At 61.9% G+C, this 212,615-nt stretch carries 196 protein-coding genes; 125 read left to right on the top strand and 71 right to left on the bottom strand.

The genetic code is table 11. The annotated features are described in order from the left end of the window. The first annotated feature begins 482 nt into the window (after positions 1 to 482). The 17 genes from ACX3OW_RS18175 to ACX3OW_RS18095 all read left to right on the top strand — a co-directional run bounded on the left by ACX3OW_RS18175 (position 483) and on the right by ACX3OW_RS18095 (position 18,465). Complete coding sequence (locus ACX3OW_RS18175) at positions 483 to 848, top strand: NADH-quinone oxidoreductase subunit A (RefSeq protein ID WP_459097206.1); 366 nt, start codon at positions 483 to 485, stop codon at positions 846 to 848. Continuing rightward, on the top strand, positions 839 to 1,420 hold the full coding sequence (locus ACX3OW_RS18170; protein WP_459097205.1) for a NuoB/complex I 20 kDa subunit family protein: 582 nt from the start codon (positions 839 to 841) through the stop codon (positions 1,418 to 1,420). The genes ACX3OW_RS18175 and ACX3OW_RS18170 overlap by 10 nt, the downstream gene beginning before the upstream one ends. 10 nt (positions 1,421 to 1,430) lie before the next feature. Continuing rightward, complete coding sequence (locus ACX3OW_RS18165) at positions 1,431 to 2,048, top strand: NADH-quinone oxidoreductase subunit C (protein WP_459097204.1); 618 nt, start codon at positions 1,431 to 1,433, stop codon at positions 2,046 to 2,048. Then, on the top strand, positions 2,045 to 3,238 hold the full coding sequence (locus ACX3OW_RS18160) for an NADH-quinone oxidoreductase subunit D (RefSeq protein ID WP_459097203.1): 1,194 nt from the start codon (positions 2,045 to 2,047) through the stop codon (positions 3,236 to 3,238). The genes ACX3OW_RS18165 and ACX3OW_RS18160 overlap by 4 nt, the downstream gene beginning before the upstream one ends. Then, complete coding sequence (gene nuoE / locus ACX3OW_RS18155; protein WP_459097202.1) at positions 3,238 to 4,479, top strand: NADH-quinone oxidoreductase subunit NuoE; 1,242 nt, start codon at positions 3,238 to 3,240, stop codon at positions 4,477 to 4,479. The genes ACX3OW_RS18160 and nuoE overlap by 1 nt, the downstream gene beginning before the upstream one ends. An 11-nt stretch (positions 4,480 to 4,490) precedes the next feature. Then, the gene (nuoF, locus tag ACX3OW_RS18150; RefSeq protein ID WP_459097201.1) at positions 4,491 to 5,798 is read left to right on the top strand and encodes an NADH-quinone oxidoreductase subunit NuoF; all 1,308 of its coding nucleotides are present in this window, start codon (positions 4,491 to 4,493) and stop codon (positions 5,796 to 5,798) included. Positions 5,799 to 5,803: 5 nt separating this feature from the next. Further along, positions 5,804 to 7,906: an NADH-quinone oxidoreductase subunit NuoG gene (gene nuoG / locus ACX3OW_RS18145; RefSeq protein WP_459097200.1), complete on the top strand. Its 2,103-nt coding sequence runs from the start codon at positions 5,804 to 5,806 to the stop codon at positions 7,904 to 7,906. Between the two features lie 81 nt (positions 7,907 to 7,987). Then, positions 7,988 to 9,013 (top strand): NADH-quinone oxidoreductase subunit NuoH, encoded by a 1,026-nt coding sequence (gene nuoH, locus ACX3OW_RS18140; protein ID WP_459097215.1) that lies wholly within the window; start codon positions 7,988 to 7,990, stop codon positions 9,011 to 9,013. Continuing rightward, complete coding sequence (gene nuoI / locus ACX3OW_RS18135; protein ID WP_459097214.1) at positions 9,013 to 9,501, top strand: NADH-quinone oxidoreductase subunit NuoI; 489 nt, start codon at positions 9,013 to 9,015, stop codon at positions 9,499 to 9,501. Before nuoH ends, nuoI begins: the two co-directional genes overlap by 1 nt. A 12-nt stretch (positions 9,502 to 9,513) precedes the next feature. Beyond that, positions 9,514 to 10,122: an NADH-quinone oxidoreductase subunit J gene (locus tag ACX3OW_RS18130; RefSeq protein ID WP_459097199.1), complete on the top strand. Its 609-nt coding sequence runs from the start codon at positions 9,514 to 9,516 to the stop codon at positions 10,120 to 10,122. Between the two features lie 15 nt (positions 10,123 to 10,137). Continuing rightward, positions 10,138 to 10,446, top strand: a complete 309-nt coding sequence (nuoK, locus tag ACX3OW_RS18125; RefSeq protein ID WP_459097213.1) for an NADH-quinone oxidoreductase subunit NuoK — start codon at positions 10,138 to 10,140, stop codon at positions 10,444 to 10,446. Positions 10,447 to 10,457: 11 nt separating this feature from the next. Next, complete coding sequence (gene nuoL, locus ACX3OW_RS18120) at positions 10,458 to 12,491, top strand: NADH-quinone oxidoreductase subunit L (RefSeq protein ID WP_459097198.1); 2,034 nt, start codon at positions 10,458 to 10,460, stop codon at positions 12,489 to 12,491. Continuing rightward, a complete protein-coding gene (locus ACX3OW_RS18115; protein WP_459097197.1) occupies positions 12,491 to 14,059 on the top strand; it encodes an NADH-quinone oxidoreductase subunit M in 1,569 nt (522 codons plus the stop codon). The genes nuoL and ACX3OW_RS18115 overlap by 1 nt, the downstream gene beginning before the upstream one ends. Positions 14,060 to 14,068: 9 nt before the next feature. After that, positions 14,069 to 15,514 (top strand): NADH-quinone oxidoreductase subunit NuoN, encoded by a 1,446-nt coding sequence (nuoN, locus tag ACX3OW_RS18110; protein ID WP_459097196.1) that lies wholly within the window; start codon positions 14,069 to 14,071, stop codon positions 15,512 to 15,514. Next, positions 15,515 to 16,345, top strand: a complete 831-nt coding sequence (locus ACX3OW_RS18105; RefSeq protein WP_459097195.1) for a biotin--[acetyl-CoA-carboxylase] ligase — start codon at positions 15,515 to 15,517, stop codon at positions 16,343 to 16,345. Between the two features lie 72 nt (positions 16,346 to 16,417). Beyond that, complete coding sequence (locus ACX3OW_RS18100) at positions 16,418 to 18,091, top strand: ribonuclease J (protein ID WP_459097194.1); 1,674 nt, start codon at positions 16,418 to 16,420, stop codon at positions 18,089 to 18,091. Positions 18,092 to 18,216: 125 nt separating this feature from the next. Further along, positions 18,217 to 18,465, top strand: coding sequence for a DUF1467 family protein (locus ACX3OW_RS18095; protein WP_459097193.1), 249 nt, complete (start codon positions 18,217 to 18,219; stop codon positions 18,463 to 18,465). 4 nt (positions 18,466 to 18,469) lie between these two features. On the opposite strand, the gene ACX3OW_RS18090 is transcribed toward ACX3OW_RS18095, so the two are convergent. After that, positions 18,470 to 18,790 (bottom strand): MmcQ/YjbR family DNA-binding protein, encoded by a 321-nt coding sequence (locus tag ACX3OW_RS18090; RefSeq protein WP_459097192.1) that lies wholly within the window; start codon positions 18,788 to 18,790, stop codon positions 18,470 to 18,472. Positions 18,791 to 19,108: 318 nt separating this feature from the next. On the opposite strand from ACX3OW_RS18090, the gene proS reads away from it, so the two are divergent. The 3 genes from proS to ACX3OW_RS18075 are packed head-to-tail and all read left to right on the top strand — an operon-like array spanning position 19,109 to position 22,504. Further along, positions 19,109 to 20,458 (top strand): proline--tRNA ligase, encoded by a 1,350-nt coding sequence (gene proS, locus ACX3OW_RS18085; RefSeq protein ID WP_459097191.1) that lies wholly within the window; start codon positions 19,109 to 19,111, stop codon positions 20,456 to 20,458. A gap of 59 nt (positions 20,459 to 20,517) precedes the next feature. Next, the gene (locus ACX3OW_RS18080; protein WP_459097212.1) at positions 20,518 to 21,825 is read left to right on the top strand and encodes an ABC transporter permease; all 1,308 of its coding nucleotides are present in this window, start codon (positions 20,518 to 20,520) and stop codon (positions 21,823 to 21,825) included. Then, positions 21,818 to 22,504 (top strand): ABC transporter ATP-binding protein, encoded by a 687-nt coding sequence (locus ACX3OW_RS18075; RefSeq protein ID WP_459097190.1) that lies wholly within the window; start codon positions 21,818 to 21,820, stop codon positions 22,502 to 22,504. The genes ACX3OW_RS18080 and ACX3OW_RS18075 overlap by 8 nt, the downstream gene beginning before the upstream one ends. Before the next feature lie 183 nt (positions 22,505 to 22,687). Here the strand turns inward: ACX3OW_RS18075 and ACX3OW_RS18070 are convergent, their stop codons facing one another. The 6 genes from ACX3OW_RS18070 to ACX3OW_RS18045 all read right to left on the bottom strand — a co-directional run bounded on the left by ACX3OW_RS18070 (position 22,688) and on the right by ACX3OW_RS18045 (position 27,631). Then, positions 22,688 to 23,104, bottom strand: coding sequence for an HIT family protein (locus ACX3OW_RS18070; RefSeq protein ID WP_459097189.1), 417 nt, complete (start codon positions 23,102 to 23,104; stop codon positions 22,688 to 22,690). Positions 23,105 to 23,107: 3 nt separating this feature from the next. Beyond that, positions 23,108 to 24,232 (bottom strand): hypothetical protein, encoded by a 1,125-nt coding sequence (locus tag ACX3OW_RS18065; protein ID WP_459097188.1) that lies wholly within the window; start codon positions 24,230 to 24,232, stop codon positions 23,108 to 23,110. 44 nt (positions 24,233 to 24,276) lie between these two features. After that, positions 24,277 to 25,455: a GNAT family N-acetyltransferase gene (locus ACX3OW_RS18060; protein ID WP_459097187.1), complete on the bottom strand. Its 1,179-nt coding sequence runs from the start codon at positions 25,453 to 25,455 to the stop codon at positions 24,277 to 24,279. Between the two features lie 113 nt (positions 25,456 to 25,568). Beyond that, on the bottom strand, positions 25,569 to 26,027 hold the full coding sequence (locus tag ACX3OW_RS18055; RefSeq protein WP_459097186.1) for a RidA family protein: 459 nt from the start codon (positions 26,025 to 26,027) through the stop codon (positions 25,569 to 25,571). Beyond that, positions 26,024 to 27,349 carry a DNA polymerase IV gene (locus ACX3OW_RS18050; RefSeq protein WP_459097185.1) on the bottom strand — a complete coding sequence of 442 codons (1,326 nt, stop codon included), beginning with the start codon at positions 27,347 to 27,349 and terminating at the stop codon, positions 26,024 to 26,026. Before ACX3OW_RS18050 ends, ACX3OW_RS18055 begins: the two co-directional genes overlap by 4 nt. A 3-nt stretch (positions 27,350 to 27,352) precedes the next feature. Then, positions 27,353 to 27,631: a DUF3572 family protein gene (locus ACX3OW_RS18045; RefSeq protein WP_459097184.1), complete on the bottom strand. Its 279-nt coding sequence runs from the start codon at positions 27,629 to 27,631 to the stop codon at positions 27,353 to 27,355. Between the two features lie 101 nt (positions 27,632 to 27,732). Here ACX3OW_RS18045 and ACX3OW_RS18040 point away from each other — a divergent pair, with 101 nt between their 5' ends. Both ACX3OW_RS18040 and ACX3OW_RS18035 read left to right on the top strand, forming a co-directional pair. After that, a complete protein-coding gene (locus ACX3OW_RS18040) occupies positions 27,733 to 28,104 on the top strand; it encodes a response regulator (RefSeq protein WP_056233995.1) in 372 nt (123 codons plus the stop codon). A 91-nt stretch (positions 28,105 to 28,195) separates the two neighbouring features. After that, a complete protein-coding gene (locus tag ACX3OW_RS18035) occupies positions 28,196 to 29,566 on the top strand; it encodes a PleD family two-component system response regulator (protein ID WP_459097183.1) in 1,371 nt (456 codons plus the stop codon). A 368-nt stretch (positions 29,567 to 29,934) separates the two neighbouring features. On the opposite strand, the gene rpmG is transcribed toward ACX3OW_RS18035, so the two are convergent. The 3 genes from rpmG to rnr all read right to left on the bottom strand — a co-directional run bounded on the left by rpmG (position 29,935) and on the right by rnr (position 32,875). Beyond that, positions 29,935 to 30,102 carry a 50S ribosomal protein L33 gene (gene rpmG / locus ACX3OW_RS18030; protein ID WP_046135884.1) on the bottom strand — a complete coding sequence of 56 codons (168 nt, stop codon included), beginning with the start codon at positions 30,100 to 30,102 and terminating at the stop codon, positions 29,935 to 29,937. A gap of 93 nt (positions 30,103 to 30,195) precedes the next feature. After that, positions 30,196 to 30,591 carry a DUF983 domain-containing protein gene (locus tag ACX3OW_RS18025; protein ID WP_459097182.1) on the bottom strand — a complete coding sequence of 132 codons (396 nt, stop codon included), beginning with the start codon at positions 30,589 to 30,591 and terminating at the stop codon, positions 30,196 to 30,198. Positions 30,592 to 30,595: 4 nt separating this feature from the next. After that, the gene (gene rnr, locus ACX3OW_RS18020) at positions 30,596 to 32,875 is read right to left on the bottom strand and encodes a ribonuclease R (protein WP_459097181.1); all 2,280 of its coding nucleotides are present in this window, start codon (positions 32,873 to 32,875) and stop codon (positions 30,596 to 30,598) included. A 187-nt stretch (positions 32,876 to 33,062) separates the two neighbouring features. Between rnr and ACX3OW_RS18015 the strand changes: the two genes are divergently transcribed. Then, positions 33,063 to 34,112: a dipeptidase gene (locus ACX3OW_RS18015; RefSeq protein ID WP_459097180.1), complete on the top strand. Its 1,050-nt coding sequence runs from the start codon at positions 33,063 to 33,065 to the stop codon at positions 34,110 to 34,112. A 791-nt stretch (positions 34,113 to 34,903) separates the two neighbouring features. Here the strand turns inward: ACX3OW_RS18015 and topA are convergent. From topA to ruvX, 6 genes are all read right to left on the bottom strand, one after another. Next, complete coding sequence (topA, locus tag ACX3OW_RS18010; RefSeq protein ID WP_459097179.1) at positions 34,904 to 37,537, bottom strand: type I DNA topoisomerase; 2,634 nt, start codon at positions 37,535 to 37,537, stop codon at positions 34,904 to 34,906. 130 nt (positions 37,538 to 37,667) lie between these two features. Then, the gene (gene dprA, locus ACX3OW_RS18005; protein WP_459097178.1) at positions 37,668 to 38,786 is read right to left on the bottom strand and encodes a DNA-processing protein DprA; all 1,119 of its coding nucleotides are present in this window, start codon (positions 38,784 to 38,786) and stop codon (positions 37,668 to 37,670) included. Positions 38,787 to 38,790: 4 nt separating this feature from the next. Continuing rightward, positions 38,791 to 39,399, bottom strand: a complete 609-nt coding sequence (gene plsY, locus ACX3OW_RS18000; protein WP_459097177.1) for a glycerol-3-phosphate 1-O-acyltransferase PlsY — start codon at positions 39,397 to 39,399, stop codon at positions 38,791 to 38,793. A gap of 78 nt (positions 39,400 to 39,477) precedes the next feature. Beyond that, positions 39,478 to 40,770 carry a dihydroorotase gene (pyrC, locus tag ACX3OW_RS17995; RefSeq protein ID WP_459097176.1) on the bottom strand — a complete coding sequence of 431 codons (1,293 nt, stop codon included), beginning with the start codon at positions 40,768 to 40,770 and terminating at the stop codon, positions 39,478 to 39,480. Then, the gene (locus tag ACX3OW_RS17990) at positions 40,767 to 41,753 is read right to left on the bottom strand and encodes an aspartate carbamoyltransferase catalytic subunit (protein WP_459097175.1); all 987 of its coding nucleotides are present in this window, start codon (positions 41,751 to 41,753) and stop codon (positions 40,767 to 40,769) included. The genes pyrC and ACX3OW_RS17990 overlap by 4 nt, the downstream gene beginning before the upstream one ends. Before the next feature lie 110 nt (positions 41,754 to 41,863). Then, positions 41,864 to 42,325: a Holliday junction resolvase RuvX gene (ruvX, locus tag ACX3OW_RS17985; protein WP_459097174.1), complete on the bottom strand. Its 462-nt coding sequence runs from the start codon at positions 42,323 to 42,325 to the stop codon at positions 41,864 to 41,866. Positions 42,326 to 42,395: 70 nt separating this feature from the next. Between ruvX and ACX3OW_RS17980 the strand changes: the two genes are divergently transcribed. From ACX3OW_RS17980 to ACX3OW_RS17950, 7 genes are all read left to right on the top strand, one after another. After that, entirely contained in the window at positions 42,396 to 42,929 is a 534-nt protein-coding gene (locus ACX3OW_RS17980; protein ID WP_459097173.1) for a hypothetical protein, read from the top strand. A gap of 78 nt (positions 42,930 to 43,007) precedes the next feature. Further along, positions 43,008 to 43,295: an Asp-tRNA(Asn)/Glu-tRNA(Gln) amidotransferase subunit GatC gene (gatC, locus tag ACX3OW_RS17975; RefSeq protein ID WP_459097172.1), complete on the top strand. Its 288-nt coding sequence runs from the start codon at positions 43,008 to 43,010 to the stop codon at positions 43,293 to 43,295. Positions 43,296 to 43,297: 2 nt separating this feature from the next. Further along, entirely contained in the window at positions 43,298 to 43,780 is a 483-nt protein-coding gene (locus tag ACX3OW_RS17970; RefSeq protein WP_459097171.1) for a GNAT family N-acetyltransferase, read from the top strand. Beyond that, complete coding sequence (locus tag ACX3OW_RS17965) at positions 43,777 to 44,235, top strand: hypothetical protein (protein ID WP_459097170.1); 459 nt, start codon at positions 43,777 to 43,779, stop codon at positions 44,233 to 44,235. Before ACX3OW_RS17970 ends, ACX3OW_RS17965 begins: the two co-directional genes overlap by 4 nt. Then, positions 44,228 to 45,712 (top strand): Asp-tRNA(Asn)/Glu-tRNA(Gln) amidotransferase subunit GatA, encoded by a 1,485-nt coding sequence (gene gatA, locus ACX3OW_RS17960; RefSeq protein ID WP_459097169.1) that lies wholly within the window; start codon positions 44,228 to 44,230, stop codon positions 45,710 to 45,712. Before ACX3OW_RS17965 ends, gatA begins: the two co-directional genes overlap by 8 nt. A gap of 120 nt (positions 45,713 to 45,832) precedes the next feature. After that, positions 45,833 to 46,150, top strand: coding sequence for a hypothetical protein (locus tag ACX3OW_RS17955; protein ID WP_459097168.1), 318 nt, complete (start codon positions 45,833 to 45,835; stop codon positions 46,148 to 46,150). Positions 46,151 to 46,266: 116 nt separating this feature from the next. Then, positions 46,267 to 46,518, top strand: a complete 252-nt coding sequence (locus ACX3OW_RS17950) for a GlsB/YeaQ/YmgE family stress response membrane protein (RefSeq protein ID WP_459097167.1) — start codon at positions 46,267 to 46,269, stop codon at positions 46,516 to 46,518. Positions 46,519 to 46,570: 52 nt separating this feature from the next. Here ACX3OW_RS17950 and ACX3OW_RS17945 read toward each other — a convergent pair whose 3' ends face one another. Further along, positions 46,571 to 46,828: a YjhX family toxin gene (locus tag ACX3OW_RS17945; protein ID WP_459097166.1), complete on the bottom strand. Its 258-nt coding sequence runs from the start codon at positions 46,826 to 46,828 to the stop codon at positions 46,571 to 46,573. A gap of 247 nt (positions 46,829 to 47,075) precedes the next feature. On the opposite strand from ACX3OW_RS17945, the gene ACX3OW_RS17940 reads away from it, so the two are divergent. The 4 genes from ACX3OW_RS17940 (at position 47,076) to ACX3OW_RS17925 (ending at position 50,355) form a co-directional block, all read left to right on the top strand. Next, complete coding sequence (locus ACX3OW_RS17940) at positions 47,076 to 47,387, top strand: chorismate mutase (RefSeq protein WP_459097165.1); 312 nt, start codon at positions 47,076 to 47,078, stop codon at positions 47,385 to 47,387. A gap of 22 nt (positions 47,388 to 47,409) precedes the next feature. Beyond that, positions 47,410 to 47,922, top strand: coding sequence for a GNAT family N-acetyltransferase (locus ACX3OW_RS17935; protein WP_459097164.1), 513 nt, complete (start codon positions 47,410 to 47,412; stop codon positions 47,920 to 47,922). Between the two features lie 377 nt (positions 47,923 to 48,299). Further along, complete coding sequence (gene gatB, locus ACX3OW_RS17930) at positions 48,300 to 49,799, top strand: Asp-tRNA(Asn)/Glu-tRNA(Gln) amidotransferase subunit GatB (RefSeq protein ID WP_459097163.1); 1,500 nt, start codon at positions 48,300 to 48,302, stop codon at positions 49,797 to 49,799. A 1-nt stretch (position 49,800) separates the two neighbouring features. Further along, positions 49,801 to 50,355 (top strand): YqhA family protein, encoded by a 555-nt coding sequence (locus tag ACX3OW_RS17925; protein WP_459097162.1) that lies wholly within the window; start codon positions 49,801 to 49,803, stop codon positions 50,353 to 50,355. 36 nt (positions 50,356 to 50,391) lie between these two features. Here ACX3OW_RS17925 and ACX3OW_RS17920 read toward each other — a convergent pair whose 3' ends face one another. The 6 genes from ACX3OW_RS17920 to purM form a co-directional block, all read right to left on the bottom strand. After that, positions 50,392 to 50,973, bottom strand: coding sequence for a carboxymuconolactone decarboxylase family protein (locus ACX3OW_RS17920; protein ID WP_459097161.1), 582 nt, complete (start codon positions 50,971 to 50,973; stop codon positions 50,392 to 50,394). A gap of 52 nt (positions 50,974 to 51,025) precedes the next feature. After that, positions 51,026 to 51,232: a hypothetical protein gene (locus tag ACX3OW_RS17915; protein WP_459097160.1), complete on the bottom strand. Its 207-nt coding sequence runs from the start codon at positions 51,230 to 51,232 to the stop codon at positions 51,026 to 51,028. A 129-nt stretch (positions 51,233 to 51,361) separates the two neighbouring features. Further along, complete coding sequence (locus ACX3OW_RS17910; RefSeq protein ID WP_459097159.1) at positions 51,362 to 52,249, bottom strand: DMT family transporter; 888 nt, start codon at positions 52,247 to 52,249, stop codon at positions 51,362 to 51,364. 206 nt (positions 52,250 to 52,455) lie between these two features. Next, positions 52,456 to 53,037: a phosphoribosylglycinamide formyltransferase gene (gene purN / locus ACX3OW_RS17905; protein ID WP_459097158.1), complete on the bottom strand. Its 582-nt coding sequence runs from the start codon at positions 53,035 to 53,037 to the stop codon at positions 52,456 to 52,458. Beyond that, a complete protein-coding gene (locus ACX3OW_RS17900; RefSeq protein ID WP_459097157.1) occupies positions 53,034 to 53,504 on the bottom strand; it encodes an AAA family ATPase in 471 nt (156 codons plus the stop codon). The genes purN and ACX3OW_RS17900 overlap by 4 nt, the downstream gene beginning before the upstream one ends. 2 nt (positions 53,505 to 53,506) lie before the next feature. Continuing rightward, positions 53,507 to 54,583 carry a phosphoribosylformylglycinamidine cyclo-ligase gene (purM, locus tag ACX3OW_RS17895; RefSeq protein WP_459097156.1) on the bottom strand — a complete coding sequence of 359 codons (1,077 nt, stop codon included), beginning with the start codon at positions 54,581 to 54,583 and terminating at the stop codon, positions 53,507 to 53,509. A 134-nt stretch (positions 54,584 to 54,717) separates the two neighbouring features. Between purM and ACX3OW_RS17890 the strand changes: the two genes are divergently transcribed. The 4 genes from ACX3OW_RS17890 to ACX3OW_RS17875 are packed head-to-tail and all read left to right on the top strand — an operon-like array spanning position 54,718 to position 60,223. Next, positions 54,718 to 55,806 (top strand): AI-2E family transporter, encoded by a 1,089-nt coding sequence (locus ACX3OW_RS17890; RefSeq protein WP_459097155.1) that lies wholly within the window; start codon positions 54,718 to 54,720, stop codon positions 55,804 to 55,806. Further along, the gene (locus ACX3OW_RS17885; protein WP_459097154.1) at positions 55,784 to 56,530 is read left to right on the top strand and encodes a P-loop NTPase family protein; all 747 of its coding nucleotides are present in this window, start codon (positions 55,784 to 55,786) and stop codon (positions 56,528 to 56,530) included. Before ACX3OW_RS17890 ends, ACX3OW_RS17885 begins: the two co-directional genes overlap by 23 nt. After that, positions 56,523 to 58,691, top strand: coding sequence for an RNA degradosome polyphosphate kinase (locus tag ACX3OW_RS17880; RefSeq protein WP_459097153.1), 2,169 nt, complete (start codon positions 56,523 to 56,525; stop codon positions 58,689 to 58,691). The genes ACX3OW_RS17885 and ACX3OW_RS17880 overlap by 8 nt, the downstream gene beginning before the upstream one ends. Further along, on the top strand, positions 58,688 to 60,223 hold the full coding sequence (locus tag ACX3OW_RS17875) for a Ppx/GppA phosphatase family protein (protein ID WP_459097152.1): 1,536 nt from the start codon (positions 58,688 to 58,690) through the stop codon (positions 60,221 to 60,223). Before ACX3OW_RS17880 ends, ACX3OW_RS17875 begins: the two co-directional genes overlap by 4 nt. Positions 60,224 to 60,276: 53 nt before the next feature. Here the strand turns inward: ACX3OW_RS17875 and rnd are convergent, their stop codons facing one another. Next, positions 60,277 to 61,446, bottom strand: a complete 1,170-nt coding sequence (gene rnd, locus ACX3OW_RS17870) for a ribonuclease D (protein WP_459097151.1) — start codon at positions 61,444 to 61,446, stop codon at positions 60,277 to 60,279. Between the two features lie 199 nt (positions 61,447 to 61,645). Here rnd and aspS point away from each other — a divergent pair, with 199 nt between their 5' ends. The 13 genes from aspS (at position 61,646) to ACX3OW_RS17805 (ending at position 76,412) form a co-directional block, all read left to right on the top strand. Continuing rightward, a complete protein-coding gene (gene aspS, locus ACX3OW_RS17865; protein WP_459097150.1) occupies positions 61,646 to 63,439 on the top strand; it encodes an aspartate--tRNA ligase in 1,794 nt (597 codons plus the stop codon). A gap of 282 nt (positions 63,440 to 63,721) precedes the next feature. Continuing rightward, positions 63,722 to 65,323, top strand: a complete 1,602-nt coding sequence (locus tag ACX3OW_RS17860; protein ID WP_459097149.1) for an EAL domain-containing protein — start codon at positions 63,722 to 63,724, stop codon at positions 65,321 to 65,323. Positions 65,324 to 65,432: 109 nt separating this feature from the next. Then, positions 65,433 to 67,718, top strand: coding sequence for an NADP-dependent malic enzyme (locus ACX3OW_RS17855; RefSeq protein ID WP_459097148.1), 2,286 nt, complete (start codon positions 65,433 to 65,435; stop codon positions 67,716 to 67,718). A 97-nt stretch (positions 67,719 to 67,815) separates the two neighbouring features. Continuing rightward, on the top strand, positions 67,816 to 68,217 hold the full coding sequence (locus ACX3OW_RS17850; protein ID WP_459097147.1) for an FtsB family cell division protein: 402 nt from the start codon (positions 67,816 to 67,818) through the stop codon (positions 68,215 to 68,217). 117 nt (positions 68,218 to 68,334) lie between these two features. Further along, on the top strand, positions 68,335 to 69,354 hold the full coding sequence (pdhA, locus tag ACX3OW_RS17845) for a pyruvate dehydrogenase (acetyl-transferring) E1 component subunit alpha (RefSeq protein ID WP_459097146.1): 1,020 nt from the start codon (positions 68,335 to 68,337) through the stop codon (positions 69,352 to 69,354). A gap of 89 nt (positions 69,355 to 69,443) precedes the next feature. Then, positions 69,444 to 70,817: a pyruvate dehydrogenase complex E1 component subunit beta gene (locus ACX3OW_RS17840; protein ID WP_459097145.1), complete on the top strand. Its 1,374-nt coding sequence runs from the start codon at positions 69,444 to 69,446 to the stop codon at positions 70,815 to 70,817. Between the two features lie 11 nt (positions 70,818 to 70,828). After that, positions 70,829 to 72,169 (top strand): pyruvate dehydrogenase complex dihydrolipoamide acetyltransferase, encoded by a 1,341-nt coding sequence (locus ACX3OW_RS17835; RefSeq protein WP_459097144.1) that lies wholly within the window; start codon positions 70,829 to 70,831, stop codon positions 72,167 to 72,169. A 12-nt stretch (positions 72,170 to 72,181) separates the two neighbouring features. Beyond that, on the top strand, positions 72,182 to 72,829 hold the full coding sequence (locus ACX3OW_RS17830) for an SGNH/GDSL hydrolase family protein (protein WP_459097143.1): 648 nt from the start codon (positions 72,182 to 72,184) through the stop codon (positions 72,827 to 72,829). Positions 72,830 to 72,856: 27 nt separating this feature from the next. After that, positions 72,857 to 74,296 carry a dihydrolipoyl dehydrogenase gene (gene lpdA, locus ACX3OW_RS17825; RefSeq protein WP_459097142.1) on the top strand — a complete coding sequence of 480 codons (1,440 nt, stop codon included), beginning with the start codon at positions 72,857 to 72,859 and terminating at the stop codon, positions 74,294 to 74,296. Positions 74,297 to 74,338: 42 nt separating this feature from the next. Continuing rightward, positions 74,339 to 74,596 (top strand): GlsB/YeaQ/YmgE family stress response membrane protein, encoded by a 258-nt coding sequence (locus ACX3OW_RS17820; protein WP_459097141.1) that lies wholly within the window; start codon positions 74,339 to 74,341, stop codon positions 74,594 to 74,596. A 113-nt stretch (positions 74,597 to 74,709) separates the two neighbouring features. Further along, a complete protein-coding gene (locus ACX3OW_RS17815) occupies positions 74,710 to 74,967 on the top strand; it encodes a GlsB/YeaQ/YmgE family stress response membrane protein (RefSeq protein ID WP_459097211.1) in 258 nt (85 codons plus the stop codon). Positions 74,968 to 74,982: 15 nt separating this feature from the next. After that, complete coding sequence (lipA, locus tag ACX3OW_RS17810) at positions 74,983 to 75,936, top strand: lipoyl synthase (protein WP_459097140.1); 954 nt, start codon at positions 74,983 to 74,985, stop codon at positions 75,934 to 75,936. 32 nt (positions 75,937 to 75,968) lie between these two features. Next, positions 75,969 to 76,412 carry a type II toxin-antitoxin system RatA family toxin gene (locus ACX3OW_RS17805; protein WP_459097139.1) on the top strand — a complete coding sequence of 148 codons (444 nt, stop codon included), beginning with the start codon at positions 75,969 to 75,971 and terminating at the stop codon, positions 76,410 to 76,412. Positions 76,413 to 76,584: 172 nt separating this feature from the next. On the opposite strand, the gene ACX3OW_RS17800 is transcribed toward ACX3OW_RS17805, so the two are convergent. After that, complete coding sequence (locus ACX3OW_RS17800) at positions 76,585 to 77,091, bottom strand: CinA family protein (RefSeq protein ID WP_459097138.1); 507 nt, start codon at positions 77,089 to 77,091, stop codon at positions 76,585 to 76,587. Then, positions 77,091 to 78,281 carry a bifunctional 2-C-methyl-D-erythritol 4-phosphate cytidylyltransferase/2-C-methyl-D-erythritol 2,4-cyclodiphosphate synthase gene (locus ACX3OW_RS17795; protein ID WP_459097137.1) on the bottom strand — a complete coding sequence of 397 codons (1,191 nt, stop codon included), beginning with the start codon at positions 78,279 to 78,281 and terminating at the stop codon, positions 77,091 to 77,093. The genes ACX3OW_RS17800 and ACX3OW_RS17795 overlap by 1 nt, the downstream gene beginning before the upstream one ends. Before the next feature lie 216 nt (positions 78,282 to 78,497). On the opposite strand from ACX3OW_RS17795, the gene dusB reads away from it, so the two are divergent. From dusB to ACX3OW_RS17765, 6 genes are all read left to right on the top strand, one after another. Then, a complete protein-coding gene (gene dusB / locus ACX3OW_RS17790) occupies positions 78,498 to 79,460 on the top strand; it encodes a tRNA dihydrouridine synthase DusB (protein WP_459097136.1) in 963 nt (320 codons plus the stop codon). Continuing rightward, complete coding sequence (locus ACX3OW_RS17785) at positions 79,457 to 80,596, top strand: two-component system sensor histidine kinase NtrB (protein WP_459097135.1); 1,140 nt, start codon at positions 79,457 to 79,459, stop codon at positions 80,594 to 80,596. Before dusB ends, ACX3OW_RS17785 begins: the two co-directional genes overlap by 4 nt. After that, positions 80,593 to 82,038: a nitrogen regulation protein NR(I) gene (gene ntrC / locus ACX3OW_RS17780; protein WP_459097134.1), complete on the top strand. Its 1,446-nt coding sequence runs from the start codon at positions 80,593 to 80,595 to the stop codon at positions 82,036 to 82,038. The genes ACX3OW_RS17785 and ntrC overlap by 4 nt, the downstream gene beginning before the upstream one ends. 680 nt (positions 82,039 to 82,718) lie before the next feature. Continuing rightward, a complete protein-coding gene (locus ACX3OW_RS17775; RefSeq protein WP_459097133.1) occupies positions 82,719 to 82,946 on the top strand; it encodes a hypothetical protein in 228 nt (75 codons plus the stop codon). A gap of 3 nt (positions 82,947 to 82,949) precedes the next feature. Next, the gene (locus ACX3OW_RS17770; RefSeq protein ID WP_459097132.1) at positions 82,950 to 83,414 is read left to right on the top strand and encodes a hypothetical protein; all 465 of its coding nucleotides are present in this window, start codon (positions 82,950 to 82,952) and stop codon (positions 83,412 to 83,414) included. A gap of 34 nt (positions 83,415 to 83,448) precedes the next feature. Next, entirely contained in the window at positions 83,449 to 84,195 is a 747-nt protein-coding gene (locus tag ACX3OW_RS17765; RefSeq protein ID WP_459097131.1) for a hypothetical protein, read from the top strand. Positions 84,196 to 84,519: 324 nt separating this feature from the next. Here the strand turns inward: ACX3OW_RS17765 and ACX3OW_RS17760 are convergent, their stop codons facing one another. The 5 genes from ACX3OW_RS17760 to ACX3OW_RS17740 form a co-directional block, all read right to left on the bottom strand. Beyond that, positions 84,520 to 85,068, bottom strand: a complete 549-nt coding sequence (locus tag ACX3OW_RS17760) for a hypothetical protein (protein ID WP_459097130.1) — start codon at positions 85,066 to 85,068, stop codon at positions 84,520 to 84,522. Between the two features lie 538 nt (positions 85,069 to 85,606). Continuing rightward, the gene (locus tag ACX3OW_RS17755; protein ID WP_459097129.1) at positions 85,607 to 87,970 is read right to left on the bottom strand and encodes a hypothetical protein; all 2,364 of its coding nucleotides are present in this window, start codon (positions 87,968 to 87,970) and stop codon (positions 85,607 to 85,609) included. Continuing rightward, a complete protein-coding gene (locus ACX3OW_RS17750) occupies positions 87,961 to 91,452 on the bottom strand; it encodes a hypothetical protein (RefSeq protein WP_459097128.1) in 3,492 nt (1,163 codons plus the stop codon). Before ACX3OW_RS17750 ends, ACX3OW_RS17755 begins: the two co-directional genes overlap by 10 nt. Next, positions 91,442 to 96,409, bottom strand: a complete 4,968-nt coding sequence (locus ACX3OW_RS17745) for a DEAD/DEAH box helicase (protein WP_459097127.1) — start codon at positions 96,407 to 96,409, stop codon at positions 91,442 to 91,444. The genes ACX3OW_RS17750 and ACX3OW_RS17745 overlap by 11 nt, the downstream gene beginning before the upstream one ends. A 6-nt stretch (positions 96,410 to 96,415) precedes the next feature. Further along, positions 96,416 to 99,499 carry a hypothetical protein gene (locus ACX3OW_RS17740; protein ID WP_459097126.1) on the bottom strand — a complete coding sequence of 1,028 codons (3,084 nt, stop codon included), beginning with the start codon at positions 99,497 to 99,499 and terminating at the stop codon, positions 96,416 to 96,418. Between the two features lie 575 nt (positions 99,500 to 100,074). On the opposite strand from ACX3OW_RS17740, the gene ACX3OW_RS17735 reads away from it, so the two are divergent. The 4 genes from ACX3OW_RS17735 to hflX all read left to right on the top strand — a co-directional run bounded on the left by ACX3OW_RS17735 (position 100,075) and on the right by hflX (position 105,593). Next, on the top strand, positions 100,075 to 102,411 hold the full coding sequence (locus ACX3OW_RS17735) for a sensor histidine kinase NtrY-like (protein ID WP_459097125.1): 2,337 nt from the start codon (positions 100,075 to 100,077) through the stop codon (positions 102,409 to 102,411). Continuing rightward, the gene (gene ntrX / locus ACX3OW_RS17730) at positions 102,411 to 103,793 is read left to right on the top strand and encodes a nitrogen assimilation response regulator NtrX (RefSeq protein WP_459097124.1); all 1,383 of its coding nucleotides are present in this window, start codon (positions 102,411 to 102,413) and stop codon (positions 103,791 to 103,793) included. Before ACX3OW_RS17735 ends, ntrX begins: the two co-directional genes overlap by 1 nt. 184 nt (positions 103,794 to 103,977) lie before the next feature. Then, positions 103,978 to 104,229: an RNA chaperone Hfq gene (gene hfq, locus ACX3OW_RS17725; protein ID WP_459097123.1), complete on the top strand. Its 252-nt coding sequence runs from the start codon at positions 103,978 to 103,980 to the stop codon at positions 104,227 to 104,229. Positions 104,230 to 104,237: 8 nt separating this feature from the next. Further along, positions 104,238 to 105,593, top strand: a complete 1,356-nt coding sequence (gene hflX, locus ACX3OW_RS17720) for a GTPase HflX (RefSeq protein ID WP_459097122.1) — start codon at positions 104,238 to 104,240, stop codon at positions 105,591 to 105,593. Between the two features lie 7 nt (positions 105,594 to 105,600). Here hflX and mazG read toward each other — a convergent pair whose 3' ends face one another. Then, positions 105,601 to 106,410, bottom strand: a complete 810-nt coding sequence (gene mazG, locus ACX3OW_RS17715; protein ID WP_459097121.1) for a nucleoside triphosphate pyrophosphohydrolase — start codon at positions 106,408 to 106,410, stop codon at positions 105,601 to 105,603. Positions 106,411 to 106,514: 104 nt separating this feature from the next. On the opposite strand from mazG, the gene ACX3OW_RS17710 reads away from it, so the two are divergent. From ACX3OW_RS17710 to ACX3OW_RS17680, 7 genes are all read left to right on the top strand, one after another. Beyond that, complete coding sequence (locus ACX3OW_RS17710; protein WP_459097120.1) at positions 106,515 to 107,249, top strand: phosphotransferase enzyme family protein; 735 nt, start codon at positions 106,515 to 106,517, stop codon at positions 107,247 to 107,249. A gap of 376 nt (positions 107,250 to 107,625) precedes the next feature. Next, positions 107,626 to 108,234: a hypothetical protein gene (locus ACX3OW_RS17705; protein WP_459097119.1), complete on the top strand. Its 609-nt coding sequence runs from the start codon at positions 107,626 to 107,628 to the stop codon at positions 108,232 to 108,234. 211 nt (positions 108,235 to 108,445) lie between these two features. Beyond that, positions 108,446 to 110,170, top strand: coding sequence for a hypothetical protein (locus ACX3OW_RS17700; protein ID WP_459097118.1), 1,725 nt, complete (start codon positions 108,446 to 108,448; stop codon positions 110,168 to 110,170). Then, complete coding sequence (locus ACX3OW_RS17695) at positions 110,167 to 110,718, top strand: hypothetical protein (protein WP_459097117.1); 552 nt, start codon at positions 110,167 to 110,169, stop codon at positions 110,716 to 110,718. Before ACX3OW_RS17700 ends, ACX3OW_RS17695 begins: the two co-directional genes overlap by 4 nt. Continuing rightward, positions 110,639 to 111,268, top strand: coding sequence for a M15 family metallopeptidase domain-containing protein (locus ACX3OW_RS17690; RefSeq protein WP_459097116.1), 630 nt, complete (start codon positions 110,639 to 110,641; stop codon positions 111,266 to 111,268). Before ACX3OW_RS17695 ends, ACX3OW_RS17690 begins: the two co-directional genes overlap by 80 nt. Beyond that, complete coding sequence (locus ACX3OW_RS17685) at positions 111,253 to 111,444, top strand: hypothetical protein (protein WP_459097115.1); 192 nt, start codon at positions 111,253 to 111,255, stop codon at positions 111,442 to 111,444. The genes ACX3OW_RS17690 and ACX3OW_RS17685 overlap by 16 nt, the downstream gene beginning before the upstream one ends. 100 nt (positions 111,445 to 111,544) lie before the next feature. Next, positions 111,545 to 112,876 (top strand): rolling circle replication-associated protein, encoded by a 1,332-nt coding sequence (locus tag ACX3OW_RS17680; RefSeq protein ID WP_459097114.1) that lies wholly within the window; start codon positions 111,545 to 111,547, stop codon positions 112,874 to 112,876. Positions 112,877 to 113,190: 314 nt separating this feature from the next. Here the strand turns inward: ACX3OW_RS17680 and ACX3OW_RS17675 are convergent, their stop codons facing one another. Beyond that, positions 113,191 to 113,388 (bottom strand): hypothetical protein, encoded by a 198-nt coding sequence (locus ACX3OW_RS17675; RefSeq protein WP_459097113.1) that lies wholly within the window; start codon positions 113,386 to 113,388, stop codon positions 113,191 to 113,193. A 529-nt stretch (positions 113,389 to 113,917) separates the two neighbouring features. On the opposite strand from ACX3OW_RS17675, the gene ACX3OW_RS17670 reads away from it, so the two are divergent. The 6 genes from ACX3OW_RS17670 to ACX3OW_RS17645 all read left to right on the top strand — a co-directional run bounded on the left by ACX3OW_RS17670 (position 113,918) and on the right by ACX3OW_RS17645 (position 119,168). Beyond that, positions 113,918 to 114,526 carry a hypothetical protein gene (locus ACX3OW_RS17670; protein WP_459097119.1) on the top strand — a complete coding sequence of 203 codons (609 nt, stop codon included), beginning with the start codon at positions 113,918 to 113,920 and terminating at the stop codon, positions 114,524 to 114,526. Between the two features lie 211 nt (positions 114,527 to 114,737). Further along, positions 114,738 to 116,462, top strand: coding sequence for a hypothetical protein (locus tag ACX3OW_RS17665; RefSeq protein ID WP_459097118.1), 1,725 nt, complete (start codon positions 114,738 to 114,740; stop codon positions 116,460 to 116,462). Next, positions 116,459 to 117,010: a hypothetical protein gene (locus ACX3OW_RS17660; RefSeq protein ID WP_459097117.1), complete on the top strand. Its 552-nt coding sequence runs from the start codon at positions 116,459 to 116,461 to the stop codon at positions 117,008 to 117,010. Before ACX3OW_RS17665 ends, ACX3OW_RS17660 begins: the two co-directional genes overlap by 4 nt. Further along, positions 116,931 to 117,560, top strand: a complete 630-nt coding sequence (locus ACX3OW_RS17655) for a M15 family metallopeptidase domain-containing protein (RefSeq protein ID WP_459097116.1) — start codon at positions 116,931 to 116,933, stop codon at positions 117,558 to 117,560. The genes ACX3OW_RS17660 and ACX3OW_RS17655 overlap by 80 nt, the downstream gene beginning before the upstream one ends. Continuing rightward, positions 117,545 to 117,736, top strand: a complete 192-nt coding sequence (locus ACX3OW_RS17650; protein ID WP_459097115.1) for a hypothetical protein — start codon at positions 117,545 to 117,547, stop codon at positions 117,734 to 117,736. Before ACX3OW_RS17655 ends, ACX3OW_RS17650 begins: the two co-directional genes overlap by 16 nt. A 100-nt stretch (positions 117,737 to 117,836) precedes the next feature. Then, positions 117,837 to 119,168, top strand: a complete 1,332-nt coding sequence (locus tag ACX3OW_RS17645) for a rolling circle replication-associated protein (RefSeq protein WP_459097114.1) — start codon at positions 117,837 to 117,839, stop codon at positions 119,166 to 119,168. A gap of 314 nt (positions 119,169 to 119,482) precedes the next feature. Here the strand turns inward: ACX3OW_RS17645 and ACX3OW_RS17640 are convergent, their stop codons facing one another. Next, positions 119,483 to 119,680, bottom strand: a complete 198-nt coding sequence (locus ACX3OW_RS17640; protein ID WP_459097113.1) for a hypothetical protein — start codon at positions 119,678 to 119,680, stop codon at positions 119,483 to 119,485. A 382-nt stretch (positions 119,681 to 120,062) separates the two neighbouring features. Between ACX3OW_RS17640 and fgd the strand changes: the two genes are divergently transcribed. From fgd to ACX3OW_RS17610, 6 genes are all read left to right on the top strand, one after another. Next, positions 120,063 to 121,076, top strand: coding sequence for a glucose-6-phosphate dehydrogenase (coenzyme-F420) (fgd, locus tag ACX3OW_RS17635; protein WP_459097112.1), 1,014 nt, complete (start codon positions 120,063 to 120,065; stop codon positions 121,074 to 121,076). A gap of 12 nt (positions 121,077 to 121,088) precedes the next feature. Next, entirely contained in the window at positions 121,089 to 121,919 is an 831-nt protein-coding gene (cofE, locus tag ACX3OW_RS17630) for a coenzyme F420-0:L-glutamate ligase (RefSeq protein WP_459097111.1), read from the top strand. A 5-nt stretch (positions 121,920 to 121,924) separates the two neighbouring features. Then, entirely contained in the window at positions 121,925 to 122,872 is a 948-nt protein-coding gene (locus ACX3OW_RS17625; protein WP_459097110.1) for a putative F420-0 ABC transporter substrate-binding protein, read from the top strand. Then, on the top strand, positions 122,869 to 123,882 hold the full coding sequence (locus ACX3OW_RS17620; protein WP_459097109.1) for a putative F420-0 ABC transporter permease subunit: 1,014 nt from the start codon (positions 122,869 to 122,871) through the stop codon (positions 123,880 to 123,882). The genes ACX3OW_RS17625 and ACX3OW_RS17620 overlap by 4 nt, the downstream gene beginning before the upstream one ends. Beyond that, positions 123,879 to 124,664, top strand: coding sequence for an ABC transporter ATP-binding protein (locus ACX3OW_RS17615; protein WP_459097108.1), 786 nt, complete (start codon positions 123,879 to 123,881; stop codon positions 124,662 to 124,664). The genes ACX3OW_RS17620 and ACX3OW_RS17615 overlap by 4 nt, the downstream gene beginning before the upstream one ends. Before the next feature lie 98 nt (positions 124,665 to 124,762). Further along, on the top strand, positions 124,763 to 125,764 hold the full coding sequence (locus ACX3OW_RS17610; protein WP_459097107.1) for a TIGR03842 family LLM class F420-dependent oxidoreductase: 1,002 nt from the start codon (positions 124,763 to 124,765) through the stop codon (positions 125,762 to 125,764). Between the two features lie 4 nt (positions 125,765 to 125,768). On the opposite strand, the gene ACX3OW_RS17605 is transcribed toward ACX3OW_RS17610, so the two are convergent. From ACX3OW_RS17605 to ACX3OW_RS17575, 7 genes are all read right to left on the bottom strand, one after another. Then, positions 125,769 to 126,605, bottom strand: coding sequence for an MBL fold metallo-hydrolase (locus ACX3OW_RS17605; protein ID WP_459097106.1), 837 nt, complete (start codon positions 126,603 to 126,605; stop codon positions 125,769 to 125,771). Between the two features lie 3 nt (positions 126,606 to 126,608). Next, the gene (locus ACX3OW_RS17600; protein ID WP_459097105.1) at positions 126,609 to 127,388 is read right to left on the bottom strand and encodes a TatD family hydrolase; all 780 of its coding nucleotides are present in this window, start codon (positions 127,386 to 127,388) and stop codon (positions 126,609 to 126,611) included. Next, positions 127,382 to 128,938, bottom strand: coding sequence for a methionine--tRNA ligase (metG, locus tag ACX3OW_RS17595; protein WP_459097104.1), 1,557 nt, complete (start codon positions 128,936 to 128,938; stop codon positions 127,382 to 127,384). The genes ACX3OW_RS17600 and metG overlap by 7 nt, the downstream gene beginning before the upstream one ends. Then, positions 128,935 to 129,990: an AAA family ATPase gene (locus tag ACX3OW_RS17590; protein ID WP_459097103.1), complete on the bottom strand. Its 1,056-nt coding sequence runs from the start codon at positions 129,988 to 129,990 to the stop codon at positions 128,935 to 128,937. The genes metG and ACX3OW_RS17590 overlap by 4 nt, the downstream gene beginning before the upstream one ends. After that, a complete protein-coding gene (tmk, locus tag ACX3OW_RS17585; protein ID WP_459097102.1) occupies positions 129,987 to 130,676 on the bottom strand; it encodes a dTMP kinase in 690 nt (229 codons plus the stop codon). Before tmk ends, ACX3OW_RS17590 begins: the two co-directional genes overlap by 4 nt. Positions 130,677 to 130,961: 285 nt before the next feature. Then, positions 130,962 to 132,107: a D-alanyl-D-alanine carboxypeptidase family protein gene (locus tag ACX3OW_RS17580; protein WP_459097101.1), complete on the bottom strand. Its 1,146-nt coding sequence runs from the start codon at positions 132,105 to 132,107 to the stop codon at positions 130,962 to 130,964. Positions 132,108 to 132,151: 44 nt separating this feature from the next. Next, entirely contained in the window at positions 132,152 to 133,192 is a 1,041-nt protein-coding gene (locus tag ACX3OW_RS17575; RefSeq protein WP_459097100.1) for a septal ring lytic transglycosylase RlpA family protein, read from the bottom strand. Between the two features lie 259 nt (positions 133,193 to 133,451). Here ACX3OW_RS17575 and metH point away from each other — a divergent pair, with 259 nt between their 5' ends. Beyond that, entirely contained in the window at positions 133,452 to 137,201 is a 3,750-nt protein-coding gene (metH, locus tag ACX3OW_RS17570; RefSeq protein ID WP_459097099.1) for a methionine synthase, read from the top strand. A 134-nt stretch (positions 137,202 to 137,335) separates the two neighbouring features. Continuing rightward, complete coding sequence (locus ACX3OW_RS17565) at positions 137,336 to 137,671, top strand: hypothetical protein (RefSeq protein WP_459097098.1); 336 nt, start codon at positions 137,336 to 137,338, stop codon at positions 137,669 to 137,671. A 311-nt stretch (positions 137,672 to 137,982) separates the two neighbouring features. Here ACX3OW_RS17565 and ACX3OW_RS17560 read toward each other — a convergent pair whose 3' ends face one another. Continuing rightward, on the bottom strand, positions 137,983 to 139,128 hold the full coding sequence (locus ACX3OW_RS17560; RefSeq protein ID WP_459097097.1) for a pyridoxal phosphate-dependent aminotransferase: 1,146 nt from the start codon (positions 139,126 to 139,128) through the stop codon (positions 137,983 to 137,985). A gap of 163 nt (positions 139,129 to 139,291) precedes the next feature. On the opposite strand from ACX3OW_RS17560, the gene ACX3OW_RS17555 reads away from it, so the two are divergent. The 5 genes from ACX3OW_RS17555 to aat all read left to right on the top strand — a co-directional run bounded on the left by ACX3OW_RS17555 (position 139,292) and on the right by aat (position 143,343). Beyond that, on the top strand, positions 139,292 to 140,161 hold the full coding sequence (locus ACX3OW_RS17555) for a DsbA family protein (RefSeq protein ID WP_459097096.1): 870 nt from the start codon (positions 139,292 to 139,294) through the stop codon (positions 140,159 to 140,161). Between the two features lie 114 nt (positions 140,162 to 140,275). Continuing rightward, positions 140,276 to 140,713, top strand: coding sequence for a type II 3-dehydroquinate dehydratase (gene aroQ / locus ACX3OW_RS17550; RefSeq protein ID WP_459097095.1), 438 nt, complete (start codon positions 140,276 to 140,278; stop codon positions 140,711 to 140,713). Positions 140,714 to 140,747: 34 nt separating this feature from the next. After that, a complete protein-coding gene (gene accB, locus ACX3OW_RS17545; protein ID WP_459097094.1) occupies positions 140,748 to 141,242 on the top strand; it encodes an acetyl-CoA carboxylase biotin carboxyl carrier protein in 495 nt (164 codons plus the stop codon). A gap of 10 nt (positions 141,243 to 141,252) precedes the next feature. Then, the gene (gene accC, locus ACX3OW_RS17540; protein ID WP_459097093.1) at positions 141,253 to 142,599 is read left to right on the top strand and encodes an acetyl-CoA carboxylase biotin carboxylase subunit; all 1,347 of its coding nucleotides are present in this window, start codon (positions 141,253 to 141,255) and stop codon (positions 142,597 to 142,599) included. Between the two features lie 102 nt (positions 142,600 to 142,701). Further along, positions 142,702 to 143,343 (top strand): leucyl/phenylalanyl-tRNA--protein transferase, encoded by a 642-nt coding sequence (gene aat / locus ACX3OW_RS17535; RefSeq protein WP_459097092.1) that lies wholly within the window; start codon positions 142,702 to 142,704, stop codon positions 143,341 to 143,343. On the opposite strand, the gene ACX3OW_RS17530 is transcribed toward aat, so the two are convergent. The 4 genes from ACX3OW_RS17530 to ACX3OW_RS17515 all read right to left on the bottom strand — a co-directional run bounded on the left by ACX3OW_RS17530 (position 143,330) and on the right by ACX3OW_RS17515 (position 145,629). Beyond that, entirely contained in the window at positions 143,330 to 143,821 is a 492-nt protein-coding gene (locus ACX3OW_RS17530) for a GyrI-like domain-containing protein (protein WP_459097091.1), read from the bottom strand. The genes aat and ACX3OW_RS17530 overlap by 14 nt on opposite strands. Positions 143,822 to 143,842: 21 nt before the next feature. After that, entirely contained in the window at positions 143,843 to 144,628 is a 786-nt protein-coding gene (locus ACX3OW_RS17525) for an SDR family NAD(P)-dependent oxidoreductase (protein ID WP_459097090.1), read from the bottom strand. A gap of 169 nt (positions 144,629 to 144,797) precedes the next feature. Further along, positions 144,798 to 145,187: a DUF2155 domain-containing protein gene (locus ACX3OW_RS17520; protein ID WP_459097210.1), complete on the bottom strand. Its 390-nt coding sequence runs from the start codon at positions 145,185 to 145,187 to the stop codon at positions 144,798 to 144,800. Between the two features lie 58 nt (positions 145,188 to 145,245). Continuing rightward, positions 145,246 to 145,629, bottom strand: a complete 384-nt coding sequence (locus ACX3OW_RS17515) for an NADH:ubiquinone oxidoreductase subunit NDUFA12 (protein ID WP_459097209.1) — start codon at positions 145,627 to 145,629, stop codon at positions 145,246 to 145,248. Positions 145,630 to 146,160: 531 nt separating this feature from the next. On the opposite strand from ACX3OW_RS17515, the gene ACX3OW_RS17510 reads away from it, so the two are divergent. Further along, complete coding sequence (locus tag ACX3OW_RS17510; RefSeq protein ID WP_459097089.1) at positions 146,161 to 149,877, top strand: vitamin B12-dependent ribonucleotide reductase; 3,717 nt, start codon at positions 146,161 to 146,163, stop codon at positions 149,875 to 149,877. Between the two features lie 171 nt (positions 149,878 to 150,048). Here ACX3OW_RS17510 and ACX3OW_RS17505 read toward each other — a convergent pair whose 3' ends face one another. Then, the gene (locus ACX3OW_RS17505) at positions 150,049 to 151,665 is read right to left on the bottom strand and encodes a GMC family oxidoreductase (protein WP_459097088.1); all 1,617 of its coding nucleotides are present in this window, start codon (positions 151,663 to 151,665) and stop codon (positions 150,049 to 150,051) included. Between the two features lie 98 nt (positions 151,666 to 151,763). On the opposite strand from ACX3OW_RS17505, the gene ACX3OW_RS17500 reads away from it, so the two are divergent. Next, positions 151,764 to 152,648, top strand: a complete 885-nt coding sequence (locus ACX3OW_RS17500; protein ID WP_459097087.1) for a LysR family transcriptional regulator — start codon at positions 151,764 to 151,766, stop codon at positions 152,646 to 152,648. Between the two features lie 94 nt (positions 152,649 to 152,742). Beyond that, complete coding sequence (locus tag ACX3OW_RS17495; RefSeq protein ID WP_459097086.1) at positions 152,743 to 153,711, top strand: MBL fold metallo-hydrolase; 969 nt, start codon at positions 152,743 to 152,745, stop codon at positions 153,709 to 153,711. Here ACX3OW_RS17495 and ACX3OW_RS17490 read toward each other — a convergent pair. The 3 genes from ACX3OW_RS17490 to ACX3OW_RS17480 form a co-directional block, all read right to left on the bottom strand. Next, positions 153,708 to 154,673, bottom strand: a complete 966-nt coding sequence (locus ACX3OW_RS17490; protein ID WP_459097085.1) for a D-2-hydroxyacid dehydrogenase family protein — start codon at positions 154,671 to 154,673, stop codon at positions 153,708 to 153,710. The two genes, ACX3OW_RS17495 and ACX3OW_RS17490, sit on opposite strands and share 4 nt — an antisense overlap. Before the next feature lie 7 nt (positions 154,674 to 154,680). Continuing rightward, complete coding sequence (locus ACX3OW_RS17485; RefSeq protein ID WP_459097084.1) at positions 154,681 to 155,898, bottom strand: CaiB/BaiF CoA transferase family protein; 1,218 nt, start codon at positions 155,896 to 155,898, stop codon at positions 154,681 to 154,683. 127 nt (positions 155,899 to 156,025) lie between these two features. Beyond that, positions 156,026 to 156,991, bottom strand: a complete 966-nt coding sequence (locus ACX3OW_RS17480; RefSeq protein WP_459097083.1) for a LysR family transcriptional regulator — start codon at positions 156,989 to 156,991, stop codon at positions 156,026 to 156,028. Between the two features lie 284 nt (positions 156,992 to 157,275). On the opposite strand from ACX3OW_RS17480, the gene ACX3OW_RS17475 reads away from it, so the two are divergent. Then, the gene (locus ACX3OW_RS17475) at positions 157,276 to 159,351 is read left to right on the top strand and encodes a 3-hydroxyacyl-CoA dehydrogenase NAD-binding domain-containing protein (RefSeq protein ID WP_459097082.1); all 2,076 of its coding nucleotides are present in this window, start codon (positions 157,276 to 157,278) and stop codon (positions 159,349 to 159,351) included. Positions 159,352 to 159,422: 71 nt separating this feature from the next. Here the strand turns inward: ACX3OW_RS17475 and ACX3OW_RS17470 are convergent, their stop codons facing one another. The 9 genes from ACX3OW_RS17470 to ACX3OW_RS17430 form a co-directional block, all read right to left on the bottom strand. Continuing rightward, the gene (locus ACX3OW_RS17470; RefSeq protein WP_459097081.1) at positions 159,423 to 160,175 is read right to left on the bottom strand and encodes a carboxymuconolactone decarboxylase family protein; all 753 of its coding nucleotides are present in this window, start codon (positions 160,173 to 160,175) and stop codon (positions 159,423 to 159,425) included. A gap of 136 nt (positions 160,176 to 160,311) precedes the next feature. After that, entirely contained in the window at positions 160,312 to 161,841 is a 1,530-nt protein-coding gene (locus ACX3OW_RS17465) for a tripartite tricarboxylate transporter permease (protein WP_459097080.1), read from the bottom strand. 17 nt (positions 161,842 to 161,858) lie between these two features. Next, entirely contained in the window at positions 161,859 to 162,314 is a 456-nt protein-coding gene (locus ACX3OW_RS17460) for a tripartite tricarboxylate transporter TctB family protein (RefSeq protein WP_459097079.1), read from the bottom strand. A gap of 312 nt (positions 162,315 to 162,626) precedes the next feature. Beyond that, positions 162,627 to 163,073 (bottom strand): MaoC family dehydratase, encoded by a 447-nt coding sequence (locus ACX3OW_RS17455; protein ID WP_459097078.1) that lies wholly within the window; start codon positions 163,071 to 163,073, stop codon positions 162,627 to 162,629. Positions 163,074 to 163,084: 11 nt separating this feature from the next. Beyond that, a complete protein-coding gene (locus tag ACX3OW_RS17450) occupies positions 163,085 to 163,528 on the bottom strand; it encodes a hypothetical protein (protein ID WP_459097077.1) in 444 nt (147 codons plus the stop codon). Positions 163,529 to 163,726: 198 nt separating this feature from the next. After that, positions 163,727 to 164,509 carry an SDR family NAD(P)-dependent oxidoreductase gene (locus tag ACX3OW_RS17445; RefSeq protein WP_459097076.1) on the bottom strand — a complete coding sequence of 261 codons (783 nt, stop codon included), beginning with the start codon at positions 164,507 to 164,509 and terminating at the stop codon, positions 163,727 to 163,729. Next, on the bottom strand, positions 164,506 to 165,195 hold the full coding sequence (locus ACX3OW_RS17440; RefSeq protein WP_459097075.1) for a Rossmann-fold NAD(P)-binding domain-containing protein: 690 nt from the start codon (positions 165,193 to 165,195) through the stop codon (positions 164,506 to 164,508). Before ACX3OW_RS17440 ends, ACX3OW_RS17445 begins: the two co-directional genes overlap by 4 nt. 52 nt (positions 165,196 to 165,247) lie before the next feature. Then, entirely contained in the window at positions 165,248 to 166,216 is a 969-nt protein-coding gene (locus tag ACX3OW_RS17435; protein ID WP_459097074.1) for a Bug family tripartite tricarboxylate transporter substrate binding protein, read from the bottom strand. A gap of 187 nt (positions 166,217 to 166,403) precedes the next feature. Next, the gene (locus tag ACX3OW_RS17430) at positions 166,404 to 167,366 is read right to left on the bottom strand and encodes a Bug family tripartite tricarboxylate transporter substrate binding protein (protein ID WP_459097073.1); all 963 of its coding nucleotides are present in this window, start codon (positions 167,364 to 167,366) and stop codon (positions 166,404 to 166,406) included. Between the two features lie 109 nt (positions 167,367 to 167,475). Here ACX3OW_RS17430 and ACX3OW_RS17425 point away from each other — a divergent pair, with 109 nt between their 5' ends. The 4 genes from ACX3OW_RS17425 to ACX3OW_RS17410 all read left to right on the top strand — a co-directional run bounded on the left by ACX3OW_RS17425 (position 167,476) and on the right by ACX3OW_RS17410 (position 171,200). After that, positions 167,476 to 168,060 carry a tripartite tricarboxylate transporter TctB family protein gene (locus ACX3OW_RS17425; protein ID WP_459097072.1) on the top strand — a complete coding sequence of 195 codons (585 nt, stop codon included), beginning with the start codon at positions 167,476 to 167,478 and terminating at the stop codon, positions 168,058 to 168,060. Then, positions 168,060 to 169,601 (top strand): tripartite tricarboxylate transporter permease, encoded by a 1,542-nt coding sequence (locus tag ACX3OW_RS17420; RefSeq protein ID WP_459097071.1) that lies wholly within the window; start codon positions 168,060 to 168,062, stop codon positions 169,599 to 169,601. Before ACX3OW_RS17425 ends, ACX3OW_RS17420 begins: the two co-directional genes overlap by 1 nt. A 1-nt stretch (position 169,602) precedes the next feature. After that, on the top strand, positions 169,603 to 170,376 hold the full coding sequence (locus tag ACX3OW_RS17415; RefSeq protein WP_459097070.1) for an enoyl-CoA hydratase/isomerase family protein: 774 nt from the start codon (positions 169,603 to 169,605) through the stop codon (positions 170,374 to 170,376). An 89-nt stretch (positions 170,377 to 170,465) separates the two neighbouring features. After that, positions 170,466 to 171,200, top strand: a complete 735-nt coding sequence (locus ACX3OW_RS17410) for an IclR family transcriptional regulator (protein ID WP_459097208.1) — start codon at positions 170,466 to 170,468, stop codon at positions 171,198 to 171,200. Between the two features lie 240 nt (positions 171,201 to 171,440). Here the strand turns inward: ACX3OW_RS17410 and ACX3OW_RS17405 are convergent, their stop codons facing one another. Genes ACX3OW_RS17405 through ACX3OW_RS17395 form a run of 3 tightly spaced genes read right to left on the bottom strand, consistent with a single transcriptional unit; the run spans position 171,441 to position 174,475 of the window. Beyond that, positions 171,441 to 172,955 (bottom strand): tripartite tricarboxylate transporter permease, encoded by a 1,515-nt coding sequence (locus ACX3OW_RS17405; RefSeq protein WP_459097069.1) that lies wholly within the window; start codon positions 172,953 to 172,955, stop codon positions 171,441 to 171,443. Between the two features lie 16 nt (positions 172,956 to 172,971). Then, positions 172,972 to 173,448: a tripartite tricarboxylate transporter TctB family protein gene (locus tag ACX3OW_RS17400; RefSeq protein WP_459097068.1), complete on the bottom strand. Its 477-nt coding sequence runs from the start codon at positions 173,446 to 173,448 to the stop codon at positions 172,972 to 172,974. 58 nt (positions 173,449 to 173,506) lie between these two features. Beyond that, a complete protein-coding gene (locus tag ACX3OW_RS17395) occupies positions 173,507 to 174,475 on the bottom strand; it encodes a Bug family tripartite tricarboxylate transporter substrate binding protein (protein WP_459097067.1) in 969 nt (322 codons plus the stop codon). Between the two features lie 292 nt (positions 174,476 to 174,767). Between ACX3OW_RS17395 and ACX3OW_RS17390 the strand changes: the two genes are divergently transcribed. The 6 genes from ACX3OW_RS17390 to otnC are packed head-to-tail and all read left to right on the top strand — an operon-like array spanning position 174,768 to position 180,059. Continuing rightward, positions 174,768 to 175,481, top strand: a complete 714-nt coding sequence (locus tag ACX3OW_RS17390; protein WP_459097066.1) for an FCD domain-containing protein — start codon at positions 174,768 to 174,770, stop codon at positions 175,479 to 175,481. 32 nt (positions 175,482 to 175,513) lie between these two features. Further along, positions 175,514 to 176,527: a PdxA family dehydrogenase gene (locus ACX3OW_RS17385; protein WP_459097065.1), complete on the top strand. Its 1,014-nt coding sequence runs from the start codon at positions 175,514 to 175,516 to the stop codon at positions 176,525 to 176,527. Continuing rightward, positions 176,524 to 177,498: a sugar phosphate isomerase/epimerase family protein gene (locus tag ACX3OW_RS17380; RefSeq protein ID WP_459097064.1), complete on the top strand. Its 975-nt coding sequence runs from the start codon at positions 176,524 to 176,526 to the stop codon at positions 177,496 to 177,498. Before ACX3OW_RS17385 ends, ACX3OW_RS17380 begins: the two co-directional genes overlap by 4 nt. After that, positions 177,482 to 178,150: an aspartate/glutamate racemase family protein gene (locus ACX3OW_RS17375; protein WP_459097063.1), complete on the top strand. Its 669-nt coding sequence runs from the start codon at positions 177,482 to 177,484 to the stop codon at positions 178,148 to 178,150. Before ACX3OW_RS17380 ends, ACX3OW_RS17375 begins: the two co-directional genes overlap by 17 nt. An 8-nt stretch (positions 178,151 to 178,158) precedes the next feature. Continuing rightward, the gene (gene otnK / locus ACX3OW_RS17370; RefSeq protein ID WP_459097062.1) at positions 178,159 to 179,424 is read left to right on the top strand and encodes a 3-oxo-tetronate kinase; all 1,266 of its coding nucleotides are present in this window, start codon (positions 178,159 to 178,161) and stop codon (positions 179,422 to 179,424) included. Further along, the gene (otnC, locus tag ACX3OW_RS17365) at positions 179,421 to 180,059 is read left to right on the top strand and encodes a 3-oxo-tetronate 4-phosphate decarboxylase (protein WP_459097061.1); all 639 of its coding nucleotides are present in this window, start codon (positions 179,421 to 179,423) and stop codon (positions 180,057 to 180,059) included. The genes otnK and otnC overlap by 4 nt, the downstream gene beginning before the upstream one ends. Positions 180,060 to 180,069: 10 nt before the next feature. Here the strand turns inward: otnC and pruA are convergent, their stop codons facing one another. From pruA to ACX3OW_RS17335, 6 genes are all read right to left on the bottom strand, one after another. Further along, complete coding sequence (pruA, locus tag ACX3OW_RS17360; RefSeq protein ID WP_459097060.1) at positions 180,070 to 181,794, bottom strand: L-glutamate gamma-semialdehyde dehydrogenase; 1,725 nt, start codon at positions 181,792 to 181,794, stop codon at positions 180,070 to 180,072. Between the two features lie 158 nt (positions 181,795 to 181,952). Next, positions 181,953 to 182,759, bottom strand: coding sequence for an HpcH/HpaI aldolase family protein (locus ACX3OW_RS17355; RefSeq protein ID WP_459097059.1), 807 nt, complete (start codon positions 182,757 to 182,759; stop codon positions 181,953 to 181,955). A gap of 34 nt (positions 182,760 to 182,793) precedes the next feature. Next, complete coding sequence (locus tag ACX3OW_RS17350) at positions 182,794 to 183,876, bottom strand: ABC transporter ATP-binding protein (protein WP_459097058.1); 1,083 nt, start codon at positions 183,874 to 183,876, stop codon at positions 182,794 to 182,796. Positions 183,877 to 183,888: 12 nt separating this feature from the next. Next, a complete protein-coding gene (locus tag ACX3OW_RS17345) occupies positions 183,889 to 184,743 on the bottom strand; it encodes an ABC transporter permease (protein WP_459097057.1) in 855 nt (284 codons plus the stop codon). Further along, positions 184,740 to 185,612, bottom strand: a complete 873-nt coding sequence (locus ACX3OW_RS17340; RefSeq protein WP_459097056.1) for an ABC transporter permease — start codon at positions 185,610 to 185,612, stop codon at positions 184,740 to 184,742. Before ACX3OW_RS17340 ends, ACX3OW_RS17345 begins: the two co-directional genes overlap by 4 nt. A 39-nt stretch (positions 185,613 to 185,651) precedes the next feature. Further along, positions 185,652 to 186,803 (bottom strand): ABC transporter substrate-binding protein, encoded by a 1,152-nt coding sequence (locus tag ACX3OW_RS17335; RefSeq protein WP_459097055.1) that lies wholly within the window; start codon positions 186,801 to 186,803, stop codon positions 185,652 to 185,654. A 300-nt stretch (positions 186,804 to 187,103) separates the two neighbouring features. Here ACX3OW_RS17335 and ACX3OW_RS17330 point away from each other — a divergent pair, with 300 nt between their 5' ends. From ACX3OW_RS17330 to ACX3OW_RS17320, 3 genes are read left to right on the top strand one after another with little or no spacing between them, the layout of a single operon-like run. Next, on the top strand, positions 187,104 to 188,057 hold the full coding sequence (locus ACX3OW_RS17330) for a dihydrodipicolinate synthase family protein (RefSeq protein ID WP_459097054.1): 954 nt from the start codon (positions 187,104 to 187,106) through the stop codon (positions 188,055 to 188,057). Between the two features lie 11 nt (positions 188,058 to 188,068). Further along, positions 188,069 to 189,139: an SUMF1/EgtB/PvdO family nonheme iron enzyme gene (locus tag ACX3OW_RS17325; protein ID WP_459097053.1), complete on the top strand. Its 1,071-nt coding sequence runs from the start codon at positions 188,069 to 188,071 to the stop codon at positions 189,137 to 189,139. 31 nt (positions 189,140 to 189,170) lie between these two features. After that, positions 189,171 to 190,262 carry a hypothetical protein gene (locus ACX3OW_RS17320; protein ID WP_459097052.1) on the top strand — a complete coding sequence of 364 codons (1,092 nt, stop codon included), beginning with the start codon at positions 189,171 to 189,173 and terminating at the stop codon, positions 190,260 to 190,262. A 29-nt stretch (positions 190,263 to 190,291) separates the two neighbouring features. Here ACX3OW_RS17320 and ACX3OW_RS17315 read toward each other — a convergent pair whose 3' ends face one another. After that, on the bottom strand, positions 190,292 to 191,227 hold the full coding sequence (locus ACX3OW_RS17315; protein WP_459097051.1) for a LysR family transcriptional regulator: 936 nt from the start codon (positions 191,225 to 191,227) through the stop codon (positions 190,292 to 190,294). Positions 191,228 to 191,484: 257 nt separating this feature from the next. Next, positions 191,485 to 192,159, bottom strand: a complete 675-nt coding sequence (locus tag ACX3OW_RS17310) for a GntR family transcriptional regulator (RefSeq protein WP_459097050.1) — start codon at positions 192,157 to 192,159, stop codon at positions 191,485 to 191,487. A gap of 310 nt (positions 192,160 to 192,469) precedes the next feature. Between ACX3OW_RS17310 and ACX3OW_RS17305 the strand changes: the two genes are divergently transcribed. From ACX3OW_RS17305 to ureG, 20 genes are all read left to right on the top strand, one after another. Next, a complete protein-coding gene (locus tag ACX3OW_RS17305) occupies positions 192,470 to 193,222 on the top strand; it encodes an ABC transporter permease (protein ID WP_459097049.1) in 753 nt (250 codons plus the stop codon). Next, the gene (locus ACX3OW_RS17300; protein WP_459097048.1) at positions 193,174 to 193,425 is read left to right on the top strand and encodes an ABC transporter permease subunit; all 252 of its coding nucleotides are present in this window, start codon (positions 193,174 to 193,176) and stop codon (positions 193,423 to 193,425) included. The genes ACX3OW_RS17305 and ACX3OW_RS17300 overlap by 49 nt, the downstream gene beginning before the upstream one ends. Continuing rightward, positions 193,422 to 194,240, top strand: coding sequence for an ABC transporter permease (locus tag ACX3OW_RS17295; RefSeq protein WP_459097047.1), 819 nt, complete (start codon positions 193,422 to 193,424; stop codon positions 194,238 to 194,240). Before ACX3OW_RS17300 ends, ACX3OW_RS17295 begins: the two co-directional genes overlap by 4 nt. Beyond that, on the top strand, positions 194,240 to 195,241 hold the full coding sequence (locus ACX3OW_RS17290) for an ABC transporter ATP-binding protein (RefSeq protein ID WP_459097046.1): 1,002 nt from the start codon (positions 194,240 to 194,242) through the stop codon (positions 195,239 to 195,241). Before ACX3OW_RS17295 ends, ACX3OW_RS17290 begins: the two co-directional genes overlap by 1 nt. Continuing rightward, positions 195,228 to 196,208, top strand: a complete 981-nt coding sequence (locus ACX3OW_RS17285) for an ABC transporter ATP-binding protein (protein WP_459097045.1) — start codon at positions 195,228 to 195,230, stop codon at positions 196,206 to 196,208. Before ACX3OW_RS17290 ends, ACX3OW_RS17285 begins: the two co-directional genes overlap by 14 nt. A 17-nt stretch (positions 196,209 to 196,225) precedes the next feature. Beyond that, positions 196,226 to 197,812 (top strand): ABC transporter substrate-binding protein, encoded by a 1,587-nt coding sequence (locus ACX3OW_RS17280; RefSeq protein WP_459097044.1) that lies wholly within the window; start codon positions 196,226 to 196,228, stop codon positions 197,810 to 197,812. A 112-nt stretch (positions 197,813 to 197,924) separates the two neighbouring features. Beyond that, positions 197,925 to 198,971, top strand: a complete 1,047-nt coding sequence (locus ACX3OW_RS17275; RefSeq protein WP_459097043.1) for a dipeptidase — start codon at positions 197,925 to 197,927, stop codon at positions 198,969 to 198,971. A gap of 10 nt (positions 198,972 to 198,981) precedes the next feature. After that, on the top strand, positions 198,982 to 200,070 hold the full coding sequence (locus ACX3OW_RS17270; RefSeq protein WP_459097042.1) for a C45 family autoproteolytic acyltransferase/hydolase: 1,089 nt from the start codon (positions 198,982 to 198,984) through the stop codon (positions 200,068 to 200,070). A gap of 752 nt (positions 200,071 to 200,822) precedes the next feature. Then, a complete protein-coding gene (urtA, locus tag ACX3OW_RS17265; protein WP_459097207.1) occupies positions 200,823 to 202,082 on the top strand; it encodes an urea ABC transporter substrate-binding protein in 1,260 nt (419 codons plus the stop codon). Positions 202,083 to 202,190: 108 nt separating this feature from the next. Beyond that, entirely contained in the window at positions 202,191 to 203,810 is a 1,620-nt protein-coding gene (gene urtB / locus ACX3OW_RS17260) for an urea ABC transporter permease subunit UrtB (RefSeq protein ID WP_459097041.1), read from the top strand. Then, complete coding sequence (gene urtC / locus ACX3OW_RS17255; RefSeq protein WP_459097040.1) at positions 203,807 to 204,970, top strand: urea ABC transporter permease subunit UrtC; 1,164 nt, start codon at positions 203,807 to 203,809, stop codon at positions 204,968 to 204,970. Before urtB ends, urtC begins: the two co-directional genes overlap by 4 nt. Before the next feature lie 3 nt (positions 204,971 to 204,973). Continuing rightward, a complete protein-coding gene (urtD, locus tag ACX3OW_RS17250; protein ID WP_459097039.1) occupies positions 204,974 to 205,723 on the top strand; it encodes an urea ABC transporter ATP-binding protein UrtD in 750 nt (249 codons plus the stop codon). Beyond that, positions 205,720 to 206,424, top strand: coding sequence for an urea ABC transporter ATP-binding subunit UrtE (gene urtE, locus ACX3OW_RS17245; RefSeq protein WP_459097038.1), 705 nt, complete (start codon positions 205,720 to 205,722; stop codon positions 206,422 to 206,424). The genes urtD and urtE overlap by 4 nt, the downstream gene beginning before the upstream one ends. A 37-nt stretch (positions 206,425 to 206,461) precedes the next feature. Next, entirely contained in the window at positions 206,462 to 207,256 is a 795-nt protein-coding gene (locus tag ACX3OW_RS17240) for an urease accessory protein UreD (RefSeq protein ID WP_459097037.1), read from the top strand. A 10-nt stretch (positions 207,257 to 207,266) separates the two neighbouring features. Then, complete coding sequence (locus ACX3OW_RS17235) at positions 207,267 to 207,569, top strand: urease subunit gamma (RefSeq protein WP_459097036.1); 303 nt, start codon at positions 207,267 to 207,269, stop codon at positions 207,567 to 207,569. Positions 207,570 to 207,573: 4 nt separating this feature from the next. Further along, on the top strand, positions 207,574 to 207,879 hold the full coding sequence (locus ACX3OW_RS17230) for an urease subunit beta (RefSeq protein WP_459097035.1): 306 nt from the start codon (positions 207,574 to 207,576) through the stop codon (positions 207,877 to 207,879). 37 nt (positions 207,880 to 207,916) lie between these two features. After that, on the top strand, positions 207,917 to 209,623 hold the full coding sequence (gene ureC / locus ACX3OW_RS17225) for an urease subunit alpha (protein WP_459097034.1): 1,707 nt from the start codon (positions 207,917 to 207,919) through the stop codon (positions 209,621 to 209,623). A 19-nt stretch (positions 209,624 to 209,642) separates the two neighbouring features. Beyond that, positions 209,643 to 210,107 carry an urease accessory protein UreE gene (locus ACX3OW_RS17220; protein ID WP_459097033.1) on the top strand — a complete coding sequence of 155 codons (465 nt, stop codon included), beginning with the start codon at positions 209,643 to 209,645 and terminating at the stop codon, positions 210,105 to 210,107. Continuing rightward, a complete protein-coding gene (locus tag ACX3OW_RS17215) occupies positions 210,104 to 210,763 on the top strand; it encodes an urease accessory protein UreF (protein ID WP_459097032.1) in 660 nt (219 codons plus the stop codon). The genes ACX3OW_RS17220 and ACX3OW_RS17215 overlap by 4 nt, the downstream gene beginning before the upstream one ends. A 25-nt stretch (positions 210,764 to 210,788) precedes the next feature. After that, a complete protein-coding gene (gene ureG / locus ACX3OW_RS17210) occupies positions 210,789 to 211,487 on the top strand; it encodes an urease accessory protein UreG (protein WP_459097031.1) in 699 nt (232 codons plus the stop codon). Between the two features lie 16 nt (positions 211,488 to 211,503). Here ureG and ACX3OW_RS17205 read toward each other — a convergent pair whose 3' ends face one another. Then, a complete protein-coding gene (locus tag ACX3OW_RS17205) occupies positions 211,504 to 212,103 on the bottom strand; it encodes a HupE/UreJ family protein (RefSeq protein WP_459097030.1) in 600 nt (199 codons plus the stop codon). A 210-nt stretch (positions 212,104 to 212,313) separates the two neighbouring features. On the opposite strand from ACX3OW_RS17205, the gene ACX3OW_RS17200 reads away from it, so the two are divergent. Then, on the top strand, positions 212,314 to 212,615 hold a 302-nt coding region (locus tag ACX3OW_RS17200), incomplete at its 3' end, for an N-formylglutamate amidohydrolase (protein ID WP_459097029.1).

The raw sequence follows: 212,615 nt of genomic DNA, 5'->3' as shown, positions 1-212,615 counted from the left end.
CGGTACGACTGCCCGGCGGCGAGAAGCTGGGCAATCCGGAAGCGGTCGGCGCTGGATAACTGGCGGTAACTGGACATGGCATCACCTGTGTCAGGTGTTGCACTTCGTTTGTGAACTCAGGGGGATCCATCCTGAGCGGGTTCCCTTGGCATGACCTCAGGATGGGCCCCGGCTCAAGGCCGGGGTGACATCGAGGGTAGGGTGACTACCGTGCTCGGGCCGCTGCCTTGGGTCGGTGCTCATTCCACAATTGTGATGGCGCCGAGCAAGCCATTGCCGCCGTATCCGCCGATTCGACGGGGATTTTGCGGGGGTCGGGCAGAAGTTTATATGATTGCTTCTGTCATGTTTTCTTTCCCTTGAAACCCTCTAGCCAAAGGTCTAAGCCCAAGCCATCGATGTCGCGTTGGTTCGCTCGCCCCAATTGCTTGCGGAACTCTCGCAACCGGCCTCCTTGCCGGACACTGTAAACAGGTTGCCGCATGACTGATTTGCTCAGCGACTATCTGCCGATTGTCATATTCATCGCCCTTGCTGGCGTTATCGGCCTCGCTCTTCTGGTTGCCCCCTTCATTGTGGCTGTCAAGAATCCCGACCCTGAAAAGGTGTCCGCATTCGAGGCCGGCTTTGAAGCCTTCGACGATGCCCGCATGAAATTCGACGTGCGGTTCTATCTGGTGGCGATTCTGTTCATCATTTTCGACCTCGAAGTGGCGTTCCTGTTCCCCTGGGCCGTCGCCTTCCGTGAAGTCGGCTGGTTCGGTTTCTGGTCGATGATGATCTTCCTTGGCGTGTTGACCGTCGGCTTTATCTACGAATGGCGGAAAGGGGCCCTGGAATGGGATTGAGCGAGCAGAACGATACGCTGGTCGCGCCGCGCCCCACGGGCCTCGTCGATCCGCGCACCGGCAAGACCGCCGGCGCTGCCGATCCGTTCTTCACCGATGTGACGGACGAGCTGGCCGACAAGGGCTTTCTGGTTTCGACCGTGTCGCAACTCGTCACCTGGGCCCGTACCGGCTCGCTGATGTGGATGCAGACCGGTCTGGCCTGCTGCGCCGTTGAAATGATGCAGATGTCGATGCCGCGCTACGACATCGAGCGCTTCGGCACCGCGCCGCGCGCCTCGCCGCGACAGTCCGACGTGCTGATCGTGGCCGGGACGCTGACCAACAAGATGGCTCCGGCTTTGCGCAAGGTCTATGACCAGATGCCAGAGCCGCGCTACGTCATCTCCATGGGTAGCTGCGCCAATGGCGGCGGCTATTATCACTATTCGTATTCGGTCGTGCGCGGCTGTGATCGCGTGCTGCCGGTGGACGTCTATGTCCCGGGCTGCCCGCCCACTGCCGAAGCGCTGCTATACGGCATCCTGCTGTTGCAAAAGAAAATCCGCCGCACCGGCACCATCGAACGCTAGGGCCACCCAGATGGATGAAGTTATCCAGGTCGATCCGCTTGTGGACCTCGGCGCGCATATTGCGAATGCCCTGGGCACGGCGGTGCTGTCTCAGGAAGTCGCCTTCGGTGAACTGACCGTGACGGTAGAAAGAGACGAGATCGTGGCGGTTGCCACCTTCCTGCGCGACGACCCGCGCTGCCGTTTCATCAGCTTTGTCGATGTGTGCGGCGCCGATTACCCGGCGCGCGATGTGCGCTTCGAGGTGGTTTACCACTTCATGAGCCCGCATCTGAATCAGCGCATTCGCGTCAAGCTGGCGGCTGACGATGTCACGCCCGTTCCCAGCATCACCGGCGTGTTCAAGGGCGCTGACTGGTTCGAGCGCGAGGCCTATGACCTTTATGGCGTGTTGTTCTCGGGCCATGGCGATTTGCGTCGCATCCTGACCGACTATGGTTTTGACGGCCATCCGCTGCGCAAGGACTTCCCGACGACTGGCTTCGTCGAGGTCCGCTATGACGACGAGCGCAAGCGCGTGGTGTATGAGCCGGTCAAGCTGATGCAGGAATACCGTTCGTTCGAGTATCTGTCGCCCTGGGAAGGCACCGATTACGTGCTGCCCGGCGACGAGAAAGCCAAGCCATGACCGTTGAAGCCGACGTCCGCAATTTCACCATCAACTTCGGCCCCGTGCACCCCTCGGCGCATGGTGTGCTGCGGCTGATTCTCGAACTCGACGGCGAAGTCGTCGAGCGCGTCGATCCGCATATCGGGCTGCTGCATCGCGGCACCGAAAAGCTGATCGAATCCAAGACCTATCTGCAGGCCGTGCCGTATTTCGACCGCCTCGACTATGTAGCGCCGATGAACCAGGAGCATGCGTTTGCCCTGGCCGTCGAGAAGCTGCTGGGCCTCGAAGTGCCGCGCCGTGGCCAGCTGATCCGCGTGCTGTATTCGGAAATCGGGCGCCTCCTGGCGCATCTGATGAACGTCACCACGCAGGCGATGGACGTCGGCGCGCTGACCCCGCCGCTGTGGGGCTTCGAGCAGCGCGAAAAGCTGATGATCTTCTATGAGCGTGCTTCGGGCGCGCGCATGCATGCTGCCTATTTCCGCCCCGGTGGCGTGCATCAGGACCTGCCGCAGGCGCTGATCGACGATATCGAGACTTTCTGCGCCGAATTCCCCAAGGCCGTGGATGATATCGACATCCTGCTGACCGAAAACCGCATCTTCAAGCAGCGCAACGTCGATATCGGCGTGGTGAAGCTGGAAGACGCCTGGAATATGGGCTTTTCGGGCGTGATGGTGCGCGGTTCGGGCGCGGCCTGGGATCTGCGCAAGAGCCAGCCTTACGAATGCTATGCCGAAATGGATTTTGACATCCCGATCGGCAAGAACGGCGACTGCTACGACCGCTATCTCATCCGCATGGAAGAGATGCGCCAGTCGAACCGCATCATGCAGCAATGCATCGCCAAGCTGAATGCGCCGGACGGCAAGGGCCCGGTGTCCTCGCTCGATGGCAAGGTGGTGCCGCCGAGCCGGGGCGAGATGAAGCGCTCTATGGAAGCGCTGATCCACCATTTCAAGCTCTATACCGAGGGCTACAAGGTTCCGGCCGGCGAGGTTTACGCCGCCGTGGAAGCGCCCAAGGGCGAATTCGGCGTCTATCTGGTCAGCGACGGCACCAACAAGCCGTATCGCTGCAAGATCCGCGCGCCGGGGTTTGCGCATTTGTCGGCCATGGATTCCCTGTGTCGCGGCCACATGCTGGCGGACGTTTCGGCCATTCTTGGCTCACTTGATATCGTGTTCGGAGAGGTTGATCGCTGATGGTTGCGCGTCGCCTTGCGGATGAGTCGGTTCAGCCGGCCGCGTTCGCCTTTACCGCTGAAAACGCCAAATGGGCGGAATGGAAGATCGGGCTATACCCGACCGGCCGGCAGCAATCCGCTGTGATTCCGCTGCTGATGCGGGCGCAGGATCAGGACGGCTGGGTCACCCGCGCCACCATCGAAACCATCGCGGACATGCTCGGCATGGCCTATATCCGCGTGCTGGAAGTGGCGACGTTCTACACCCAGTTCCAGCTGCAGCCGGTTGGCACACGCGCCCATATCCAGGTGTGCGGCACCACGCCGTGCATGCTGCGCGGGGCCGAGGCGCTGATCGAGGTCTGCAAGAGCAAGATCCACCACGAGGCGCATCATCTCAATGAAGATGGCACGCTGAGCTGGGAAGAGGTCGAATGCGCCGGCGCTTGCGTCAACGCGCCGATGATCGCGATTTTCCACGACACCTATGAAGACCTGACCGCTGATCGTCTCTCCGAGATCATCGATGCGTTCCAGGCCGGCAAGGGCGAGACCATCAAGCCCGGCCCGCAGGTCGACCGGCTGTATTCGGGCGCCGAAGGCGGCCGGACTACCCTGCTGGAAGCGCCGAGCGCCAAGCGCGAGAAGTTCATTCCGCCGGCGCCCCCGGCTGAGGCGGCTGCGGCAGCGCAGGCGCCGACTACGGCGGCCAAGCCCAAGGATGTGAGCGAAGAATCCGCACCCGCCCTCAAGGGTACGCCCAAGCAGGCCAAGGTTTCCGAGGCCAAGGCCGAGGGTGAGCGCAAGGCGGCGTCGGTCGCGGCCAATGCCAATGGCAAGCCCAATACCGCGATGCGCGAAGGTGCGACGGGTGCTGAGTCGCCGGCCGGCAAGGTCGATGGCGGCAAGGCTCCCAAGAAGAGCCGTACCATCATCGCGCCCAAGGCCAATCGGGCCGAAGTGACGCCGAATGCGGAAAAGGGTGGCGCTGCGCCGCTGTTTACCGCGCCGACCGGCAAGGCTGACGATCTCAAGCTGATCTCGGGCGTCGGTCCGGTGCTTGAGGGACGGCTCAACGGCCTGGGCATCACCACCTGGGCACAGGTTGCGGCGCTGAGCGCTGACGACATCGCCAGGATAGAAGATTCGCTGAGCTTTGCCGGTCGCGTGACCCGTGACAACTGGCTCGGCCAGGCCGCCGCGCTCGCCAAGGGTGGCGAAGCTGAATATATCCGCGTCTTCGGCAAGAAGCCGCGTTAGGAGTATGAAGCGTGCTCGCTGACAAGGATCGCATCTTTACCAATCTCTACGGCCAGAGTGACTGGACGCTCGAGGGCGCGCGTTCGCGCGGCGCCTGGGTGGGCACCAAGGAGTTCATCGACGCCGGCCGTGACTGGATCACCAACGAGGTCAAGACCTCGGGCCTGCGGGGCCGTGGCGGCGCCGGTTTCCCGACCGCGCTGAAATGGACTTTCATGCCCAAGGTCAGCGATGGCCGGCCGCATTACCTGCTGGTCAATGCCGACGAATCCGAGCCGGGCACCTGCAAGGACCGCGATATTCTGCGCCATGACCCGCATCATCTGGTGGAAGGGTGCCTGCTGGCGGCCCGCGCCATGGATGCGCATCTGGCGTTTATCTATGTGCGTGGGGAGTTCATCCGGGAGCGCCAGCATCTGGAGCGCGCCGTCGAGGAGGCCTATGAGGCCAAGCTGATCGGCAAGGACAATATCCACGGCTGGGACCTAGACATCATCGTCCATCACGGCGCCGGCGCTTACATCTGCGGCGAAGAAACCGCGCTGATGGAATCGCTGGAAGGCAAGAAGGGCCAGCCGCGCCTCAAGCCGCCATTCCCGGCAGGCATGGGCGTTTATGGCAATCCGACCACCGTGAACAACGTCGAATCGATTGCCGTGGTGCCGGAAATCCTGCGCCGCTCGGGCTCGTGGTTCGCTTCGCTGGGCCGCGCCAACAATACCGGCACCAAGCTGATGTGCGTGTCCGGCCATGTGAACAAGCCGGCCACGTTCGAAGAAGAAATGGGCGTGTCGTTCCAGGACATGATCGAAAAGCATTGCGGCGGGATTCGCGGCGGCTGGGACAATCTGCTGGCGGTGATCCCCGGTGGTTCGTCGGTGCCCTGCGTGCCGGGCGAGAAGATGCGCCATGCAGTGATGGATTTTGACGGCTTGCGCGAAGTGGGGTCCTCGCTGGGCACCGCTGCCGTGATCGTCATGGACAAGCAGACCGACATCATCAAGGCGATCTGGCGGATCTCGGCATTCTACAAGCATGAGAGCTGCGGCCAGTGCACGCCGTGCCGCGAAGGCACCGGCTGGATGATGCGCGTCATGGCGCGCATGGTCGAAGGCCGTGCCCAGAAGCGCGAAATCGACATGCTGTTCGAAGTGACCAAGCAGATCGAAGGCCACACCATCTGTGCCCTCGGCGACGCTGCGGCCTGGCCCATCCAGGGCCTGATCCGCAACTTCCGTCACGTCATCGAAGAGCGGATCGACCAGTACACATATTCGTCCACCTCCGATGGCGCCGTGCCGTCGATTGCGGCGGAGTAGGGCTGATGGCAAATATCAAGGTCGACGGTAAGCTCGTCGAAGTTCCCGATTACTACACGCTGTTGCAGGCGGCCGAGGCCGCTGGCGCTGAAATTCCGCGCTTCTGCTACCATGAGCGGCTGTCGGTCGCCGGCAATTGCCGCATGTGTCTGGTCGAGGTGAAAGGCGGTCCGCCCAAGCCGCAGGCATCCTGCGCCATGGGGGTCAAGGATCTGCGTCCCGGCCCGAATGGCGAGCCGCCCGAAGTGTTCACCAATTCGCCGATGGTCAAAAAGGCCCGCGAAGGCGTGATGGAATTTCTGCTGATCAACCACCCGCTGGATTGCCCGATCTGCGATCAGGGCGGCGAGTGCGATCTGCAGGACCAGGCCATGGCCTATGGCGTCTCCGGTTCGCGGTTCAACGAGAACAAGCGCGCCGTCGAAGACAAATATATGGGTCCGCTGGTCAAGACCGCGATGACCCGCTGCATCCAGTGCACGCGCTGCGTCCGCTTCACCACCGAAGTGGCCGGCGTTGCCGAAATGGGCGCGATCGGCCGTGGCGAAGACATGGAGATCATCACCTATCTGGAGAAGGCGCTGAGCAGCGAGCTGCAGGGTAACGTGATCGATCTGTGCCCGGTGGGCGCACTGACCTCCAAGCCCTACGCCTTCAATGCGCGTCCGTGGGAATTGGTGAAGACCGAATCCATCGACGTGATGGACGCTGTCGGCTCCAATATCCGCGTCGACAGCCGTGGCCGCGAAGTGATGCGCATTCTGCCGCGCATCAACGAAGCCATCAATGAAGAGTGGATTTCGGACAAGACGCGCTTCGTCTGGGACGGCCTCAAGAGCCAGCGGCTCGACCGCCCCTATGTGCGCAAGGGCGGCAAGCTGCAGGTTACCAGCTGGCAAGAGGCGCTCGGCGCCGTGGCTAACCGTATCAAGAAGGCCGGCAACAAGGTTGGCGCAATCGCCGGCGACCTGGCGGCCGTAGAAGAGATGTACGCCCTCAAGTCCCTGCTGGCTTCGGTTGGCTCGGGCATGACCGATGTCCGTCCCGCCATGTCGGGGATCGACCCGTCAATGCCGCGCTCGGCCTATATCTTCAACCCGACTATTGCCGGGATCGAGGAAGCCGACGCCATCGTGATCATCGGAGCCAATCCGCGCCGCGAAGCATCGCTGATCAATGCCCGCATCCGCAAGACCTGGCGCGCCAAGGGCCTGCCCATCGCCGTGATCGGCGAACGGGCCGACCTGACCTATGATTATGCCTATCTGGGCGAGGGCTTCGAGACGCTGGCCGATCTGGCGGCAGGACGGGGCGAATTTGCCGAAATCCTGTCCAAGGCGCAACGCCCGCTGATCATCGTGGGCGAACAGGCCGTCTCGCATGCCAATCTTGGCAAGCAGGTCGGGCGTGACACCATTGCGCTGGCCGCCAAGATGGCCAGCGGCTCGGCCGTGGCAGAAGGCTGGAATGGCTTTGCGCTGCTGCATAATGCGGCCAGCCGTGTGGGCGGCATCGACATCGGCTTCGTGCCCCATGATGGTGGCGTCTGCTCCGCCGACCAGATCGCTCTGGCCGGCAAGGGCGAACTCGACGTGCTGTTCCTGCTCGGTGCCGACGAATATGACACCAAGGCGATGGGCAAGGCGTTCGTCGTCTATATCGGCAGCCATGGCGATGCCGGCGCCCATCGCGCGGACGTCATTCTGCCGGCGGCGACCTATACCGAGAAGTCGGGGACCTATGTGAATACCGAGGGCCGCGTGCAGATTACCAATCGCGCCGTATTCCCGCCGGGCGACGCCAAGGAAGACTGGGCGATCATCCGTGCGCTGTCGGGCGCCATGGGCAAGCCGCTGCCGTTCAATTCACTGACCCAGCTGCGCGCCGCCATCTATGCGGAATTCCCGCATCTGGCTCGGGTCGACGCCATTGCCGCCGGTAATGTCGCCGATATCGCCAAGCTGGCCAAGGCCGCGATCAAGACCAAGGCCGCGCCGTTCGGCTCGGCCGTTACCGACTTCTATCTCAGCAATCCGATTGCCCGCGCTTCGGCCGTTATGGGCGAATGCGCCGCCACGGCCGCCGGTCTCCGGCAGGCTGCGGAGTAGGGGAGCACAATGGACTTTATTACCACCGCTCTCGACTACCTGCTCGGTATCCCCATTCTCGGATGGGGCGTGCAGGTTGGCATGATCTACAAGGCCCTGCTGGTACTGGTGTGCCTGCTGGTGTTCACCGCCTTCATCCTGCTGGCCGATCGCAAGATCTGGGCGGCCGTGCAGCTGCGTCGCGGCCCCAACGTGGTGGGCCCGTTCGGCCTGCTGCAGAGCTTCGCCGATCTGCTGAAATTTGCGCTCAAGGAGCCGATCATTCCGGGCGGCGCCGACAAGGTGCTGTTCCTGTTTGCGCCGCTGATCACCGCCACGCTGGCGCTGGCCGGTTGGGCCGTGATCCCGTTCGGCGAAGGTCTGGTCATTGCCGACATCAATATCGGCATTCTCTATTTGCTCGCCGTGTCTTCGCTCGGCGTCTATGGCGTAATCATCGGTGGCTGGGCCTCCAACTCGAAATACCCGTTCCTCGGCTCGCTCCGGGCCGCGGCGCAGATGGTGTCCTACGAAGTCTCCATTGGCCTCGTCATCATCACCGTGCTGCTTTGCGTCGGTTCGCTGAACCTCAGCGACATCGTGACGGCACAGTATGAAATGGGCCTGGCCCATATGATCGGCCTGCCGCAGCTGACGTTCCTGAACTGGTTCTGGCTGCCGCTGTTCCCGATGTTCATCGTGTTCTACATTTCGGCCCTGGCAGAAACCAACCGTCCTCCGTTCGATCTTGCCGAAGGCGAGTCCGAGCTGGTGGCCGGTTTCATGACCGAATATTCGGCTACGCCCTACATGCTGTTCATGCTGGGCGAGTACATCTCGATCCTGCTGATGTGCGCCATGACCACCATCCTGTTCCTGGGCGGCTGGACGTCGCCGATCGACCTGCCGCCCTTCACCTGGATTCCGGGCGTGGTGTGGTTCGTCATCAAGCTGAGCCTGGTGTTCTTCATGTTCGCCATGGCCAAGGCCATCGTGCCGCGCTACCGCTACGACCAGTTGATGCGCATTGGCTGGAAGCTGTTCCTGCCGCTGTCGCTGGCCATGGTCATCATCGTTGCATTCGTGCTTCAGCTTACGGGCTGGGGCTGGCATGGAGGGATGGCGTGATGCGTGCCGCCCAGTTCGTCAATACGCTGCTGCTCACGGAGCTGGTGAAAGCCTTTCTCCTGGCCATGCGCTATTTCTTCTCGGCCAAGCCGACGATCAACTATCCCTTTGAAAAGGGGCATGTGAGCCCGCGGTTCCGCGGTGAACATGCGCTGCGCCGCTATCCCAACGGGGAAGAGCGCTGCATTGCCTGCAAGCTGTGCGAAGCCATTTGCCCGGCGCAGGCCATCACCATCGAAGCCGGCCCGCGCCAGAATGACGGCACCCGCCGTACGGTGCGCTATGACATCGACATGGTGAAGTGCATCTATTGCGGCTTCTGTCAGGAAGCCTGCCCGGTGGATGCCATCGTGGAAGGCCCGAACTTCGAATTCGCAACCGAGACGCGTGAAGAGCTGTATTTCTCCAAGGAAAAGCTCCTCGCCAACGGCGACCGTTGGGAGCGCGAAATCGCGGCCAACCTCAGCGCCGACGCGCCGTATCGCTGAGAGGAATAGAGCATGACCCTTCCACTATTCTTCTTCTACCTGTTCTCGGCCATCGCCATCGTGGCGGCCGTTATGGTGATTTCGTCCCGGAACCCGGTGCATGCCGTGCTGTTCCTGATCCTGACGTTTTTCAACGCGTCGGGCCTGTTCATGCTGGCCGGTGCCGAGTTTTTGGCGCTGATCCTGATCGTCGTCTATGTCGGCGCGGTCGCGGTGCTGTTCCTGTTCGTCGTCATGATGCTCGACGTCGATTTTGCCTCGATGCGGCAGGGTTTCCTGCAATACGCGCCGGTGGGCATGGTCGTCGGGCTGATCCTGCTGCTGGAGCTGTTGCTGCTGGCGGGGAGCTTCGTGATTTCGCCGGAAGTGGCCGGCGCCACGGTGCTGCCGATTGATGGCGGCGTCGATAATATCCGCGCGCTGGGGCAGGTGCTCTATACGCGCTACGTCTTCCTGTTCCAGGGGGCCGGGTTGGTGCTGCTGGTGGCCATGATTGGCGCCATCGTGCTGACGCTGCGTCACAAGAGCAATGTGAAGCGCCAGAATCCCATCGCTCAGGTCGGCCGCAAGCCGTCCGAGACGCTGGAAGTCGTCAAGGTCAAGAGCGGTCAAGGGCTGTAGGAGGCAAACATGGGCTTGGGTATCGGGCTCGGTCACTACCTGACCGTAGCAGCAATTCTGTTCACGCTCGGCGTGTTCGGCATCTTCATCAACCGCAAGAACGTCATCGTCATTCTGATGTCGGTCGAGCTCATCCTGCTCGCGGTCAATCTCAACATGGTGGCGTTCAGCGCCCAGCTCGGCGATCTGCAGGGGCAGGTCTTCGCGCTGCTGATCCTCACCGTGGCTGCTGCGGAGGCCGCTATCGGCCTCGCCATTCTGGTCATTTTCTACCGCAACCGTGGCTCCATCGCGGTTGAAGACGTCAACATGATGAAGGGCTAAGAACCACCGCTATGATTCAAGCGATTGTTTTCCTGCCCCTCGTCGGCGCGCTGGTCGCGGGGCTGCTGGGCCGTACCATCGGCCACCGCACGAGCGAAATTATCACCACCGGCCTGCTGCTGATTGCAGCGGTGCTGAGCTGGGCCGTGTTCCTGCCGGTCGCCTTTGGCGGCGGGCTGGTCGATGGCGACGGCGGTGTCCTCAAGGTTGAGGTGATGCGCTGGATCCAGGTCGGTGACATGGATCTGCGCTGGGTGCTGCGGGTCGATACGCTGACGGCGATCATGCTGGTGGTGGTCAACACCGTGTCCAGCCTCGTGCACGTCTATTCCATCGGCTACATGGCCGACGATCCGCATCGCAGCCGGTTCTTTGCCTATCTGTCGCTGTTCACCTTCGCCATGCTGATGCTGGTGACCGCCGACAACTTCCTGCAGATGTTCTTTGGCTGGGAGGGCGTGGGGCTCGCGTCCTATCTGCTGATCGGCTTCTGGTACACCAAGCCGTCGGCTACCGCCGCCGCGATGAAGGCCTTCGTGGTCAACCGCGTGGGTGACTTCGGCTTTGCGCTGGGCATCTTTGGTGCCTTCATGGTGCTGGGCAATATCACCTTTGACGGCGCGTTTGCGGCCGCCGGGGCGTTTGCCACCGAAGGCCTGCCGGTGATGCGGTTCCTCGCCTGGGACGTCGACGCGATGACCGTGGTGTGCCTGCTGCTGTTCATGGGCGCCATGGGCAAGTCGGCACAGTTCCTGCTGCACACCTGGCTGCCGGACGCCATGGAAGGCCCGACCCCGGTGTCGGCGCTGATCCATGCCGCCACCATGGTGACGGCCGGCGTTTTCATGGTGGCGCGTCTGTCGCCGCTGTTCGAGACCTCGCCAGTGGCGCTGACCGTGGTCATCATCATCGGTGCCATCACCGCGTTTTTCGCGGCGACGGTTGGCCTGGTGCAGAACGACATCAAGCGGGTGATCGCCTATTCGACCTGTTCGCAGCTCGGCTACATGTTCGTGGCGCTGGGGGCGGGGGCTTATTCGGCCGGTGTGTTCCACCTGTTCACCCACGCCTTCTTCAAGGCGCTGCTGTTTTTGGGCGCCGGCGCGGTGATCCACGCCATGCACCATGAGCAGGACATGCGGAACATGGGCGGCCTGCGCAAGAAGATCCCCATCACCTATGCCATGATGCTGATCGGCACGCTGGCGCTGACCGGCGTGGGTATTCCGGGTACGGATTTCCTCGGCTTTGCCGGCTTCTTCTCCAAGGACTCGATCATCGAAGCGGCTTATGCCGTTGGTGGCAATACCGGCATGTTCGCCTTCTGGATGCTGGTGGTCGCGGCGCTGTTCACGAGCTTCTACTCGTGGCGCCTGATCCACCTGACCTTCCACGGCGCACCGCGTCCGGCCACGCATGCTCATGATGAGCATGCCGAGCCCGACACCCATGCCCAGCATGGTTCGGCCTATGACCATGCCCATGAGGCGCCGGCTGTGATGCAGCTGCCGCTCTACGTGCTGGCTCTCGGGGCGGTGCTGGCGGGTGCGGTGTTCTACGGCATGTTCTTTGGTGACGTGGCGCAGGTCGAGCAGTTCTTTGCCGGCTCGCTTGTGGTCGACCACGAGATCATCGAAGCGGCGCACCATGTTCCCGTCTGGGTCAAGTGGAGTGCCACGGTGGCCATGGTGCTCGGGTTCGTCACGGCCTGGTTCATGTATATCAGCCGCCCGGAAATGCCGGGTCGGCTGGCTGCCACCAATCCGGGGCTGTACAAGTTCCTGCTCAACAAGTGGTATTTCGACGAGCTTTACGACGCGATCTTCGTTCGCCCGGCTCTGTGGATCGGACGCGCCTTCTGGAAGGGGTTCGATGACTGGCTGATTGACGAGAAGCTCTCGGAGGGCCTTGGCCGCCGCGTGCAGAACGTGACCTCCTGGGTCACCAAGCTGCAGTCCGGCTATGTCTATCATTACGCCTTCGCCATGCTGATCGGCGTGGCGGCGCTGCTGACCTGGGCCCTGACGGCCGGGGGACTGATCTGATGAACTTTACCAATAGCATTCTCACAGTCCTCACCTGGTTGCCCTTCGCGGGCGCAGTGGTGCTGCTGTTCACGCCGAAAACCTCGGAGAACGCCATCCGCTGGATGGCCCTCATCGTCACCGTGATCACCTTCGGGCTGTCGCTGGCGATGTGGCAGAGCTTCGATGCGTCCAATCCGGGCTTCCAGTTCGTCGTGAACAATCCCTGGATCGGCGACACCATCGGCTATCGTGTCGGCGTGGACGGCATTTCGGTGCTGTTCGTGGTGCTGACCGCCTTGCTGATGCCGTTCTCCATTCTGGCGAGCTGGGAGATCAAGGATCGGGTCAAGGAATACATGATCGTATTCCTGATCCTCGAGACGTTGATGATCGGCGTGTTCACCACGCTCGATCTGGCGATGTTCTACGTGTTCTTCGAAGGCACGCTGGTACCGATGTTCCTGATCATCGGGATCTGGGGCGGCTCCGCCCGCATCCAGGCCAGCTACAAGTTCTTCTTCTATACCTTTGTCGGCTCCGTGCTGATGCTGCTGGCCATCATGGCCATGTATTGGAGCGGCGGCACCACCGACATCATCAAGCTGCTGAACCACCAGTTCCCCAGCTCCTGGCAGCCCTGGCTGTGGTGGGCGTTCTTCGCCTCGCTCGCCGTCAAGATGCCGATGTGGCCGCTGCATCGCTGGCTGCCCGAAGCTCACGTGCAAGCGCCGACCGCCGGCTCGGTGATCCTGGCTGCCATCCTGCTCAAGCTGGGCGGCTACGGCTTCCTGCGCTTCAGCCTGCCGATGTTCCCGGAAGCCTCGGCACAGTTCGCCAATATCATTTTCTTCCTGTCGGTTGCCGCCATCATCGTGACCTCGCTGGTCGCTCTGGTGCAGACCGACATGAAGAAGCTCATCGCCTATTCGTCGGTCGCTCATATGGGCTTCGTCACCATGGGCATCTTTGCCGGCAACGCGCTGGGCGTGCAGGGTGCGCTGTTCCAGATGATCTCGCACGGTATCGTGTCGGGCGCGCTGTTCCTGTGTGTCGGCGTCATCTATGACCGCATGCATACCCGCGACATTGCCGCCTATGGCGGGCTGGTCGAGCGCATGCCGAAATATGCCCTCGCCTTCATGGTGTTCAGCATGGCCAATGTCGGCCTGCCGGGCACCTCGGGCTTCGTCGGTGAATTCCTCACCATGATCGGCGTGTTCCAGGTCAATACCTGGGTCGGCTTTGGCGCTGCCTTCGGCGTGATCCTGTCGGCCTGCTATGCGCTGTGGTTGTATCGTCGCCTGATTTTCGGTGCACTGACCAAGGAAAGCCTCAAGGGCATTCTGGACCTCAATCTGCGCGAGAAGGTCATGCTGTATCCGCTGCTGATATTGACGGTGGTGTTCGGGTTCTACCCGGCGCCGATCCTCGATACGACGGCAGCGGCGGTCAACAAGCTGGTCACGCAGTATGCCACCGTTACCGGGACCGACCCGGCGGTTGCGCTGGCCGATGCCCAGGCCCCCCTTGCCCATGCCGAACCGGCTGCCGCTGCTGAAGCGCCGGCCACGCCTGCTGCCCACTAGGAGAGTCCCGTGAACTCAGACGTTATGGATTTCGCGAGCCTGGCTCCCGCCTACCCAGAATTGCTTCTGGCCGTCGGCGCAGTGGTGCTGCTGCTCATCGGTGTGGTGATCAACAAGGAACGCTCGCTGCTGGTGTCGTATGGCGCCGTGGTGCTGCTGCTGGCCGCTGCTGCCCTGATTCTGTTCATTCCGGCGGACGGCGTGCTGTTCAATGGCGTGTTTATCGCCGACAGCTTCGCCCGTTACATGAAGGTGCTCGTGCTGGGTGGCTCGGCGTTCTCGCTGCTGCTGTCGCTCCCCAATGCCGAGGCGCAGGGGACGCACAAGTTCGAATATGCGGTGCTCATTGTGCTGGCTTCGGTCGGCATGCTGGCCATGGTTTCGGCCAATGACCTGATGAGCCTGTATGTCGGCATCGAGCTGCAGTCGCTGTCGCTTTACGTCCTCGCCGCCATTAAGCGCGATGACGGCCGGGCGACTGAAGCGGGCCTCAAGTATTTCGTGCTCGGCGCGCTGTCCTCGGGCATCCTGCTCTATGGCGCCTCGCTGCTATACGGCTTTACCGGCCATACCAATCTGCAGGAAATCATCCTGGCCATCGCCAGCGAAGGCCGCTCGATCGGGCTGATCTTCGGCGTGGTGTTCCTGCTGGCCGGCGTGGCCTTCAAGATCTCGGCCGTGCCGTTCCACATGTGGACGCCCGACGTTTATGAAGGCGCGCCGACCCCGGTCACCGCCTTCTTCGCGACCGCCCCCAAGGTGGCCGCCATGGCGCTGCTGATCCGTCTGGTCACCGACACCTTCCAGGGCATTGCCGGTGACTGGCAGCAGATCGTCATCTTCCTGTCCATTGCCTCGATGGTGCTGGCGTCGTTCGCGGCCATCGGCCAGCGCTCGATCAAGCGGCTGATTGCCTATTCCTCGATCGGTCACGTCGGTTTTGCGCTTGTCGGTCTGTCGTCGGGTACGCAGGGCGGTGTCGAGGGCGTTGCCATCTACATGGCGATCTATGTCGCCATGACCATCGGCATGTTCGCCTGCATCCTGTCGCTGCGCTCGGACAAGGGCTTTGTCGAGAATATCGACGATCTGGCCGGCGTCGCCCGGACGCGCCCCTTCGTCGCGGCTGTCATGGCGGTGATGATGTTCTCGCTGATCGGCATGCCGCCGCTGGCCGGGTTCTTTGCCAAGTGGCACGCCTTCCTCGCCGCCATCGACGCCCAGCTCTATGTGCTGGCGGTGATCGGCGTGCTGGCTTCGGCCATCAGCGCCTTCTACTACCTGCGCATCGTCAAGCTGATGTATTTCGATGAGCCGGTACAGGAGTTCGAGGCCGTTCCGGGTGAGCTCAACATCATCATGGGGCTGACCGGCTTTGCCATTGTTACCTACTATTTCACCATCGGCAGCCCGCTTGCCTCTTATGCACGCGTTGCCGCCGGAAGCCTGTTCTAGGTGAGCGACTTCGCCCTCGGGCCCATAGCGCGCACAGCCGGATACCGGCTGCGCGGGTTTGACAGCATTGGCTCGACCAATGCCGCGGCCCTCGAAGCTGCTGCCGCCGGTGATGCCGGCGGCATCTGGTTTGCCGCCCGCCAGCAGACGGCCGGGCGGGGCCGGCGCGGACGCGCCTGGGAAAGCCCGCACGGCAATCTGGCCGCGACGCTGCTGATCGTTCCCGAGGCCGATCCGACTCTGGCGGCAACGCTGGGATTCGTCGCCGGCGTCTCGCTCAACCGGGCGCTCTCGGCGATTCTGCCGGGTGGACTGGTCAAGATCGGTATTGATGGCGCGGACGGGCTGGGCGGGAATTCCCGCATTGCGCTCAAATGGCCCAATGATGTGCTGGCAGATGGCAGCAAACTGGCGGGTATTCTGCTGGAAGCCAGCAAGCTGCCCGATGGCCGTCAGGCCATTGTCATCGGCTTCGGCGTCAATGCAGTTGCCGCGCCGCAGGGTTTGCCCTATCCAGCGACCAGCCTGGTCGATCTGGGTGTCAGCCGAACGGCTGAAGATGTCTTCGAAGCGCTTAGCGACGCCTGGGTCGAGGTTTTCGGCCTGTGGAATGATGGTCGTGGCGTGGGTGATGTGCTGAAACACTGGCGCGCTTCGGCTGCCGGGATCGGTGCACCAGTCGCCGTCAATCAGAACGGCGAAGTGCTGCGTGGAATTTTTGAAACCATCGACGATAGCGGACGACTCATCGTCCGTGCCGACGACAACCGTCGCATCGCCATTACCGCGGGCGACGTTCATTTTGGGGCAACGGCCAGCGCCCGAAGCTGACCACAACAATTGCGCAGCGACCGGCGACCAATGATCGCCTTGGCGTTGCGCGCGAAAGGACTGAACTGACCCATGGCTAAAAACCAAAGGGACGAACTCGTATTCGTGCCGCTCGGCGGCGTTGGCGAAATCGGGATGAATATGGGCGCTTACGGCTTTGGGCCGGAGCGTTCGCGCAAATGGATCGTGGTCGACTGCGGCGTGACCTTTGGCGGGCCCGACCTGCCGGGGATCGAGCTGATCATGGCCGACCCAGAATTTCTCGAAGAGCGCGCCGATGACGTGCTGGGCCTCGTGCTCACCCACAGCCACGAAGACCATTATGGCGCGGTGCTCGATCTGTGGCCGGGCTTTGAGAAGCCGGTGTTCTGCACGCCGTTCACGGCAGCGATGCTGGCGGCGAAGCGGGCAGGCGATGGCATTGTCGAAAATGTCGACGTCACCATCATGCGTCCGGGCAAGCCGTTCCAGATCGGGCCGTTCACGCTCGAGGCGATCAATGTCGCCCACTCGATCCCCGAATCCAATGCGCTGCTGATCAGCACCCCGGTCGGACGCGTGCTGCATACCGGCGACTGGAAGCTCGATCCGACCCCGGTGCTGAATGCGCCGACCGACGTCGCGCGCCTCAAGCAGATCGGCGAAGACCGCTCGACGCCGCTGGCTCTGGTCTGCGATTCGACCAACGCGCTCAAGGACGGCGAAAGCCCGAGCGAAGCCGCTGTCGCCGAGACACTGGCCGAGATGATCGCTGCCGCGCCCAACCGCGTGGCCGTGACCACTTTTGCCTCCAATGTCGGCCGTGTGGTGTCCATCGTGCGTGCCGCCGCCCTGGCTGGCCGTCAGGTGGTGATGTCGGGTCGCTCGCTGCACCGCATCACCGGCATTGCCCGCGAACTGGGCATGCTGGAAGGTCTGCCGCCGCTGCTCGATCAGGATGCGTATCGCACCATACCGCGCAACAAGATCGTGCTGATCTGCACCGGCTCGCAGGGCGAGGCGCGTGCCGCCATCGCCCGCATCGCGCGCGGTGAGCATCCGGTGATCGAGCTGGCCGCCGGCGACCGGATGATCTTCTCGTCCTGGGCGATTCCGGGCAATGAGCGCGAAGTCATCGACATCCAGAACATGCTGATCGACAAGGGCGTCGAAGTCATCACCCAGAGTGATGGCCTGGTGCACGTCACCGGCCACCCGCGCCGGGGCGAATTGCAGAAGCTCTATGAAATGGTCAAGCCGGACGTGCTGGTGCCGGTGCATGGCGAAGCCGTGCATCTGAAGGCCCACGCCAAGCTGGGCCGCGAGTCGGGCATTGCCAATGTGTGCGAAGCGCGCAATGGCGATCTGGTGCGGCTGTTCCCCGAGACGATGTCGTTCCCGGCCGAAGTGCGGGTCGGCGAGCTGTATCTCGATGGCCTGGTGCTGTGCACGCCTGAGGAATCGGGCGTCAAGGGCCGTCGCCGGCTGTCGTTTGGCGGCCACGTCGTGGTCAGCCTCTGCGTCAATGGCGGCGGGCAGATCGTTTCCGGTCCCGATCTGGTGATCGAAGGCCTGCCGGAAACCGAGGACGAGTCGCTGACCGAGCTGGTGGAAGACACCGTGGCCGGCGTGCTCAAGTCGATGCCGCCCAAGCGCCGCAGCGATACCGAAGTGCTGAATTCGGCCCTGTTCAAGGCCATCCGCAACGAGGTCAATTCCTATTGGGGCCGCAAGCCCAACGTCTCGGTGTTCGTGCACCGGGTCTAGGTCCACGCAAAGGGTCGTTCCTCAGGGAGCGACCCTTGCTGCGGCAATAGGACCGGCGTTCCCGCTATCGCGGGAGCGCGTCAGGTTGTATTCATCAAGGCAACACCAACGCGAAGGGAATTTCCATGCAGATCGGCTCGATGATCGCCATTTTCTTCGTCGTCTGGTGGCTCAGCTTTGTCGCGGTCCTGCCGATCGGCAACCGCAGCCAGGCCGAGGCGGGTGAAATCACCGCCGGGACCGAGCCTGGGGCCCCGATCACGCCGCGCCTGGGGCGACGCCTGCTGATCGCCACCGGCGTGGCCATCGTCATGACCGGCCTGCTGATGTGGGGCATGTCGAACGAAACGCTGCATTACTACTGGAACCGCTAGGCTACTAGCGCTTGGGTTTGCCGACCGCGTGGCTATAGGCCAGTTCCAGGGCAGCGCTGAGGTCAGCCTCCGTCGCCGCCGCCAGATTGGCTGTCGTCCAGCCTTGACGGCCCCAGCCATTATTGATGGGGGCAAAGACCTCCGGGGCGAGCTGGCATTTGAAGTCCTGCTCATCCGGGGTGAATTTGAAATTCGCGGTCAGCGCGTCGGCGGCCAGGGTGACGTAGGTGCGGTCGACCTTGAAGGCGCGGCGATCGAAATGGGGGGCTTCGGTGGTGCCGGGCAGGGCAAGGGCCAGGCGTCTGAGAGTGGCAGCATCGGCCATGATCGAACGCCTCCAAGTCGCATTAACTTCGGCATCGGAATCAAAAAAGCGGGGCACAAGGCCCCGCTGAAATGAGTTTGTTCGACAATACGCTGGTCTTAGGCACGCTATACAGCGGCAGCCAACGCTCCTCCCTTGACGTTGTCGACGTCCGGCAGTTTGTAACCGCCTGTGTCTTATTGCGAGGGACCCTAACAACAAGAATCGGACCTGTCACGCAGATTCTGCATGCCTTCCATGCTTGCATCGGGTGGACGAGTAGGATTTGAGTGGGCATCAACAGTAACCTAGAGTCGATTGATCTTTTCGGGAGTTCCCATGCGCCTGTCTCGTTATTTTTTGCCGGTGCTGCGCGATGTTCCGAAGGAAGCAGAGATCGTTTCGCACCGCCTGATGCTGCGTGCCGGCATGATCCGCCAGCAGGCGTCCGGCCTCTATTCCTGGCTGCCGCTCGGCTACAAGGTGCTGATGAAGGTTCAGCGCATCATTGAAGAAGAGCAGAACCGCGCCGGCGCCATCGAGCTGCTGATGCCGACCATCCAGTCGGCCGATCTGTGGCGCGAGTCGGGGCGCTACGACGCCTATGGCAAGGAGATGCTGCGCATCGAGGATCGCCACGAGCGCGAATTCCTCTATGGCCCGACCAATGAGGAGATGGTCACCGACATCTTCCGCAGCTCGGTGAAGTCCTACAAGGATCTGCCGCTGAACCTCTATCATATCCAGTGGAAGTTCCGCGACGAGGTGCGTCCGCGCTTCGGCACCATGCGGTCTCGCGAATTTTTGATGAAGGATGCCTATTCCTTCGATCTGACCAAGGAAGATGCTGTCAAGGCTTACGAGCGCATGTTCGTGGCCTATCTGCGCACCTATGCCCGCATGGGCCTGACCGCGATTCCGATGCGCGCCGATACCGGCCCCATCGGCGGCGATCTCAGCCATGAATTCATCATCCTGGCCGACACCGGCGAAAGCGCCGTGTTCTGCCATCGCGATCTGCTGGACAAGCCGATCCCGGCCCTGGATACCGATTTCCGCGGTGACCTGACGCCCATCGTCGATGACTGGACCTCGCTCTATGCGGCGACCGAGGAAATGGTCGATCAGGCCGAGTATGAGGCCTCCGTTCCCGAGGATAAGCGGGTTTCGGCGCGCGGCATCGAAGTCGGCCATATTTTCTACTTCGGTACCAAGTATTCCGAGCCCATGAAGGCCAGCGTCACCGGCCAGGATGGCAAGGATACCGCCGTGCATATGGGCTCTTATGGCATTGGGCTCACCCGCGTGGTGCCCGCCATCATCGAGGCGTTCCATGACGAGGCCGGCATTGTCTGGCCGGTGTCGGTGGCGCCGTTCGAGGCCGTGCTGATCAACCTCAAGGCCGGTCAGGCCGAGGTCGATGCGGCATGCGAGGCGCTCTATGCCGAACTCAACGCGGCCGGGATCGACATGCTTTATGACGATCGCGACCAGGGGGCCGGGGCCAAGTTCACCACGGCCGATCTGATCGGCATTCCCTACCAGATCATCATCGGGCCGCGTGGCCTGGCCAATGGCGAGGCCGAGATCAAGCACCGCAAGACCGGCGAGCGCGAAACGCTGCCGATTGTTGATGCTGTCGCGCGCCTCAAGGGCCTCATCGAACCGCAGCGAAAGACCGACATTTGACCGATACGGCGCCGCCTCTGCTGAACAAGGGCACGCGTGCCTTTTCGCGTTTCGAGTGGATGGTGGCCGGGCGCTATCTGCGCGCCCGCCGCAAGGAGGCGTTCATCTCGGTGATCGCCAGCCTGACCATGGTCGGCGTTGCCATTGGCGTGGCGACGTTGATCGTCGTCATGTCGGTGATGAACGGATTCCGGGCCGAGCTGCTGACCAAGATCCTTGGCCTCAACGGCCATTTCACCGCCTATCCGATCGAGCGTCAGTTCACCGACTACAAGGAGACGGTGAAGGCGCTGGAGCAGATCGATGGCGTGAGCTTTGCCGTGTATTTCGTCGAGGGCCAGGTGCTGGCTTCGGGGCGAGGCAGCTCCACCGGCGTCACCGTGCGCGGCATGGACGAAGAGAATATCAGCAAGCTAAAGCTGCTGCATGATGCGGCGGAGCAGGGCGGCTGGGACTCCTGGGACGAGAGCAAGGGCGTCGCCATCGGCTATCGGCTGGCGCAGACGCTTGGCGTGTCGCTGGGCGATCAGGTGCAGATCATCAATCCCAATGGGGCGATGACGCCGTTCGGCTCGACGCCGCAGATCAAGTCCTATCCGGTCAATGTCATTTTCGACCTGGGCATGGTCGAGTTCGACAGCTTCTTTATGTATATGCCGCTCGAGCCGGCACAGGACTATTTCAAGATGTTCGACGAGGTCCTGAGGCCCGGCATGGGGCCGCTGGACCCGCTGGCCTCGGACGAGGAAATCGACGCCGCCTATGAGCGTATCAACCAGGCGACGGCGGCGGAAATCTTCATCGATGATCCCGACGACATCGTCACCATGCGCAACCGGCTGCAATCCGATCCCTCGACCCGCCCGCTGGTGCTGACCGACTGGCAGCAGCGCAACGAGACCTTCTTCTCGGCGCTGCAGGTGGAGCGGGTGGTGATGTTCACCATCCTGTCGATGATCATCCTGGTGGCGGCGTTCAACATCATTTCCAGCCTGATCATGCTGGTGAAGGACAAGAGCTCGGATATCGCCGTGCTGCGCACCATGGGCGCGACGCGTGGCGCCATCATGCGGATTTTCTCGATCACCGGCACCACTATCGGCGTCATCGGCACGATGACCGGCGTGGTGCTGGGACTGATCGTGGCCGCCAATGCCGAGCCGCTGCGGGCCTTCCTGTCCAACACGCTGGGCGTGGCCATCTTCCCGCCGGAAGTGTTCTTCCTGTCATCGCTGCCGTCCAAGACCGATCCGGTCGAGGTGACTGTGGTGGTGTGTCTGGCGCTGGGGCTGAGCTTCCTCGCGACGCTGTATCCGGCCTGGCGCGCCGCCCAATATGATCCGGTCGAGGCGCTGCGCTATGAGTAATCCACATCTGGTGCTGACCGACGTCCACCGTCACTACGGGCAGGGCGACAGCATTATCCGCGTGCTCGACGCGGCCAATCTCACCGTCAATAGTGGTGAGCTGGTGGCGCTGGTGGCGCCTTCGGGGGCCGGCAAGTCGACGCTGCTGCACCTCTCCGGGCTGCTGGAAAGCCCGCAGGGCGGCGAAGTGGCCATCATGGGCATTCCCACCAGCAAGCTGGGGGATCGCGGCCGTACCCAGCTGCGCCGCTCGACAGTGGGCTATGTGTATCAGTTCCACCATCTGTTGCCGGAATTCACCGCGCTCGAAAACGTCACCATGCCGCAGCTGATCGCCGGCAAGTCGCCGGCCGAGGCTGACAAGCGCTCGATGGAACTGCTGGACCTCTTGGGTGTGGCGCCGCGCGCCAGCCATCGACCGGCGGAGCTTTCGGGTGGCGAGCAGCAGCGCATTGCGATTGCTCGCGCTGCCGCCAACCATCCCAAGGTGATTTTGGCGGACGAGCCCACCGGCAATCTCGACCCCGAAACCAGTGACCTGGTGTTCGCGGCGCTGGCCAATCTGATCAAGAATGAGGGCGCTGCCGCGCTGATCGCCACGCATAACCATGATCTGGCGCGTCGCGCGGACCGGATTGTAACGCTCAAGGGCGGGTTGGTGATCGACCACATTTTGTGATGCGACCAGACTGAGGCATACTGCGTTCTTCCTGCTCAAGGAGAACGGCGATGACCTTGCTGATGATCATTGGGACTATGGCAATCGTGGCCGCGCTGACACTCAAGCGCCGCCCCAGGCAGCCGGATAATTTCCGGAATGGTCACACCCACTAAGGGAGCGTGACCCGGCTTTGCTGGCGCCTTACAGCGCCGCTGCGATATCTTTGGCGAGAGCTGCCAGCTCGGCGTTGTCGGCTTGGCTCTTGCCATGCGCGCCGAGCGCTACACCGTCATAAACCGGAATAACGTGGAAATGCAGATGGAACACCGTCTGCCCGGCCGGCGCTTCGTTGAACTGGGCGAGGCGGATGCCGTCGGCCTTGGTCACGGCTTTCACCGCCTTGGCGATTTTCTGCACCAGCGGCATCACGGCTGAGAGGGCCGCCGGATCGGCATCGAGCAGGTTACGCGATGCTGCCTTGGGAATGATGAGCGTATGCCCGCGCGACTGCGGGAAAATATCCATCATCACCAATGCGGTATCGTCCTCGAACACCTTATGCGCCGGGATTTCGCCGCGCAGGATTTTGCCGAAGATATTGGATGGATCATAGCTCATGGTTCATTCCGCCGGCTGAGAAACATCCGGCTGCCCCTTCTGGAAAAAACGAAAACGGAAATAGTTGAGCAGGGCCAGCCCGGTCAACGTCACCGGCACATAGCGGAAGCCGCGCCGGATGAAAAACAGCGCGATATTGACTGCCGTGCCCGCGCTCATCGCGCCCTTGCCCATGGGTGAGGTGAAGGATGACGGCACGATGTGGCGATAGATCAGTGCATTGGAGCGGTAATATTCGCGGGCCTGTAGCGCGAAGGCGCGCTTGGAGGCGGAATAGGCCTTCAACTCCTCCATGCCCATATCGCCGTGGAATTCCACCTCTGAGCCTAGTGCCCACACTTCGGGCGGGGCGAGGCGGGTCTTGCCGATCTCGGTGAACAGCTCGGTCAGCTCACAGAAGGTGACATTGTTGGCGTTCCAGCAGTCGTCCGTCTTGGCGCCATGGGCCAACACCAGCACTTCGGCCTGTTCGAGCTTGCCGCGCATGGCGGCATAGTTGCCGGCGGAAAAATCGACGCCGAATTTGGCGGTTTCGACGATGCCGCCCAGCTGGGTGAGCTTGTCGACCATGGCGGAGCCGAAGGCGCCACTGGCACCGGTCACCAGGAAGCGTCGCCCCTTGATCTGGCAGGAGGTGCCGACGACCAGGTCGAAGACGTTGGAGAAGGACGAGAAGAAATTGTGCGGATAGACGTGGTGCATGGCGTGGTAATTATTATCCACCCAGAGCAGGCCCTGCTGGCCGCCGACGCGATCCATAGACATGTGGTTGTAATCCAGGCCTTCCTCGCGCAGCGTCATCACCAGCATGACGGTGCGGATCACCGCCACGAGCGCAATCGGCGGCCAGGGGAAGATCAGCAGGAAGGGCAGGGTGCCCAGCATCGAAGTCAGATATTCGGGCAGGATATGGAACCAGATATTGGCCCGGGCATAGGCCGGGTTGATCTGCATATCGAGGCCGAGAAATTTGTGATGCACCCAGTGCCAGGCCGAGAATTTGCGCAGCAGCGGGTTGGACGAGCCTTCCCACTGGTGCAGCGTCCAATGCAGCGCGTCAAACAGCGCCGTCGAGACGACGAAGGCGAGGCCGGCCTGCAGGATGAATACGACAATGTCCCAGATCATGAGTCTCTACTTAAAGCCGAAGGCGGCAGGACGATAGTCCCACCTCATTGATCGGTGCGCTCGCCCTTGCGGAACGGGGTGAACTGTTCGAGCAGCTCCTGGCTGCGCTCGACGGAGGTTCGCTCCTGTTCGAGATAGTCGGCGACCGCGTGGCGCAGGCCGGGATGGGCGATCCAGTGTACCGAATAGGTGGTGGCAGGGGCATAGCCTCGCGCCAGCTTGTGTTCGCCCTGTGCGCCGGCCTCCACCACCGCCAGTTTGTGGGCGATGGCGTAGTCGATGGCCTGATAATAGCACAATTCGAAATGCAGGAACGGCACATCGCGGGTGCAGCCCCAATTGCGGCCGTAAATCCGGTCCTTGCCGACAAAGTTGATGGCGCCGGCAATGGCTTCGTCGCCGTCATAGGCCAGCATCAGCACGATGCGGTCAGCCATGGTGGCGTTGAGGCGGGAGAAGAATTCGCGATTGAGATAGGGGCGGCCCCATTTGCGGGCGCCGGTGTCCTCGTAGAAGGCGTAGAAGGCGTCCCAGTGGTGTTCCTTGAGGTCGGCACCACTCAGCCATTGCACCGTCAGCCCATCGGCCAGCGCGTCGCGGCGCTCACGGCGGATGGTCTTGCGCTTGCGCGAGGACAGGGTTTCGAGGAATTCCTCGAAGCTGGCATAGCCCTGATTGTGCCAGTGAAACTGGGTGTCGACGCGCTTGAGCCAGCCATCGGCCTCGATTTCGTCGGCCTCGGCCTGGGGCACGAAAGTGGCGTGGACCGAGGAGGCGTGGCGCTGACCGGCCAGTTGCTGGGCGGTCGAGAGCAATGCAGCCCTGATGGCGGGATCGCCGGAGGGCACCAGTAGCTTGGGCGCGGTTGCCGGGGTGAAAGGCACCGAACATTGCAGCTTGGGATAATAGCTGCCGCCGGCGCGTTCCAGCGCATCGGCCCAGCCATGGTCGAAGACATATTCGCCCATGGAATGGGTTTTGAGGAACAGTGGCATCAATCCCAGGGGCTGCCCGGCGGCGTCGCTCAGCAGGACATGTTGCGGCTGCCAGCCGGTGCGGCCAGTGGCGCAGCCGGATTCTTCCAGCGCCATGAAAAAGGCGTGGTCTAGAAAGGGATTGTCGGGCACGCCCGCCGTCGAGGGCGCAAGCGCGTTCCACACGGCAGCGGGAATGCTGGCCGTGCTGGGATGGATGGTGGCGTGGAGAGAGGACTGGTCAGCCAAGGCAGGTCCGGCGCGAACAAGAGAGGCCCTAGAAATAGGACGGTTCGCCGGAGAATGTAAGGCAGGGCCCTGGAAAGACGAAGCCGCCAGTGCTGGCGGCTTCGTAAACGCGCTTAGACTTCGACGACGGCTTCGATTTCGACCGCTGCGCCGAAGGGCAGGGCGGCGACGCCGAAAGCGGCGCGGGCATGCTTGCCCTTGTCGCCCAATACGGCCACCAGCAGATTGGAACAGCCATTGGCCACCAGATGCTGCTCGGTGAATTCGGCGGTGGAGGCCACCAGCACGGTCACCTTGAGGATGCGCTTGATGTCTTCCAGCTGCACGCCGCCCATATGGACGATCTGCGACAGCACGTTGACGGCGGCCAGCTCAGCGGCGTTGCCACCCTGCACCACATTCATGTTGTCGCCGAGCCGGCCGGTGACCACACCGCTTTCGTTGCTCGAAATCTGGCCGGAGACATAGAGGATATTGCCCGACCGGGAGACCGGCACATAATTGGCGACGGGCGCCTTGGAAGCGGGGAGTTCGTAGCCGTATTCGCGGAGCTTTTCGATCGGATTGGTCATCTGGTCTTGCCTTCGTTCTGGTCGTCGTCGTGTTCGTCCGGCGTGCTGGCCGGTTTTTTCTTGTAGAGCTTGCCGCGGATCACGGCCTCGCGGCCAAAGCGGGTGCGGACCCGGTCCATGGCCCGTTCGGCTGCGGCCTTGCGGGCAATGGACGGCTCCAGCAAATCAGCCGGATCGCTGCCATCGGCGGTATCGATACCTGAAACGCCGATTCCGATCAGCCGGAAAGCGGTGCCATCGACCTCGCGCTCCAGCAATGATCGGCCGGTTTCGTAGATCACATTGGCCAATTGCGTGGGGATCATCAAATGCCGGGCGCGCGTACGCAAGCGGAAACCGGCCGATTTGAGCTTTAGCGTCACCGTGTCGCCAACCACGCCCTTGGCCTTGAGGCGTTCGGAGAGGCGCTCCGTCACCTTCAGCAGTTCGGTAGAGAGTTCGTCGAGGCTGCTGATATCATTGTTGAATGTGGTTTCTGACGAGATGGTCTTCATCTCGCCGTCCGAGGAAATGCGGCGGCTGTCCTCGCCGCGCGACAGGCGGGCCAGGCGGGCGCCGGTTTCGCCGTAACGGCGCATCAGTGTCTCGGGTTTTTCTTCCTGCAGCTGCCCGATGGTGACGAGGCCATCCTTGCGCAGGGTTTCGGCGAAGACTTTTCCGACGCCATAAATCAGGCTGATCGGCTTGGGCGCCAGGAAAGACCGGGTTTCGGCAGCGCCGATGACAGCGAAGCCGCGCGGCTTGTCGAGGTCGGAGGCGATCTTGGCGAGGAATTTATTGTGGCTCAGCCCCACCGAGATAGTGACGCCGATTTCGGCCTCGACGGTGCGGGCGAAACGGGCCAGCACCAGTGCCGGCGGGGCCTTGTGCAGCGCCTGGGTGCCAGAGAGATCGAGAAAGGCCTCGTCGATGGAGAGCGGCTCGACCAGCGGGGTCAGCGCGTCCATATGCTGGCGAATCTGCCGGCTGACGCCGACATATTTGGCCATGTCCGGCTTGATGATCACTGCGTCGGGGCAGAGCTTGCGGGCCTGGAACATCGGCATGGCCGAGCGGACGCCGGATTGGCGGGCGATATAGCAGCAGGTGGAGACCACGCCGCGCACGCCGCCGCCGATGATCAGCGGTTTGTCGCGCAGGCTGGGGTCGTCGCGCTTTTCCACCGAGGCATAGAAGGCGTCACAATCGACATGGGCGATGGTGAGGGCAAATAGCTCGGCATGGCTGCGCAGGCGTGGCGAGCCGCAGCCTGGACAGCGCGCCGGCACGGCGGCGCTGGAGCCATGGGTCAGGCAATCGCGGCAGAGCCAATCCAGCGCCAAAATTCACCCCGATGGGTTGAGTCGATGCCACACCTGCATGAACTGTTCGGGCGATAGCCCCGAATTTGCGCAGAGGGCGAGCAGAATCGGCTCGTTTGAGGCAAAGTAGTCCACAAGGCCGCGTTGCAGGCTGGAAGACCCCACCGAGCGACGCAGCGTATCAGGATCGAGGCCGGCAAACTGCATGAAAGCCAGCAGTTCCTCAGGGTTTTCTGCCAGATAGCCGAGGCAGGAATCGGCCAAAGCGGCCAGGGACGTGTCGGCTTTCTCGGTACGCGGCACCGCCGGGCCTCATTTGGTGTTTTGTAAGAGATTCAATGGTAGCTGAATGGAGCGGCAAAGCGAAGCGCCGCCATCGGCCTGCGTGGCGCGAGGAAGTATCGATGCCCAAGACTGTGATGATCGTTGAAGACAATGAGCTGAATATGAAGCTCTTCAATGACCTGCTCGAATCGCGCGGCTATGCCGTTATCCAGACCCGTAACGGCATGGAGGCGCTCGATCTCGCGCGCGCCCACCATCCCGATCTCATCCTGATGGATATCCAGCTGCCGGAAGTCTCCGGGCTGGTGGTCACCAAATGGCTGAAGGATGACGACGATCTGGCGCATATCCCGGTGATTGCTGTCACGGCCTTCGCCATGAAGGGCGATGAAGAGCGGATTTTACAAGGCGGGTGCGAGGGTTACATCAGTAAACCGATCTCGGTGCCTCACTTTCTGGAAACTATTGCCCGCTATATTGGCCCTGCCTGATCAAGTTGTGCCGGGCCACCGGCCTGCCTGATCGGTTCGCTTGACGCCAATGGTTCAGTTCATTGGCCGGCGCACGGGGGTGGGGCTCAGAGTGACTGCACGCGTACTGATCGTTGACGATATTCCGACCAATGTCCGGTTGCTCGAAGCACGGCTGGCGGCCGAATATTATGATGTCGTCACGGCGTCGTCCGGCGCGCAGGCGCTTGAAATCTGCGACACATCCGACGTCGATATCGTTTTGCTCGATGTGATGATGCCGGAAATGGACGGCTTCGAGGTCTGCCGGCGGCTGAAAGCCAATCCCCGCACCCAGCACCTGCCAGTGCTGATGATCACCGCCCTGGACCAGCCCTCTGACCGCGTGAAGGGGCTTGAGGTCGGTGCCGATGATTTTCTGACCAAGCCGGTCGACGACATGCAGTTGATGGCCCGGGTCAAGAGCCTGGTGCGGCTGAAGTCGCTGACCGATGAATTGCGCGCCCGCGCCATGACCGGGCAGCAGATTGCCATCGAAGACGCCATCCGCGCGATGGACAAGATCAAGACAACTGGGGGCTCGATCCTCATTGTCGATACCGATCAGCGCCATGCCGACCGGATCAAGAATTACCTCACGCCTGAGCATAGCGTGGATATCCTGCTGCATCCGGCCGACGCCGTGTTCCAGGTCACGGGCGGGCACTACGAATTGGCGCTGATTTCGATGGCGCTCGCGGATTTCGATGCGCTGCGGGTGTGCTCGCAGATCCGGACGCTGGAACATTCGCGCAATTTGCCGATCATCCTGATGGCCGACGAAGGCGACAAGCCGCAGGTGGTGCGGGCGCTCGACCTAGGGATCAACGACTATATTTCCCGGCCGGTGGAGCGCAACGAGCTGGCGGCGCGGGTGCGCACCCAGATTCGCCGCCATCGCTATGGACTGGAGCTGCGCCAAAGCGTCAGCAACACCATGGCCTTGGCCGTGACCGACGATATGACCGGGCTGTATAACCGGCGCTATTTCGACCGCCATCTGGGCGTGATGCTGGGCAAGGCGCAGAGCCAGGACCGCGACATGGCGCTGATGATTCTGGACATCGATCACTTCAAGGCGGTCAACGACACCTATGGCCATGATATCGGCGACGCCGTGCTCAGGGAGTTCGCGGTGCGGCTCAAGCGGAACATCAGAGGCGTTGATCTGGCTTGCAGATTCGGCGGCGAGGAGTTTGTGGTGCTGATGCCCGACACCGATTACCAGCAGGCCGAACTGGTGGCCGAGCGGGTACGGCAGTCAATTGCCGAGCGGGTGTTCGAGGTCAATGCCGGGCGGCCGCTGACGGTGACGGTATCAGCCGGGCTGACGCTCAATGAAAGTGCGGCCGATACGGCCGAGACGCTGATCAAGCGGGCCGATGTGGCCCTGTATCGCGCCAAGCGCGAGGGGCGAAATCGGGTGGTGTTCGACGCCGCCTGAACCGTCGCAATTGCGCGCGTTAGGGTTATTTGTTATAATTAACAAAGCTTTACCGACCGCAAATGACTGCTTTTGCTTGAGTTTTTGGAGCCTGGGGGTAGGTTGCCCTCAACACCAGCGCAGCTCCCGACCGGGACGGCGCTGAGGGTTCCCTACGGCTTCTCTCAGGTCCGCCGCAACTCCTGAGTCCCGTAGGGCGGCTGGTTCCGGATGCGGACAGAGTGGCCTCTTCGACATGCCGCTTCGGGACCAGCCACTCCATTCGCGTTCCGCACACAGCAAGTCAGGCTCACGTCACACAGAGCAGCAAAAAGCCCCGCATCAATGATGCGGGGCTTTTTGATTCTCGCGAGCGAGCAGGCGCCAGATTACTTGATCTTGGCTTCCTTGAACTCGACATGCTTGCGCACGACCGGATCGTACTTGTTGTACGTCAGCTTTTCGGTCTGGGTGCGGGCGTTCTTCTTGGTGACGTAGTAATAGCCAGTATCAGCCGTCGACACGAGCTTGATCTTGACGGAAGCGGCTTTGGCCATTTGTCAGTCCTCATAAAAGCGAAGGCGCCGCGGATTCCCCGGCGCCGGAATTTGGCCGCAAACTACGGATTTGCGGCCAATTGTCAAGCAGGTTCAGTCGATCTGCCCGGTGCCATAGCCATACATGCGATTGGCCCACTGCAGACCAACGATGCTGCCCTTGACCGAAGGCAGGATCGCCAGGGGCATGAGCACTGCCAGCGGCAGCAGGGTGTAGAGATAGATAGCCGGGTTAACGTGGTAGCTCATCTCCATATGCATCATGACCAAGATCAGGATGTGGCCGACAATGGTGATGGCGATATAGGGCGGGAAGTCATCGGCGCGGTGCAGATTGAGCTGCTCGCCGCAGGAATCGCAATTATCCGCCACCTTGAGGTAACTGCGGAACAGCTTGCCCTGGCCACAATGCGGGCACTTGCACAGCGTGCCGCGCCACATTGCCTGACCAACACTACGCACGTCCAAAGTCTCGACCTGGCTATCCATACCGCTACCTCTTTTTGCGTCCCCTGGGACCATAGGACTGAGATGGGCGCTTTGTGCCGCGACGGAAAGATGACGGATTGACGCGTGTGCCTTCCGACAGCAGCTCAAAGCGTAACGCGCCGGCGACGGGTGCGGCTTCCAGCAGCCGTACCTGGACTCGGTCACCCAGGGCGAATTTCTCGCCAGTACGGTCGCCGATCATCGCCTGCAGGTCTTCCACATAGCGATAATAGTCCTGGCCGAGGGTGGAGGCGGGGATGAAGCCATCGGCGCCGGTTTCGAGCAGGCGCACAAACAGGCCCGAGCGGGTGACCCCGGAAATGCGGCCATCGAAGGTGGCGCCGATCTTGGTGGCGAGGAATTGCGCCAGCAAGCGATCGGAGGTTTCACGCTCGGCCAGCATGGCGCGGCGCTCGGTGGCCGAGATGTGCTGGGCGATACCGGCCAGCCGGAGGCCTTCGGCCTCGCTGAGGCCGTCATTGCCGAGGCCCAGCGCGGTGATCAGCGCGCGGTGGACGATGAGGTCGGCATAGCGGCGGATCGGCGAGGTGAAGTGGGCATAGCGGTCGAGATTGAGACCGAAATGGCCGTAATTGTCGGGGGCGTATTCGGCCTGCGCCTGCGAGCGCAGCACCATTTCGCTGACCTGCTCGATATTGCCGGCCTTGCGGGCCTGGCCGAGAATGCCGTTGAAGTCACTGGCGCGGACGCTGTCGGACTTCTTGACCGATATGTCGAGCGAGCCGAGGAAATCGCGCAGGGTCTGCAGCTTTTCCGCCGAGGGCTCATCGTGGACGCGGTAGAGCAAAGGCGATTTTTTCGCCTCGAGCGTTTCAGCCGCCGCGACGTTGGCCGCGATCATCATCTCTTCGATGAGGCGGTGGGCATCGAGCCGTTCGGGGATGCGGATATCCTTCACCAGCCCCTTGTCATCGAGCACGATCTTGCGCTCGGGCAGGTCGAGATCGAGTGGGCCGCGCTGGTCGCGGGCTCGTGTCATGGCCTTGTAGGCGTCCCAGAGGGGCCGCAGGATGGTGTCGAGGATCGGGCCGGTGGTGTCGTCGGGCTGGCCGTCAATGGCGCCCTGCGCCTGCTGGTAGCTGAGCTTGGCGGCCGAGCGCATCAGGATGCGGTGGAAACCGTGGCTGCGCTTGCGGCCATCGGCGCCGAACACCATGCGGACGGCGAGGGCAGCGCGGGGCTGGCCCTGCTTGAGCGAGCACAGCTCATTGGAAATGCGCTCGGGCAGCATCGGCACCACCCGGTCGGGGAAATACACCGAATTGCCGCGCAGATAGGCTTCGCGGTCGAGTGAAGTGCCGGGCTGCACATAGGCGGCGACATCGGCGATGGCGACGATGACGATGTGGCCGTCGGCATTGGCCGGATCGCTGTCGGGCTCGGCATAGACGGCGTCGTCGTGATCCTTGGCATCGGGCGGGTCGATGGTGATCAGCGGGATATGGCGCCAATCCTCGCGGCCCTTGAGCGAGGCTTCCTTGGCTTCGTCGGCTTCGCGAAGGACGGCGGCGGGGAAGCGGTAGGGGATTTCCAGATTGTGAATAGCGATCATGCTGATCGCGCCCTCACTCATCGGATTGCCGATGACGGCGGTGACCTTGGCGCGCGGGATCATCAACCGGCCGGAGAGCTTGACCTCCACCTCCACCAGGTCGCCATCGGCGGCAGTGAGCAGATCGCCGAGCGGAATGCGCATTTCCTTGCTCTTGCGATCAATCGGGATCAGGCGGGCGCCGTCGTCGTCCATGCGGACGATGCCGATCTGGCCGCGCCGGGGCTTGTCGAGGATCTTCATCGCCTTGGCGGTATAGGTCGGCACTTCGCCGTCGCCGGCGTCGATGCGGGCCAGGATGCGGTCGCCGGGGGCGGGCACAACGCGGGCATCGCGGCCGCCCAGCACGGTGACGCGCGGCTTGTCGCCTTCCTCGTCATTCCAGTGCGCCGGATAGGCATGCAGGTCATCGGGATCTGCATCGGTGGGGATGTCGAGCACGGTGACATGGGGGAGGGCGGCGGTGCGGCGCAGGGCTTTTCGGGTGCGCGTGATGACGCCATCGCCCTCCAGCTCAGCCAGCATGGCCTTGAACGGGCGGCGCATATCGCCGCGAATGCCGAACAGCTTGGCCAGATCGCGCTTGCCCTTGATGTCGGCCTGCTCGGCAAGGGCGGCGAGCAGCTGCTCGCGGGAGGGAAGGGTATCGGCGCGCGGACTGACGGCGCGCTTGGGGCCGGAGGTATTTTTAGATTTTGTGGGCTTGGCCATTGGGTCGTTTCTGAAAGTGTTGAGGATTAGATAGGGCAATCCGGTCGCGATTGCCAATTTTTGCGGGGGATGGGTGGCAGAGGGTGCGGTGGGTGTGGCCCCACCCCCTCCAGCCTCTCCCTCTGATGGGGGAGGCTGGGAGGGGTGCTACGGTGGCGGGACGATCGCTGATTCTCCGGTAGCCCAGATGACCAACATTCCCTTCTTCGACGGCCATAACGATACCTTGCTGCGCCTGCTGGAATTGCCTGGTCCTAACCAGGAACAGGCCTTTATCGATGGTGGCGCTGGCGGGCATATCGACCTGCCGCGGGCCAGGGCGGCCGGGATGGCGGGTGGGTTCTTCGCCATGTTCCCGCCGCCGCTCAAGACTGGGCTTGGTGGGGTGACAGCGAGCGCCGCCAGTTCCAAGGGGGAATTGCCGCCCGAGCTGGCGCTGGCGGATGCGCAGGCGTCGACCAATGGCATGGCCTCTGTTCTGCTGCGGCTGGAGCGGGCGAGTGCCGTGGCGGTGTGCCGCTCGGCCGGGGAGGTCCGTGCGGCGATGGCGCAGGGCGGGCTGGCGGCGGTGGCCCATATCGAGGGGGCCGAGGCCATCGATACCGAGTTCCGGGCGCTGGATGTGCTCTATGCGGCCGGGCTGCGTTCCATCGGCATCGTCTGGAGCCGCGCCAATGCGTTTGGCACCGGGGTGCCGTTTCGCCACAATGTCGATCCCGATATCGGGCCGGGGCTGAGCGAGGCCGGCAAGGAACTGGTGCGGCAGTGCAATGCGCTGGGGGTAATGCTCGATCTATCCCATCTCAACGCCGCCGGGTTCCGCGACGTGGCGGCGATCAGCAGCCATCCGCTGGTGGCGACGCATTCCAATATGCATGCGATCTGCCCGCATGCGCGCAATCTGGTTGACTGGCAACTGGCGGCCATTCGCGACAGTGGCGGCATGGTGGGGCTGAATTTCGCCACCGGCTTCCTGCGGCCGGATGGGGCGTTCAACACCGATACGCCGATCGAGCTGATGGTGCGCCATGTCGATGCGCTGGTGGAGGCGCTGGGCGAGGATGGCGTGGCGCTGGGCAGCGATTTCGACGGGGCCCAGATGCCGGCCGAAATCGGCGATGTCACCGGGGTGCCCAAACTGCTGCAGGCGCTGGTCGACAAGGGCTATGGCGAGGAACTGGTGCGCAAGATCGCGCTGGAAAACTGGCTGGCGATGATCGAGCGGACAGTTGGCTAAGGTGGGATAGGTCCTGTCGGCGGTCAAGTGCTGCCAAAGGATTACAAGATTACCTGCGCTGCGACAAACAAGCCATTGAAAAGCCTAAATTAATGTCCATCTTAGGAGTGAGCCAAAAGCTCGTTCCGTCTTTGTCATCAATAATACATGCTTCCACCGATGGGTGAGAAGCCAGGAGGTTATCATGCCCGCCCTTAGGCTCTGTCAATCATGTGCTGGACCCCGGCCGCGTGCCGCCGTTCGTTGCCCATGGTGCTTGGCAAGCTATACATCGCCACGTCGCGTACCCGAACATCTGTTTGCGGCCGCTGATGGCGAGAAAGGCATGGCACCTCAAGCCTATCCGATGGCGGCGGAGAACCGCCGCTAGCACCTAGCTCCCCACGACCACTTGCTGTCGCATCGGTTTTGCGAGTTTTTCGCCCGGTGCAGTAGTGCGACCAAACGCCCATCGCAATGTGCCGATATATGGCCATGATGGGCGCAGCGGTGCCTGCCGGCAACGACGGCACCGCAGGGGCTTGAGCGCTGAACAGCTAGGCGCTCGCCCCGATATTTTCCTGACCAACTCGCCCCGGCTCAATGCCGGGGCTTTTTGTTGGGCCTTCGGCCCTTGGACTTGAGGGGGGCATTCCCACCCGCTGGTGCGTGGGATACCCCCACCCTTGATCCCTCCCCACAAGGGGGAGGGAGACGATGAACACCGTCATCGCAACCTGCGCCTCCCTCCCCATGATGGGGAGGGAATGAGGGTGGGGTGGGGTCAACACACAGAGTTTGTTGAGACGTTGCTAGAACGGCACGTCTTCGTCGGCCACGACCTTCTTGGGTGCGGCTTTTTTCGCGGCTGGCTTCTTGGCGGCGGCGGGCTTTTTGGCCGCTGCGGTCTTGGCAGCTGGCTTTTTGGCAGCGGCTTTCTTGGCCGGAGCTTTTTTCACCTTGGTGCCGGTGACCTCGGCCCGGGCGGCGATCCAGGCGACGGCCTGGTCCAGCGTCACGGCTTCGGGCGCCACATCCTTTGGAATGGTGGCGTTGATCTTGCCCTGGTTGACGTAAGGCCCGTAGCGGCCGGCGCGGACGGTGATGGGGCCGGCATCATGCTCAAAGGTCTGGATGGCTGCCACGGCGCCAGCGCGTTTGAAGCCGCCAGCGGCCTTTTGGGCGATCAGGTCGACGGCGCGGTTGAGGCCGACAGTGAACACTTCCTCGACGTCGGGCAGATTGGCGTATTTGCCGTCATGCAGCACGAAGGGGCCGTAACGACCCAGGCCAGCCGAAATCGGCAGGCCGGATTCGGGATGCAGGCCGACTTCGCGCGGCAGCTTGAGCAGCCGCATCGCCGATTCCAGCGTCATCGCTGCGGCTTCCCAGCCCTTGGGTAGCGAGGAGCGCTTGGGTTCCTTGCCGTCGCCAAGCTGGACATAGGGGCCAAAGCGGCCGGACTTGAGGAAGACCTCGTCGCCGGATTCCGGATCGGTGCCGAGAATGCCGTCACCAGCTGCGGCTTCCGAGGACTGGCCGGAGGCCGCGTCGGAGAGCTGCATGGTGTGCTTGCACTCAGGATAGTTGGAGCAGCCGATAAAGGCGCCGAACTTGCCCAGCTTCAGCGACAGCTGGCCGGTGCCGCAGGTGGGGCAGATACGCGGGTCCGAACCGTCTTCCTTGGGCGGGAAGATGCGGCTGGCCAGCACCTCGTTGAGGGTGTCGAGCACCTCGGAGACGCGCAGATCCTTGATCTCGTCGGTGGCGGCGGTGAAATCCTTCCAGAAATCACGCAGCACCGTCTTGTAGTCGAGGTCGCCGGCGGAGACCTGGTCAAGCTGCTCTTCGAGACCGGCGGTGAAGCCATATTCGACATAGCGATTGAAAAAGCTTTCGAGGAAGGCGGTGACGATGCGGCCGCGATCTTCAGGATGCAGTGCCTTGCCCTCAAGGCGGACATAGTCGCGGTCCTTGAGCGTGGTCAGCGTCGCCGCATAGGTGGAGGGCCGGCCGATGCCGAGCTCTTCCATCTTCTTGATCAGGCTGGCTTCGGTGTAGCGGCTCGGCGGCTGGGTGAAATGCTGCTCGATGTCGACCGACTGAAGGTCGGGCTTGTCGCCTACGGCCAGCGGTGGCAGCTCGCGGCTATCCTCGTCCTCGGTCTCTTCGTCGGACTTGGCTTCGACGCCATAGAGCTTGAGGAAGCCGGGGAAGGTGACCACGGAGCCGACGGCGCGCAATTCGACGGCGCGGCCGGGGACGTTGACGGCGATATCGACCGTGGTGCGGTCAATTTCGGCCGACTTCATCTGCGACGCGAGCGTACGACGCCAGATCAGGCCATAGAGCTTGGACTGGTCTGCGTCGAGATGCAGCTGCTCGGGGCGCTTGAACATGTCGGTGGGGCGGATGGCCTCGTGCGCCTCCTGGGCGTTCTTGGCCTTGGTCTGGTAGATGCGCGGCTTTTCGGGCAGGAATTCCTCGCCGAAATATTTGCCGATCACCGAACGGGCCATGGAAATGCCCTCGGGCGCCATCTGCACCGCGTCGGTACGCATATAGGTGATCAGACCGTCTTCGTAGAGCCGCTGGGCGATCTGCATGGTCCGGCTCGGCGACAGGCCAAGGCGCGAGGAGGCGTCCTGCTGCAGCGACGAGGTGGTGAAGGGCGCGTAGGGATTGCGCTTGGTCGGCTTCTTTTCAACGTTGGAGACGTTGAACTGGCCGCCTTCGATCAACTTTTTCAGCTCGGCGGCGTTTTCGCCGGTTTTGATGTCGAGCTTGTCGGTCTTCTTGCCGTCAACCGAGAACAGGCGGGCGAGGAAGCTCTTGCCGGACTGCGCCAGCTTGGCTTCGACGGACCAATATTCATCGGCCTTGAATTTTTCGATCTCGGCTTCGCGGTCCGACACCAGACGCAGCGCCACCGACTGCACACGGCCAGCCGAACGCGAGCCCGGCAGCTTGCGCCACAGAATGGGCGAGAGGGTGAAGCCCACGAGATAATCGAGCGCGCGGCGTGCCAGATAGGCGTCGACCAGCGGCATGTCGATTTCGCGCGGCTTGGCCATCGCCTGGGTGACGGCGTCCTTGGTGATGGCGTTGAACACCACACGCTGGACGGTCATGTCCTTCTTGATGACCTTCTTCTGACGCAGCACATCGAGCACGTGCCAGGAAATCGCCTCACCTTCGCGGTCAGGGTCAGTCGCCAGGATCAGGCCATCGGCTCCCTTGAGGGCGTTGGCGATGTCGGCCAGCCGCTTCTTGGAAGCGGTGTCGACCTCCCAGGACATGGCGAAATCTTCGTCGGGACGCACCGAGCCGTCCTTGGCCGGCAAATCGCGGACATGGCCGAAGGAGGCAAGGACTTCATAGCCCGAACCCAAATACTTGTTGATTGTCTTGGCTTTAGCCGGACTTTCAACGACAACGACCTTCATGGAATACCCGTTCCGCAACGCTTTATGAGACGTGGCGCAACATGGTGAAGCCGGGGGGAGGTGTCAACGGGCCGAAAAGGGCAAAGGGACGCTCTCTCTTAGAGAGAGGATTTTTTGGGGCATAAACGGGTCAGTATCGCAGCGCCACCAATTGGCCGCTGGACCATTCGATCTGGCCGGACAGGTCGAGTTCGAGCAGCAGCATCTGCATGGCGGCGGCGGTGAGGCCGGCTTGGCGGATCAGTTCATCGACCTCGATCGGGGTGGCGCTAAGGGCGGAGAGCAGCCGGGATTTGTCATCGTCGCTGGGTGGCGGTCCGTCGGTCACCAGGTCCGGCTCCCAGTCGCGGTCGTAAAGGGCATGGCGGGACGGATCGGCGCTGCCCAGGGTTTCGATGATATCGGCGGCGTTGGTGATGAGCTTGGCGCCTTGCTGGATCAGCGCATTGCCACCTTCGGCGCGGGGATCGAGCGGCGAGCCGGGAACGGCGAAGACGTCGCGATTCTGTTCGAGGGCGAGGCGGGCGGTGATCAGCGAGCCGCTGCGCTTGGCCGCTTCCACCACCACGACGCCGAGCGAAAGACCCGAAACCAGCCGGTTACGCCTCGGGAAGTCGCGGGCGCGGGGCTCCCAGCCCAGCGGCATTTCGGTGAGCAGCGCGCCGCCAGAATCGAGAATGTCGTGTGCGAGGGGGATGTTTTCGGCCGGGTAGATCTGGTCGAAGCCACCGGCCAGCACGGCAATGGTGCCGGTGGCGAGGGTGGCGCGGTGGGCGGCAGTGTCGATGCCGCGGGCGAGGCCGGAGACCGTGGTGTAGCCGCGTTCGCCTAGATCGAGCGCCAGCATGCGGGTCATCTTGATCCCGGCGGCCGAGGCATTGCGGGCGCCGACAATGCCCACCGTCCGCTGCCAATCGAGATTAGCGCCGCCCGCCAGCGTGAGCAGCGGCGGCGCGGAGTGGATATAGCTCAGCAGTTCGGGATAATCGGCGTCGCCGCTGGCCACGAGGCGCGCGCCATAGCGCGTGAGGCCGGCAATTTCATCCTCGGCCTGGCTCTGGCTGGCGATGTGCAGCGGCTTGCCGGTGCGTTGGAACAGGCCGGGCAGGGCATCAAGCGCCGCCTCGGCCGAGCCGAAGCGGTTGAGCAATTGGCGGAAGGTGGCGGGGCCGACATTGTCGCTGCGCAGCAGGCGGAGCCAGGCGATGCGCTGGGTATCGGTGAGACGGCTCCCCTGACCCAGCGCCATGGCGCTATTTGGCCGTTTTTTCGGAGCCGATCTTGGGCTCGGTGCCGGCCATCAGGCGGGCGATGTTCTCGCGGTGCTGGTAGAACAGCACCAGCGCCAGCACGGCAGCCGTGCCGGCCAGCCATTCATTGACCAACACGAAGGCAAAGATCGGCGCGGTGGTAGCGGCGGTCAGCGCGGCCAGGGAGCTCAATTTCTGGGCAAAGGCGATCAGCAGCCACACGGCGCAGAAGATCAGGCCTACGGGCCACGACAGCGCCAGCAATGAGCCAATCATCACGGCGACACCCTTGCCGCCCTTGAAGCCGAGCCAGGCCGGGAAGCAATGGCCGAGAATGGCGCCGATGGCGGCGATCATGGCGGCTTCTTCGCCCCAATAGTAGCGGGCCACCAGAATCGGCAGCGCGGCCTTGGCGGCGTCGAGCACCAGCGTGGCAGCGGCGACCCAGCGATTGCCGGTGCGCAGGACATTGGTGGCGCCAATATTGCCCGAGCCGATCTGACGGATATCGCCCAGACCGGCGGCGCGGGTCAGCAGCAAGCCGAAGGGGACGGAGCCGCAGAGATAGCCGATGATGGCGGCGTAAAGCAGATTGATGGTGTCGGCAGGCATCAGGCGGTTCCCCTCGTCTTTACGTCGAGGAATACCCTTACCTCGGCCCTCCCCACAAGGGGGAGGGCGCAGAGCGGCCTATTCGGTATGCGTGTGCACCGTTTCGCCGCCGACGATGGTGCGCATCACCTTGCCGGCGAGGCGGGCGTTTTCGAAGCTGGTGTTGCGCGAGCGGGAGCGGATCTGGCGCTCGCTGACCTGCCAGGGATAGTCCAGATCGAACAGGATCAGATCGGCGGGCGCGCCCTTGGCGATGCGGCCGGCAGGCAGGCCGAGAATTTCGGCGGGGCGGCTGGTCATGGCGCGCAGCACCGTGAGCAGGTCTACATCGCCGGAATGAACAAGGCGCAGGGCGGCCGCGAGCAGGGTTTCAAGGCCGATGGCGCCGTCCGAGGCTTCGGCGAAGGGCTGACGCTTTACCTCGGTATCCTGCGGATCATGGTCGGAATGGATGGTGTCGATGGTGCCGTTGCGCAGGCCTTCGATCACCGCCTGCCGGTCATCTTCGCTGCGCAGCGGCGTCGACAGCTTGAAGAAGCTGCGATAGCGGCCAATGTCGTTTTCGTTGAGCGCCAGATTGTTGATCGAGACGCCAGCGGTAACCTTCTTGTTGCGCTTCTTGGCGGCGGCCAACAGCTCGATGGAGGCGGCGCAGGACACTTGCGCGGCGTGATAATTGACGCCGGTCAGGGCGGCCAATTGCAGGTCTCGGGCCAAGGGAATGGTCTCGGCTTCGCGCGGAATACCCTTAAGGCCGAGAATGGTGGCAAACAGGCCCTCATTCATCACCCCTTCGCCGGTGAGGCTCTTGTCGGAGAGATGGTGAACGATGGTCATGCCGTAATTGGCGGCATAGCTCATCACCGTCCGCAGCAAAGCGGGCGACTGGATGGAATTGCGGCCATCGGTGAGGCAGACCGCACCGGCCTCCTGCAGCAGGCCGAATTCGGTCATTTCCTGGCCGGCAAGGCCCTTGGTGATGGCGCCGGCGGGCAGCACATTGACCTTGCTGGTCGCCTTGGCGCGGCGAATGAGAAAGTCCACCAACGCGCCGTCGTCCACCACGGGGGTGGTGTCGGGCATCATCACGAAGCTGGTGATACCACCGGCAGCAGCGGCTTCGCCAGCCGATTGCAGGGTTTCGCGATATTCCTTGCCGGGCTCGCCGGTGAAGACGCGCATGTCGATCAGGCCCGGGGCGAGAATCAGCCCCTGCGCATTGATGACTTCCGCCCCTTCGGGCACGCCAACCGGCGCGCCGATGGCGATCTCGGCAATCAGGCCGTTTTCGACCAGCACAGCGCCCATGGCGTCGGTGCCGGAGGCCGGATCGACGATGCGGGCGTTTTCGATAAGCAGCGGGCTTGTCATGACTGGCCTCCGGCGGGCAGCAGGGCGTCCAACACGGCCATGCGCACGGCAACGCCCATTTCCACCTGCTCGGTGATCACCGATTGGACACCATCGGCGATGGCGGGGTCGATCTCGACGCCGCGATTCATCGGGCCGGGATGCATGACGATGGCGTCGGGCTTGGCGAAGGCCAATTTTTCGGCGTCGAGGCCATAGAAGCGGTAGTACTCGCGCACCGAGGGGATCATGCGGCCATTGGCGCGTTCGTGTTGCAGGCGCAGCATCATCACCACATCGGCGCCCTTGAGGCCCTCGCGCATGTCGGTGAAGACCTCGGTGGCGAGGTGTTCGATGCCGGCGGGAAGCAGGTTGCGCGGGGCGATGACGCGGGTGCGTACATTGAGTGCGCCGAGCAGCAGCAGATTGGAGCGCACCACGCGGGAATTGGCGATATCGCCGCAAATCGCCACGGTGAGCCCGGAAATCCGGCCCTTGTGGCGGCGGATGGTTAGCGCGTCGAGCAGGGCTTGGGTCGGATGCTCATGGGCGCCGTCGCCGGCATTGATCACGGCACAGCCGACCTTCTGGCTGAGCAGTTCCACCGCGCCGGCCGCCGAATGGCGCACGACGATGACGTCGGGGCGCATGGCGTTGAGCGTGGTGGCGGTGTCCACGAGGGTTTCGCCCTTGGAGACCGAACTGGATTTGACCGACATGTTCATCACCAGCGCCCCGAGGCGCTTGCCGGCGATCTCGAACGAGCCCTGCGTCCGCGTGGACGGCTCGAAGAACAAATTGATCTGGGTCTTGCCCGCTAGCGTCGGATGGCTTTTCCGCTCCTGCCGGGAGACTGGAACCATGCGCTCGGCGCGATCGAGCAGGTCGATGATCTCATGCTGTTTGAGATCGGCGATCGACAGCAGATGGCGCTGGTTGAACGGGGGGAAATCGCCGGACGAACCGGCGGGCGTCGAGGTTTTGCTGGCGCGATCTTGGGCCATGCGCTCCCATCCTTGATGTTGGATGGGGTCTAGCGGAGGGGGCCGGGAGGGGCAAGGGGCTGGCCCGGCTCAGCAGGCATTTTTCACCGGAATGACGGCGTGGGCGGCGATCAGCTGTTGCGCAGCCGATCCAGCGCGCCCTGCAGGATATAGCTGGCGGCCAGCTTGTCGACGACTTCGGCGCGACGGTCGCGGCGGAGGTCGGCCTGGATCATCATGCGGGTGACCGCGCTGGTGGAGAGCCGCTCGTCCCAGAAGGCGATGGGCAGGGCGATGCGTTGCGCGAGGCTGCGAGCAAAGGCGCGGGTGGACTGGACGCGCGGGCCCTCAGAGCCATCCATATTGAGCGGCAGGCCCAGGATGACGGCGACGATGGCGTTTTCGGCGATCAACTGGTCGAGACGAATGGCGTCCTGGGTGAATTTGGTGCGCTTGATGGTTTCGAGCGGGGTGGCCGAATAGCGCATGCCGTCGCTGATGGCGACGCCAATGGTCTTGGTACCGAGATCGAGCCCCATGATGCGGCCAGCGGCCGGTATGGATTCGAGCGGATTGGCGAATTCGTCAGTCATGGAGCACCCGCTTGCCACTTTTGCCTCGTCCTATAGGGTGCGGCCCGGTTTGGCGACAGGAAAGCGGCGGATGAAACTGACCTGGTTCGGCGGCACGACGATCCGCATTCATATTGGCGGGGCGATTCTGGTGCTGGATGCGACGAGCGCGCCGGCGGGAATCGATGCGGCGGAGCTGGTTTCGGGGGCGGATCAGGTGATTGCCGGCTTCGGCGTGGCGCTGCCCACAGTTGATGCCGCGCAGTGGAAAGCGCGCAAGCCGCAGCGGTTGCTTGATGCGGACGATTCCCTGCCGGCGGTGGAGGTTTGGTCGGTAGGGCCGGGGGCGGTGCTGGTAGACGCGATGGGCGAAGCGCCGCTGCTGCTGGTGGCGGGAGCGGTGCCGGCGCTGGGGCGTTGGGCCGAGGGGGCGGTGATCTGCCTGTTTGGCGATGCGGAGCGGCTGGTGGGGCTTGGTCAGGCGGTGCTGGAAGACCGGCCGCCGCGCCTGCTGGCGCTGGCTGGGGACGAGGCGTCGGTCGATGCCACCATCCCGGCGCTGCGTGATCGGTTGGACAGAAGCGGGCTGGTGGCGCTGGAAGCCGGACTGGCGCTGGAAGTCTGATCCGCCATTTTCATTGTCTTTTGTGGCGCGGCGTTGCTAATAACGGCCCAAACGAGCCGCTATTTGTTGGAGTTTCCTATGTCTGTCGACGCCGCAACCGTAAAGCGCATTGCGAGCCTGGCGCGCATCCGCATCGAAGAAAATGAAGTGGCGAGCTATCAGCAGGAGCTGAATTCCATTCTGGGCTTTGTGGAACAGCTGGCCGAAGTCAATGTCGAGGGTGTCGAAGCCATGACCTCGGTGACCCCGATGGCGCTGCGCCGCCGCGATGATGTGATCAGTGATGGCGGCTATGCCGACAAGATCGTCAGCAACGCGCCGCTGAGCGAAGACAATTTCTTTATGGTGCCCAAGGTGGTCGAATAGAAATGTCGGTAAAAGTCGCCATCGAGACGCCGCTGCAGGACGATGTGCGCGGTCTCGTCGGCAAGCTCAACGCGCATTTACTGCCGCTATCGCCGCCAGAGTTCCAGTTCAAGATGACTGTGGAACAGATGGCGGGCGAGGACACGACGCTGTTTGTGGCGCGCGATGAGGCCGGTCATGCCGTAGGCATGGGCGCACTCAAGGTGCATTCGGCCGAGCTGGGCGAAGTGAAACGCATGTTCACCGACCCGGACATGCGCGGCCAGCGGATTGGTTCGGCAGTGCTCGACGCCATAATCGAGCTGGCGCACGTCAAGGGGTTGAATTGCCTGATGCTGGAAACCGGCGTTGGCAGCGGCTTTGAGGGCGCCTACGGGCTCTATGCCAGCCGTGGCTTTGTGACTCGCGGCCCGTTTCTGGACTATCCTGACAGCCAATGGTCGGCATTTTTCGAACTGCCGCTCGCCCAGGAGATCAGTGCATGAAACCAGTGTTGTTCGCGCTCGGCGTGTCTCTGCTGGCCGGTTCGGCGATGGCGCAGGAATTCCTCATCGACCAGACCAAGATCTATGCTGCGTCGCCGGAACTGTGCCAGGGTCTGGAAACCGAGGGCCTGTCGGCCTTTGAGGACCCGATGGCCAGTGTGCTGTCGTTCACCAGCGGCATTCAGGCCATGGAATTCCACTGCAATTTTTTCGATCTGAAGAGCCGTAAGGGTAGCAATTTCCTGTTTGCATCCGCGATTTGCGAGCATCCAGGGGAAGTCTATCCCGACAGCTTTTCGATCACTCCCTATGACGAAACCACCATTCAGGTCGTTTCGGCGCATATGAATGCGCTGGTAATGGCCGGTGTCTTTGACAGCAGCGAGGGGGAAGGGGTGTCAGCCGCCACCATCTACCACCGCTGCGATAATCTGAGCGAGATTCCCTTTGACTGACCTGACCAAACTCAGCCTCGCCGATGCCCGCAAGGGTCTCCAGGCCAAGAGCTTTACCGCCACCGAATTGACCGGCGCCTATCTGGCGGCGATCGAGAAGGCCAATCCGAGCCTGAACGCCTATGTGGCGGTGACCGGCGAACAGGCGCTCGACATGGCCAAGGCCAGCGACGCCAAGCTGGCGCAGGGGCAGGGCGGCACGCTGGAAGGCATTCCGCTCGGCATCAAGGATCTGTTCGGCACCAAGGGCGCGCATACCCAGGCAGCCAGCCATATTCTCGATGGCTTCAAGCCGGAATATGAATCGACGGTGACGTCCAATCTGTGGCGCGACGGTGCGGTCATGCTGGGCAAGCTCAACATGGACGAGTTCGCCATGGGCTCGTCCAATGAGAGCAGCTATTACGGCCCGGTGATCAACCCGTTCCGCGCCGAAGGCAGCACCGAGAAACTGGTGCCCGGCGGCTCGTCAGGTGGTTCGGCGGCGGCGGTGTCGGCCTGGCTCTGTGCCGGGGCGACGGCCACCGATACCGGCGGCTCGATTCGCCAGCCGGCGGCCTTCACCGGCACGGTGGGCATGAAGCCGACCTATGGCCGCTGCTCGCGCTGGGGCATTGTCGCCTATGCGTCCTCGCTCGATCAGGCTGGCCCGATTGCCCGCACGGTTGAAGACGCGGCGATGATGCTGACCTCGATGGCTGGCTTTGACGTCAAGGATTCGACCAGCGCAGAGCTGGCTGTTCCTGACTTCGCCGCCGCTGTGGCGCGCGGCGTCAAGGGGCTGACCATTGGCGTGCCGCAGGAATACCGCATGGAGGGCATGCCGGCGGAAATCGAGAAGCTGTGGAGCCAGGGGCTCGACTGGCTCAAGGCCGAGGGCGCCACGGTGCGCGATATCTCCCTGCCACATACCAAGTATGCGCTGCCGGCCTATTACGTGGTGTCGCCGGCTGAAGCCTCGTCCAACCTCGCCCGCTATGATGGGGTGAAGTATGGGCTGCGCGTGTCGGGCAAGGACATCACCGACATGTATGAGCTGACCCGCGCTGCCGGCTTTGGCCGCGAGGTGAAGCGTCGCATCATGATCGGCACCTATGTGCTCAGCGCCGGCTATTTCGACGCCTACTACGTCAAGGCGCAGAAGGTGCGGACGCTGATCAAGAAGGACTTTGAAGACGCTTTCCACGCCGGAATCGACGCGATTCTGACGCCGGCAACGCCTTCTGCGGCCTTTGCCATTGGCGACGAAGCGCTCGCCGCCGATCCGGTGGCGATGTATCTCAACGACATTTTCACCGTCACCGTGAACATGGCGGGCCTGCCGGGCATCGCCGTTCCGGCCGGCAAGGATGCCAAGGGATTGCCGCTCGGGCTGCAGCTGATCGGCAAGCCGTTCGACGAGGAAACCCTGTTCGCAGCGGCCCGCGTCATCGAGAAAAGCGCCGGTGGCGACTTCGCGCCGAAGCCCTGGTGGTAAGCGTAATGAGCGGCGCCACTTGATCGTGGCGCCGATCCGCCTTATTTGGCCCCAATGCACAAATTGAAATTGGTTGTGACCCCGCCGCGTGCGGCGTCCGGGCCGACAAGGGTTTCACCGATGGCCGCTGATATCTTCACCTCGCTCGACTGGTCCGAGCCGCCTCGGGACATGAGCAAGCCGTTGCAGGCGCTGTGGTGGCTCAAGAAGGGCAGCCTGCGCGTCGGTCCCGAATGGGAGCAGGCGCATGGCATCGTCCAGGCCATGGAGGGCGTGCAGGCGTTCGACTGGGTGCATGCGCTGATGCACTGGATCGAGGCCGATATGGGCAATGCCGACTATTGGTATCGCCGCGCCGGCAAGAAACGCGCCACTGCCAGCGTCGCCAGCGAGTGGGAACACATCGCCGCCGCGCTGAGCGAAGTCACCCGCCACTGACCAAGCATGCTGCCAGCATGCTGATGGTTTGCTGGCGGTTTTCTGCCAGCATGCTTGCGTTCCGCTGCCGCTGTGGCAGGCTTCTGCTGTAGGGATTCCACCCGCAGGAGGAGTGAATGGAATTTGACGGTGTAGGTTGGCTCTCGGCCATCATCATCGGCGGCATCGCCGGATGGCTCGCCAAACAGTTCATGAACACCAATACCGGGCTGTTGATGAATATCGTGCTCGGAATTGTCGGCGCTGTGGTTGCCAGCCTGATCCTCGGTCTGGTCGGCATTTCGTTCGGCGGCTGGATTGGCTATCTGATCGCAGGCTTTATCGGCGCCTGCGTCATCATCACCATCGGCCGCGCCGTTTCGCGCTAGCCAGACTGGATGGCCGGCCGCCTGGGGCCGCCGACCATCCGTTGCCGACGTCTTACCGGTTGTCGTATTCGCTGCGGACCAGTTCGAGGCCGCGGCGGGTGATGCGGTAGGGTTGACCGGCGGTGGACTTGATCGCCTTCTTGGCCTTGAGCTTTCTGAACAATAGCAGGCTGCACTGGTTCAGTAGCCAGCCCTCGCGGTTGAAGAATTCGAGTCCAGTCACCTTGCCGGCGTCATTTTTGAGCAGCGCAATGCGGCCGCCCTGCGCGAGGGCGTGCAGCACCCGCTGTTCGTCTCGTGAAATATCCATGGAAAATCAGTCGCCTGTAGCGGCGGGTTAAACCCGCGAACAAACATTGCCGTCCGCCCGCAAAGCGCAGGGCGGTCGACTGGTTCATTCATGCCCCGTGCCAGTTGGACGGGGCCTCAGACGGTTTCAGACTGACTAGACATGCGGGTTTGATAGCGCCGGCGCGGCGGGTTGTGCAAGCCGGGCGGTTGAAATTGGCGGCGGTCCGGTGCAAACCAGCAACAGCAAAACCGACTGGATAGCCCAAGTGACCGCTGTGAAATCGCCCGAGACCTGCCAGACCAAGGACGACGTGCGCGTCGAGATCGATCGTATCGACCATGCCTTGCTGACCCTGTTTGCCGAGCGCCACCGCTATGTGACGCGCATGGCCGAGATCAAGACCGATCCGCATGAGGCGCGCGACCCGGCCCGGATCGAGGCGGTGATCGCCAAGCTCCGCGAGCGCAGTTTGGCCCTTGATCTTGATGAGGATCAGGCCGAACTTGTGTGGCGGACCCTGATCGATTGGAACATCAATTACGAGAAGGGCATCATCGCGGCGCGCCGCCGCAGCTAGCAGGTTCGGCAAGGAGGTCACCATGGCAGGTATTTCCATCCGCAAGGCAGAAACCGCCGATGCAAGCCGGCTTGCCGATATTGCTTACCGCGCCTGGGAAAGCGGGATTTTTCCGCTGCTGACGCCGCAGCCCGGCCTGCAACAGGCCGAGCAGCGCCGGCTGGCGCAGGTGGTGGCCGAAACCCTGTCGCGGATCATCGTGGCCGAGGTGGACGGCATCGCGGTGGCCTGGTGCTCGCGCGCCATGCGGCGGGCCTATATTCCCTATCTGTTCGTGATGCCGGAACTGCAGGGGCATGGGCTGGGCTCGATGCTGCTGCGGCGCATGGAATCGATGCTGGAGCTGGAAGGCGCCGAGCGGGTGCAGCTGGAAACCCCGGCCGACAATGTGCGCGCGGTGCAGTTTTATGAAAAGCAGGGCTATCGGATTTTGGCGCTGCGGCCGGATGGCCGCGCGGCGCATGAGCCGTTCATGAGCGTGCATCTGGAAAAGCGGCTGAGCCCGTTTTATGGGGAAATCGAGGACGAGGACTGAGGGCCTCTCCCAAAGGGGTGTTGCACTGCCTGGCGTCCAAACGCGGTGTCATCCCGGCCTTGAGCCGGGACCCAGCCTGAGATGAGTTTCACCGGCGTGATCGGGGGATGGGCCCCGGCTCAAGGCCGGGGTGACATCGGGGGTGGGGTTTGTCCCGCTACCCAAAAAACGTTTGAGGACGTCAACGTCTGAGCATAGGCGGACGCAGTCCCCTCACCCTGACCTTCCGCTGAACGCGTCAGGTCTGTCCCTCTCCCGCAAGGGGCGAGGGGAAGGACGCTGGTGGATTGGCTTAATTGGTGCAAAGCAATTGCTTCTCTCACCCCTACCAACTATGCGTTTTGTAAGAATATCGTACATCGCCGCAGGACTCCGCTTTGACCCTCATCGACACCCGCACGCCTAATCCCAAGAGCTTCATTGCCGGCTCGACCGGCGCTTGGGAAATTGTCATCGGCATGGAAGTGCATGCCCAGGTGACCAGCGAGAGCAAGCTGTTCTCTGGCGCGTCGACCGAATTCGGCAATCCGCCCAATGCCAATGTGTCGTTCATCGATGCGGCCATGCCCGGCATGCTGCCGACCATCAATGAGGAATGCGTGCGCCAGGCCGTGCGCACCGGGCTGGGCCTCAAGGCGGCGATCAACAAGCGCAGCGTGTTCGACCGCAAGAATTATTTCTATCCTGATCTGCCCCAGGGCTATCAGATCAGCCAGTTCAAGGACCCGATCGTCGGCGAGGGCCTCGTGGTGCTCGACATGCCCGAGGGGCAGATCGAGATCGGCATCGAGCGGCTGCATCTGGAGCAGGACGCCGGCAAGTCGATCCACGACCAGCATCCCAATATGAGCTTTGTCGATTTCAACCGCACCGGCGTGGCGCTGATGGAAATCGTCAGCAAGCCCGATCTGCGCTCGTCCGAGGAAGCCAAGGAATATCTGGGCAAGCTGCGCACCATCCTGCGCTATCTGGGCACCTGCGACGGCAATATGGAGCAGGGCTCCATGCGCGCCGACGTCAACGTCTCGGTGCGTCGCCCGGGCGGCGAATTCGGCACGCGCTGCGAAATCAAGAACGTCAATTCCATCCGCTTCGCTGGCCAGGCCATCGAATATGAAGCGCGCCGCCAGATCGATATTCTGGAAGACGGTGGCTCCATCGCGCAGGAAACCCGGCTGTTCGACCCCAAGCTGGGCGAGACGCGCTCGATGCGCAGCAAGGAAGAGGCGCATGATTATCGCTACTTCCCCGATCCCGACCTGCTGCCGCTCGAATTCGACGATGCGTTCATCGCCGAGCTGGCGCAGCATCTGCCCGAGCTGCCGGACGAGAAAAAGGCCCGCTTTGTCGCCGATTATGGCGTGACCGCCTATGATTCCATGGTGCTGACGCTCGACCGCGAAACCGCTGACTATTTCGAAGCCGTGGTGGGTTTCGGTGGCACCAAGCGCGATGGCAAGGCCGTGGCCAATATGCTCAACGCGGACGTGGCTGCCTTTGCCAATAGCCAGGGGCTGGCGGTGTGGGAAACCCACCTCAAGCCAAGCCAGGTTGCCGGCATTGTCGACCTGGTGGCCGCCGGGACGATTTCGTCCAAGGGCGCCAAGGATCTGCTGCAGATCGTCATCGCCGAGGAGCCCGATGGCAATCCGGCCGAGATCGTCGAGCGCCGCGGCCTGACGCAGGTGACCGACATGGGCGCCATCGAGGCGATTGTCGACGAGATCATCGCCGCCAATCCCGATCAGGTGGCCAAGGTGCTGGCCAAGCCGACAATGATCGGCTGGTTCGTCGGGCAGGCGATGAAGGCCTCGGGTGGCAAGGCCAACCCGCAGGCGCTCAGCGATCTGATGAAGCAGAAGCTGGGGATCGAATAGCATGAGTGATCCGACCAATGACGACGTGAAGGTCGTCAGGTCTACTTCGGTGGGGTCGGGTCTTGTCGATCATAAGGCGCCTTGGCCGTTGCGGCTTATCGGCCAGCTGGTGAGCGGCGTCATGATTGTACCGGTGGTGGCGACGATGGTCGCTGCCGTCGCGTTGATCATCTACGGCACGATAGAAAGCTGGCACTTTGTCGACGGGCTGTTCTTCTCGGTGGAGCACCGGCTAACCCGCGACGAGGTGCTGCTGCACGCCATCGAGCTGGTCGATCTGTTCCTGCTGGCAACCGTGGTGCAGGTGGTGTCGCTGGGGCTGTATCAGCTCTATTTCAACCAAGATCTGCAACTGCCTGACTGGCTCAAGATTCGCACGCTGGACGATCTGAAGTCCAAGCTGGTCGGCGTGTCGGTTACCGTGCTCGCGGTGTATTTTCTTGGTCGCGCGATTACCTCGAGCGGCGGCATTGATATCCTGTATCTAGGCGGCGCTACCGCCGTGGTGATCGTGGCGCTGACCTGGTTTCTCAGCACGATCGACGATCACCACTAGATTGTATCGACAGTCAGCTTTTGCTGGGGCTCCGCTCTAAATCGGCTTGCCGACCGTCATGGCGGTTCGGAACTCATCATTCTCATCAAGGAAGATCGGCTCTGGAGCTGCGCCGGTGGCGTCGAAGAAGCGGCTGACGAAGCTGCGGATTGAGGCGCAGAGGGCGATGTCGGAGATTTCGACATCGGAAAAGCCGACTTCGCGCAGCGCGTCGATGTGATTCTGGGTGATTTTTGAGGCGTCGCGCGCCACCTGTTCGGCATAGGCCAGCATGGCCACATCGCGGGTGCTGAGGCCGGCATTGCGGAAATCGCGCTGGATGGCCAGCACCTGCGCCTTGCCGAGGTCGCGGGCCAGCGTCCGCGCATAGACATGGCTGCAATAGGTGGATGGCACCTGCTTGGCGGCGATCAAGGTGATCAGCCGCCAGCCGCGCATGCCGAGGGAAAAATTGGCTTTGACGCCTTCGGTGAAGTGCTCGAACAGCGGCAGCACCTCGGGCCGGGTGGTCCAGCAGCGCGTCGCCGCCATCAGGAAACCGTTGGCGTCGATTTCCTTGCGGTAAATTTCGGCGACTTCACCCGTCGCCGCTTCCGGCGCGATGGTTTGCAGGAACATGGCGTTCTCCCGAGCCTGACCGGCAGTCACACTAGCGGCAACAGCTTGTGGATCAAGCCCAGGTGGGGGGCTGGTCGGTGCCGGGGCTGGGAGCGGGCGCCGGCTGGCCGGGCGTGGGGTCTTCCACCGGCTCGGGGGTGTCGGGCAGTTCCTGCGGGTGCGGCGGGCGTGGATCGAATGGCTGCGGCGGCACGGGTTCGGCGGGCGGCACGATTTCCGGGATTGGGCGGGGATCGATATCGGGCTTGGGCTGGTTCATGGGAGCTCCTATGGGAATAGGAACGGTTGGGTGGGGAGGGGGTTCCGCGGGCGGCGGGGGCATTTCCCCACTCTCGATGTCACCCCGGCTCAAGGCCGGGATGACACTGCGTTTTGAAGGCCGCAGGAATTACGCCGCCACGACGCGGCGGCGGACGAGGCGGCCGTCCATGAAGATCAGGCCGATGAAAATCACCAGCACGCCCAGCACATGGGCGGCTTCGAAGCGTTCATGCAGCACCAGCACGCCGAGCAGAATCGCCGAAATCGGGGTGATGAAGGTGTTGAGCGACAGATTGGTCGCGCCAACCTTGGGCAGCAGCCAATAGACCAGGAGGAAACTGAAGCTGGTGGAGAAGGCGGCGATGGCGAACAGCGCGCCCCAGGTTTCGGCGCGGGTGATGATCGGAATGCCGCTGAACAGCAAAGCGATGGGCAGCGAAATCAGCGCTGCGGCGGTGAGCGAGCAGGTGGCGACGGCGGCTGAGTCGATATCCTTGAAGCGGCGGGCATAGTTCAGCGTCAGCGCGTAGCAGAGGGTGGCGCCAACGGCAGCGAGCAGGCCCAGTACCTGCGCCGAAGCGCCAGCACCGAGCGAAGGCAGGGCCAGGATCAGCGCGCCGATAAAGCCGAGGGCGACGCCGGCCAGTTTGTTCCAGGTGGCCTTTTCGCCGCCGGGCCAGAGCTGGGAGACGATCACCGTGCTCATTGGGGTCAGGCCATTGATGACGCCGACAATGCTGCTGGCGACGGTCTGCTCGGCAAAGGGGAACAGGGCGAAGGGAATGGCGTAGTTGAGGCAGCCGAGGAGGGTGAGCTGCGCATAGACGGGCCAGCCGGTGGGCAGTTTTTTGCGGCGGGCGAGGAAATATACCCAGCAGATGGCGGCGCCGATGGAGACGCGGCCGGCCGAGACCCAGAGCGGGCTGATTTCGCGAATCAGAATGGCGTTGAAGAGGAAGGAACTGCCCCAGACAGCGCCGAGCAGAATGATAAGCAGCCAATAGCGCAGCGGCATAGACGTTCTCCATTTGTGCCGAGACTATTGCAGCGGCAGAGTCGCGTCGAACCGATTTTGACGATGGGTGGGATCAAATTGGGTGATGGGGCGATAGTGTCCCACCCACCGTGTCACCCCGGCCTTGAGCCGGGGCCCATCCCCAGATCTCAGGATGGGTCCCGGCTCAAGGCCGGGATGACATCGAGTTTGTTGGGTGTTCGAGGCTAAACCTCACCAGCGGCCAGCATCCTGAGCGCTTCGGGGTAAATCCGGTGTTCTTCGACCAGCACGCGGGCGGAGAGGGTGTCGGCAGTGTCGTTGGGCAGGACGGGGACGGTCGCTTGCAGGATGGGGGCGCCTTCGTCGAGGCCGGGGGTGACGAAGTGGACGGTGCAGCCGTGAATGGTGGCGCCATCGGCGAGGGCGCGGGCGTGGGTGTCGAGGCCCTTGTAGAGGGGGAGCAAGGAGGGGTGGATGTTGATCATCCGGCCGGCCCAGTGATTGACGAAATCCTCGCCGAGAATGCGCATGAAGCCGGCAAGGCAGACGAAGTCGACGTTCCAGCTTTCCAGCGTCTGGGTCATCACATCCTCGAACATGTCGCGGCTGGGAAAGCGGCTCTGCGCCAGCGAGGCGGTGGCGATGCCCTCGGCAGCAGCAATGGCAAGGCCCGGCGCGGCGGCGCGGTTGGAGAGGACGCCGACGATTTCGGCGGGATAATCCGGGGCCCTGGCGGCCTCGATCAGCGCCGACATGTTCGAGCCACGGCCGGAGATGAGGATGCCGACGCGTTTGCGGTCAGTCATTGATCGTCGCTTTCGTCATAGAGGGCGCGCTCCTCGGCGGTCGGCTCCTCGAAGGCGCTGGCCCATAGCTGCAGCATGGGGCGGGTAATCGGCGGGTCTTCGCGGCCGCGCTGGTGGATGCGGTCGAACAAGATGTCCGGCTCGGCGGTGAGATAATGCAGCTCGACACTGGCGCCGAGGTTGCGGGCACCGAGGCGCAGCATGTCGCGTTCGGCGCGGCTCCAGGTGCCCCATTCGATGATCGCCATGCCGCCGACGGTGAGAACCTGCTGGGCGACCTGCCATTGCAGATTCTCGATGCGGGCGCGGCGATCCTGGTCCCACAGGTCGAGCGCCAGACCATCCATCCAGTCGTCGGGCGCAAAGGAGACGCCGCCGTGGCGGGTGATCAGGGCCTGGGCATGGGTGGTCTTGCCCGAACCGGGCAAGCCACAGACGATGATCAGACGGCCGGCGGCGCTGGCCATGGCTAGAGCGCGAGCTTGCCGTCGAAGGTAACGGCTTCGCCGGTGCGGGCGGTGAGCTTGCCGACCACCGAGGCGATTTCGCCGGCTGCGGTGAGATGGGCCACCAGCTTTTCCGCATCCTCGGGGGCAACGGCGACCAGCATGCCGACGCCGCAATTGAAGGTGCGCAGCATTTCGCGCTCCTCGATGCCGCCGACCTGGCTGAGCCAGCCGAAGACCTTTGGCACGTTGACCGCGCCGAGATCGACATGGGCGGCGAGTGCGTCAGGCAGCACGCGGGGGATATTGTCGATGAAGCCGCCGCCGGTGATGTGGGCCAGTGCCTTGATGTTGATGCCGGCTTTGAGGGCGGCGAGCAGGGGCTTTACATAGATGCGGGTCGGGGTCAGCAGGGCTTCGGACAGCGACTGGCCGGGCGCGAAGGGGGCGTCGGCGGTCCAGGCGAGGCCGGACAGTTCCACTATCTTGCGGACCAGCGAATAGCCGTTGGAATGGACGCCCGAGGAGGCAATGGCGACCAGCGTGTCGCCGGCAGCGATGTCGGGGCGGGGCAGCAGCGTGCCGCGTTCGGCGGCGCCGACGGCAAAGCCGGCGAGGTCATAGTCGCCGCCGTGATACATGCCGGGCATTTCGGCGGTTTCGCCGCCCAACAGGGCGCAGCCGGCGAGGCGGCAGCCTTCGGCAATGCCGGAGACGATGGCGGTGCCTTGTTCAACGTCGAGCTTGCCGGTGGCAAAATAGTCGAGGAAGAACAGTGGCTCGGCGCCCTGCACAATGATGTCGTTGACGCACATCGCCACCAGGTCCTGCCCGATGGTGGAATGATTGCCGGTATCGATGGCGATCTTGAGCTTGGTGCCGACGCCGTCATTGGCGGCGACCAGCACCGGATCGGTGAATCCGGCTGCCCGCAAATCGAACAGACCGCCGAATCCGCCGATCTCACCATCAGCACCGGGACGGCGCGTGGAACGAACTGCGGGTTTGATGGCTTCTACCAGCGCATTGCCAGCATCGATGTCGACGCCGGCCTGCTTGTATGACAGACCATTTGATGTCAGGTTTTGGGGATCGGACATTGGCCTCGGACCGTAGTGGGGAAAGCGTGCGCAAAGCCGTTACCGGAAGACCAAGGCGGTTGCCAACTCCGGAGCCGGAAGCTAGACGGCCTGATAGCTTCTCCACCCAATCGACGCAAGGGCCGCTCGGCACCATGACCTTACGAAATCAAGTCCTGATCTGGGTCGGCTTCCTGATCGTCCTGGTGCTGCTGTTGTGGCTGTTCCGCGGCATATTGCTGCCCTTCGTGGTCGGCGCGGCGCTGGCCTATCTGCTCAACCCGCTGGTCAACCAATTGCAGCGCTGGCGTTTTAACCGCGCCTGGGCGACGACAGTGGTGCTGCTCTGCGTCATCACCGGTGCCCTCGGTCTGTTGTTTACGTTCCTGCCAATGATCGGTCAGCAGATTATCGAACTGCTGAAGGGCGCACCGAAAATTGTTGCCGATCTGCAGGAATTGTTCGCGCGCTGGTCGCCTGAGGTCAATGAATGGCTCGGCCCGGAGCGGGCGGCGCAATTGCAGACCAGCATCAATGATCTGGCGCGGCAGGCCTTGGGATTCATCACCACGCTGCCGGGTGAACTGGTCAATATCGGCATTACCGGCGCGGCGGTGATCGGCTTTACCGTGCTGACTCCGGTGGTGGCGTTCTATCTGCTGCTCGACTGGGAAGGCATGGTGCGCGGCGTCGAAGGCCTGCTGCCGCAAAACCACAAGGGTGAAATCAACACCATTCTGCGTGATATCGACAAGTCGATGGCCGGCGTGATCCGCGGGATGGGTAGCGTGCTGCTGCTCGACGCAGCCTTCTATGCCACGGCGCTGAGCCTGATCGGGCTGAATTTCGGCCTGGCGGTGGGGCTGATCGGCGGGCTGCTGAGCTTCATTCCCTTTGTCGGCTTTGCCTTGGGGTTCGGCCTGTCTGTCGGCATCGCCATCGTGCAGTTTGGCGATATCTGGATGGTGGCCCTGGTGGCCGGCATTTTCCTGTTCTGGCAGTTCATCGAGGGCAATATTCTTTACCCCAAGCTGGTGGGGTCCTCGATCAACATCAATCCGGTGTGGATGATGTTCGCTTTGCTCGGGCTGGGCGCGTTGTTTGGTTTTGTCGGCTTGTTGCTGGCGGTGCCGATGGCGGCGATTGCCTCGGTGCTGGTGCGGTTCGGCGTCGCCAAATACAAGAGCAGCACGCTCTATCTTGGGCAGAATGGTGGGGCCGATGGCGCTGCCGGCAAGCCCTGAGGATGACCAGTCCATCGGCCAGCTGACCTTCGATCTGGGCCATACCGCTGCGCAAGGCGAAGCTGACTTTCTCACGGGCGAGGGGAATGCGCTGGCGCATGGGCGGATCATGGCGTTTCCGCACTGGCCCGACCCGATCACGCTGCTGACCGGCCCGGCCAAATCGGGCAAGTCGCATCTGGCGCGGATTTTTGCCGACCGCAGCGGCGCAATCTTTGCCGGCATCCATGACCTTGAAGCGCTGGCGACGGCGGGCGGCACCAGCCCGGTGATCGTCGAGGATGTCGACCGGCTCGCCTATGACGAGGCCGGACTGTTCCACCTGCTCAACCAGTCGATGCGCGAATTGCGGCCGTTGCTGCTGACAGCGCGGGAAGACATTGCGAACTGGCCGCTGACGACCGATGATGTGCGTTCGCGGGCCCGGCGGGCCGCTGCCTATACGCTGGAACTGACGGACGACATTCAATTGTCACAGATGTTCGTGAAATTGTTCGGGGATCGCCAGATTGCGGTCGATCCGAAAATCATTGCCTATCTGGTGGCGCGCATGGAGCGTTCTGCCGAAGAAGTGGTGATTTTGGCTGGATTGATGGACCAGCTGGCGCTGGCCAAGGGCACGGCCATCACCCGCAGCATCGCCGCCGATGCGCTCGACCGCCGCCGGATCGCGCAGGGCGGCGCGCGGCTTGAACAGGATTGGGACACCGAAGACGATGAATGAAATAAGCGAGTTCCCCGAGACGGACGTGTCAGTCCCCGATACCGAGGCGCTGCGCAAGAGCCCAGCGCGCTTCGTCAATCGCGAGGTGAGCTGGCTGCAATTCAACATGCGGGTGCTCGAAGAGGCCGGCAATGAGCATCATCCGCTGCTGGAGCGGCTGCGCTTTGTCTCGATTTCGGCCAACAATCTCGATGAATTCTACATGGTCCGTGTCGCCGGCCTCAAAGGCCAGATGCGCGCCGGACTGACCAAGCAGAGCGCCGATGGGCTGACCCCGGCCGAGCAGATGGAAGAAATTGCCACGCTGGCCCAGCATCTGCAGCTGGAACAGCAGGACCATTGGCAGAATCTGCGCGAGGAACTGTTTGCGCAAAACGTGGTGATCCACGAAGCGCCGGACCTCAGCGACGATCAGGTCAGCTATCTGCAAAAGCTGTTCCGCGAGGAAATTTTCCCGGTGCTGACCCCGATTGCGGTCGACCCGGCGCATCCCTTCCCGTTCATCCCCAATCTGGGGCTGGCGTTGGCCTTTGAGCTGAAGCGCCCCGACACCGATGTGCCGTTGACCGCGCTGGTGCGCATTCCCGGCAATCTCGACCGCTTCATCAACCTGCCGAGCGGGCTGGCTTCGGACGGGCGTAGCGAAGTGGTGACCATCGACACGCTGGTCAAGCTATTCTTCCACAAGATGTTTCCCGGCCATCAGGTGGTGGGCTCGGGCGCCTTCCGGGTGATCCGCGACAGCGAAATCGAAATCGACGACGAAGCCGCCGACCTGGTGGTGGAGTTCGAGAGTGCGCTGCGCCAGCGCCGCCGTGGCCAGGTGATAAGGCTCGAGATCGAAAGCTCGATGCCGCGGGCGTTGAAGCGCCAGATCGGCGAGCAGATCGGCGTCAAGGAAGCCGAAGTGTTCGAGGTGCATGGCTTTCTGGGCCTCGCAGATGCGCGCAAAATTTGCGACATCGACCGCCCAGACCTCAAATTCGTCCCCTATCACGCGCGCTTCCCCGAGCGGATTCGCGACTATAATGGCGACAGCTTTGCCGCCATTCGCGCCAAGGACATTCTGGTCCACCACCCGTTCGAGAGCTTTGACGTGGTGGCGCAGTTCCTGATGCAGGCAGCGCGCGACCCTGATGTGGTGGCGATCAAGCAGACGCTGTATCGCACCTCGGCCGATAGCCCGATCATCAAGGCGCTGGTGCTGGCGGCAGAGGCCGGCAAGTCAGTGACGTGTCTGGTGGAACTCAAGGCGCGGTTTGACGAAGAGGCCAATATTCGCTGGGCGCGCGATCTGGAGCGGGCCGGGGCGCAGGTGGTGTTCGGCTTTATCGAGCTGAAGACCCACGCCAAATTGAGCCAGGTGGTGCGGCGCGAAAAGGGCAAGCTGGTGAGCTATTGCCACATCGGCACCGGCAATTATCACCCGATCACCGCCAAGATTTATACCGATCTTAGCTACTTCACCATCGACCCCTCGATCACCCGGGACGTGGCGCGGGTGTTCAATTTCATCACCGGTTATGCGAGGCCGACCGAGCTGGAAACCATCGCCGTCTCGCCGGTTAATCTGCGGCAGACGCTGATCGACAATATCTATCGCGAGGTGGAATTCGCCAGCAACGGCCAGCCGGCGAGCATCCTGTTCAAGATGAACTCGCTGGTCGATCCGCAGGTGATCGATGCGCTGTATGACGCCAGCCAGGCCGGGGTGAAAATCGATCTGATCGTGCGCGGCATCTGCTGCCTGCGGCCGGGCATTCCCGGATTTTCCGAGAATATCCGCGTGAAATCGGTGGTCGGGCGGTTCCTCGAACACAGCCGCATCTATTGTTTCGGCAATGGCGAAACCATGCCGAGCCCGCGCGCCAAGGTGTATATTTCCTCAGCCGATCTGATGGGGCGGAACCTCGACGGACGGGTCGAAGTGATGGTGCCGATTCTCAACAAGACCGTACATAAGCAAATTCTGGATGTGATTCTGGTTGCCTATCTGCGTGACAACCAGCAGAGCTGGGAAGTGCTGCCGGATGGCAGTTCGCACCGTGTACGGGTGGCGGATGGCGAGGAGCCGTTCGGCGCGCAAGACTACTTCATGACCAATCCGTCGCTGTCCGGTCGTGGCAGTGCCGGCGGGGACGGCGAAGAGGGCCTGGCTTGAACCAATTCTGGGGCGTCGATGCGGATCCAACCGCGCAAGGCCGCATCAAGGGCGCCAAGCCCGTAGCGGTGCTCGATATCGGCTCCAACTCGGTGCGCCTGGTGGTCTATGAGCGCCACGCGCGGGCGCTGACGCCGCTGTATAACGAAAAATCTGCCTGTGCGCTGGGGCGCGGGGTGGGCCAGACCGGCCGCCTCGCCGACGCCAATGTCGCCCAGGCGCTGAACGCCATTCAGCGCTACGCGCTGGTGGCGCGGCTGATGCGTGTCGGTAAGGTGTATGTGCTGGCCACTTCGGCGGTGCGCGAGGCGGCCAATCGGCAGGAATTCGTCGATGCCGTCACGACGCTGATCGGTACCAAGGTGCAGGTGCTCAGCGGCGACCAAGAGGCGCATTTTGCGGCCCTCGGGGCGGCGGCGGGCATTCCGGGCTTTACCGGCATGGTCGGCGATCTGGGGGGCGGAAGCCTCGAATTGTCGCGCATTGTCGATGGCGACAATACCAACGAAGAATCCTTTGAGTTGGGCGTCATTCGCCTGCAGGACGATAGCGACGGCGATGCGATGGCCGCGGCGGGGCTGGTGCATGAGCGGCTGCAGGAATCGGCGCTAGCCAGGCTGGGGCCCGGCAGCGCCTTTGCGGCGATTGGCGGTACCTGGCGTTCGCTGGCCAAGCTGCATCAGGCGGTCACCGGCTATCCGCTGCGCATGGTGCAGCACTACATCGTGCCGGCGGCGGAGATGATCGCGTTTTGCGACGAGATCGTCGGGGCCAAATCGCTCAAGCATTATCCCGGCTCCAACCAGGTCAGCTCGTCGCGGCGCGATCTGGTGCCGTTTGGCGCGGCGGCGCTGAGCGAAGTACTCAAGGCGGGGCAGTTCGCCAATGTGGTGTTTTCGGCGCTCGGCGTGCGCGAGGGCTATCTCTACGGCATGCTCGACAAGCGCGAGCAGGCGATCGATCCGCTGATCCAGGGCGCCGAGGAATTGTCGGTGCTGCGTTCGCGCTCGCCATCGCATGCTGACGATCTGATCGGGTTTACCAACCAGTTTCTCGAAATATCCGACCTGAGCGAAACGCCGGCGGAGACGCGGTTGCGCACGGTAGCGTGCCTGCTGGCCGATATCGCCTGGCGCTCGCATCCGGATTATCGCGGGCCGCAAGCGGTCGAGGCGGTGGCCTATAGCTCGCTGAGCGGGGTGGATCATCCCGGGCGGGCCTTCCTCGCCCAGGTGATGGCAGTGCGCTATGATGGGCTCAAGAGCAAGGCGGCGGCGCCGCTGGTGGGCCTGGGGACGCCGGAATTGACCGCGAGTGCGCGGCTGCTGGGGGCGTTGTTCCGGGTGGCCTATCCGATGACGGCGGCGATGCCGGGGATTTTGCCGCGCATCCGCTTCGAAATCGAGGATGGCGGGCTATCGCTGATTCTGCCCAGGGATCTGGTGTTTCTGGACGGCGAGCATCTGCGGAGCCGGCTGGATCAGTTTGCCGGGGTCGCGGGGTTCAAGCATTCGATGGTGCGGGTGGCTTAGGATGGGCCCCGGCTCAAGGCCGGGGGGACACCGCGTTTTTTGAGGCCCTGCGGCTATTCGGCCGGGACGCTGTCTTTTACCGCGAATTCGACGATGCCCTTGCGGGTGGCGACAAGGCCGATGCGGCCGTGTTTGATGTCGAGGGCCTTTTCGCCGAACAGCTTGCGGCGCCAGCCTTTGAGGGCAGGGACGTCGGCATCGTCATCGAGCACCAGGGCGTCGATATCGTCGGAGGTGGCCAGAATGCGGGCGGCGACGCCATGTTGTTCGGCGACAGACTTTAGCAGCACGCGGATCAGATCGCCGACGGCGCCCTTGGGTGAGGGACCGCGATAGCGCTCGGGCATGGTGGGCAGCTCGGTCTTGGTCAGGGCTTCCACGTCCTTGAGCAGCACCATGATTTCGGCGGCGGCAGAGCTGCGGCCGAAACCGCGCGGCACGGCGCGGAGCTTTTCAAAGGCGTCGGCGGTCAGCGGGCGCTGCATGGCCAGCTCGAACAGCACATCGTCCTTAAGCACGCGGCTGCGCGGCTGATCGCTGTCCTGGGCGCGCCGTTCGCGCCAGGCGGCGAGCTTTTTCATCGCGGCCAGATCGCGCGGGCGATTGATCTTCATCTTGAGGCGTTCCCACGCCTGCTCGGGCTGCACCACATAGGTGTCGATGCTGCGCAGCACGCCCAGCTCGTCCTCGACCCAGTCCCAGCGCTTGGTGGCTTCGACCTGCTTGCGCAGTTCCTTGTAGATATCGCGCAGATGGGTGACGTCGGCGACGGCGTAAAGCCGCTGCTTTTCGGTGAGCGGACGGGCCGACCAGTCGGTGAAGCGCGATGACTTGTCGAGTTCGACCTGGGTGATGGCGCGCACCAGATTGTCATAGGAGACGCTGTCGCCGAAGCCGCAGACGCTGGCGGCGATCTGGGTATCGAAGATATTGGCCGGAACCTTGCCGGTCAGCTTGACGAAGATTTCGATATCCTGCCGGGCCGCGTGGAACACCTTGGTGATGTTGGGATTGGCCAGCAGCGTGAAAAAACTGCTCAAATCGAGGTCGGGCGCCAGCGGATCGATCAGCACCGCCTCGTCTTCGGTCGCTGCCTGAATGAGACAGAGCTTGGGCCAGTAGGTGGTTTCGCGCAGGAACTCGGTATCGACAGTTACAAAGTCAAATTTAGCGGCCCGCTCGCAAAATGCCGCGAGCATATCTGTGGAAACTATGAGGTCCATACCGGCGTCCGTCTCAAATTCGTCGTTATTCTTCCTAGCAGGTGCGGCAAGCCCACTCCATACCGGATTTGTTGAGTATCAGGGAAGGGTTACCGCGCGGCAGGTGGCGTCGGGGTCCTCGGGGCCCGATTACCTTGACAAGCGGGGGCTCCCATGCGCTTTTCCCGCCAAGATTCCGGCCTTTTTGCAGAGTTTCGTCATGACCACACATCGCTATCGCTCGCACACTTGCGGGGCTCTCACTTCCAACGAAGCCGGCCAGACCGTGCGTCTGAGTGGCTGGGTGCATCGTATCCGCGACCATGGCGGGTTGCTGTTCATGGATCTGCGCGACCATTACGGGCTGACGCAGGCCGTCATCGACCCTGATTCTCCGGCCTTTGCCGCCGCCGAAAAAGTGCGCTCGGAATGGGTCATCCGCATCGATGGTGAAGTGAAGCTGCGCGACGCCGCTGCGGTGAACCCGAACCTGCCCACCGGCACCATCGAGGTGTTCATCCGCGAGATCGAAGTGCTGTCGGCCGCCAAGGAATTGCCGCTGCCGGTGTTCGGCGATCAGGACTATCCGGAAGACGTGCGGCTGAAGTACCGCTTCATCGACCTGCGCCGCGAAAAGCTGCATGCCAATATCGTCAAGCGCACCAAGGTGATCGCGGCGATGCGCAACGGCATGACCGAGCAGGGCTTTGCCGAATATTCGACGCCGATCCTGACGGCCAGCTCGCCGGAAGGCGCGCGCGACTTCCTGGTGCCGAGCCGCATTCATCCCGGCAAGTTCTTTGCCCTGCCGCAGGCGCCGCAGCAGTATAAGCAGCTGCTGATGGTGGCCGGCTTTGACCGCTATTTCCAGATTGCGCCGTGCTTCCGCGACGAAGACCCGCGCGCCGACCGCCTGCCGGGCGAATTCTACCAGCTCGACCTGGAAATGAGCTTCGTTACCCAGGAAGACGTGTGGAACACCACGGAACCGGTGATCACCTCGATTTTCGAGCAGTTCGCCGAGGGCAAGCGCGTCACCAAGGAATGGCCGCGCATTCCCTATGACACCGCGATCCGCAAATATGGTTCGGACAAGCCGGATCTGCGCAACCCCATCGAAATGCAGGCCGTGACCGAGCATTTCGCCGGTTCGGGCTTCAAGGTGTTCGCCGGCCAGATCGAGGCTGATTCCAAGGTGGAAGTCTGGGCGATTCCGGCCAAGAACAAGGCAGGCGCCGAGCCGATCGGCCGCGCCTTCTGCGACCGCATGAACGCCTGGGCACAGGGCGAGGGCCAGCCGGGGCTGGGCTATATCTTCTTCAAGGACGGGCAGGGCTCTGGCCCGATCGCCAAGAATATCGGCGAGGAACGCACTGCTGCGCTCAAGGCCCAGCTGGGTCTGGATGATGGCGACGCGGTGTTCTTCGTCTGCGGCCGCCCGGAGAAGTTCTACAAGTTTGCCGGCGAAGCCCGCACCAAGGCCGGTACGGATTTGGGCGTGGTCGACACCGAGCAGTTCGCGCTGTGCTGGATCGTCGACTTCCCGTTCTACGAGTGGAGCGAAGAGGAAAAGCGCGTGGACTTCGCGCATAACCCCTTCTCCATGCCGCAGGGTGGCATCGACGCGCTCAACAGTCAGGACCCGCTGACCATCAAGGCGTATCAGTATGACGCCGTGTGCAATGGCTTTGAAATCGCCTCCGGGTCGATCCGTAACCAGCTGCCCGAGACCATGGTCAAGGCGTTCGAGCTGACCGGCAAGAGCCGCGACGAGGTCGAAGAGCAGTTCGGCGGGCTGTATCGCGCCTTCCAGTATGGCGCACCGCCGCATGGTGGGGCCGCCTTCGGTGTGGACCGCATCGTCATGCTGCTATGCGGCGTGCAGAATCTGCGCGAAATCACGGCGTTCCCGATGAACCAGCAGGCCGAAGACCTGCTGATGGGCGCACCGAGCCCGGCGGCCCCCAAGCAGCTGCGCGAGCTGAGCATTCGGTTGAACGTGCAGGACAAGTAGGGGCGCGGCTAACCACAGCCACCGAACTGCACCTCCCCCTCGACGGGGGAGGTTGGGAGGGGGTGACGAGAGCCCCGATGATTGGGGCCAAACCACCCCCACCCTTGATCCCTCCCCGCAAGGGGGAGGGTGTCGACTGGGAAATTTGGCGCTAGCTACAGTGTGTGGATTGTCCCTCCACGCTCGCCAACATGGTTTCCGGCCGATTAACCAGCGTTAATGGTGTATTAAACGCAAATTGCTACCGATGGACCGTTGAAGCGGTCATTTCGGATTCGTGACTTGAAATCCAAATATTCACATGTCCTGACACTGATGGGGGCGCTGCTGGCGTTCGTGCCCATTGTGGCGGTGGATTATGTGCTGGACAGCTATGTGCGCGTCCAGGAAAAAGCCAACACACGGCAGTATGTTGGTACAGTTTCCTCACAAATTGAAATCAGTGTAAATGATGCCGTTCGGGCGCTGCGCCGGGTGCTGGCCGAGAGCCCATCGCTGTGCACGCCGACATTTATCGCCAATGTGCAGCGCGAGATCGAATCCAGTCTCAATTTGAAGCAGGTGCTGGTCGAGAACGCCGATGGCGTCCAGTATTGCGACGCCTTTGGCCGCAATGTCGTGTTCTCGCCGCTGTCGGAAAGCCTGCCGGTACCGGGCCATACCGAGAGCATCACCGTGGTGCAGCTGGGCGAGATGGCGATGCCGGCGCTCAAGATCACCCAGTCCTTCGGCCAGACCCGCAAGGTGTCGGCCTTTGTGCCGCTGATGAGCCAGACGGCCGGCGGACTGGCCCAGGGCATTGCCGGCGGCTCGATGCTGCGGGTGCTGCTGACCAATGGCACGCCGATCCTGGCGGTGGGCGATGCGGCGGGTTTTGACCGGCGCGGGTCGAGCGCCGAGTTTGTCTTTGCCCAGAGCTTTGCCGGCGAGCTGCCGCTCAAGGTGGAATATGCCGTGCCCTTCGTCATGGCCCGCGCCAGCTATACCAGCCTCGATGTTGCCTTTACCGCCATCGCCTGCCTGATCAGCGCGGGTTTCCTGCTGCTGTCGCTAAGCTATGTGCGGCGCTCGCGCGTCCCGGCCTTCGACCTCGAACGGGCCATCGCACGCGGCGAAATCAAGCCCTATTACCAGCCGGTGATCAATCTGCGCACCGGCGAGCTGATGGGCTGTGAGGTGCTGTGCCGCTGGGAAAAGAAGAACGGGCAGGTGGTACAGCCGGGCGCCTTCATCGATTATGCCGAGGTGACCGGGCTGGCCATTCCGATGACGCTGTCGCTGATGCAGCAGGTCAAGTTCGACCTGGGCGAGCTGAGCCAGAAGGTGCCGGACCTCAAGATTTCCATCAATCTGTTCGAGGGGCACTTCCGCGACGACAGTATTGTCGAGGACGTCCAGGCCATTTTCGGCAATTCGCCGATCAGTTTCCGCCAGCTGGTGTTCGAAATCACCGAGCGGCACCCGCTGGCCAATTCGGCCATCGCCAATAGCGTTATCGCCGGCCTGCATGCGCTGGGCTCCAAGCTGGCGATGGATGATGCGGGCACCGGCCACTCCAATCTGGCCTATCTGGGGACGCTTGGCGTCGATGTGATCAAGATCGACCGGATTTTTGTCGACATGATCAAGCCCGGCACCACGCAGGTTGCCGTGCTCGACGGCTTGATTGCCATGGCCAAGGATCTCGATTGCGAAATCGTCGCCGAGGGCGTCGAGACCGAGGAGCAGGCGCTGTATCTGCGGGCGCGGGGCGTCATTCAGGCGCAGGGCTTCATCTTTGCGCCGGCGCTCAAGATCGGCGCCTTCCGCCAGCTGGCGCTGGCGCTCCACGCCGCCCACGCACCGCGCGGGCGCATCGACGGCGGCGTTGCCAGCGCCGCATAAGTCGGGGTTTGCGACTTTAGTCGCAGGCCAGTCTGGAGGTACCCACTTTTCATCGCCGGCGATTGGTGGCACCAACGCGGCCTATGCCCTGTCTGCCGAGGAGGATTGCGTGTCGAGCGACGTCAACGAACAGAAGAACGCCCTGCGTGAAGCAGCGCTCCACTTCCATGAGTTCCCCAAGCCCGGCAAGCTGGAAATTCAGCCGACCAAGCCGTTGGGCAACCAGCGCGACCTGGCGCTGGCCTATTCGCCCGGCGTGGCCGCGCCCTGCGAGGAAATCGCCGCCAACCCGGATTCGGTGTCCAAATATACCTCGCGACAGAATCTCGTCGCGGTCATCTCCAACGGCACCGCCGTGCTGGGGCTGGGCAATATCGGCGCGCTGGCTTCCAAGCCGGTGATGGAGGGCAAGGCGGTTCTGTTCAAGAAATTCGCCGGCATCGACGTGTTCGATCTCGAAATCGACGAGACCGATCCGGAGAAGTTCATCAACGCCGTGGCGCCGCTCTGGCCGACTTTTGGCGGCATCAACCTCGAAGACATCCGCGCGCCGGATTGCTTTGAAATCGAGGAAACGCTGCGCGAGCGCATGCCGATCCCGGTGTTCCATGACGACCAGCATGGCACCGCCATCATCGTCGGCGCCGCCGTGCTCAATGGGCTGGAGCTCAAGGGCAAAAAAATCGAGGACGTCAAAATCTGCGCCTCGGGGGCAGGGGCTGCGGCCATTGCCTGCCTCAATGTGCTGGTGGCGCTGGGCGCCAAGCATGAGAATATCTGGGTCGCCGACAAGGATGGCTTGCTGAGCCACAAGCGCAACGACGTCAATGACAAGTGGCGCGGCCAGTTCCGCCGCACCACCGACTTCACCACGCTGGCAGAAGTGATCGATGGCGCGGACGTGTTTGTCGGGTTGTCGGCGGCTGGTGCGCTGACGCCGGAGATGCTGCTGAAGATGGCGCCCAAGCCGCTGGTGCTGGCGCTGGCCAATCCATATCCCGAAATCATGCCGGATCTGGCCAAGGCGACGCGGCCGGACGCCATGGTGTGCACCGGACGCTCGGACTTTCCCAATCAGGTCAATAACGTCCTGTGCTTCCCGTTCATCTTCCGCGGCGCGCTCGACGTGGCGGCGACCACGATCAACGAGGAAATGAAGCTGGCGGCGGTGCGGGCCATCGCAAGGCTGGCGCATGATCCGGGGCTGGAGTCCTCGCCTTCGGGCACGCCGGCGGTGTTCGGCCCTGACCACATCATTCCCAACCCGTTCGACCAGCGGCTGATCCTGCGCATCGCGCCGGCCGTGGCGCGCGCGGCGATGGAATCGGGCGTGGCCAAGAAGCCGATTGCAGATTGGGACGCCTATCAGGACAGTCTCAACCGCTTCGTGTTCCGCTCGGGGCTGGTGATGAAGCCGATCATCGATCGGGCGCATGGCAAGAACAAGCGCATCGCCTTTGCCGATGGCGAGGATGAGCGCGTGCTGCGCGCCGCCCAGGTGATCCTGGAAGAGCGGATCGCCCGGCCGATCCTGGTCGGTCGTCCCTCGGTGATCGAGGCGCGCATCGAGCGGTTTGGCCTCAATCTGAAGCCCAGTGATTTCGAGATCATCAATCCCGAGGACGATCCGCGTTACCGCGATTATGTCAGCCTGTTCCACTCGCTGGTCGGCCGCGACGGGGTGACGCCGGACACCGCACGGCAGGTGGTGCGCACCAATACCACGGTGATCAGTGCGCTGGCGGTGAAGCGGGGCGAAGCCGATGCGATGATCTGCGGCCTGCAGGGCCGGTTCATCAAGCATGTCCGCGATATCCGCTCGATCATCGGGCTGCAGGACGGCGTGACCGACGTGTCGGCGCTGTCGATGCTCATTATGCCACGGGGGGCGTTTTTCCTCGCCGATACCTATGTGAACCCGGACCCGACGACCGACGAAATCGTCGGTATCGCCTTGCAGGCGCGCAATCACCTGCGTCGGTTCAACATTCCGGCCAAGGTGGCGCTGCTGAGCTATTCCAACTTCGGTTCGCGCGACGGCGACAGCGCCTACAAGATGCGCGATGCCTATCAGAAGCTCAAAGCCATCGCCCCCGACCTGATTGTCGAAGGCGAGATGCAGGGCGATCTGGCGCTGAATCAGGATTTGCGCGAGCGCTACGTGCCGGACAGCGTGTTGAGCGGGGAAGCCAATCTGCTGATTTTCCCTAATCTCGACGCGGCAAACCTGTCGATGACGCTGCTCAAGGAAATGAACAATGCGCTGTCGGTCGGCCCGATCCTGATGGGGCCGAAATCGCCGGCGCATATTCTGGCGCCGTCGACCACCAGCCGCGGCATCGTCAATATGGCGGCGATTGCGGCGACGGAGGCGATCGCGGCAGAAACGCCGTAGCGAGTTGACTGGAATGACGCGGGGTGGCGCTGTCGCAACCCCGCGTTAAGTCCTTGTCAGCCATAGTGGTGGGGTTCAGTATTCGGTTCGCCCATTCATGCCCACCACCCGTCTAAAACGCCCGTCCATTTGGCGCCCGCTGGCGATGACGGCCGCCTTGCTTGGCTTTCAGGGCTATCTCGGCTTCTCGGCCATTGGCGGGCAGTTCGGCATTGAAAACCGCACCCAGATCCTGCTCGATATCGACCAGCTCAAGGCCAGATCATCGGCGCTGCAGGCCGAGATCGATTCCTATCGCCATCGCGCCACGCTGATGGATACGCGCCGGCTCGACCCCGATATCGTCACCGAGCGGGCGCGGCGGCTGCTGAATATGGCCAATAAGGACGATGTTCTGGTCATGGTCGACCCGCATACGGGTAAACCACTTTCTGGTAAATTCCAAGTATTAGCCACAGATGAGTTAATGCGTCTTATCGAAGCAGATTCAACGCTCTAGCGGCGGTTGTCTGCTGCATTTGAGCATTGTGTTCTGCGGATTGCTTGCACTATGATGCGCAAGTGTGGCCAAGTCGGGCCAGGCGGCAATTCCATTTCGATGCGGAGCGTTCCCCCTATGGCGCGTAAGGCTGTGGCCACCAAGGCCAAGATGCAATCCAACGTACCTCAGTTCACCAAGGAACAGGACCTCGAAGCGTATCGCGAGATGCTGCTGATCCGTCGGTTCGAGGAAAAGGCCGGCCAGATGTATGGCATGGGCCTGATCGGTGGTTTCTGCCACCTCTATATCGGCCAGGAAGCCGTGGTCACCGGCATCACCATGGCTAGCGAGAAGGGCAAGGACGCCCAGATCACCGGCTATCGCGATCACGGCCACATGCTGGTCATGGGCCTCGATCCCAAGGGCGTCATGGCGGAGCTGACCGGGCGTCAGGGCGGCTTGTCGAAAGGCAAGGGCGGCTCGATGCACATGTTCAGCAACGAGCACAAATTCTATGGCGGCAACGGCATTGTCGGCGCCCAGGTGCCGATTGGCGCCGGCCTGGCCTTCGCGGCCAAGTATAAGGGCGACGGCTCGGTCTCGCTGGCCTATTTTGGCGACGGCGCGGCCAACCAGGGCCAGGTCTATGAGACCTTCAACATGGCCAAGCTGTGGAAGCTGCCCATCGTCTTCATCATCGAAAACAACAAATACGCCATGGGCACCTCGATCGAGCGCGCCGCGGCAACCACTGACATGTCCATGCGTGGCGCGTCGTTCGACATTCCTGGCGAGCAGGTCGACGGCATGGATGTGCGCATGGTCTATGATGCGGCCAAGCGCGCCATCGAATATGCCCGCACGGGCAATGGTCCGTTCATCCTCGAAATGCTGACCTATCGCTATCGTGGCCACTCGATGTCCGACCCGGCGAAGTATCGCTCCAAGGACGAAGTGACCAAGTACCGCCAGGAGCGCGACCCGATCGAGCAGGTCAAGGCGCGGCTGCTGGAAGCTGGCGTTTTGACCGAGGACGAGATCAAGACCATCGAGAGCGATGTGCGCGCTGTGGTTACGGCGGCGGCGGATTTCGCCACCACCGATCCCGAGCCCGATGCTGCCGAGCTGTGGACCGACATCACCATCAGCGCCTGACCCCATGGCGGGCGCTGCCGCGCTGAACATTCACCTATCTGCCCGCCGCGTGGCGACTACGCCCGGCGTCTTATTGCTGGAGAGCTGATATGCCTCAAATCCTGATGCCTGCGCTGTCGCCTACCATGGAAGAAGGCAAGCTCGCCAAGTGGCTGGTCAAGGTCGGCGACACCGTCAAGTCCGGCGACGTGCTGGCCGAAATCGAAACCGACAAGGCGACGATGGAAGTCGAGTCGGTCGATGAAGGCGTGGTCACCGAATTGCTGGTTGCCGAAGGCACCGACGGGGTGAAGGTGAATACCCCAATCGCCATGGTGCTGGCCGAAGGCGAAACCGCAGCGCCGGCAGCGGCACCGGCCGCCGAAGCTACGCCCAGCATGGTAGAGGCCGAGGCGCCGATGGCGGCTCCGGCGCCGACCGTGCCGGCTGCGCCCAAGTTTGAAGCGCAGAATGATCCCGACCTGCCGGAAGGCGTGGAAATGGTCGAGATGACTGTGCGCCAGGCGCTGAACGAGGCGATGGCCGAAGAGTTGCGCCGCGACAAGGACGTCTTCGTGATGGGCGAGGAAGTCGCCGAATATCAGGGCGCCTACAAGATCACCCAGAACCTGCTGCAGGAATTTGGGCCCGACCGCATCATCGATACGCCGATCACCGAGCATGGCTTTGCCGGCCTCGCGGTCGGCGCGGCCTTTGCCGGGCTCAAGCCAATCGTTGAATTCATGACCTGGAACTTTGCCATGCAGGCAATCGACCAGATCATCAACTCGGCGGCCAAGCAGCTGTATATGTCGGGCGGTCAGGTCAAGGCGCCGATGGTGTTCCGTGGCCCGAACGGCGCCGCCGCCCGCGTTGGCGCGCAGCACAGCCAGGACTATTCGGCCTGGTACAGCCATATCCCGGGCCTCACCGTCATCGCGCCTTATAGCGCCGCTGACGCCAAGGGCCTGCTGAAAGCGGCTATCCGCTCGCCGAACCCGGTGATCTTCCTCGAAAACGAAATCCTCTACGGCTCCACCGGCCTTGTGCCCAAGGTCGATGATTTCCTGCTGCCGATCGGCAAGGCCCGTATTGCCCGCAAGGGCGCGGATGTGACCATCGTATCGTTCTCGATGGGCATGCGCTACGCCACCCAGGCCACCGAAAAGCTGGTTGCTGCCGGGGTCGACGTGGAACTGATCGACCTGCGCACTTTGCGCCCGCTCGACAGCGATACGGTGATTGCATCGGTCAAGAAGACCGGCCGTCTGGTGACGGTGGAAGAGGGCTGGCCGCAGGGCGGCATTGGCGCCGAGCTGTCGGCCCGCGTCATGGAGCAGGCGTTCGACTATCTCGACGCTCCGGTGATGCGCGTGACCGGCAAGGACGTGCCGATGCCCTATGCCGCCAACCTCGAAAAGCTGGCGCTGCCGAACGTCGATGACGTGATCGCAGCGGTCAATGCCGTGACCTACCGCTCGTAAGGAGAACCGGGATGCCAATCGATATCACCATGCCGGCGCTCTCCCCCACGATGGAAGAGGGCAAGCTCGCCAAGTGGCACGTCAAGGAAGGCGACAGCGTCTCCTCCGGTGACGTGATCGCCGAAATCGAAACCGACAAGGCCACGATGGAAGTCGAGGCCGTCGACGAGGGCAAGATCGGCAAGATCCTGGTCGCCGAAGGCACCGACAATGTGAAGGTCAACGCGGTGATCGCCATTCTGCTGCAGGAAGGCGAAAGCCTGGATGCGGCGGCTGCACCCAAGGCTGCTCCGACGCCTGCCGCCGAGGCTCCCAAGGCAGAAGCGCCGAAGCCGGCTGCTGCCGCACCGGCGCCGCAGGCTGTGGCCGCAGCGCCAAAGCCTGCGGCTGCTCCGGCAGCGAAGGCTGAGGGCGGCAAAGTGTTCGCTTCGCCGCTGGCGCGTCGTCTGGCCAAGGAAGCCGGGATCGACGTGGCGGCCATTTCCGGCTCGGGTCCCAAGGGCCGTGTGGTCAAGGCTGACGTGGAATCTGCCAAGTCGGGCAAGACCCCGCTCAAGGCCGTGGCTTCGGCTCCGGGTGCTGCCGCTGGTGGCGGCGTGGCTGCGACCGGCATGACCAAGGAGCAGGTGCTGGCGCTCTATCCCGAAGGCTCCTACGAGCTGGTGCCCAATGATGGCATGCGCAAGGTGGTGGCTGCCCGCCTCACCGAGTCCAAGCAGACCGTGCCGCATTTCTATCTGACGCTGGATTGCAAGATCGATGCGCTGCTGGCAGCGCGCGAGCAGATCAATGCGCTGGCCCCCAAGAGCAAGGAGGGCAAGCCGTCCTACAAGCTTTCGGTCAATGATTTCGTGATGAAGGCCTGGGCCGTCGCCTTGCAGCGCGTGCCGATGGCCAATGCCACCTGGGCCGGGGATTCTATCCTCTATCACAAGCGCTCGGACGTGGCGGTTGCCGTGGCCGTGCCGGGTGGTTTGTTCACCCCGGTGGTCAAGAGCTGCGATACCAAGACGCTTCGGGAAATCTCCGAAGAGGTCAAGGATCTGGCTGGTCGCGCCAAGTCCAAGAAGCTGGCGCCGCATGAATATCAGGGTGGGGCGTCGTCGGTGTCCAATCTGGGCATGTTCGGCATCCGCGAATTTGCCGCGGTGATCAACCCGCCGCATGGCACGATCCTGGCGGTCGGTGTCGGCGAAGAGCGCGTCTATGCCGAGGCCGGGCAGGTCAAGGTGGCGAGCTTCATGACGGTGACCCTGTCCTGCGACCATCGCGCCGTCGATGGTGCGCTGGGGGCGGAACTGCTCGGCGTATTCAAGGGCCTGATCGAAAATCCGGTAATGATGCTGGCCTAAGGGGCAGGGCGCATGAAGACCATTCTCGCCTATGGCGACAGCCTGACTTACGGCGCCAATCCTGAGGCCGGCGGGCCGCGCCATGCTTATGCGGATCGCTGGCCAACGACATTGGAGCAGGGCCTGGGCGGCAAAGCCCGGGTCATCGCTGAGGGGCTGGGTGGGCGCACCACGGCGTTTGACGATTTTACCGCCAATGCGGATCGTAACGGCGTGCGGATCCTGCCGACGCTGCTGGCCAGCCATGCGCCGCTCGATCTGGTCATCATCATGCTGGGCAGCAATGATTTGAAGCCCGCCATCCACGGCAGCGCGCTGACCGCATCCTATGGGATGCGCCGGTTGATGCAGGTGGTGCGCGGCCATTTCGTTGAGCCGGGCGCGGTAATGCCGCAAATCCTGCTCGTCGCACCGCCGCATCCTTGCGAAACCGGTAACACCGACGTTGCCACTAATTTCGGTGGCGCCGACGCCCTCGCGCAGTCGCAAGCGTTTGCCCGCCACTACAAGAACCGGGCCGACGAATACGGTGCGGGTTTTTTCGATGCCTCGACGGTGGCCAAGGCCAGCCCGCTCGATGGCGTTCATCTCGACGCTGCCAATACGCGCGCGATCGGCGAGGGGCTGGTGCCGCTCGTCAAACAAATGCTGGGTCTCTAGACCCCAATCGACCAAATGGAGGCCCAAATGGCTGACCAATACGATCTTCTCGTCATCGGCGCCGGCCCCGGCGGCTATGTTGCGGCCATTCGCGGCGCGCAGCTCGGCATGAAGGTGGGCATCATCGAGCGCGAGCATATGGCGGGCATCTGCTCCAACTGGGGCTGCATTCCGACCAAGGCGCTGCTGCGCTCGGCCGAAATTTTCGGCCATATGAGCCATGCCAAGGATTATGGCCTGACGGTCGAGAAGATCGGCGTCGACATCGACGGTGTGGTGAAGCGCTCGCGCGCCATCGCCGCCCAGATGAATAATGGCGTCCAGTTCCTGATGAAGAAGAACAAGGTCGACATCATCTGGGGCGAAGCGGTGATCACCAAGCCGGGTGAGGTCAAGGTTTCCCCGACCAAGAAGGCCATTGTGCAGCCGCAGGGGCCGGTGCCGAAGAACCCGCTGGGCGAGGGCACCTACAAGGCCAAGAACATCATCATCGCCACGGGCGCGCGGCCGCGCGTGCTGCCGGGCATCGAACCCGATGGCGACAAGATCTGGACCTATTTCGAGGCGATGAAGCCGGCTGAAATGCCCAAATCGCTGGTGGTGATGGGGTCGGGCGCCATTGGCGTCGAGTTTGCCTCGTTCTATCGCTCCATGGGCGCCGAGGTGACCATTATCGAATTGCTGCCGCAGATTATGCCGGTGGAAGACGCCGAAATCTCGGCGCTGGCCCGCAAGCGCCTTGAAAAGCGCGGCATCAAGATTTTGACCGACACCAAGGTGACCAAGGTCGAAAAGAGTAAGGCTGGGGTTACCGCTCACGTCGAACTCAAGGATGGCAGCAAGCAGCAGATTTCCGGCGACAAGCTGATTTCGGCCGTGGGCGTGATGTGCAATATCGAAGGTCTTGGGCTGGAGACGGTCGGGGTCAAGACCGAGCGCGGCGCCATTGTCATCGATGGCTATGGCCAGACCAATGTGGCCGGCATCTGGGCGATTGGCGACGTCGCCGGCCCGCCCATGCTAGCGCACAAGGCCGAGCATGAGGCCGTCATCACCGTCGAAAAGATCGCCGGGATGAAGGTGCATGGCCTCGACAAGACCAAGGTGCCGGGCTGCACCTATTGCGAGCCGCAGGTGGCCAGCGTCGGGCTGACCGAAGCCAAGGCGCGCGAAGCCGGGCGCGAGATCAAGGTCGGGCGCTTCCCGTTCGTCGGCAACGGCAAGGCGATTGCGCTGGGCGAGCCCGATGGGCTGGTCAAGACCATTTTCGACGCCAAGACCGGCGAACTGCTGGGCGCGCATATGGTGGGCGCGGAAGTGACCGAGCTGATCCAGGGCTTTGTCATCGCCATGAACCTCGAAACCACCGAGGAAGATCTGATGCACACCATTTTCCCGCATCCGACGCTGAGCGAGACGATGAAGGAAAGCGTGCTGGATGCTTATGGCCGCGCGCTGAATATGTGATGGTCGCCGTAGTCTCGATTTGACAGCTTTGGAGCAGACAAAATGAGCGTTGGAACCACGGAACTGCTGATCTTTCTCGGCATCGGGCTGGTCGCCGGATGGCTGGCCGGGTTGGTGCTGGGCGGCGGCGGCTTGCTGCGCAATCTGATTGTCGGCGTGATCGGCGCTTTTGTAGGTGGCTGGCTGCTGTCGGTGGCCGGGATTTCGCTGCCGATCGAGAATGCGCTGATCAGCCAGATCATCACCGCGACGATTGGTGCTGTCGTCGTCATTGCCGTGGCGCGGGTGATTGCGCGATAAGGGGCAGGGCACCTTGAAGACGGACGCGCGGAACGCAATATTCGGCGCAGAGTTCGCGAGGGCAAACACAAATGGCATTACCGGAACGGCAAAGCGCGGGCGGGGGCTTCACCATGGGTGGCAATAATAATCGCGCGATCCTGGTGTTTCTCGGCATCGGTATTGTGGCGGGCTTTCTCGCCAGCCTGATCGTTGGAGGCGGCGGGCTGATCACTTACCTCATCAGCGGGGTGATCGGTTCGTTCGTGGGGGGATATCTGTTCACGGCGCTGCGGATCGATCTCGGCATCCGCAACGATCTGGCCCGCCAGATCGTGACCTCGACGGTCGGCGCCATTATCGTCGTGCTGCTGGCACGGTTGATTGCTTAGAAGTCAGGACATCCCTTGGTCACTCTGATCGACACTTCCGCGCTCAAGCCCCGCCACCCGGAAAAGGCCAACCGGCCCGACAGCGTGGTGCTGCGCAAGCCGGACTGGATCCGCGTCAAGGCGCCAGGTTCGCCGATCTATAAGGAAACCCAGGCCATCGTGCGCGAGCATGGGCTGGTGACGGTGTGTGAAGAGGCTGGCTGCCCCAATATCGGCGAGTGCTGGTCCAAGAAGCACGCCACCATGATGATCATGGGCGAAATCTGCACCCGCGCCTGCGCCTTCTGCAATGTGCGCACCGGCATGCCGGGACCGCTTGATCCCCACGAGCCGGAGAACGTCGCCAAGGCGGTGGAAAAGCTCGGCCTGCAGCATGTCGTCATCACCTCGGTGGACCGCGATGACCTGGCCGATGGGGGCGCCCAGCATTTTGCCGATGTGATCCTGGCCATTCGGGCGCGCAATCCGCGCACCACCATCGAAATCCTGACGCCGGACTTTTTGCGCAAGGACGGGGCGCTGGAAATCGTCGTGGCGGCCAAGCCGGACGTGTTCAACCACAATCTGGAAACGGTGCCGTCGAAATATCTCAAGGTCCGTCCGGGCGCGCGCTATTTCCACTCGATCCGGTTGCTGCAGAAGGTCAAGGAACTCGATCCGACGATGTTCACCAAGTCGGGCATCATGGTCGGGCTGGGTGAAGAGCGGAACGAAGTGCTGCAGCTGATGGACGATCTGCGCTCGGCCGAGGTGGATTTCCTCACCATCGGCCAGTATCTGCAGCCGACGCGCAAGCACACGCCGCTGATCCGTTTCGTGACGCCGGATGAGTTCAAATCCTTCGCCACGGTGGCGACGGCCAAGGGCTTTGCGCTGGTGTCGTCCAGCCCGCTGACCCGCTCGTCGCATCACGCCGGCGAAGATTTTGCCCGCCTCAAGGCGGCGCGGATGGCCCGGCTGGGGCATTAGCCTGTGCCGGGTCACCAAGACAAGAATTTGAAATGAAGCGTTTTTTTGAGCGGCATGTGCCGCATCTGCCGCAGCGCATGTTCGAGATCGTCGCGGACCTCGGCGACTATCCGCGCTTCATTCCCAACTGCAAGGCGATGGAAATTCGCAAGGACCCGGCGGCCGGCGATGCCGACGTGCGGCTGGCCAAGATGACGCTGTTTTTCGGACCGATCACCCAGGCCTATACCAGCCGGGTGACGCTGGACGCCCAGGCACGCACCATCAGCGCCAAGGCGGTGGATGGGCCCTTCGCCTATCTCGATAGCGTCTGGAGCTTTGAGCCCGAAGGTATGGGCACGCGGGTGCGCTTCGAGATCGACTTCAAGATCTCCAATCCCTTCATCGCCGCCGTGGCCGAGCCGGCGTTTGCGGCCAAGCAGGAAGAGATCATGCGGGCGTTTGCCGATGAGGCGGATCGGCGCTACGGGGAATAAGGGGGCGCACGAAGCCTGCAGTCGACACCCTCCCCCTTGCGGGGAGGGATCAAGGGTGGGGGTGGTTTGGTCCAATCATCGGGGCTCTCGCACCCCCTCCTAGCCTCCCCCGTCAAGGGGGAGGCATCGTCCGGTGGGTGGGGATGGCGCAGTAGCCATCATCGGTACGCAGCTATTCCTTGTCGCTGGTCAGGACGTGCAGCACCAGTTCGAGGGCGGCGTTGACGCTGGCTTTGCGGACCAGGTCGCGGCCGAGGTCGCCGAAGCGGTGTTCGATGACGACGGTGGCCAGCTCCGATGAGACGGCGACATAGACCAGACCGATCGGCTTCTTTTCGCTGCCGCCATCGGGGCCGGCAATGCCGGTGACGGCGACGGCGAAATCGGCGCGCGCTGTGTTGCGGGCACCATCGGCCATGGCCCGGGCTACCTGATTGGACACCGCGCCATAGTCGCGGATCAGCCGGGCCTGCACGTGGATCATGCGTGACTTGGCGGTATTGGCGTAGGTGACGTAACCGCCATAGAGCGCCGCCGAAGCACCGGGAATGTCGGTGAGCGCGGCGGCGATCAGACCGCCGGTGCAGCTCTCGGCCGTAACGATGGTCTGGTTTTTCTCGGTCAGGATTTCGATGATCCGTTTGCCCGGATCAATTTGTGGTGCGGCTTTGGCTGCCATCAATCCCCCCTCGGCATTTCAATGCTGGCGCTGGCCATGGACACGATCCCTTCCTCCCGCCCGATAAACCCGAGCTTCTCATTTGTCGTCGCCTTGATGGCAACGCGTGACGTCGCAATCCCCAGCGTATCGGCAATGACCTGGCGCATCGCCGGCACGTGTTCGGTGATCCTCGGCGCTTCGGCAACAATTGTCACGTCCAGATTGACGATGCGGCCACCCGCCTTGGCCACCAAGGCACCGGCATGCTTGAGAAAAACCGTCGAGGCGGCGCCGCGCCACTGCTCGTCGGAGGGCGGGAAGTGGACACCGATATCGCCTTCGCCAATGGCGCCCAGGATGGCGTCAGTCAGCGCATGCAGCGCCACGTCGGCATCGGAATGGCCATTGAGCTTGGCCTTGTGCGGAATGCGGACACCCGCCAGCCAGACGGCATCACCGGGCTCGAACGAGTGGACGTCGTAGCCGGTGCCAACGCGGGTTTCCATGGTGTGATCTCCTGAAAGAATGCGCTCAGCCCGAGTGAAATCCTCGGGATGCGTGATTTTGATATTGTTGCGGTCGCCCATGACCATGGCGACACGGAGACCAGCCCATTCGGCGATCTCCGCATCGTCGGTGAAATCGCGGCGCAGGGTGGAGGCGCGCATATGCGCCGAGAAAATCTGGCCGAAGCGGAAGCCCTGCGGCGTTTGCGCGGCAAATAGCTGCCGGCGATCCTCGGTGGTCGCCACCAACTGCCCGTCGAGCGAGCGCTTGATGGTGTCGGTCACCGGCACGGTGGGCAAGGCGCCATCGAACTGGCCGAGGGCAGCAATGACGTCACCAATCAGCCTCGGGGAGCCGAAGGGGCGGGCGGCATCCTGAATCAGCACCAGATCGGGCCGGCTCGGGGCCAGCGCCTTGAGACCCTCGAGCACCGAGGCCTGACGCGACGCGCCGCCGAGCACCTGCGGCAGCAGGCGCGTATCAGCAAGGGTCAGCGCGGCATAGCGGTCGGCGTGGTCGGGGTGGATGACGGCGAGGACAGACGTGACGGCAGACAGTTCAAGAAAACTCTGCAGCGTACGGGCCAGCACCGGCACGCCGGCAATGGGCCGATACTGCTTGGAGTCCGACGAACCATCCGCGCTGGCGCGCTCGCCTTTTCCGGCGGCAACGACGATGACGGCAATGGACTTTTGACGCATGAAACTGGGCACTCGATACTGGCATTCGCCACCTCGATGTGGTCTAGCGCCCACCAAGGCATGCGGCAAGTGCAGGGCTGCCGAACCGTCGCAGGCCGCAGATAACATATTGCGCCGCCAGACGATTTGACTACTGTGCAGGCAGACCTTCCAAGATGACCATTTCCGAGGCAATTCGTGTCAAAGGGTGCCTGTAAGTTAAGCATCGGGAGCCATGTGGTTCGCAACAATGCTTTCCTCGCGCCCATGGCCGGAATCACCGACCGGCCGTTCCGCAAATTGGCCGAGCGCTTTGGCGCCGGCATGGTGGTGTCCGAAATGATCGCCAGCAATGCACTGGCCGTGGGCAACCACGAAATGGCCCGCAAGCTGGGCAAGCCCGGCACGCTGCCGCATATGGTGCAACTGGCCGGCTGCGAAGCCGAGTGGATGACCCGCGGCGCCAAGATTGCCCATGATGCGGGCGCCGACATCATCGACATCAATTTCGGCTGCCCGGCCAAGCGGGTCACCAGCGGCTATGCCGGCTCGGCGCTGATGCGGGTGCCTGACCATGCCATGACGCTGATCGATGCCGTGGTCAGCGCCACGCCACTGCCGGTGACGGTGAAAATGCGGCTGGGCTGGGACGACAAGAGCCTCAATGCGCCGGAGATGGCGCGGCGGGCCGTCGAGGCCGGGGTGCAGATGATCACCGTGCATGGCCGCACCCGGCAGCAATTCTATAAGGGCACGGCCCGCTGGGAGCTGGTGCGCCGGGTGGTTGAAGCGGTGGATGTTCCCGTGGTCGTCAATGGCGACATCATCGATCTGGCGACGGCGCGCGAGGCGCTGGAGCAATCCGGGGCGGCGGCGGTGATGCTGGGTCGGGGCGCGCAGGGGCGGCCCTGGGCGGTGGCGCAGATCGGGGCAGGGCTGCAGGACCAGACCGGACCCGAGGCGCCGCAGGGCGCGGCGCTGGTGGCGCTGGTCAGCGAGCATTATGAGGACATCCTGGTGGAATATGGCGTTGCCGTGGGTCTGCGGGCGGCACGCAAGCATCTGGGCTGGTATCTGGAAGCCGCCGGCATCGTGGTGGACAAGCCGGTACGCAACGAGCTGCTGAACAATGAAACGCCGGCGGAGGTGCTGCGCATGATTGGCGCCATTTTCGCCCCCGAGCAGGAAGCAGCGGCATGAGCGCGCTTGAGACCGTGACTGCCGCCGTCGAACCTATTCCCGCCATGGGCGTGCTGCAGGCGCTGCCGCAGCCGATCATGGTCTGCGACGAGACGCGGCAGGTGGTGTTCGTCAATTATGCCGCCGAGGGGTTTTTCGGCGCGTCGCTCAGCGTGCTGACGCGGCAGCGACTGGACGATTTGATCGCGTATGACTCGCCGATCATTGGGCTGGTGGAAACCGTGGCGGCACGGCGGGCGCCGATGACCGAATATCGGGTGCGCATCGGCTCGTCCCGTTTTGGCGAAGAGCGGGTGACCGACGTCTATGCCAGTCCGCTGTCGGACATTGACGGTCGCGTGGCGCTGCTGATCCAGGAGCGCACCATGGCTGACAAGATCGACCGACAGATGGTGTCGCGTGGCGCGGCGCGTTCGGTGACCGGGCTGGCGTCGATGCTGGCGCATGAAATCAAGAACCCGCTCTCAGGCATTCGCGGCGCGGCGCAGCTGTTGGAGCAGACCGTCACCAGCGAGGAAATCCCGCTGGCCCGGCTGATCCGCGAGGAAACCGACCGGATCGTTCATCTGATCGACCGGGTGGAAGTGTTTGGCGACGAGCGCCCGATGGAGCGCGAGCCGATCAATATTCACGTGGTGCTCGATCGGGTGAAGCTGCTGGCCCGCAATGGCGTGGCGCGCGGTATCGTCTTTTCCGAGGAATATGATCCGTCGCTGCCGCCGGTCTATGGCAATCGCGACCAGCTCATTCAGGTGTTCCTGAATTTGGTGAAGAACGCCTCGGAAGCCCTTGAACGGACACAGAAACCAGAGATCAGGTTCACCACGGCTTTCCGCCCCGGCATCCGCGTCAGCGTGATGGGCGCGGCGGAACGGGTCTCGCTGCCGCTCGAAATCGTCATCGAGGATAACGGCCCCGGCATCCCGGCGGACCTGCTGGCATTCCTGTTCGACCCGTTCGTTACCACCAAGGTCAACGGCTCCGGCCTGGGGCTGGCTTTGGTGGCCAAGATCGTTGGTGACCATGGCGGGGTCATCGACTGCGAAAGCCGGCCCGGCCGGACCCGATTCCGCATTTTGCTGCCGGTGGCGAGCGCGGCCTTCCAACTGCCTGATGAAGAAGAAAGGGCGACATGAGCCAGATTGTCCTGCTCGCCGATGATGACGCCGCGATCCGCATGGTGCTCAATCAGGCCCTGACCCGCGCCGGCTACGAGGTTCGCCCCACCGGCAACATGTCCACCATGTGGAACTGGGTCAGCCGGGGCGAGGGGGATGTGCTGATCACCGACGTCGCCATGCCCGACGGCAATGCCTTCGAGGTGATGCCCAAGATCAAGAAGCTCCGCCCCGACCTGCCGATGATCGTGATGAGCGCGCAGAACACTTTCATGACCGCTATCCGGGCGTCGGAGGTGGGGGCGTATGAATATCTGCCCAAGCCCTTCGACATCGCCGAGGTGTTGTCGGTGGTGGCGCGGGCGCTGGCCGATGCGCGCAAGCCGGCGGGTGAACGCCGGGTCGAGGAGCCGGGCGAAACCATGCCGCTGGTCGGCCGCTCGACCGCCATGCAGGATATTTACCGGGCACTGGCGCGGCTGATGCAGACCGACCTGACGGTGACCATCACCGGCGAGAGCGGCACCGGCAAGGAACTGGTGGCGCGGGCGCTGCATGACTTCGGCAAGCGCCGCAACGGACCGTTCGTGGCCATCAATATGGCGGCCATTCCCCGCGACCTGATCGAGGCTGAATTGTTCGGCCATGAGAAGGGGGCCTTTACCGGGGCCAATAGCCGCTCGTCGGGCCGCTTCGAGCAGGCCGAGGGCGGCACGCTGTTTCTTGATGAAATCGGCGATATGCCGATGGATGCCCAGACCCGCCTGCTGCGCGTGCTGCAAGAGGGCGAATACACCATGGTCGGCGGGCGCAATGCCATCAAGACCAATGTCCGCATCGTCGCCGCCACGCATCGCGATCTCAGCCAGATGATCCGGCAGGGGCTGTTCCGCGAAGATTTGTACTACCGCCTCAATGTGGTGCCGATCCGCCTGCCGCCGCTGCGCGAGCGGGTCGACGATGTCGGCGATCTGGCGGCGCATTTCCTCAAGACGGCGCAGCGTGATGGCGAGCCGGTCAAGACCATTTCGCCGGAAGCCATCCGGCTGATGCAGAACTACTCCTGGCCCGGCAATGTCCGCGAGCTGGAGAATCTGGTGCGGCGGCTGTCGGCGCTTTATGCCGACGAATCGATTTCGGCCGAGATCGTGCAGAACGAGCTGAACATCACCGAACGCCCACAGGCGGTCGCATTAGCTGGCCCGATGGATGTGGCCATGGCGGTGGAAACCCATGTCGGCCAGCTGCTGCGCGAATATGAGCCCAACCTGCCGCCGCCGGGGCTGTATCAGCGGGTCATCGACCGGGTGGAGGCGCCGCTGATCGCCATGGCGATCAATGCCTGCGGCGGTAACCAGATCAAGGCGGCCGAGCTGCTCGGGCTGAACCGCAATACGCTGCGCAAGAAGATCCGCATGCATAGCATCGAGATCGTGAAGCAGAGCCGGCGGGGCGGGTAATCTGGCCCCTCACAGCTTTGTTGAGATCGCATTTGGCCTGCGTCTGGGCCCTGCGAGCGTAGCTCTTCGGGCCTGATCGCCTGAAAACGCGCCACTGGCGCTGACTGTCATCACGTATGCGCGCGGTATTCGCAATTAAACAGCGGCTGAATCAATGAACCGCATCCTGTAAGCCCAATATATCCTACCTCGAATATGGGCATTCGTACGCCGCTCGATCACGAACCGCGCCTTGTCAGGTTTGCGCCCATTGCAGTCATCCAAGACCCTTCGACGACTTCCCGAAAGCTGCCGTTCCGAGAAGGTCTTACCGAAGGGCACTGCAATTTACCGGCGCAAATTCCGCGAACGAAACACCCCCCCGCGGCCAAAAATGGATGCGCGGTTGCAACCGACAATTTTAGGGAGTCGGCGGCCACGCAAGGCCATAACTGGCTTCCGCAAGTCCTTGGCTGAAGCTGTCGTGTTTGCCGGTTAGTGATGAACGGTCCAGCGCCACATAGAATAGCGCTTCGGCATACTCATGAGCTGCATTAGCGGCCGTCCAGTCGACGAACTCGCTGGCAGAGCTTGCGGAACGCAACCCGGGCATCGAGGGGGTATTCCGGCGGGTCGACGCCAACCGCTTCTTCGCCACAGTCTACCGGGACGGAAAGGACGTCGCCAAGGCCACCATCTACATGGGCGGTGACAGCTTTGGGCGGGGCATCAACTACGTCCAGGGCCACACGACCGCCGGCAACACGATCAACGAGTCCCTCAACGTGGATGCCGACGACCAGGCGATCTACCTCAAGACCATGGGCATGATGCACTACGGCGACCAGGGCGACAGGAAGCTGTCCCCGGAGGGCGGTGCGGAACTCTACTGGGAGAACCTCGTCAGTCCGCTCCAGGAGAGGTGGTAATCCATGCTGGCGCCAGAAGAGTTCACCGTTGGTACGTTCCATTCGGCGCCCTTGAGGAGCCTCATCCTTCCGCGCAGCAAGCATGAGGCGGCCGCGATAGTGGGGATTCTCGACGATGCTCCGACCGTTGTGTTCCTGAGTGACCAATTTCAGTTCAGCTACTTCCCGGCTGCGGGGGCCGAGAATTGGTCCGGGCTCATCGTTCCCAACGTGCGGATCGAGGTCGACGAAACGACGGCGTTCGATCCCGGCTACGGCAAGCCGCTGGGTGCGGTCATCAGGGTGGACACCTCGCTAAGTATTTACGCGAAGACAGAGCGCTCGTTCGGTCGTACGCGAGCGGTCCCTCTGATCGTGAACCTCCCTGCCGCCAACGAGGGTGGTGTCGGATTCACGAAGTGGCAGGTCGTGCTTGGGGCAGGGGTCGATAAGCAGATCCTCCTCGAGATCGCCGTCAACGCAGCATAGCAATGACCAACCGGATGCGGGAGGCATCGTCGAGATGCTGGTAAGCGCGACGGCCATCCAGGCGGAGATGGCCGCGTTGAGGGATGGTGACCCTTGGCAGCTGGAGTGCATGCGCCTCTGCACTGTTGCCATTGACCTATTCGCCGCCGCAGCCGCAGTGACGCTTACGCCGCGGCACGACGACGGCCAGGCCGAACGGGAGTTGGTCGCACAGCAGGTTCTCGGTATCCGGGTCCTCAACAGCATAGGCGCCGCCGACGAGTTGATCCTGCAGGGCTTCTTCCAACCTGCCGGCATCATGATCCGGGACATCGTGGAGTGCGCCTATCTGCTCGACTTGTTCAGCCGGGCCCCGGAGCATCTGCCGAAGTGGATAGCACTCGGCCAGGAAGCCGGCTTGAAGGAATACAAGCCGGGGCAAGTCCGGGACCTGCTGAACGCGATCGATGGCGTCGACCGGGGTGCCCGGCAGGCGCCCTACACGTTCTACTCTCGCTACGGCACACACCCGAACTCGGAAGCGGTCGGGCTTATAGCCCCGGAAGGCGCTGTCCATATCGGACCGTTCGTGGATGAGACGCGTCTAATAGGCCTCACCTACGACCTCACCCGGTTTGGGGTGTTGGCGGCAATGCACCTAAGCCGCTGGATGATTGTCGTGGACCTGGTCGACAACCAGGTATACCAGGCGCTGGGCGAAGCCTGTGTGGCCATCGAGATGGCCTTCATGGGCTTGAACGCGCACCTCAAGACGGTCCCACGGGACCGACTGCGGGAATGACGATAGAACGCGTCCGGTGAGTTTAAGCACCATCCTGCTTGGTCCCGACAGCGACGATTTTAGCCTGCCGTCGGGAAGGGGGCTGCAGCGCAATTCGGCGCCGGGAGGCGGAATGCGCGGATGAAGGTGAGCAGACTTGCCGAGCGCTGCTTTTCGAGCTGGGTGTGACGCCAAAACGGCATCCATAGATTGCTCCGAATTCGGTCAGGGCAATGACGAGTGTTGCGCTGTCGCCGTGCAAGTGGCACCCGAGGGCTGTTCTATTAGGGGTAATTTGGGGTCGATAGAATGCATTGGGTGACAATGCCTTTTAGACAAACGGCGCTAATTGCCTCTCGGGGTCATCATCCAGAACGTCATCGGTTCGACCAGGTTGCCGACTGAAGCGAGATAGGCGGCCAGGTTGAACCGGGTATGGCCTTCGATGAGGATGAAGGTCGAGGGTAGGGGGAAGCCGTTCTCAGGATGGAAGGGCAGCGAGTTCCCGCGGTTGTCCAGCACGACCGGATGCACAGGCCACTTGCCCGCTGCCACCATGAACTCGCAGAGCCGGAGCTCTTTCCGATGCATGAGGGCGAGCTCCTCTCCCTTGAGGATCGACCTCTCTCTCGTGTTGCTGAAGTCGTCCCAGCTCGATACCACCTGTCCCCATTCCCGGCCATTCCAGGAGACTTCGCTGTAGGTATAGTCGCTCGACCTCAAGGAGCCGAACGGTGATCCGCCCCAGTGCTCGTGTATCCAATGCTCGACGATATCTTCAGGAACAGCACCGAAGGTCGCCTTGCCGACCCGGTCCCACCAATCGAGAAAGGCCTCGCTCTGCCAGCCGCCGCTATCGCGCAATGGCGCCACATGATCGGGGTAACTGTCCATTTCATATCCCTTCGGTCACTGCACTACATACTTAAAGGTGGCGCAGAGTCCCCGCTTTTGATGTCGAAAAGCGCTGTCTTTGAGTCAAACATAGCGACCTCGAGCATCGGGTCGCCCCCAAGCGCAGTTGTTTCCGAGAATGCTAACGGTATCCCCGCAAAGGGTTGCCGTTCATCGGTGCCGGCTCTCGTAGCCGCCGCAGAAGCTCTTCTTCAGGCATGCCCAACTGGTGGCCCGGCCTTCAGCGTAGTACTGGTTGTTGCGATCCATGGCAGCGGTTCGCTACCCTGTTGGTAGCCGACCTCGGCGGCATATCGCTCGCCGAAAGCCGAGCACGCTGCGATGCCGATGGCTATTGCCAGCGTTGTCGCAAGTTTCACCAATCCCATGATAATCGCCTATTTTCCATCGCGCACAGGTGCATACACGTGTCCGAGTAATCAAACCGACACATGCAACCGCGCTCACCCGACAGCGCCGCGGGCCACTGTTTTGTTGACAGTTCGGATTCCGCCTCCGATGCTGTCCGCGAAATTTGTTACTGACCTACTTTCTGGCGAACCAAGTGGCCGAGTGCCGACATGCGCATACTGCCGGTTTTTTCGATCCAACTGGATATCAACCCCGTTGCCAGCAGGTCAGGCCCTATGTCGGTCAGATCACAGCCCGTATGTTCGCGCATTATCGCGTTAACCGCCTCCGCCTCCGCCTCGCCGCCCTCGGACAACTCTACTACGCCGAGCGACTTACCCAGAGAGCCATTCAGAACAGACGAAGGAATACGAACCGAAAATTCCCAGTTTGCCGCTACTCCCGATGCACTATCGGCAATACGCATCTCGTCGACGAGCTTAATCGTCTCGGACGGCACCCCGCCAGCCGCAGTTAAAATCGCCAAGCGCAGTGGTGGGGTATCGAGGCGGAGTTCTTCGATATTGTGCAGATGCACGCGGACCATCTCCGCTCCCCAAGCGACAAGGTACTGGGTTTGATCATGTCGACGGTTGGCGATGCCACGCAACTCAGGGTCGCTGGCGTCGAGAGTGACAAGCAAACGGATGTGGCCTGCCAAAATGGAAGGTTGGCGCTCTGCCCAATTTATGACGTCACCCGCCATTTTCGCCTCGGAGGGAGTGAAGGCGACAAGCGTCGAATAGGTCGAACCAGGTCTCGCAGCGTCCACCAGGTTCCGCAGCTCCTTGATATTTGTCACGGATCGGGTTCGTAGATTCTCGCTAGGTGCCCCTGGCAACTGGCCGAGCTCAGATATTCTGGCCAGTGAGGTGCCGACCTTGTTCAATCCAAGTAGTTCGAGTCCACAGACAATCTGGATGGGGTTGGCCTCTGGTCGGACTATGCGTTCGATTTGCAGGTCAGTCAGGGGAGAGTAGCACGTTTCATTGCTTGATCTGGATGACGCATACCGCCGACGGTAAATCGAGCGGTCGTACCCAACCGCGGGATCTTTGCCTTCGATATCGGCCAACGCATGATAGATGTCATCAGGGGACCCAAGCATCGATGCGACCTGCCGCGAGCCGAGCAAATAGCGGAAGCGCGTGGTGTCCGGGATAGGTACCCGCCCGAGAATACCGAGGTCGAAGAGTTCCTCCAACAACGCGGTAAATGCGGCCAGGGATGGTACTTCTGAGGCGGTGGGCCAGAAGTAGCTTGCCTCTTCCAGCAGCTCCTCTGGACGGAGGCCCACAACTCGCGCCTCATGCTCCCTGCCTTCCGCGTTCAAACGGCCAAGAGTGTAGGCGACCAGCGCGTAACGAGGATCCAGATTGAGAGTGAGGTGGAATTTTTCTCTTACGCGGCTTTCGATGTGCTGAAAACCGCGATGGGCAAACAGTGTATCGCTTGCGATTGGCCACAAGGGCACGCCCGCCGGTAATCTATAGGCTTTCCCGCTGCCCGCGCCGTGCAACGTCCAAAGAAGCCCCTTCATGTACTCCTGAACAAGGGAAGGGTAGTAATTTGCCCAAGCCAAGATCTCTTCCACAGCTTCGTGGCTCTCGAACCGGAAGCCTGCTGCCCTCATCGGGTAGACAACGAGGTGATGGGCGGCTCGCTTATCGTCTTCCGTTCGATTCAACGGTCCGATGCAAATCGGGCTTCCGAGGTGAGCCAGGGGCGAATTCGGCTGGCGGAACATGCGCTGGACATTGTGGAGCCCCGCGAAAACAACCTTGAACGCACGCCCGCTGTCCTCCATGAGTTCCTTGAGTTTGCTGAGCTCGGGGTAGTCGGCTCTAGTGTCGGCATCCATGAAGTGATCCGCCTCGTCGAACATGCAAACGATGCGTCCGTGCGGTTTGAGACTGAGCCAGCGCTGGATGTCCCCCGATACTGCCTCCGGGGTCCGGCTAGTTGACTGAACAACCTCCGGCAGCATCTGGGACAGGTGGGTCCAGACCTGGGAGGTCTTTTCTGAATTGCCCAGCGACTTTACGTCTCTCCTAACGACATGCTGGTCCTTCTCTGGCGCATTCTCAGTGCGCTCCACATGACCGAGTAGCGCAGATTTGCCGAGCTGGCGTCCTCCATAAACGAGGCAGCCATCTGCCGTTTTCGACATGATCTGACGGATCTCTGCCTCGCGCCCGAAGAACATCTCGGGAGGCAATGCACCCGCATCGGTGGTGTATGGATCAACCCGTCCATAGGGCAACCCGCACTCGAAGATGGTACGCAGCCTGGTGTGCCGGCGCGTCGCGGCGAAAGTCACAAGTGCTTCGTCGATTACCAACGCTGGTATGGCGTTCGAACGAAGTCGCTCCGCAAGATCCCGGCGTCTGGACGGATCAATGACCCCCGCCATGATAAGTATGGCTGGCATTTCAGGTGTCAGTATGCTGGCAACCGCTTCAGGAAGCACGCCGGGTCCGGTCAGGACCAATCTATATCCTGCGGTAGCCTGAGAGCCGAAGGAGGCGGGACAAACAAGCCATCGATGCGACCCGACCGAATGATGCCCGAAAGGGTGCCATGCCATAGAGCTGTACGGCCTACAGGACGCAGGTCATGCAGCTTAACGTTCTCAAAGTTGAGCTCCTCGAAGAGCTGCTTGATTGCAGCTCCCAAAGGAGTGCGCATGGCCAGCGACGCCACGATGTCGTGATAGATCTTCACGAACGACAGGCCCGCAGGTCGTCTGTCTTCATCGACGAAAAGGTGGCCGGGCCGCTCAATTTGGGCTGCAAAGGCAACATATGATCTAGGCCAGTCCGACGACCCCGCAAAAGCCAGGAACTCGGGCGCGAATTCCCCGATTACTCCGCTTAGATCGGTCTCGAATGACGCTGCCGATCGCCCGTCTCGAAGTTGAGCGATCCTGTCCTCAACCGCCTCGATGGTCAGATGGTCGAGGGCATCAGCGAGTTCTGTGGCTTCCTCGAAGTTCCGGTCATTCCTATATTCGGAAATGCGAGCCCGCTGGTCATTTCGGATGTTGGCGTCAATCTGCCCAACAACGGCGTCGAGCGAAGCAAGCTGGCGCGGCACCTCAGCTAGGTCATGCACCTCGGTGCCAGTACCTGTGGCAGCAAGCCGGTCAAGGGTAATGCTACACCATTCGAGCTGTCGAGCGAGCGTGTCCTGATGCTTGTAGTCGACCTTGGAAATTGACCGCATCCGTGCCTGACGCCGTTCGATCTCTTCTGCCCAGTGTCCGGTAAACGTAGCGATGCTCTCGCGAATTTTTTCGGTGGCATCGATCTTGAATCGCTCCGCCAGTCGATAGGCTGTGTCGAAAGCAGCCTCGCCACAAGCGCGGGACAGCGCCTGATCCGGCGCCAGCACAGCGTCATCGTTAAGCGCGGCAACAAGCAGCTCGAAACGGTTTTCTCCGCTTTCAAGGGCATCCCGGACATCAGCCGGAAGCAGGTCTCTTTCTGCAGATAACGCTTCGTCCAGTGTTGCGAACGTACCGCTATCGGCTCCATCCAGAGCTTTCCGTGCTTCAAGAAGCTGTCGACGTATCCATGCGGAAACGCCCTGGGTAAGGATGTCTAGACCGCTCGTTTCCTCTTGCACGAGGCCTTGGACCGCGCGATCAAGTCTGGATTGCAGGTTCCCGACCGTGGACCTGATACGCGTTTCAGAAAGCTGGTCGTGTGACTTCTCGCCTTCTACCGCACCAACCCAGCCCATAAGCAGGCCCCTGGGCTCGTCGAACTGGCGGTACAGGTAGTCGATCCCCTTTGCGTGAAGGCGCGCAACACTGCGTCCAGTGCTGTTGGCGAAATTGACCGACTGCGCGTCTATCAACGAGGGCGAGCCAAGTTCACTAATTGCCGTCTTGGCGAGTGAAAGGGCTTTTCCGTCTCCGGCATTTATCGCATTTATCGCCTTTCCCACCAATCCATACTCGGACGCGACTTCATGCATGAAAGCGGTTGCGAAGGGCCACCTTGACGTCTTTCGCACGAACGCCGCTCTCCAGGCATTCAACTGTTCAACGAACCGCTGACGCTGGGGAGGGCGTTGGCTTCCAAACATCTGAGCCAGCACATCCGAGCTCGGAGGAAAGGCGTAGTCGAGATTCGATATAGCTTCGGCTACCTGCTGAAGATGCTGTCCAAGCACGCCTCGGCACAACCCCTGCAAGCTATTGCGAAGATTGGCGGACAAGATAGCGGGACGAACCAGCGCCCCCAAGACAAGCACCGAACTCAAATCATCCAGATCGTCGGCTATGGCGCGGTTCGCAATGGCCTCGAACTTGGAGGTGTCGGCACCATAATCAAGTCGAGCCATCCGACTGGCTGCGCCAGCCTTGAGAGCGACAGCCGAAATGTCCCAGCTTGCCCCCTGGCCTTCAAGTGTCTCAGCTACGTCGGCTGCGATCCCGATAAGGTCGCGACCTAAAAGATCAACCAGAGTTTGGCTGGTTACTGTCGAAGGCAGCGCCGCCAATTCGGGCGCGGGCTCCTGTTCATCGTTCGCAGCGGTCGTCACATAATCGACTTCCGGGTGCCAAGAGCGGGCTGACTTGGTTTCAAGCGGCCCTTCAGCAGCTTCGTCCTCTTGAGCCGGCTCCATCAAGTCGATGTCAGCCTCCTCATCGGGAGCACCGGCAATCGCCTCGTCCTCGTCTCCAGGAGGGGCATGTTCATCATCGACTGACACCTCCGAAACAGCGGTGTCAGGTATCGCAATTGTGACCGGTGTTTGTTCCAACAAGCCGACTAGCTCACGAGATACCGCCGGGACGTCTTCACATCCATTCGAAATTAGAACTGCCAGAAGCTCAAATACTCGATCGCGCGCCGCGGTCTGGTCAGAGAGATTAGATTTTGCCTTGTTTGCCTCTGGCGCAACGCTGGCGACGGTGGCGAAATCATCTTCTTGTGTCGCGACGTTGATCTTCTCACGAAGGTCGAACACCATCTGCTCCAACGCGCCAGCAGCACTGGTCATCCTCACCAGGCTATCTGCTAGGCCGAGATCCAGCAGTTCGGCAAAGGCAGCAAGCCCGTCTTCACTAACGGTGTCAGTCGAGTGTGGAATCCCGAAGGTCTGCAGTTGCGCGAAAAGAGTCTCATGTCGCTGCGCTGGAAGATGCTCAGCTATTTCCATCCCCAGGTCCGCAAGCTCGGAGATTAACTTGAAATTATCAGCCCCCGCCTCTGTATCGAGGTTGGAGGCAAGCCTCTGGAGGGTGTTCACCAGCTGTTGCATAAGCTCGGCGGATGGCTGGAAATCCTGCTTTCCGCGGTGTTCAAGCAACGAAATGGCGTCACTCGAAGGCGAAGGATTGTGTTCCTGAGGCATTGAAAGAGAGGCTTCCTTGAGAAGCGCTACGGCGGCCTCGGTGACCGACCTAAGGCCATCTGCCCGCACGCGATACTCGTAGGACGCAAGCGCATACTCGCAAAAGGCCGCAACAGCCAAGTCAACGGGGGCCGGGGAATCATGAAGCTGAAACAAGCGCTCATGGAAATCCGGGTGCGACTTGAGCCGAAGCTTAGACAGTGGGAGCTTGCTCAAGACCAGAGGCAGTTTGCCTGGACCACTCGATCGCTGCCCCGATCGATTGCCGCCAACGGCCACTTCCAGGACCGGCAATACCCAGGGTGCCTCTTGGGCGCGAAGTAGGACTTCCCTGTAAACACCCGGCGTGTCGCGGAAGTCTACTTGAAACCCGAACTCCGTGACCAGAAAGCGCAGATCTCGAACCGAGAAGTGCCCGCTGCGGGCAAAAAACTCCACTGCGTCAGGCGATATTTCAAGGACAGGAAACCGGTGAACGGCTTCGAGTTGCAGTGTCTCATCTGGCTTCCAGCCAGACATTAGCGTGCACACCGTCTTAGCATCGGCAGACCGCTGGGTTGCCATTTCCGTGTCACTGGTAGCCGTTCCCGGGAATTCAGGCAGCATCGGTTGCGCCTCCGCGTGCTGGTTGATCCCACTGCGGATCAATTTCCACTCCCGCTTCTATCAAGATTGACTCGATCCAAGCGAGGGCTGGTCGCCGCTCGAATTCCGGCCAATGCCGCTGGTTAGAGTAATCGTTCAGGCAATGTGTGCAGCTAGACACGCAGTCGGGGTTTGAGCACGCCAACACACGCCTCGCTGCAAGCAGCAGATCCCTGGCGTGGTAGCCGCTGTCGCTCGTCAGGCGTGTAGCGTACCCAGCGCCACCCGAGACTGAATCGTATAGGACCACCACAAGGAAGCCACTCAACCTTTGAGTGAGCGCCCTTATGTCACGAGGGTCGGTTTCAAGAAGGTCGGCGGCACCAAGTCGCAACGCTTCTTGGAGAGTACGATCCAGTTTGGCGTCCGGGACAATGGCGTCCCCGGATGGACTGCGAGGAAAGCCTTGAAACAACAGACAGCGTACGTCTGTCTCGAAAACATGCGCCAAATCGATCGGAAAGATGGGCTTGGTTGGATCAAACCGGCACGACTGGCCGCTTCTGGGATTGCTATGGTTTGGTAGCGTCGATCGTTGCTGCCAAGCTCGCTCCGGCCCAAATGCATGCACCGGCTCTGCGTGCTCGCAATGGTGGCACCAGGCGAAGCCACCACCATGTCGCCCTCTATTCACGTTTATGATGCGCCCCAGTTCGTGGTCTGGTCGGTTGGATCCTGGCGCATGGAAGGTAAGAATACTGGGGACGTCGGTAGGAGCGTACTTCGACCAAGGCGCCTCGGTTAGCAGGAGGGCTTCATCTGACACCGTTGGTCGAATCCGGCTCGCACCGGGATCGCGCCCCTGTCCGTCGACTACAGATGTGAGAAAGCCAAGAGGTCTGATGAAATCACGTGTTCGATTGGCCTTGCTAAAGGTCCAACCGCACTGCTGACAGGTTGTTCCGACAGTTTGCCCCTGCACGGTTATCTGAGGAAAATGGCATGCATCACAAACTCTGTATTGAGCTCGCTCGATAAACGCATCGTCCCCGGTGAATTTCGACCGCTTTGATATCCCGTCACTGGTCCAGACTCTGCCACCAGCCACGATTTCTGCACCCGGGGCGTACTCGGATATTCCGATGGAACCGTCTCGATCCAACTCAAGCAGGGCCGAATCCGCGGACTGACCCGCGGTATTGAGTACCTCGAGGGAAACCGAGTGCACAGGAAACGAGTAGGTTGGAATGACCGCTCGCCGTGACAGTTGGTCTACTAGGAACTGGTTCAGATAAAGTCGTTGCTGCGTGCGCAAGGCTACAAGGGATCGATCGATCTTTTGGAACTGGTCGGCCGCAACCTTGTCCAAGGCAGCGCGCTGTGTCTCCAGATCGTCAATGGCTTCTTGCATAAGCCCCCAGCGACCCCACACTGCATCGCACAGTCCACGCATGCGAGTTCGCATCAGGTCCGCCAAGTCGTCTGAACCCAGTCCAATCCCCTGTATGTGAGTTGGCAGCCGCTGGCTCAGGTTCGCGGCTTTCTGACAGTCGGCACTGGCACCGGCCAACCAGGCTTCGAAATCCTCTTGAAAGGCCTCTCTTGCTTCGCGGGTCAACGCTTCGGCGAATACGTCACGTAGGCGGGGTGATCCAGGTCGACCATATGTCGCGAGCCTGTGCTCCAAGAAACGCGACAGGAGCATGGAGAGCTGATGCCTGCGGAAAAAACCGGCATTGTCCAGGCTGAGGTATGGAATAATCGGCTGGGTATCCAGGTACTCACGAAAACCCTCGAAGACGGCGCGATCGTATCGTCCCGAGCGGGCCGTCGTTAGCACGATGGGAGCGACTTGTGCCCGGCGACCTGCACGCCCGGCTCGCTGCTGGTAGTTAGCGATCGATGGTGGAACGTTCTTGCAAAGCACGCTCTCTAGATCCCCGAGGTCGACACCCATTTCCATCGTGGTGGTACACGACAAGAGGTTGACTTCACCGGCTTTGAAAAGCTCTTCGATGTCGGTGCGGACGTCGCCCGCGATGGCAGCGGTATGCTCCCGTGCTATGCCCATCCTTGGATGCTCGAGATATCGCGCGACATAGTGGTTTTGCGACGCCATGTCGCGCCGCTCCTCGGCTGTAATCTGACGTAGGTGGCCAGTACACTTCATGGATTGGCACACGCCGGCAGTGTCGAACTGTGTGCGACTGCCGCATGATAGGCATTGGTACAGGGTGACTTCGGTGCCAGGTACAACGTAGAGGTTTCGGTCGAACTTCAGACCGCGACCCACCCCGTGCTTCGCGGTCATGGATCGCGTACTCTCCATAGCCTTCCAAAATCCCGTTAGTACATCACGGATTTGGTTGTCATCGATAACCACTCCCACTGCCCCTGCCATCCGACCCAACAGCGAAGTAAACCGGTTGGGCCGTCCGGCAGCCGGGATCAGGTTCATCGGGAGATGCGTGTTCGGATTTCGCTCCAAGGTAACGCATCGGTTCTGCTGTGCTGAAATTCTGGTCCAGATCGACTCATCCACCAGGTCGATCATTCCCGATTCTCGCTCTGCAACGGCCCTATGCTCGCGAATGACCTTCAGGAGATAGCGAACAAAGGCTTCAGCGTCGGACTTGAGAGCCTCGGGCAGGGTGCGTTCGACAGCAAGCGTGGGCCGTTGAATTTCACTGTAGTCGACGCCAATCAACCCAAAGCCTTCAAGACTTAACCTCCCTCGCCCGAAAACCGTAAGCTCCGCAATAATCAGCGCTTTAAGTCGCAGGAGCTCGTTGGACCCCGTCTCTAGCTCCGGAACGACGCCGGGCCTGTAAAGGCGAAGGCCGTCCGCCCGAAGCTCGCGAAGGACGGCGCCCACTAGATTGTCGATATCCATCTTTCCGCCGCTCAAGGCGCGGAGTATCGCACTTCTCACGGCCTGTTCGCGGGATGTTCGCTCAAAGAACGGGGCAAAGAACGCCGCATCTTGGCGATTGTCCGAGAACACCAGCAGGTTCCGACCACCCATTGGCGGGTTAGTACCTTTTTCTCGCGCCGCCATGGCCTCTAGGAGCGCCTGTGCCGCCACAGCGGCAATCGCCTCATCACCGGGGCGAACTTTGGTCACAGGCTCGCTGAATCTGGACGATCGATGGTTGCAGGCTACGCAACGGGGCAGATGTCTAGATCCATCGTCGGGATCGACGTCTAGCTCAGCCACTTCGAGAGTTACCGCGCCAAGGTCGCCTTGATTCACTGGCCGCCCGGTCTTGGGGTCGATGTAGACGTGTAACGTCTGGTTCGCCAAGTCGCTGTCGTCTTCTTCCTCCACGGTATTTTGCCCTGGGACTAGGCGTAGGAGCTTGCGGATACCCGTGCTTGAACTGGGTTCCAATGCAATGCCCGTATCCCATGCTTCAATGTACGGCTCACCGCAGTTCCGGCAGACGAAGAGTTCATATGCTGGCCTGTCGTCGCTCCCTTTCTCGGCGCCAACAACGACCTCGCCGAGATTGTCCGGAGCGCCGCATTGCAGCGTTATTCCGGTTCGGTCTGGAGCTCGCGAGATCAGATGGTAACGAGCGGGCAACAATGGAAAGACGGAGGAGTCTGAGCTAACCGCCAGTACACCTACCGAGATCAAACCGATCAATGCCTGCACTGCCTCTTCGCCGGCAAGCGGAAACAACTCAGCGGCCAGCGCCTCAATGGCTATGGCTCCGCCTTCAAGCCGCTGGGCCAGCGAGTGGGTTTCCTCCAGCCCGGCAAGCCTTTTTATCAGCGCATCGCCTATCGAAGGTGCATCCTCGAGCTTCAGTTCAGGAAGCGAGAGTAAATCGGCCTCGAAATTCCAATCCTGGACAGACATCGGAGTGTCGTTTTGAGTTGCTTCCCTAGCAGCTTCTACGAGGCGACCCGCCCGAACCCACTGGCTGGGAGACACGCTACTGCGTGCAGTAGTCGAGACCAGGCTCGGATGAGGCATCCTTGCACTAGTGATGACCGAGCGCTCCCCATCGAAGTCCTCACCAAAGAGTCGCGACGCAAAATCGGCCAGTTCTTCTTTTCTCTTTGGGTCGAGCGAGGCTGACGTACCTACACACCGCAGATGTCCATCTTGAAGGTTTAGGTGCTCCTTCAAGCGTCGTAGAAGAAAAGCGACCTCGATCGCTTGAGCACCGGCATAGGTGTGGATCTCATCAAGCACCACCCGCCGCAACTGCGCCCCCATTAGGAGCTGTCGATTCGTTGGGAGCAGGAGGATGTGCTCGAGCATTGCGTAGTTCGTGATCAATATATGTGGCGGGCTAGCACGCATCTCTGAACGCGACAGCAGCCAGTTGTCTGGTACATCCGCTTCCTCGCCGAACGACTCGACAAAGCTTGAACTTGTCCGAAGGCGAGTGACTTCCTCAGCCCGTGTCGCACGCGACTTGACCTGCCCAGTATACCTCCCCAGCGTAATACCTGGATCGCCCAGATCGCTGAAAAGCAACTTTGCAATTCGACTCAGCTGATCATTTGCGAGGGCGTTAAGTGGATAAACCAGTATGGCTCGCACGCCAGGCCTGCTCAGGTCCCCTTGCGCCAAAATGTCATCGATGAGGGGATAGAGAAAGCTCTCGGTCTTGCCAGATCCTGTACCAGTGGCGACGAGGTAATTATCGGAGCGTCGAATGGCTTCATCTTGGTGGGCATGAAGCTTCCGGGCCCAAACGCTCGGTGCATTGTCGGCGAATGCCCGCCATTGAGGTTGGAGCACACCTTCAGCGCAAAGGTCCGCCAAGCTCTTCCCCTTCTGGAAATCGGGGAGAGTCTCGACGTACGGGCCCTTGACGAACTGCAACTCGCCTATCTTGTTGCGAACCTCCGCGGCCAATCGAGGCGTCCGTATCCCGTTGATGGGTGAGGAAGTCCCCACAAATCGCGTGAGTGTGGCATTCAACTGGTCACGGAAGTCATTGGGATTCAAAGTCGTCATGGTGGACTACGCCTGCGCAATAGCGAACGACCAAATCGCTCGGAAGTATGCGAAAAATTCAACGGCAGCACGAACCATCAAGGTCAACAGCCGCCCGACTTCTTGCCGTGACAGTCCCGTCCGGAACACGAGGTCCTCAACAAAATTATCAACCTGGCGCTGTGCGCAGGCGCGAGCGAAGCGCTCAACTTGAACGGCGATTCTAGCGGGCGCGTCGTCTCCACCACCGCCGGTGTCAAAGCTTCGAATCTTATCGATGGCATCGACATGCGCGCCGTTGATCAATTTCGCGCTTCGGCCAATGCTATCGCGTCCGACCAACGAGCGAAGATCTGTCTCTCGAAGCCGATACCGCAGGGATCGGAATGCGTGTTGGAGTGTACCCACTCCGAATTGCTCGGGAAGATTTAGGTCCGTACCCACTCTATCAAGCCATAAACCGAGCGGCTCGTCGCCCGACAGGGAAGGGAGCGGTGAGGGTGCTTGCATGGTATGAAGCTGGTTCAAAGGATAGAGGCCCGATGCCTCGGAAAGCCCCGTAAACGCAGTAGCGGGCGCCTCAAATATCCAGGGCGCGACGCCAATAAGGTCATGCCGCGGTGACCCGTTGTCTGCTCTGGCCGCATTGATGATCGACTTCACGGACCCGAGCATCTTTGAAGCACCCACCCGCTTCATGCCCACATAATAAGATGGTGTCAGTGCCGTGCTAAGTTGCCCCCACAAGGCCTCTACCTCAGGCTCCGCCAAGAAGCGTGCTAGCGTGGTAACCTCGCCCAAATTCATAGGTGGGACGCAGCCCGAAAGTCCGAGTGCCACCTTGATCCCTCGCCCATCTTGCAGTGGGGTGAAGGACCCGCCAGGCGACCGCATTGCAAACAGAACTCTACTTGGATGTAGAAATGCAGTTCGGTCTATTTTGACGTCCAACCTACCCGTCTCGAAGTCGTGGCTGACGGTCACTCCGACCAATGGCGAAAACTCGCTCGGGTTTCTTCCAAAGCTGTAGTCCCCCTCCAAGACTTCTCCCGACATACTTTCGACGGACACCCTGAGCCCGTCAAACTCAATGCGGGGCACCACGGCCATGCTCAATTCGCTTTCGGACTCACCAAGAATGAGGGTGCCGGGGTCATCGACCCGCCGAATATGCGCCAGAAGGTCAACGCGGCCATCGCGACGTCGGAGGGCCACACGGTCATCATCGCCCTCATCGTGAAGAGCAGAGGACGGAATTTCGATGCTCGAGCGCTGCCGAAACGGGCGGTACCTCTCGTGCCCAAACAATATCAACGACGCTTCGCGATCGGGCGACCGAAGCATCAGGGTGTCATGTCGATTGCTATAGCCGAATATGACTACAGAACCCCGGGGCACGTAGACCTTGTCATTGTCTTGGATACGACAGTGCCAAAGTTTTTCGCTTTGCGCCGCAAGCTCGAACTCGTGGACTCCGCCGTCATCCTCAAGACCTAGTATCGGGGTTTCAACGTCTGCGCGTTCGTTGACCGAAAGCAGCCCGTCACGGACCAGCATCCCAGCGCTCCTCGCAGGATTGTAGTTTGAAGGGACTGGTATGTTGATCGGTTCCCCGGGCCCCCGGAATCCAGGCCATACCCAAGCCTTTGTGGATAGCTCAGCACGGGCGGATGGATCGCCAGCGGCACCTGGCGCGAGGACATCAAATTTCACTTCAACAGGATCGGCGACGGAACCCAGGCCGAATTTGGCGAAGTCTATGCGGCAGTTTTCCATCGATTGGAAATCAGCACTGAAGAACCTGATGTCATTCCCGACAGTGGCTCTAATCACCCTGGTCGCGCCGCCGACTTCAGTGTTTACCCTAAGGACTATGGCCCCCTCGCTTGCGTAGAGAGCACGTCCCCCTTCACGTCCGATAACGGCTCCATCGAGCCAAACTGACCCCTCTGACGGCGACCTCAGCGAAAGTGTCCCCCCGTCTGCAAATGTGATGACCTCGTTCGCAACGACCCAGGCGACATTGCAGCGATCGTCCTTGGCCGGTATCGCCTCCCCAAATGAAGGGCTAGCGAAGCTAGCGGCGCTGAGCACCACCAGCCGCTCGGCTGCGACCTCCAGATATGCCTGCTCCAATGGAACCCGACTGATCAACTGCCCAGTATCGGCATCGAAAACCAAGGCTTCGCGATCAGTCGGTGCTAACGCGATCTCCTGGCTAAATGTCGCTGAACTCCAGGTGATCTTCTCAGGCCATGGCGCGGGAAGCGAAAGTCGCTGCCCCCCAGAAATTCGGGTAGGAACAACGCCCATTCGGACCCATTGCGTCCCGCTTGATCGATCCGCCTGGAGTCCAAGTAAGTCTCCGGCCCAGAAGATTTTCGGTGCCCCCACAAGATTGGTGCGTCGCGTACCATAAATCTCGGACGCTTCGTCGAAGGCACTGAAAAGGTGTGCCTCTCCTTCACCGTGAGGAAGTTCGCCTTGACGCCAAGCTTGGAACTGTCGGGCAGAGTATGCCGATGCATCATAGTGGATGGTGTCACGCAACCGCGGATGATTTGGGCACCTTTGAATTACCGCAACTCGCTGCCAGCGGCGCGCTGCAGTCGTGTCCTCTATCGCCGGAGGACCAGAGCGCAACGCCGTCTGCACGAACGCCTTCGCTAACTCTCGATGTTGCGCGCGTGCAGGGCCCAATGGTGGGAAAAACAAGGTCGATGGCTCGTTGCCTGAAACAGGCAGCCCGAGTTTCCTTGCCGCCAGTCGAAACTTGCCTTTGAGGATTTCTCTGGACGAGGAGTCCGAGAAATCCTCACCCGAGAAATTGCTGACATGGCTGTATACCTCGCTAGTGCTCTCACCATAATGCAACGAGAGGGGGTGAAGCACCGCCCAAATGGCCAGGGTGGGGTAGCGATCGAGTAGCGTCGACAACCCGACCTGCTTGACGGCCAGTACGGCCAATTCGAACTGGGATTGTGATGGACGGATGTCCGCGAGAAACGGCGTTGATCCAGCGCCAGTCCAGGCAGTATGAAAATCCTCATCCAGTGCCTGCAGGTCCTGATGGCCGAGTATCCTCCTCTTACTAACGATGCCCCCCGACAAAACTATTGCCCCCATCTCAACTCACTGGGTAGCTGACCCGAGATGAGAATTTCCCCAAATAAGCACCCGAATTTTCGTATGCGCGAAATAGTATCCGTCAGTTTTTGTTCGTTTGCAAACCGCCTCTGAGTCCGGTGAAATCTCACTAAATAGATAGCGCGACCTCGTCGAATAGTGATCGCGAGTGCCGCCAGTATGCCAACGCCCCCGGACTTGACACGTCTCGACCCCAGGCGCGTCTTGCACCCAGATCATTGTTGGGGGACCTCCGGCCCCCGTGCAGAGGTCATTCATGGGTTGGCGGTCGCGGAGACTCGAACCGCCAACCAACGCAGGGCCATTGCTCCAGCTGAGCTGATGAGCACCCGCGCTTCGGCGTCAGCGCGGTCTATATGATAGGGTCTGGCGTCAATATGTGATGATTGCTGTCCTTACGTGATGGGAGACAGGCGCGTTTTCACCGCCGTAGGCGGTCGGCGGTCAGTGTCACATTTTGGCAACAATTGTGTTGAAGGGTTGGGCGAATTGGGTCAGACTCCGCCCCTTGCGGCAGAGACGGAGTGCCTTCGGCAATTATGATTGAAGTAACGGCGCCAAATGAGGGCGATCAGCAGCGCGTTGTGAACGAACAGGCCAAGCCGGCCCGGTCGGCGTTTGCGTCTGCACGCAATAATCGGCCGCTGCGCATCCTTGGCTTTATTGTGGTTTTCGCCTCGGTGCTGATGTCGTCGCTGTCGTTCCTGATTCTGTCGGGCACCACCAATATCGAACCATCCACTACCGTCTGGACCGTGATCTGGATTGTCACCGGTCTATTGGTGCTGCTGGTGATCGCGCTGGTGGTGACCGAGGCCGTGCTGCTGATTCAGGCGCGGCTGCAGGGGCAGGCCGGCGCCGGCATGCAGATCCGCATGGTGACCATGTTTGCGCTGGTCGCGGCGATTCCGGCGGCGCTGGTGGCCGTGGTTGCTACCATTGCGCTCAATCAGGGGCTGGACCAGTGGTTCTCCGAGCGCACCCGCGCCATGGTGGAAAGCTCGCGGCTGGTGGCGCGCTCCTACATGCTCGAACACGCCCAGGTGCTGCGCGATGACGTCATCTGGGTCGCCTCGGAACTCGAGCAGGCCCACACCACCTTCGGCGAGGACCAGGAGCGGTTCCAGCGCATCCTGACGGCGCTGGCGGTCACCCGTTCCTTGCCGTTCACCTCGCTGGTCAATGCGCAGGGCGATACGTTGATGCGGGCGCAGATCGCGGTGCAGGGGGCCTATCCACGCTTGCCAGACGGGATAACCGAAGGGCTAGTTGAGGGCATTCCAGCGGCCATTGCGCCGGGCCGAGTCAATCTCGTCGGCTCGGTGATCAAGCTGCGCAACTATGACGACACCTATCTGTTCGTCGCCCGGCCGGTTGAGGCCGAGGTGCTCGAATATATGCAGCTCACCGATGAGAATATCAGCGAATACCGCGAATATGCGTCGAACCGGCTGGTGTTCCAGATCACCTTCACCATCATGTATGTCGGCTTGGCCGTAGTGCTGCTGCTGGCGGCGCTGTGGATCGGCATCGCGCTAGCCAACCGCTTCGTTGACCCCATACGAAACCTCATGATCGCGTCAAATCGCGTCAGCCGGGGCGACCTGGATGTGCAGGTGCCGGTGCAGGAGGGCAGGGGCGATCTGCGCGATTTGTCCAACGGCTTCAACCGCATGACCGAACAGTTGCGCAGCCAGCGCGAGGCGCTGGTGACGGCCAGCCAGATGAACGAAAAGCGCCGCCAGTTCACCGAAGCGGTGGTGGAAGGCGTGTCGGCCGGGATTATCGGGCTCGACCCGTTCGGCGCGGTGACGCTGGTCAATGCCCGCGCCTGCGAAATGCTCGATCAGGACGAAATCGACCTGATGGGCGAGCCGATCGAACAGGTCATGCCGCAGCTGGCCCCGACGCTGGAGCGGGCCCGTTCGGCCCGGCGTGGCCAGGTGCGCGACCAGATCCAACTCGGCAATGAAACCGACCGGCGCACCTATCAGGTGCAGCTGACCCGCGAAGGGTCCATCACCGAATCCAAGGGCTATGTGCTGACCTTTGACGACATCACCGACCTTGAATCCGCCCAGCGCACCAGCGCCTGGGCCGACGTCGCGCGTCGCATCGCCCATGAAATCAAGAACCCGCTGACCCCGATCCAGCTTTCGGCCGAGCGGCTGCGCCGGCGCTACGGAGCGCGGCTGGAAGATGACCGCGAGGTGTTTGACAAATGCATCAACACCATCGTGCGCCAGGTGGGCGATATCGGGCGGATGGTCGATGAATTCTCCGCCTTTGCCCGCATGCCCGAGGCAGCGCCGGAGATGACCGACCTGTCCGATACGGTGCGCCAGGCGGTGTTCCTCGAAAGCGTGCGCCTGCCCGAAATCACCATCAACACCCTGCTGCCGCATGACGCCATTTATGCCTGGTTCGATAACCGGCTGATCGCGCAGACATTGACCAATTTGATCAAAAACGCCGTGGAAGCGTTTGAAACCATTGATATTTCAGGTGGGTCATTGCCCATCATCACGGTCGAGGCGCAGCTGGAAGGCAACCATGCGCGGGTCGCCGTGTCCGATAACGGCAAGGGCTGGCCCAAGGAAAACCGGCAGCGCCTGCTCGAGCCCTATATGACCACGCGGGAAAAGGGCACCGGGCTCGGCCTGGCCATCGTTGCCAAGATCATCGAACAGCATGGCGGCATTGTCGAACTCATCGATGCCGAACCCGACGCCAATGGCCGGGTCGGCGCCTGCGTCACCTTTACCTTGCCCTTGCAGGCACCCAGCAAAATTTCAGCGGCGGATCGTCCGAGCGGCTCGGACGCCGAATCCGCCCAACAGGAGGAACCGCTCGTTTCGGCGGTGGTTCATAAGTAATGGCACTTGATATTCTCATCATTGACGACGAAGACGACATCCGCGACCTGATCGCGGGTATCCTGGAAGACGAAGGCTTTGAGGCCCGCCAGGCGCATGACGCTGACAGCGGCCTCAACGAGATCGCGCGGCGGCGGCCCAGCCTGGTGTTCCTCGATATCTGGATGCAGGGCTCGCGCCTTGATGGGCTGCAATTGCTCGACGTGTTCCAGAGCCAGCACCCCGATATGCCGGTGGTGATGATCTCGGGTCACGGCAATGTCGAAACCGCCGTGTCAGCCATCCGCCGGGGCGCTTACGACTATATCGAAAAGCCGTTCAAGATCGACCGGCTGCTGCATATCACCCAGCGGGCGATGGAAGCGACGCGGCTGCGCAATGAAGTGGCGGAGTTGAAGGAGCGTTCGGCGAGCAAGAGCCTCGACATGGTGGGCACCTCGCCGGCCTTGCAGCAGGTGCGCGGCATTATCGACAAGTCGGCGCCGACCAATTCGCGGATTTTCATCTCCGGTCCGTCAGGCGCCGGCAAGGGGCTGGTGGCTCGGATGATCCATCAGCGAAGCCCGCGCGCCGATTCCCCGTTCGTGGAAATCAACGCCTCGCTTTATGCGCCCGAAGAGGTGCCGGTGGTGCTGTTTGGCCGCGAGGCGCGGGAGAAGACCGGCATCCTCAAGGTCGAGGTCGGCGCGCTGGAACGGGCTCATGGCGGCACGCTCTATCTGTCGGAAGTGACGACGCTGCCGGCGGCGACGCAGGCGGCGCTGCTGCGGACGCTGGTCGACAACCGCTTCACCCGCGTTGGCGGCACCCAGGCGGTGCCGATCGACGTGCGTATCATCGCCTCCAGTTCGCAGAATGTGGCGGCGCAGATCGAAAGCGGCGAATTCCGCTCCGATCTGTTCCACCGGCTGTCGATCGTGCCGCTGCCGCTGATCCCGCTCAAGGAGCGGCGCGAGGACGTGCCGCCGCTGGTCAGCGCCTTCATCGAACAGGTCTGCCGCATGCATAATTTGCAGCGCGTGACCGTGGGCGACGATGCCATGGCCGTGCTGCAGGCCCAGGAATGGCCAGGCAACGCCCGCCAGTTGCGCAATTCCATCGAGCGGTTGCTGATCCTGATGAAGGACCAGCAACCCGAGGACGGGGTGATCACCGCCGCCATGCTGCCGTCCGACATTGGCGAAGTGCTGCCCACGGTGGGCGACACCGACGCTTCGGCGCATCTGATGAGCCTGCCGCTGCGCGACGCCCGCGAGGTGTTCGAGAGGCAATATCTGCTGGCGCAGATCGAGCGGTTTGGCGGCAATATTTCCAAGACGGCCGAGTTTGTCGGCATGGAGCGCAGTGCGCTGCACCGCAAGATCAAATCGCTCGGGCTTTGAACAGACCCGGAAAATTAAGCCGCGCCATGCAATTGGCGCGGTAGGCATAAAATATGATCTGTGTCATAGTGTTCGACGTGTGATGAATTCATGCGGGCAGGAACTGGGCGGCCGTTCCAACGCCGGCTGACAGGGTAATTGCAACGACGACAGCGACAAGTAATGCCGCGGAGAAGAGGCCTAAATGGCAAACGAAAAACAACAAAATCTCCAGGACTCCTTCCTCAACCACGTCCGCAAACAGAAAGTGCCGGTCACGATCTTTCTGGTGAACGGGGTTAAACTGCAGGGTGTGATTACCTGGTTCGACAATTTCTGCCTATTGCTGCGCCGCGATGCGCAGTCGCAACTGGTGTATAAGCACGCGATCTCGACAATCATGCCGGGTGCCCCGATCCAGTTGTTCGATCCCGAGCAGGCTCAAGATAGCGACTGACGAACTCTATGACCGAATTTGACGACGACGAGGCCGCCCAGCGGGGCGGCCCGCAGGCGTTTATTGATCGCAGCGCGCAACAGACCCGCGCCGGCTTGGTTGTGCCCGATGTGCGGGGCGTCTTCTCCCTGCATGGGCTCGAAGGCCGCAAGTCCGAATTTGAAGGGCTGGCCGAGGCAATCCACCTCGATGTGGTGTTCTCCGAAATCGTCAAGGTGCGGGAAATCAAGCCGGCTACCTTTATCGGCGGCGGTCATGTCGAAACGCTGGCCGAGCGGGTGGCGGCCGAAAAGATCGATTTGCTCCTGGTTGATGCGCCACTGACGCCGATCCAGCAGCGCAATCTCGAAACCGAGACCGGCACCAAGGTGCTGGACCGAACGGCGCTGATCCTCGAAATTTTTGGCGAACGCGCCGCGACACGCGAAGGCGTGCTGCAGGTCGAACTCGCCCATCTCAACTACCAGAAGGGGCGGCTAGTCCGCTCCTGGACCCACCTTGAGCGCCAGCGCGGCAGTGGCGGCAGCGGTTTCATGGGGGGGCCGGGCGAAACCCAGATCGAAAGCGACCGTCGGCAGATTCTCGACCGTATCGTGCTGCTGGAAAATCGGCTGGACAAGGTCAAAAAGACCCGCGCCCAGCAGCGCCAGCAGCGCAAGGGTACGCCGATCGTGGCCTTGGTCGGTTATACTAATGCCGGAAAATCCAGCCTGTTCAATGCCTTGACCGGGGCAGGGGTGTTCGCCCAGGATCTGCTGTTTGCCACCCTCGACACCACGGTGCGGCAGTTGGAACTGCCGCATGGCCGCAATGTCGTGCTGAGCGATACGGTGGGGTTCGTCGCCGATCTGCCGACCGATCTGGTGGCGGCGTTTCGTGCCACGCTGGAAGAGGTGGTGGACGCCGACGTGATTTTGCACGCCCGCGACATTGCCAATTCCGATCACGCGGCGCAGGCGTTTGACGTGATGAAAGTGCTCGGCGATCTGGGCGTTTCAGCCGAGACCACGACGATCATCGAAGTGTGGAACAAGGCCGATCTGGTCAGCGAAGACGCTCTAATTGGCATCACGCCAATCGGCAAGGTCGCGGCTACGGTGACGGCGTCGGCGCTGACCGGGCAGGGGATCGATGCCCTCAAACTAGCCATCGAAACCGCGCTGGCCGAGAAAAGCCGGACCTATCACGTCCATGTGCCGCATAGTGCCGGCGCCGATATCGGTTGGCTGCATGCTCACGCGGAAATCATTTCCCGCGACGAACCGACCGAACAGGGCTCGGGCTTCGTCGTGCGGATCGATCCCCGGCACAAGACGGCGTTTCTGGAGCGGTTCAACGGGCGGATCGAGAGTTCGGACGCTTAAGAGCGGCTTAGCCCTTGTCCGCCGCGCGGACTTCATTCCAATAGCCATCCAGCCGCTCCAGTCCGGCGGCTGATGGCTCGACGCCGTCTTCCCGGCAGCGTTCTTCCACATAGTGGAAGCGGCGGGTGAATTTGAAATTGGCGTCGCGCAACGCGGCTTCGGCATCGACGCCGGCATGCCGCGCCAGATTGGCCACGGCAAACAGCAGGTCGCCGATTTCTTCATGTACGGCGGCCGGATCGCCGGACGCCTGCGCGTCGGTGACTTCGGCCAGTTCCTCGTCCACTTTAGCTTTCACCGCAGCGAAATCCGGCCAGTCGAAACCAACCTTGGCGGCGCGTTTGGTGAGCTTTTCGGCGCGGGCCAGGGCAGGGAGCACATTGGGCACATCGTCCAGCAGCGATGGCGTGGTGTCGCCCTTGCGCGCGGCTTTGGAAGCGCGTTCCTCGGCCTTGATGGCCTCCCAGCGGGTCTTGGCCGCTTCGGAATCAGCGGCGTCCAGATCGCCGAAGACATGGGGATGGCGCCGGATAAGCTTTTCGGTGATGCCGTAGATCACGTCGCCGATTTCGAAGTGGCCGGCCTCGCTGGCCATCTGGGCATGATAGATCGGCTGCAGCAGCAGATCGCCCAATTCCTCGCGCAGATCGGCAAAGTCCTGTCGCTCAATGGCGTCAGCCACCTCATAGGCTTCTTCGATGGTGTAGTGGCGGATGGAGGCGAAATCCTGCTCCAGATCCCACGGGCAGCCGCCGACTGGATTGCGCAAGGCGGCCATGATTTCGATCAGGCGGGCAATATCGCGGGATGGCTGCATGGGATTCTCGGAGCGGGAGGAATCGTGATTTCGTTGAGCTTAGTTGTTCAGGGCTTGGGCTCAAGTTAAGTTCGCGCAAATCGGATTGGACGGGGATGTCGCTAGTGGGATGGGAAGCGCTCGGACAGTGGGGTGAGGACGTCGTTCGCCTCGAGCCGCTCGCTGGCGGCGTTGCCAACGACGTGTGGAGCGTACGCATTCGCGGGCAACTGGCAGTCGGTCGTCTCGGTACAAGGAGCGACGCCGATCTCGCATGGGAGGCAGGGCTCCTCCAATACCTCGACCGTGAAGGTCTGACCGTGCCAGTGCCTATCCCCACCACGGACGGCCGACTGTTTGCGGGCGGCTTGGTGGTGATGAAATATATGGAGGGCGGACCGCCCGAGACCGCGGCCGACTGGCGTCGCGTGGCCGATACGGTCCGCGAGTTGCATCGGTTGACGCAGGGCTGGCCGCAGCGCCCGGGCTGGCGGTCATCGACGGATCTGCTGCACGCCGAGAAGGGGACAAGGATCGATCTTACCGCGATGCCGCCGGAGGCCGTTGCCCGTTGCCGAGCCGCGTGGGCGCGCCTCGTCGGGCGCCAGACCTGCGTCGTCCACGGCAACCCCAACAGCGCTGGCAACGTCCGCATCACCGCAGATCGAGTCGCGCTGATCGACTGGGACGAAACGCATGTCGACGTGCCGGACCTTGACCTGGTGCTGCCGCACAACGCGGCGGGTCTGGAAGGCGACACCTATGACATCGCCGCGCAGGCCTCGGCTGCCTGGGAAGCTGCCGTTTGCTGGCAAGACGAATACGCCATCAAGCGGCTTGCCGAAGTTCGGGTGGTCTGAACGGCCACAGTTACAAAGATGACCAACGCCAGATTGCATTGCGGGCGACACCCGCAGCGCTGCCGCCCGTGCCTATCCGCTATTCGCATAATATATAGAAGCGCGCCCGAAACTCCTTTGGTGGTTAACGCAAAGGATGATGGCAATTGTATGAAACAATCAAAACCAATGTGGTCCAACCGCTTATCACGCGGGTTGGTACTCTGGCCGCTGGTGGGCTTGCGCACTACGGCATTACTGACGCTAGCGCTCTCGGTGAACAGCTTGCTGTCGGAGCGGGCGCTCTCGTTCTGGTGGTTCTAGAGGCGTTCCTCCGGAACCTTTGGAGGCGCAACTAATGGCGTGGGGTGACAAAGGTCACTCCACGCAAGGGGGTATGACCTATAACCCCGACAGCGCCGATTGGGATTACACGCCGGCTGGAACGGGTAGTAACTCGGACAGTGGCGGGCGCGAAGTCGCGTTTTATACCGACAATGCAAAGCCCGTTTACACGAACTCCGCTCCCGTAAATCAAGTTTCGGCGGGGCAGGTGCAAACCGGCCCCGGTGGCGGCGGTAGCGGCCCCGGCGCGGGCGGCGTAGCGACCGGCGCTGGCGGGGGCGGTAACGGCCCCGGCTCGGCGGCGGTTGTCGCAGGTCCGTTGAAGCCTAAATTGCAGAACACCACAACGAAGCTGATGGTCGGGACGGATCAGTGGGAAGCCAATCCCTATTGGTCAAATGCGGATCAATGGGAAGAGCGGTACGGGGAGCCGGGCGACTGGATTGGCGGTGTCGTCGTCGGCGTTGCCGATGTGGTGCATAATGTGAGGCGCGGGGCCGGATGGCTCGCGCAGGAAGCGCCGCGATGGAACGGCGCTATCCCCTCGTCGATCGTGGGGCCGGACCCGGTGTATCATAACGGTTGGGTGTCATACGACGAGCGGGCGTCGTGGGAAAGGGCACCGGCAGGGAGCCCAGCGGACCAGTATTGGTCGTTCTAGCGCGCGCCGGAAAGCGCGTTAATTAAGACGATTACGACGCCCAGGACTAAGCCGATCTTTAGGCACGTGATGATCGCCCAAACATGTAGTTGGACGATCTTCGTAATCAACCAAACCACTGATGATGCCCCATGAAGAAACGCACCTTTTGTAAGGGCTGCGCGCGAAAGCGCTTGGCCATTGAACGTCTATGGAAGAAAGTGAGAAGAAAATGAAGAATGTCAACCGTAAGTCGACTTCGGCGCTGAAATATCCGCGCTCGAAGCGAAACAACCCCATCATGCATTTGTCGTCTTGCATGCCGGGGGTAGCCCATCCGGTCGCCTTCATCCCGATGCTGCGGGAGGACTCTTTGGTTGGGCAGATCGACGCCACGGTCGAAATGCTGGAAACCAAAGAGCTGTTGATGAACAGCGTAACGGCGCGGTTTACCGCGTGGGTTGTGCCGTTTCTGGCGTTCGAGCGGTTCCAAGCGTCGCGGGAAGAATTGGACCGCGCCTATATGGGGGAGGGCTCGCTCGACGGGACCGGTGTGACCGCCTTTATGGAAAACGAAGCGCTGCCAGCAGGCGGTGCGGCAGCAGTGCCGCTGTATCTGTCGGCGGGCGAGCAGGGCAAGGCGGGCGACCAGATCAACACCGCGAACGCGGAGGCGTATAACCTCGTTTACAATCATCGAGCGCGGCAGGCGTCGCATAAGCTGACGCCGCGCGCGATGGCGGACCGTTCGCTCGCACCGGCGTTCTGGAGCCGGCATCAGTTCCCGCACATGGTGGCCGATTTCGATCAGGCTATGATGGAAGGACAGGTGGCGCTCCACGTGGTGAGTGGCACGGCGTTGCCGATCCATGGGATCGGCTTCGACGCGCAGAACATGCCGCATTGGAAGCTGCCGGGTCATCAGGTGTACGGCGCGGACGGTGTAGTTCATGAGGTTTCCGGCGATTACCCGGATGTTTGGGCGTCGGGCAGTCCGTCGGCCACTGGTATTTCGCTGAAGGCGAACGCCGCGCAGGGTGGTGGCGTGGTGCATCCGGACGTGTGGGCAGAAATGGCAGCGGATGGCATTTCGATTTCGCTGGCGGGTCTGGAAGAAGCGAAGAAGCTGCAAGCCTTCGCAAAGCTGCGAATGCAGTTCGAGGGGCATGATGATGAATATATCATCGATATGCTCATGCAGGGGCTGTCGGTGCCCGATCAGCATTTGAAACAACCGTTTCAGATTTACGATAGTCACCGGATGGAAGGCGGCAAGCTAAGGCGGCCTGTGTTCAGCCAGGGCAAGCGGTATGCCACGGACAGTGGCAATTTGGATGACAGCGCAACGTCGGGCTTCACCCGTGAGACCATCCGGCTGCGGGTTCCGCAGATCAACACGGGCGGGGTCGTTGTCGTGTTGATGGAAATCCTCCCAGATCAACTGTGGGAGCGCCAGCAGGATTGGTTCTTCCATACCCGGCCCGCAGGTGGGCGGGCGGGCCATGATTATTGGCCGGACGCGGAACGGGATACCCTCGACCGGGAAAAGGTCGAGGTGGTCTACAACCGCGATATGGACGTTAGTCATTCGGACCCGACCGGGTATTTCGCGTTCGAGCCGATGAACGCGAAATACAATCGTGCGCCGCCAAAGATTGGCGGGAAGTTCCATCGACCGGCTGCGGATACCCCAACCGACGATGCGCGTAAGCGCCTGTGGGCGGTGGAAGGTGTCGATCCGGCGTTGACGGATAGTTTCTTCATTGTCGAGCCCGGCACTATGCACATCAAGCCGTTTCTCGATGAAATCAATGACCCGTTTGAAATTTCGGCCCGGGGAAACTGCGTGATCACCGGGAACACACAATTCGGCGGGCTGCTTATTGAGCAGACCGGCAACTATGAGGCAGTCGCGGCGCATGCGCCGAAGGACCAGATCGTGAAGGAAGCGCCATGAGCGTAAAACTGCGTAGCATTGACCGCTGGCAACAGTTGCCCAGCGGCACGGCAATCCCGCTGCCCGGCAAGCGCCGCACAGTGACCCTGCAACTCAACGTCGATGAACCGACCAAGTTCAAGGTGTTGCAGGATAAGAAGGCCACGCTGTTGCGCGTGGTCGATCCCAGCGAATGTCCGGTCACGGTGTCATTCGCTGTCGATGGCGACTGCGCCATTGTGGCGGAGACCGGTAATGAGGTGTGGTGGTCGTCCGATGACGGCCTGATCCTAAGCTACGCGGTGGTCAGCCAGAGCTTTACCGAGCTGGAGCAGCGCATGGAAATGACGCCAGAAATGGAAGTCACCATTCTCAAGGCCAATATCCGCCACGAGCAGCGGCTGCGGGAGCAGGCCGAGTTGCTGTTGGTCAAGCAACAGCGCGAAGACGCGGCGGCGGCGAATGCCGACCCGGAGACAGGGGAAGTCAATGAAACGGAAGAGCCTGCTGACGCTAATGCAGGAACGCCAGAACCGGCTCCGGGTGCAGGAAATACACCTGCACCCTAACCGGAACTATCGGGGGGCGTTAACGCTCCCCGAACCGCCGCCACCGCCAATCTTCGCAGAACCGGCAGGCCCCTCAAAGGGCCTGCCGGATGCGTTAGCGGGCCTTGTTAATAGGCCATTCCTCGCCACGGAAACGTGGAGGGAGCAACAGCGCCGCGCCGTCCGTGAGGGGGCGCACCCAAAGGTGCTGAAATTCGAAGCGGCGTTTATCCGCCGCATGAAGCGCGTGGGCATACCGATGTGGGCCCACTGCGTTATTCGCAGCGAATACGAGCAGGCGGAAATGGTCCGCAACGGGGTGTCGAAAGACAGCCCGGACGATGGGCTCTGGCCGCATCGGGGCTGTGCCGTCGATCTAATCCACTCCGTCAAGGGGTGGCAGATGAATGACGATGAATGGAAGCTCATAGGCCATCTTGGCAAAGAGATTTCAGCCCAAATGGGCCTGAGCATGCAATGGGGCGGAGACTGGTCGTTTTACGACCCGGCCCATTGGGAAGTCAAAAACTGGAAAACCATCGCAGGAGAATACCCATGGCTACCGAAGTAAGTGCGCTGAAAATCCGCTGCAAGGCGGCGAAGCTCGATCATGATTTGCATGTCGCGCTCGTCATGAAGCGTGAGAAGTTGAGCAAGCCGGACGCCATTGTCATGGCGTATCTGGACGGCCCGATGGGTCTCCATGATCGGCTGAACCCGCCAAAGCCGAGCGATCCTACAAAGTAGGACGCGTGCGGACCGCCAATCTACAGGATTGGCGGTCCGCGCACATACCCTCTCGTCTTATATGCATTTATCGACACGCGAACCGAAAGGAACGGCGGCGATGGCGTGCTTAGCACCCAATAAATTAGCGGACGGCACGGAGGTCGCGTGTCGAGAATGCAAGCTATGTCAGCTCAAGACCAAAAATGATTGGGTCGGGCGCAACATAGCAGAAAGCAAAACCTCTAAGTTTTGCTATGTCATCACGGCGACTTATGGCCGTGGGCGCGTCGGAGAGATACTCCACGAACGCGCAGTGATCCTGACCTATTCGGATTGCCAGAAATTCCTCAAGCTCCTGCGGCGGCACGGTTACGTGGTCCGGTTGTTCATCACCGGGGAATATGGCTCCGAGAAGGGCAGGGCACATTGGAACATTATTTTATACAGTGATGATCCTCTACCCGCCTTCGCAGGATGGGACCAATATGGTCGCTGGATAAAGAAGGCGCGGTATAAACAGCGGTTCAACTGGGTTCGCTGCGATAGCAGGGGCGAACCAGTTAAGCTGCAAGATGGCCAACCGGCCTATTGGTGGCCGCATGGCTTCGTCCACATTGACGAAGTTAACGTGCCTAGCGTCCGATACGTCTGCAAGTACGTGTTGAAGGACCTCGATGCCAACGGCAAGCAAGGTCACAAGGGCCAATCCAAATCTCCACCACTCGGTACGAAGTGGTTCCGCCATCTGGCGGAACAATATGTGGAGCAGGGGCTGGCCCCCCAAACCCCCGAATACCGCTTCCCGGAAGCGCGGACGAAAGAGGGGGAACCGATCCGGTACTGGCTCAAGGGCAGGCCGCTCGAAATGTTCTTGCAACATTACATAGAGGCGTGGGCAGACCTAAAGGGCGAGCAGCCCCGCCCACCATCGCAACTGGTGGACCTTTTCCAGCAGTACGGCAAAGTGGTGAACGACGAAGCCAGGATGTTGCTGCGGCAAGAGTTCCCCCGTGGGGAAAGTAGGCTCTCTGTACCGTCCGGCGCGGCCATCAAGCGCGGAGCGGAAGAGGTCATGTATGAGCGGGCTTCGGAAGAATATGGGAACCATTTAGAAGAGCTTCGGCTCTGGGACACGCAGTGGATAGCGGAGGCAGAGAGTGGCGAAGAAAGACAAAGACGAGAAGAAAGGTGCAACGTCGAGCGCGCCGAGCAGTGGTACGCGCACCAGCACAAATGGGGGCGGCACTGGTACGAAGACGGCGGCTGGCAAATCAGCGCCAACCGCAAGGGACCCTGTGAGTGTTGCGCCCAGCCGGAACACGCCCAGCCGCCCACAGTCGTTATCGACGATGGGGGCTCCGGAAATGCTGGGTCGGACAACGGGCGGGTCAGCCAACCCGACTACGGCCTCGGCAGGGTCGGGCGCTACAACCGGGACTATCCCAGATAGAACGCCCGATCCGGTAGCACCGGACCCGGTAGCGCCGGACCCGGTAAAAATAGCGAAGCCCGCTAGGGCCTCGCAACTCAAAGTCGGCTTGCCGACGAAAAAACCTGCTGCACGAAGTTCAGACCAAAGGGATGCGCGGCAGGTAAAAATAGCCAGGAGCGATGTAGGTACGAAGTCCTACAAAAAGAAGGACAACAGTCCTAAAGCTCCCCTGGCGAATAAGCCTGCTGCACGAAGTTCAGACCCACGGGATGCGCGGCAGGCAAAAAAGGTCGAGCCAAGGCATTGCAAGGCTCGACCAAAGGATACCCGTCCTAAAGGGGGCGGTGGCGGTCAGAAACGTTATATTCCTTGGTGTGGGTGAAATTCCACCAAGCGGCGAATTCCTCGGCTTCAAGCCGGGTTCGATGGCCGTTCCAAGCGCAATGCAAGCGCCGGGCGGCGGCACAGCCAACGACGATATCGCGGGCGGTGCCATGTTCAAAGAAGACATAGTATTTCTGCGGACGCATAAAAAACTCCCTAGTAATCCTAAGACTTGGCCGCCCGGCCTTGAGGGAGCGCGCACGGAGTGCGTAAGAATTGTCGCAAAAAGCGACAATCCACAGCTTCTTAAAAAAGAAGCTAGACGAGCTCACCCAAATCATGAGTCTATGAGGCGTGGCCTCGCGGGCACGGTTCTTTGACATCGTGATTAAAAACGACGAACGGCTGCGCATGGGCGCGGCTTTTAAATAGGGGTTTCGGTTCGCATAATATATAGAAGCGCGCCCGAAACTCCTTTGGTGGTTAACGCAAAGGATGATGGCAATTGTATGAAACAATCAAAACCAATGTGGTCCAACCGCTTATCACGCGGGTTGGTACTCTGGCCGCTGGTGGGCTTGCGCACTACGGCATTACTGACGCTAGCGCTCTCGGTGAACAGCTTGCTGTCGGAGCGGGCGCTCTCGTTCTGGTGGTTCTAGAGGCGTTCCTCCGGAACCTTTGGAGGCGCAACTAATGGCGTGGGGTGACAAAGGTCACTCCACGCAAGGGGGTATGACCTATAACCCCGACAGCGCCGATTGGGATTACACGCCGGCTGGAACGGGTAGTAACTCGGACAGTGGCGGGCGCGAAGTCGCGTTTTATACCGACAATGCAAAGCCCGTTTACACGAACTCCGCTCCCGTAAATCAAGTTTCGGCGGGGCAGGTGCAAACCGGCCCCGGTGGCGGCGGTAGCGGCCCCGGCGCGGGCGGCGTAGCGACCGGCGCTGGCGGGGGCGGTAACGGCCCCGGCTCGGCGGCGGTTGTCGCAGGTCCGTTGAAGCCTAAATTGCAGAACACCACAACGAAGCTGATGGTCGGGACGGATCAGTGGGAAGCCAATCCCTATTGGTCAAATGCGGATCAATGGGAAGAGCGGTACGGGGAGCCGGGCGACTGGATTGGCGGTGTCGTCGTCGGCGTTGCCGATGTGGTGCATAATGTGAGGCGCGGGGCCGGATGGCTCGCGCAGGAAGCGCCGCGATGGAACGGCGCTATCCCCTCGTCGATCGTGGGGCCGGACCCGGTGTATCATAACGGTTGGGTGTCATACGACGAGCGGGCGTCGTGGGAAAGGGCACCGGCAGGGAGCCCAGCGGACCAGTATTGGTCGTTCTAGCGCGCGCCGGAAAGCGCGTTAATTAAGACGATTACGACGCCCAGGACTAAGCCGATCTTTAGGCACGTGATGATCGCCCAAACATGTAGTTGGACGATCTTCGTAATCAACCAAACCACTGATGATGCCCCATGAAGAAACGCACCTTTTGTAAGGGCTGCGCGCGAAAGCGCTTGGCCATTGAACGTCTATGGAAGAAAGTGAGAAGAAAATGAAGAATGTCAACCGTAAGTCGACTTCGGCGCTGAAATATCCGCGCTCGAAGCGAAACAACCCCATCATGCATTTGTCGTCTTGCATGCCGGGGGTAGCCCATCCGGTCGCCTTCATCCCGATGCTGCGGGAGGACTCTTTGGTTGGGCAGATCGACGCCACGGTCGAAATGCTGGAAACCAAAGAGCTGTTGATGAACAGCGTAACGGCGCGGTTTACCGCGTGGGTTGTGCCGTTTCTGGCGTTCGAGCGGTTCCAAGCGTCGCGGGAAGAATTGGACCGCGCCTATATGGGGGAGGGCTCGCTCGACGGGACCGGTGTGACCGCCTTTATGGAAAACGAAGCGCTGCCAGCAGGCGGTGCGGCAGCAGTGCCGCTGTATCTGTCGGCGGGCGAGCAGGGCAAGGCGGGCGACCAGATCAACACCGCGAACGCGGAGGCGTATAACCTCGTTTACAATCATCGAGCGCGGCAGGCGTCGCATAAGCTGACGCCGCGCGCGATGGCGGACCGTTCGCTCGCACCGGCGTTCTGGAGCCGGCATCAGTTCCCGCACATGGTGGCCGATTTCGATCAGGCTATGATGGAAGGACAGGTGGCGCTCCACGTGGTGAGTGGCACGGCGTTGCCGATCCATGGGATCGGCTTCGACGCGCAGAACATGCCGCATTGGAAGCTGCCGGGTCATCAGGTGTACGGCGCGGACGGTGTAGTTCATGAGGTTTCCGGCGATTACCCGGATGTTTGGGCGTCGGGCAGTCCGTCGGCCACTGGTATTTCGCTGAAGGCGAACGCCGCGCAGGGTGGTGGCGTGGTGCATCCGGACGTGTGGGCAGAAATGGCAGCGGATGGCATTTCGATTTCGCTGGCGGGTCTGGAAGAAGCGAAGAAGCTGCAAGCCTTCGCAAAGCTGCGAATGCAGTTCGAGGGGCATGATGATGAATATATCATCGATATGCTCATGCAGGGGCTGTCGGTGCCCGATCAGCATTTGAAACAACCGTTTCAGATTTACGATAGTCACCGGATGGAAGGCGGCAAGCTAAGGCGGCCTGTGTTCAGCCAGGGCAAGCGGTATGCCACGGACAGTGGCAATTTGGATGACAGCGCAACGTCGGGCTTCACCCGTGAGACCATCCGGCTGCGGGTTCCGCAGATCAACACGGGCGGGGTCGTTGTCGTGTTGATGGAAATCCTCCCAGATCAACTGTGGGAGCGCCAGCAGGATTGGTTCTTCCATACCCGGCCCGCAGGTGGGCGGGCGGGCCATGATTATTGGCCGGACGCGGAACGGGATACCCTCGACCGGGAAAAGGTCGAGGTGGTCTACAACCGCGATATGGACGTTAGTCATTCGGACCCGACCGGGTATTTCGCGTTCGAGCCGATGAACGCGAAATACAATCGTGCGCCGCCAAAGATTGGCGGGAAGTTCCATCGACCGGCTGCGGATACCCCAACCGACGATGCGCGTAAGCGCCTGTGGGCGGTGGAAGGTGTCGATCCGGCGTTGACGGATAGTTTCTTCATTGTCGAGCCCGGCACTATGCACATCAAGCCGTTTCTCGATGAAATCAATGACCCGTTTGAAATTTCGGCCCGGGGAAACTGCGTGATCACCGGGAACACACAATTCGGCGGGCTGCTTATTGAGCAGACCGGCAACTATGAGGCAGTCGCGGCGCATGCGCCGAAGGACCAGATCGTGAAGGAAGCGCCATGAGCGTAAAACTGCGTAGCATTGACCGCTGGCAACAGTTGCCCAGCGGCACGGCAATCCCGCTGCCCGGCAAGCGCCGCACAGTGACCCTGCAACTCAACGTCGATGAACCGACCAAGTTCAAGGTGTTGCAGGATAAGAAGGCCACGCTGTTGCGCGTGGTCGATCCCAGCGAATGTCCGGTCACGGTGTCATTCGCTGTCGATGGCGACTGCGCCATTGTGGCGGAGACCGGTAATGAGGTGTGGTGGTCGTCCGATGACGGCCTGATCCTAAGCTACGCGGTGGTCAGCCAGAGCTTTACCGAGCTGGAGCAGCGCATGGAAATGACGCCAGAAATGGAAGTCACCATTCTCAAGGCCAATATCCGCCACGAGCAGCGGCTGCGGGAGCAGGCCGAGTTGCTGTTGGTCAAGCAACAGCGCGAAGACGCGGCGGCGGCGAATGCCGACCCGGAGACAGGGGAAGTCAATGAAACGGAAGAGCCTGCTGACGCTAATGCAGGAACGCCAGAACCGGCTCCGGGTGCAGGAAATACACCTGCACCCTAACCGGAACTATCGGGGGGCGTTAACGCTCCCCGAACCGCCGCCACCGCCAATCTTCGCAGAACCGGCAGGCCCCTCAAAGGGCCTGCCGGATGCGTTAGCGGGCCTTGTTAATAGGCCATTCCTCGCCACGGAAACGTGGAGGGAGCAACAGCGCCGCGCCGTCCGTGAGGGGGCGCACCCAAAGGTGCTGAAATTCGAAGCGGCGTTTATCCGCCGCATGAAGCGCGTGGGCATACCGATGTGGGCCCACTGCGTTATTCGCAGCGAATACGAGCAGGCGGAAATGGTCCGCAACGGGGTGTCGAAAGACAGCCCGGACGATGGGCTCTGGCCGCATCGGGGCTGTGCCGTCGATCTAATCCACTCCGTCAAGGGGTGGCAGATGAATGACGATGAATGGAAGCTCATAGGCCATCTTGGCAAAGAGATTTCAGCCCAAATGGGCCTGAGCATGCAATGGGGCGGAGACTGGTCGTTTTACGACCCGGCCCATTGGGAAGTCAAAAACTGGAAAACCATCGCAGGAGAATACCCATGGCTACCGAAGTAAGTGCGCTGAAAATCCGCTGCAAGGCGGCGAAGCTCGATCATGATTTGCATGTCGCGCTCGTCATGAAGCGTGAGAAGTTGAGCAAGCCGGACGCCATTGTCATGGCGTATCTGGACGGCCCGATGGGTCTCCATGATCGGCTGAACCCGCCAAAGCCGAGCGATCCTACAAAGTAGGACGCGTGCGGACCGCCAATCTACAGGATTGGCGGTCCGCGCACATACCCTCTCGTCTTATATGCATTTATCGACACGCGAACCGAAAGGAACGGCGGCGATGGCGTGCTTAGCACCCAATAAATTAGCGGACGGCACGGAGGTCGCGTGTCGAGAATGCAAGCTATGTCAGCTCAAGACCAAAAATGATTGGGTCGGGCGCAACATAGCAGAAAGCAAAACCTCTAAGTTTTGCTATGTCATCACGGCGACTTATGGCCGTGGGCGCGTCGGAGAGATACTCCACGAACGCGCAGTGATCCTGACCTATTCGGATTGCCAGAAATTCCTCAAGCTCCTGCGGCGGCACGGTTACGTGGTCCGGTTGTTCATCACCGGGGAATATGGCTCCGAGAAGGGCAGGGCACATTGGAACATTATTTTATACAGTGATGATCCTCTACCCGCCTTCGCAGGATGGGACCAATATGGTCGCTGGATAAAGAAGGCGCGGTATAAACAGCGGTTCAACTGGGTTCGCTGCGATAGCAGGGGCGAACCAGTTAAGCTGCAAGATGGCCAACCGGCCTATTGGTGGCCGCATGGCTTCGTCCACATTGACGAAGTTAACGTGCCTAGCGTCCGATACGTCTGCAAGTACGTGTTGAAGGACCTCGATGCCAACGGCAAGCAAGGTCACAAGGGCCAATCCAAATCTCCACCACTCGGTACGAAGTGGTTCCGCCATCTGGCGGAACAATATGTGGAGCAGGGGCTGGCCCCCCAAACCCCCGAATACCGCTTCCCGGAAGCGCGGACGAAAGAGGGGGAACCGATCCGGTACTGGCTCAAGGGCAGGCCGCTCGAAATGTTCTTGCAACATTACATAGAGGCGTGGGCAGACCTAAAGGGCGAGCAGCCCCGCCCACCATCGCAACTGGTGGACCTTTTCCAGCAGTACGGCAAAGTGGTGAACGACGAAGCCAGGATGTTGCTGCGGCAAGAGTTCCCCCGTGGGGAAAGTAGGCTCTCTGTACCGTCCGGCGCGGCCATCAAGCGCGGAGCGGAAGAGGTCATGTATGAGCGGGCTTCGGAAGAATATGGGAACCATTTAGAAGAGCTTCGGCTCTGGGACACGCAGTGGATAGCGGAGGCAGAGAGTGGCGAAGAAAGACAAAGACGAGAAGAAAGGTGCAACGTCGAGCGCGCCGAGCAGTGGTACGCGCACCAGCACAAATGGGGGCGGCACTGGTACGAAGACGGCGGCTGGCAAATCAGCGCCAACCGCAAGGGACCCTGTGAGTGTTGCGCCCAGCCGGAACACGCCCAGCCGCCCACAGTCGTTATCGACGATGGGGGCTCCGGAAATGCTGGGTCGGACAACGGGCGGGTCAGCCAACCCGACTACGGCCTCGGCAGGGTCGGGCGCTACAACCGGGACTATCCCAGATAGAACGCCCGATCCGGTAGCACCGGACCCGGTAGCGCCGGACCCGGTAAAAATAGCGAAGCCCGCTAGGGCCTCGCAACTCAAAGTCGGCTTGCCGACGAAAAAACCTGCTGCACGAAGTTCAGACCAAAGGGATGCGCGGCAGGTAAAAATAGCCAGGAGCGATGTAGGTACGAAGTCCTACAAAAAGAAGGACAACAGTCCTAAAGCTCCCCTGGCGAATAAGCCTGCTGCACGAAGTTCAGACCCACGGGATGCGCGGCAGGCAAAAAAGGTCGAGCCAAGGCATTGCAAGGCTCGACCAAAGGATACCCGTCCTAAAGGGGGCGGTGGCGGTCAGAAACGTTATATTCCTTGGTGTGGGTGAAATTCCACCAAGCGGCGAATTCCTCGGCTTCAAGCCGGGTTCGATGGCCGTTCCAAGCGCAATGCAAGCGCCGGGCGGCGGCACAGCCAACGACGATATCGCGGGCGGTGCCATGTTCAAAGAAGACATAGTATTTCTGCGGACGCATAAAAAACTCCCTAGTAATCCTAAGACTTGGCCGCCCGGCCTTGAGGGAGCGCGCACGGAGTGCGTAAGAATTGTCGCAAAAAGCGACAATCCACAGCTTCTTAAAAAAGAAGCTAGACGAGCTCACCCAAATCATGAGTCTATGAGGCGTGGCCTCGCGGGCACGGTTCTTTGACATCGTGATTAAAAACGACGAACGGCTGCGCATGGGCGCGGCTTTTAAATAGGGGTTTCGGTTCGCATAATATATATTATGGAACTAAAATGGACATCAGAAGTGGATTATCTGGCGAAATTCGCCATTGAGCCTGCATAATTGCGATGGACAATTTTGACCGTTTGGTCAAACTATCAGAAACGACGCTGAGCATTGGAGGATGTGCATGCGCTTCGGTTATAAGGCATCCGCTGAACAATTCGCGCCCAACCGGCTGCTGCAGTTCGCTATCGAGGCCGAACAGGCTGGCTTCGAGTCGGTGTTCATCAGCGACCATTTCCAGCCTTGGAAGCATACCGACGGCCATGCGCCGTTTGCGCCGGCCTGGATGGCTGCGGTCCTGGCGCGCACGGAAAAGCTGGTGGTCGGCACTTCAGTGCTGACGCCGACCTTTCGGCTGCATCCATCCGTTGTCGCGCAGGCCTTTGGCACGCTGGGCGCGATGTTCCCCGAACGCGTCATTCTGGGCGTCGGCACTGGCGAGTCGCTCAATGAAGTTCCGGCCACCGGCATGGTGTGGCCCGAACTCAAGGAGCGTTCGGCGCGCCTGCGCGAGGCCGTGGCGCTGATCCGCAAGCTGTGGAGCGAAGAGCGCGTCAGTTTCGAAGGCGAATTCTATCGTACGCAGAATGCGACGATTTATGATCGTCCGGACAAAATGGTGCCGATCTATCTGGCTGGTGCCGGGCCGCTCAATGCCAAATATGCCGGGCGTGCCGGCGATGGCTTTATCTGCACATCCGGCAAGGGCGAGGAGCTCTATAAGGACATTCTGCTCCCCAATGTTGCCATTGGCCGCGCTGAATCCGATCGGGCTGCCCTGCCCTTTGAGCGCATGATCGAGGTCAAGGTCTCGTTCGATCCCGATGCCGAGGCCGCGCTCAATAATACGCGCAGCTGGGCGGCGCTGTCGCTGACACCGGAAGAAAAGCATTCGGTGGAAGATCCGGCGGAAATGGAGCGGTTGGCCGCACAATTGCCGATCGAGCGCATCGCCAAGCGCTGGATCGTCTCCAGTGACCCCGAGGAGCATGTCCAGGCCATCAAGACCTATATGGACTATGGCTTTGATCATCTGGTGTTTCATGCGCCGGGCGAAGACCAGAGCCGCTTCATTGCGCTTTACGCCAGGGAAATCCTGCCACGGCTGCGGGCGTTGGCGCCCAAGGCCACCAGCTAGGACCAGTCGATCATGCCACTGCCACGCTACAGCGTTTGGGGGGTCACCGGCGTACCGGAGATCGGTGCGGGCGATGACCTCGTCGCGCTGATCGCCAAGGCCATCGATGAGACCACCAGCAAGGATGCCGACGCCGCGCTGCGGGATGGCGATATCCTGGTGATCACCAGTAAAATCGTCTCTAAAGCCGAAGGCCGGCAGGTGCCGGTCGTCGACCGCGAAAAGGCCATTGCCGAGGACACGGTGCGCGTCGTGGCCGAGCGCGTGCATCCGGGCGGCGTCACCCAGATCGTTGAAACCCGCCACGGGCTGATCATGGCCGCGGCCGGTATCGACACGTCCAATGTGCCCGATGGACTGGCATTGCGCCTGCCGGAAGACCCGGACCGTTCGGCGCGCGACCTCTGCGCCGGGCTGCGTCGGCGCTTTGGCGTCGAGCTGGGCATTGTCGTCACCGACACTTTTGGCCGGCCATGGCGCGTCGGGCAGACCGACGTGGCCATTGGCGCGGCGGGGATTATTGTCACCGACGATCTGCGCGGCGGTGTCGATGCCAATGGTCGGCCGCTCAATGTCACCATCACCGTGCTGGCCGACGAAATCGCCGGCGCCGCCGATCTGGTCAAGGGCAAGGCCAGCGGCATTCCGGTCGCCGTGGTGCGCGGCCTCGGCCATCTGGTGACGGCGCTCGATGCGCCCGGAGCTCATACGCTGGTGCGCTCGGTGGATGACGACATGTTCCGCTTCGGCTCGGCCGAGGCCTATCGCCTAGGCTACGAGGCGGCACTGGCCGACCACAACGAGGTCGCAGTCCGCCCGCCCAAACGCGTTAAACAGGACTGACCCTCATGCGCCCCCTGCCCTCGTTCCTTGCCTTTGCCCTGCTGGCGGCTTCATCCACTGTCGTGCTGGCGCAAACCAGCTATCCATTGACCCTCGAAAATTGCGGTGAGACCGTAACGCTGGCGGCCGCGCCGCAACGCGTAGTGACCATCAAATCCACCACCACCGAAATGCTGCTGGCGCTGGGGCTCGGCGAGCGGATCGTCGGCATTGGCTTCATGGATGGGCCGGTGCCCGAACCATGGGCCGCGCAAGCGGCAACATTGCCGGTACTGGCCGACAAGGCTCCGTCGCCCGAAGTGGTGCTCGAAGCCGAGCCGGATCTGGTTTATGCCGGCTGGGAGAGCAATTTCTCCGCTGATGGCGCTGGCGAACGCGCCACGCTGGCGGCATTGGGCGTTGCCAGTTATGTGTCGCCGCCGGCCTGTCGCTCGATCAAACCGCCAAAGCTGACTTTTGAGGCTGTATTCAACGAAATCGCTGAAATCGGCACCATGTTTGACGCCGCGCCAGCGGCCGAGGCACTGATTGCCGAACAGCGGGCCGCGCTGGCGGCCATCGTGCCGGACATGCGCGGCCTGACCGCGCTCTGGTATTCCTCCGCCAGCAAGACCCCTTATGTCGGGGCCGGCAGCAATGCGCCGCAAATGATGCTGGAGGCGCTGGGGCTGGAAAACATCATGGCCGGCGTCGATGAGGGCTGGGTGTCGGTCAGCTGGGAAGCCGTGGTCGATGCCAATCCAGATGTCATCGTGCTGGTCGATTCAATCGGCAATCCGGCAGCCCGGAAACAGGAGTTTCTGGCGGAAAACCCGATCACCAGCAAGCTCGACGCCGTCGCCCACCAGCGCTATCTGATCGTGCCTTTCCCCGCCGCCGAGGCCGGCGTGCGCAACGTCGGGGCCACGGCCGATATGGCCGCTCAGCTCGCCCGGCTCAGTTTTACGCCGTGACGCAGCCTCGGCTGGCGACACTTGGCCTCGGGCTGTTGGTGCTGCTGTTCGCCAGCCTGGTGCTGGCGGTGACGTTTGGTCCGGCCGATATCGCGCCAACCGAAGTGTGGCAGACTATTGCCTATCATTTCGGGCTCGTGGCCGAGAGCCCGGTGAGCCGGTTGCGCGATGCCATTATCTGGGAATTGCGCCTGCCGCGCGTGCTGGCCGCCGCTGGCGTTGGCGCAGGGCTGGCGCTGTGTGGCGCGGTGATGCAAGCGCTGATGCGCAACCCACTGGCCGATCCTTATCTGCTGGGGCTGTCCTCGGGCGCGTCGCTTGGTGCGGTTGGCTTTCTGTTGCTCGGCGCGTCGCTGCTGATGCCATTGGGTGCGTTTCTTGGCGCTGGGGCGGCGATGGCGCTGACTCTTCTGGTGACGCAATTGCTGGGCGGGGCCACGCCAAGTCGGGCCATTCTCGCCGGCATTTCGATTTCGGCGCTGGCCGCCGCTGCCACCTCGTTCCTCATTTTTTGGTCGGCGACCGGTGATTCCTATCGTGAAATCCTGAGCTGGCTGATGGGCTCGCTGGGTGGCGTGGTCTGGGCCGACGCGCTGCTGGTGCTGGCGGCGCTGGCGCTGGCCGGCCTGCCGGTGCTGCTGTCCGGCCGTTCACTCGACGCCTTTGCCTTTGGCGACACGGCGGCCGCTGCGCTGGGTGTCGATGTTGCCCGGCTGCGCTGGTGGCTGCTGGGTGGCACGGCGCTGCTGACCGGCGTGCTGGTGTCTATCGGCGGCGCGATCGGCTTTGTCGGGCTGATCATTCCGCATCTGGCGCGGCTGCTCACCGGCTCGCGCCATCGCGTGCTGCTGCCGATTTCCATGCTGCTGGGCGCATGCTTCATGATCTGGACCGATACGGCGGCGCGCAGCCTGTTTGCGCCGCGCGAATTGCCTGTGGGGATCATCACTGCCCTGCTCGGCGCGCCGATTTTTCTCATCGTACTACTGCGCTATCGGCGGGTCACATGAGCGCCGGGCTGGCCATTGCCGGGGTCACGGTGCGGCTGGGCGCGCAGACCATTCTCAGCGGCATCGATCTGGCGGCCAGACCGGGTCAGGTCACGGGTCTGATCGGCCCCAATGGTGCCGGAAAATCCACGCTGATGCATGCCATGCTCGGACTGGTGCCGCTGGCTGGCGGTTCGGTGCGCTTTGATGATGCCGACCTGCTGGCGCTGCCGCGGCGCAGCCGGGCGCAATTCACCGCCTTTGTCGAGCAGAGCGGCGGCACTGAAGAGCGGCTGGCGGTGCGCGATGTTGTGATGCTGGGCCGCATTCCGTTTCAGCCGGTCTGGCAATCAGCCCCCTCCCCTGACGACCTTGCTGTGGTCGATGCCGCCATGGCCGAAGTCGACATGACGGCATTTGCCGACCGGCTCTACCACACGCTGTCGGGAGGCGAGCAGCAGCGCATCCAGCTGGCGCGCGCGCTGGCGCAGCAACCCAGATTGCTGATCCTCGATGAGCCGACCAACCATCTCGATATTCATGCGCAGCTCGCCACGCTGGAGCTGTTGCGCCGCCGCGCTCGGGCTGGCGCGACGGTGTTGCTGGCGCTGCATGATCTCAATCTGGCGGCTGCTTTCTGCGATTGCCTGGTGGTGCTGCATGGCGGCAAGCAGGTGGCGTCGGGGCCGCCGGAGCAGGTGCTGACCCCTGCCCTGCTGCGCGAGGTCTATGGCGTCAACGCGGTGCTGCTGCGCCATCCCAGCAACGGCAAGCCGCTGATCGCTTATGACCTGCCCGGATAAATCGATGCCGCCGCGCAATTGCGATTGACAATGACACGGCTTCAACTCAAATTTTGATCGAACGGTCAAATTTAAGATCGACACGGCGGGAGGCGCTTATGGAATTCGGCATCACTTTCAAAGGCTTCATTGAAGCGGAACGCGCACGTTACCTGGTGCGCGCCGCCGAATATGCCGGGTTCAGCCATTGCTGGTTCTACGATTCCCACATTCTCTGGCGCGACTGCTACGCCGCCATTGCCATGTGCATGGAACACACCACCAAGATGCGCTTTGGTCCGCTGGTGACCAATCCGGACGTGCGCGACTGGTCCGTCGCCGCTTCGATTTTCGGTTCGCTGTCCAAGCAGAGCGGCGGGCGCTTTGATCTGGCCGTGGGCCGGGGCGATAGCTCGATGCGCGTCATGGGCAAAAAGCCGGCGACTTTGGCCCGCGTCACCGAATTCATCTCCAAGACCCAGGCCATGGTGCGCGGCGAGGAGGTCAGCTATGGCGAAATCCCGGCGCCGGTGAAATTCCCCTGGGCCGTGGGCCATGAAATGCCAAGCTGGATTGCCGCTTACGGCCCGCTGGCGCTCAAGACCGCCGGCGAACATGCCGATGGCGTGGTGCTGCAGCTGGCCGATCCGGGCCTGTGCAAATGGTTCACCGACCAGTGCCTCGACGCCGGCAAGGCCGCTGGCCGCGACATGTCGAACTTCCGCTCCATGGCCGCCGCGCCGGCCTATTTCGGCGACAAGGCCCGCGCCATTGAAGCGACCAAGTGGTTCCCGGCCATGGTGGGCAACCATGTTGCTGATATCGTAGAGAAATACGGCGCCGACAACGACCAGATCCCCAAGAGCCTGACCAGCTATGTTGAGAAGCGCCGGGGCTATGATTATTCCAAGCACGGCCAGTCGGATAACCCTTTCCTCGACTTCATTACCCCCGATGTGGTGGAGAATTTCTGCGTGCTGGGCGAACCCGAGGATCACATCGCCAAGATGAAGGCGCTGAAGGCCGCCGGCGTGACCCAGTTCAACATCTATCTCGATAGCGGCGACGAGGAAGAGATCATTGCCGGCTATGGCCGCCACGTGATCCCGGCGTTCCGCTAAGGTTTTAGCGGTTCAAAATCGCGCCGCTGAGCACATCGATCTGCATGCCATCAAACGCCGGGGTCACATTCCCCGGCGTTTCTGCGTCGGTGTGAGCGTAGTCGAGGTCGATATGCATATTGGTCAGTACGGCCTGTTTCGGGGCGAAACGGTCGATCCAGTCGAGGGTTTCCGGCAGACTGAGATGGCTCGGATGCGGGGCATGGCGCAGGGCGTCGATGATCCAGAGATCGAGGCCGGAGATGGCGGCGAATGAGGATTCAGGGAAGCCTGAGAGGTCGCAGCAATAGGCAAAATTGGCGACGCGGAAACCCAAAGAGATAATGTTTCCATGGGCTTGCTCGAATGCGCTGACGCTAATTGTCCCGCCGGGACCGTCGACGGTGAGCACATCGCCGGCAGCGATGGTGTGGGCGTTGAGGATGGGCGGGTAGTCACTGCCGGGGGGCGCGATGAAGCAATAGCCGAAGGCTTCGTGCAGGCGCTCGCTGGTTTCGGCGTCGGCGTAAACGTCGACGCGGCGGCGATTGTGCAAGGCCAGCACTCTGAGGTCGTCGATGCCGTGGGTGTGGTCGGCGTGGGAGTGGGTGTAAAGCACCGCCTCGACGCGGTCGACATTGGCGGTGAGGAGCTGCTCGCGCAGGTCGCAGCCGGTGTCGATCAGCACGCGGGTCGGTTGGTCGCTGCCCTCGCTAAACCCTTCCAGCAGCAGCGAACATCGCAGCCGCCGGTTGCGCGGATTGGCCGGATCGCAGTCGCCCCAGACATTGCCGATGCGCGGAACGCCGCCGGATGAACCGCAGCCAAGGATGGTTGCAACGATCCGTTGGGCTGCCGGCATGGTTCAAGCAAGCCCGGTTTTGCTGAATAGCCGGGCGAAGTTGGCCGTGGTTTCGGCGCCGAGCTGTTCGAGCGAAATGCCGCGGGTTTCTGCCAGCTTTTCGGCGGTGTGGCGGACGTAGCTGGGCTCGTTGGACTGGCCGCGATGCGGGATCGGCGCCAGATAAGGTGCATCAGTTTCAACGAGATAGCGGTCAGCCGGAACGAATTTGGCGACTTCGCGGATCTCTTCGGCGTTCTTGAAGGTGATGATGCCGGAGAAAGAGATGTAGCCGCCCAGCGCCAAGGCGCGGCGGGCGAGGTCGACGCCGGCGGTGAAGCAGTGCAGCACGAAGGGGAAGGCCCCCTGCCCGCTCTCGGCTTCGAGGATCGCCGCCATGTCGTCGTCAGCGGCGCGGCTGTGGATAACCAGTGGAAGACCGGTGATCCTGGCGGCGGCGATGTGGCGCAGCAGACCAGTCTTTTGCGCCTCGCGCGGGGCGTTGTCGTAGAAGTAATCCAGCCCGGCTTCGCCGATAGCAACGCAACGGGGATGGGCACTTAGCCGGACAAGATCATCCGTTTGTATATGCAGTTCCTGGTCCGCGTGATGCGGATGGGTGCCGACCGAACACCAGATATTGGGGTAGCGTTCGGCGATGGCGGCGTATGTGGAAAACTTATCCACATGTGTGGATATCGTCACCATGCCGGTGACGCCGGCGGCCTCGGCACGGGCCAGAACGCCGTCGATATCATTGGCCAGGGCCTCGAAATCGAGGTGGCAATGGCTGTCGATCAGCATTTATTCGGCTTGCGTTCGAGGCGGGCGAACACGCCCTGCGGCGCCGGAAGTTCAAGCCCCGGCTGCAAGCATGCTGACAGTTTGCTGTCAGAAAGCTGACGGTTTTCTTGTGGCACGCTGAGCTGATCGAGCAGCCGAGCCGCCGAGGCCGGCACAAAGGCCTGCATCGGGATGGTCAGGCGCCGCACGGTGTCAGCCGTAACGTAGAGTACGGTGCCCATGCGGGCCGGATCGGTCTTTTTCAGCGCCCAGGGTTCCTGAGCGGCAAAGTAATTATTGGCCGAGCTGAGGGCGGCAATGATGGCACCGGTGGCTTCATGCACCAGTTGCTCGTCCATGGCCTTCTGGGCGGTGTCGAGGGCGGCAGTGACTTCATCGATCAGCGCCTGATCGGCTTCGGTCAGGGGACCGGGCTGCGGCACCTTGGCGTCGCAGTTCTTGTTGATCATCGACAGCGAGCGCTGCGCCAGATTGCCGAGGTTGTTGGCGAGGTCGGCGTTGACGCGCAGCACCAGCTTGTCGTGGCTGTAATCGCCATCATGGCCGAAGGAAACTTCGCGCAGGAAGAAGTAGCGCGCGGCGTCGACGCCGAACTCCTCGATCAGCTCGAACGGGTCGATGACGTTGCCGAGCGACTTGCTCATCTTCTGGCCGTCAACGGTGAGGAAGCCATGGGCGAAGACGCGATGCTGCACGTCGATGCCGGCGCTCATCAGGAAAGCGGGCCAATAGACGGTGTGGAAGCGGATGATGTCCTTGCCGATGACATGCAGGTCCGCCGGCCAGAACTTCTTGAATAGCTCACTGGCTTCGTCGGGGAAGCCGACGCCGGTGATGTAATTGGTCAGCGCGTCGATCCACACATACATCACGTGCCCAGGCGCGCCCGGCACCGGGATGCCCCAGTCAAAGGTGGTGCGGGAGATGGAGAGGTCCTGCAGCCCGCCCTTCACGAAGGAGATGATCTCGTTGCGGCGCTCCTTGGGAGCGATGAAGTCGGGATTGGTCTCGTAGAGGTCGAGCAGCTTCTGCTGATAGGCCGAGAGGCGGAAGAAATAGCTGGGCTCTTCGACCCATTCGACGGGGGCGCCGGAGGGGGCGAATTTCTTGCCGTCTTTTTCGGTCAGCTCGCCATCATCGAAATAGGCTTCGTCGCGAACCGAGTACCAGCCCTTGTAGGTGGACTGGAAAATGTCGCCGTCGTGATTGGCGGCCATCTTTTCCCAGATTGCCTGGCTGGCCGCATGGTGGCGCGGCTCGGTGGTGCGAATGAAATCGTCGTTGGACACGTCGAGCGCTGCGGCCAGCCGCTTGAACTCGGCCGAGTTGCGGTCGGCCAGCTCGCGGGTGGTTATGCCCTGCGCGGCGGCGGTCTGCACCATCTTGATGCCGTGCTCATCGGTGCCGGTGAGGAAATACACCTCGCGCCCTTCCAGGCGCTTCCAGCGGGCGATGGCGTCGGTCGCAATCATCTCATAGGCGTGGCCGATATGAGGCGCGCCATTGGGATAGGAAATCGCGGTCGTGACGTAAAACGGCTTGAGGGTCATAGGGGCTCGGCAGAAACGGGGGCGGTCAATGAAACATGCTTTCGGATTGCATCAAAGATGGCAATGAGCGTCTGTTTCATATCCAGATTGATGCTGTCGGCATCAGCGAAAAGGGCGTGAGCCTTGTCCCATAGCTCGGTTGCCGAGGCAAGACGGATACGGGAATGCGGCTGCATGGCGGCGTTGCGGGCCTCGTCGGCCATCCAGTCATCCAGCATCTCGCGGGCAAAGCTGAGTTCGGTGCTGGTCGGGTCAGCGCCGAGCGCCTCGGCCAGCTTGAGGCTGACGCCGGCGGGGTGCTGGGCCGGATTGACCAGCCAGGCCTGCAAGGCGCCCAAGGCCGATTCCGGCTCCAGCGCCAAGGTCTCGAAGGCGCGGCGCGGGCGGCCACCGGCCAAAGCCACGGCGCGGTCAATCTCGCCCTGCCCCATGGCACCGTCCTGCTCGACCAATACGGCGCGCACGAGGTCGTCGCTGAGCGGGCGCAGCGCGATGCTGTGGCAGCGCGAGCGGATGGTGGGCAGCAATTGGCCGGGGCGATGCGAGACCAAGAGGAAGATGGTCTCAGCCGGCGGCTCCTCAAGGATTTTCAGCAGCGCATTGGCGGCGGACGGGTTCAGATCGTCAATGCTGTCGATGATGGCGACGCGGTAGCCGCTGCGGCCGCGCGTCTGGTGCAGGCGATCACGCAGCGGATGGCTATCGCCGCTGTCGCGGCGGGCGATCTGGTCGACCGAGATAGTGGCGCTGATCTTGCTGCCGGTCTTGTTGAGGGTGCGGCGCACCAGAAACAGATTGGGATGCGACAGTGAGGCAATCTGTTCGTCGACGCGCTGAGCGTCCTCGTCGCCGGTGGCGACAAAGATGGCGGCGGCCATTTCAAAGGCGAAGGTGGCCTTGCCGATGCCCTGCGGCCCATGCAGCAGAATGGCGCCCGGCAGGCGGCGCTCGGTCAACTGGCTGAGGATGGCGGCGCGGACGTCATCATGGCCACGCGCCAACTGGCGGCGTTCCGGGGTGGCCAGACCGGCAATGGCGTCAGGATCGCTCATGCCTGCGCCCCACCCAGCAATTCTGGAAAGCGCTGGCGCACGGCGTCCCAGATCGCCGCTTCCAGAGCGTCGACCGACTGGTCGGCCGAGATGACGATGCAGCGCTCAGGATTGTCGCGGGCGATGGCGAGAAAGCCGTCGCGCAGCCGCTTGTGCCACTCGATCTCTTCCTTTTCGAAGCGGTCGCCGGTCAGCGCCAGCCCATCTTCGACAGCGCGCTCGGCGACGCGCTTGAAGGCGAGGTCGGGGTCCATGTCGAGCACGATGGTGAGATCGGGCGTATGGCCGTCGAGGGCCAGGGATTCGAGGCCGGCAATCAGCTTGTCGGGTACGCCGCCGGTCAGGCCCTGATAGGCGCGCGTGGAATCATGGAAGCGGTCGGACAGCACCCAGACGCCGTTGCGCAGATTGGGAGCGATGAGCTGGGTGACGTGATCGAGGCGCGCGGCGGCGAACAGCACGGCTTCAGCGCCGGCGCCCCAGCTTTCGGAGCGCCCCTGCAGGATGAAGGAGCGGATCGCCTCGGCCTTTGGGGTGCCGCCGGGCTCGCGGGTGCGCACGACCTCAATGCCCAGCCGCTGCAGGTTTTGCAGCAGGCGTTTGACCTGGGTGGATTTGCCGACGCCTTCACCACCCTCAAAGGTGATGAAACGGGCGCGATTGGCTTTGGGAGTTTGGTGCAACATATGTCCGTCTTCCACTGGCCCGATCCTGGTCACGTCCACCGCGCGTTAAAATCGGGCCTAACCCGAGGGCTATGGAACTGCTGCGCGCCCGTCAAGTGAAGAGGGTATGGGGCGGGAGTGAGGGGGACGAGTGCGGGGCTTGCGATATTGCCCCACCCCCGATGTCACCCCGGCCTTGAGCCTGGGCCCATCTCGAGATCATGCCGGTGAAACCATCTCAGGATGGGTCCCGGCTCAAGGCCGGGATGACACCGCGTTTAATTGCCAGAATTATGATGTTGCAGCCTACAGCCAGCCCAGGGCCAGCTGCTTGAGGGCGTCGGTGGCTTTGCGGACGATATCGCCCTGCCCAACCGTTTCGGCGGCGTAAAGCGGGGCGACCTGGACCAGCTGGTCATCGCAGAACACGCGCAATTCGGCAATCTTGTCGCCCTGCTGCACCGGCGGCAGCAGCGGGCCGGTATAGCTCACCGAGGCGTTGAGGCATTTGCGCGAGCCGCGCGGCAGATAGAGCGCCACCTCGCCATCGCCGATCAGCCCAACGCTGGAGCTGGTGCCGCCATAGACATTGGCATAGGCCACGATGGCGCCTTCGGGATAGGCGGCGACCCGTTCGAAGGCGCGGGCGCCCCAGGTGATCAGCTTGCGGCCCTCTTCGGTGCGTTGCGCCATGGACGTCAGGCCATGCACCACGGCGATCAGCCGGCGACCGCCCTGATCGGTGGAAATCACCGATCCGTAACCGGCAGCTTCCGTGTGGCCGGTCTTGAGGCCGTCGACGCCAATGCCCAATTCCACCAGCGAATTGCGGTTAGGCTGCTTGATCTTGTTCCACTCCATCTCCGGCTCGGAGAAGTAGTGGTAATATTGCGGGAATTCATCGATCAGATAGCGCGCCAGATCGGCCAGATCGCGGGCGGTGACATACATGTCGGGGTCCGGCAGGCCGGTGGGATTGGTGAAGTGGGAATCGGTGAGCCCGATATCCTCGCCCAGCTCGTTCATCATCGCGGCAAAGCTGCCCTCGGAGCCGGCAATGCCTTCGGCCAGCACGATGGCGGCATCATTGCCCGACTGGATGATGACCGAGCGGATCAGATCCTCGACGGCGATCTGCGAATTGAGTTCGGCGAACATGGTCGAGCCGCCCGACTTGGCGCCGCCGGTGCGCCAGGCGTGTTCGGAGACGAAAAACTCGTCGCTCATCGACAGGCGGCCATCGCGGATATCGTTGAACACCACGGCGACGGTCATGAGCTTGGCCATGCTGGCCGGCTCCATCGGCAGATCGGCGTCCTTCTGGAAGATCACCGTGCCGGAGTCTTCGTCCATCAGAATGGCGAATTTGGCCTTGGTGTCGAACTCGGCCTGCGCCAGTACCGGCGCAGTCAAGACCAGCGTCGCGGCCAATATCTGCCAGATCCGTTTCACGATCATCCCGTCCTGTTGGCAGCCGGCCTGTCCGGCTCCCAATACTAATATAGTTTTATGTCATTGAGGCCAAGTTCGCGGGCCAGATCGAGCGCATCAACTCTGCCGACGCCGGGCTTGAGATGGGTCAGGGTCAGCCGCGTTGCGGCGCGACCATTGACCGTCACGGCTTCCTCATCAACAGCGCCGAGTACGGCGAAGCGTTCGGCCAGCGCGATGGCATTGTTCTGATCGGCGAAAATGCCGAGGCTCAGCTTGATCGAGCGCGCATCGGCATCGACGGCCTGCACCCAGGAATCGAGATCGCCGGCGCGGGTGGCCATGGCGGTGACCGCAGCATGGGCGCTGGTGATGTTGGCATCCTGCGCCTGCGGGGTGGTATCGGCATAGGAGAACAAGCCGCCAAAGAAATTGCCGGCGATATCGGCCAGGCTATTGGTGTTGTCGGCGTAAGCGGTGCGGGTGGTGCCGCCGAAATCGGACGGGCCGGAATAGCTGGCGACCAGCTGGCGGGTGTCGTCGCCTTCGAGCGGCGCCGGGCCGACATATTGCGCGGTGATCTGGGTGTGGCCGTTATTGACGTAGCCGAGCATTTCGGCGGCGCGATGCGACAGATCCATGATGCGGCCCGGCATATAGGGGCCACGATCGTTGACGCGGACCACCACCGAGCGGCCATTGGCCTCGTTGGTGACGCGGACATAGGAGGGCAGCGGCAGGGTCGGATGCGCGCCGGTCAGGGCATTGGCCGAGAAGATTTCGCCATTGGCGGTGCGGCGGCCGTGGAAATCCGAGCCGTACCAGGAGGCGTCGCCGCTGGCGACATAGGTCGGGTCTTCCTGCGGCACATAGGTCTTGCCGCGCACCGTATAGGGCTTGCCGACCTGATAGCGGCCGCCGCCCTTGGGCGGATTGGGATTGGTGGTGACGCGGGGAGACACGCCGACGCCATATTCCGAGGAGGAGAAGGCGGCACGTTTGACCGTTGCGCCGGTGCCGCCGCCAACGCAGGCAGCGAGGATCGGGGCGATCAGGGTCGCGAGGGCCACGAAACGGGCGGTTTGGCGCCAGGGGGTCGTCGTCACGGTACGCAATACTCTAAACACAAGACGAGGCGAGCTCCGATGATAGCCGATCGGGCAGCGCTTGGACGCACAGAACAGTTTTCTGGTTTCGATGAGGTTAAGGCCAACAGACTGTTACCAGTCGATGTCGCATTTGACGGCAATGCGCTAAGGAACCGCGACAAAAGTGATCCACGCGCGGTGGGTTGCGAAATTCCTGATATAAAGATATCTTTATGTCACCGGCGAGTATGGCCTGACTGAACTGAGGTAGATGGCGATGAGCCAGCATGAGCACCCCCACATCCCCAATTGGAACGAGGTCCGCAGCGCGCTGACCAAGGCGGCGCAGGAGCGCATCCTGATTCTCGATGGGGCCATGGGCACCATGATTCAGCGGCTCGGGCTGGACGAACATAATTTCCGCGGCGAGCGCTTCAAGGACTGGAAGCTGCCGCTGAAGGGCAATAACGACCTGCTGGTGCTGACCGAGCCGGAGCGGATCGAGGATATCCACTACCAGTATTTCATGGCCGGGGCCGATATCGCCGAGACCAACACGTTTTCGGCCACCTCGGTGGCGCAGGCCGACTATGGCTGCGAAAGCGCGGTTTACGACATCAATTATCAGGGCGTGATGGTGGCGCGGCGGGCGGCATTGCGCGCCGAAGCGGAGGATGGTCGGCGGCGGTTTGTGGCCGGGGCCATCGGGCCGACCACCAAGACGTCCTCCATGTCGACCGATGTGACCAGTCCCGGCTATCGTTCGATCACTTTCGATCAACTGCGCGATGCCTATAGCGAAGCCATTCGCGGGCTGCTCGATGCCGGCGCCGATCTGCTGCTGTTCGAGACCATCACCGATACGCTCAACACCAAGGCCGGCATTTTTGCGGCGCAGCGGCTGTTCGAGGAACGCGGCATCGATGTGCCGATCATGATTTCGGGCACCATCACCGATCTGTCCGGCCGGACCCTCTCCGGACAGACGCCGACGGCGTTCTGGTATTCGCTGCGCCATGCCAATCCGATCACCATCGGGCTGAACTGTGCGCTGGGCGCCAATGCCATGCGGGCGCATCTGGGCGAGCTGTCCGATATCGCCGACACCTTTGTCTGCGCCTATCCCAATGCCGGGCTGCCCAATGCGTTTGGTCAATATGACGAGACGCCCGAATTCATGGCCGAGCAGATCGAGGGCTTTGCCGAAGCGGGCTATGTCAACATTGTCGGCGGCTGCTGCGGCTCGACGCCGGACCATATCCGCGCCATTGCCGAGGCTGTGGCCAAGCACAAGCCGCGCCCCATCGCCAAGCCGAAGCGCCTGCTGCGGCTGGCCGGGCTGGAGCCGTTCACGCTGACCAAGGACATTCCCTTCGTCAATATCGGCGAGCGCACCAACGTCACCGGCTCGGCCCGCTTCCGCAAGCTGATCACCGCCGGCGACTATACCGCCGCGCTCGATGTGGCGCGCGATCAGGTGGCCAATGGCGCCCAGATCATCGACATCAACATGGATGAGGGGCTGATCGACAGTAAGCAGGTGATGGTCGATTTCCTCAACCTGCTGGCCGCCGAACCCGAAATCGCCCGCGTGCCGCTGATGATCGACAGCTCCAAATGGGAGGTGATCGAGGCGGGCCTGAAATGCGTGCAGGGCAAGGCGCTGGTCAATTCCATCTCGATGAAGGAGGGCGAAGAGGCGTTCCTGCATCATGCGCGGCTGGTGCGCGCCTATGGTGCTGCCGTGGTGGTGATGGCGTTTGACGAGCAGGGCCAGGCCGATACGCGCGAACGCAAGGTCGCAATCTGCACCCGCGCCTATCAGCTCCTGACCGAAGAGGTCGGGTTCCCGCCCGAAGATATCATCTTCGATCCCAACGTGTTCGCGATCGCCACCGGCATCGAGGAGCACAATAATTACGGCGTCGATTTCATCGAAGCGACGAAGGACATTACCGCCACCCTGCCCCATGTGCATATTTCGGGCGGTATCTCCAATCTGAGTTTCTCGTTCCGCGGCAATGAGCCGGTGCGCGAGGCGATGCATGCCGTGTTCCTGTACTATGCCATCCAGAATGGCATGGACATGGGCATCGTCAATGCCGGGCAACTGATCGTCTATGACAGCATCGACCCCGAACTGCGCGATGCCTGCGAGGACGTGATCCTCAATCGCCGCGAGGATGGCACCGACCGGTTGCTGGCGCTGGCCGAACGCTATCGCGGCACCGCCGGCAAGGAAGCCGCCGCCAAGGATCTGACCTGGCGCGAGCGCTCGGTCGAGGACCGCATTGCGCACGCGCTGGTCAACGGCATCACCGAATATATCGACGCCGACACCGAGGAAGCCCGGCTCAAGGCCGAGCGGCCGCTGCATGTGATCGAAGGCCCGCTGATGGCCGGCATGGGCATCGTTGGCGACCTGTTCGGCTCGGGCAAGATGTTCCTGCCGCAGGTGGTGAAATCGGCGCGCGTGATGAAGCAGGCCGTGGCGCTGCTGCTGCCCTATATGGAGGCCGAAAAGGACGCCAATGGCGATGCTGCCGGCCGCCAGAGCGCCGGCAAGATCCTGATGGCGACGGTCAAGGGCGACGTGCACGATATCGGCAAGAATATCGTCGGCGTCGTGCTGAGCTGCAACAACTACGAAATCATCGATCTCGGGGTCATGGTGTCGGCGGAAAAGATCCTGGCGACGGCCAAGGAGCTGAATGTCGACATTATCGGGCTGTCGGGGCTGATCACCCCGTCGCTGGACGAGATGGTGCATGTGGCCGCTGAAATGGAGCGCGAAGGCTTCAACATTCCGCTGCTGATCGGCGGGGCGACCACCAGCCGCGTGCATACGGCGGTGAAAATCCACCCGCGCTACAATCTGGGCCAGGCCGTGCATGTCAACGACGCCAGCCGCGCCGTGGGCGTGGTCGGCAATCTGCTGTCGGCCGACACCAAGGTCAGCTTCATCGCGGATATCCAAAAGGAATATGCCCGCGCCGCTGCCGCGCATGAGCGGGCCGAGAGCGAGAAGAAGCGGGTGCCGCTGGCGGTGGCCCGCGCCAACAGCTTCAAGCCCGACTGGGCCGGCTATAGCCCGCCCAAGCCGAGCTTTCTCGGCACCAAGGTGATCGACGATGTCGATCTGGAAACGCTGTCGGCCTATATTGACTGGACGCCGTTCTTCCAGACCTGGGAGTTCAAGGGCCGCTATCCCAACATCCTCACCGACGAGCGGCAGGGCGAAGCGGCACGGCAATTGTTCGAGGATGCGCAGCGCATGCTCAAGCAGATCATTGACGAAAAGTGGTTCCGCCCGCGCGCCGTGCTCGGCTTCTGGCCGGCCAATGGCGTCGGCGATGACGTGAAGCTGTTCACCGATGAAGGCCGCAGCGAGGAACTGGCGACCCTGTTCACCCTGCGCCAGCAACTGAGCCGGCGCGATGGCAAGCCGCATATGGCGCTGTCGGACTTCGTGGCCCCGGTCGGCACGCCGGACTATCTCGGCGGCTTCGTGGTCACGGCCGGCATTGAGGAAGTGGCGATCGCCGACCGCTTCGAGCGCGTCAACGACGACTATTCCTCGATTTTGGTCAAGGCGCTGGCCGACCGCTATGCCGAAGCCATGGCCGAGGCCATGCATGAGCGGGTGCGCAAGGAATATTGGGGCTATGCCGCGGACGAGAGCTATTCCCCCGAGGAACTGGCCAGCGAGCCCTATCGCGGTATTCGTCCGGCGCCGGGCTATCCCGCCCAGCCGGACCATACCGAGAAGACCACGCTGTTCCGCCTGCTTGATGCCGAGAAGAATGCCGGGGTGACCCTGACCGAGAGCTATGCCATGTGGCCCGGCTCGTCGGTGTCCGGCCTCTATTTCAGTCATCCGGAGTCGTATTATTTCGGCGTGGCCAAGGTGGAACGCGATCAGGTGGCGGATTATGCCGCGCGCAAGGCTATGCCGCTGGCCGAGGTGGAACGCTGGCTCGGGCCGATTTTGAACTATATTCCGACGCAGGTCGTGGCGGCGGAGTAGCGGTTTTTTGTGGGATACCCCCTCCTAACCTTCCCCTGACAGGGGGAGGAACAGAGCGGTGGGCGGGCGATAATCTCGTCAAGAACTTGATATGTTCCTCCCCCTGTCAGGGGGAGGCTAGGAGGGGGTAACTCATGGCGCGCATTGAACAAATCCCCGTCACATTGGTAACTGGTGCGTTGCCGGAGCTGGACAGCGAGACCGCCCTGCTCCGCCTGCCGGCCGGCACCGGGCATGACCATGCGGATGGCGTGCAATGCGTAGCCTGCACGGCACAGAGTGATGTTAGGGCGCTGCTGTATAATCTGCTGCATGAAATGCGGAGCGGTGCGCGGGCGAGGTTTACCCGCGTGGTGGTGGATGCCAGCGCGGTTAGCGATATCGACCGGCTGCGGGCGGCGCTGCGCGGGGAATTGCCGGCGCTGGGGCTGCGCGATCACGAGGTGGCGCGGGCGTTTCGGCTGGAGTGAGGGGATTGGGTTTGCGGAGAAAACCCCTCACCCTGGATTTCTGCTTGGGATACGATCTCGTCTCACCCACGGTGTCACCCCGGCCTTGAGCCGGGGCCCATCCCGCGATGGTGGGTGCGGTGAAATCTCAGGATGGGTCCCGGCTCAAGGCCGGGATGACATCGAGTTTTTTGGGGGGGCATTGCCCCAATCCTGCGGTCCATGCTCGCGCATCCGGCTTGAACGGGGATCGCACCCCTCACCCTAGCCCTCTCCCCTGAGGGGCGAGGGGACGTATCGAGTATGTGGCTCGGTCGTGGGCCGCCCTGCCCCTATTTCAGAAATTGCCCCATCCGCTCCAGGGCCAGTTCGATGCTGTCGCGGCGGCCGGCGTAGGAGAAGCGGACGTAGCGGTCGCCATTGGTGCGGTCGAAGTCGATGCCGGGGGTGGCGGCGACGCCGGCCTGTTCCAGCATGGTGGAACAGAATTGCAGGGAATCATTGGAGAAATTGACGATGCCGGCATAGGCGTAAAATGCCCCGTCGGAGGGCTGGCCGACGTCAAAGCCCAGGCTGCGCAGGCCATCGGTGAGCAAGGTACGGTTGACGGCGTATTCGGCTTTGCGCTCCTCGGCATAGTCGCGCTCGCCCAGCGCTACGGTGGCGGCGATCTGACTCAGGGTGGGGGCCGAGATGAAGAGGTTCTGCTGCAGGATTTCGGCGCGGCGGACCAGCTCGTCGGGCAGCACCATCCAGCCGATGCGCCAGCCGGTCATGCAGTAATATTTCGAAAAACTGTTGATGATGATGGCGTCGCGCGTCAGCTCCAGCGCGCTGACCGAGGGGCCGCGATAGTCGAGGCCGTGATAGATTTCGTCGGAAATCAGCCGCACGCCCAGCCGCTGGCAGGTGGCGACGATATCGGTGAGTTCGGCGCGGTCGACGGCGGCGCCGGTGGGGTTGGCCGGGCTGGCGAAGAGCAAGCCTTCGAAGGGCGTTTCGGCATGGGCGGCAGCGATATCGGCGCCGGTGAGCTTCCAGCCATTGCCGGCGTGGACCGGAATTTCGGCGATGCCGAAGCCGAGGCCGAGCAAGGTATTCACATAAGCCGGGTAGCCCGGGCGGGTGATGGCGATGCGGGCGCCGGGGCGGAAGGCGGTGTGGAAGGCGATGATGAAGCCGGAGGACGAGCCCATGGTGCAGAGGATCGAATCGGGATCGACGGCGACGGCGTGCTGCTGCTGGTAATAATTGGCCAGCCCGTCGCGCAGTTCGCTGAGGCCCTTGGCATTGGTATAGCCCTGCGCCTGTGGCAGCGCCTGGGCCACAGCGGCGATGACGCGGGGCGCCGGCGGAGTGCCCGGCTCGCCGACTTCGAGGTGGCACACGGTCCGTCCGGTGGCTTCAATGGCCTTGGCGCGCTTGAGGATTTCCATGGCATGGAACGGCATCAGGCCATCGGCGGGCTGGTCGGTCATTGTAGGGCATCCTTGGCTGGTCCCTCCCGCCTAGCCCGTTCCGCCCGGGCTCTCAACAACAATTGATGGTTGCGGCAGGACGGCATTCACTCGCGGGTGCCAATGTGTGGGCGGCTCTGCTAGAAGGCGGGCTGATTGTTCATTTGCGGGGAGCTTCCGGTCCATGTCACGCGTAACTCTTGGTCTTGTCGCCCTGGCGGGCATTCTGGCCGGCGGGTTGGGCTATTCGGTGCTCAGCAAGCCCGCGCCGCAGACCGACACCGTGGCGGTGCAGGCGCTGATCGATCAGGCCATCAGCAGCTATGACGCCAAGCGCGCTGCGGACCCTGTGGCCGCGCCGCAGGATGTGGCCGGGATCGACCCGGCGCAGCTCAATCCGCTGATCGAGGCCTATCTGATGGCCGACCCCAAGATTTTGCAGCGCATGTCGGTGGCACTGGACACCACCTTGCAGGCCGAAGAGCGCAGCCAGGCCACGACTGCCATTGCCTCGATGCAGGACGCCATTTTCAATGACCCGGCGCAGGTGGTGGTCGGCAACCCCGATGGCGATGTGACGCTGGTGGAGTTCTTCGACTATAATTGCGGCTATTGCCGCAGCGCCCTGCCCGATCTGGCGACGCTGCTGGCCGAAGACCCCAATCTGCGCGTCGTGCTCAAGGAATTCCCCATCCTCTCCAACGCTTCCATCGACGCTGCCCGTGTGGCCGTGCTGGTCGGCGATTCCGATGTGGATTACTGGACGTTCCACGAAGCGCTGTTCACCAGCCGCAGCCAGGTCGACAAGCAGGTGGCGCTGGCCGCTGCCGCCGATCTGGGGCTGAGCCCGGTGGCGCTGGAGCTGGATATGGGCACCGAGGCGGTGTCGCAGACCATCCAGACCTCCTATGAAATCGCCCGCGCGCTCAATATCACTGGCACGCCGACCTATATCATCGGCAACGAGATCATTCCGGGCGCCATCGGCATCGACGAATTGCGCACACGCATCGCCAATATGCGCGAATGCGGCCAGACTCAGTGTGAGGGCTAGTTCGGGTTTCTCACCCACCAGATGCGTTGAAAAGGCGAGATTTTTGCCTTTTCGGTGCATTTCGTATAACCGGGCTTGCGCCGGCCGGAGGGGCCGGTGCAAAAGGCAAAAATCATGACCAAGCGCGTTCTCGTCCTCAATGGCCCGAACCTCAATCTGCTCGGCACCCGCGAGCCCGAAATCTATGGCGCGCAAACGCTCCAGGACATCGCCGACCTGTGCACTGCCACCGGTGAAGCGGTCGGGCTCAGCGTGGATTTCCGCCAGTCCAATCATGAAGGCGTACTGATCGACTGGATTCACGAGGCGCGCGGCACCGCCGACGCCATCCTGATCAATCCGGGCGCGCTGTCACACACCTCGCTGGCCATCCATGACGCGCTCAAGGGCGTCGGCCTGCCGGTGGCGGAGGTGCATATTTCCAATATCCACCAGCGCGAAGCGGTGCGGCACCATTCCTTCGTGTCGGCCGTGGCGTTCGGCGTCATTTGCGGCTTTGGTGTCGCCGGGTATAGAATGGCGCTTCTGGCGCTCGCCGATAAACTCAAATAACGATCAACGCGCCCAGCGCGGGAGACCGACAAGAATGACCAAGTCATCGCAAGTGGATCAGGACCTGATCCGGGCAATCGCCGAGCTGCTCAACAAAGAAAATCTCGCCGAAATCGAGATCGAGCAGGAAGATTTCCGGGTCCGCATCACCCGCTCCTATGCCAATGAAGGCGTAACCTACGCCGCCCCGCCGCAGTTTTATGCGCCCGGTCCGGCCGCTGCGCCGACCTCGATCGCGCCCGCTGGCTCGGTGCCGCCGGCTGCGCCGGCCGCCGTTGAAGACCTGGCGTCCAATCCGGGCACGCTGACGTCGCCGATGGTTGGCACCTCCTATCTGTCGCCCGAGCCGGGCAAGCCAGCCTTCATCGAAATCGGCACCAAGGTCACCGAAGGCCAGACGCTGCTGATCATCGAAGCCATGAAGACCATGAACCAGATCCCGGCGCATCGCTCCGGCACCGTGACGCGCATCCTCGTCCAGGATGCCCAGCCGGTCGAATACGGCGAGCCACTCGTCGTCATCGAGTAAGGGGGACCCCATGTTCCAGAAGGTCCTGATCGCCAATCGCGGCGAAATCGCCCTGCGCATCCTGCGCGCCTGCAAGGAGCTTGGCATCCAGACGGTGGCGGTGCACTCCACCGCCGACGCCAATGCCATGCATGTGCGCCTCGCCGACGAAAGCGTCTGCATTGGCCCGCCTGCGGCCAAGGACAGCTATCTCAACATCCCGTCCATCATGGCCGCCTGTGAGATCACCGGCGCCGACGCGGTGCATCCGGGTTACGGGTTCCTCTCGGAAAACGCCCGCTTCGCCAAGATCCTGACCGAGCACAAGGTGACCTTTATCGGGCCCTCGTCGCATCATATCGAGATCATGGGCGACAAGATCACCGCCAAGAAGACTGCCGTCGAACTCGGCATTCCCGTGGTGCCGGGCTCCGCCGGCGCGGTTGAGACCGAAGAACAGGCGATCACCACCGCCCGCGAAATCGGCTATCCGGTGTTGATCAAGGCGACGGCCGGCGGCGGTGGACGCGGCATGAAGCTCGCCCAGACCGAAGCCGATGTGCTGACGGCCTGGTCAACCGCCCGTGCCGAATCCAAGGCGGCCTTCGGCAATGACTCGGTCTATATGGAAAAATATCTCGGCAAGCCGCGCCATATCGAGGTGCAGGTGCTGGGTGACGGCCAGGGCAATGCCGTGCATCTGGGCGTGCGCGACTGCTCGCTGCAGCGTCGCCACCAGAAGGTTTGGGAAGAGGCCGGTGGCCCCACCATCAACCCGGAAGAGCGCGACAAGATCGGCGAAATCTGCGCCAACGCCATGCGCAAGCTGAAATATTCCGGCGCCGGCACGGTGGAATTCCTCTACGAAGACGGCGAATTCTATTTCATCGAGATGAACACCCGCCTGCAGGTGGAGCATCCGGTGACCGAGCGCATCACCGGCATCGACATCGTCTATGAGCAGATCCGCGTCGCTTCGGGCGAAAAGCTGTCGATGCAGCAGTCCGATGTGAGCTTTTATGGCCATGCCATCGAAGTGCGCATCAATGCCGAGGACCCGCAGACTTTTGCGCCCTCCCCCGGCACCATCACCTTCTACCACCCGGCGGGTGGCGTCGGTGTGCGCGTCGATTCGGCGGTGTATCAGGGCTACAAGATCCCGCCCTACTATGACTCGCTGATCGGCAAGCTGATCGTCTATGGCCGGACCCGCGAGGAGTGCCTGCAGCGTCTGCGTCGCGCCATTGATGAATTCGTCATCGACGGCATCAAGACGACGCTGCCGCTGTTCCAGCGCCTGATCCGCGAGCCGGATGTGCTGGCCGGCAATTACGACATCCACTGGCTGGAAAAATACCTGGCTGAGAACAAGGCCTGACGCTATGGCACCCCCTTCACCGCCTGCTATGGTGAGGGGGGCCTTTGCACCCGGCGCGACGCGCCGATCTCTCCCCGAGGGAGAGGTGAAGAAGGACCGTCGATGGCTAGCCGCCAAGACCCGTTCGACCTCGAAATTACCCCGGAACTGATCGTCCGGGCCTATCGGGCCGGCATTTTCCCGATGTCCGAGGACGCCACCGACGACGATATTTTCTGGGTCAGCCCGGAAATGCGCGGCATCCTCCCGATCGAGAATTTCCGTCCCTCCACCAGCCTGCGCAAGGCGATGCGCAAATCGGGCTTCGTGGTGAAGGTCGACAGCGATTTCGAATCCATAATCGAGGGCTGCGCCACGGTGGGCGAGGATCGTGCCTCGACCTGGATCAATTCCACCATCCGCAAAGTCTATGGCGAGCTGTTCCGGCGCGGCGTGGCCCATACCGTCGAGGTGTGGGACGGGGATGACCTGGTGGGCGGGCTCTACGGGTTGGCCATTGGCGGCGCGTTTTTCGGGGAATCGATGTTTCACCGCAAGACCAATGCCAGCAAGATGGCGATTGCCCATCTGGTCGAGCGGCTCAAAATTGGCGGCTTCGTGCTGCTCGACACCCAGTTCGTGACGCCGCATCTGGCCTCGCTCGGCGGCATCGAAATTCCGCGCGAGCTGTATGAGGAACGTCTCGCCGATGCGCTGCTGTACACCGGCGACTGGTCGGCCTGGGACGCTGCTACTTCAGCCTGAAAGCGACCTCGGTCACCGGATGACCTGACGGGTCCTCACCCGGATCGCTGAGATAAATCTCCAGACGATTGGCGCCGACGAAGCGGTCGCCTTCCACAGTGCCATCAAGCACATGGCCATTGCTCTTCGCCCATTGGTCGAGCTGCATATTGGCGTCATGCAGCTCGTGATAGGGCGCGGTGGCGGTGAGCGAGGCGAATGTACCGCCCGGCAAGGTGCCGGTGCTGATCTTGCCGTCAGCCGGCAGCTGGGTCGCGGTCGGCATGCCGACCTGCATCTCCATTTTGCCGTCGGGGAAGAAATTCACGTAGTTGAAGAAGGGTGCGCCGGTGATCGTGCCGCCCTTGGCCTCGATCCAGGCGATGACATCGGCAATCAGCGGCGGGGCCACGCCGGCGATTTCAGGCTGGCGCAGCGTCAGCAGGATGGCGGCATAGGGCTGGGGCGGCTTGGTGACGAGTTTTGATTCGGTGAACATGTTGCGTCTCCTCGTTGTGGACTAATCGATCTGCGCGCCGCCGGTTGCATTGGCCAGCGTGGCGGTCATGCCGGCGGCCAGATCGCTCGACAGCAGCACGGCGGCGTCGGCCACCTGGGCCAGTGTCGTGACCCGGCGCAGCGGCGTATCCTTGGCAAAGTCACGATGGACGTCCTCGAAACCGACACCCATTTCATTGGCCCGCAATTGCCAGGCTTCGCGAACGCCCGGCGCATCGGGTGAGCCCGGCGAGCGCACCCAGCAGACCCGCACGCCCTGCGGGCCGTTTTCCACGGCCAACTGCCGCAGATAGTGCTCCACGGCAGCGCAGGCGATGGCGAAGCCGCCGATATTGGCCACCGGCCAGCGGGCGACATTAGCGGTGATGCCGACAATGACGCCGCCGCCCTGCTCGCCCATGTGTCGGGCCAGCGCGGTGCCGGTGTGAAACCAGGTGGTGAGCGCGGTCTGGATCGGTGTCAGCAGGCGGTCGACCGGCATGGCGGTGAGCAATTGCCCCTGGGTGTCGCCCCAGCCAATGGCGTTGAACATGAGCCCGACCGGCCCGACTGTGCTGACGGTCTCGGCCAGATGCGCCTCGACGGCGGCTTTGTCGGTGGCGTCGACCATGGTGATGTCAGCCCTGCCGCCGGCAGCGCGGATGGCTTCGGCGACCGGTTCCAATCCGGCGCGGTTGCGTGCCGCGAGCACGACCCTTGCCCCTTCCCGCGCATAGGCTTTTGCTACAGCGCCGCCAACCGCGCCGCTGGCGCCGTAGATGATGGCCGTCTTGTTGCTGAGCAGCATGGGATTGTCCTCCCCCCGGCCCCGCGCGAATGCGGCGGGTTCCGAGAACTAGGACGAGCGGGGAAACCTGGATTCGACAAGGGGGAGCGAAAATTGCTGTCCGGCGTCGCAAAAGCCCTCGGGTCAGGCCCGAGGGGGCCGATCTGGGGTAAGACTGGCCGGCAGCGGCCTAACGTTCGTCGGGCGGCGGCACGTCGGTGCTGGTTTTGCACTCGATTAGCCATACGTCATAGATCGCGTGATCGACGGCGTTGAGCGCCGGGCTGTCGGCGAACATCCAGCCGGTAAAAATCCGGCGCGAGACGCCGGTGAGGCTGCGCTGATCGACTTCGAGAAAGGCCGACACCCGCTGCGCCTCGGTCGGCGGGCGGTTGTAGCAGGCGCGCGGGGTGATCTCGAGGGCGCCGAACAGAACGGTCTCGTCGATATAGACGTCGAATCGGGTGATGCGGCCGGTGATCTTGTCGAGACCGGCAAAGGTGGCCACCGGATTGGCGATGGGTTGGGCCAAGGCTGGCAGCGCCGGGCCGCAAAAAGCCAGCGCCGCTGCGGTCAACAGCGGCTTGAGGGGGGATGTCAGGCTGCGGATCGGGCCGGGGCGCAAGGCGCCGCGGTCCTTATTCAGGCGACCAGGCGTCGTAGTCACCGGTCACGCGCGGGCGCTCGCCCTTGTTGAGCAGGCTGCCATCGGGGCGGTAGGCCGCCGCCGTGCCGGTCAGATTGGCCTCATGCGGCTGTTCCCAGGCCTGGGCGACATATTTGGCCTGGCTCGGCGCTACATCGGTACGGTGATGCATCCAGCCATGCCAGCCATCGCCAATGGTGGAGGCGTCGGCGGCGCCGGCATAGGTGACGTAGCGGCGGTCGGCCTTGCGGTCCTGATAGTATTTATTGCCGAAGGCATCGCTGCCGACATAGTCGCCGAAGCGCCAGATCCACAGCCGTGTGCCCCAAGTCTGGCCGCCCCACCAGGAGAAGATTTCAGTCAGGAACTGCGAGATACCAGATTTGGCCAATTGTCGATTCCGCCGTCGAGATATGCGTGATGGGCCGGGTTTAACATGCGGGGCGCATGGAGCCTAGCCGGAATTGCCCTTCGAGCAGCGGCAAATGGCCTAAACGGCACTTGTCCCTGCGCGGCGCGCACCCACTACCTGTAGTGTCCGGCGATGTGGAAAAACCCACCAAATTTCTATGCTTGACAGCGCTTTGATGGAATCAGGGCTGGACGTGAAAGCGCCCAGAAGCCAGCAATATCGGGGCTTTGGCGCTGCTGGCTCATGCGCTGTTGCGGGTTCACGCCCTGTAAATCAGGTTTGTTAAGCTTTGCAGACACTGGTAAGTTATCCACGCTAATCCCATATGAAACACTAGATTTTGCGTCTCTCTACGCCGCGATCACCAGCCATGGTGTAGGGGCCGTAAAAAAATCGGAGATCGACACCAGAGAAATTTGGCGTCTTTATGGTTTTAACAGAGCCGTTGAGTCACCCCTCACGGCGCCCCATCCGAACACCCGTAAGAGACCGTCCATGCGCATAGAACGCCGTTTCACGACCGCCAATCAGGACCGCTATAGCGGCATCGAATTCCGCTCGGCCACCAGCGAGATTCGGAACCCCGATGGTTCGGTCGTCTTCAAGCTTGAGGATATCGCTATCCCCTCGAGCTGGAGCCAAGTCGCGGCTGACATCATTGCGCAGAAATATTTCCGCAAGGCGGGCGTCGCCCAGGCGCTGAAGAAGGTCGAAGAAAATTCGGTGCCGTCCTGGCTGTGGCGTTCCGAGCCCGACCAGAAGGCGCTGGCCAAGCTCCCGGAAGCCGAGCGCTATGGCTCGGAAATGGACTCGCGCCAGGTGTTTGATCGCCTGGCCGGCACCTGGACCTATTGGGGCTGGAAGGGTGGCTATTTTGACTCCGAAGAGGACGCGCGCACGTTCTTTGACGAGTTGGCCTATATGCTCGCCACCCAGCGCGTGGCGCCGAACAGCCCGCAATGGTTCAATACCGGCCTGCACTGGGCCTATGGCATTGACGGTCCCGGCCAGGGCCACTTCTATGTCGACCCATTCACCCACAAGCTGGTGAGCTCCAAGAGCTCCTACGAGCACCCGCAGCCGCATGCCTGCTTCATCCAGTCGGTCAATGACGATCTGGTCAATGAAAACGGCATCATGGATTTGTGGGTCCGCGAGGCACGCCTGTTCAAGTATGGTTCGGGCACCGGCACCAATTTCTCGGCCCTGCGCGGCTCGGGCGAAAAACTCTCGGGCGGCGGCAAGTCGTCGGGCCTGATGAGCTTCCTCAAGATCGGCGACCGTGCTGCCGGCGCCATCAAGTCGGGCGGGACCACCCGTCGCGCCGCCAAGATGGTGGTGCTCGATATCGATCACCCGGATGTGGAAGAATACATCAACTGGAAGGTCAAGGAGGAGCAGAAGGTTGCCGCTCTGGTGACCGGCTCCAAGGTGGTGTCCAAGCACCTCAAGCTGATCATGAAGGCGGCCGTCAACTGCGAAGGCAGCGGCGACGATTGCTTTGACGTGGCGATGAATCCGGCTCTCAAGCGCGAAGTCCGCGCCGCCAAGAAGGCGCTGGTGCCGGAGAACTACATCTACCGCGTCATCCAGTTCGCCAAGCAGGGCTATACCGAGATCGAGTTCCCGGTTTACGACACCGATTGGGATAGCGAAGCCTATCTGACGGTTTCGGGCCAGAACTCCAACAATTCCGTCCGCGTCACCGACGACTTCCTGCGTGCTGTCGAAGGCGATAGCGACTGGGATTTGAAGGCCCGCCAGACCGGCAAGGTCACCAAGACGCTGAAAGCCCGCGATCTGTGGGAACAGGTGGGCTATGCCGCCTGGGCCTCGGCCGATCCCGGCATCCAGTATCACACCACCATCAATGAGTGGCACACCAGCCCCGAAGCCGGCCCGATCAACGCATCGAACCCGTGCTCGGAATACATGTTCCTCGACGACACCGCCTGCAATCTGGCGTCGGTGAACCTGCTGCCCTATCGCAATGCCGATAGCTCGTTCGACACCGCTGCCTATGAGCACACCGTCCGCCTGTGGACCATCGTGCTCGAAATCTCGGTGATGATGGCGCAGTTCCCGTCCAAGGCGATTGCCGAGCGCTCGTTCGAATACCGTACGCTGGGCATCGGCTACGCCAATATTGGCGGCTTCCTGATGACCTCGGGCATTCCCTATGACTCGGCTGAAGGCCGCGCCATTGCCGGCGCCGTCACCGCGATCCTGACCGGCGTCTCCTATGCCACCTCGGCCGAAATGGCCAAGGAGCTGGGGCCGTTCAAGGACTATAAGCGCAACGCCAAGCACATGCTGCGCGTCATCCGCAACCATCGCAATGCCGCCCATGGCAATGCGACGGGCTATGAAGCGCTGTCGATCAATCCGGTGCCGCTCGATCATGCGTCGCTGATCGATGCCGCGCTGAGCGAACGCGCCAAGGCGGCCTGGGACAATGCTCTGGCGCTGGGCGAGAAGCACGGTTTCCGTAACGCGCAGGTTTCGGTTATCGCCCCCACCGGCACCATCGGTCTGGTGATGGATTGCGACACCACGGGCATCGAGCCCGACTTCGCTCTGGTCAAGTTCAAGAAGCTCGCCGGTGGCGGTTACTTCAAGATCATCAACCGCGCCGTGCCCCCGGCCCTGCGTACGCTGGGCTATTCGGAAGCCGATATCGCCGAAATGGAAGCCTATGCCGTCGGCCATGGCAATCTGAACCAGGCGCCGGGCGTCAATCCGTCGACGCTGGCCGCCAAGGGCTTTACCGAGGACAAGATCGCCGCGCTCAACGCCGCGACCGCTTCGGCCTTCGACATCAAGTTCATCTTCAACCAGTGGACGCTGGGTGCGGACTTCCTCAAGAGCCTGGGCGTCACCGATGAGCAGCTCGGCGATTTCACCTTCGACCTGCTGAGCTTCCTCGGCTTTTCCAAGAAGGACATCGAGGCCGCCAACATCCATGTTTGCGGGGCGATGACGCTGGAAGGCGCACCGCACCTCAAGGAAGAGCACCTGCCGGTGTTCGATTGCGCCACCCCCTGCGGCAAGATCGGCAAGCGCTATCTGTCGGTGGAAAGCCACATCCTGATGATGGCGGCGGCACAGCCCTTCATTTCGGGCGCCATCTCCAAGACCATCAACATGCCCAATGACGCGACGGTGGAAGAGGCCAAGGAAGCCTACATGCTATCCTGGCGCCTGGCGCTCAAGGCCAACGCGCTGTATCGCGACGGCTCCAAGCTCAGCCAGCCGCTGAACTCCTCGGTGCTGGCTGCGGCCGATGAGGACGAGGACGAAGACCACGTCGAAAATCTCGCCGCCATGAGTGCCGATGCCCGCGTGCCGGCGATTGCCGAACGGATCGTCGAGCGCATCATCGAGCGCGAAGTGGAAGTCCGTCGCCGCGAAAAAATGCCCGACCGCCGCAAGGGTTACACCCAGAAGGCCGTGGTCGGTGGCCACAAGGTCTATCTGCACACCGGCGAATATGCCGATGGCCGGATCGGCGAAATCTTCATCGACATGCACAAGGAAGGCGCTGCCTTCCGGGCGATGATGAATAGTTTTGCCATCTCGATCTCGGTCGGCCTGCAATATGGCGTGCCGCTGGACGAATATGTCGAGGCGTTCACCTTCACCCGCTTCGAGCCGGCCGGCATGGTGCTGGGCAATGACCGCATCAAGAATGCCACGTCGATCCTCGACTATGTGTTCCGTGAACTGGCGGTGTCCTATCTCGACCGGGATGACCTCGCCCACGTCAATCCAGACAGCCCCACCTCGCTCGGCAAGGGCGTTGCCGAAGGCGTGGACCCGCGCAGTGCTGCGCCCGCCCCTGCCCCGGTGCCCGCCGAGCGCTTTGTCTCCCGCGGCATGACCCGCGGCCGTGTCGCCAATAGTCTGATGATCGTCTCCGGCGATCAGCAGACCAATCCGGTGCAGGCCATGCAGACTTCGACCGTGACGGCGCTGCGTTCCGCCACGGCGCTCAAGGTGGACACGCAATTGTCCCCCTCGGCCTTTGCTGCTGCCGAACTCAACCCGATCCCGAGCCCGCCGACCCTCAAGGACGCCGGCCTGCTGCGCGCCGAAGCCCAGATGAAGGGTTATACCGGCGACCAGTGCACCGAATGCCACAACTTCACCATGGTGCGGAATGGCACGTGTTTGAAGTGCGACACCTGCGGGACGACGACTGGGTGCAGCTGAGCTGATGAAGGTGAGTGAGACGACGCTCAGATAGTCTTGCTATAAGCTTACAAAGGCCCGGATTTCTGGGCCTTTGTTTTTTTGCTGCATGAGGAACACGATCGGCGGACGGCGGGCAAGGTTCCGCCGATGCGGCCGACGGGGGCGCTTGGGCGCAGGTAAAAACTTCGGTCATCGGTGCGAGCCGGCAGACGCAAGGATGGAAGCCGAGGCTTTTTCGGCGATCATGATGGTGGGCGAATTGGTGTTGCCCGAGGTGATGAAAGGCATCGCCGAAGCATCAACCACGCGCAGGCCCTCAAGACCGAAAACCTTGAGGTCCTTGTCGACCACCGCCATCGGATCGTCCTTGGCGCCCATGCGGGCGGTGCCAACGGGATGGAAAATGGTGGTGCCGATATCACCGGCGACTTTGGCCAGATCAATATCGCTTTCGAGATGCGCGCCGGGGCGGAATTCTTCCGGGCTGTATTGGGCCATAGCGGGTTGCGCCATGACTTTGCGGGCCCAGCGAATGCTGTCGGCGGCGACCTGACGATCTTCGTCAGTCGAGAGATAGTTCGGGGCGATATGGGGGGCAGCGGTGGCGTCTTTGGAGGTAACATGCACCTCGCCACGGCTTTGGGGGCGCAGATTGCAGACGCTGACGGTAATGGCCGGGAAGTCGTGCATCGCATCGCCGAACTTGTCGAGCGAGAGCGGCTGAATGTGGAACTGCAGGTTCGGCGTTTCGTAGCGCTCGGATGAACGGGTGAACGCCCCCAGCTGGGACGGCGCCATGGTGAGGGCACCGCGGCGACGGAAGAGATATTCGGCGCCCATCAGGCCACGACGGAACAGCGACTGGTACAGCATGTTCATCGTGGCGACGTTGGAGACCTTGTAGATCGGGCGCAATTGCAGGTGATCCTGCATGTTGCTGCCGACGCCGGGGAGATGGTGCACGACGTCGATGCCGACCGACTGCAAATGCGCTGCATTGCCGATGCCGGAGCGTTCGAGAATGGCGGGGCTCGCCACAGCACCCGACGAGAGGACAACTTCGCGGCGGGCGCGGATGGTTTCGCGGGTGCCGTTGCGCACAACGTCAACACCAGTGGCCTTGCCGTTTTCTACGGTAACGCGGTCGACCAGCGTGCTGGTGAGCACGGTGAGATTGGGTCGCTTCAGGGCGGGGTTGAGAAAGCCGCGCGCCGAGCTCCAGCGACGCCCCAGCTTCTGGTTGACGTCAAAGTAGCCGCAGCCTTCATTGTTGCCGGTGTTGAAATCGCTGCTCGGGGGAATGCCGGCGGTTTCGGCGGCCTTGATGAAGGTGTCGAGAACGGCCCAGCGCAGGCGCGGCTGCTCCACGCGCCATTCGCCGCCTGCCCCATGCAGCTCAGACGCGCCGCGCCAATTGTCTTCGTGCCGCTTGAAGATGGGCAGCACATCGTCCCAGCCCCACCCTTCGAGCCCGGCATCGCGCCAGCGATTATAGTCGGCCGCCTGGCCGCGCATGTAGATCATGGCATTGATGGCCGAGGAGCCGCCCAGAACCTTGCCGCGCGGATAGGCGAGATCGCGGCCATTGAGGCCCGGCGAAGGCTGGGTGCGGAACATCCAATCGGCGCGCGGATTGCCAATGGCAAACAGATAGCCGACTGGAATGTGGAACCAGATCCAATTGTCCTTGCCGCCCGCTTCGAGCAGCGCAACAGAATATTTCCCGTTTTCCGAGAGCCGGTTGGCGAGAACGCAGCCGGCCGAGCCGCCACCGCAGACGATGTAATCGAATTCCATTGAGCTCATGAATGTCCCCAGTTTGGCCGACAAGGTACTGTGCGAAAACGCCTGCATACAACAGGGGAGTTCGCCCATAAGCTGTGCGGAAATGCATGAGGTTTGCCGTGGCGGTTTTTGACTGGAACGACCTGAAATTCTTTCTCGAAGTGGCGCGCATCGGCACGCTGAGCGGGGCGGCGCGCGTGTTGGCGGCTGATCATGCGACGGTCGGACGGCGTATCGCCGCGCTGGAACATGGCTTGGGCAAAAGCCTGTTCCATCGCAGCGCCTCGGGCTACACGCTGACGCCGGCGGGCGAAGATTTGCTGGGGCCGGCCGAGCAAATGGAGGCGCTGGCGCTGCGGTCGGCGGCGGATGGCGAGCAGCGGGGGACGGCCATCGGAGGGGTGGTGCGCCTTGTGACCGCCGATGGTTTTGGCAATTTCTTTCTGGCCGAACGCCTGCAGCAGTTTGCCCAACTGCATCCGCGCCTCACGGTGCAAATGGTGCCGATCCAGCAAATCCAAGCGCAGGCCCAGCGCGAGGGGGAAATCAGCATTACCCTCTCTGCTGGGGGGGCAAGATTTTCGGCGGAGCGGCTGCGCGATTATGGGTTGGGGCTTTATGCCAGCCAAAGCTATCTCGAAGCGAGCGGGGTGCCGGAAAGTCGGGAGGCGCTCAAAAGCCATCGTTTTGTCGGCTATATCGAAGATCTGCTATTCGCTCGTGAACTGGACTATCTCGATGAAGTGCAGCCCGCATTGCGGGCACAGGTGCAGTGTTCGAGCCTGTTGGCGCAAGTTGAAGCAACTGAGGCGGGAACGGGGATTTGCGTTTTGCCCCATTACGTCGCCAAGCGCCGTGCGCCGCTGCGACCGGTTTTGGCCGACAGCGTTGAGATACGGCGCAGCTATTGGATGAATATCTTGGCCGGGGCGGAGCGCACGCCGCGCATTCGGGCGCTGGCAGAATTTGTGCGCAAAGTTGTCGGCGAATTTGCCTTTGACTGAGACGAAGATGCAAAGGTGCTGCGCGACTTCGTCAATTTGTGTCGCGCTGCCCGCGCTTTATGCTTTCTTGACCCCAATATATTGCGACTGATCCGTGACCGATATTGAGATTTTTGGCGCGGGCGTGACGCGCCTCATCTGCCCGATGCAGCGTTTTGCCTCCGTCAATGCCTGGATCCTCGGCGAGCCCGGCGATCAGGGCATTGTCGATACCGGCATGCCGGGCGCAGCGACCGAGGCGCTGTGGCAAAAGGCGGAGGCCGAGGGTCGGCTCTCGGGGGTGTCGACACTGGTCTGCACCCATATGCATCGCGATCACACCGGCCAGGCATCAGCGCTGCTGGCGCGATATGGCGTGCCACTCTTCATGTCGGCCCCCGAGCATGCCCATATTTCAACGGCCAGCAGCGCCAGGGCCGACCTGCGGCGGGCCAGCCTGCAGGCGTTTTTGAAACTGGTCGGGGTCGGGACAGCGGCGCGGGAGAGTGTCGAGCCGATCGACTATTCCATGCTGGCGCCGTTTCCGCAGGCGTTCACCGCGCTTGACGATGGCGATGTGCTGCGCTTTGGCGGCAAGGATTGGCGGGTGATCATTGGCGGCGGGCATTCGAGCGCTGGGGTGTGCCTTGCCGCGCTCGACGGCAGTTTGTTCGCGGCGGGGGATCAAATCCTGCCCGGCGCGGGGCCGCATATTACCGTGTGGAGCGAAATGCCGGAGGCTGATCCGCTGGGGGCGTATTTTGCCTTCCTCGGCCGCTTGAGCCCCCTGCCCGACACCATGCTGGTGCTGCCCGGCCACGGCGCGCCGTTTACCGGGCTTGCCGCCCATGCCGCCAGGTTGCGGCAAACGCATGAGGCGCGACTGGAAGAGGTGCTGAGCGGGATCAAGGTTGCGATGAGTGTGATGCAGATCGCCGAATTCGCCTTTTCGCCCCGGGCGGCGCGGCGCTTTTCCGATCTCCTGCCAGGGATGACCCTGAGCCTTGCCAATTATCTCTGGCACCGCAACAAGCTGCGCCGCCATCTCGACGATGACGGCGTGCTGCGGTTTGAGAAGGCCTAGTTCAGCACGCGGATCGGCGCGCTATCGAGCCAGGCGATGATGTTTTCGACGGCATGGCCGAAATAAGCGGCGTAATTATCATCGGTGACATAGCCCAGATGTGGCGTCGCCAGAACGTTTTCGAGCTGCAGCAGCGGGTGATCTTTTGCCGTTGGCTCGATGTCAAAGACGTCGATGCCTGCCCCGGCGAGTGTGCCGGCCTTGAGCGCCGCAATCAGCGCGGACTCGTCAACGAGGCCGGCGCGTGAGGTGTTGACGAGGTAGGCGCTCGGCTTCATGCGCGCGAGCATTGCAGCATTCACCAGGCCCCGGCTTTCGGCCGTGAGGGTGGCGTGGAGCGAGACGATGTCCGCGCTGGCAAAGATTTGCGCGACAGTGTCGGCCCGCGTGACGCCTGCAGCAGCGGCACGCGCTTCGTCGAGGCGCGGCGACCAGGCCAGAACATTCATGCCGAAGGCGCGGCCAACGGCAGCAACGGCGGTGCCGACGCGGCCGAGACCGACGAGACCAAGTGTTTTGCCTTTGAGGGCCAAGCCGAGGCTTTGCTGCCAGGCGCCCGATTTTATGCCATTCGCTTCGGACACCAGATTGCGCGCCAGACCAAGGATCAGCGCCCAGGCCAGCTCGGCGGTTGGCGCACCGGAATTGCCGGTGCCCGACACAGTGATGTTCAGGGCACGCGCCGCGGCCATGTCGATGGCGGCATTGCCCATGCCGGTGGTGACGAGGAATTTGAGCTTTGGCAGCGCCGCCAAGCGCTGGGCGCTGAAAGCGGTGCGCTCACGATTGGCGACGATGATGTCGGCATCGGTAAGGCGGGCGAGCAGCGCCGCGTCTGTTGTGAGGGGGCGCGGCTCAAATTCAACATCGACGCGGGACGACAGAACGCTCCAATCGGCGACGGTTGCGGCGACGGATTGGTAATCGTGCAGCACGATGCATTTGAGACGCGCGTTGCTCATGTTCGCCTTATGCCTTTGCGACAGACTTGCCGAAAGCCCCGGCAGCGCGGAACCCGGCGATCTGGTCAGAAGAGAAGCCAAATTCGCTTAGCACGGCGTCAGTATCGCCACCCAGAGCCGGTGGCGGGGTGACGTCAGCCATCGGCGCATTGGAGAAGCTGAAGGGAGAGGCAACCGAGCCGATCTGGTATTTTCCAACCGGCAGGTCGATGCGGCCACCGACAGCGGCGAGCTGGGGGTGATCGGCAGCTTCGCCAACGGTGTTGACCTTGGTGGCCACGACCTTGGCTTCGGCCAGAATGGCCAGCAGCTCGGCGCAGGTTTTGGTGGCTGTAATGGCGGAGACCGCCGAAACAAGGGCCATGCGGTTGGCGCGGCGCTCGAAGACGCCAGCAAATTCGGGGCCGTTGAGCGTGGCGGTGCCGAGCGCGGCGACGAGGCGCTGCCACATGTCATTGGTCGAGGCGATGATAACGACTTCACCATCGCTGGCGGGGAAGGCCTGATTGGGGACCGAAAGATGGTTGGCGGTGCCCATGGGCTTATGCATGGCGCCGTCCATCCAATACTCGGTGTAAAAATAGCTCATCAGATGAGCTGAGCTGAGGAGGAGCGATGATTCAACGCGCTGACCCAGACCCGTCGAGACACGATGGAAAAGCGCGCCGAGAATGCCCGAGACAATGGCGAGCGAGCCGTGCAGATCGACAATGGCCGAGCCGCAGCGTACGGGGGAGCGATCTTCTTCGCCGGTGATGCTGATGAGGCCGCTGTGAGCCTGCAGCGCCAGATCGTTGGCGCCGGCCTTGGCCAGCGGGCCGGTGGTGCCGAAGGCAGAAAATTCAGCGAAGATCAGGCGCGGGTTGAGCGCCTTTAGATCTTCATAGCCGAGGCCGAGACGCTCCATCACGCCGGGGCGATAATTATGGACCACAACGTCGACGTCCTTGGCCAGCGTGCGGGCAATTTCCTTGCCCTCATCGGTGCGGAGGTCGATTTCGAGGCTGCGCTTGTTGCGGTTGAGCGCGAGGAAAGAGGGGCTGACGCCGCCAAATTTTTCCAGGCGCTCTTTGGTAACGCCGTAGTAACGCGCTTCGTCGCCGCCGGGCGGTTCGATCTTGAGGATCTCGGCGCCCATGTCGCCAAGCACCTGCGTTGCGGCGGGACCGGCGAAAACGCGCGAAAAATCGAGAACCCTGATCCCGTCAAGAACATTGCCAGACATGTGCACTCCCCAGACTATTTTGGACGCACAGGCGCCGCATATTCCGGGAAGAGCTAACATTGACCAGGCGCGAGGATAACGCCCAGAACGCGACTAGATTTATTGCAAGATATGAACAGACCGGGGTTTAGACGCTCACGGTCTGGAAATGCTCGGCGAGGAAATCGATGAAGACGCGGGCTTTCACCGGCAGATGTTTGTTGGGCGAATAAACGGCGTAAACTGCGTTTTCAAACGAAGTGAAGCTGATCCGGTAATCGGGCAAAACGCGGATCAGAGTGCCATCGGCCAACTCGTTGGCAACCGCCCAATCGGGCATAAGCGAGAGGCCGAGGCCTTCCATCATGGCGATGTGCAGCGCCGGGCCGCAATTGGTGCACATGTTGCCTTTGACCGGCACTTCAGTGAGGGCGTTGTCCTTGCCAAGGAAGCGCCAGGTGACGCCGCCGAGGTTGATCTTATAGGTCAGGCAATTGTGGGCGAGCAGATCTTCCGGCGCGGTAATGGCAGGGCGATTGGCGAGATAGCGCGGCGTGGCGCAGAGAATGCGTTCGCTGGTGACGAGCTTGCGGGCAATGAGGGAGGAGTCCGCGAGCTGGCCAATGCGGATATCGACGTCGATATTGCTCTCGATAATGTCGACGTCATCATTGGAGAGGGTAAGATCGACATTGATGTCAGGGAAGCGTTCGAGGAAGGCTGGCAGGGCGGGCGCGATGTAGCGCAGGCCGACGAGCATGCGCGAATGCACATGCAGCACGCCTTGCGGCAGGACGTGTTCCTGCGTCACTTCCTTATGGGTTTCACGCACGTCGGTGAGAATTCGTTCGGCGCGCTGATAGAACACCGTGCCCATATCGCTGAGCGAGAGTTTGCGGCTGGTGCGATTGAGGAGGCGGACGCCCATGCGGTCTTCGAGCGCATTGATATAGCGCGAGACCGAAGCGGGAGAGAGACCGATGCGACGTCCAGCGGCGGAGAAATTGCCTTCCTGAACCACGGTGACGAAGAGCTCCATATCCCGAAGGCTGGGCAGGTCTTCGATCCGCCGCCGATCATAGGTCGGAGATGGGCTTCCTCGGGGTTCAGTCATCACTGCTCCTCCACATGCGACGGTTTGGCCGCCTTCTAGCAGCGAGGGGCGTGCCGAGCAACGATCTAGCACACCAAGAAACTCAGGGTTCTTAATGGCTTGAAAGCGATATTTGGGGCGAAACGCTCCCTAATGACATTCGGTTGGTCCCAGCAATCGGTGCAAAGCTATCCACTCGCGGCAAACGTTCCACTCGCGGCAAACGTTCTTCGCAGATTATGCAAAAATCATCCGCGTGCAAACGGGTTAGACCATGGTCAGTTTGTGCAAGTGCCGAGAAGACCATGACCAAAATCCACTACTCCGCAAGTGCTGTGGCGATGTCCGCTGCCGTTAAACTGGACCGTGCCGGGCCAATCGCGCTGGTTTACATCGACAACCCGCCTGTGAACGCCAGCTCCGTCGCCGTGCGCCAGGGGCTGATGGCGGCGCTCGAAGCCATTGATGCTGACCGCGCGATTTCCGGCGTGGTTATCGTTGGCGCTGGGAACAGCTTTATTGCCGGATCCGACATCAAGGAATTTGGCAAGGCGCTGCCGCCGCCCGAGCTACCGGCCGTGCTGAGCGCGATTGAAGCCTGCCATGCGCCGGTGATCGCGGCAATTCATGGGGTGGCCTTGGGCGGCGGGTATGAGCTGGCGCTCGCCTGCGACTGGCGCATTGCCGTTGCCGGTGCAGTCGTCGGACTGCCAGAAGTGGGCCTGGGGATGATCCCCGGCGCGGGCGGAACGCAGCGTCTGCCGCGCCTCGTCGGCCTGCCACATGGCATTGAACTCGTCACCTCAGCGCGACGGGTCCCTGCCCCGGAAGCAGCAAGGCTCGGCATGGTCGACGCCCTGGCGGAAGCGGATCTCATTGGTGACGCGATTGCGTTTCTTGGCGGCAAGGGCAAGCGGCTTGCGGCGCAGCTGGTGCCGCCGGCTGCCAGTGCCGAAGCGATTGAAGCAGCCGCGGCTGCAGCGCTCAAAAAGGGTCGTGGACGCGAATGCGTCGGCGAAGCAATTCGGGCGGTGCGGTTGATTGAAACCACCCCAGTCGCAGAAGCGCTGGAAATCGAGCGGAGTATTTTCCAGCGGCTGCGCGTCGGCGAAGAAGCCAGTGCGCTACGCTATAACTTCTTCGGCGAACGCGCCGCCGCCAAGCCACCGGTTGAGGCCAAGGCGCTCGGCTTTGCCAAGACCGGCGTTGTCGGCGCGGGCACGATGGGCGCGGGTATTGCCACCGTGCTCTTGGTCGCAGGGCTCGACGTGGTGCTGGTCGATAGCAATGAAGCGGTGCTGGCGCAGGCGGTTGAGACCATCACCACAGCGCTGGGCGAGATTGAAAAGCTGGGCAAGCTCGGCACATCGAGCGCGGCCGAACGATTGAAGCTCCTGACGCCGAGCCAGGAGATTGCCGATCTCGAACCTGCCGACCTTGTCATTGAAGCTGTGTTTGAAGACATCGGCGTCAAGACCGGAGTGATGGCGCAACTTGCCAAGGTGATGCGCGCTGACGCCGTGCTCGCCACCAATACCTCTTATCTCGACATTGAAGTGTTGGCGTGCGCCTTGGGGCGGCCAGAGCAATTCCTGGGGCTGCATTTCTTTGCGCCGGTGCCGCGCATGAAGCTTCTGGAAATCGTTCAATGCGAGGGCACGTCGCCGAAAGTGCTGGCGACGGGCTTCGCGTTGGCTAAGGCGATCGGTAAATTGCCGGTGCTGGCGCGTCCCTGCGAAGGCTTTATCGGCAATCGCATCTACGCCAAATATCGCGCGCAGTGCGAATACGCGCTCGACGAGGGAGCGCTGCCGCAGGATGTGGACGCCGCCGCGACCAAGCTCGGATTCGCGATGGGGCTCTTTGCGGTGTCCGATATTTCGGGGCTCGATATTGCCTGGCGCCTGCGCCAGAGCAAGGCGGCCGGCCGCGACCGGCAGGAGCGCTATGTCGCCCTGCCCGATCAGGTGTGTGAACTGGGTCGCCTTGGCCGCAAGACCAATGCGGGCTGGTACGATTATGACGAAAAGAGCAAGCCCGTGCCCTCGCCCGTCGTCACGAATCTCATTGTCGCCAATGCGACCAAGCATGGTCGTGCCGCGCCGGATGCCGGCGCCATTGGCGCAGCCATTATGGGTGCCATCGTCAATGAAGCGGCGCTCATCGTTGCTGAGGGCATCGCCCGCTCGGCATCGGACATCGATGTGGCACTGACCAATGGCTATGGCTTTGCCAAGGGCAAGGGCGGTCCGCTGTTCCAGGCGTCGCGCCTGGATCAGGCCAAGGTTGAAGCCATGGTCGATCTGGCGGCAAAGAATATGGGCTTCGGTTTCAAGCGCGGCGACACGTCCGCCCTGTTGGCGCCGCTGCGTCAGGGCTGAAACAAAAATGCCCCGGAGACCGGGGCATTTTCTGACTACTGCAATGCCGGGGTACAACCTCGGCATTTTTGTTAAGCGCGGCGCGCGGCGGCGGCATCCATCAATGGCGGAATGGTGGTGGTGCAGGTGTGGATGGCAATGGCGCTGGTGAGCTGGAGCACATCGGCAATCTCTTGCGGGGTCGCGCCATGCTTGAGGGCCAAGGCGATGTGGCGGTTGAGACCCTTGGGCGCGGGGCCGACCGGGGAGGCGCAGACGGCGATGCGGATGAACTCTTTGACTTTTCGCGGCAGCGGGCCGTCACGATAAGGGATTTCGGCATAGCGCAGGAAGGCGTCGATGAAACCGGGCGCATAGGTGAAGAGCGCGTCCCCGCCCTCGGGCCAATAGCCAGTGAGGGCTTCAAAGCTCTGCTTGCGGGCCTGTTGCTCGGCGGTGAGGGTCACATCGGGCGCTAGCCCGGCGGCGGTCATTTGCCCGACAAGGGCGCTCATACCGGCTTCCATGGTCATGTGCGAGGACAGTGTGGTCAGCTGGATAACCTCGAGCACTTCGGCTTCGGTCGCGCCCTTATCCAGCGCCATTTCGATGTGGCGGGCCGCGCCGCTGGCGTAGAGATGGCTCACCGCCCCATCGGCCGCAATATAGATGAACTCGCAGACTTTGGGCTCGATATTGGCGGAGACAGCGGGAGCGTTCTGGAATGCCAAATAGGCCGCCAGATAGTCGGGCGCCATGTCCATCAGACCATCATGGAATTTGTGCCAATAGCCACGGAGGCGGAGCACATCGTCTTTGAGCTGCTGGCGCGCAGTTTCTTCCATTTTTGCATCTCTTGGCGTTTGGGCGCGGACGAGCGTCGGCCCAGGAGGGGGAAAAGATAGGGCGAACAAAAAAGGGTGGGCATTTTCTGGAACCCGAGTCCGAAAATGCCCACCCTTCGCTTGCAGCGTTGATCGTTCAGTCCGTCGTATCCACGGGTACGTCGCTGGAGGCTTTGCGAATGCCGCGACGCAGCATGGGAAGGCCCGCTGTCGCCACCAACGTGATGACGCTGAAGGCAATGAAGCTGGCCGAGACCGGCGTCGAGACGAAAATATCAAATGTCCCGCGCGACAGCAGCAGAGCGCGACGCATGTTTTCTTCGATCATTGGCCCGAGGATAAAACCAAGCAGCAGCGGGGCAGCCGGATAGCGACCGAGGATCATGAACACGCCGACGACGCCAAAGCCGATGACGAGAAAAATGTCGAAGACATTGTTCCGGATCGAGAAGACGCCGACGCAGATGAAGAACAGCATCGCCACATACAGCGCGTCATAGGGGATTTTGAGAATGCGCACGAAGACGCCGATGAACGGCAGATTGAGCACCAGCAGCATGAGGTTGCCGATCCAGAAGCTGGCGATCAGGCCCCAGAACAGCTCCGGGTGCTGATTGACCAGGCCGGGACCGGGCGAAATGCCGTGGATCATCAGCGCGCCGAGCATCACCGCCATCACCGCGTCGCCGGGAATGCCGAGGCTGAGGGTGGGGATGAAGGCCGACTGCACGGCGGCGTTATTGGCCGCTTCCGGGGACGCAATACCGGCCATGGCGCCCTTGCCGAAAATGCCTGGTGTCTTGGAGACGCGTTTCTCGGTGGCGTAGGCGATGAACGACGCGATGGTCGCGCCGGTGCCCGGCAGAATGCCCAGAACAGTGCCAATCAGCGTGCCGCGCACGGTCGGCATGGTGCTTTCCTTGACATCCTTCTTGGTCGGGATCAGCGACCGCAGGGTTACGGAATGGACGTTGAAGGGGCTGCCGTCGCTGCGCATCAGATTGACGAGAATTTCGGCGACGCCGAAGAGACCCATGGCGATGGCGACGATGCTGAGCCCATCCGAGAGTTCGTTCATGCCGAACTGGAAGCGCTGCACGCCGGTGTTCATGTCCATGCCGACCGTGCCGAGCGCAACGCCGGCGACAACCATGGCAAGGCCCTTGAGCATCGAGCCGCCCGAAAGGGTTGAAGCGGCGATGAGGCCGAAGATCATGATGGCGGTGTATTCGGGGGCGCCAAAGGCCAGCGCCACATCGGCCAGCATCGGGCCCATGAACATCAGCACCAGAATGGCAAAGGAGCCGCCGACGAAGGAGGAGAGCGTGGTAACGGCGAGCGCGACACCGGCACGGCCCTGCTTGGCCAGCGGATAGCCATCAAGGCAGGTGATGGCATTGGTGGCGGTGCCCGGAATGTTGAGCAGGATCGAGGCAATCGAGCCGCCGTATTGAGCACCATAGAACACGCCCGCGAGCATGATGATGGCGGTCGTCGGCTCCATGTAGAAAGTGAGCGGCAGCAGCATCGAAATGGTCGAGAGCGCACCGATCCCGGGCAAGAGCCCCACAACGGTGCCGAGCGCCACGCCGACCAGACAGGACAGCAGGTTATTCCACTCAAAAGCGGTCGCAAACCCGAGCTGGATCGCTGAAAGATAATCCATCGTCTAATTCTCCCAGCTTACCAAGGGAAGGCACGCATCGGCATGCCCAAACCGTAGATGAACAACACCAGACCCAGCAGCGGCAGCAGCACGACGGTGATCGCGATGCGCTTGAGATTGGGTTTGGGATAGGCGAAGGCCGCCAGCAGAGCCATCGCCACGGTGGCGATGACCAGGCCGGTGGGGCGCAACAGGAGGGCCCAGGCAAAGAGGCCGGCGAAGATGAAAAACGCGGGCCTGAGGTTGAGCTTGCCGCCTTCTTTGGATTGCCCGGCGTCAGGCGCTTTCCAGAAAATGAGACCGCCGAGGAATGCCAGCATGAGGCCGGCGACGACGGGGAAGAAGCCCGGGCCCATTTTGCTGACGGTGCCGAAGGGATAGGACAGCGCTTGCGCAGCAGCGGCAAGGCCAATCAACAGAAGTACCAGTCCCCCGATCCTTTCGGACCAGGAGGAGACTTTATCCGCGCTCACTATGCGTCTCCCATCTTGCTCGCAACAGGGTGCGAGCGAATCCTCTCGCCCCTTGAGGGACGTTTTTTCATTTGCAGCATTTCGACGAAATCAAAAAACTGCACTTCGCTGAGCATGTTCTTTGCAGTTTTTGCAAAGCATCCTCGTCGCGACTTTGATGGCGGCTATCTAATTGAAGAAAAAGCATTTTTCTAATCAATTCTGGCCGCACCCTGACGGGTCCAAATCAAACCTGCCAAAGCGCCGACGGTATGCTGGTGGCAAGAGAGCTGGTTGCGCCTGGCATCTCGGCCCGGCGCTTGGCTTGCGTCCTTAGGCGGTGACGACCATGGCTGAGCCAACGGTGAGCTTTTTGGCCTTTTCGTCTTCGCACCAGACGTCGAGCGTATAGACGGATTTGCCAGCTTCGTTGACGACAATCGTGTTCACCTTGGCACAGGCGATAACGGTCATGTTTTCGTAGATTGGGGCGATGTATTTGGTGGTCAAACGGCTGCGGCAGGCGAATTGCGGGCCAAAGACGTCGACCAGCAGGCCCTGAATCCAATTTGTCGAAATCATACCGTCAGCGATGATGCCCGGAAGACCCTGTGATCTGGCGTAGTCATCATCATCATGGATGGTTGGTGGCTGGGTGTGGATGCGACCGTCGTCAGCGCCGATGGTCGGCTGGCCGTCGACATACCAGCGCATGCGTTCGCGGGTCATGGCGCGCGGGCGGGTGCGGAATTCGGTGCCGGCTTCAAGAGATAGGGTCATTGCGGTGCTCCTTAAGCCGAGGCTTCAGAGTTCTGGGCGAAGGCCAGGATCACCTGGTCTCGGTAGCGAACCAGCAGTTCGCCGGTTTCGGCATTGGACAGTTCCATCTCCAGCAGCACGTATTCGCGGCCCTTCTTGAGATAGCGGTCCTTGATGCGGCCGATGACGCTGAGTTTGTCGCCAACGCGGGCCGGAGCAAACACTTCGGCGTCATATTCATAGTGGATGCGCGCGGTCGGGCCGGTACCGGCGGGGCAAGCGGCATTGTAAAGGCGCAGCTTGTCGAGGTGGATCAGCGTCGGGGGCATGACCAGATCGTCAGCGCCCTGGAAGCACTCATGGTGCATTTCGACGATGTGGGAATATTCGCGGATGACGAAGGAGCTCAGCGTGTATTCGCAAGGACCGAGCACGTCGCCCAAGTCCAGATCGGTAACATATCGACCGGTAGTCATGTCGACCTCTGTGTAAGTTAGGAGTGAGGGGTGGAGGCGCCCAATGCAGGGGCCCAGGAAAAGACGTCGGTGATGACGTCGAGCTTGGTTTGGAACGGCGCCCAGGCTTGGGGCAGGTTTTCATCGAACCACTGCGCGCTCCAACCGTCGCCATTGCGAAGGTCGCGGCAGGGTTTGAGGTGGCTATAGAGATAGAGCTCATTGCCGCGCGCCGACGATTTGACCGTTGAGCTCGCGCGCCGCATCGCTACCGAGAAAAGCGATGACCGGGGCCATGTTTTCCGGCATGGAGGCCAGCCGCGCGCGACGTAGTTTTTCGAGCGCGTCGGGCGTCATCAGATGCTTGCGGGCATTGTCCGTCAGCTCGGTCATCCGGCTGGTGCTGGAAGGGGCGATGCAATTTGAGCGGATGCCCAGCGGGCCGAGATCGCGCGCCAGGGCGTGAGAGAGCCCAACAATACCCAATTTGGCGGCGGCGTAGTTGGCCTGTTGCGTGCTGCCGATCAGGCCGCTGGCCGAGGACATGTGCACGTAAGCGCCGCGTCCTTGTGCCACGAAGATCTTGGCGGCGGCATGGCTGAGATAGACCGCGCCCATAAGATTGGTTGCCAGCACGGCCTGCCAATTGGCCTCGGACATCTCGTCAAAAGCACCCATCCGGATGATGCCGGCATTGTTGATGATGATGTCGAGCTGGCCGAATTCGTCGAGCGCTTGCTCGACCATGGCAGGCGCGGAGGCGCGCTCGGTGACGCTCATGGTGTTGGCGACCGCAATGCCGCCAGCGGCACGGATGGCGTCGACCACGACGTCGGCCGCGTTCGAGCCCGATTGATCCCCGGAGAGGGTGACGCCGAGGTCATTGACGATGACGCGGGCGCCCAGCGCGGCCATGTGCTCACAGACGGCGCGCCCGATGCCACCACCACCGCCGGTGACAATGACAACCTTGCCTACGAGGCTTGATGCGGGTGCGCTCATGCGTTGGCTCCGCGCGATAGTCCTGGGAGATCGTCGGCCCAGTCTCGGACCTGTTCGGCAAGCGCATCTTCGCTCCACGGGCCATCGCTATGGGCGACGCGCACCGGGCGTGATTGCGCAAAAAGCTGAACGCGATTGGCGCTGATCGAGGCAACCTGGCCGGAAATGGTGTTGCCGCGCTCGCCGCAGAAATGGCGGACCAGACTAACCAGAGCTTCGATGTCGGCTTTGGTGGGCGCCAGGGCGACGACATTGGAGCGCACACGAGATTTGAGATCGAGCGCGATGCCGCGCGAGAGCCCGGCTGTGGCGTGGCTCGCAATCATCGCTCCGCCGGTCCCAAAGGCACCGGGCATGCCGAACGCGTCAACGAGGTGGACGACGCAAACGCTCTGACCATCTTCGAGCCGCTGGGCGACGGCCTGAGCCAACTGGAACCGAGTGGTCAACTCGGCGTCTTCTGCGCCAATCCAGCGGTCGAGATCGAGCTGATCAAACCGGGCCTGCTGGTAGGCGGCAGGCAGCGTGATGAGCGCGTCGGGAAACCAATTTTCGGGGAAAGTCAGCGCGGCCACGTCGGACGGCGCAACCCGAATTTCAACGCCTGCCGCCGCAAGGCAGTCAGCAAGGATCGACCACGGCCCTTCGGGGGCCGCTCCGATTAGAATTCGCAATTTGGGGGACATGTTCTTCTGCCTGCAAAGCGAGGGCGCTCACGCCCTCGCTGGGAAATGAAGATTAGTCGATGGTCAGGCCAGTTTCGGCCAGAGCTTTCCAGCCAGCAATATCGGCGCCGAGGGTCGTGTCAGCGTCGGAAGGACTGCTGCCGGTGCCGGTCATGCCGACGGCCACGAGGCGTTCGGCGATGGTTGGGTCAGCCACCGCGGTCGCAATCGCGGCGCTCAGCTTTTCGACGATCGCATCCGGGGTTGCCTTGGGCACGAAGGCCCCGACCCAGATGGTGATGGTGGCGTCAGGGAAGCCCGCTTCAGCAATGGTGGGGACATCCGGCAGAGCAGCCCAACGTTCCGGCGAGGTCACGGCCAGGGCCTTGAGCTTGCCTTCGTTGATCAGCGCGGTTGCGGTCAAGGTATCGAATACGACCTGCACTTCGTTAGCCATCAGGCCAATCTGCGATGGGCCACCGCCGGCATAAGGAATGTGGACCATGTCGATGCCGGTTGCGGCCTGGAAGCGTTCGCCAATCAAATGGCCCGAACCGCCAACGCCAGCCGAACCCATATTGAGTACACCCGGGTTCGCTTTGGCGTATTCAACGAGTTCTGCAACGGTGTCGACTGGCAAAGTCGGGTTGACGACCAGCACGAAGGGACCGCCAGCGACGATGGAAACGGCGCGCAGGTCTCCTGTAGTGTCGTAAGACAGGTTCTGATTGAAGCCAGCGTGGATGCCGATAGCCGAGGTGTGGAACAGCACGGTCTGCCCATCCGCGTCGGACTTGGCAACGAATTCAGTGCCGATGACGCCAGACGCGCCCGGCTTGTTTTCGACGACAAAAGGCTGGCCGAGCTGTTCGCTCAGCGACTGACCGACAAGGCGGGCAGCGGCATCGGTCGAACCACCGGGATTGTAGGGCACAACGATGGTGACAGGGCGCTGCGGATATTGAGCTGCATCCTGTGCGACGGCACTGCCCATGAGCAGCATGCTGGCGGCTACGATGGACGCAGAAATACGGAAAGACATAGTGCCTCCTCATGGAATGCCATTAACATTCCTCCTGAACCTATTGGTTCGGGCGGGGAAGCCTCAACGGCGAAAAACCTGCAAACATCTTCAAGGATTTTGCAAAGTCCGGCCGGTGTGCAGAGGACAATCCCTCAAAACATGAGAGCCTCCACCGGGGTAGGTGGAGGCTCTCATCTGGCTCGGTCTATTGGACCGGAATACCAGCCTTTTCAATCACATCGGCCCATTTGGCGCGATCACCGGTGATCTTTTCCTGCAGCACTTCCGGGGTCATGCGCACGAGGGTGATGCCGAGATCATTGAGACGCTTTTCGAGCTCTGGCGAGCTGACAGCTTCCTCGTGCGCGGCCCGGAGACGTTCAAGCACGTCTGCCGGCGTGCCGGTGGGGGCGACGAAATAATTCACCGCAGTGGCAGAGAAGCCCGGCACCTCGTCAGCGATTGCCACGACTTCGGGGACCAGAGGGTCGGCCGCAAGGCTCGACACGCCGAGGGCACGCAATTCGCCGGTGCGGACATAGGCGAGCATCGACGTCATGGAATCAATGGAGTAGTCGACGCGACCGGCGATGACGTCCGGCAGAGATTCGCCCGTGCCCTTATAGGGAATGTGCTCGACGTCGATGTCTGTCATCAGCTTGAACAGCTCGGAGGCCATATGGGAGCTCGAGCCGACGCCGGGGCTGGCATAGGCCATGTCGCCGGGCGCGGCTTTGGCCGCAGCGACGACGTCGGCGATCGACTGGAAGGGAGAGTTTGCCGGCACAACCAGAAGGTTGGGCGAGTCAAAAATGGTGCCCAGGATTTCGAACGCGTTGTCCGGATCATAGGGCAGTTCTTTTTGCAGCAGCGGGCCGATGATCTGGGTCGCCGGGGTTGCCATCAGCAGGGTGTAGCCATCGGGCGTGGCATTGGCGCCCGCAGCAGCGCCGACCGAGCCACCGGCGCCGGCGATGTTTTCGACCATAACGTTCTGGCCGAGAGCCTTGGACAATTCAGGCGCGTAAATACGCGCCACGGTGTCCGAGCCACCACCGGCAGCGAAGGGAACGATCAGCTTCAGCGGGCGATCCGGGAATTGGGCGTAGGCCAGTGTAGGCAAGGTAAACACCGAAGCCAGACCCAGAACTTTGAGCATTTTCAACATGACGAGCAATCCTCCTCACTAGTCAATAAGAGCAAGTCCGGAACGACTAGCGCATATTTGCCGATGGCTTTTTTCCATAATCCGCAAAGCAGGTTCTTGGGTTTAGCCGTTGCTATGGGAAAGCCAGAAGTCTGACAAAGACGGGAAAAACCGGCGCTCCAAACCGGACGTCACGGAGGACCTCGTGCGCGAACTTAAACGTGAGCTGATAACAGCATTGCTGTTCATCGGCCTTGGGCTCGCCTATGGCGGCTGGGCCTATTTCCACTATGACCTGGGCACATTGCGCCGGATCGGCCCTGGCATGTTTCCGGTGGGGCTGGGCGCCATTTTGTGCGCCATCGGCGTGTTCATCGCCCTGCCCGTCATCCAATATCTGATGAAAAACCCGAGCGGCGAGACAGTCCTGTTAGCGGTTGCGGACGAAGGTGAGGCGGACGCGAGCGAAGAACCCAACACGCTGCGTGCGGGCATTTTCGTGCTCTTGAGCCTTGTCGCTTTCGCTCTCGTGCTGCCGCTGTTCGGCGCCGTCCCCGCGCTCTTCGCGCTGGTTTACACCGCAGTTCTGGCGGAGCCCGGCCGCGATTGGCGGCTCACGCCGGCCCTGATTGCCGGTGTGCTGTCACTGTTTGTCTGGGGGCTGTTCAAGCTGACGCTCAACCTTCCGCTGATCATGTTCAAGGGACCGTTCTGATGGATCTCGTCACCAATATCGGCATCGGCCTGGGCACGGCTCTGTCAGCAACAAACCTCTTTTACTGCACGCTCGGCGTCGTCATCGGCATGATTGTCGGCGTCATTCCCGGTGTCGGCACCATGGCTTCGATGGCCATGCTGTTCCCCCTGTCCTTCTATATGGCGCCCGAAACGGCACTGATCATGCTGGCCGGGATTTGGTACGGCACCGGCTATGGTGGGCGCACCGCCTCGATTCTGCTCAACATCCCCGGCACGCCCGCCAATGCTGTGACGTGTCTCGATGGCTACCCAATGGCCCGACAGGGCCGCGCTGGGGTGGCGCTGCTGCTCACCACTATCGCTTCCTTTGTCGGCGGCACGGTGGGCATTGTGCTGCTGATGGGCTTTTCGCCCATTATCGCGCGCTGGGCCCTGGCTTTTGGTCCGGCCGAATACTTCTCTTTGATGGCGCTGGGCCTCATCGCCGCTTCGGCCATTTCTGATGGTTCGGCCCTCAAGGGGCTGGCCATGGTGGTGGCCGGCATCATCTTCGGTACTGTCGGAGCCGACGTTTACACCGGCACGCCGCTCTATACCTTCGGCATTCTCGAACTCTACGAAGGCATCGGCCTAGTGCCGCTGGCCATGGGCCTGTTTGGCATTGCCGAGGTGATCTCCAGCATTGGCCGGATCAAATCAGGCGATATCGACAAATCCTCGGCCAGTTTCAAAGCCATGAAGCCGACGCGGGACGATCTGCGGCGCTCATGGTTCCCGATGCTGCGCGGCTCGTCGGTGGGGGCCTTCTTCGGCACCCTGCCCGGCACCGGCCCGTCGGTTGCGTCCTTCCTCTCCTATGCGCTGGAAAAGCGCATCTCGAAAACGCCGGAGCGGTTCGGCAAGGGGGCTGTCGAAGGTATTATGGCCCCGGAGTCGGCTGACAATTCCGCCGAGATGACCTCGTTCATCCCGACGCTTGCCCTCGGCGTTCCTGGCAGCGCCTCAATGGCGCTGATGCTGGGTGTGTTGATGATCCACGGCATTCAGCCCGGCCCCTCGCTGATCAACGATCAGCCGCAGGTGTTCTGGGGCTTGATCATGAGTTTCTGGATCGGCAACATCATCCTCGTCTTCCTCAACATCCCGCTGATCGGGGTGTGGGTGCGGATGCTGATGATCCCCTATCACCTGCTCTATCCCGCTATTCTCGCCTTCGTCGCCATCGGTACCTACACGGTCAATAGCTCGGTTTTCGACATCGGTGTCGTGCTGTTTTTCGGCGTGCTGGGATGGCTGTTGCGGGTGTTGAAACTGCCCGCTGCGCCACTCTTGCTCGGCTTCGTGCTGGGCCCGCTGATGGAGGAGCACTTTCGCCGCGCCCTGCTGTTTTCCAAAGGCAGTTTCGGCACGTTCTATGACAGCCCCATCACCAAGGTTGTCATGACGCTGAGCGCGATCCTGCTGGTCTGGAGCATCGCTTCGGCCTTCCGCGCCCGCACGAAAGCCAAGGCTGCCCCCGCCGTGGCAACGCCAACCCAGTCTCAAATTGGACAGTAAAATGAGCTATCAATTCTACACCGTCGACATCGCCGACCACATCGCGACCGTCACCATCAACCGTCCACCGGTGAATGCGCAGAACGGTCCCATGCGCGAAGAGCTGATCACCATTTTCGAGATACTGGGGGAGTCGGACGCGGTTCGGGTCATCATTCTGACCGCAAGCGGTAAGGTGTTTTCGGCCGGGGCGGACATCAAGGAACGCGTCGGCATCAGCACTGGGGCGGGCGACTACGCCCGCAACAATCGCATCGTGCGCAATTTCTTTGATGCGGTTGCCGATTGTCCCAAGCCGGTGATCGCCGCCGTCAATGGCCCAATGATCGGAGCGGGCTTTGTGCTGGCGCTGAGCTGCGATCTGATCGTCGCCTCCGAAACTGCCAATTTCCAGATGCCGGAAGTCAATGTCGGGCTGGCAGGGGGCGCTGCGTTCATCAACGAACACTTTGGCCGCTCGCGCGCCCGCGCGATGTATTTCACCGGCCGCAGCTATCCCGCTTCGGAACTCTATCGCCTCGGCATTGCCGAAGCTGTGGTACCCGGGGAGCAACTGATGGAAGAAGCTTTGGTCTATGCGCGGGAAATCGCTGCCAAAAGCCCGCTGGCCGTACAGGCGGCCAAGCAGGCCTTTATCAATGTCAAAGAGATGCCGGTACGCGACGCCTATCGCTATGAACAAACGCTGACCGTCAGTCTCTCGAAAACCGAAGACGCCAAGGAAGCCCAACGCGCATTCGTGGAAAAACGTCCCGCCGCGTTCAGTGGCCGCTAGCGTGACGGATCAGACAGCTGTCCGCTTATCACGCCGTGCATCGGTAAAGCGGACAGTCTGCAACGGCCACCAAGCTTCGCGGTGACCTAATCCAGGGCATTGTCCAATGGCCAGATGGGGCGACGCAGACGCTGGCCGCACGCGGGCACGATGTCTCGCTGGCCACCATCAGTCAGGCCCTCGGCATGCCCAAAACCTCGGCTTTCCGCTATCTGCGCACGCTGGTCGAGGCGGGGTTTGTCGACCACGATCCGATCACCGATCGCTATGGTAGCGGCGCTCGGTTTCGCGCCATGGCGCAGGCAGGCGCCGCGCTGCAGACCTTGCGCCAGCATGCGCGCCCGGCAATGCTGGCCTTGCTGCCAGAATTCAAGGAAACCATCAATCTCGCCGTCAAAGACGGGGTCAGCGCCGTTTATGTCGAGCAAGTCGAATCTCCTCGCAGTGCCGGGATGCGGGCCCGGATCGGGGACGCTCGCCCCCTGCATTCCACCGCCTTGGGCAAGGCCATGCTAGCATTCGTGCCCGACGTAGAACTGGCCCACTATCTCGACCAGCCCCTCATAGAGCGCACCGGGCGAACCCTGAACAATGCTGCGGAACTGCGCTCACAGCTGCGCCGCGTGAGGCGTGATGGCTATGCCACCGAAAAGGGCGAAAACGAGGACGGCGCCACCTGCATTGGCGTGCCCTTGTTCGACCATGTTGGATATCCCATCGCGGCCCTCAGCATTTCGGCGCCCGCCAACCGCATGCCACCGAGCACCATCATCAAAGCCGCCAACCTGCTGCTGGAAGCGGCCCGGACACTGATGGGCCGTTAGTCATGACGCAAGGGCGATCCGGTGCCAATTTCGGGCACCTACGCCATAAAGATCACGAGGCGATTCAGGAGGAAGTCGTCGGGCCGTGTGTATTTCCATTTTGCGCCCCAAGTCACTTGTTGAGGTCGCCACGGTCGCTCGCCAGAAGCCGACGCCGCCTGACTGTCGCCCAGGTGCATTTCGCCGCCCCCAACAGTGTCGCCGCAGTTTGACCTGCGGCGACACGTCGATAAACCTTGCCTAGGCGGATTGCTGTTCTGACAGCGCGCGCGAATTGCGGAATTTCTTCAGCAGGGGCAGCAGCAGGATGATCAGCGTGCACAACAGCAAGGTGACCGCTATCGGACTACCGAGGAAGATGCCGAAATCGCCGCGCGAGGTGATGAGGCTGCGCCGCATGCCCAGTTCCAGCATCGGTCCGATAACGACGCCTAGAATGAGCGGCACGGATGGATATCTGAGCTTGGCCATCACGTAGCCCAGCACGCCGAAACCGGCCATCACCAGCAGATCATCGAGGCTCAGATTGATGCCGTAGATGCCATAGACGACAATGCCGATGACCAGCGCGAACAGCAGTCCGCGCGACACGAAGACCGCTGCGGCCAGCAGGGGCACCAGCAGAATGGTGATGAAGACCAGGACAAGATTGCCGATATAGAAGGTGCCAAACAGCGTCCAGACGAACTCCGGCTGCTGCTCGAACAGCCTAGGCCCGGGCTGCAAGCCCAGCATCAACAGGCCGGCCATCATCACCGCGGTTGTCGCCGAGCCGGGAATACCCAACGTGAAAAGCGTCACCATATTGCCGTAGGAGGCACTGTTGTTTGCCGCCTCGGGAGCGGCCACGCCTTCAATGGCGCCCGAGCCGAATTTCTCCGGCTCCTTCGACATTTTTTTGGCGACGCCATAGGCCATCATGGTCGCCGCCGTCGCGCCGGCACCCGGCAGCACGCCGACAACGAAGCCGATCAGCGAGCCAGTCAACAGCGCCATACGGCATTTGATAAAATCGGCCCAGCGCGGCATCATCGAGCGATAGCTGTAGCTCGCCATATCGACGCGGCTCGTTGGCCCTTCCTCCAGCGCCAGGAACATCTGGCCAAGCCCAAACATGCCCACTGCGATCAGGGAAAAATCAATGCCCTCCAGCAAAATCGCTGTACCGTAGGTAAAGCGCGGCCCGCCCATAATCTGGTCGAGCCCCATGGTGCCGACCCACAGGCCGAACCCCAGCGCAGTGAAACTCTTGACCCTGTCGTCCGTACCCAGCACCGTGACCAGCGACAGGGACATGATCATCAGGGCGGTCATTTCCACCGGCCCGAACATCAGCGCATAGCGCGAGAAGATCTGTGCCATGAGCGTCAGCCCGATCAGGCCGATGAGACCGCCGACGAAGGACGCATAAACCGACATGCCCAGCGCCTGCCCAGCCTTGCCCTGCTTGGCCATCGGGTAGCCGTCGATGACAGTCATTACCGACGGCGCATCGCCGGGAATCCCCAGCAGGATCGAGGTCACTGCTCCCCCGAACATGGCGCCGTAATAGACGCCCGCCAGCATGGCTAGCGCCAGCACTGGCTCGAACCCCACGGCAATGGGCAGCATGATGGCCACGCCGGCCGTTGGACCAAGACCGGGAAGCGCCCCGATCAGCAGTCCGACCAGCGCTCCGATCAGGATAGCAAGCAGCATCATCGGATCGGTCGCTGCCGTCCAGATGCCGCCGCCTAGAAGTGTGAAGGTTTCCAACAATGCTCTCCTGAAATTAGAAGCCGAACGGGCCGTAGATCAGCGGCAGCCGGATGACCTGGCCGAACAGGACATGACAGATGACCGCCGTGGCCGCAGACGCCAGAACCAGACGAATGTAGAAGGCGCGATCGCGTCGTTCCGCCTCCTGGGTGAGCAGGCCGATAACGACCATCAGCAGGAACGCCGCAATGCTGAGCCCAAGCAGCGGCGCGACAAAGACGAAGGCGACGATCGACAGGGTCGACAGGGCGATGATCCCCAGCACGATGGGAGCAATCACCCCGCCGATATTTCTGCCCGGCTGGACGAACGAGCGAACCAGAATTGTTATGGCCAGCCCCAGTACCAGGGTGCCAGCGAGCAACGGAAACAGGCCTGGTCCTGGAACATTGTTACGGTAGAGGCCCAGGCCCAGCGATGTCATCACGACATGCAGGCCGAGCAGCACCAACAGGCCGGCAAAGGCGCGATCGAGCGAGACAATTTTCATGTCGTGCTTCCTGACTGGAAAATAGAAAACGGTGCCGGATTGCCGGCACCGTTGCGCGTTACTGAATGATGCCGAGGGCAGTCATGAGTTCAGTGTATTCGGCATTACGATGATCCATTTCTGCCTGGAATTCATCGCCGACCAGTACGAAGGGTACGGCATTGAACCGATCGAGATACTGGGCCTTCCATTCCGGGCTGGCGGCAGCCTGCTGGATGATATCGGCCCAGTAGTCCACCGCGTCCTGTGGCACGTCTTTGGGCATGACGAAGCCGCGCAGCTGGGTCTGCACCACGTCATAGCCAAGCTCGATAAAGGTCGGGACATCATCAAACCCCGGCACGCGCTCTGGTGAGCTGGCGGCAATCGGGCGGACTTCGCCGGCCGCAATCAGTTCCAGAATTTCACTGGGATTGCCGAACTGGACTTCGATATGCCCACCAAGCAGCGCCGCTGTGACCTCGCCGTCACCACCGAAAGGCACGATGTCGACTTCAATGCCGAGCTCCTGCTGCAACTTCTGCGCCAGCAAGGCTGGGTCGGCCACGATGCCGGTGGTGCCCGAAATCATGCGGCCTGATGCGACAACATCCGCCAGGCTTTGAATGGGCGAGGCTGCGGCGACGACCATGATGTAGGGATCGACCGAAATCGACGCGAGGGGCGTGAAGTCCTGATAGGTCACCGGCGACTCGCCCATCAGCGGCGTAGTGAAATAGCTGACCCCGATATTCGCCCACAGATGGGCGTCACCCTTGCGATTCGCTGCGTAGGAATACCCCACCGATCCACTGCCGCCGCTGCGGTTTTCGACCAGGAAATTCGCTGAGGTGAGGCCGAGCTCATCGATCACCCCGGTCAGGATTCGGGTGACCGTATCGCTGCCGCCGCCGGCAGAACTGGTTACGACAACGGTCACGTCCCGGTCCGGCTCGAATGCGCCGGCGCCCATTACCGGCATCGCCGAAACGGCCAATGCGGTCGTCGTCAGCAGCGCCCTGCGGCGCAAAATCGCAAGTGTCGACATCTTCTCTCCCTCTACCTTAAATCTGGTTCAAAACCGGGATTAAAAGGTCCAAAGTGGCTCCTCCACTCCAAAGCCCGGCTGTAAGCACGACATGAAAAGCATAAGGCACTCAGAATTGTCAACACTATTTAATGCCTAGAAAAGTCCCCACAAACACAGATACTCGGCGACAATCCGGCTGAATCCTCCAAAATTTTGAGCAATTCGGCCACCATCCCTTTGAGCGTCCGCATTATTGTTGACAATTTTTCGACGGCCATTTTATATGTCGACAATTCGGTGAGGTCTCGCAATGAACACCACGGTAATTTTTGAAGATGGCGAAGAGGCCGGCGCCGCCTCGCTGGCGGAGCACGTCTACCGCGACCTGGAAACGATGATCATTGAGGGCCGCCTTGGGCCGGGCGATCGCATCAACGAGAAGCAGCTCGCTGAGCAGCGTGGAACCAGCCGAGGCCCGGTGCGCGAAGCCTGCCGTCGGCTTGAGGAGGCGGGGCTGGTCGAATTCAAGGTCAATCGCGGCTTCTTCGTTCGCGTGCTCGACCTGTCAGACGTGCTGGAGATCTACGATGTGCGCGCCGCCCTGTTCGCCCAGGCCGGCCGCATTCTGGCCCGGCGCATCACGGCGTCACAGATCGCATTACTCCAGACGCTGCAGGACGAAATGGAAGCGGCAGTCGAGGCCGAAGACGCCGACAAATTCTACCTGTTCAACCGCCAATTCCACTCACGCATCATGGAATTTACCGGCAACCGGCATCTTGCCGACATCTACGAGAACCTCGACCGCGAACTTCATATCTGGCGCAAGCGCGCCCTCATCCTTGATGGCAATGTGCGCGCCTCGGCGGCCGAGCACGTCCAGATTTTGGAAGAATTCCGCAATGGCAACCCAACGCGCCTAGCGCGGATCCTGCGCGACCACAGCCTGGCCGGCCGCAACCGGCTGCTGCGCACCATGCCCGAACGCATCGCTGAAACAGACACCGTCTGGGACGACGACTGAAACGCCTGCCTCACTCTAAATACGAGAGCAAAATGCATACATCTGACGGCAAACCCATTGTCGCTATTTCTAACGGCGACCCCAGCGGCATCGGGCCGGAAATCGTGCTCAAGGCCTTGGCCAGTGCCGATGTGCGGGCCGCCGGCGCGCCGATCATCATCGGCAGCCCAGAAGTTTTTGAACGCGACCTGCCGCTCGCCGGCAAGGGCCTCGAATTGCGTATCCTCACTTCGCCGTCGGACGCCACGGGTGCGCCGGGCACAGTGGAAATCCTGCCCTTCGACAGGCTGGATTTGAGCCAGTGCCCACGCGGCGAAGTGTCGGTGGAAGCTGGCCGCTATAGCGGCGCCAGTATCGCGCACGCGATCGGCCTGGCGATGCAGGGCGACGTCCACTCCGTCGTGGTCTCGCCGAACAACAAGCGGGCGATGAAGGACGGCGGTCACGAACATACTGGGTTCGAGGAAATTTCGCGGCACTATACCGGCGCTCAGGCCTCCATCCAGATCCTGATGGGCCGCAAATATAATTTGGCGCGTGTTACCAATCACATCCCCCTGCGGGACGTGGCCGACCATTGCACGCGCGCGCGGGTACTCAAGGCCATCCAAGTGCTCAAACAGAGCCTCGCCACGGTTGGGCTGCTGGATCCGGTGATCGGCGTGTCGGGTCTTAATCCGCATAATGGCGAACATGGCCTGATGGGCACCGAAGAGATGACCGATATCGGGCCGGCCTGCGATGACGCACGCGCCGAAGGCATCAAGGTAATCGGGCCAATCTCTGCCGACTCGGTCTTCGTCAATATCGAAAAGCTCGGGCTCGACATCGTGCTGTCGATGTATCACGACCATGGCAATTCGGGCATCAAGATCCTGGAGTTCGGCCACCTGGTCAATTTCATCGGCGGCCTGCCAATTCCGGTGTTCACCGTCTCGCATGGCACCGCGTTCGACATTGCGGGCCAGGGCATCGCCGGCTCTACCAATATGGAGCTCTCCATTATCGCCGCTGCCAAAAGCATGCGTCAGGGCCTCCCCGCATGATCCGCATCGGCCAATCGCTTTATGGCGCCGGGGTGATCCACTCCGCTGCCTACGGCAAGTCGGCGCACGACCCCGTCGAGACCACCAGACGTCTGTTGCTCGACCTCAATCTGGACGTCGTAGAGGGCGCCTGGGTCCGCGAGGGCGAATCCGGCGAGCAGATGCGGGACATGCTGACCTGGTCGGGCTGCGACGTGGTCTATGTGGCCGGCGGCCTGATGCGTGCACAGAACATCGATCCAAGTGCGGCGACAGCGGAAGAACGCGCTGTGTCGCTCGACAAGCTCAAGACCATCGTGAGCAATGCCAGCTGGTTCGGCGCCCGCATGCTGCTGGTCTGCGCCGGGGCCGATGTCGGGCCCGAGCGCCGCACACAAGCCATCGAGCATCTGGCAGGCTGCCTCCGTGAACTCTGCCTGCATGCCGAGCAACTCCGTCCACATGATCCGCTCTGGATCACCTTCGAGCATTTCGATCGTGAACTCGACCAGAAGCGCTTGCTGGGGCCGACCATCGAGACGGTGGCGATGATTGCCGACATTCGGCGCGACCACGGCAATATTGGCATGACGCTGGATATGAGCCATCTGATGCAGTTGGGTGAGGACCTGACCGTGGCCGTCAAGACGGCCGGCGACCTGGCCATCCACGCTCATGTCGCCAATTGCGGTCTCGACCGCTCAGTGCCCAAGGCCTTTGGCGACTCGCATTGCCGCTTCGGCATGGCGGGCGGCCACGCCACCCTCGAGGATGTGGCCACCTTTCTAATTGCCCTGGAAACCACCGGCTATGGCAAGCGCCTGCTGCCCACCCGCGCCCCGATCCTGACGGCAGAGATGAAGCCGGCCGATGGCGAAGCCGGCGATCTGTTGATCGCCAACGGCCTGCGCATGCTGCGCCATGGCGCGGCGCTGGCCGATCTGCGACTGTCCTCCGCTACCGCAAGGACCGCCCATGCCGCCCAAAGCTAATCCCCGCATCAGCCTGATCCACGCCGTCGCGGTGGCCGTTGAGCCGATTACCTCCGCGTTCCAGACGGACTGGCCAGAGGCCGAGTGCCTGCATCTGATCGAGGATCGCCTTGCGCCGGATCGTTCCCGTGATGGCGCGCTGACGACATCTATGTCAGCGCGGATCGGCCTGCTGACCGACTACGCGGTACTGGCGGGAGCGCAGGCGGTACTGTTCACCTGCTCGGCCTTCGGGCCGGCGATCGAAGTGGCGGCGCGGCGGCACGAGGTGCCGGTTTTCAAGCCGAACCAGGCCATGTTCGACCAAGCGCTGCGGGCCGGCAACCGTATCGGCATGCTGGCTACCTTCGCCCCCGCCATTCAGACCATGGAGGCTGAGTTCGCCGAAGCGGCGGCAGCGGCGGGGCGTGATGCCCAGCTGCGCACCATTCTGGTACCCGCTGCCCTCGATGCGCTCAAAGGCGGCGACGCAGACACGCATAATAGGCTCATCGCCGAATTCGCCCCCCAACTTGCCGATTGCGACACCATCATGCTCGCGCATTTCTCGACGTCACGCGCGTTGGCGGCAGTGCAAGCAAAAGTAGAGCGCCCGGTGCTGACCAGCCCCGGTGCTGCTGTAAGAGCCCTGCGCGCTGCGCTCGGCGCATAGGAGAGATCATGCTGCTCGGCGCTATCGCTGATGATTTTACCGGGGCCACCGACCTGGCCAGCACTCTCGCCAATGAAGGCATGCCGGTGGTGCAGGCGATTGGCATACCCGATGCGGCGTTGAGCGCCGAAATTGCCGATACGGCTGCGGTGGTCATCGCCCTAAAATCGCGCACCGCGTCGACCGAGACGGCGATTGCCCAATCCCTGACCGCGCTGGCCTGGCTGCAGTCAGCTGGCGCGCGGCAGATCCTGTTCAAATATTGCTCCACTTTCGATTCGACGCCCAAGGGCAATATCGGGCCAGTGGCCGATGCCCTCGCCGAGGCGATAGGGGTCGAGCTGGCCGTGGTCTGCCCGGCCTTCCCGGCCAACGGCCGCAGCATCTACCAGGGCCATTTGTTTGTCGGCGACCAGTTGTTGCAAGACTCGCCGATGAAGGACCACCCGCTGACGCCAATGCGCCAGTCCAATCTTGTGGCACTGATGGCCGAACAATCCCGTCGCGCGGTGGGCCTGGTGGGCCACGGCACCGTGGCGCAAGGGAGCGAGGCCATTCGGGCAGCATTGGCCGAATTGCAGCGTGCCGGCAGCGGCTATGCCGTTACCGACGCGATTACCGACGACGATTTGCGCCAGCTCGGCATAGCGCTCGCCGACCACCGGCTGATCACCGGCGGATCAGCCATCGCCATGGGTCTGCCCAACAATTTTCGCCAGCAAGGCCTGCTGCCGGCCTCATCAACCGCCGATCAGATAACGGGCGCGGGTCGGGCCGTGGTGTTCGCGGGCAGTTGCTCGGCCGCCACCCGTGCCCAATTGGAACGTGCTCGCCAGCATTGGCCCAGCCTGCAGTTGGACGCCGATGCTATCGCCGCAAACCAGCCGGTGGTTGCCGATGTTCTGGCTTGGGCCGCAGCTCAGCCTGAGGCAATGCCGCTTATCATCTATAGCTCGGCTGATCCCGACGAAGTGCTGGCGACTCAACAGCGCTATGGCCGGGAGCGGGCCGGCACAATGATGGAAAACACCATCGGCCAGATCGCTGTGGGCATGCGCGCCCAGGGGGCGCAGCGTATTCTCGTCGCTGGCGGCGAAACCTCCGGTGCGGTGGTTTCAGCGCTGGGCATCAAGGCCCTGCGCATCGGCCAGCAAATCGCCCCCGGCGTGCCCTGGACCCAAAGCCTGGGCGCGCAGCCAGTTGCACTGGCGCTCAAGAGCGGTAATTTTGGCGGCGCCGAATTCTTTGCCAAGGCACTGGACCTGTTAAGATGAGCGAAACCAAACACCGAGAGCAGATTGCAACGCAGGCGGAGTCGATCTTCGAACGCGGACTGACCTTCGGTTCGACCGGTAATATCAGCCTGCGGCTCGACGATGGCTGGCTGATGACGCCAACCGGATCATCAATGGGCGCCATCGATCCAGCCCGCATTTCGCGCCTCGATGCCCAAGGTATGCACCTGTCGGGCGACGCTCCGACCAAGGAAGCGTTCCTGCATATGGCAATGTACGCGGAACGCCCACGCGCCCGGGCCATCGTCCACCTGCATTCGACGCATTCGGTTGCCGTCAGCTGCCTGTGCGGCCTCGACCACGCCAATGTGCTGCCGCCCATCACCGCCTATCAGGTCATGCGGGTGGGGCGGTTGCCACTGATCCCATATTTCCCGCCCGGCGACCTCAAACTGGCCGACGCGGTGCGCGAGATGGCCGGCCGCCATCACGCCGTACTGCTGGCCAATCACGGACCGGTGGTGGCCGGGGCCTCTTTGGATGATGCGGTCTATGCCACCGAAGAGCTGGAAGAGACCGCGCGTCTGTTCCTCCTACTGCGCGGCCAAAGCTATCGACCGCTCGATGCTGTGCAGGTGGCCGAACTGGAAAGGCGTTTTCCGTCACAAGCTTGAGGGGCGCGACTTAGCGGATGGCGGCATTTTCTGAACTCGGGGTCCGGCTCGGTTCAAGAGAAGAAGCGCTGACGGGCGGGCGGCCGCTTGGCCAATCCGAGGTCATAGGATCCACTGACTCTCCCATGTGGGCGTATTTGTAGTCTTTGGCGGGGACTTCGGTGGTCTTGATGGTGCGGGGGGAAGTCCAGCGCAGCAGGTTGAGTGGCGCGCCGGCTTTGTCGTTGGTGCCGCTGCGGCGTGCGCCGCCGAAGGGTTGCTGTCCGACGACCGCGCCAGTGGGTTTGTCGTTGATGTAGAAATTGCCGGCGCTGTAGCGCAGGGCGGCAGAGGCCTGGGCGATTACCGCCGGGTCTTGCGCAAACACCGCGCCGGTCAGGGCATAGGGGCTGGAAATGTCCACGAGCGTCAGGATGTCGGTCCAGCCGGCGTCGGGGAAAACGTGGACGCTCAGCACCGGCCCGAAGATTTCCTCGGTCATCAGGCGATGGTGTGGATCGGCCACTTCGAGCACGGTGGGCTCGACAAAATAGCCGAGCGCGTCGTCGCAACCCCCACCGACCTGGACGCGGACATCGGGATCGCTGGCGGCCAGTTCAAGGTAGCGCTTGATGCGCTCGAAGGCGCGCTGGTCGATCACCGCGCCCATAAAGGTATCAAACGCGGCGACATCGCCCATCTTGATGGTTTTGACCTGCTCGACCAGACGGTCGCGCAGGTCAGGCCAGAGCGAAGCGGGAATATAGGCCCGCGAGGCGGCGCTGCATTTTTGTCCCTGATACTCAAAGGCCCCGCGCAGCAGCCCCACCACCAAGGCGTCGATATCGGCGGATGGGTGAGCCAGTACGAAATCCTTGCCGCCGGTTTCGCCGACCAGGCGTGGATAGCTGCGATAACGGTCGAGGCGCTGCGCAGTGTGCTGCCAGAGCTGGTCGAATACCGCGGTGGAGCCGGTAAAATGGATGCCGCCCAGATCGGCGTCATCCAGCAGGGTCGCGCTGATCTGGCGGGCGTCGCCGGGGATGAAATTGATGACACCGGGCGGCAACCCCGCCGCTTCCAGCAGTTCGAGAAACAGATAATTGCTCAGCGCGGCGGTGGCCGCCGGCTTCCACACCACCGTATTGCCCATGATGGCCGGCGCAGTGGCCAGATTGCCGCCAATGGCGGTGAAATTGAATGGGGTGACGGCGTAAACGAAGCCTTCCAGCGGGCGATAGTCGAGCTGGTTACGCACACCGGCCACCGACTGAGGCTGCTGGCGGGCGATGTCCATGGCGAAATGGACGTTGAAGCGCAGGAAGTCGATGAGTTCGCACGCGGCGTCGATCTCGGCCTGCTGCACGGTCTTGCTCTGGCCGAGCATGGTGGCGGCATTGATCCGTGCGCGCCATGGGCCGGCCAGTAGGTCCGCGGCTTTGAGGAACACCGCAGCGCGATCCTCAAGCGGCCAACGCGACCAGTCGCGGTGGGCGGCGGCGGCGGCGCGGATGGCATCCTGGGCATCCATGGCATCGCCCTGACTGACCCGTGCCAGCGTGTGGTGACGATTATGGGGCATGACGACATTGGCGGTGGCGCGCGTCGTCCGGCGCGTGCCGCCGATCACCATGGGGATGTCCCTCACCTGCCCCGCCTGTTCGGCGAGGGCGCTGGCAAGTGCGGCTCGCTCAGGGCTGCCGGCGCGGTAGTCCTGCACTGGCTCGTTCACCGGGGATGCATTGGCGATGTCCATGGGCGTATCCTTGTGAGGTTTGGGCCGGCCGTACCTGCGCAACAGGCAAGCGTGGGCGGGCGGTGGCGAAGCGGCGCAACGCTTCGACCATCCGTGGTGTGGGCTTGAGTGTGCTGGGACGGGCGCTCCCACTGGGGCAGCGCCCGTCCGGCGGCGGCCTAGGGCGTGGGGACGGCGCGGATGGCGCCCGAGAGGGCACGGATCTGGGTGCCGATGATGCGCGAGATGCTCATGATAATGGTTTGAGCACCGCCCGCCACCAGCGCCGGGATTTCTTCCGGGGCGAGCGGCGTGCCGCCAAAATACAAACCGTGCTTGCGCGCCAGGCCGTGGATGCGCTCGGTGGCTGCCAGCACGTCGGGATGGTGATGGTCGCCAGCGAGGCCCATCGAGGTCGACAGATCGGTGGGACCGACGCCGATACTGTTGATGCCCGGCGTCGCGGCGATGGCCTCGGCGTTTTCAAGGCCGGTCACCGTCTCGATGATGACGCTGATCAGCACTTCCTGATTGGCGATCGGCAGATAGTCGCGCGCGGACATGCCCAGGCCAAAACCCGAAAAGCGGGTGAGATCGACACCGCGCTTGCCCATTGGCGGATAGAGCGCGGCATCGACAATGGCCTGCGCCTCGGCAGCGGTCTCGACATGGGGCACGGTGATATATTGAAAGCCGATATCGAGCAGCCGGCAGATGGTGCCGCCATCGCTATCCATGGTTCGCACGCCTGGGGTGATGCCGGTGGCTTCGCAGGCCCGAACGATGTTTTCTAGACCTTCCCAATCGAAGGGATGGTGCTCGGTATCGGCAATCACGAAATCGGCGCCAGCCAGGGCACATATTTCCACGAGGCGAGGCGACGACACCGATAGCAGTACGCCGAGCGGGATTTCACCCGCAGCGATCATCTGCTTCTTGCGGTTACGCCGACCGATCGGGGTGGGGCGCGCTGCATCCAATGACATAGTAAGTCCTCTCGTTGATCGACGGAGCCGGCTACTAGCGCAGCGGCACGATGGAATGGCTGCCGGGGCGCCACGAGCAGTAGACCGGCTCGCCGATATGGAAACGGCGCTCCCGCCCGGTGGTGATGGCAGTGATGGTGGGGCCACCGTCGAGGGCGACGGTGACGCTTTGCATGGCCCCCAGATATTCGAGGCCCGTGATACGGGCGGGATAGCTGCGCAGGCCCTCGACGGGACCGGCGCTCAGCTGGCAATCCTCGGGCCGGCTGATGAGATAGGCCTCCTCGCGCAGGCCGGAGTCCCAGCCGGGAGTACAGGTGAATTCAAAGCCATCGGTGTCGACGGTGAGCGCGCCATTTGTCTCCGAAAGCAGGCGCGAGACTGGCCAGACATTGGCCTCTCCCAGAAAGGTGGCGGCCCAGACGCTTTTCGGGTTTTCGTAGACGTCGCGAGGCGAGCCCTGCTGCACGATGTGACCATCGCGGAACAGCACGACGCGGTCTGAGATACTCATCGCCTCTTCCTGGTCGTGGGTGACGTACAGGGCGGGCACGTTGATGTTTTGCTGGATGCGGCGGATTTCGCGCTGCAGGTCCTTGCGCAGCGCCCGGTCAAGTGCGCCGAGCGGTTCGTCAAACAGCAGGATGTCGGGCTCGAACACGATGGCTCGGGCCAGAGCGACGCGCTGGGCCTGCCCACCCGAAATCTGCGACGGGAGCTTGTCGGCATGTTCGAGCAGCCGCACCGTCTTGAGCGCTTCCATGACGCGGGCATCGCGACGATCGGGTCGCTCACCACGGATCTGAAGCGGGAAGGCTACGTTCTTGGCGACGGTCTTGCTGGGAAACAGCGTGTAGCTCTGGAACACCATGCCGATATTGCGGGTGTGGGTGGGGGCAAAGGACACGTCCTTGCCCTGAATGCGCACCTGACCGGCGCTGGGGGCAAAGGCGCCGGCGATCAGATTGAGCAAGGTGGTCTTGCCCGAGCCGCTGGGGCCCAGCAGCGTAACGAATTCGCCTTGCTCGACGGTAAGGGACACATCTTTGACCGCGACATGCTCACCATATTTGATGGTGACGTTATCGAGCTCGATGGCGGGACGGGACAGGGTCATGTGGTTAAGTCCTCACTTGCCGAGGGGCAGCGTACTGGCCATGTCGCGCTGGGTGCGCCGACGCTGGGCGGAAAGAAGGGCGCGCTGGGCTAGTTTGATCAGCGGAATGAGTAGCGTGCAGATGATCGCCACGGTAAACAGAAGCGTGCCAACGGCGGGCAGAATGGGGTCGGCCTGATAGATCATGTAGGAATACATGCGGGCCGGCAGCACCTGGGAATTGCCCACCCCGATAAAGACCGCGAAGGTCACTTCATCGAACGAGGCGGCGAAAGCCAGCACCAGCGCGGACAGCACCGGCACCGCCATTTCGGGTAACAGCACGCGCCCCAGCACTGTAGTAGGCCGTGCGCCGAGCGAGCTGGCGGCAAACCACAGATTGGGATTGAGCTTGCCGAAGCTGTCCATCATCAGCGCGACGGCAAGCGGCAGGGCGGCGGCAGCGTCGGCCAGCGACAGCACCAGGGGATTGCCCAGCCGGTTCAACTGCAAAAGGATAGTGAACAGCCCCGTCGCCACGATGATGCTGGGCACGAACATCGGCAGCATGGCTGTGACCCACATAGCGGTTCCCAGCCGGGAATAGCGGTATTGTGCCAGTCCCAGCAGTACCGCGCAGAGCACGGTGACGATGGCGGCCAGGCCGGCAACCTGCAGCGACAGGAAGAAGGCTTCGCTCCAGCCGCGATGAGCGAACAGCCGCCCGAACCAGTCGAGGGTGAACCCCTTGGGCGGGAAGTTCAGAATGCGGCCTTCCGAGAAGCTGGCCGGGATCACCACCGCCAGCGGAAACAGCAGGAAGAGCAGGAAAATGCCGGCGTAGAGATAGTTGAGAACGGCCTTGATGGCCTGAGTGCCGCGTCTCATGCGTCCTGCTCCTGGGTAGGGCGTCGGGCCATCATCAGGGGCGAGCCGGCGGTGGGGGAGCGACCGATGATGCGCAGCCCGACCAGCAGCACGCCGGTGAGGAAGACGATCATCAGAATCCCGGCGGCCGAAGCGCGGGAGGCGCCGTTTTCAAAGTCGGAGGTGAGCGTGTTGTTCATCAACTGACCGAACATGGTGTCGTCGGGGCCGCCCAAGACCGAGGGGACCACGAAGGAGCCTATGCAGCCGGAAAAGACGATCAGCACGGCCAGCACCAGACTACCTTTGAACTGCGGCCAATAGGCATGCAGGAAGGTCTGGAACGGATTGGCGCCTAGGGTCCGGCTGGCCATGATCAGGCTGCGGTCGATGCCACGCATGCCGGCGTAGAGCACCATGGCGGCATAGGGGATGAACACCTGCACCATGGCCACCAGCACCGCACCGCGTGTGTAGAGCAGATCGAGCGGGCGATCGATGAGGTTGAACTGCAGCAACATGGAATTGATGAAGCCATTGCGCGCCAGCAGGATTTGCCACGCCAGGGTGCGGGTCAGAATGGACAGGGTGAAGGCCAGAGCCATGCCGGCAAAGAACACCCCGCCGAACCAGCCGCCACGGCTGGCGACGAAGTTGCAGGCGGGGATGGCGACGGCGATGGTGATCACCGTCGTCGCCCCCGAAATCCACAGCGTCGTCCACATGGAGCGCGAGAACGGGACGGAAAACAGGTCGGTGTAGTTTTGCAGCGACCAGGCGCCGCTCAGCTGCAGCGACTGGTAAAGGGCCATGCCCAGAGGCAGCATGAAGAATACCCCCACCAATAACGCTGCCGGTGACATCAAGGCGAGTTTGCCGCGCCAGACCATGTTGTTTCCTCTTCTCTCGCGCCCCAGTGTTTGGCTGGCTTAACCCGCGAAACCGCCGGCCGCTTTCCACTCTTCCCACCGCTTCTGCACTTCGGTGTTGTTCTCCACCCACCAGGACTGCGCCTCGACGGTATCGGTGAACAGTTCCAGGGCGCGGTTCACCTCATCGGCGTCCTCAGCGGACAAATGCTCGGTGATTTTGGCGTTGCTGGCGGAATAGCCGAACAGCTCGAAGAACTTGGCCTGACGCGCGGCGTCCTGCTGGAAGTACATCAGAGCTTCGGCGGCGCGAGGGTTGGCCGCATTCTTGATGATGTAGAAATAATAGTTCAGCACGTCGCCGCCGGCTTCCCAGTTGATGGCAACCGGCAGGCCGTCCTGGATGGCCGGAATGGTGCGGGCCGTGTTGGCGTAGGAGGCCGCGAAGTCACCTGCAGCCACGCCTTGCACCGGCTGATCCGACTTAGTGGTCAGAGTGCGGATATAAGGCTTGAGCTGGTCGAGCAGCGCGAAGGCCTCCTCGGCCTTTTCCCAGGTCATGGGATAGATTTCGTCCTGGCTATAGCCCTTGGCCAAGAGGGCCACGGTGATGGCAGTGCGCGGAATATCCTGGATGGCACGCGGCCCTGGGAATGCTTCGGCATCGAAGAACTGCGCCCAGGTCGCCAGACCTTCAGGCAGCTCGTCGGTGTTGGTGATCATCAGCCGCACCACGACATAGGCCCAGACGCCGTAATCATTGATGGCGCCCGGCAGCATCTCGTCCTTGATGCCATCCCAGAAGCCCTCGGGGAGCTTGTGGAAGAGGTTGTGTTCGAGGCCCTGGGCGAATTCTTCCGGCAGATAAGTGTTGCCCATATCGAAGGGAGCCGTGCCTTGCCCGGCAAATTGCTGGAGCTGGGCGAAGGTGCGCGCCGTCATATCGAAGCGCTCGACACGAACGCCGCACTGAGCCTCAAAATCGGTCCAGAAGGCTTCTTCAAGCGCGTCGGTGATCGAGCCGCCAGTGGTGTTGACGATCACGGTTTCCTCAAGCGGCGCCTCGGGTGTGCCGGGATAGCAGCCGGTGCGGCCGGGGGCCGTTTCGGCCTGCACGCCGGCTACGCCGCACGCCGCCAGCAGCGCAGCGCAGGCAACAAAGGTCTTCGCTGAGCGCGGTGCCCGCACCGAGCGTTTTACGGTCTGAAACATATGAAATCCCCTCCTATCAAGACCTCGTCAGGCAAGTGATCCCAGCGGGTTACCGGGGTAATCGAATCAGGAAATTGTTTGCCAATTCCTCGTGACAGCCTGTCGAAGCCGGGTCACCACATCACACGGTCCGAGGGTTGTCTAATACCCGTTCGACAACGGTTGATACCCTTTCTGTCACTGCTGAGCCGTCGTCCCGTTTGGGTATCAAACGTTGCCCAAAGAGGCATTGGACGGGCCAATTTCGCTCTGGTCTCATGCCCACAAATGGGCCGCAAGGCTCGGCATGGAGTGAGACGAATGGATCGATCAAGCGTCGACTGGCACGGCTACTGGAGCGCGGTGGTCACCTGCTTCACCTCCAGCGGGGCGATTGACGAAACGGCGTTTGCCGGGATCATCGACTGGACCGTGCGCACCGGTGCGCACGGCATGCTGATCAATGGTTCGACCGGCGAATACGGCACCCAGACGCTGACCGAACGCATGCAGGTAGCCGAAATCGCCATCGCGGCCAATCAACGTCGCGTGCCGCTGATCGTCAATATTTCCGCCGCTCGTCCGACCGACGCCATTGCCTTGGCCAAACACGCCGCAGCGTCTGGCGCAGACGGCGTTTTGCTGGCCCCGCCTGCGCTGGTTCGACCGACCACGGCGGAACTGATGCATTATTATGCCCGGGTGCTGGGCGCGACCGCCCTGCCCGCCTGCGTTTACAATTTTCCGCAGGAAGCCGGCCATGCGCTGTCGCTCGAGGAGATCGCCATGCTCACCGATATCGACACGGTCGTGGCGATCAAACAGGCATCGTCCGATCTGCGCGACACGCTGGCCGCCATCGAGCTACTGGGCCACCGCATCCGCATTTTCGGCCATCTGCTGTCGCCACTTGGCGTGACGCTGCTGAACGCCGGCCAGGGCGATGGCTATATGGGCAGCGGCATGCTGTTTGGCGCCGCACAGCCGGGGTTTTTCAACCTGGTGGCCGAGGGGCGTCTCGAGGAGGCGCGCCAGACCGCTCATCATATTGAGACCGGACTCAAGGCGCTGCTTGGCCCCCGCCGCGATGGCTATAACTGGGCCAATGGCGGCATGCAGCCCACGATCAAGGCAGCCATGGCCCTGCTGGGCGTGCCCGCCGGCTATCCGCGCGAACCCAAATTGCCACTGGACCCCGCCCAGACCGCCGCACTGGCCGAAACGCTGCGCGCGATTGGGCTTCTGGCCGCTACCACCACCGCATCTGCCCACTAGGAGAAAACGATATGACGACGCCCGAGCTCGCGCTGCAAACGCTGGCGCCTGCCAATGCCATGGTTACCGACAAAAATGGTCAGCCGTCCATTCTGGTCCGCATCCCCCAATTTCGCATCTGCGACGTGATCGAAGGGGGCAGCGAGGCTGTCCACCCCGCCTTTATCGTCAATGGCGAAGTGGTGCCGGAAATCTGGATTTCCAAGTTCCAGAACGTGGTGCGCGATGGGCTGGCCTATTCCCTGCCCGACCAGGCACCAGCTGTCGGGGTCAATTTCGACGACGCCCGCGCGGCATGCGAGGGCAAGGGCGAAGGCTGGCATTTGATGACTGCCGCCGAATGGGCGGCCATCGCGCTGTGGTGCCGTCGCAATGGCAGCATGCCCCGTGGCAATAATGATTTTGGCAAGGATTTCCGCGAGGGTGTGGCGCAGGCCTCTCCGGCAAGCTTCGAGAGCCTCGAGGACCAGAAAGAGGTCGGTTACGGCGAGGGTCGCGTGGCGGCGGTGCGCACCGGCACCGGCCCCGTGAGCTGGAGCCATAATGGGAATGTCGATGGCATCTGGGACCTCAATGGAAATGTCGCCGAGTGGCTCGGTGGCTGCCGGCTGATGGACGGCGAAATCAACATCATCGCCGACAATGACGCTGCCCGTCCGGTGGACCAGAGCGCGAGTTCTGCGCTGTGGCGCGCCATCGACAAGGACGGCGCGCTGATCACGCCGGGCAGCGAGGGGAGTCTCAAGCTCGACTTCATCGATGAGCGGGTGACGCTGACCCAGACCATTGCCGAGCCGACCGAGCAGACCAAGGGCTTTACCTTCGAGACCGCCTGCACCGCAGATGGCCTGAGCGCCCCCGAATTGCTCACCGCCCTGGCGCTCTTCCCCGCCGATGCCGGCGATCACAGCCTCAACTACGCCTATGTCAAAACGCTGGGCGAGCGCATCTGCATGCGCGGCAGCCACTGGAACCGCCAGTCCCGCTGCGGCGTTTTCGCGCTCTACATGGCCCCCACGCGCGACATGAGCGCCTTCATGTGCGGTTTTCGCGCCGCCTATATCCCGCCCGCCGCCAAGTAACCTCCCCCCTCACACGACAAAAGAGACGACAATGAAGATCGACGACTTCAACCTGCTGCTGAAATCGGTGGCGGCGAATAACGAAGCCATGGTGGACGAAACCGGCCAGCTTTCTATCATGGTGCGCATTCCGCTGTTCACCATGGACCAGGTGGTCGAGGGCGCGCCGGTCGAGCCCCACCCGGCCTTTGTGGTCAATGGCAAGACGGTGCCGGAAATCTGGATTTCCAAGTACCAGAACGTGGTGGTGGATGGCGTGGCGCAATCACTGCCCGCCGTCGACCCCACGGGTGGACTGACCTATGACGAGGCACTGGCTGCCTGCGCCGCCAAAGGGCGCGGTTGGCACGTGATGACCAATGCCGAATGGGCGGCGATTGGCCTGTGGTGCCGCAAGAACGGCTTCTTTCCCGAGGGCAATAACTGGCTGGGCAAGGCCGAAACCGATGTGGTGTACGAGGCCATCCCGTCGAGCTATGACGACCAGGGTCGCCGGGCGCATGTGCTGACCGGGACCGGGCCGCTCGGCTGGAGCCACAATAACGAAGTCAGCGGCATCCGCGACCTCAATGGCAATGTGGTGGAGTTCGCCACCGGCTTCCGCACGGTGCGCGGGGAAATCCAGATCATCCCCGACAACAACGCCGCGACGCCTGTCGATATGCGCCCCGACTCGACGGCCTGGCGCGCAGTGCGCTCGGACGGCGCGCTGGTAGACCCCGGCAGTGCCGATACGCTGAAATATGACTATCGCGAGCGGCCCGACCGCGCCGGCGAGCGCTCCAGCCAGGGCTTGCTGGGCGAAGGGCATTTCGTGGTTAGCACGACGATCACCAACCCGGCCGAGGAAACCCGTTTCGGCGCATTCAACGAGATCGTCGCCGAGGGTGATTTCGCCATCCCCGACCTGCTCAAGGTGCTGGCACTGTTTCCCTATGACGACGGCTATCACGGTGGCGACCAAGTGTTCATCAACAACACCGCCGAGGAGAAGATCGTCAATCGCGGCGGCGCGCAGCATTCGCGCATTTCGGGCGGCGTGTTCTTCTTCAGCGGCAACGGCGATCGTGACCGCCGCAGCCCAGCGATCGGCTTCCGCGCCGCCTATATCGCAAATATCTGACCTTAGGAGCGCCGGGTAATCCGGCGCTCCTATTCGCTTTTGGGCTCGGCGCTCCCGAGCTTTTCGGCTTCCAGCGCCGCGGCGGCCTCCCTTGCGGCCTCGACAAAAATGGCGGCCAGTGGGGTCGCGCGATCACGCAGAATGCCGGCAGCCAGTACGGTGGAGGCCGAAGTGTCGCGGATCGGGGCATAGGCAACGCCGGCGCGCGGAATGCGGGCGGCGGAGTTGGAGAGTAACGAAATTCCGACCCCGGCGGCGATCATGCTGATCAGCATGGGAATGCTGGTCGTTTTGTGTGCGTAGCGCGGCATGAAACCAACTGTGGCGCAGGCGTGCATGACGGAGGAGCGTATCCCGGCATCCATGGTGCGCGAAAAGCCGATGAATTCCTCATCCCTGAGTTCGATCAGATCGATTGGCCGCCCGGCAAGCCGGTGTCCAAGGGGCAACACGGCCACCAGCGATTCCTTGCGGATCATGGTGAGGTCAATATCGGCAGATCGAACGGGCGGGCGCAGGAAGGCCACATCCACATCGCCATTGAGCAGGCGTTCCTCGGCCTCAAACGAGCTGTTCACATCGAGATGCACATGCACTTCAGGTGCGCGCAGCCGAAACAGTCCTAACGCGGCGGGCAGCACGTCCGGCTCGCAGGATTCCAGATAGCTGACTGCTAGGGAGCGGTTGCCTGTGGCCACGGCATCGCGAATCCGCGCGCGGATATGCCGGATATCGCGCAATATGCGCGTCGCATCCTCAAGCAGCACGTGACCGGCCGGGGTCAGCTCGACGCGTTTGCCAGAGCGATCCAGCAACGGCGCCCCTACGGTGCGCTCCAACGATTGAATCTGCCGTGTGAGCGGAGGCTGCGTCATATGAAGGTCGGTCGCCGCTTGACGAAAATTCAAGGTTTCGGCGACGGCGACGAAGCACCGCAACTGCGTGAGGGTGAATCGTTCCACCATGGTTTAGTTTTATCCCGAAACCTCTGGCGCTGTTCAGGCTGCACCGTGAGGCGCCTCCAGTCCGCCGACAACATCGTTTATTTACGTGCGAGAACGCTCCCGGCAATAGCCATATCACAACATGAAGGCTTGTGATCCGCTCCTTTGGAATCGCCTTGTCTCTCCCAAATAGGTCCGCTGTTCTGGGGCGATGCCCGCTCCCGGCGCACGACAGGGAGTTCCTCAGCGTCTGATATTGGGGCGCGTTGTAAATTGATCTAGGGCGCTGGTATTTCTGCTAATTGCTGGACTGCCCTCGGTAAAGACGCTTGCTGGTCCTGAAGCAAGCCGGGCCAGCGTTTGTATACGGCCCTGGCGCCGATCATTCGCGCCAGCTCTCCGTCGCGCTCGCGAATTGCATAGAGCATCATCGAATGGTCTTCGACCGCGTTTCTCAGAGCGTCCTCGGCAAATAGGCCCGCCTCCCGAAATTTACGAGACCTCTCAAGGAGTTCGGCGATCATCTGTGTCAGAACCGGGCTGCGACTCATCGCGTGAATCGCGGCGTGAAAGCTGTGATTGGCCTTGATGAAGGCAGCCACATCGCCCGATGAGTTTTCCATCTGGCGATTGATAGCCGCCAGCTCTTCGATTTCAGCTTCGGTCGCATTTTTTGCCGCCAGAGCACAGGCGTAGCCTTCGAGTACTCCACGCAATTGGTAGATTTCGCGCCCCTCGCTGACATCCACCTCTGCAACGAACATGCCTCGATTGCGCTCGTGGGTCACGAAGCCAAGTTTCTGCAAAACGGCCAATGCTTCCCGGACAGGGCCGCGGCTAAATCCGCTCCGTGCTGCAATTGCCTGCTCAGCCAGATGCTCACCAGGCTGCAGTGCGCCCGAGACGATGTCCCGGCGAATGGAGGCGACTAGGGCATCACGGGCTGATTGCATCGGGGACACGTTTTCTGACTTTGCTTTTGATATTTTAGCTTAGGTGCGAATGGCTGCAATTGCCAAGTCGCAATGATGGTTGCCATGGCTGGCCTCGAGTTGAGATTGTATTGCAATTTGTTAGATGTCTCACAACCGGATAAGATCCAAAAAATTGTCAGGCAGTCTCGAAAAAACACTAAATATTTGATTGTGCTGTGAAATTAATAAAATCCGCTGGCTACCCACAAACTGCATTGACCGCTCTGAAAAACTAGCGCTAACTTCAAATCTCAAGATTGTAGTGCAATGTTGGAGGGGCAATTTCGTCATGCAACGCTACCTGCTAAGGCGCGTGCTGCAGATTTTTCCTGTGATCCTGCTTGCCGCGATATTCAACTTCTTGCTGATCAACCTCGCGCCCGGCGACCCGGCGGTCATCTTGGCGGGCGAGTATGCGCCGCCCGAGTATATTGCCGAGTTGCGAGCTTCCTACGGGCTTGACCGACCTCTGCTGGAGCGGCTTTGGCTCTACATGGTCCAACTGCTCCAGGGCGATCTTGGTTATTCCTTCGCCTATCGTCGGCCGGTCCTCGAATTGCTGCTGGAGCGCGCTCAAAATACGCTGATGTTGGTAGCTGGGAGCCAGGGGTTCTCGATTGTTATCGGAACCCTGCTTGGCACGCTGGCTGCGCGTCACTTTAGCAAGTGGCAGGATAACGCCATCACTTACGGAACGCTGGCGCTCTATTGCCTGCCTGTCTTCTGGATAGGGTTGATGCTGATCCTGGCCTTCTCGGTGCGACTTCAGTGGCTACCAACATCCGGAATGTTCAGCTTCATGTCCTTCGACCGACCGCGCTGGCTGGACATCCTTTATCATATGATTTTGCCGGTCAGCTGCCTCTTCCTCTACACCTTGCCGACCTATACCCGGCTGACCCGGGCCAGTGTCCTTGAAGTGGCACAAGAGGACTATATCAACACCGCGCGCGCGATCGGGTATTCCGAACGTGCAGTTTTCATGCGGCATCATTGCGCAATGCCCTCCTGCCCACGGTTACCGTCGCTGGCCTGTCCTTGAGCTCATTGCTGAGCGGCGCTCTACTGGTTGAGACCGTATTTGCATGGCCTGGGCTTGGACGGCTGATGTTCGAGGCCGTTGGGTCGCGCGATTTCCCGGTACTGATGGGAGGTTTCCTCTTCGCCACCATCATCGTCATGATCGGCAATTTTGTTGTCGACCTGCTCTACACCTATCTCGACCCGCGGGTGTCCTACTCATGATGTTCTCGCGAAACCTGCCAATGGTTTTTGGCCTCACGGCACTGATCGTGATGGGCGGTGCTGCCATTGCAGCCCCGATAATTTATCCCGGTAACCCGCTGTTTTCAGTCGGTGGCCCGATCCAGCCTCCTGGGGGCGAATACATTCTCGGAACGGACCACACCGGTCGCGACATTGCCGCTATGATGGTCTGGGGCACGCGGGTTTCCTTGCTGTTCGCTTTCGGAGCCGCCGGCATCTCGCTTTTGTTCGGCGTCGTTTTCGGTGCCGTATCCGGCTATTTCGGTGGTGTCGTCGATGACGTGATGTCGCGTTTCTTTGAAATGTTCGACGTCATCCCGCGCATGTTTCTCATCATCCTGATCGTGGCCATCTTCGGCTCGCACCTGTGGCTCACAGTCATGATCGTGGGCCTGACCATGTGGCCCTCCAACGCCCGATTGATGCGCGCACAGGTTCTGACCCTGAAGAAACGCGGCTACGCGCAGGCGGCTCTGGTCTCTGGGGGCAGCCATATGAGCATCCTTTTTGGACACATCGTACCTAACGGAATTGGGCCGGTGACGGCGAACTCCACGCTTCAGATGGCTTATGCCGTGCTGACCGAGGCGGGTTTGTCCTTTCTAGGGCTCAGCGACCCCAACGTCGCCTCCTGGGGACAAATTCTCTACTGGGGCCAGGGGTTTATCTCGTCTGCGCCCTGGATGGTCATCTTTCCTGGCCTCGCCATCGCCGCGCTGCTGCTGTCGTTTCACCTGATTGGTAGTCACCTTCAACAACAGCTCAATCCCCGCTTGCAGAAGGCGCTCGTGTGATGACACTGCTCGAAGTCACCGACCTGAAAGTCGAATTTGCCACCCGCCGCGGCTCACTCCGCGCTGTCGATGGCGTCTCATTCAAGCTGAAAGCGGGGCAGAGTCTCGGCCTGGTTGGGGAGTCTGGTTGCGGCAAGAGCACAACTGCATATGCCCTCATGCACCTCCTGCCAGACAATGGTCGGGTCAGCGGCGGCAGTGTCGTGGTCAATGGCAAGGACCTGATCAGCTGCACGGAAGCTGAACTGCGCGCCAGCCGCTGGCAGGACATTGCCATCGTTTTTCAAAATGCGATGACTGCGATGAATCCGGTCGTCCGCATCGGCGATCAGCTCGCCGATGCTCTGATGGAGCATCAGGCTGTATCGCGCAGCGAGGCGCGCCAGCGGGCAGGCAGGATATTCCAAAGCGTCGGCCTGTCGCCCTCTCGCCTCATGCATTACCCACACGAGTTCTCGGGCGGCATGAAGCAGCGCGCCGTCATGGCGTTGGCGCTGGTCTGTTCCCCGCAGATCCTGTTGGCGGATGAACCAACCACCGCCCTTGATGTGGTGGCGCAGAGACAGGTGCTCGAATTACTGGTCTCGCTCAAGACCGAACTTGGTCTGAGTCTGATCCTGATCTCGCACGACATCTCCGCAGTTGCTGAAACCTGCGAGCGCGTCGCCGTGATGTATGCTGGACAGATCGTGGAGGAAGGGCCAACCCGCGATACCCTGATCAACGCCCGGCATCCCTACACCCGCGCCCTGGTTGCCTCGATGCCGTCGCTATACGCCGACAGCGAGACGCTGAGTTCGATTGAGGGTGGGCCACCTGACCTTACAGCGCCGCCACTGGGTTGCCGGTTTGCACCCCGCTGCCCCTATGCCCAACCCATTTGTACGCTTGAAGCGCCACTCGAAATGCAGGTAACACCCGACCGCCGCTCGCGCTGCCACTTTGCCTTGACCTTCGATCAGTTTGCCCCACGGGAGGTCGCCAGCCATGTCGCGTCTTGAGATTGATCATCTGGTCAAGCGCTACGCCCTTAAGGTTGGGCTGGCGCAGCAGATTGCCGGTCGGCAGCCGTCCGTCCATGCCGTAAGTGACGTCAGTTTCGACATCGCACCGGGCGAGGTCGTCGGATTGGTGGGTGAGTCAGGCTGCGGCAAGACTACGCTGGGCAAGGTTCTGGTTCGCCTGGAAGAGCCTAGTGGTGGCCAAGTGCGGCTCGATGGACAGGACGTCACGCGATTGTCCGGCGCCTCGCTCCGTGGCTTCCGCAAATCCATCCAGATGGTGTTTCAGGATCCCTACGATACCTTGAATCCTCGTCGCCCGATCATCGACGCGGTCGAGCAGCCGTTGCGCTATCTGGGGCTCGAAAAATCGGCCACCGCCAGGCGGGCGTTGGCTATGGCCGCCCTGGAACAGGTCGAGCTGGGGGCTAGTGGAGACTATGCCGACCGGTATCCACATCAGCTCTCAGGGGGCCAGCGCCAGCGTGTCGCCATCGCCAGGGCCCTGGTCGTGCAGCCCAAGGTGATCATTGCCGACGAGCCCGTCTCGATGCTCGACGTGTCGGTGCGGGCCAGTATTCTCAAGCTGTTGGGTCGGCTCAATCGCGATCGTGGCATCAGCATGCTGCTGATTACCCATGACCTCGCCACCGCGAAGTTCCTCTGTGACCGCGTTCTGGTGATGTATCTCGGCAAAATCGTTGAAGAATTGCCCGTGGCCGCGCTGCCCGGCGAGGCGCGCCATCCCTATTCGAAATTGCTGATTGCCTCGGTGCCCGACCTGCATCGCGCCCGCAATGCTGATGCCCCTCGCCTCGAAGGCGAAGTTCCCAGCGCGGTTGCGCCGCCCTCGGGCTGCCGCTTTAGAACCCGCTGCCCGGTAGCCATCCCGCGCTGCGCCGCAGAGGAGCCACTCCTGCGCGAGTTAGGCCCCAAATCTCATCGTGCCGCCTGCCACCTCATTTGAAACCGGAGCTTTCTAGAATGCAAAGACGAAGCTTTCTGACTGGACTTGCCGTGCTCTCGGGCGCGCTGTTGTCCTCGACTGCGCTGAGCATGGCGCAAACCGACGCCAGTACTTTCTCCGGCACGCTGGTCGTGTCCGCAGCACTTGAGCCCAACAGCTTCAACGTGAACTACGACACGTTTGGCGGCGCGGGCTACATCAACCTCAACATCTATTCCAAGCTTGTCGGCTTCGACACCATTCTCAACGAAGTGTTTCCGGACCTGGCCGAAAGCTGGGAAATTTCCGAGGACCTTACGGTTTATACCTTCAGGTTGCGCTCCGGCGTCAAATGGCATGACGGCACGCCGTTCACCTCTGCCGACGTCAAATGGACACTTGATGACATCATCGCGCAGGGCGACAGCGCTGTGACCTTCAAGTTCCTGAGTGATATCACCTCGGTGGAAACGCCCGATGATCTGACCGTTATTGCGAATCTGTCGCGCCCCAACGGTATCATGGTGCAGAATTTTGCCAGTTATAATGGCTTCAACATCCTGCCCAAGCATCTGTATGAAGGAACGGACGCGCGCACCAATCCGGCCAATCTGGTGCCGATCGGCACAGGCCCGTTCCGCTTCGTGGAGCATGTGGCCGGCAGCCACGTCATGCTGGAACCTAATACCGGCTACTATCGTGACGGGCCCTATCTGGAGCGACTTGTCTTCCAGTTCATCCCCAATTTGGCAACCTCGCTGCTGGCGCTTGAGGCGGGCCAGATCGGCTACGTCACCGCGTCTCCGCCCTTCGCCGATGTGGCGCGTCTGCAGTCGCTGCCGGGTGTGAAGGTCGATGCGACCTCGTCGGCCATCGTCATGTGGTTCGGCTTCAACTTCGACAAGCCGATGTGGCAGGACCCGCGCATGCGGAAAGCCGTTTCACATGCCATCAACCGCGACGATTTCGTCAAGAAGCTGTATCTCGACCTTGTCAAACCGGCGTGGACGCATTTCACCTCGGCCGTACCATGGGCATATGATGAAACCGCTCGCCAGCCTGAATTCGATCTCGCCGAGGCCGAGCGCCTGCTGGACGAAGCAGGCTATCCCCGCGGTGCCGACGGCACTCGCTTCTCGGTCAATTTCATTGTGTTCCCGACCAATATCTGGGGCAGCCCCGAACAGGCGAACATGGTGAAGCAGCAGCTAAGTGCCGTAGGCATTGACGTGCAAGTCGAGGTGGTTGAGTTCGCCTTGCGCAACGAGGCCATCAGCAAGCGCGAATTCGACTTCGTGCATGGCGGCGGTTTGCGGGGCCCCGATCCGTCGGAGTTGGTCAACTACTACGATTCTCGCAGCCCGAAGAACTCGATGAAATACGCCAATCCGCGAGTGGACGAGCTCCTGGTCGCCGGACGTAGCGTTGCCGATCTCGACAAACGTCGCGAGTATTATAGCGAATTGCAGCACATCCTCGCCCACGATCAGCCCATGGTGACGCTGATCGAGTACGGCTACATGCGCACCTACCGCGAGGGTTATGACGGCTTCTTCTGGAACGAGCAGGCCGCCGGCAAGGTGAGCGAGCACATGTACAGCATGGTGAAGTTCAGCCAGCCCTGACGCCTCCGGGCACCGGCCTGGTGGCGGTGCCCTTCTCCCCTCCCGCGCATGCCGAAGATCGCAGCCCCTACCGGTTGCGGGACCGGTCGTGCCTTATCTTAAGGAACATAAATTGACTGACCTCGACCTTACCCCCCAACAGGCAGAACGGGCCGAAACGCTCCACGCCGAATCTCTCATCATCGACGGACTGGGCGGTGCCCTTGTTCATCCGGAGCCGCCGGAAGACCAGGGGCGCTCCTATATGGACCGCCTTGCGGAGTCGAACATCACCGCCGGCAACGTGACGCTGGTTGCGCATTCAAAGACTTTTGATGATGCGTGTCAGGAGATGTTCCACTACTTCAACCTGTTCCAGGTAATGCCGGACAAGGTGTTGCACGTTAAGACGGTCGCCGATATCGAGCGCGCCGCTCGCGAAAAGAAGTTCGGTATCATTTTTGGCTTTCAGAGCCCGACACCGGTCGACAAGGACTTCTGGCGCTGGACAATCCTCTATCAGCTCGGTCTGCGGGTTTGCTCGCTGTCCTATATGGAACCCAACCTGATGGCGGATGGCTGCATGGAGCCGCGCAATGGCGGCCTCAGCTACTACGGCCTACAGGCCGTAAACGAGATGAACCGGCTCGGTATTCTGATCGATCTGTCGCATGTCGGTGAGCGCAGCTCGCTCGAAGCGATTGAGAAGAGCCGCAAGCCTTGCGTCTTTTCGCACTCCAATGCCAAGGGCGTTACCCCGTCAAACCGCAACCTGACGGATGCACAAATTACCGCGGTGGCAGCAAAGGGTGGAGTCGTCGGGCTCAGCCCTCATGGCTTCATGTCACACAAGAAGGTCGGGGTGCAGCCAACGCTGTCCGACTATCTCGATCACTTCGAGTATCTGCAGAAGCTTGTCGGCGTTGATCATATCGGCCTTGGGTCGGACATTTTCGAGAAGCCCAAGCTGTCGTGGGAAACCACGACCAAGCTATTCTACAACAGCCCCTGGATGCGTGAGACCGTGCTGAACCGCGACTATGCCAAGGTTCAGCACGTTCGCAACCTCACCCGCGGCCTTGTGGCCCGCGGCTTTTCTGACGAAGAAATCAAGAAAATGCTTGGCGGCAATTTCATGCGCGTTCTGAAGCAAGTTTGGCGCGAAGGCTCGCTGACCTAAGGAGGGCACCATGACAAGATTCGATATCAAAATGCTGGGATCGCCTGAGGCAAGCAAGAATCGAGTCTTGCACCTTTCCGGCGACGCGTTCGAACAGGGACGGCAGCACGGCGCTGCCGTCCCTGACCTGATGCGCGCAAACCTCGACGTGGTGCGCGGCCAATTGGCACACAGCAAGTCCAGAGGCATTGGACAGGCTTATCGAGACGCCGCACATTTCGTTGAGACGCGGCAGCCGGGTTTGTGGCGTGAGTTCCAGGGGATGGCCGAAGGCAGCGGATTGCCTTTCGAGGATGTCCTGACCTTGAATCTGAAAGTTGCTTCGGTGCTGGGCTGGCTCGATGTCGAGTGCAGCCAGATCGTCAAGGTCGTTCACCTGGATGATGGTTCGTCCCGCACGCTGATGTGCAAGACCCGGGACCAGAAAGGCGGTCCCGTCGAGCATGTGGTGCTGCTGCGCCACTATGACGACGGCCAGGAAATGCTCGAAGTTCAGAAGGCAGGGATTATTTCCTACCCCGGCAGCATCCTGACTAGCGATGGATTTGGTCTGGGTACCAGTGGTGTATGGTGTGCCCGAACCCCGTTTGATCGGTCACGCCTGGCAGAAGCCGATATTGGCCCCAGCAGCCATCAGATCATGCGGCAATCAAAGTCCCTGGATGATATCGTTGGGCTGCTCGAGCAGCAGCCCAGATTAACAGGGATCAACTACACAGTCGCCCGCCCAGGCGAAGTCGCTGCCGTTGAGGTGACGGCGAATGCCGCCAGATTGATACCGGGCTCTCGGGGGCAAGTGGTCCGCACCAACCACTACTTCACCCCTGAATTTGCCGAACTATCGCCCCGGCCCGACGAGTATACGTCAACCTTCCACCGTTTCAGCCGCATTGAGGAACTGCTGCCCCATATTGTGACGCCAGAGGATATGTGGCAGCTAGCGCAGGATCACGTCGGCCACCCCCAGGACAGCGTCTGCCGCCATCGTACGACCAGTGCATCAGGTTCATTTACGACCTATGCCTCTGTCTTCATACTTGAGGAATTGACGGCCTATGTGGGGCTGGGAAATCCATGCGAGATCGCATTCTCCAAATAGGATAATGGGCAAGACACGCCTTATGCCGTCCACGCTAGCAGGCTGCTGCGCCCTTAGCGTGGATTGGCCGAATGTCCGCTGCTCGACCCATGTCGGTCACACGCAGATACCAATGCGTGGAAGTCGCTGCTCGTCAGTCGACGACTTGTCCCGACGTTCGCTTTTGGCTCTTTGATGATGATTGCTGAATATCTTCAAGGGGGGCATTGCTGACAACAACGAGGCCTAATGCCGACCGGCCGCCTGTGGCGTTCAGGAAACGATAGCGGACGGTGCTGTCATGACCTTACGGCGGATGGCTTCGAAAGAAGTCCGCGACCAACGCCACCACCTCTACCGGTGCCTCCCTGCAAGGCTGTGTCTTAAGCGCCCAATTCCGACCGGGGTGAAACACGTCCTATGAAGGGATTGGCCCTGGCATCTGCTTTGCCCAGGATGGCTGCCGAAAATGTCGTCCACTACAGGCGACAGCCCCTGAAGCCGGGGTTTAGTGTTGGACGCCTCTGACGCACCAAAGGCGCTTAAATTATAGGCTGAGCATGTGTAGGCGCCTACAACTAAGGCAACTTCCAGCCGATGGTTGAGCGGTTCAATCTAAGGCACTCCAAAAATGCATTTTCATTCAAAGACTTAATTGTCGGCAAGAGCCTGGCACGGGCTTTGCATTTTATCCGGCGATGCAAACACATCTGTCGGAGGTAAACATGACAGTCGTAAACCGCGTGATTGCGGGCCTGGGGCTCGGCGTGACGATGACTATGGGGGCGATCACGGTTCCGGCGATGGCTCAGGACGAGACCATCAAGGTCGGCGTCCTGCACTCGCTGTCGGGCACGATGGCGATTTCCGAGACGACCCTGAAAGACACGATGCTCTTCCTGATCGACGAGCAGAACAAGAAGGGCGGCCTTCTGGGCAAGCAGCTTGAAGCCGTCGTCGTCGATCCCGCCTCCGACTGGCCGCTGTTTGCTGAAAAGGCCCGAGAACTGATCGAGGTCAACGATGTCGTCGCCGTGTTTGGCGGTTGGACCTCGTCCTCGCGCAAGGCGGTCCTGCCGGTCTTCGAGGAACTGAACTCCATCCTGTTCTACCCCGTGCAATACGAGGGTGAGGAAAGCCAGCGCAACGTCTTCTATACCGGCGCCGCCCCCAACCAGCAGGCCATCCCCGCCGTCGATTACCTGATGGAAAACGAAGGCGTCGAGCGCTGGGTGCTGGCCGGCACCGACTATGTCTATCCGCAGACCACCAACAAGATCCTTGAGCAATACCTCAAGGACAAGGGCGTCGCCGCCGAAGACATCATGATCAACTACACGCCCTTCGGTCACTCCGATTGGCAGACCATTGTCACCGACATCAAGAATTTCGGTTCGGCCGGCAAGAAGACCGCCGTGCTCTCCACCATCAATGGCGATGCCAACGTGCCGTTCTATAAGGAACTTGCCAACCAGGGCATAAAGGCAGAGGACATCCCGGTCGTCGCCTTCTCGGTCGGCGAAGAAGAACTCGCCGGCTTCGACACCACACCGCTTGTCGGTCATCTGGCTGCCTGGAACTACTTCCAGTCCGTCGAAACCCCTGAAAATGCTGCCTTTATCGCCGCCTGGCAGACCTTCATGAACAACCCGGAAAAGGTCACCAATGACCCGATGGAGGCCCATGTCATCGGCTTCAATCTCTGGGTCCAGGCCGTGGAAAAGGCTGGGACGACCGATACCGATGCCGTGCTCGACGCCATCATTGGCCTTGAAACGCCAAACCTGACCGGTGGCATCGCCAAGATGCTGCCGAACCACCACATCACCAAGCCGGTGCTGATCGGTGAAATCCAGGCAGATGGCCAGTTCGAAGTGGTCTCCGAGAGCGATCTCGTCCCCGGCGATGCATGGTCCGACTTCCTGCCTGAATCCAAGATGATCGAGGCCGATTGGACCGCCCCGATCTCGTGCGGCAACTACAATACCGAAACCAAATCCTGCGGCGGCAGCACTGCCGTAGCCGCGCAGTAATCGCCGTCCCAACCCGGATGAAGGCGGTTCGCTGCCTTCGTCTATTGCACCGTGTCATTCCGGCGCAGGCCGGAATGACACCGAGTTTCCGCTCTGATTGGGGCCGCCATGACGTTCTCTAGATTGTTAGCAACGCTGGTTGTGGTGCTCGGGGCACTGCTGACTCCCGCTTACGCTCAGGTCGCCGATGCAGAGCTGACCCCACTTGTCGATGCCCTGGCCCCCGGCAGCTTCAAGGATCGCGAAGCTGCCATTGCCGCCGTCGTCGCCACCGGCGACACCCGCGTCGTGCCGCTGCTGCAGACGCTCGCAGAAGGCGACCTCTATGTCGGCAAGGCTGATGGCAAGGTTGTGTTCATCACCGGCAACGGCGCCACGCTCGGACTGGTTGATCCAGTTACGGCGGCCGAACTGGGCCAAGTGCCGAAGGCCGACGTCGAAAAGGTCAAGGTGAACAATGGCCTGCGGCGTGTCATCCGCACCGCCATTGGGCAGCTCACCCTGCTCAGCGACGATCCGGCAACCCGGCTCTCCGCCGCGCAGTCGATCCTCCGCGACGCCGATCCGGCCAATCTCGAACTGCTCGACAGCGGCATTGCTGCCGAAACCGATCCGGCGATCCTGCAGGTGATGGAAACCGCCCGTGCCGTCATCATCCTCAAGAGCGACGCTGCGCTGGAAGACAAGCAGGCTGCCCTGCCCCTCGTCGCTGCCATTGGCGGCCGCGATGCCCTGACCCTGCTGACATCAGCGCTCACCAACGCCCCCGACGCGCTCAAGCCTGCCATCCAGGCCAGCATCGACGGGCTGGCCCGCGACCGCGCTGTCTGGGATGTGGCACAAAATGTCTGGTACGGCATTTCGCTCGGCTCGGTGCTGCTGCTGGCCGCGATCGGGCTGGCCATCACCTTTGGCGTGATGGGCGTCATCAACATGGCCCATGGCGAAATGGTCATGCTGGGGGCCTACACCACCTTCGTGGTGCAGGAGACCATCCGCCGCTACTCACCCGATTTGTTCGATTATTCGCTGGCCATCGCCCTGCCGCTGGCCTTCCTGATCACGACGCTGATCGGCATTGCCATCGAGCGCGGCATCATCCGCTGGCTCTATGGACGGGCGCTGGAAACCCTCCTCGCCACCTGGGGCATTTCACTGATCCTGCAGCAGTCGGTGCGCTCGATCTTCGGCCCCACCAATCGCCAGGTCGGTAATCCCAGCTGGATGAGCGGCTCGTTCGACCTCGGTGGGCTCTCGATCACCTGGAGCCGGCTGTGGATCGTCATCTTCGCGCTGGTGGTGTTCGTCACACTGCTGCTGGTGCTCAAGCGCACGGCGCTGGGCCTGCAAATGCGCGCGGTCACCCAGAACCGGCGGATGGCCTCGGCCATGGGCATCCGCACCCCGTTTGTCGACGCCATGACCTTCGGGCTTGGCTCGGGCGTGGCCGGGCTGGCCGGCGTGGCGCTCAGCCAGATCGACAATGTCTCGCCCAATCTGGGCCAGGGCTACATCATCGATAGCTTCATGGTCGTGGTCTTCGGCGGCGTCGGCAATCTTTGGGGTACGCTGGTGGGCGCGCTGACGCTGGGCATCGCCAACAAATTTCTCGAGCCCTATGCAGGCGCGGTGCTCGGCAAAATCCTCATCCTGGTGCTGATCATCCTGTTCATCCAGCGGCGGCCACGCGGGCTGTTCGCCCTCAAGGGAAGGTCCATCGAAGCATGATCACCCAGGCCCTGTTCCGCGCCCTCGACAAGAAGGCCATCTGGCTGGTCGCCATGCTGATCGCCGTGGCGATCCTGGTGCCGGCGTCCAATTTGCTGCTGCCCGTCGGTCATCCGTTGCGCCTGCCCAATTATGCGGTGCCGCTGTTCGGCAAATACCTGACCTTTGCCATGTTGGCGTTGGCGCTCGATCTGGTTTGGGGCTATTGCGGCATTCTCTCGCTCGGCCACGGCGCGTTCTTTGCCATCGGCGGCTATGCCATGGGCATGTATCTGATGCGCCAGATCGGCAATCGCGGCATCTATGCAAATCCGGTGCTGCCCGATTTCATGGTGTTCCTGAACTGGAAGGAGCTGCCCTGGTACTGGCAAGGCTTCGACAATTTCTGGTTCGCCATGTTGATGGTGATGCTGGTGCCGGCGCTGCTGGCCTTCGTCTTCGGGTTCCTCGCCTTCCGCAGCCGCGTCACCGGGGTCTATCTCTCGATCATCACCCAGGCGATGACCTACGCGCTGCTGCTGGCGTTTTTCCGCAACGATATGGGCTTTGGCGGCAATAATGGGCTGACCGATTTCAAGGAAATCCTCGGCGCACCAATCTCCGCTGATACCACGCGGGCGGCGCTGTTTGCCGCTACGGCCATCGCGCTGGCGCTGGCTGTGCTCGTCTGTTCGATGGTGGTCAATTCCAAGCTCGGCAAGGTGATGGTGGCGGTGCGCGATGCCGAAAGCCGCACGAGGTTCCTGGGCTATCGCGTTGAATATGTAAAACTCTTCGCCTTCGCGGTCTCGGCTGTCATCGCGGGGATCGCCGGCGCGCTCTATGTTCCGCAGGTGGGCATCATCAATCCGGGCGAATTCGAGCCGGCCAATTCCATCGAAGTGGTGATCTGGACCGCCGTGGGCGGAAGGGGCACCATTATCGGGCCGATCATCGGCGCTGTTCTGGTCAATGTCGGAAAATCCTATTTCACCGGTGCCTTCCCCGAATTCTGGCTGTTTGCGCTCGGCGCGCTGTTCGTGGTCACCACGCTGTTCCTGCCCAACGGCCTTGTTGGGCTGATCGGCCAGTACCGCGCGCTGACCACCAAGCGCGAGCAGCACGACCGCGATGCCGCGGGCCCGGCCGAGGTGGATCCCCAACCCGAGCCGGCGGAGTAGGTCATGACCGAAAAGACCGAAACCATGCTCTATCTCGATGGCGTCTCGGTAGCGTTCGATGGCTTCAAGGCCCTCAACAAGCTGTCGATCATCGTCTATCCCGCGGAAATGCTGGCCATTATCGGGCCGAACGGCGCGGGCAAGACCACGATGATGGACATCATCACCGGAAAGACCCGCCCCGACGACGGCGAAGTGCTGTTCGACGGCCGCACCGACCTGACAAGACTGGACGAGGCCGCCATCGCCAATCTGGGCATCGGTCGCAAGTTCCAGAAGCCGACCGTGTTCGAGAGCCAGACCGTTTGGGACAATCTCGAAATGGCGTTGAAAAAACCGCGCGGCATCTTCCCGACGCTGTTCTACACCGCCAGTGCTGCCGACATTGCCCGCATCACCGAAATCCTCGACACGGTGCGCCTGCTGGCCCGCAAGGACCATCTGGCCGCCGATCTCAGCCATGGCCAGAAGCAATGGCTCGAAATCGGCATGCTGCTGGCACAGGACCCAAAACTGTTGCTGATCGATGAGCCCGTTGCCGGCATGACCGACAGCGAAACGGTCGAAACCGCCAAGCTGTTGAAAGAGATCGCCCGGACCCGCTCGGTGGTCGTCATCGAACACGACATGAGCTTCGTCCGCGACCTCGGCTCGCGCGTCACCTGCCTCGCCGAAGGCTCGGTGCTGGCTGAAGGCAGTCTCGATCAGGTCAGCGCCAACCCGGTCGTTATCGAAAGGTATCTGGGACGATGAGCACCACACTCTCGGTCAACGCTATCGACATGCATTACGGCGCCGCGCAGGCGTTGAAATCAGTGTCGCTGGACTGCAAGCCCAACCGCATCACCGCCGTGCTCGGCCGCAATGGCGTCGGCAAGTCCTCAACCCTGCGCGCCATCACCGGGGTTAACCCGATCAGCGCCGGCGAAATCATTCTTGACGGCGAGGTGCTGAAGAAATCACCGCCCTACAAGCGCGCCCGCATGGGTCTTGGCTATGTGCCGCAGGGCCGGGAGATTTTCCCGCTGCTGACGGTGAAGGAAAACCTCGAAACCGGCTATGCCGGCCTCAAGCGCGCCGACAAGACCATCCCGCCCTACATCTCCGAGCTCTTCCCCGTGCTGAAATCCATGTTGGGCCGGCGCGGCGGCGACCTCTCGGGTGGCCAGCAGCAACAACTGGCCATTGGCCGTGCTCTGGTCACCCGACCCAAGGTTCTGGTGCTCGATGAACCCACCGAGGGCATCCAGCCCTCGATCATCAAGGATATTGGCCGCGCCTTGCAATTCCTGCGCGACGAGAGGGGCATGACCATCCTGCTGGTCGAGCAATTTCTGGACTTCTGCCGGGAAATCGCTGACGATATTTATGTGATGGACCGCGGCGAAATTCAGCATGCGGGGGTCGCCAGCGACCTCGACCTGCCAGACGTTCGCCGCCACCTGATGGTATGATGTGAACCACGCCCTCGCTATCGCAGACCAGCCTATTATGCAGCGCGCCCGCGGCGTGGGCCGCATAGCGACCAAACTGCGCGACGGGGCCAGCGTCATCGATACGCTCTATCAGGACGGCTGCGCCAAGATACGGCTGCCCAATACCCACAGCGACGCAATCGAAGCCGTACTGATCAACACTGCCGGTGGCCTCACCGGTGGCGACCATTTGCAATGGGACGCCAAGGCGGCGCTCGGTGGCAGCATGGTGCTGACCACCCAGGCCTGCGAGCGGATTTATCGCTCCACCGGCGCATTGGCGCGGATCGAGACCCGCCTCGAAGTCGGCGCGAGCGGGCATCTCGATTGGCTGCCGCAGGAAACCATCCTCTTCGCCGCTAGCAGGCTTGATCGCCAGATCGATATCGACCTGGCAGAAGGCGCCAGCCTGACCGCTGTCGAGGCGGTGCTGCTGGGCCGGGACGCGATGGGGGAATTGGCCGCCGACGCCTATCTGCGCGACAATTGGCGCATCCGCCGCAATGGGCGGCTGATCCATGCCGAGGCGACCCTGCTCAGCGGCGAGGGCCGCGAGCGCGACGCCATATCGCTCCTCGACGGCGCACGGGCTTTCGCCACCATCATCCATATCGGCCCGAAGGCCCCTGCACACCTGGAGACAGTGTGGGCGCTGATGCTGTCGGGCGAGCAAATCGCCGCCAGCGTCATCGGCGAACGGCTGGTGGTGCGCGCCATGGCCGGCTCGGGGCTGGCCCTGCGCCGCATGATTGTCCCCATTCTCGCCGAACTCGCCGGGGCTGGTCGCCTGCCCCGCCTCTGGCACCTCTAGGGAAAGCCGCATGAACCTGACCCCGCGCGAAAAAGACAAACTGCTGATTTCGATGGCCGCCATCGTCGCGCGCAAGCGGCTGGAGCGCGGGGTCAAGCTCAACCATCCCGAGGCCATCGCGCTGATCACCGATTTCGTGGTCGAGGGCGCGCGCGATGGTCGCCCGGTGGCCGAGCTGATGGAGGCTGGCGCCCATGTCATCACCCGCGATCAGGTGATGGAGGGGATCGCCGAAATGATCGCCGACATCCAGGTCGAGGCCACCTTTCCTGACGGCACCAAGCTGGTGACCGTGCACCAACCCATTCGGTGACACCATGATCCCCGGCGAAATCATCACCTTGGCGGGCGATATCGAACTCAATGCGGGCGCCCCCCAGATCGCCATCGAGGTCGCCAATACCGGCGACCGGCCGATCCAGGTGGGCTCGCACTATCATTTCTACGAAACCAATACGGGGCTGCGCTTCGATCGGGAGGCCGCGCGCGGCATGCGGCTCGATATCGCCGCTGGCACCGCCATCCGCTTCGAGCCGGGCCAGACCCGCGAAGTCCGGCTGGTGCCGCTGGGCGGCTCGCGGATTGTCTACGGCTTCCACCAGAAGATCATGGGCGCGCTCTAGGCGCCTGTTCGGCCAAGAAAAATAGACGGAACCTGCCATGCCCGCTCGCATCTCCCGCGCCACCTATGCCGACATGTATGGCCCGACCACCGGCGACCGGGTTCGGCTGGCCGATACCGAGTTGTTCATCGAGGTGGAGAAGGACTTCACCATCTATGGCGAGGAGGTGAAATTCGGCGGCGGCAAGGTGATCCGCGATGGCATGGGCCAAAGCCAGAAGACCCGCGCCGAGGGTGCTGTCGACACCGTCATCACCAATGCGCTGATCATCGATCACAGCGGCATCTACAAGGCCGATATCGGCCTCAAGAACGGCCGCATCCACGCCATCGGCAAGGCCGGCAATCCCGATACCCAACCCGGCGTCACCATCATCATCGGCCCCTCCACCGAGATCATCGCCAGCGAAGGCCGCATCATTACACCCGGAGCGATGGACGCCCATATTCACTTCATCTGCCCCCAGCAGATCGAAGAGGCGCTGATGAGCGGCGTCACCACCATGCTGGGCGGCGGCAGCGGCCCGGCCCACGGCACGCTCGCCACCACCTGCACCGGTGCTTGGCACATCCAGCGCATGATCGAGAGCTTTGACGCCTTCCCGATGAATCTGGCGCTGGCCGGCAAGGGAAATGCCTCGCTCCCTGCCCCGCTCGAAGAAATGATCCTCGCCGGCGCCTCTTGCCTCAAGCTGCACGAGGACTGGGGCACCACCCCCGCCACCATTGATAATTGCCTCAGCGTCGCCGACGCTTTCGACGTGCAGGTGATGATCCACACCGATACGCTCAATGAGAGCGGCTTCGTGGAAGACACCATCGCGGCCTTCAAGGGGCGCACCATCCATGCCTTTCATACAGAGGGCGCCGGCGGCGGGCACGCGCCGGACATCCTTAAGGTCGCGGGCCTGCCTAACGTCATCCCCTCCTCGACCAATCCGACTCGGCCCTACACAATCAACACCATCGCCGAGCATCTCGACATGCTGATGGTCTGCCACCATTTGTCGCCGTCGATCCCCGAGGACGTGGCCTTTGCTGAATCGCGCATCCGCAGGGAGACCATCGCGGCCGAGGACATCCTGCACGATATGGGCGCACTCTCGATCATTTCGTCGGACAGCCAGGCCATGGGCCGCGTCGGCGAAGTGCTGATCCGCACCTGGCAAACCGCCGACAAGATGAAAAAGCAACGGGGCCGCCTGTCGCCCGAAACCGGCGACAACGACAATGCGCGGGTGAAGCGCTACATCGCCAAATACACCATCAACCCCGCCATCGCCCATGGGATGAGCGCCCATATCGGCTCGGTCGAAGTCGGCAAGCGCGCTGATCTCGTAATGTGGAGCCCTGCCTTTTTCGGCGTGAAGCCGGAAATGGTGCTGCTGGGCGGCTCGATTGCTGCCGCCCCGATGGGCGACCCCAACGCCTCGATTCCGACGCCCCAGCCGATGCACTACCGTCCGATGTTTGCCGCCTTCGGCAAGCTGCGCACCAATTCCTCGGTGACCTTCATTTCGCAGGCCGCCCATGAGGATGGCTTGCGCGGCAAGCTCGGCGTCGACAAGCAATTGGTGCCGGTCACCAATACCCGCAATATCGGCAAGGCCTCGATGATCCACAATGCCGCCACCCCGGAGATCAAGGTCGATCCGGAGACCTATGAGGTGCATGCCGATGGCGAATTGCTGACCTGCGAACCCGCCACAATCCTGCCGATGGCGCAGCGCTATTTCCTGTTCTAGCCCATTGGAGAACAAGCCCATGCTGCGCGCCATCTCCCATCTGCCCACCGGCCATGCACATGGCCAGCCCTTCGATAGCGTCGTACTGGACCATGAACAGCGCCGGCTGCGGCGCAAGCTGCTGAACTTGGTGGGCGGCGGCGAAGTCATGGTGGATTTCCCCCAGACCGTGACGCTTGAGCATCTTGGCGCGCTGCAGCTCGATGACGGGCAGCTGGTGGAAGTCGTCGCCGCGCCGGAACTGCTTTATGAAGTGCGCGGGCGCGATACCGCCCATCTGGTGCGCCTCGCCTGGCACATCGGCAATCGTCACACCTCGGCCCAGCTTGAGGCCGAGCGCATTCTGATCAAGCGCGATCATGTGCTCAAGCCCATGCTTGAAGGTTTGGGCGCGCGGATGATCGACGCGCACGAACCGTTTTTTGCCGAGCACGGCGCTTACCACAGCCATGCCGACACCGGCCATGCCCTGCTGGCGCGATGACCTCCAACCACGACCTGCAAAAGCTGCTGACCTGGCTGTCACCGGCCTTTCCGGTGGGCGCTTTCGCCTGGTCGGCGGGCCTGGAGACCGCAATTGTCACCCGCAAGGTGCATGACCGCGCCAGCGCTCAGGACTGGATTTCGGGCAATCTGCATCACGGCGGCACGCGCACCGACGCCATCCTGCTGGCTCATGCCCATCGCGCGGCGGGCGACGGCCCTGCCCTGCGCGATCTCGCCCATCTTTGCCTGGCCCTGACGCCGGCGCGTGAACGCCATGCCGAAACCCTCAGCATGGGCGATGCCTTCGTCACCGCGGCCCAAGCCTGGCCGGCAGATTACGACGCGCTGCCACGCCCCTGCCCCTATCCAATTGCCGTCGGCGCGATCTCTGCTGCGCATGGCATCGGGCTGGAGGCGACGCTGACGGCGTTCCTGACTGCCGTCGTGCATGGGCAGGTGTCGGTGGCGGTTCGGCTGGTGCCGATCGGCCAAAGCGATGGCCTTGCCATTCTGGCGGCGCTGGAAAGCGCCGTGTTTGCCGCCGCCGTGCAGTGGCAAAGCCTCGGCCTCGAGACCATCGGCGCCGTGGCCTATGCGACCGACATCGCGCAGATGGCGCATGAAACCCTGCCCACAAGGATATTCCGCTCATGAGCGCACAATTCACCCCGAGGTTGTCATGAAATCACCCAATGGCCCCCTGCGCATCGGCATTGGCGGCCCCGTCGGCTCGGGCAAGACCACGCTGTGCGAGATGCTGCTCAAGGCCATGCGCGAGCGCTATTCCATGGCCGTGGTCACCAACGACATCTACACCAAGGAAGATGCGCTGATCCTGGCGCGGGCGCAGGCGATTTCCGAGGACCGCATCGTCGGCGTGGAAACCGGCGGTTGCCCGCACACCGCCATCCGCGAGGACGCCTCGCTGAACCTGGCCGCCATCGCCGAGCTCAACCGCAGTTTTCCCGATCTCGATATCATTCTGATCGAAAGCGGTGGCGACAATCTGGCCGCCACCTTCTCGCCCGATCTGGCGGACTTGACGATTTACGTGATCTCGGTGGCGCAGGGCGAAAAAATCCCCCGCAAGGGTGGGCCGGCCATCGCCCGTTCCGACCTGTTGGTGATCACCCATACTGACCTGGCCCCCTATGTCGGGGCCAGCCTTGCGGTGATGGAGAGCGATACACAGAAGATCCGCGAGGGGCGCCCGTACGTGTTCACCGACTTGTTGCGGCGCGAAAGCCTCGATCAGATCATCGCCTTCATCGAAAGGGCCGGCGGGCTGCGCTGGCGCATGTCTCCCGAAAGTGGGGACCGGTTGCGGGATAAAGACATGCGCAAAAACAATGGTCTAAAGCGCATGGAGCGAATCTGAAAGATCGCGACGCGCTTTAGAGCATGCCGGTGAGGATGCCCACACCGGCGACGGCGGCCAGCCCGCCCGCCGCCCGCGACACCATCGAGCCGTAGCGATTGCCGGCGAGACCAAGGGTATAACCCAGCCCGATCCCCGCCCCGTGCAGCAGTGCCGTGGCCAGCACGAAGCCGGTGCCAAAGCTCAGGCCATCGGCAAGGGCGGGCATTTCCGCGCCGTGGGCATGGTCGTGGAAAATCGCAAACAGGCCGACCAGCCCCATCGCCGCTGCGACCGGCGCTTTAACATTGAGGGCCGCGACTGCGCCCAGCACAATCACCGAAAGCGCTATGCCCACCTCAACAAACGGGACTGCAAATCCTGCCACGCCCAGCGCGCCGCCCAATACCATCACCGAAATAAAGGTTGCCGGCACCAGCCAGAGGGCGCGGCCGCCGAGCTGGAACGCCAGCAGTCCAACCATTACCATGGCCAGGATATGATCGAGCCCCGACCACGGGTGGAGGAAGCCATAGGTGAAGCCGCCGCCACCAATATCGGTATGGGCAAAGGCCATACTGGGCATCGCGGCCAGAGCCAGCACGACCACAGTAAGTCTCACAAACTTGGCGGTCATGCACACATCCTGTTCACTACGCGCGACACACGGCATCAGTGTGTAGGTACGACATTTTTGCCTCATTGCAGGGCAGCTTGTCAATTTGCCGAATAGATAGCCAACACTCCGATTGCGGGGTCGGCGTGGCTGCTCCGGGAACCGCCAGGGCTGCCAATCCGTTGGCGCTACACTGTCCTCACCGAGGGCAGTCCAAAAGCAAAGCGTCCAATGATCCAGACTGCAGCGAACATGTGCTCAACCGAGTATGAGTTATACCCCCGTGTCTCTGATGCCGCTTTGTGGTCAGTGGAGCGCGGTGCTTCGCCAATTGTGGGCACGGCGATCCATAACGGGCATTGGTTGCGCGACGACGTGGGCGCGGCAATGGCGATCGATGACGCCGGACGGCTGCGCGAGGAAGACCCGTTCACCGAATTCGTTATCCGAGACGTGCCGAACCGGGTGGTGTTCCACCGCTCGCGCTTTGAGATCGATCTTAACCGCGACCGGGATGGTGCGGTCTATGTCAC

The sequence above is a fragment of the Devosia sp. A449 genome (genome assembly GCF_054489375.1).
The sequence above is the reverse complement of the archived record's forward strand: the minus strand, read 5'-3'. Positions and strand labels throughout refer to the sequence as shown.

Coding starts and splice junctions, on each gene's coding strand:
- ureG (WP_459097031.1), top strand. CDS start 210,789: ATGAAATCACCCAATGGCCCCCTGCGCATCGGCATTGGCGGCCCCGTC.
- ACX3OW_RS17660 (WP_459097117.1), top strand. CDS start 116,459: ATGAGCGTAAAACTGCGTAGCATTGACCGCTGGCAACAGTTGCCCAGC.
- ACX3OW_RS17325 (WP_459097053.1), top strand. CDS start 188,069: ATGACGACGCCCGAGCTCGCGCTGCAAACGCTGGCGCCTGCCAATGCC.
- ACX3OW_RS17600 (WP_459097105.1), bottom strand. CDS start 127,388: ATGCTGATCGACAGCCATTGCCACCTCGATTTCGAGGCCCTGGCCAAT.
- ACX3OW_RS17640 (WP_459097113.1), bottom strand. CDS start 119,680: ATGCGTCCGCAGAAATACTATGTCTTCTTTGAACATGGCACCGCCCGC.
- ACX3OW_RS18070 (WP_459097189.1), bottom strand. CDS start 23,104: ATGAGCTATGATCCATCCAATATCTTCGGCAAAATCCTGCGCGGCGAA.
- ACX3OW_RS17735 (WP_459097125.1), top strand. CDS start 100,075: ATGATTGAAGTAACGGCGCCAAATGAGGGCGATCAGCAGCGCGTTGTG.
- ACX3OW_RS17450 (WP_459097077.1), bottom strand. CDS start 163,528: ATGACTACCGGTCGATATGTTACCGATCTGGACTTGGGCGACGTGCTC.
- ACX3OW_RS17505 (WP_459097088.1), bottom strand. CDS start 151,665: ATGAGCTCAATGGAATTCGATTACATCGTCTGCGGTGGCGGCTCGGCC.
- ACX3OW_RS17235 (WP_459097036.1), top strand. CDS start 207,267: ATGAACCTGACCCCGCGCGAAAAAGACAAACTGCTGATTTCGATGGCC.
- ACX3OW_RS17645 (WP_459097114.1), top strand. CDS start 117,837: ATGGCGTGCTTAGCACCCAATAAATTAGCGGACGGCACGGAGGTCGCG.
- ACX3OW_RS18080 (WP_459097212.1), top strand. CDS start 20,518: ATGGTGGCCGGGCGCTATCTGCGCGCCCGCCGCAAGGAGGCGTTCATC.
- ACX3OW_RS18130 (WP_459097199.1), top strand. CDS start 9,514: ATGACCCTTCCACTATTCTTCTTCTACCTGTTCTCGGCCATCGCCATC.
- ACX3OW_RS17820 (WP_459097141.1), top strand. CDS start 74,339: ATGAGCGTTGGAACCACGGAACTGCTGATCTTTCTCGGCATCGGGCTG.
- ACX3OW_RS17435 (WP_459097074.1), bottom strand. CDS start 166,216: ATGTCTTTCCGTATTTCTGCGTCCATCGTAGCCGCCAGCATGCTGCTC.
- ACX3OW_RS18160 (WP_459097203.1), top strand. CDS start 2,045: ATGACCGTTGAAGCCGACGTCCGCAATTTCACCATCAACTTCGGCCCC.
- ACX3OW_RS18025 (WP_459097182.1), bottom strand. CDS start 30,591: ATGGATAGCCAGGTCGAGACTTTGGACGTGCGTAGTGTTGGTCAGGCA.
- aat (WP_459097092.1), top strand. CDS start 142,702: ATGGCTAGCCGCCAAGACCCGTTCGACCTCGAAATTACCCCGGAACTG.
- rpmG (WP_046135884.1), bottom strand. CDS start 30,102: ATGGCCAAAGCCGCTTCCGTCAAGATCAAGCTCGTGTCGACGGCTGAT.
- ACX3OW_RS17385 (WP_459097065.1), top strand. CDS start 175,514: ATGCATACATCTGACGGCAAACCCATTGTCGCTATTTCTAACGGCGAC.
- ACX3OW_RS17215 (WP_459097032.1), top strand. CDS start 210,104: ATGACCTCCAACCACGACCTGCAAAAGCTGCTGACCTGGCTGTCACCG.
- ACX3OW_RS17285 (WP_459097045.1), top strand. CDS start 195,228: ATGTCGCGTCTTGAGATTGATCATCTGGTCAAGCGCTACGCCCTTAAG.
- ACX3OW_RS17240 (WP_459097037.1), top strand. CDS start 206,462: ATGCAGCGCGCCCGCGGCGTGGGCCGCATAGCGACCAAACTGCGCGAC.
- ACX3OW_RS17760 (WP_459097130.1), bottom strand. CDS start 85,068: ATGGACAGTTACCCCGATCATGTGGCGCCATTGCGCGATAGCGGCGGC.
- ACX3OW_RS17910 (WP_459097159.1), bottom strand. CDS start 52,249: ATGCCGCTGCGCTATTGGCTGCTTATCATTCTGCTCGGCGCTGTCTGG.
- ACX3OW_RS17970 (WP_459097171.1), top strand. CDS start 43,298: ATGTCGGTAAAAGTCGCCATCGAGACGCCGCTGCAGGACGATGTGCGC.
- rnd (WP_459097151.1), bottom strand. CDS start 61,446: ATGGACCTCATAGTTTCCACAGATATGCTCGCGGCATTTTGCGAGCGG.
- ACX3OW_RS17465 (WP_459097080.1), bottom strand. CDS start 161,841: ATGGATTATCTTTCAGCGATCCAGCTCGGGTTTGCGACCGCTTTTGAG.
- otnC (WP_459097061.1), top strand. CDS start 179,421: ATGAGCGAAACCAAACACCGAGAGCAGATTGCAACGCAGGCGGAGTCG.
- mazG (WP_459097121.1), bottom strand. CDS start 106,410: ATGCAGCCATCCCGCGATATTGCCCGCCTGATCGAAATCATGGCCGCC.
- ACX3OW_RS17555 (WP_459097096.1), top strand. CDS start 139,292: ATGTCACGCGTAACTCTTGGTCTTGTCGCCCTGGCGGGCATTCTGGCC.
- ACX3OW_RS17605 (WP_459097106.1), bottom strand. CDS start 126,605: ATGCCGGCAGCCCAACGGATCGTTGCAACCATCCTTGGCTGCGGTTCA.
- ACX3OW_RS18040 (WP_056233995.1), top strand. CDS start 27,733: ATGCCCAAGACTGTGATGATCGTTGAAGACAATGAGCTGAATATGAAG.
- ACX3OW_RS17965 (WP_459097170.1), top strand. CDS start 43,777: ATGAAACCAGTGTTGTTCGCGCTCGGCGTGTCTCTGCTGGCCGGTTCG.
- ACX3OW_RS17885 (WP_459097154.1), top strand. CDS start 55,784: ATGGCGCTGCCGGCAAGCCCTGAGGATGACCAGTCCATCGGCCAGCTG.
- ACX3OW_RS18090 (WP_459097192.1), bottom strand. CDS start 18,790: ATGGCCGATGCTGCCACTCTCAGACGCCTGGCCCTTGCCCTGCCCGGC.
- ACX3OW_RS17670 (WP_459097119.1), top strand. CDS start 113,918: ATGACCTATAACCCCGACAGCGCCGATTGGGATTACACGCCGGCTGGA.
- ACX3OW_RS17220 (WP_459097033.1), top strand. CDS start 209,643: ATGCTGCGCGCCATCTCCCATCTGCCCACCGGCCATGCACATGGCCAG.
- metH (WP_459097099.1), top strand. CDS start 133,452: ATGAGCCAGCATGAGCACCCCCACATCCCCAATTGGAACGAGGTCCGC.
- ACX3OW_RS17890 (WP_459097155.1), top strand. CDS start 54,718: ATGACCTTACGAAATCAAGTCCTGATCTGGGTCGGCTTCCTGATCGTC.
- metG (WP_459097104.1), bottom strand. CDS start 128,938: ATGACCCTCAAGCCGTTTTACGTCACGACCGCGATTTCCTATCCCAAT.
- ACX3OW_RS17395 (WP_459097067.1), bottom strand. CDS start 174,475: ATGTCGACACTTGCGATTTTGCGCCGCAGGGCGCTGCTGACGACGACC.
- ACX3OW_RS17915 (WP_459097160.1), bottom strand. CDS start 51,232: ATGAACCAGCCCAAGCCCGATATCGATCCCCGCCCAATCCCGGAAATC.
- ACX3OW_RS17305 (WP_459097049.1), top strand. CDS start 192,470: ATGCAACGCTACCTGCTAAGGCGCGTGCTGCAGATTTTTCCTGTGATC.
- tmk (WP_459097102.1), bottom strand. CDS start 130,676: ATGTTGCACCAAACTCCCAAAGCCAATCGCGCCCGTTTCATCACCTTT.
- ntrX (WP_459097124.1), top strand. CDS start 102,411: ATGGCACTTGATATTCTCATCATTGACGACGAAGACGACATCCGCGAC.
- rnr (WP_459097181.1), bottom strand. CDS start 32,875: ATGGCCAAGCCCACAAAATCTAAAAATACCTCCGGCCCCAAGCGCGCC.
- ACX3OW_RS17925 (WP_459097162.1), top strand. CDS start 49,801: ATGAGTGATCCGACCAATGACGACGTGAAGGTCGTCAGGTCTACTTCG.
- ACX3OW_RS17295 (WP_459097047.1), top strand. CDS start 193,422: ATGATGTTCTCGCGAAACCTGCCAATGGTTTTTGGCCTCACGGCACTG.
- nuoH (WP_459097215.1), top strand. CDS start 7,988: ATGATCTACAAGGCCCTGCTGGTACTGGTGTGCCTGCTGGTGTTCACC.
- nuoL (WP_459097198.1), top strand. CDS start 10,458: ATGATTCAAGCGATTGTTTTCCTGCCCCTCGTCGGCGCGCTGGTCGCG.
- ACX3OW_RS17920 (WP_459097161.1), bottom strand. CDS start 50,973: ATGTTCCTGCAAACCATCGCGCCGGAAGCGGCGACGGGTGAAGTCGCC.
- ACX3OW_RS17485 (WP_459097084.1), bottom strand. CDS start 155,898: ATGTCTGGCAATGTTCTTGACGGGATCAGGGTTCTCGATTTTTCGCGC.
- pdhA (WP_459097146.1), top strand. CDS start 68,335: ATGGCGCGTAAGGCTGTGGCCACCAAGGCCAAGATGCAATCCAACGTA.
- ACX3OW_RS17280 (WP_459097044.1), top strand. CDS start 196,226: ATGCAAAGACGAAGCTTTCTGACTGGACTTGCCGTGCTCTCGGGCGCG.
- ACX3OW_RS17655 (WP_459097116.1), top strand. CDS start 116,931: ATGAAACGGAAGAGCCTGCTGACGCTAATGCAGGAACGCCAGAACCGG.
- ACX3OW_RS17205 (WP_459097030.1), bottom strand. CDS start 212,103: ATGACCGCCAAGTTTGTGAGACTTACTGTGGTCGTGCTGGCTCTGGCC.
- pyrC (WP_459097176.1), bottom strand. CDS start 40,770: ATGACAAGCCCGCTGCTTATCGAAAACGCCCGCATCGTCGATCCGGCC.
- ACX3OW_RS17390 (WP_459097066.1), top strand. CDS start 174,768: ATGAACACCACGGTAATTTTTGAAGATGGCGAAGAGGCCGGCGCCGCC.
- hfq (WP_459097123.1), top strand. CDS start 103,978: ATGGCAAACGAAAAACAACAAAATCTCCAGGACTCCTTCCTCAACCAC.
- ACX3OW_RS17900 (WP_459097157.1), bottom strand. CDS start 53,504: ATGGCCAGCGCCGCCGGCCGTCTGATCATCGTCTGTGGCTTGCCCGGT.
- ACX3OW_RS17805 (WP_459097139.1), top strand. CDS start 75,969: ATGAAGCGTTTTTTTGAGCGGCATGTGCCGCATCTGCCGCAGCGCATG.
- purN (WP_459097158.1), bottom strand. CDS start 53,037: ATGACTGACCGCAAACGCGTCGGCATCCTCATCTCCGGCCGTGGCTCG.
- nuoE (WP_459097202.1), top strand. CDS start 3,238: ATGGTTGCGCGTCGCCTTGCGGATGAGTCGGTTCAGCCGGCCGCGTTC.
- ACX3OW_RS17350 (WP_459097058.1), bottom strand. CDS start 183,876: ATGACCCTGTCCCGTCCCGCCATCGAGCTCGATAACGTCACCATCAAA.
- ACX3OW_RS17690 (WP_459097116.1), top strand. CDS start 110,639: ATGAAACGGAAGAGCCTGCTGACGCTAATGCAGGAACGCCAGAACCGG.
- ACX3OW_RS18055 (WP_459097186.1), bottom strand. CDS start 26,027: ATGACCAATCCGATCGAAAAGCTCCGCGAATACGGCTACGAACTCCCC.
- ACX3OW_RS17840 (WP_459097145.1), top strand. CDS start 69,444: ATGCCTCAAATCCTGATGCCTGCGCTGTCGCCTACCATGGAAGAAGGC.
- ACX3OW_RS17955 (WP_459097168.1), top strand. CDS start 45,833: ATGGCCGCTGATATCTTCACCTCGCTCGACTGGTCCGAGCCGCCTCGG.
- fgd (WP_459097112.1), top strand. CDS start 120,063: ATGCGCTTCGGTTATAAGGCATCCGCTGAACAATTCGCGCCCAACCGG.
- ACX3OW_RS17375 (WP_459097063.1), top strand. CDS start 177,482: ATGCCGCCCAAAGCTAATCCCCGCATCAGCCTGATCCACGCCGTCGCG.
- ACX3OW_RS17700 (WP_459097118.1), top strand. CDS start 108,446: ATGAAGAATGTCAACCGTAAGTCGACTTCGGCGCTGAAATATCCGCGC.
- ACX3OW_RS18075 (WP_459097190.1), top strand. CDS start 21,818: ATGAGTAATCCACATCTGGTGCTGACCGACGTCCACCGTCACTACGGG.
- ACX3OW_RS17400 (WP_459097068.1), bottom strand. CDS start 173,448: ATGAAAATTGTCTCGCTCGATCGCGCCTTTGCCGGCCTGTTGGTGCTG.
- ACX3OW_RS17610 (WP_459097107.1), top strand. CDS start 124,763: ATGGAATTCGGCATCACTTTCAAAGGCTTCATTGAAGCGGAACGCGCA.
- ACX3OW_RS17880 (WP_459097153.1), top strand. CDS start 56,523: ATGAATGAAATAAGCGAGTTCCCCGAGACGGACGTGTCAGTCCCCGAT.
- ACX3OW_RS17380 (WP_459097064.1), top strand. CDS start 176,524: ATGATCCGCATCGGCCAATCGCTTTATGGCGCCGGGGTGATCCACTCC.
- ACX3OW_RS17835 (WP_459097144.1), top strand. CDS start 70,829: ATGCCAATCGATATCACCATGCCGGCGCTCTCCCCCACGATGGAAGAG.
- ACX3OW_RS17530 (WP_459097091.1), bottom strand. CDS start 143,821: ATGTTCACCGAATCAAAACTCGTCACCAAGCCGCCCCAGCCCTATGCC.
- ACX3OW_RS17850 (WP_459097147.1), top strand. CDS start 67,816: ATGCCCACCACCCGTCTAAAACGCCCGTCCATTTGGCGCCCGCTGGCG.
- ACX3OW_RS17345 (WP_459097057.1), bottom strand. CDS start 184,743: ATGAGACGCGGCACTCAGGCCATCAAGGCCGTTCTCAACTATCTCTAC.
- ACX3OW_RS17525 (WP_459097090.1), bottom strand. CDS start 144,628: ATGCTGCTCAGCAACAAGACGGCCATCATCTACGGCGCCAGCGGCGCG.
- ACX3OW_RS17815 (WP_459097211.1), top strand. CDS start 74,710: ATGGGTGGCAATAATAATCGCGCGATCCTGGTGTTTCTCGGCATCGGT.
- ACX3OW_RS17445 (WP_459097076.1), bottom strand. CDS start 164,509: ATGAGCGCACCCGCATCAAGCCTCGTAGGCAAGGTTGTCATTGTCACC.
- ACX3OW_RS17430 (WP_459097073.1), bottom strand. CDS start 167,366: ATGTTGAAAATGCTCAAAGTTCTGGGTCTGGCTTCGGTGTTTACCTTG.
- ACX3OW_RS17455 (WP_459097078.1), bottom strand. CDS start 163,073: ATGACCCTATCTCTTGAAGCCGGCACCGAATTCCGCACCCGCCCGCGC.
- nuoI (WP_459097214.1), top strand. CDS start 9,013: ATGCGTGCCGCCCAGTTCGTCAATACGCTGCTGCTCACGGAGCTGGTG.
- ACX3OW_RS17480 (WP_459097083.1), bottom strand. CDS start 156,991: ATGACTGAACCCCGAGGAAGCCCATCTCCGACCTATGATCGGCGGCGG.
- ACX3OW_RS17560 (WP_459097097.1), bottom strand. CDS start 139,128: ATGACCGACCAGCCCGCCGATGGCCTGATGCCGTTCCATGCCATGGAA.
- plsY (WP_459097177.1), bottom strand. CDS start 39,399: ATGCCTGCCGACACCATCAATCTGCTTTACGCCGCCATCATCGGCTAT.
- ACX3OW_RS17695 (WP_459097117.1), top strand. CDS start 110,167: ATGAGCGTAAAACTGCGTAGCATTGACCGCTGGCAACAGTTGCCCAGC.
- nuoG (WP_459097200.1), top strand. CDS start 5,804: ATGGCAAATATCAAGGTCGACGGTAAGCTCGTCGAAGTTCCCGATTAC.
- purM (WP_459097156.1), bottom strand. CDS start 54,583: ATGTCCGATCCCCAAAACCTGACATCAAATGGTCTGTCATACAAGCAG.
- ACX3OW_RS17340 (WP_459097056.1), bottom strand. CDS start 185,612: ATGGTCTGGCGCGGCAAACTCGCCTTGATGTCACCGGCAGCGTTATTG.
- ACX3OW_RS18065 (WP_459097188.1), bottom strand. CDS start 24,232: ATGATCTGGGACATTGTCGTATTCATCCTGCAGGCCGGCCTCGCCTTC.
- ACX3OW_RS17800 (WP_459097138.1), bottom strand. CDS start 77,091: ATGGCAGCCAAAGCCGCACCACAAATTGATCCGGGCAAACGGATCATC.
- aroQ (WP_459097095.1), top strand. CDS start 140,276: ATGACCAAGCGCGTTCTCGTCCTCAATGGCCCGAACCTCAATCTGCTC.
- urtA (WP_459097207.1), top strand. CDS start 200,823: ATGACTATGGGGGCGATCACGGTTCCGGCGATGGCTCAGGACGAGACC.
- ACX3OW_RS17590 (WP_459097103.1), bottom strand. CDS start 129,990: ATGAGCGATCCTGACGCCATTGCCGGTCTGGCCACCCCGGAACGCCGC.
- urtB (WP_459097041.1), top strand. CDS start 202,191: ATGACGTTCTCTAGATTGTTAGCAACGCTGGTTGTGGTGCTCGGGGCA.
- ACX3OW_RS17750 (WP_459097128.1), bottom strand. CDS start 91,452: ATGCTGCCTGAATTCCCGGGAACGGCTACCAGTGACACGGAAATGGCA.
- ACX3OW_RS18095 (WP_459097193.1), top strand. CDS start 18,217: ATGCAGATCGGCTCGATGATCGCCATTTTCTTCGTCGTCTGGTGGCTC.
- ACX3OW_RS17765 (WP_459097131.1), top strand. CDS start 83,449: ATGCTGGTAAGCGCGACGGCCATCCAGGCGGAGATGGCCGCGTTGAGG.
- ACX3OW_RS17475 (WP_459097082.1), top strand. CDS start 157,276: ATGACCAAAATCCACTACTCCGCAAGTGCTGTGGCGATGTCCGCTGCC.
- ACX3OW_RS18165 (WP_459097204.1), top strand. CDS start 1,431: ATGGATGAAGTTATCCAGGTCGATCCGCTTGTGGACCTCGGCGCGCAT.
- ACX3OW_RS17470 (WP_459097081.1), bottom strand. CDS start 160,175: ATGGAAGAAACTGCGCGCCAGCAGCTCAAAGACGATGTGCTCCGCCTC.
- ACX3OW_RS18115 (WP_459097197.1), top strand. CDS start 12,491: ATGAACTTTACCAATAGCATTCTCACAGTCCTCACCTGGTTGCCCTTC.
- ACX3OW_RS18175 (WP_459097206.1), top strand. CDS start 483: ATGACTGATTTGCTCAGCGACTATCTGCCGATTGTCATATTCATCGCC.
- ACX3OW_RS17650 (WP_459097115.1), top strand. CDS start 117,545: ATGGCTACCGAAGTAAGTGCGCTGAAAATCCGCTGCAAGGCGGCGAAG.
- ACX3OW_RS17315 (WP_459097051.1), bottom strand. CDS start 191,227: ATGGTGGAACGATTCACCCTCACGCAGTTGCGGTGCTTCGTCGCCGTC.
- topA (WP_459097179.1), bottom strand. CDS start 37,537: ATGAAGGTCGTTGTCGTTGAAAGTCCGGCTAAAGCCAAGACAATCAAC.
- ACX3OW_RS17980 (WP_459097173.1), top strand. CDS start 42,396: ATGAAACTGACCTGGTTCGGCGGCACGACGATCCGCATTCATATTGGC.
- ruvX (WP_459097174.1), bottom strand. CDS start 42,325: ATGACTGACGAATTCGCCAATCCGCTCGAATCCATACCGGCCGCTGGC.
- hflX (WP_459097122.1), top strand. CDS start 104,238: ATGACCGAATTTGACGACGACGAGGCCGCCCAGCGGGGCGGCCCGCAG.
- urtD (WP_459097039.1), top strand. CDS start 204,974: ATGACCGAAAAGACCGAAACCATGCTCTATCTCGATGGCGTCTCGGTA.
- ACX3OW_RS17420 (WP_459097071.1), top strand. CDS start 168,060: ATGGATCTCGTCACCAATATCGGCATCGGCCTGGGCACGGCTCTGTCA.
- accB (WP_459097094.1), top strand. CDS start 140,748: ATGACCAAGTCATCGCAAGTGGATCAGGACCTGATCCGGGCAATCGCC.
- ACX3OW_RS17770 (WP_459097132.1), top strand. CDS start 82,950: ATGCTGGCGCCAGAAGAGTTCACCGTTGGTACGTTCCATTCGGCGCCC.
- ACX3OW_RS17615 (WP_459097108.1), top strand. CDS start 123,879: ATGAGCGCCGGGCTGGCCATTGCCGGGGTCACGGTGCGGCTGGGCGCG.
- proS (WP_459097191.1), top strand. CDS start 19,109: ATGCGCCTGTCTCGTTATTTTTTGCCGGTGCTGCGCGATGTTCCGAAG.
- ACX3OW_RS17680 (WP_459097114.1), top strand. CDS start 111,545: ATGGCGTGCTTAGCACCCAATAAATTAGCGGACGGCACGGAGGTCGCG.
- ACX3OW_RS17935 (WP_459097164.1), top strand. CDS start 47,410: ATGGCAGGTATTTCCATCCGCAAGGCAGAAACCGCCGATGCAAGCCGG.
- ACX3OW_RS17990 (WP_459097175.1), bottom strand. CDS start 41,753: ATGGCCCAAGATCGCGCCAGCAAAACCTCGACGCCCGCCGGTTCGTCC.
- ACX3OW_RS17775 (WP_459097133.1), top strand. CDS start 82,719: ATGGGCGGTGACAGCTTTGGGCGGGGCATCAACTACGTCCAGGGCCAC.
- cofE (WP_459097111.1), top strand. CDS start 121,089: ATGCCACTGCCACGCTACAGCGTTTGGGGGGTCACCGGCGTACCGGAG.
- otnK (WP_459097062.1), top strand. CDS start 178,159: ATGCTGCTCGGCGCTATCGCTGATGATTTTACCGGGGCCACCGACCTG.
- accC (WP_459097093.1), top strand. CDS start 141,253: ATGTTCCAGAAGGTCCTGATCGCCAATCGCGGCGAAATCGCCCTGCGC.
- ACX3OW_RS17795 (WP_459097137.1), bottom strand. CDS start 78,281: ATGCGTCAAAAGTCCATTGCCGTCATCGTCGTTGCCGCCGGAAAAGGC.
- urtC (WP_459097040.1), top strand. CDS start 203,807: ATGATCACCCAGGCCCTGTTCCGCGCCCTCGACAAGAAGGCCATCTGG.
- gatC (WP_459097172.1), top strand. CDS start 43,008: ATGTCTGTCGACGCCGCAACCGTAAAGCGCATTGCGAGCCTGGCGCGC.
- ACX3OW_RS17310 (WP_459097050.1), bottom strand. CDS start 192,159: ATGCAATCAGCCCGTGATGCCCTAGTCGCCTCCATTCGCCGGGACATC.
- ACX3OW_RS17510 (WP_459097089.1), top strand. CDS start 146,161: ATGCGCATAGAACGCCGTTTCACGACCGCCAATCAGGACCGCTATAGC.
- ACX3OW_RS17685 (WP_459097115.1), top strand. CDS start 111,253: ATGGCTACCGAAGTAAGTGCGCTGAAAATCCGCTGCAAGGCGGCGAAG.
- ACX3OW_RS17665 (WP_459097118.1), top strand. CDS start 114,738: ATGAAGAATGTCAACCGTAAGTCGACTTCGGCGCTGAAATATCCGCGC.
- urtE (WP_459097038.1), top strand. CDS start 205,720: ATGAGCACCACACTCTCGGTCAACGCTATCGACATGCATTACGGCGCC.
- ACX3OW_RS17355 (WP_459097059.1), bottom strand. CDS start 182,759: ATGTCATTGGATGCAGCGCGCCCCACCCCGATCGGTCGGCGTAACCGC.
- ACX3OW_RS17490 (WP_459097085.1), bottom strand. CDS start 154,673: ATGAGCAACGCGCGTCTCAAATGCATCGTGCTGCACGATTACCAATCC.
- ACX3OW_RS17290 (WP_459097046.1), top strand. CDS start 194,240: ATGACACTGCTCGAAGTCACCGACCTGAAAGTCGAATTTGCCACCCGC.
- ACX3OW_RS17705 (WP_459097119.1), top strand. CDS start 107,626: ATGACCTATAACCCCGACAGCGCCGATTGGGATTACACGCCGGCTGGA.
- ACX3OW_RS17415 (WP_459097070.1), top strand. CDS start 169,603: ATGAGCTATCAATTCTACACCGTCGACATCGCCGACCACATCGCGACC.
- ACX3OW_RS17945 (WP_459097166.1), bottom strand. CDS start 46,828: ATGGATATTTCACGAGACGAACAGCGGGTGCTGCACGCCCTCGCGCAG.
- ACX3OW_RS17950 (WP_459097167.1), top strand. CDS start 46,267: ATGGAATTTGACGGTGTAGGTTGGCTCTCGGCCATCATCATCGGCGGC.
- ACX3OW_RS18100 (WP_459097194.1), top strand. CDS start 16,418: ATGGCTAAAAACCAAAGGGACGAACTCGTATTCGTGCCGCTCGGCGGC.
- ACX3OW_RS17335 (WP_459097055.1), bottom strand. CDS start 186,803: ATGTTTCAGACCGTAAAACGCTCGGTGCGGGCACCGCGCTCAGCGAAG.
- ACX3OW_RS17625 (WP_459097110.1), top strand. CDS start 121,925: ATGCGCCCCCTGCCCTCGTTCCTTGCCTTTGCCCTGCTGGCGGCTTCA.
- ACX3OW_RS17330 (WP_459097054.1), top strand. CDS start 187,104: ATGGATCGATCAAGCGTCGACTGGCACGGCTACTGGAGCGCGGTGGTC.
- ACX3OW_RS17440 (WP_459097075.1), bottom strand. CDS start 165,195: ATGTCCCCCAAATTGCGAATTCTAATCGGAGCGGCCCCCGAAGGGCCG.
- ACX3OW_RS17320 (WP_459097052.1), top strand. CDS start 189,171: ATGAAGATCGACGACTTCAACCTGCTGCTGAAATCGGTGGCGGCGAAT.
- ACX3OW_RS18015 (WP_459097180.1), top strand. CDS start 33,063: ATGACCAACATTCCCTTCTTCGACGGCCATAACGATACCTTGCTGCGC.
- lpdA (WP_459097142.1), top strand. CDS start 72,857: ATGGCTGACCAATACGATCTTCTCGTCATCGGCGCCGGCCCCGGCGGC.
- dprA (WP_459097178.1), bottom strand. CDS start 38,786: ATGGCGCTGGGTCAGGGGAGCCGTCTCACCGATACCCAGCGCATCGCC.
- ACX3OW_RS17230 (WP_459097035.1), top strand. CDS start 207,574: ATGATCCCCGGCGAAATCATCACCTTGGCGGGCGATATCGAACTCAAT.
- ACX3OW_RS18170 (WP_459097205.1), top strand. CDS start 839: ATGGGATTGAGCGAGCAGAACGATACGCTGGTCGCGCCGCGCCCCACG.
- ureC (WP_459097034.1), top strand. CDS start 207,917: ATGCCCGCTCGCATCTCCCGCGCCACCTATGCCGACATGTATGGCCCG.
- ACX3OW_RS17785 (WP_459097135.1), top strand. CDS start 79,457: ATGAGCGCGCTTGAGACCGTGACTGCCGCCGTCGAACCTATTCCCGCC.
- ACX3OW_RS17830 (WP_459097143.1), top strand. CDS start 72,182: ATGAAGACCATTCTCGCCTATGGCGACAGCCTGACTTACGGCGCCAAT.
- ACX3OW_RS17565 (WP_459097098.1), top strand. CDS start 137,336: ATGGCGCGCATTGAACAAATCCCCGTCACATTGGTAACTGGTGCGTTG.
- pruA (WP_459097060.1), bottom strand. CDS start 181,794: ATGGACATCGCCAATGCATCCCCGGTGAACGAGCCAGTGCAGGACTAC.
- aspS (WP_459097150.1), top strand. CDS start 61,646: ATGACCACACATCGCTATCGCTCGCACACTTGCGGGGCTCTCACTTCC.
- ntrC (WP_459097134.1), top strand. CDS start 80,593: ATGAGCCAGATTGTCCTGCTCGCCGATGATGACGCCGCGATCCGCATG.
- ACX3OW_RS17270 (WP_459097042.1), top strand. CDS start 198,982: ATGACAAGATTCGATATCAAAATGCTGGGATCGCCTGAGGCAAGCAAG.
- ACX3OW_RS17675 (WP_459097113.1), bottom strand. CDS start 113,388: ATGCGTCCGCAGAAATACTATGTCTTCTTTGAACATGGCACCGCCCGC.
- ACX3OW_RS17745 (WP_459097127.1), bottom strand. CDS start 96,409: ATGACGACTTTGAATCCCAATGACTTCCGTGACCAGTTGAATGCCACA.